Source organism: Mycobacterium sp. SMC-15 (assembly GCF_045310925.1).
In the GTDB taxonomy this organism is placed as follows: Bacteria; Actinomycetota; Actinomycetes; order Mycobacteriales; family Mycobacteriaceae; genus Mycobacterium.
Genome location: NZ_JBJIAJ010000001.1, coordinates 454,323 through 655,890, shown reverse-complemented (window position 1 = coordinate 655,890; position 201,568 = coordinate 454,323). Strand labels below are relative to the sequence as shown.

Annotated in this window: 186 protein-coding genes, 2 pseudogenes and 2 riboswitches (1 of these 190 running past the window's edge); of the genes and pseudogenes, 102 read left to right on the top strand and 86 right to left on the bottom strand. The window is 68.4% G+C overall.

Translation table 11 applies throughout. The annotated features are described in order from the left end of the window. Positions 1-108 precede the first annotated feature (108 nt). Together ACJH71_RS03125 and ACJH71_RS03120 are read left to right on the top strand one after the other, a co-directional pair. A complete protein-coding gene (locus ACJH71_RS03125) occupies positions 109-645 on the top strand; it encodes a hypothetical protein (RefSeq protein WP_406756548.1) in 537 nt (178 codons plus the stop codon). Between the two features lie 44 nt (positions 646-689). After that, positions 690-1,805: an alkaline phosphatase family protein gene (locus ACJH71_RS03120; protein WP_406756547.1), complete on the top strand. Its 1,116-nt coding sequence runs from the start codon at positions 690-692 to the stop codon at positions 1,803-1,805. A gap of 66 nt (positions 1,806-1,871) precedes the next feature. Here the strand turns inward: ACJH71_RS03120 and ACJH71_RS03115 are convergent, their stop codons facing one another. Beyond that, on the bottom strand, positions 1,872-3,368 hold the full coding sequence (locus ACJH71_RS03115; protein WP_406756546.1) for a potassium/proton antiporter: 1,497 nt from the start codon (positions 3,366-3,368) through the stop codon (positions 1,872-1,874). A 156-nt stretch (positions 3,369-3,524) separates the two neighbouring features. On the opposite strand from ACJH71_RS03115, the gene ACJH71_RS03110 reads away from it, so the two are divergent. After that, a complete protein-coding gene (locus ACJH71_RS03110; RefSeq protein WP_406756545.1) occupies positions 3,525-4,205 on the top strand; it encodes a potassium channel family protein in 681 nt (226 codons plus the stop codon). A 25-nt stretch (positions 4,206-4,230) separates the two neighbouring features. Next, complete coding sequence (locus ACJH71_RS03105) at positions 4,231-5,145, top strand: SAM-dependent methyltransferase (protein WP_406756544.1); 915 nt, start codon at positions 4,231-4,233, stop codon at positions 5,143-5,145. Between the two features lie 10 nt (positions 5,146-5,155). Here ACJH71_RS03105 and ACJH71_RS03100 read toward each other — a convergent pair whose 3' ends face one another. Beyond that, positions 5,156-5,551, bottom strand: a complete 396-nt coding sequence (locus ACJH71_RS03100) for a heme-binding protein (protein WP_406756543.1) — start codon at positions 5,549-5,551, stop codon at positions 5,156-5,158. Between the two features lie 219 nt (positions 5,552-5,770). Further along, positions 5,771-6,526 (bottom strand): MBL fold metallo-hydrolase, encoded by a 756-nt coding sequence (locus ACJH71_RS03095; RefSeq protein ID WP_406756542.1) that lies wholly within the window; start codon positions 6,524-6,526, stop codon positions 5,771-5,773. Positions 6,527-6,569: 43 nt separating this feature from the next. On the opposite strand from ACJH71_RS03095, the gene fgd reads away from it, so the two are divergent. Next, on the top strand, positions 6,570-7,604 hold the full coding sequence (gene fgd / locus ACJH71_RS03090) for a glucose-6-phosphate dehydrogenase (coenzyme-F420) (protein WP_406756541.1): 1,035 nt from the start codon (positions 6,570-6,572) through the stop codon (positions 7,602-7,604). On the opposite strand, the gene ACJH71_RS03085 is transcribed toward fgd, so the two are convergent. From ACJH71_RS03085 to glnX, 4 genes are read right to left on the bottom strand one after another with little or no spacing between them, the layout of a single operon-like run. After that, positions 7,595-8,029, bottom strand: coding sequence for a cupin domain-containing protein (locus ACJH71_RS03085; protein WP_406756540.1), 435 nt, complete (start codon positions 8,027-8,029; stop codon positions 7,595-7,597). The two genes, fgd and ACJH71_RS03085, sit on opposite strands and share 10 nt — an antisense overlap. A 5-nt stretch (positions 8,030-8,034) precedes the next feature. Beyond that, positions 8,035-10,332, bottom strand: coding sequence for a serine/threonine-protein kinase PknG (locus ACJH71_RS03080; protein WP_406756588.1), 2,298 nt, complete (start codon positions 10,330-10,332; stop codon positions 8,035-8,037). Next, a complete protein-coding gene (locus ACJH71_RS03075; RefSeq protein ID WP_406756539.1) occupies positions 10,332-11,318 on the bottom strand; it encodes a glutamate ABC transporter substrate-binding protein in 987 nt (328 codons plus the stop codon). Before ACJH71_RS03075 ends, ACJH71_RS03080 begins: the two co-directional genes overlap by 1 nt. Continuing rightward, positions 11,315-12,634: a protein kinase G-activating protein GlnX gene (gene glnX / locus ACJH71_RS03070; RefSeq protein ID WP_406756538.1), complete on the bottom strand. Its 1,320-nt coding sequence runs from the start codon at positions 12,632-12,634 to the stop codon at positions 11,315-11,317. Before glnX ends, ACJH71_RS03075 begins: the two co-directional genes overlap by 4 nt. Positions 12,635-12,801: 167 nt before the next feature. On the opposite strand from glnX, the gene ACJH71_RS03065 reads away from it, so the two are divergent. Beyond that, positions 12,802-13,263, top strand: a complete 462-nt coding sequence (locus tag ACJH71_RS03065; RefSeq protein WP_406756537.1) for an NUDIX hydrolase — start codon at positions 12,802-12,804, stop codon at positions 13,261-13,263. A gap of 67 nt (positions 13,264-13,330) precedes the next feature. Here the strand turns inward: ACJH71_RS03065 and thiE are convergent, their stop codons facing one another. Beyond that, positions 13,331-14,014: a thiamine phosphate synthase gene (gene thiE / locus ACJH71_RS03060; RefSeq protein ID WP_406756536.1), complete on the bottom strand. Its 684-nt coding sequence runs from the start codon at positions 14,012-14,014 to the stop codon at positions 13,331-13,333. A 61-nt stretch (positions 14,015-14,075) separates the two neighbouring features. Here thiE and thiO point away from each other — a divergent pair, with 61 nt between their 5' ends. The 7 genes from thiO to ACJH71_RS03025 all read left to right on the top strand — a co-directional run bounded on the left by thiO (position 14,076) and on the right by ACJH71_RS03025 (position 21,279). Beyond that, positions 14,076-15,092 carry a glycine oxidase ThiO gene (gene thiO / locus ACJH71_RS03055; RefSeq protein WP_406756535.1) on the top strand — a complete coding sequence of 339 codons (1,017 nt, stop codon included), beginning with the start codon at positions 14,076-14,078 and terminating at the stop codon, positions 15,090-15,092. Next, positions 15,089-15,286 (top strand): sulfur carrier protein ThiS, encoded by a 198-nt coding sequence (gene thiS, locus ACJH71_RS03050; protein WP_046286680.1) that lies wholly within the window; start codon positions 15,089-15,091, stop codon positions 15,284-15,286. The genes thiO and thiS overlap by 4 nt, the downstream gene beginning before the upstream one ends. After that, a complete protein-coding gene (locus ACJH71_RS03045; RefSeq protein ID WP_406756534.1) occupies positions 15,279-16,040 on the top strand; it encodes a thiazole synthase in 762 nt (253 codons plus the stop codon). Before thiS ends, ACJH71_RS03045 begins: the two co-directional genes overlap by 8 nt. A gap of 79 nt (positions 16,041-16,119) precedes the next feature. Further along, entirely contained in the window at positions 16,120-16,878 is a 759-nt protein-coding gene (locus tag ACJH71_RS03040; protein ID WP_406756533.1) for an SGNH/GDSL hydrolase family protein, read from the top strand. Positions 16,879-16,914: 36 nt separating this feature from the next. After that, a complete protein-coding gene (locus tag ACJH71_RS03035; protein ID WP_406756532.1) occupies positions 16,915-18,414 on the top strand; it encodes a M28 family metallopeptidase in 1,500 nt (499 codons plus the stop codon). Beyond that, a complete protein-coding gene (locus ACJH71_RS03030; protein ID WP_406756531.1) occupies positions 18,411-19,868 on the top strand; it encodes a M28 family peptidase in 1,458 nt (485 codons plus the stop codon). The genes ACJH71_RS03035 and ACJH71_RS03030 overlap by 4 nt, the downstream gene beginning before the upstream one ends. Before the next feature lie 124 nt (positions 19,869-19,992). Next, on the top strand, positions 19,993-21,279 hold the full coding sequence (locus ACJH71_RS03025) for a TetR/AcrR family transcriptional regulator (protein ID WP_406756530.1): 1,287 nt from the start codon (positions 19,993-19,995) through the stop codon (positions 21,277-21,279). Between the two features lie 94 nt (positions 21,280-21,373). Here the strand turns inward: ACJH71_RS03025 and ACJH71_RS03020 are convergent, their stop codons facing one another. Further along, on the bottom strand, positions 21,374-22,858 hold the full coding sequence (locus ACJH71_RS03020) for a flavin-containing monooxygenase (protein WP_406756529.1): 1,485 nt from the start codon (positions 22,856-22,858) through the stop codon (positions 21,374-21,376). A gap of 109 nt (positions 22,859-22,967) precedes the next feature. On the opposite strand from ACJH71_RS03020, the gene ACJH71_RS03015 reads away from it, so the two are divergent. Next, a complete protein-coding gene (locus tag ACJH71_RS03015) occupies positions 22,968-23,156 on the top strand; it encodes a hypothetical protein (protein ID WP_406756528.1) in 189 nt (62 codons plus the stop codon). A gap of 91 nt (positions 23,157-23,247) precedes the next feature. Continuing rightward, positions 23,248-24,249: a beta-ketoacyl-ACP synthase III gene (locus ACJH71_RS03010; protein ID WP_406756527.1), complete on the top strand. Its 1,002-nt coding sequence runs from the start codon at positions 23,248-23,250 to the stop codon at positions 24,247-24,249. 11 nt (positions 24,250-24,260) lie between these two features. On the opposite strand, the gene ACJH71_RS03005 is transcribed toward ACJH71_RS03010, so the two are convergent. From ACJH71_RS03005 to thiC, 3 genes are all read right to left on the bottom strand, one after another. Beyond that, a complete protein-coding gene (locus tag ACJH71_RS03005) occupies positions 24,261-24,887 on the bottom strand; it encodes an alpha/beta family hydrolase (RefSeq protein ID WP_406756526.1) in 627 nt (208 codons plus the stop codon). Continuing rightward, positions 24,884-25,723, bottom strand: a complete 840-nt coding sequence (gene thiD / locus ACJH71_RS03000) for a bifunctional hydroxymethylpyrimidine kinase/phosphomethylpyrimidine kinase (RefSeq protein ID WP_406756525.1) — start codon at positions 25,721-25,723, stop codon at positions 24,884-24,886. The genes ACJH71_RS03005 and thiD overlap by 4 nt, the downstream gene beginning before the upstream one ends. Before the next feature lie 56 nt (positions 25,724-25,779). Then, complete coding sequence (gene thiC, locus ACJH71_RS02995) at positions 25,780-27,423, bottom strand: phosphomethylpyrimidine synthase ThiC (RefSeq protein WP_406756524.1); 1,644 nt, start codon at positions 27,421-27,423, stop codon at positions 25,780-25,782. Beyond that, positions 27,418-27,522, bottom strand: a riboswitch (TPP riboswitch). (Overlaps the previous gene by 6 nt.) Positions 27,523-27,671: 149 nt before the next feature. Here thiC and ACJH71_RS02990 point away from each other — a divergent pair. The 3 genes from ACJH71_RS02990 to ACJH71_RS02980 all read left to right on the top strand — a co-directional run bounded on the left by ACJH71_RS02990 (position 27,672) and on the right by ACJH71_RS02980 (position 30,902). After that, a complete protein-coding gene (locus tag ACJH71_RS02990; RefSeq protein ID WP_406756523.1) occupies positions 27,672-29,429 on the top strand; it encodes an MFS transporter in 1,758 nt (585 codons plus the stop codon). A 245-nt stretch (positions 29,430-29,674) separates the two neighbouring features. Continuing rightward, positions 29,675-30,100: a DoxX family protein gene (locus tag ACJH71_RS02985; protein WP_406756522.1), complete on the top strand. Its 426-nt coding sequence runs from the start codon at positions 29,675-29,677 to the stop codon at positions 30,098-30,100. Between the two features lie 205 nt (positions 30,101-30,305). Further along, positions 30,306-30,474: riboswitch (M-box (ykoK) riboswitch) on the top strand. A 227-nt stretch (positions 30,475-30,701) separates the two neighbouring features. Then, entirely contained in the window at positions 30,702-30,902 is a 201-nt protein-coding gene (locus ACJH71_RS02980) for an Rv1535 family protein (protein ID WP_406756521.1), read from the top strand. A gap of 24 nt (positions 30,903-30,926) precedes the next feature. Here the strand turns inward: ACJH71_RS02980 and ACJH71_RS02975 are convergent, their stop codons facing one another. The 6 genes from ACJH71_RS02975 to ACJH71_RS02950 all read right to left on the bottom strand — a co-directional run bounded on the left by ACJH71_RS02975 (position 30,927) and on the right by ACJH71_RS02950 (position 38,655). Next, complete coding sequence (locus ACJH71_RS02975) at positions 30,927-31,202, bottom strand: hypothetical protein (protein WP_406756520.1); 276 nt, start codon at positions 31,200-31,202, stop codon at positions 30,927-30,929. Further along, positions 31,199-35,653, bottom strand: a complete 4,455-nt coding sequence (locus ACJH71_RS02970; RefSeq protein ID WP_406756587.1) for a cation-translocating P-type ATPase — start codon at positions 35,651-35,653, stop codon at positions 31,199-31,201. The genes ACJH71_RS02975 and ACJH71_RS02970 overlap by 4 nt, the downstream gene beginning before the upstream one ends. Before the next feature lie 39 nt (positions 35,654-35,692). Next, positions 35,693-36,181, bottom strand: a complete 489-nt coding sequence (locus ACJH71_RS02965; protein ID WP_406756519.1) for a hypothetical protein — start codon at positions 36,179-36,181, stop codon at positions 35,693-35,695. A gap of 106 nt (positions 36,182-36,287) precedes the next feature. Continuing rightward, positions 36,288-37,091: an exodeoxyribonuclease III gene (locus tag ACJH71_RS02960; protein ID WP_406756586.1), complete on the bottom strand. Its 804-nt coding sequence runs from the start codon at positions 37,089-37,091 to the stop codon at positions 36,288-36,290. Between the two features lie 18 nt (positions 37,092-37,109). Further along, positions 37,110-38,051, bottom strand: a complete 942-nt coding sequence (locus ACJH71_RS02955) for a GNAT family N-acetyltransferase (RefSeq protein ID WP_406756518.1) — start codon at positions 38,049-38,051, stop codon at positions 37,110-37,112. Positions 38,052-38,061: 10 nt separating this feature from the next. Then, the gene (locus ACJH71_RS02950) at positions 38,062-38,655 is read right to left on the bottom strand and encodes a peptide deformylase (RefSeq protein ID WP_406756517.1); all 594 of its coding nucleotides are present in this window, start codon (positions 38,653-38,655) and stop codon (positions 38,062-38,064) included. 215 nt (positions 38,656-38,870) lie between these two features. Here ACJH71_RS02950 and ACJH71_RS02945 point away from each other — a divergent pair, with 215 nt between their 5' ends. The 5 genes from ACJH71_RS02945 to ACJH71_RS02925 all read left to right on the top strand — a co-directional run bounded on the left by ACJH71_RS02945 (position 38,871) and on the right by ACJH71_RS02925 (position 42,217). Next, a complete protein-coding gene (locus ACJH71_RS02945) occupies positions 38,871-39,179 on the top strand; it encodes a DUF3263 domain-containing protein (protein WP_024440118.1) in 309 nt (102 codons plus the stop codon). Between the two features lie 65 nt (positions 39,180-39,244). Beyond that, positions 39,245-39,715, top strand: coding sequence for a LytR C-terminal domain-containing protein (locus ACJH71_RS02940; protein WP_406756516.1), 471 nt, complete (start codon positions 39,245-39,247; stop codon positions 39,713-39,715). 9 nt (positions 39,716-39,724) lie between these two features. Further along, positions 39,725-40,432: a superoxide dismutase[Cu-Zn] gene (sodC, locus tag ACJH71_RS02935; RefSeq protein WP_406756515.1), complete on the top strand. Its 708-nt coding sequence runs from the start codon at positions 39,725-39,727 to the stop codon at positions 40,430-40,432. Continuing rightward, positions 40,413-41,579, top strand: coding sequence for a glutamate--cysteine ligase (locus tag ACJH71_RS02930; RefSeq protein ID WP_406756585.1), 1,167 nt, complete (start codon positions 40,413-40,415; stop codon positions 41,577-41,579). The genes sodC and ACJH71_RS02930 overlap by 20 nt, the downstream gene beginning before the upstream one ends. After that, positions 41,579-42,217 carry an LON peptidase substrate-binding domain-containing protein gene (locus tag ACJH71_RS02925; protein WP_406756514.1) on the top strand — a complete coding sequence of 213 codons (639 nt, stop codon included), beginning with the start codon at positions 41,579-41,581 and terminating at the stop codon, positions 42,215-42,217. Before ACJH71_RS02930 ends, ACJH71_RS02925 begins: the two co-directional genes overlap by 1 nt. Positions 42,218-42,268: 51 nt before the next feature. Here the strand turns inward: ACJH71_RS02925 and ACJH71_RS02920 are convergent, their stop codons facing one another. Next, positions 42,269-43,495, bottom strand: coding sequence for an MFS transporter (locus tag ACJH71_RS02920; RefSeq protein WP_406756513.1), 1,227 nt, complete (start codon positions 43,493-43,495; stop codon positions 42,269-42,271). Positions 43,496-43,681: 186 nt separating this feature from the next. Next, entirely contained in the window at positions 43,682-44,275 is a 594-nt protein-coding gene (locus tag ACJH71_RS02915; protein WP_406756512.1) for a TetR/AcrR family transcriptional regulator, read from the bottom strand. A gap of 130 nt (positions 44,276-44,405) precedes the next feature. On the opposite strand from ACJH71_RS02915, the gene ACJH71_RS02910 reads away from it, so the two are divergent. Next, the gene (locus tag ACJH71_RS02910) at positions 44,406-45,686 is read left to right on the top strand and encodes a cytochrome P450 (RefSeq protein WP_406756511.1); all 1,281 of its coding nucleotides are present in this window, start codon (positions 44,406-44,408) and stop codon (positions 45,684-45,686) included. Here the strand turns inward: ACJH71_RS02910 and ACJH71_RS02905 are convergent. Genes ACJH71_RS02905 through ACJH71_RS02895 form a run of 3 tightly spaced genes read right to left on the bottom strand, consistent with a single transcriptional unit; the run spans position 45,683 to position 48,091 of the window. Further along, complete coding sequence (locus ACJH71_RS02905) at positions 45,683-46,483, bottom strand: carboxymuconolactone decarboxylase family protein (RefSeq protein ID WP_406756510.1); 801 nt, start codon at positions 46,481-46,483, stop codon at positions 45,683-45,685. The genes ACJH71_RS02910 and ACJH71_RS02905 overlap by 4 nt on opposite strands. Next, on the bottom strand, positions 46,461-47,264 hold the full coding sequence (locus ACJH71_RS02900) for a mycofactocin-coupled SDR family oxidoreductase (RefSeq protein ID WP_406756509.1): 804 nt from the start codon (positions 47,262-47,264) through the stop codon (positions 46,461-46,463). The genes ACJH71_RS02905 and ACJH71_RS02900 overlap by 23 nt, the downstream gene beginning before the upstream one ends. Then, positions 47,261-48,091, bottom strand: a complete 831-nt coding sequence (locus tag ACJH71_RS02895; RefSeq protein ID WP_406756508.1) for a mycofactocin-coupled SDR family oxidoreductase — start codon at positions 48,089-48,091, stop codon at positions 47,261-47,263. Before ACJH71_RS02895 ends, ACJH71_RS02900 begins: the two co-directional genes overlap by 4 nt. 45 nt (positions 48,092-48,136) lie before the next feature. Here ACJH71_RS02895 and ACJH71_RS02890 point away from each other — a divergent pair, with 45 nt between their 5' ends. The 3 genes and pseudogenes from ACJH71_RS02890 to ACJH71_RS02880 all read left to right on the top strand — a co-directional run bounded on the left by ACJH71_RS02890 (position 48,137) and on the right by ACJH71_RS02880 (position 49,533). After that, on the top strand, positions 48,137-48,703 hold the full coding sequence (locus tag ACJH71_RS02890) for a TetR family transcriptional regulator (protein ID WP_406756507.1): 567 nt from the start codon (positions 48,137-48,139) through the stop codon (positions 48,701-48,703). A 38-nt stretch (positions 48,704-48,741) separates the two neighbouring features. After that, positions 48,742-49,089 (top strand): annotated as a pseudogene (locus ACJH71_RS02885) (bleomycin resistance protein); the annotation flags it as partial. After that, a complete protein-coding gene (locus tag ACJH71_RS02880) occupies positions 49,090-49,533 on the top strand; it encodes an SRPBCC family protein (RefSeq protein WP_406756584.1) in 444 nt (147 codons plus the stop codon). It begins immediately after the preceding pseudogene. Between the two features lie 17 nt (positions 49,534-49,550). On the opposite strand, the gene ACJH71_RS02875 is transcribed toward ACJH71_RS02880, so the two are convergent. Further along, positions 49,551-51,743 (bottom strand): AAA family ATPase, encoded by a 2,193-nt coding sequence (locus ACJH71_RS02875; RefSeq protein ID WP_406756506.1) that lies wholly within the window; start codon positions 51,741-51,743, stop codon positions 49,551-49,553. A gap of 74 nt (positions 51,744-51,817) precedes the next feature. Between ACJH71_RS02875 and ACJH71_RS02870 the strand changes: the two genes are divergently transcribed. After that, positions 51,818-52,375, top strand: a complete 558-nt coding sequence (locus ACJH71_RS02870) for a chorismate mutase (protein WP_406756505.1) — start codon at positions 51,818-51,820, stop codon at positions 52,373-52,375. 8 nt (positions 52,376-52,383) lie between these two features. Here the strand turns inward: ACJH71_RS02870 and pssA are convergent, their stop codons facing one another. From pssA to ACJH71_RS02850, 4 genes are read right to left on the bottom strand one after another with little or no spacing between them, the layout of a single operon-like run. Beyond that, entirely contained in the window at positions 52,384-53,286 is a 903-nt protein-coding gene (gene pssA / locus ACJH71_RS02865) for a CDP-diacylglycerol--serine O-phosphatidyltransferase (protein ID WP_406756504.1), read from the bottom strand. Then, on the bottom strand, positions 53,283-53,990 hold the full coding sequence (locus ACJH71_RS02860; protein WP_406756503.1) for a phosphatidylserine decarboxylase: 708 nt from the start codon (positions 53,988-53,990) through the stop codon (positions 53,283-53,285). Before ACJH71_RS02860 ends, pssA begins: the two co-directional genes overlap by 4 nt. Before the next feature lie 25 nt (positions 53,991-54,015). Then, complete coding sequence (gene glp / locus ACJH71_RS02855) at positions 54,016-55,233, bottom strand: gephyrin-like molybdotransferase Glp (RefSeq protein WP_406756502.1); 1,218 nt, start codon at positions 55,231-55,233, stop codon at positions 54,016-54,018. Between the two features lie 14 nt (positions 55,234-55,247). After that, positions 55,248-56,171 (bottom strand): SDR family NAD(P)-dependent oxidoreductase, encoded by a 924-nt coding sequence (locus ACJH71_RS02850; RefSeq protein ID WP_406756501.1) that lies wholly within the window; start codon positions 56,169-56,171, stop codon positions 55,248-55,250. A 102-nt stretch (positions 56,172-56,273) separates the two neighbouring features. Here ACJH71_RS02850 and ACJH71_RS02845 point away from each other — a divergent pair, with 102 nt between their 5' ends. Beyond that, on the top strand, positions 56,274-56,786 hold the full coding sequence (locus ACJH71_RS02845; protein ID WP_406756500.1) for a PH domain-containing protein: 513 nt from the start codon (positions 56,274-56,276) through the stop codon (positions 56,784-56,786). 50 nt (positions 56,787-56,836) lie between these two features. On the opposite strand, the gene ACJH71_RS02840 is transcribed toward ACJH71_RS02845, so the two are convergent. Both ACJH71_RS02840 and ACJH71_RS02835 read right to left on the bottom strand, forming a co-directional pair. Next, entirely contained in the window at positions 56,837-57,736 is a 900-nt protein-coding gene (locus ACJH71_RS02840) for a TIGR03619 family F420-dependent LLM class oxidoreductase (RefSeq protein ID WP_406756499.1), read from the bottom strand. 86 nt (positions 57,737-57,822) lie between these two features. Continuing rightward, positions 57,823-58,446, bottom strand: coding sequence for an NADPH-dependent F420 reductase (locus ACJH71_RS02835; RefSeq protein WP_406756498.1), 624 nt, complete (start codon positions 58,444-58,446; stop codon positions 57,823-57,825). Between the two features lie 97 nt (positions 58,447-58,543). Here ACJH71_RS02835 and ACJH71_RS02830 point away from each other — a divergent pair, with 97 nt between their 5' ends. The 3 genes from ACJH71_RS02830 (at position 58,544) to ACJH71_RS02820 (ending at position 63,968) form a co-directional block, all read left to right on the top strand. Further along, positions 58,544-59,008, top strand: coding sequence for a MarR family winged helix-turn-helix transcriptional regulator (locus tag ACJH71_RS02830; protein WP_406756583.1), 465 nt, complete (start codon positions 58,544-58,546; stop codon positions 59,006-59,008). 137 nt (positions 59,009-59,145) lie between these two features. Further along, a complete protein-coding gene (locus tag ACJH71_RS02825; protein WP_406756497.1) occupies positions 59,146-60,645 on the top strand; it encodes a PH domain-containing protein in 1,500 nt (499 codons plus the stop codon). Positions 60,646-61,031: 386 nt separating this feature from the next. Next, positions 61,032-63,968: a PGRS repeat-containing protein gene (locus tag ACJH71_RS02820; RefSeq protein ID WP_406756496.1), complete on the top strand. Its 2,937-nt coding sequence runs from the start codon at positions 61,032-61,034 to the stop codon at positions 63,966-63,968. 200 nt (positions 63,969-64,168) lie between these two features. On the opposite strand, the gene ACJH71_RS02815 is transcribed toward ACJH71_RS02820, so the two are convergent. After that, positions 64,169-65,872, bottom strand: a complete 1,704-nt coding sequence (locus ACJH71_RS02815) for a DEAD/DEAH box helicase (RefSeq protein ID WP_406756495.1) — start codon at positions 65,870-65,872, stop codon at positions 64,169-64,171. A gap of 55 nt (positions 65,873-65,927) precedes the next feature. Between ACJH71_RS02815 and ACJH71_RS02810 the strand changes: the two genes are divergently transcribed. After that, positions 65,928-66,629 (top strand): M24 family metallopeptidase, encoded by a 702-nt coding sequence (locus ACJH71_RS02810; RefSeq protein ID WP_406756494.1) that lies wholly within the window; start codon positions 65,928-65,930, stop codon positions 66,627-66,629. Positions 66,630-66,636: 7 nt separating this feature from the next. Here ACJH71_RS02810 and ACJH71_RS02805 read toward each other — a convergent pair whose 3' ends face one another. After that, positions 66,637-67,548, bottom strand: coding sequence for an SDR family NAD(P)-dependent oxidoreductase (locus ACJH71_RS02805; protein WP_406756493.1), 912 nt, complete (start codon positions 67,546-67,548; stop codon positions 66,637-66,639). A gap of 99 nt (positions 67,549-67,647) precedes the next feature. On the opposite strand from ACJH71_RS02805, the gene ACJH71_RS02800 reads away from it, so the two are divergent. The 3 genes from ACJH71_RS02800 to ACJH71_RS02790 all read left to right on the top strand — a co-directional run bounded on the left by ACJH71_RS02800 (position 67,648) and on the right by ACJH71_RS02790 (position 71,485). Next, positions 67,648-68,202, top strand: a complete 555-nt coding sequence (locus ACJH71_RS02800; protein WP_406756492.1) for a TetR/AcrR family transcriptional regulator — start codon at positions 67,648-67,650, stop codon at positions 68,200-68,202. Between the two features lie 188 nt (positions 68,203-68,390). Next, positions 68,391-70,016, top strand: coding sequence for a chaperonin GroEL (gene groL, locus ACJH71_RS02795; RefSeq protein ID WP_406756491.1), 1,626 nt, complete (start codon positions 68,391-68,393; stop codon positions 70,014-70,016). Positions 70,017-70,147: 131 nt separating this feature from the next. After that, positions 70,148-71,485: a bifunctional adenosylcobinamide kinase/adenosylcobinamide-phosphate guanylyltransferase gene (locus tag ACJH71_RS02790; protein WP_406756490.1), complete on the top strand. Its 1,338-nt coding sequence runs from the start codon at positions 70,148-70,150 to the stop codon at positions 71,483-71,485. Here the strand turns inward: ACJH71_RS02790 and ACJH71_RS02785 are convergent. Both ACJH71_RS02785 and ACJH71_RS02780 read right to left on the bottom strand, forming a co-directional pair. After that, a complete protein-coding gene (locus ACJH71_RS02785) occupies positions 71,466-71,867 on the bottom strand; it encodes a pyridoxamine 5'-phosphate oxidase family protein (protein WP_406756489.1) in 402 nt (133 codons plus the stop codon). The two genes, ACJH71_RS02790 and ACJH71_RS02785, sit on opposite strands and share 20 nt — an antisense overlap. Before the next feature lie 26 nt (positions 71,868-71,893). Beyond that, positions 71,894-72,280, bottom strand: a complete 387-nt coding sequence (locus tag ACJH71_RS02780) for a hypothetical protein (RefSeq protein WP_406756488.1) — start codon at positions 72,278-72,280, stop codon at positions 71,894-71,896. Between the two features lie 61 nt (positions 72,281-72,341). On the opposite strand from ACJH71_RS02780, the gene ACJH71_RS02775 reads away from it, so the two are divergent. Beyond that, positions 72,342-73,358 (top strand): aldo/keto reductase family protein, encoded by a 1,017-nt coding sequence (locus ACJH71_RS02775; protein WP_406756487.1) that lies wholly within the window; start codon positions 72,342-72,344, stop codon positions 73,356-73,358. Between the two features lie 4 nt (positions 73,359-73,362). On the opposite strand, the gene ACJH71_RS02770 is transcribed toward ACJH71_RS02775, so the two are convergent. Next, positions 73,363-74,175 (bottom strand): class I SAM-dependent methyltransferase, encoded by an 813-nt coding sequence (locus tag ACJH71_RS02770; protein ID WP_406756486.1) that lies wholly within the window; start codon positions 74,173-74,175, stop codon positions 73,363-73,365. A gap of 36 nt (positions 74,176-74,211) precedes the next feature. Next, entirely contained in the window at positions 74,212-75,945 is a 1,734-nt protein-coding gene (locus ACJH71_RS02765) for an amidohydrolase family protein (RefSeq protein WP_406756485.1), read from the bottom strand. Between the two features lie 46 nt (positions 75,946-75,991). Between ACJH71_RS02765 and ACJH71_RS02760 the strand changes: the two genes are divergently transcribed. The 4 genes from ACJH71_RS02760 (at position 75,992) to ACJH71_RS02745 (ending at position 79,322) form a co-directional block, all read left to right on the top strand. After that, entirely contained in the window at positions 75,992-76,369 is a 378-nt protein-coding gene (locus tag ACJH71_RS02760; RefSeq protein WP_406756484.1) for a VOC family protein, read from the top strand. Between the two features lie 11 nt (positions 76,370-76,380). Then, positions 76,381-76,902, top strand: coding sequence for a mycothiol transferase (locus ACJH71_RS02755; RefSeq protein ID WP_406756483.1), 522 nt, complete (start codon positions 76,381-76,383; stop codon positions 76,900-76,902). A 69-nt stretch (positions 76,903-76,971) separates the two neighbouring features. Beyond that, positions 76,972-78,492 (top strand): aldehyde dehydrogenase family protein, encoded by a 1,521-nt coding sequence (locus ACJH71_RS02750; protein ID WP_406756482.1) that lies wholly within the window; start codon positions 76,972-76,974, stop codon positions 78,490-78,492. Then, positions 78,492-79,322 (top strand): hypothetical protein, encoded by an 831-nt coding sequence (locus ACJH71_RS02745; RefSeq protein ID WP_406756481.1) that lies wholly within the window; start codon positions 78,492-78,494, stop codon positions 79,320-79,322. The genes ACJH71_RS02750 and ACJH71_RS02745 overlap by 1 nt, the downstream gene beginning before the upstream one ends. A gap of 33 nt (positions 79,323-79,355) precedes the next feature. Here the strand turns inward: ACJH71_RS02745 and ACJH71_RS02740 are convergent, their stop codons facing one another. Continuing rightward, entirely contained in the window at positions 79,356-81,386 is a 2,031-nt protein-coding gene (locus ACJH71_RS02740) for a prolyl oligopeptidase family protein (RefSeq protein ID WP_406756480.1), read from the bottom strand. Between the two features lie 65 nt (positions 81,387-81,451). Between ACJH71_RS02740 and ACJH71_RS02735 the strand changes: the two genes are divergently transcribed. The 5 genes and pseudogenes from ACJH71_RS02735 (at position 81,452) to lpdA (ending at position 85,693) form a co-directional block, all read left to right on the top strand. After that, positions 81,452-82,975 (top strand): aldehyde dehydrogenase family protein, encoded by a 1,524-nt coding sequence (locus tag ACJH71_RS02735; protein ID WP_406756479.1) that lies wholly within the window; start codon positions 81,452-81,454, stop codon positions 82,973-82,975. A gap of 30 nt (positions 82,976-83,005) precedes the next feature. After that, positions 83,006-83,398: pseudogene (locus ACJH71_RS02730) on the top strand (DUF779 domain-containing protein); the annotation flags it as partial. 41 nt (positions 83,399-83,439) lie between these two features. Next, on the top strand, positions 83,440-83,718 hold the full coding sequence (locus ACJH71_RS02725; protein ID WP_406756478.1) for a putative holin: 279 nt from the start codon (positions 83,440-83,442) through the stop codon (positions 83,716-83,718). Next, entirely contained in the window at positions 83,711-84,259 is a 549-nt protein-coding gene (locus tag ACJH71_RS02720; RefSeq protein ID WP_406756477.1) for a hypothetical protein, read from the top strand. The genes ACJH71_RS02725 and ACJH71_RS02720 overlap by 8 nt, the downstream gene beginning before the upstream one ends. Positions 84,260-84,292: 33 nt before the next feature. Further along, positions 84,293-85,693: a dihydrolipoyl dehydrogenase gene (gene lpdA, locus ACJH71_RS02715; RefSeq protein WP_406756476.1), complete on the top strand. Its 1,401-nt coding sequence runs from the start codon at positions 84,293-84,295 to the stop codon at positions 85,691-85,693. A 7-nt stretch (positions 85,694-85,700) separates the two neighbouring features. On the opposite strand, the gene ACJH71_RS02710 is transcribed toward lpdA, so the two are convergent. The 5 genes from ACJH71_RS02710 to ramB form a co-directional block, all read right to left on the bottom strand. After that, the gene (locus ACJH71_RS02710; protein WP_406756475.1) at positions 85,701-86,585 is read right to left on the bottom strand and encodes a cyclopropane mycolic acid synthase family methyltransferase; all 885 of its coding nucleotides are present in this window, start codon (positions 86,583-86,585) and stop codon (positions 85,701-85,703) included. A gap of 12 nt (positions 86,586-86,597) precedes the next feature. Beyond that, positions 86,598-87,530 carry a cyclopropane mycolic acid synthase family methyltransferase gene (locus ACJH71_RS02705; protein WP_406756474.1) on the bottom strand — a complete coding sequence of 311 codons (933 nt, stop codon included), beginning with the start codon at positions 87,528-87,530 and terminating at the stop codon, positions 86,598-86,600. Between the two features lie 200 nt (positions 87,531-87,730). Continuing rightward, positions 87,731-89,188, bottom strand: coding sequence for a DUF92 domain-containing protein (locus ACJH71_RS02700; RefSeq protein WP_406756473.1), 1,458 nt, complete (start codon positions 89,186-89,188; stop codon positions 87,731-87,733). A gap of 6 nt (positions 89,189-89,194) precedes the next feature. Continuing rightward, positions 89,195-89,734 carry a carboxymuconolactone decarboxylase family protein gene (locus ACJH71_RS02695; protein WP_406756472.1) on the bottom strand — a complete coding sequence of 180 codons (540 nt, stop codon included), beginning with the start codon at positions 89,732-89,734 and terminating at the stop codon, positions 89,195-89,197. After that, positions 89,731-91,158 carry an acetate metabolism transcriptional regulator RamB gene (gene ramB / locus ACJH71_RS02690; protein WP_406756471.1) on the bottom strand — a complete coding sequence of 476 codons (1,428 nt, stop codon included), beginning with the start codon at positions 91,156-91,158 and terminating at the stop codon, positions 89,731-89,733. Before ramB ends, ACJH71_RS02695 begins: the two co-directional genes overlap by 4 nt. A gap of 83 nt (positions 91,159-91,241) precedes the next feature. Here ramB and ACJH71_RS02685 point away from each other — a divergent pair, with 83 nt between their 5' ends. The 3 genes from ACJH71_RS02685 to ACJH71_RS02675 all read left to right on the top strand — a co-directional run bounded on the left by ACJH71_RS02685 (position 91,242) and on the right by ACJH71_RS02675 (position 94,794). Continuing rightward, positions 91,242-92,060: an acyl-ACP thioesterase domain-containing protein gene (locus ACJH71_RS02685; RefSeq protein WP_406756470.1), complete on the top strand. Its 819-nt coding sequence runs from the start codon at positions 91,242-91,244 to the stop codon at positions 92,058-92,060. A 282-nt stretch (positions 92,061-92,342) separates the two neighbouring features. Further along, positions 92,343-93,629, top strand: a complete 1,287-nt coding sequence (aceA, locus tag ACJH71_RS02680) for an isocitrate lyase (protein WP_406756469.1) — start codon at positions 92,343-92,345, stop codon at positions 93,627-93,629. Between the two features lie 310 nt (positions 93,630-93,939). Continuing rightward, entirely contained in the window at positions 93,940-94,794 is an 855-nt protein-coding gene (locus ACJH71_RS02675) for a 3-hydroxybutyryl-CoA dehydrogenase (protein ID WP_406756468.1), read from the top strand. 4 nt (positions 94,795-94,798) lie between these two features. On the opposite strand, the gene ACJH71_RS02670 is transcribed toward ACJH71_RS02675, so the two are convergent. Together ACJH71_RS02670 and ACJH71_RS02665 are read right to left on the bottom strand one after the other, a co-directional pair. Further along, positions 94,799-95,245 carry a hypothetical protein gene (locus tag ACJH71_RS02670; protein ID WP_406756467.1) on the bottom strand — a complete coding sequence of 149 codons (447 nt, stop codon included), beginning with the start codon at positions 95,243-95,245 and terminating at the stop codon, positions 94,799-94,801. 142 nt (positions 95,246-95,387) lie between these two features. Continuing rightward, on the bottom strand, positions 95,388-96,137 hold the full coding sequence (locus ACJH71_RS02665; RefSeq protein WP_406756466.1) for a TetR/AcrR family transcriptional regulator: 750 nt from the start codon (positions 96,135-96,137) through the stop codon (positions 95,388-95,390). Between the two features lie 150 nt (positions 96,138-96,287). Between ACJH71_RS02665 and ACJH71_RS02660 the strand changes: the two genes are divergently transcribed. The 8 genes from ACJH71_RS02660 (at position 96,288) to ACJH71_RS02625 (ending at position 101,941) form a co-directional block, all read left to right on the top strand. After that, positions 96,288-97,649 carry a DUF445 domain-containing protein gene (locus ACJH71_RS02660; protein WP_406756465.1) on the top strand — a complete coding sequence of 454 codons (1,362 nt, stop codon included), beginning with the start codon at positions 96,288-96,290 and terminating at the stop codon, positions 97,647-97,649. Positions 97,650-97,736: 87 nt separating this feature from the next. Next, entirely contained in the window at positions 97,737-98,129 is a 393-nt protein-coding gene (locus ACJH71_RS02655) for a helix-turn-helix domain-containing protein (protein WP_406756464.1), read from the top strand. 61 nt (positions 98,130-98,190) lie between these two features. Beyond that, positions 98,191-98,802: a heparin-binding hemagglutinin gene (locus tag ACJH71_RS02650; protein WP_406756463.1), complete on the top strand. Its 612-nt coding sequence runs from the start codon at positions 98,191-98,193 to the stop codon at positions 98,800-98,802. Positions 98,803-98,845: 43 nt separating this feature from the next. Then, entirely contained in the window at positions 98,846-99,127 is a 282-nt protein-coding gene (locus tag ACJH71_RS02645; RefSeq protein WP_067966687.1) for a DUF2516 family protein, read from the top strand. A 4-nt stretch (positions 99,128-99,131) separates the two neighbouring features. Then, a complete protein-coding gene (locus ACJH71_RS02640; protein ID WP_406756462.1) occupies positions 99,132-99,539 on the top strand; it encodes a DUF2599 domain-containing protein in 408 nt (135 codons plus the stop codon). Beyond that, positions 99,539-100,222, top strand: coding sequence for a deoxyribose-phosphate aldolase (deoC, locus tag ACJH71_RS02635; protein WP_406756461.1), 684 nt, complete (start codon positions 99,539-99,541; stop codon positions 100,220-100,222). The genes ACJH71_RS02640 and deoC overlap by 1 nt, the downstream gene beginning before the upstream one ends. Before the next feature lie 52 nt (positions 100,223-100,274). Then, complete coding sequence (locus ACJH71_RS02630; protein WP_406756460.1) at positions 100,275-101,435, top strand: DUF4226 domain-containing protein; 1,161 nt, start codon at positions 100,275-100,277, stop codon at positions 101,433-101,435. Continuing rightward, on the top strand, positions 101,432-101,941 hold the full coding sequence (locus ACJH71_RS02625; RefSeq protein ID WP_406756459.1) for a hypothetical protein: 510 nt from the start codon (positions 101,432-101,434) through the stop codon (positions 101,939-101,941). Before ACJH71_RS02630 ends, ACJH71_RS02625 begins: the two co-directional genes overlap by 4 nt. 4 nt (positions 101,942-101,945) lie before the next feature. On the opposite strand, the gene ACJH71_RS02620 is transcribed toward ACJH71_RS02625, so the two are convergent. From ACJH71_RS02620 to ACJH71_RS02605, 4 genes are all read right to left on the bottom strand, one after another. Further along, positions 101,946-102,722, bottom strand: coding sequence for a DUF2993 domain-containing protein (locus tag ACJH71_RS02620; protein WP_406756458.1), 777 nt, complete (start codon positions 102,720-102,722; stop codon positions 101,946-101,948). A gap of 9 nt (positions 102,723-102,731) precedes the next feature. Next, positions 102,732-103,670 carry a DUF2993 domain-containing protein gene (locus ACJH71_RS02615; RefSeq protein WP_406756582.1) on the bottom strand — a complete coding sequence of 313 codons (939 nt, stop codon included), beginning with the start codon at positions 103,668-103,670 and terminating at the stop codon, positions 102,732-102,734. A gap of 122 nt (positions 103,671-103,792) precedes the next feature. Next, entirely contained in the window at positions 103,793-104,611 is an 819-nt protein-coding gene (locus tag ACJH71_RS02610) for a carbon-nitrogen hydrolase family protein (RefSeq protein WP_406756457.1), read from the bottom strand. Between the two features lie 9 nt (positions 104,612-104,620). Then, on the bottom strand, positions 104,621-105,142 hold the full coding sequence (locus tag ACJH71_RS02605) for a DUF2505 domain-containing protein (protein WP_406756456.1): 522 nt from the start codon (positions 105,140-105,142) through the stop codon (positions 104,621-104,623). A 26-nt stretch (positions 105,143-105,168) separates the two neighbouring features. On the opposite strand from ACJH71_RS02605, the gene ACJH71_RS02600 reads away from it, so the two are divergent. Continuing rightward, entirely contained in the window at positions 105,169-106,227 is a 1,059-nt protein-coding gene (locus ACJH71_RS02600; RefSeq protein ID WP_406756455.1) for a UDP-N-acetylmuramate dehydrogenase, read from the top strand. 16 nt (positions 106,228-106,243) lie between these two features. After that, on the top strand, positions 106,244-107,596 hold the full coding sequence (locus ACJH71_RS02595) for an Ig-like domain-containing protein (RefSeq protein WP_406756581.1): 1,353 nt from the start codon (positions 106,244-106,246) through the stop codon (positions 107,594-107,596). Here the strand turns inward: ACJH71_RS02595 and ACJH71_RS02590 are convergent. Further along, complete coding sequence (locus tag ACJH71_RS02590) at positions 107,550-108,341, bottom strand: SDR family NAD(P)-dependent oxidoreductase (protein WP_406756454.1); 792 nt, start codon at positions 108,339-108,341, stop codon at positions 107,550-107,552. The genes ACJH71_RS02595 and ACJH71_RS02590 overlap by 47 nt on opposite strands. 207 nt (positions 108,342-108,548) lie before the next feature. Between ACJH71_RS02590 and ACJH71_RS02585 the strand changes: the two genes are divergently transcribed. From ACJH71_RS02585 to ACJH71_RS02575, 3 genes are read left to right on the top strand one after another with little or no spacing between them, the layout of a single operon-like run. Beyond that, complete coding sequence (locus ACJH71_RS02585; RefSeq protein ID WP_406756453.1) at positions 108,549-109,832, top strand: ROK family protein; 1,284 nt, start codon at positions 108,549-108,551, stop codon at positions 109,830-109,832. A 22-nt stretch (positions 109,833-109,854) separates the two neighbouring features. After that, entirely contained in the window at positions 109,855-111,201 is a 1,347-nt protein-coding gene (gene mshA, locus ACJH71_RS02580; protein WP_406756452.1) for a D-inositol-3-phosphate glycosyltransferase, read from the top strand. Next, positions 111,198-111,725 carry a YbjN domain-containing protein gene (locus ACJH71_RS02575; protein WP_406756451.1) on the top strand — a complete coding sequence of 176 codons (528 nt, stop codon included), beginning with the start codon at positions 111,198-111,200 and terminating at the stop codon, positions 111,723-111,725. Before mshA ends, ACJH71_RS02575 begins: the two co-directional genes overlap by 4 nt. A 45-nt stretch (positions 111,726-111,770) precedes the next feature. Here the strand turns inward: ACJH71_RS02575 and ACJH71_RS02570 are convergent, their stop codons facing one another. Further along, positions 111,771-112,541: a cutinase family protein gene (locus ACJH71_RS02570; protein WP_406756450.1), complete on the bottom strand. Its 771-nt coding sequence runs from the start codon at positions 112,539-112,541 to the stop codon at positions 111,771-111,773. 53 nt (positions 112,542-112,594) lie between these two features. Between ACJH71_RS02570 and ACJH71_RS02565 the strand changes: the two genes are divergently transcribed. From ACJH71_RS02565 to ACJH71_RS02535, 7 genes are all read left to right on the top strand, one after another. Continuing rightward, on the top strand, positions 112,595-113,344 hold the full coding sequence (locus ACJH71_RS02565) for a phosphoglyceromutase (protein ID WP_406756449.1): 750 nt from the start codon (positions 112,595-112,597) through the stop codon (positions 113,342-113,344). Positions 113,345-113,474: 130 nt separating this feature from the next. Beyond that, positions 113,475-114,656: a sensor histidine kinase gene (locus ACJH71_RS02560; protein WP_406756448.1), complete on the top strand. Its 1,182-nt coding sequence runs from the start codon at positions 113,475-113,477 to the stop codon at positions 114,654-114,656. 52 nt (positions 114,657-114,708) lie between these two features. After that, positions 114,709-115,392 carry a winged helix-turn-helix domain-containing protein gene (locus tag ACJH71_RS02555; protein WP_406756447.1) on the top strand — a complete coding sequence of 228 codons (684 nt, stop codon included), beginning with the start codon at positions 114,709-114,711 and terminating at the stop codon, positions 115,390-115,392. Positions 115,393-115,571: 179 nt separating this feature from the next. Next, positions 115,572-122,699 (top strand): SDR family NAD(P)-dependent oxidoreductase, encoded by a 7,128-nt coding sequence (locus ACJH71_RS02550; RefSeq protein ID WP_406756446.1) that lies wholly within the window; start codon positions 115,572-115,574, stop codon positions 122,697-122,699. Next, entirely contained in the window at positions 122,696-128,107 is a 5,412-nt protein-coding gene (locus ACJH71_RS02545) for an amino acid adenylation domain-containing protein (RefSeq protein ID WP_406756445.1), read from the top strand. The genes ACJH71_RS02550 and ACJH71_RS02545 overlap by 4 nt, the downstream gene beginning before the upstream one ends. Positions 128,108-128,112: 5 nt before the next feature. Further along, entirely contained in the window at positions 128,113-129,102 is a 990-nt protein-coding gene (locus tag ACJH71_RS02540; RefSeq protein WP_406756444.1) for an NAD-dependent epimerase/dehydratase family protein, read from the top strand. Positions 129,103-129,325: 223 nt separating this feature from the next. Beyond that, positions 129,326-131,545: a PE family protein gene (locus ACJH71_RS02535; RefSeq protein ID WP_406756443.1), complete on the top strand. Its 2,220-nt coding sequence runs from the start codon at positions 129,326-129,328 to the stop codon at positions 131,543-131,545. An 82-nt stretch (positions 131,546-131,627) separates the two neighbouring features. On the opposite strand, the gene ACJH71_RS02530 is transcribed toward ACJH71_RS02535, so the two are convergent. From ACJH71_RS02530 to ACJH71_RS02510, 5 genes are all read right to left on the bottom strand, one after another. Further along, positions 131,628-133,073 (bottom strand): amidase family protein, encoded by a 1,446-nt coding sequence (locus ACJH71_RS02530; protein ID WP_406756442.1) that lies wholly within the window; start codon positions 133,071-133,073, stop codon positions 131,628-131,630. Between the two features lie 93 nt (positions 133,074-133,166). Then, positions 133,167-134,534: an FAD-binding oxidoreductase gene (locus ACJH71_RS02525; protein WP_406756441.1), complete on the bottom strand. Its 1,368-nt coding sequence runs from the start codon at positions 134,532-134,534 to the stop codon at positions 133,167-133,169. Positions 134,535-134,563: 29 nt separating this feature from the next. Beyond that, on the bottom strand, positions 134,564-136,960 hold the full coding sequence (locus ACJH71_RS02520) for an FtsX-like permease family protein (protein ID WP_406756440.1): 2,397 nt from the start codon (positions 136,958-136,960) through the stop codon (positions 134,564-134,566). 116 nt (positions 136,961-137,076) lie between these two features. Beyond that, positions 137,077-137,874, bottom strand: a complete 798-nt coding sequence (locus ACJH71_RS02515) for an ABC transporter ATP-binding protein (RefSeq protein WP_406756439.1) — start codon at positions 137,872-137,874, stop codon at positions 137,077-137,079. Between the two features lie 299 nt (positions 137,875-138,173). Continuing rightward, positions 138,174-138,968, bottom strand: a complete 795-nt coding sequence (locus ACJH71_RS02510) for a hypothetical protein (protein WP_406756438.1) — start codon at positions 138,966-138,968, stop codon at positions 138,174-138,176. A 71-nt stretch (positions 138,969-139,039) separates the two neighbouring features. On the opposite strand from ACJH71_RS02510, the gene ACJH71_RS02505 reads away from it, so the two are divergent. The 9 genes from ACJH71_RS02505 (at position 139,040) to ACJH71_RS02465 (ending at position 146,696) form a co-directional block, all read left to right on the top strand. Further along, positions 139,040-140,035, top strand: a complete 996-nt coding sequence (locus ACJH71_RS02505; RefSeq protein ID WP_406756437.1) for a hypothetical protein — start codon at positions 139,040-139,042, stop codon at positions 140,033-140,035. Beyond that, the gene (locus ACJH71_RS02500; protein WP_406756436.1) at positions 140,032-141,039 is read left to right on the top strand and encodes a hypothetical protein; all 1,008 of its coding nucleotides are present in this window, start codon (positions 140,032-140,034) and stop codon (positions 141,037-141,039) included. The genes ACJH71_RS02505 and ACJH71_RS02500 overlap by 4 nt, the downstream gene beginning before the upstream one ends. A gap of 17 nt (positions 141,040-141,056) precedes the next feature. Beyond that, positions 141,057-141,899 carry a sugar phosphate isomerase/epimerase family protein gene (locus ACJH71_RS02495; RefSeq protein ID WP_406756435.1) on the top strand — a complete coding sequence of 281 codons (843 nt, stop codon included), beginning with the start codon at positions 141,057-141,059 and terminating at the stop codon, positions 141,897-141,899. A gap of 42 nt (positions 141,900-141,941) precedes the next feature. Further along, on the top strand, positions 141,942-142,784 hold the full coding sequence (locus ACJH71_RS02490; RefSeq protein ID WP_406756434.1) for a thioesterase family protein: 843 nt from the start codon (positions 141,942-141,944) through the stop codon (positions 142,782-142,784). A 118-nt stretch (positions 142,785-142,902) separates the two neighbouring features. Next, positions 142,903-143,763, top strand: coding sequence for a pyrroline-5-carboxylate reductase (gene proC, locus ACJH71_RS02485; protein WP_406756433.1), 861 nt, complete (start codon positions 142,903-142,905; stop codon positions 143,761-143,763). 139 nt (positions 143,764-143,902) lie between these two features. Further along, positions 143,903-144,112 carry a helix-turn-helix domain-containing protein gene (locus ACJH71_RS02480; protein WP_024442553.1) on the top strand — a complete coding sequence of 70 codons (210 nt, stop codon included), beginning with the start codon at positions 143,903-143,905 and terminating at the stop codon, positions 144,110-144,112. Between the two features lie 195 nt (positions 144,113-144,307). Next, the gene (locus ACJH71_RS02475; RefSeq protein WP_003402602.1) at positions 144,308-144,409 is read left to right on the top strand and encodes a 30S ribosomal protein bS22; all 102 of its coding nucleotides are present in this window, start codon (positions 144,308-144,310) and stop codon (positions 144,407-144,409) included. Positions 144,410-144,547: 138 nt separating this feature from the next. Then, positions 144,548-145,663, top strand: a complete 1,116-nt coding sequence (locus ACJH71_RS02470) for an SDR family oxidoreductase (protein ID WP_406756432.1) — start codon at positions 144,548-144,550, stop codon at positions 145,661-145,663. Between the two features lie 4 nt (positions 145,664-145,667). Further along, positions 145,668-146,696, top strand: coding sequence for a lysophospholipid acyltransferase family protein (locus ACJH71_RS02465; protein WP_406756431.1), 1,029 nt, complete (start codon positions 145,668-145,670; stop codon positions 146,694-146,696). Positions 146,697-146,798: 102 nt separating this feature from the next. Here ACJH71_RS02465 and ACJH71_RS02460 read toward each other — a convergent pair whose 3' ends face one another. The 3 genes from ACJH71_RS02460 to ACJH71_RS02450 form a co-directional block, all read right to left on the bottom strand. Then, a complete protein-coding gene (locus ACJH71_RS02460) occupies positions 146,799-147,326 on the bottom strand; it encodes a MaoC family dehydratase N-terminal domain-containing protein (RefSeq protein WP_406756430.1) in 528 nt (175 codons plus the stop codon). 128 nt (positions 147,327-147,454) lie between these two features. Continuing rightward, positions 147,455-148,345, bottom strand: coding sequence for an HAD family hydrolase (locus ACJH71_RS02455; RefSeq protein WP_406756429.1), 891 nt, complete (start codon positions 148,343-148,345; stop codon positions 147,455-147,457). 56 nt (positions 148,346-148,401) lie between these two features. Then, positions 148,402-148,857: a nuclear transport factor 2 family protein gene (locus ACJH71_RS02450; protein ID WP_406756428.1), complete on the bottom strand. Its 456-nt coding sequence runs from the start codon at positions 148,855-148,857 to the stop codon at positions 148,402-148,404. Positions 148,858-149,001: 144 nt separating this feature from the next. Between ACJH71_RS02450 and ACJH71_RS02445 the strand changes: the two genes are divergently transcribed. The 6 genes from ACJH71_RS02445 to ACJH71_RS02420 all read left to right on the top strand — a co-directional run bounded on the left by ACJH71_RS02445 (position 149,002) and on the right by ACJH71_RS02420 (position 155,037). After that, a complete protein-coding gene (locus ACJH71_RS02445; protein ID WP_406756427.1) occupies positions 149,002-149,262 on the top strand; it encodes a glutaredoxin family protein in 261 nt (86 codons plus the stop codon). Positions 149,263-149,452: 190 nt separating this feature from the next. Further along, a complete protein-coding gene (locus tag ACJH71_RS02440) occupies positions 149,453-150,844 on the top strand; it encodes a glutamyl-tRNA reductase (protein ID WP_406756426.1) in 1,392 nt (463 codons plus the stop codon). A 5-nt stretch (positions 150,845-150,849) separates the two neighbouring features. Then, positions 150,850-151,785: a hydroxymethylbilane synthase gene (gene hemC, locus ACJH71_RS02435; RefSeq protein WP_406756425.1), complete on the top strand. Its 936-nt coding sequence runs from the start codon at positions 150,850-150,852 to the stop codon at positions 151,783-151,785. A gap of 33 nt (positions 151,786-151,818) precedes the next feature. Beyond that, positions 151,819-153,555 carry a uroporphyrinogen-III synthase gene (locus ACJH71_RS02430; RefSeq protein ID WP_406756424.1) on the top strand — a complete coding sequence of 579 codons (1,737 nt, stop codon included), beginning with the start codon at positions 151,819-151,821 and terminating at the stop codon, positions 153,553-153,555. 73 nt (positions 153,556-153,628) lie between these two features. Continuing rightward, complete coding sequence (gene hemB, locus ACJH71_RS02425; RefSeq protein ID WP_406756423.1) at positions 153,629-154,600, top strand: porphobilinogen synthase; 972 nt, start codon at positions 153,629-153,631, stop codon at positions 154,598-154,600. Continuing rightward, positions 154,597-155,037 (top strand): hypothetical protein, encoded by a 441-nt coding sequence (locus tag ACJH71_RS02420; protein WP_406756422.1) that lies wholly within the window; start codon positions 154,597-154,599, stop codon positions 155,035-155,037. Before hemB ends, ACJH71_RS02420 begins: the two co-directional genes overlap by 4 nt. Before the next feature lie 4 nt (positions 155,038-155,041). Here ACJH71_RS02420 and ACJH71_RS02415 read toward each other — a convergent pair whose 3' ends face one another. From ACJH71_RS02415 to ACJH71_RS02400, 4 genes are all read right to left on the bottom strand, one after another. Beyond that, the gene (locus tag ACJH71_RS02415) at positions 155,042-157,402 is read right to left on the bottom strand and encodes a cellulase family glycosylhydrolase (RefSeq protein WP_406756421.1); all 2,361 of its coding nucleotides are present in this window, start codon (positions 157,400-157,402) and stop codon (positions 155,042-155,044) included. Positions 157,403-157,417: 15 nt separating this feature from the next. Next, positions 157,418-159,625 carry a cellulase family glycosylhydrolase gene (locus ACJH71_RS02410; protein ID WP_406756420.1) on the bottom strand — a complete coding sequence of 736 codons (2,208 nt, stop codon included), beginning with the start codon at positions 159,623-159,625 and terminating at the stop codon, positions 157,418-157,420. Positions 159,626-159,843: 218 nt separating this feature from the next. Next, complete coding sequence (locus ACJH71_RS02405; RefSeq protein WP_406756419.1) at positions 159,844-160,788, bottom strand: LysR family transcriptional regulator; 945 nt, start codon at positions 160,786-160,788, stop codon at positions 159,844-159,846. Positions 160,789-160,812: 24 nt separating this feature from the next. Continuing rightward, positions 160,813-162,996 (bottom strand): cellulase family glycosylhydrolase, encoded by a 2,184-nt coding sequence (locus tag ACJH71_RS02400; RefSeq protein ID WP_406756418.1) that lies wholly within the window; start codon positions 162,994-162,996, stop codon positions 160,813-160,815. 194 nt (positions 162,997-163,190) lie between these two features. Here ACJH71_RS02400 and ACJH71_RS02395 point away from each other — a divergent pair, with 194 nt between their 5' ends. From ACJH71_RS02395 to ACJH71_RS02380, 4 genes are all read left to right on the top strand, one after another. After that, positions 163,191-163,730 carry a hypothetical protein gene (locus ACJH71_RS02395; RefSeq protein WP_406756417.1) on the top strand — a complete coding sequence of 180 codons (540 nt, stop codon included), beginning with the start codon at positions 163,191-163,193 and terminating at the stop codon, positions 163,728-163,730. A gap of 68 nt (positions 163,731-163,798) precedes the next feature. Continuing rightward, positions 163,799-163,987 carry a hypothetical protein gene (locus ACJH71_RS02390; protein WP_406756580.1) on the top strand — a complete coding sequence of 63 codons (189 nt, stop codon included), beginning with the start codon at positions 163,799-163,801 and terminating at the stop codon, positions 163,985-163,987. Positions 163,988-164,044: 57 nt separating this feature from the next. After that, the gene (locus tag ACJH71_RS02385; protein WP_406756579.1) at positions 164,045-166,138 is read left to right on the top strand and encodes a heavy metal translocating P-type ATPase; all 2,094 of its coding nucleotides are present in this window, start codon (positions 164,045-164,047) and stop codon (positions 166,136-166,138) included. Between the two features lie 32 nt (positions 166,139-166,170). Next, the gene (locus ACJH71_RS02380) at positions 166,171-166,515 is read left to right on the top strand and encodes a hypothetical protein (RefSeq protein WP_406756416.1); all 345 of its coding nucleotides are present in this window, start codon (positions 166,171-166,173) and stop codon (positions 166,513-166,515) included. Positions 166,516-166,546: 31 nt separating this feature from the next. Here the strand turns inward: ACJH71_RS02380 and ACJH71_RS02375 are convergent, their stop codons facing one another. Genes ACJH71_RS02375 through ACJH71_RS02365 form a run of 3 tightly spaced genes read right to left on the bottom strand, consistent with a single transcriptional unit; the run spans position 166,547 to position 169,461 of the window. Further along, positions 166,547-167,380: an alpha/beta hydrolase gene (locus ACJH71_RS02375; protein WP_406756415.1), complete on the bottom strand. Its 834-nt coding sequence runs from the start codon at positions 167,378-167,380 to the stop codon at positions 166,547-166,549. Positions 167,381-167,424: 44 nt separating this feature from the next. Further along, on the bottom strand, positions 167,425-168,414 hold the full coding sequence (locus ACJH71_RS02370) for an ATP-binding cassette domain-containing protein (RefSeq protein ID WP_406756414.1): 990 nt from the start codon (positions 168,412-168,414) through the stop codon (positions 167,425-167,427). 3 nt (positions 168,415-168,417) lie between these two features. Further along, positions 168,418-169,461 (bottom strand): ABC transporter permease, encoded by a 1,044-nt coding sequence (locus ACJH71_RS02365; protein WP_406756578.1) that lies wholly within the window; start codon positions 169,459-169,461, stop codon positions 168,418-168,420. 168 nt (positions 169,462-169,629) lie between these two features. Here ACJH71_RS02365 and ACJH71_RS02360 point away from each other — a divergent pair, with 168 nt between their 5' ends. Next, positions 169,630-171,003, top strand: coding sequence for a PPE family protein, SVP subgroup (locus ACJH71_RS02360; RefSeq protein WP_406756413.1), 1,374 nt, complete (start codon positions 169,630-169,632; stop codon positions 171,001-171,003). Positions 171,004-171,122: 119 nt separating this feature from the next. Continuing rightward, entirely contained in the window at positions 171,123-172,691 is a 1,569-nt protein-coding gene (locus ACJH71_RS02355) for a PGRS repeat-containing protein (RefSeq protein ID WP_406756412.1), read from the top strand. A gap of 29 nt (positions 172,692-172,720) precedes the next feature. Here the strand turns inward: ACJH71_RS02355 and ACJH71_RS02350 are convergent, their stop codons facing one another. The 4 genes from ACJH71_RS02350 to ACJH71_RS02335 form a co-directional block, all read right to left on the bottom strand. Further along, positions 172,721-174,172: a PPE domain-containing protein gene (locus ACJH71_RS02350; RefSeq protein ID WP_406756411.1), complete on the bottom strand. Its 1,452-nt coding sequence runs from the start codon at positions 174,170-174,172 to the stop codon at positions 172,721-172,723. Between the two features lie 132 nt (positions 174,173-174,304). After that, positions 174,305-175,507 carry a JmjC domain-containing protein gene (locus ACJH71_RS02345; RefSeq protein WP_406756410.1) on the bottom strand — a complete coding sequence of 401 codons (1,203 nt, stop codon included), beginning with the start codon at positions 175,505-175,507 and terminating at the stop codon, positions 174,305-174,307. 5 nt (positions 175,508-175,512) lie between these two features. Further along, a complete protein-coding gene (locus ACJH71_RS02340) occupies positions 175,513-175,893 on the bottom strand; it encodes a nitroreductase family deazaflavin-dependent oxidoreductase (protein ID WP_406756409.1) in 381 nt (126 codons plus the stop codon). A gap of 3 nt (positions 175,894-175,896) precedes the next feature. Next, positions 175,897-176,280 (bottom strand): nitroreductase family deazaflavin-dependent oxidoreductase, encoded by a 384-nt coding sequence (locus tag ACJH71_RS02335; RefSeq protein ID WP_308486911.1) that lies wholly within the window; start codon positions 176,278-176,280, stop codon positions 175,897-175,899. A gap of 92 nt (positions 176,281-176,372) precedes the next feature. Here ACJH71_RS02335 and hemL point away from each other — a divergent pair, with 92 nt between their 5' ends. The 7 genes from hemL (at position 176,373) to ACJH71_RS02300 (ending at position 183,755) form a co-directional block, all read left to right on the top strand. Further along, complete coding sequence (gene hemL / locus ACJH71_RS02330) at positions 176,373-177,692, top strand: glutamate-1-semialdehyde 2,1-aminomutase (RefSeq protein WP_406756408.1); 1,320 nt, start codon at positions 176,373-176,375, stop codon at positions 177,690-177,692. Further along, on the top strand, positions 177,692-178,300 hold the full coding sequence (locus ACJH71_RS02325; RefSeq protein ID WP_406756407.1) for a histidine phosphatase family protein: 609 nt from the start codon (positions 177,692-177,694) through the stop codon (positions 178,298-178,300). The genes hemL and ACJH71_RS02325 overlap by 1 nt, the downstream gene beginning before the upstream one ends. A 2-nt stretch (positions 178,301-178,302) precedes the next feature. Further along, positions 178,303-178,893 (top strand): TlpA disulfide reductase family protein, encoded by a 591-nt coding sequence (locus tag ACJH71_RS02320; RefSeq protein WP_406756406.1) that lies wholly within the window; start codon positions 178,303-178,305, stop codon positions 178,891-178,893. Continuing rightward, positions 178,890-179,669, top strand: coding sequence for a cytochrome c biogenesis CcdA family protein (locus tag ACJH71_RS02315; RefSeq protein WP_406756405.1), 780 nt, complete (start codon positions 178,890-178,892; stop codon positions 179,667-179,669). The genes ACJH71_RS02320 and ACJH71_RS02315 overlap by 4 nt, the downstream gene beginning before the upstream one ends. Further along, entirely contained in the window at positions 179,669-181,354 is a 1,686-nt protein-coding gene (locus ACJH71_RS02310; protein ID WP_406756404.1) for a cytochrome c biogenesis protein ResB, read from the top strand. The genes ACJH71_RS02315 and ACJH71_RS02310 overlap by 1 nt, the downstream gene beginning before the upstream one ends. Beyond that, positions 181,355-182,332: a c-type cytochrome biogenesis protein CcsB gene (gene ccsB / locus ACJH71_RS02305; protein ID WP_406756403.1), complete on the top strand. Its 978-nt coding sequence runs from the start codon at positions 181,355-181,357 to the stop codon at positions 182,330-182,332. It begins immediately after the preceding gene. Between the two features lie 85 nt (positions 182,333-182,417). Continuing rightward, positions 182,418-183,755 carry a MinD/ParA family protein gene (locus ACJH71_RS02300; RefSeq protein WP_406756577.1) on the top strand — a complete coding sequence of 446 codons (1,338 nt, stop codon included), beginning with the start codon at positions 182,418-182,420 and terminating at the stop codon, positions 183,753-183,755. A gap of 17 nt (positions 183,756-183,772) precedes the next feature. Here the strand turns inward: ACJH71_RS02300 and ACJH71_RS02295 are convergent, their stop codons facing one another. Next, on the bottom strand, positions 183,773-183,922 hold the full coding sequence (locus tag ACJH71_RS02295) for a hypothetical protein (RefSeq protein WP_406756402.1): 150 nt from the start codon (positions 183,920-183,922) through the stop codon (positions 183,773-183,775). Positions 183,923-183,992: 70 nt separating this feature from the next. Between ACJH71_RS02295 and ACJH71_RS02290 the strand changes: the two genes are divergently transcribed. Beyond that, positions 183,993-184,295 carry a DUF4229 domain-containing protein gene (locus tag ACJH71_RS02290; RefSeq protein WP_406756401.1) on the top strand — a complete coding sequence of 101 codons (303 nt, stop codon included), beginning with the start codon at positions 183,993-183,995 and terminating at the stop codon, positions 184,293-184,295. A 63-nt stretch (positions 184,296-184,358) separates the two neighbouring features. Here ACJH71_RS02290 and ACJH71_RS02285 read toward each other — a convergent pair whose 3' ends face one another. Then, on the bottom strand, positions 184,359-185,228 hold the full coding sequence (locus tag ACJH71_RS02285; RefSeq protein WP_406756400.1) for a 1,4-dihydroxy-2-naphthoate polyprenyltransferase: 870 nt from the start codon (positions 185,226-185,228) through the stop codon (positions 184,359-184,361). Between the two features lie 14 nt (positions 185,229-185,242). On the opposite strand from ACJH71_RS02285, the gene ACJH71_RS02280 reads away from it, so the two are divergent. Continuing rightward, entirely contained in the window at positions 185,243-186,037 is a 795-nt protein-coding gene (locus ACJH71_RS02280; RefSeq protein WP_406756399.1) for an S-methyl-5'-thioadenosine phosphorylase, read from the top strand. A 15-nt stretch (positions 186,038-186,052) separates the two neighbouring features. Here the strand turns inward: ACJH71_RS02280 and ACJH71_RS02275 are convergent, their stop codons facing one another. Beyond that, positions 186,053-186,787 carry a cutinase family protein gene (locus ACJH71_RS02275; RefSeq protein ID WP_406756398.1) on the bottom strand — a complete coding sequence of 245 codons (735 nt, stop codon included), beginning with the start codon at positions 186,785-186,787 and terminating at the stop codon, positions 186,053-186,055. 60 nt (positions 186,788-186,847) lie between these two features. Next, positions 186,848-188,320, bottom strand: coding sequence for a hypothetical protein (locus ACJH71_RS02270; protein WP_406756397.1), 1,473 nt, complete (start codon positions 188,318-188,320; stop codon positions 186,848-186,850). Between the two features lie 117 nt (positions 188,321-188,437). On the opposite strand from ACJH71_RS02270, the gene ACJH71_RS02265 reads away from it, so the two are divergent. Further along, a complete protein-coding gene (locus ACJH71_RS02265) occupies positions 188,438-190,336 on the top strand; it encodes a hypothetical protein (RefSeq protein ID WP_406756396.1) in 1,899 nt (632 codons plus the stop codon). Between the two features lie 19 nt (positions 190,337-190,355). Here the strand turns inward: ACJH71_RS02265 and ACJH71_RS02260 are convergent, their stop codons facing one another. The 12 genes from ACJH71_RS02260 to ACJH71_RS02205 form a co-directional block, all read right to left on the bottom strand. After that, positions 190,356-191,054 carry a TetR/AcrR family transcriptional regulator gene (locus tag ACJH71_RS02260; protein WP_406756395.1) on the bottom strand — a complete coding sequence of 233 codons (699 nt, stop codon included), beginning with the start codon at positions 191,052-191,054 and terminating at the stop codon, positions 190,356-190,358. 12 nt (positions 191,055-191,066) lie between these two features. Continuing rightward, positions 191,067-191,498, bottom strand: a complete 432-nt coding sequence (locus ACJH71_RS02255; protein WP_406756394.1) for a hypothetical protein — start codon at positions 191,496-191,498, stop codon at positions 191,067-191,069. A gap of 79 nt (positions 191,499-191,577) precedes the next feature. Continuing rightward, the gene (gene menE, locus ACJH71_RS02250) at positions 191,578-192,684 is read right to left on the bottom strand and encodes an o-succinylbenzoate--CoA ligase (protein WP_406756576.1); all 1,107 of its coding nucleotides are present in this window, start codon (positions 192,682-192,684) and stop codon (positions 191,578-191,580) included. A 50-nt stretch (positions 192,685-192,734) separates the two neighbouring features. Then, positions 192,735-193,052 carry a DUF3349 domain-containing protein gene (locus ACJH71_RS02245; RefSeq protein WP_406756393.1) on the bottom strand — a complete coding sequence of 106 codons (318 nt, stop codon included), beginning with the start codon at positions 193,050-193,052 and terminating at the stop codon, positions 192,735-192,737. Between the two features lie 58 nt (positions 193,053-193,110). Next, entirely contained in the window at positions 193,111-193,401 is a 291-nt protein-coding gene (locus ACJH71_RS02240; RefSeq protein WP_406756575.1) for a hypothetical protein, read from the bottom strand. 5 nt (positions 193,402-193,406) lie between these two features. Beyond that, on the bottom strand, positions 193,407-194,612 hold the full coding sequence (locus ACJH71_RS02235) for an anion permease (protein ID WP_406756392.1): 1,206 nt from the start codon (positions 194,610-194,612) through the stop codon (positions 193,407-193,409). Between the two features lie 43 nt (positions 194,613-194,655). Next, positions 194,656-194,961 carry a hypothetical protein gene (locus tag ACJH71_RS02230; protein ID WP_406756391.1) on the bottom strand — a complete coding sequence of 102 codons (306 nt, stop codon included), beginning with the start codon at positions 194,959-194,961 and terminating at the stop codon, positions 194,656-194,658. Then, the gene (locus tag ACJH71_RS02225; RefSeq protein ID WP_406756390.1) at positions 194,958-196,235 is read right to left on the bottom strand and encodes an anion permease; all 1,278 of its coding nucleotides are present in this window, start codon (positions 196,233-196,235) and stop codon (positions 194,958-194,960) included. Before ACJH71_RS02225 ends, ACJH71_RS02230 begins: the two co-directional genes overlap by 4 nt. A gap of 113 nt (positions 196,236-196,348) precedes the next feature. Then, positions 196,349-196,753 carry a VOC family protein gene (locus tag ACJH71_RS02220; RefSeq protein ID WP_406756389.1) on the bottom strand — a complete coding sequence of 135 codons (405 nt, stop codon included), beginning with the start codon at positions 196,751-196,753 and terminating at the stop codon, positions 196,349-196,351. Then, positions 196,753-197,637 (bottom strand): SDR family oxidoreductase, encoded by an 885-nt coding sequence (locus ACJH71_RS02215; protein ID WP_406756388.1) that lies wholly within the window; start codon positions 197,635-197,637, stop codon positions 196,753-196,755. The genes ACJH71_RS02220 and ACJH71_RS02215 overlap by 1 nt, the downstream gene beginning before the upstream one ends. 98 nt (positions 197,638-197,735) lie before the next feature. Beyond that, positions 197,736-198,638: a 1,4-dihydroxy-2-naphthoyl-CoA synthase gene (locus ACJH71_RS02210; protein ID WP_406756387.1), complete on the bottom strand. Its 903-nt coding sequence runs from the start codon at positions 198,636-198,638 to the stop codon at positions 197,736-197,738. A gap of 27 nt (positions 198,639-198,665) precedes the next feature. Then, positions 198,666-199,613: an aldo/keto reductase gene (locus ACJH71_RS02205; protein ID WP_406756386.1), complete on the bottom strand. Its 948-nt coding sequence runs from the start codon at positions 199,611-199,613 to the stop codon at positions 198,666-198,668. A gap of 80 nt (positions 199,614-199,693) precedes the next feature. On the opposite strand from ACJH71_RS02205, the gene ACJH71_RS02200 reads away from it, so the two are divergent. Together ACJH71_RS02200 and ACJH71_RS02195 are read left to right on the top strand one after the other, a co-directional pair. Next, positions 199,694-200,242 (top strand): TetR/AcrR family transcriptional regulator, encoded by a 549-nt coding sequence (locus ACJH71_RS02200; RefSeq protein ID WP_406756385.1) that lies wholly within the window; start codon positions 199,694-199,696, stop codon positions 200,240-200,242. A gap of 23 nt (positions 200,243-200,265) precedes the next feature. After that, positions 200,266-201,099: an amidohydrolase family protein gene (locus tag ACJH71_RS02195; protein WP_406756384.1), complete on the top strand. Its 834-nt coding sequence runs from the start codon at positions 200,266-200,268 to the stop codon at positions 201,097-201,099. 53 nt (positions 201,100-201,152) lie between these two features. On the opposite strand, the gene ACJH71_RS02190 is transcribed toward ACJH71_RS02195, so the two are convergent. After that, on the bottom strand, positions 201,153-201,568 hold the 3' portion of the coding sequence (locus ACJH71_RS02190) for a metal-dependent phosphohydrolase (RefSeq protein WP_406756383.1). The gene runs 286 nt beyond the window's last position; 416 of the gene's 702 nt are visible here — the last part of the coding sequence; the start codon falls outside the window, past its right edge; its stop codon occupies positions 201,153-201,155.

The following is a 201,568-nucleotide window of genomic DNA, read 5'->3' as shown; positions in this document are numbered from 1 at the left end:
GGCAGGAGACCTTCACCCATCAACGACTCTTACAGCGTGTCGTCACACTTTCTCAACCAACCTGCCTGGGCAGTACACCTAGGCCGAGGGCGGCGGGCGGTTGCCCGCGTGACGGCGACGATTGTGTCCGCGGGATTCTGCTTGCTGGTCGCACCGGCGGCGCACGCCGACCTCGACGACTTGCTCGACACGCTGATCGGTGCGGCCAGCGCCGGTCCCGACCCGGTCGATGTTGCCGACATTCCCGCGGGCTCGCTGGATCTGGACGCCTCCGGCGTCCTTCAGGACCCGCTGGCACAGCTCGATCAGGTGTTGCACGACGCGCCAGGGCAGTTCAGTCCAGAACCGGCGACCGCGGGTTCGCCCGCCGAGGTCAATCCGGGCGCGCCCTCCGACACCGATTCGGGAGCCCCGGGCGAGACCACCCCGACCCCCGCGGACGGCGAGCACCACTCCGAGAACTCCAACAATTCCAATGGCTTCCCGAAGTTCAGCATGCCCAGCGGCGGCAACGGTGGCGGTGGCTCCGGCGGTAGCGGTAACGGCTCCGGTGCCCCAGGCGGCAATAACAACAAGGTCAAGTCGAACACCAGCGCCGCCAAACCCGGCGCCGATCTGCCGAGAGAGGGCGAAGGCGCTAACTAGCGCCTCGGCGGCAACGCTGCGCCGATGGATGGCAGGCTGAACCGGTGCCCGGTTCGATCTGCGAAATCCTGCCGTCTTCGGCCGCGCTGCTAGGAGTTCCGGGCGCGATCGACACGCTCGGTCTGCGCGAGCGCGTCGGTGACGTGCAGCGGGTGGCGGTGGTGTTGGTCGACGGGCTGGGCTATCACCTGTTGCCGCAACTGACCCAGGACGCACCCCTGCTGGCGTCGGTGCTGGCCGGTACCACCGGTCACCTGAGCGAACTGTCCTGCACGTTCCCCTCCACCACGCCGACCAGCCTGGTCTCGCTGGGCACCGGCGTAGCGCCGGGCGAGCATGGCGTGCTGGGTTTCACCGTCAATGTGCCCGGAACCAATCGGGTGCTCACGCACATCTTCTGGGGTGACGAGCCGCCGCCGGCGCGCTGGCAGCCGGTGCCCACCTGGTTCGAGCGGCTGCACGACGCGGGCGTGGCTGCCCGTGCCGTGCTGCCGGAGATGTTCATCGGCAGCGGGCTGACCGAGTCCGCCTACCGAGGCGCGGAATTCTGCCCAGTGGCAAAGGGGGAGCCCTACGCCCAGCGGGTCGTCGCGGCGCTGGCCTCGCCGGGCCTGGTCTACGGCTACACCGCGGCACTCGACCACGCCGCGCATGTGTCGGGGATCGGCTCACCGCACTGGCACGCCGCGGCCGCCAAGGTCGATGCGCTGCTGCGTCATCTCCTCGAGGAACTGCCCCGCGACGCGGCGCTGCTGGTCACGGCGGACCACGGTGGGCTCAACGTGCCCGAGGAGTCCCGGATCGACCTCGACGCGGATCCGGTGCTGCGCGCCGGAATTCGGGTGGTCGCCGGCGAGCCGCGGGTGCGCTACCTGCACACCGAGCCCGGTGCCACGTCCGACGTGCTGGCGGCCTGGACGGAACGCCTGGCCAAGCGGGCCCTGGTGCAGACCCGCGAGCAGGCCGTTGCCTCCGGGGTGTTCGGACCCGTGCGGGACGGGCATCTGGCACGCATCGGCGACGTCGTGGTGACCTGTACCGGCGACACCGCGATCTTGGCGACCGACCACGAGCCGCCGCAGACGGCGCAACTGGTCGGCTTCCACGGCGGGCTCACCCCGGCCGAGATGGCGATCCCGCTGCTCGCCTTTTCCCGTTGACTCTGCGTCCAGGGCGCAAAAGTGCGAGTAGCCCCCGCCCTCAGCGCAGAGTCAACGCAGGCGGGGTTACTCGTTGTCGCCGTACTCGTCGAACCAGTGGGCCAGTTTGCCGCGCCGGCTGACCGCCCGTAGTCGACGTTCGGCCGACAGGCGGGTCTTGCTGGTGGTGACGATCAGTAGCTCGTCGCCGACGGTGATCCGGGTGTCGGGCTGGGGGACGAAGGTGTCGCCCTTGCGGATGATCAGGGTGATCACGCTCGGGTCGGGCAGCCGCAGTTCCAGCACCGAGACGTTGTGCAGCTTCGACCCCGGCTGCACCGTCATCGTCAGCAGCTCGGCCTCCAAGACGTCCAGCGGCGCCGCCTCGACCTGGATCTCGCGGGTGGCGTCGCGCGGGATCAGCCGCAGCCAGTGCGCGAACAGGCCCAGGCTGGGGCCCTGCACCACGGTGTAGACCACCACCAGGATGAACACGATGTTGAGCAGGCGGTAGCTGTCCGGGACGCCCTCGACGATCGGGAATGTTGCGAGCACGATCGGAACCGCGCCACGCAGTCCCGCCCAGGACAGGAAGATCTGTTCTCGCCAGGGCACTTTGAACCAGATCAGCGACGCCACCACCGACAACGGCCGGCTCAACAGCAGCAACACCGCCCCGATGATCAGCGCGGGGATCAGTTCTCCGGACAACTGACTCGGACTCACCAGCAGGCCCAGCAACACGAACAGTCCGATCTGCGCCAGCCAGCCGAGCCCTTCAGCGAAGGAGCGGATGGCCGCGCGGTGCGGCAGGCCGGAGTTGGCCAGCACCACACCAGACAGGTAGGCGGCGATGAATCCGCTGGAGTGCAACGACGCCGCCGCCGCGAACGCCACCATGGCGAGCCCGAACGTCGCCAGCGGATACAGGCCGGACGCCGGCAAGGCCGCCCGACGCAGCATCATCGCGCCGAGTAGCCCGACGACCAGGCCGATCGCCGAGCCCGCTATCAGCTCATAGAACACCCCGCCGATGGCGTGGACCGGGTCGATCACCAACGGCGTGGTGCTCAGCATCAGCACCACGATCGCCGCCGGCGCGTCGTTGAAACCGGACTCCGCCTCCAGCAGGCCGGCCACCCGTCTGGGCAGCGGCAGCACCCGCAGGATGGAGAACACCGCCGCGGCGTCGGTCGGTGAGACGATCGCACCCAGCAGGAACGCCAATTGCCAACTGATGCCCAGCAGCAGGTGCGCGGCCACCGCGATCACCGCCATGCTGACCACGACGCCGACAGTGGCCAGCACGGCCGCCGGCGCCAGCAACCGGCGGATGTTGGCGAACCGGGTCGTCAAACCACCTTCCACCAGGATCACCGCCAACGCGGTGGTGCCCAGGTCACTGGCCAGTTGCACATCGGAGAAATCCAGGCCCAGCCCGTCGTTGCCGATCACCACTCCGACCAGCAGGAACAGCAACAGGCTGGGCAACCCGACTCGATCCGCCGCGCGGGTGGCGATGATGCTGGCCAGCAGGACCAGGCCCCCGATCAACAGAGCCAGGTAGAGCTGTTCCAGGCTCATCTGATCCCCGTTCGGGCTGTTGGTGGCGGTCGGACCCGCCCATGTGATTCGCTCAAAGTCAGCGGGTTCGTGTTATCTGTCAGTAAATCAGTAGCGCTGTCACGACCGTGTTACGCCCGGAGCGGCCGCGGCAGCCCGGGGATGAGGGGAGCCATCATGCGCATCGGGATCGCCGGCGCCGGCGCGGTGGGGCGATCCGTCGCACGAGAACTGATCGGCGACGGCCACCGGGTGCTGCTGATTGAGCGCAACCCGGCGCACTACCAGCCGCAGACCGTCCCGGAAGCCGAGTGGCTGCTGGCCGACGCCTGCGAGCTGAGTGCGCTGCGGGAATGCGGAATCGAGATCTGTGATGTGGTGATCGCTGCCACCGGTGACGACAAGGCCAACCTGGCTACCGCGTTGCTGGCGAAAGCGGAGTTCGGAGTGGCCCGGGTAGTGGCCCGGGTGAACAACGCCCGCAACGAGCCGCTGTTCACCGAAGAGTGGGGTATCGACGTGGCCGTCTCCACCCCGCGGGCGATGGTCGCCGCAGTGGAGGGCGCCATCGATGTCGGCCATCTGGTGCCGTTGATGGGCTTGCGGCGCGGTCAGGCCAGCCTGACGAAACTGACCCTGCCCGACGACAACCCGCTGATCGGGAGGCGGGTCTGCGACATCGTGCTGCCCGAGGGCGCCGCGTTGGTCGCGGTGCAGCGTGGTGACCGGGTGATCCTGCCCCGAGCGACCGAGGAGTTGCAGGCCGGCGACGAAATGCTGTTCGCCGCGGCCAGCGGGATCGATGACGAGGTCCGGGCGGTGGTGCACGGCGCACCGGCCGGCAGAAGGATGCATTGACGCCGTGCCGCCGCGGTGGGGACCCATGAATACGGCGCCGAACGAGCAGGACGACGCCGGGAGCTTGGCCAGCGGTGCCGGTGTCATTGCCACGGTGCTGGCGGCCGCACGGGCCGCGGCCGCGTCGCGTGATCTGATCAGCGACCCGTTCGCGGCGCCGTTGGTGCACAAGGTCGGCCTGGAGTTCTGCATTCGGGTAGCCGACGGGGACCTGGACATCAGCCGGCTCGGCAAAGACGGGGGATTTCCCCGGTTTGCGGAGTTCTCCGCGGCACGAACCCACTTCTTCGACGCGTTCTTCACCGACGCTGCCCGCGGTGGCATCCGCCAGGCGGTGATCCTGGGCTCCGGGCTGGACACCCGCGCCTACCGGCTGTGGTGGCCCGCCGAGACCATCGTCTACGAGGTCGACCACCCCCACGTCGTCGACTTCAAGACCACCACGATGCGAGCCTGGGATGCCACGCCGAGCGTCAACCGGCGCGCGGTCGGTGTCGACCTACGCGGCGATTGGCCGGCGGCCTTGCGGCGGGTGGGTTTTGACGCCGCCGCGCCCACCGTGTGGGTCATCGAGGGGCTGCTGGTCTGGTACGTCCCCTCGGACGCACAGAATCGTCTGCTCGACGGGGTTACCCAGCTCAGCGCCCCGGGCAGCCGGCTCGCCGCCGATCACGCGGTGCCGCCGAGCCGGCCGCAGGCTGTGCACCACGAATCGCTCGTCGAGCGGTGGCGCCGACGCGGTCTGAGCCTGACCGGGCCCGGACCGTTCTATTCCGGAGAGCACACCGATGTCGTTCGGCATCTCACCGAAAGCGGCTGGACCACAACCCAATCCGGTATTGCCGACCTGTTCGCGGCGGCCCGGCTGCCCCGGCTTTCCGATCCTGAACTCGACGGGGCGCCGGCGGCTATCCGCTACGTTGCGGCCACCCGGATCTGACCGGCCGGCCTCAGCCCGCCATGAATTCGGCGTAGGCAGAAGCCAACTCGGGCGGAAGTCCGGTGGTTTGGCATTGCCGTTGGGTCTCACCGATAGGCGCCAGGATTCCGCGCAGTTCGTAGTACTCCTGGGGGTGGGCAGTGAAGTAGCTGCGCACGTCGGCTGCGGCCTGCGGCCGCGGGGAGCTGATGGCCTGATTCACCACCGCGTTGGCGCCGGGGTGAGCGGCCAAGTATTGCTGGGCTGAACCGGTAACGGAGTTCACCGTGCCGGACACCCCGGCCGGACTGCAGTCCGGTGCCGCCGACGCCGACGGCGCGATGACCAGGGTGGCGGCAGTAGCGCCCAGGAGTCCGGCGCCGAGGCCGAGTCGGCGAATCATGGTGAAGCCATGGGCTTTCGACATGGTGGTTTTCCTTCCGGGTTGTGAATGCAATTCCCGTCCGGAGCCCAAGGTACGCGCGGCCGGAGTGCACGCCATGTGTCCTGGGGCACAGCCATCGACCCTCGCGGCCACCGCTTCTGTACTTGCCGAACCTTTTGGCGGCAATCACTCCACAAGTGCGGAGCGATTTATTAAGACCCGCTCTTAATCGCCAGGATCAGCGCTTATCCGATCGTGACCTTAATGTTTGCTGGCACGGTCGATTGCGGCCTCGGCGGCTTCCTTGATCGGCCCATGCCAGACATCGCCGTGGCCGGGTGCCAAGACCTCGGTCTCCAGCAGAGCCAGGGCGCTGAGGCTGCGTAGGCAGTCTTGCTGGCTGTGGCTGAACAGCGCCGGCAGCAGTTGCGGTCCGTTGTGGGCCAACACCGGGTGGCCGGTGATCAGCGCGTCTCCGCTGGCCAGAACGCCATCGACCAGATAAGAGCAGTGCCCGCGGGTGTGGCCCGGGGTGGGGATGGCGACGGGCTGCCCGGGCAGTCCGGCGGCGATCTCGCCGGTCAGCGGCTGCGCGGACGGGATGCCCTCACGGTTCAGGCCGCCGCTACGCACCACGTGCGCGCTCCACAGCGCCCAGCTCGGCCGCCACAGGCGCGGAGCCAGCGCCAGCGGTGAAACCTGCTCCAGGTACTCGCGTTTGGCGTGGCCGACCTCGTCGGCGTGGCAGTACACCGGGGTGCCGTGCGTCTTGGCGAGCCAGATCGCCGCACCGAAATGGTCGACGTGGGCATGGGTGAGCAACACCGCTCGCACGTCGGCCGGGTGGTAGCCGAGGGCGCCCAGCGACGCCAACACGTCGGTGCGATCACCGGGGTAGCCGGCGTCGATCAACATGACGCCGGTGTCATCGGTGACTAGCAGCCAGTTGACGGCTTCGCCGCGGGCCAAGTACACCCGCTCGGTCACCGGAACGAGTTCGACGAGCTTCTCACCCATGCCCGTGAGTTTAGAAAGGCAGCGGGAGAGTAGAAAAGGTGGAATGGCGGAACTAAAACTCGGGTACAAGGCATCGGCAGAGCAGTTCGGGCCGCGGGAACTGGTGGAACTCGGCGTAGCCGCCGAAGCGCATGGCATGGACAGCGCCACCGTCAGCGACCACTTCCAACCGTGGCGCCACGAAGGCGGGCACGCCCCGTTCTCGCTGGCCTGGATGACCGCGGTCGGCGAGCGTACGAGCAAGATCCAGCTCGGCACCTCCGTGCTGACCCCGACGTTCCGGTACAACCCGGCCGTCATCGCGCAGGCTTTCGCGACGATGAGCTGCCTGTACCCGCAGCGGATCTTCCTGGGCGTCGGCACCGGAGAGGCCCTGAACGAGATCGCCACCGGCTTCACCGGCGAGTGGCCCGAGTTCAAGGAGCGGTTCGGGCGCCTGCGCGAGTCGGTGCGCCTGATGCGCGAACTCTGGCGTGGTGACCGGGTGGACTTTGACGGCGACTACTACAAGCTCAAGGGGGCCTCGATCTACGACGTCCCGGAGTCGGGCGTACCGGTCTACATCGCGGCCGGCGGGCCGGCGGTGGCGAAGTATGCGGGGCGCGTGGGTGACGGCTTCATCTGCACCTCCGGCAAGGGCGAGGAGCTCTACACCGAAAAGCTGATGCCGGCCGTGTTGGAAGGCGCGGCCATCGCGGAGCGCGACGCCGACACGATCGACAAGATGATCGAGATCAAGATCTCCTACGACCCCGATCCTGACTTGGCGTTGAACAACACCCGTTTCTGGGCGCCGCTGTCACTGAGTGCCGAGCAGAAGCACTCCATCGACGACCCGATCGAGATGGAGAAAGCGGCCGACGCGCTACCGATCGAGCAGATCGCCAAGCGCTGGATCGTCGCCTCAGACCCGGATGAGGCTGTTGAGAAGGTCGGCGATTACGTGAAGTGGGGCCTGAACCACCTGGTGTTTCACGCTCCCGGTCACGACCAGCGGCGCTTCCTGGAGCTGTTCAAGACCGACTTGGAGCCGCGGCTGCGCCGGCTGGGCGCAGGCTCAGGGGCCGGTCAGGCGTAACCGCAGCCGGGGTCGGGCGCATCCTCGACAAGGGTGGCGCCGAGCGGTAGCAGGTACACCGCTTGCAGCACTACCGGAGTCGATCCCAGGTTGCGACCGATGTGGACATGCTCGGGGCCGCCGGGTTCGATCATCTGAGCACCCGGTCCGTAGCTGCCGTCGAGGCTGCAGTCCGCGAGATTGTGGGTCAAGGTGCCTTGGCGGACGACGCCGAACACCGTGCCCGGGTGCCAATGCCAACCGGTGCTGCCGCCGGGCTCGATGGTGATCTCGCGCAGGACGTAGTCGCGGCCATCGACCGTGGTCTGCGACAGGGTCACCCCGTTGATCCGGTCGCTCGGCGTCGCGGTGGCCGACGGCGCCGCGGCGACCGCCAAGGCCACCGAGAGCGCGCAAGCTCCCCGACGCCAGCTGTGCACGGCCATCGGATCTAGAACGTGCTCATCGGGCGCACCGCATTGGCCGTGTCGACCAGCCGGTAGCGATGCTCCTGGGTGGGCGCCAGCCGGGCCAGGGCGCGCAGCGCCATCTCCACACCGAGTCGCAGCCCGTGCTCGGTGAACGGGAAGCCCAGGATGTGGTTCGTGCTGGCCTCGTGCTCGGTCAGCCAGTCCATCGCGGCGCCCAGGACCAGCGCCCTGATCTGCAGTACCCGCGGCTCGGTGTCCGGCAGCGCCTCCACCCGGCGTGCGGCATCACGGATCTGGGCCTCGCTGATCTCGCTGGATGAACGCCCCGACAGCAACGTCACCGCACTGGTCAACCGCGCGGTGGTGAAATGCCTTGAGGTGGCGGGCACTTCGTCAAGGGTGCGAACCGCTGCCGTCCGGTCAGCTTCTACCGAGAGGGCGCGGGCCAGACCAAAGGCGGCCGAGATGACGCTGTCGTCGGTGCGCCACACCGATTCGTAGAAGCCGCGCTCGTCTTCGGTTCCGGCCAGTTCGGCGGTGGCGGCCAGGGCCATCTTCGGTGCCAGCTCGCCGGGGAACATGTCGAGGACCTCGGTGAAATCCTTACGGGCAGCCTCGTAGTCGCCGGTGAGCAGCTCGGCTACCCCCCGGAACCAGACCAGCCGCCATCGCCAACCCACCTGCTCGGCCAGTTCGTCGAGCTTGCTGGTGGCCTTGGTGACGTTGCCGAGGTCGAGCAGTGCACGCACCTCCATCAACGGCAGCCCGATGGACTCCGACAAATCGATGCCGTCGGATTCCAGCGAGCTGTTCCGCACCGCCCGCAGCGAATCCAGCGTCTGCACCGGCTCGCTGAGCTCCATCGACGACAACAGCGGGGCGGCAACGTCACCCGGGTCGATCAGCGGTACCTGCAAGGCGGTCACGATCTCACGGGCCGTCAGGTTCTGGGAGTGCACATGCCCGTCGAGGTAGACGTCGGTGTGCGCGACCAGCAGGTGCTCACCGAAGGTGGACCGCGAACGGGTGAACACCGTCGACAACCCGGGCCGTGGTGTACCGGTGTCGCGCGCGACCACTTCGCGCAGCACGCCCATCAGCTGCGCGGACATCTCCTCGGCGGAGGTGAAGCGCCGGCGCGGGTCGGGATCGATGGCCCGGCGCAGCAGCCGGCGGTAGGAGTCGTACTTCTTGAGCACCGGGTCGTCGTCGGGCAGTCCCTCGACGTAGCGCCCGTCACGAGTGCGGAGCTTCAGCGTGAGCGCGGCCAGGGTCCGGCCCACGGTGTAGATGTCGGTGGCGACGGTGGGTCCGGTGCGAACGATGTCGGGCGCCTGAAAGCCCGGGGTGCCGTAGAGGTAGCCGAATGAGTTGATGCGGGCCACCGCGCCGAGGTCGATCAGCTTCAGCTGCTCTTCGGTGAGCACGATGTTCTCCGGCTTGAGGTCGTTGTAGACCAGCCCCAGAGAGTGCAGATAGCCCAGTGCGGGAAGGATTTCCAGCATGTAGGCGATGGCTTGAGCCACTGGCAGCCGGGTGCCGCGGCGTTGTTTGAGCGACTGGCCGCCGACGTACTCCATGACGATGTAGCCGACCGGGTCGCCGTGGGAGTCCGGGTGCTGGACGAAGTTGAAGATCTTGACGATCGACGGGTGGGTCACCTCGGCGAGGAACTGCCGCTCGGCCATCGCGATGGCCTGCGCCTCGGCGTCGCCGGAATGCACCAGGCCTTTGAGCACGACCGGGCGCTCATTGACGTTGTGGTCGACCGCCAGGTACACCCATCCCAGGCCGCCGTGCGCCACGCAGCCCTTGATCTCGTACTGCCCAGCGACCATGTCGCCCGGCTTCAGCTGCGGCAGAAAAGAATACGGACTTCCGCAGTGCGGGCACCAGCCTTCGGACGCGCCCTTCGCCTCTCCGGTGGACCGGCCCACCGGCCGTCCGCAGTTCCAACAGAACCGCTTGGACTCGGCGACCTCCGGATTTTCCATGAGCGCGGCGAGGGGGTCGATCGGGGGGACCCGAGGGATCTCCACCAGGCCACCGCCCAAACGCCGTCGCGGAGCGACGGTGCGCACCACCGTCGTGTCGTGGGATTCGGCCGAGCCCGTGGAGTGCGAACCCTCCCGGGGACGGAAGATCGCTTGGGTCGACATCGGCCGGCGTACCGACGACGATTCGGCCAGCACGTCGGCCCGCTGGGTGGCCGGGCCGTCGTCTTCCAGCTCGGCTGCGGCCTGGTCCGGTGCGTCGTCGTCGTGCTCGCTGCGCCGCTCCTCAGCGTCGCTGCGCTCCTCATCGTCGCGGCGCGCCATCAGTCCGAGTACCTCGGTGTCGGAGGCACCGGCGCCGGCCCCAGCACCGTCAACCACTTGCGGTACAAGGTGTTCCACGTGCCGTCGCGGCGGATGCGCTCCAGGGTTCCGTTGACGAAACGCACCAGCCCGGTGTTGTTCAGGTTGATTCCGATGCCGTAGGGCTCTTCGTCCATGCTCGGTCCGACGATGTGCAGATACGGGTCTTGGGCCATCAGGCCGGCCAAGATCGAGTCGTCGGTGCTGACGGCGTCGACCTGACGCTGTTGCAGCGCCACCAGGCAGTCGGCCCAGTTCACCACCGAAACGATGATCGGGGCCGGTGTGATGTTGCGGATCCGCCGCAGCGAGGTGGTGCCCTGCGCGACACAGACCCGTTTGCCGGAGAGGTCCGCGGCCTGGCGGATCGCGGAGTCGCGCGGCACCAGCAGACGCTGGTTGGCCACCAGATACACCGTCGAGAAGTTCACCAGCTCACGTCGGCCGCAGGTGATGCTCATGGTCTTGACCACGATATCGACTTCGGACTTCTGCAGGGCCGCGATCCGTTCGGCCGACGCCAGGATTCGGTATTCGACCTGCGAAGGGGTGCCGAAGATGTCGCGGGCCACCTCCCCGGCGATGTCGACGTCGAAACCGGTGATCTCACCGGTGATCGGGTCGCGGAAGCTGAACAGGTTGCTGCCGATGTCCAGGCCCACGATCAGCCGGCCGCGGTGGCGGATCTTGGCCACCGCGGCGTCCGCTTCGGCCTTGTTGTGGAACGGGCGCAGGCTGGCGGTGGCGTCGCAGTCCTCGGTACGCGGGTCGGGAGGGCGCGGCGCCTCGGGCGCCAGCTCCTCCATGCCGGCCGGAGTGGGCGGCGGCAGCGTCGGCATCGCGGTCGCCGACACGAACTCGGTGCGACCGCATCCGGTCAGGCCGGACAGCACCAATGCCGCACTCAGTGCGCACAGCAGCAGCCGGGGCCGACGGCGTTTCATCATCTGTACTCGTTCAGTCGAGGCCACAACCCGAGCGCGACCGCGATCGCGGCACCCATGCTGAGTACCGCGCCCCCCACCGGGGCCACCGACAGTACCCGGCGGGCGTTGAGGACATCGCCGCGCAGCTGATTGCGACTGTGCTGCAGCGCCTTATCCAGGGCCGCGTCGAGCTGGTCGAACGCCGGCGTCGAGTCATCACCGCTGCCGCCCAGCGCTACCTGGGTGGCGGCCCGGTAGTTGCCGACGCTGATGTAGGCGTTCATCCGGTCATTGGCCTGCCGCCACCGAGCCAGCAGCTGCCCGGCGTTGGCCAGGTCGGCCTTGTCCACGGCGTCGCCGCGGTCCAGATAACCCTCCAGCTGCTCCTGCATCATGTCGAGGCGCTGGTAGAAGGTCTGTTTGCGGGTCTCTTCGTCGCCGCGCCGGATCAGTGACAGGGTCTCGTCGGCACGCGCCTGCTGCGCGGTGATCGCCAGGTTGGTGATCGCCTTGAGCGACTCGGCGCCGGTGTCCTTGGCGTTGCGACTGCCCGCGGTGGAGATCACCAGCACCGTTCCGACCCAGATGATCATCAGCAGGATCGCCAGGCCGCCGGCGACCAGGCCGGGATTGATGCGCCGCCGGGTGTGCCGGGCCAGCCAGCGGTGTGCGAACGCGCCGAACAGCACGGTGGTCGCCACCACCAGGATCACCGGGGCCGGCACCCGCGTCGACGCTGTGGTCTGAAGGTCCACGGTCGCCGAAGTGGCCTGGTAGAGGCGCTGAGCGTCGGGAAGGATGGTGTGTTGCATCAGCTCGGAGGCTTCCGACAGGTACGACGAGCCGACCGGATCGCCCGAGCGGTTGTTGGTGCGGGCGGTCTCGATCAGCCCGGTGTAGACGGCCAGCTGCGCATTGATGCGCCCCAGCAGCTGCAACAGGGGCTCGTCGTCCAGACCGCCGGAGGCCCTGGTCACCGCCACCGCGGCGGCGGTGATGGCCTGTTCGTAGCGTTCCCGCACCGCACGCGGTTCGCCCTGAGCGATGAACGCGGTGGCAGCTGCGGCGTCGGCGACCGACAGCGTGGTGTACAGCTGCCCGGCGGCATACGCCAACGGCTCGGTGTGGTCGAGAACCGTGGTCAGGGTGTTCTGTCGGTTGTTGATCGCGCTGGCGGTGGCGAAGGCGCTGATGCCGCCGAGGGCGGCGAGGATGAGTCCGATGGCGAGAATGCGTCCGGGGGTGGTGGTGAAGAACCACCAGCGGGGTCGGGCCGGTTCGGTCGGCGACCGTAACCCCGCCGGCTCGGTTGACGGGTGCGCCAACTCAACGGTCACGTCTGTTCAGACTCCATCCCTGTGCGGCTGCTCGCGGCACCAACGATAATAAAGGGATTCTAAGAGCGAGGGCGGTGTCTGCGCGTCCTGTCGACGCGGTTGTTGTCGAAAACGTCGCGCGATCTCACCAGAACCGAGACCTTGCCCGCCCCGATACGCTTCCAAGCGTGCGTGGTGACGGCGATGGGTGGGCGTTTTCCGATACTGGCGTCCGCTTCTGGGGTCGGCACGGTGCGGCAGGCCTGCTGCTGCGGGCGCCCCGCCCCGATGGCTCCCGCACCGTACTGCTGCAGCATCGCGCCTGGTGGAGTCACCAGGGTGGCACTTGGGCACTGCCCGGCGGCGCCCGCGACAGTCATGAGACCGTGGAAGAGGCCGCCATCCGCGAGGCGCAGGAGGAGGCCGGCCTGCCCGCCGATCGGATCGTGGTGCGCGCGGCCGTGGTGACCGCGTCGGCCAGCGGCACCACCTGGACCTACACCACCGTGGTCGCCGACGCCGACGAACTGCTGCCGGTGGTGCCCAACGGGGAGAGCACCGAACTGCGGTGGGTCGACGAACACGAGGTCGCCGGGCTGCCGCTGCACCCGGGGTTCGCCGCCAGCTGGGAGCTGCTGCGCGGCGTGTGACGTCGGCAATGACGCTCCGACTCGGCGAACGTGTACTCAGCGCGAAAAATACTGGGAAATCTCGTGCTCAGTGCACGCTCGGCGCGAGCCCGGTCCGCAGCGCCGCCGCAGCAGCCCGCGGATCCTCGGCGGCGGTGATCGCCCGCACCACCACCAGCCGGTCTGCGCCGGCGGCCAGCACCTGCGGCAACCGCTCGAGGTCGATGCCGCCGATGGCGAACCGCGGCTTGGCGGGTTGCTGGTCGGCGGCGAACCGCACCAGCTCCAGGCCCGGTGCAGACCGGCCCGGTTTGGTCGGGGTGGGCCAGCACGGCCCGGTGCAGAAGTAGTCGACCGGTTCGGCCAGGGCCGCGGCGACCTGATCGCGGTCGTGGGTCGAGCGGCCGATCAGCACCTCGGGCCCGATGACCTCTCGCGCCGCCGGCAGCGGCAGGTCGTCCTGGCCCAGGTGCAGCACGTCGGCGCCTGCGGCGCGGGCAATGTCGGCGCGGTCGTTGACCGCCAGCAGTGCCCCGTGCCGGCGCGCGGCCTCGGCCAGGATCTCCAGCGCCGCCAATTCGCCGAGCGCCTCCAACGGCCCGAACCGCTGCTCGCCCGGCGAACCCTTGTCGCGCAGCTGGATGATGTCGACGCCACCGGCCAGGGCGGCGTCGGCGAACTCGGCCAGGTCACCGCGTTCCCGGCGGGCATCGGTGCACAGGTAGAGCCGGGCATCAGCGAGTCGGGCGAGACGGTCGGAGCGTTTGTGCACACCGCGACGCTAGCGGCTAGCTTGGTGTGTTGACACGCGAGCAGGTGGAAGGGAGCAGCACATGCCCGGACCCTCGCTCGGTTCGCTGGCCGTCATCGGCGGCGGCGTCATCGGACTGTCGGTGGCTCGGCAGGCCGCCCGGGCCGGGTGGACGGTGCGCGTGCACCGCACCACCGAGCACGGTGCCTCCTGGGTGGCCGGCGGCATGTTGGCCCCGCACAGTGAGGGCTGGCCGGGCGAGGATCAGCACTTGCGGCTGGGGTTGCGCTCGCTGGAGTTGTGGCACGACTTCCTCGACGGGCTGCCGGCCCACCTTGTCACCGCACGCGAATCGCTGGTGGTGGCCGCCGACCGGGCCGACGTCGCCGACCTGCGCACCGTCGCCGACTGGCTCTCCGCCCAAGGCCATCCGGTGATCTGGGAGTCCGCCGCCCGCGATGTCGAACCTCTGCTGGCCGGCGGTATTCGGCATGGTTTCCGGGCACCCACCGAACTGGCCGTCGACAACCGCGCGGTGGTCAGCGCGCTGGTCGACGCGTGCGAGGAACTCGGCGTGAGTTGGGCTCCGCCGGTGCGCGATCTCGCCGAGGTGGCCGCCGACGACGCCGTCGTGATCGCCAACGGTATCGACGCCCCCGCGCTGTGGCCCGGCTTGGCGATCCGGCCGGTCAAGGGGGAGGTGCTGCGGCTGCGCTGGCGTAAAGGCTGCCTGCCCCCGCCGCAGCGGGTGATCCGGGCCCGGGTGCACGGCCGGGCGGTCTACCTGGTGCCGCGCCCCGATGGCGTGGTGGTCGGGGCCACCCAGTACGAGCACGGCCGCGACACCGCACCGGCGGTCTCCGGGGTGCGTGACCTGCTCGACGACGCCTGCGCGCTGGTTCCGGCGTTGGGGGAGTACGAGCTCGCCGAATGTGCCGCGGGCCTGCGGCCCATGACGCCGGACAATCTACCGCTGGTGCAGCGTCTCGACGAACGGACCTACGTCGCTGCCGGGCATGGCCGCAACGGGTTCCTGTTGGCGCCGTGGACCGCCGAACAGGTTGTGTCCGAACTACTTCCGGTTGGAGTGCAACGATGATCATCAATGTCAACCAGAAGCAGGTAGAAGTGGCCGAGGCGACCACGGTCGCGACACTGCTTGCTTCGATGGGTTATCCCGACCGCGGTATCGCGGTGGCGGTGGACCAAGCGGTGCTACCGAAATCGCGTTGGGCCACTGCGCTGTCCGACGGTGCCTGTCTCGACGTGGTGACGGCGGTGCAAGGTGGTTGATGACGCGAAGCTGACCATCGCCGGGCGAGAGTTCAGCTCCCGGCTCATCATGGGAACCGGTGGGGCGCAAAGCTTGACATCGCTGGAAGAGGCGTTGGTGGCGTCCGGCACCGAGCTGACCACGGTCGCGATGCGCCGCGTCGACGCCGAAGGCGGTACCGGCATGCTGGATCTGCTGAGTCGGCTTGGCATCACGCCGCTGCCCAACACCGCCGGCTGCCGTAGTGCCGCTGAAGCGGTGCTGACGGCCCAGTTGGCGCGTGAGGCGCTCGGTACCGAATGGGTCAAGCTGGAGGTGATCGGCGACGAGCGCACCCTGCTGCCCGACGGCATCGAATTGGTGCGTGCTGCCGAACAATTGGTCGACGACGGGTTTGTGGTGTTGCCCTACACCAATGACGACCCGGTGCTGGCCCGCCGGCTCGAGGACGCCGGATGCGCGGCCGTGATGCCGCTGGGTTCGCCGATCGGCACCGGGCTGGGCATCGCCAACCCGCACAGCATCGAGATGATCGTTGCCGCCGCCGGGGTGCCGGTGGTGCTTGACGCGGGGATCGGCACCGCAAGCGATGCCGCGCTGGCAATGGAACTGGGATGCGATGCGGTGCTGCTGGCCACCGCGGTGACCCGAGCGACCGACCCGCCCGCCATGGCCGCGGCGATGGCCGCCGCCGTCACCGCGGGGTATCTGGCGCGCCGCGCCGGACGTATTCCGAAGCGGTTCTGGGCGCAGGCGTCGAGTCCCGCCCTGTGACGCCCACCGAGTGTGAAAATCGCGACGCTTGGGCGGCGTGTCGCGTCGCCAGATTCACACTCGGCGGAAGCGGCCCAGCGTGAATCGCTATGTCGCCCTCGGAAGTTCGATGGCGGCCGGCCCCGGGATCCGGCCTCGCGCTGCGGGGGCGCCCCCGGCGTCGGGCCGCTCGGCGCGCAACTACCCGCACTTGGTCGCGCAGGCGCTGAACCTCGACCTGGTGGACGTCACGTTCTCCGGCGCCACGACCGCCCATCTGTGCAGCGAACGCCAACATGGTGCGCCGCCGCAGATCGAGGCTCTCGACGGTTCGGAATCCCTGGTGACCATCACCATCGGCGGCAACGACGTCGGCTACGTGCCGCTGTTGATGGCCGCGACCCTGCCGGGGGTCTTTCGGCTGCTGCCTGCCATCGCCGGTCTGCTGGATCCCGGGCAGCGCGAGCAGGCACTGGATGAGGTCGAAGCAGCCCTGCGAGCGGTCGGCGCGGCGGTGCGGGACCGCGCACCGCGCGCTCGGGTGTTCTTCGTCGACTACCTGACCCTGCTGCCGCCGGCCGGGGTCCGGGCCGGGCGGCTGCCGCAGGACGTCGTAACCCTGGCCCGCCACGTCGCCGATCGACTGGAGCGCCACACCGCCGCAGCGGCGGCGGCCACCGGCTGTGAGGTCGTCCGCGCCGGACAGGCCAGCCGAAAGCACCACCCATGGTCGGCGCGGCCCTGGACGGTGGGGGCGGGCGTGCCGCTGCCCTGGCGGCCGTGGCCCTTTCACCCCAACGCCGCGGGGATGGCCGCGGTCGCCGAGTTGCTCGCCGTGCAGGCTGGCGGCCGGGCCTGACTTCACCCGTGCTGCGCACCCACTAACGTGGACGCGGTGGAGTACAAGTCGAAGTTAATCCCTGCCCTCGGCGTTGTGTTGGTCGGTGCGCTGTTCAGCGCCGGCTGCAGCCGCACCCCGGAAAACACCGAGCAGGGAGCGGATCCCGCAGCGGCAGCTGAGTTCGCCAGTAGCCTGCGCGACAAGGTCACCGTCGACGCCATGATGGCCCACCTGCAGAAGCTGCAGGACATCGCCGACGCCAACAACGACACTCGGGCCATCGGCACCCCGGGCTATGACGCCAGCGTCGAGTACGTGGCCAGCACCCTGCGCGATCACGGTTTCGACGTCCAGACCCCCGAGTTCACCGCCCGGGTGTTCAAGTCCGAACCGGGCTCGGTGCACCTCGGCGACAAGACCGTCGAGGCCCGCGCGCTGATGTACAGCCTCGGCACCGCGCCCGAGGGTGTCACCGGTCCGCTGGTCGCGGCGCCGGCCGACGACAGCCCGGGCTGCAGCGCCGAAGACTATGAGGGGCTCACGGTCAAGGACGCCGTCGTGCTGGTCGACCGCGGAACTTGTCCGTTCAAGGAGAAGATGGCCGTCGCCGTGGAGTTGGGTGCGGTGGCGATGGTGGTGGCCGACAGCGTCGACGAACCGAAGATGGGCGGCACCCTGGGCGAGCAGACCGAGGTCAAGGTTCCGGTGGTGAGCGTGACCAAGGCAGACGGCGCGATGCTGCGCGACGGACACGGGGCGATGACGGTCAAGCTGGACGCGCACACCGACGACATCCCGTCGCGCAATGTGATCGCGCAGACCAAGACCGGGTCGACCGAGAACGTGGTGATGCTCGGGGCTCACCTGGACAGCGTTCCGGAGGGTCCGGGCATCAACGACAACGGCTCCGGCGTTGCCGCGGTGCTGGAAACCGCTTTGCAGTTGGGTGATTCGCCGCAGGTGCACAACGCGGTGCGGTTCGGTTTCTGGGGCGCCGAGGAGCTCGGCCTGATCGGCTCGCGGAAGTACGTCGAGTCGCTCGACGTCGAGCAGCTCAAAAACATTGCGCTGTACCTGAACTTCGACATGCTGGGCTCGCCGAATCCGGGCTACTTCACCTACGACGGCGACCAATCGCTGCCGGTGGACAAGCGGGGCCAGCCGGTGGTGCCGGAAGGTTCGGCGGGCATCGAGCGGACGATGGTCGCCTATCTCAAGTCGGCCGGCAAGGAGCCCCAGGACACCTCATTCGACGGACGGTCCGACTACGACGGATTCACCCAGGCCGGTATCCCGTCGGGCGGGCTGTTCTCCGGCGCGGAGGTCAAGAAGTCGCCCGAGGAGGCCAAACTGTGGGGCGGCGCCGCAGATGAGCCGTTCGACCCGAACTATCACCAGAAGGGCGACACCGTCGAGAACATCGACCGCGACGAACTGGCCATCAACGGCGGCGGCGTGCCCTACTCCGTCGGCTTGTATGCCCAGGATCTCAGCGGTCGCAACGGGGTCCCGGTGCGAGACGATCGCACCCGCCACGCCGTCACCCAGCCATGATCCGTCCGGCGGCAGCCCTGCTGGTCGCCGTCGGCGTGCTGGCGGGCTGCGCGCCGGAGCCGGTCTCGCCACCGCTGTCGAATCGGCTGGCCGGTCAGGTCACCGTTGGCGCGATGCTTGCGCACCTGCAGCGCCTGCAGGAGATCGCTGACGCGCACCAGCGGAATCGGGCCGACGGCACACCGGGGTTCGACGCCAGTGCCGACTACGTGGCCAATGCCCTGCGGGACAAAGGCTTCGAGGTGGCGACACCGGAGCTCATCAGGCTGGACACCGTCTCGGCCGGCAAGCCCACGCTGACCGTCGGCGGGATCGGCTACTCGGTCGATCAGGCCTCGCTGCTGGTGCGCACTCCGGCCGGCGGGGTCAGCGGTCCGGTGGTCCGCCCGACGCGCTCGTCGGGCTGCGCGGCGGCCGACTACCCCCCGAAAGTGCCCCGCGGGGGAATCGCCGTGGTCAGCGACGCCGGCTGTTCGGTGGTGGTCAAGCAGAACGTGGCGGCCGAGCATGGCGCCGCCGCACTGGTCGTGGTGAGCCTGCCGAGCCGCAACGGGGCTCCTGCCGGATTGTTCCCGCCCGAGTACTACGACCACCTCACCATGCCGGTGGCGGTGGCCGGGCGCGACGGCGACAGCGCGCTGCGGCGCACCACCGGGAAGGTGCGGCTGGTGCTCGATGCCAACACCGTGAAGATCACTTCCCGCAATGTCGTGGCGCAGACGAAAACAGGCTCTGAGCATGAGGTCGTGATGGTCGGGGCGCACCTGGACGGTGCACCGGGCGGGCCGGGAATCAACGACAACGGCTCTGGGGTGGCCGCGGTGTTGGAGACCGCGCTGCAGCTGGGCCCGGAACCGGCTGTGACCAATGCGGTCCGGTTTGCGTTCTGGGGCGCCGAGGAACAACAGCTCGGCGGTTCCAGCGACTACGTCTTCGGGCTCGACCGCGATCAGCTCAACGACATCGCGCTGTACCTCAATTTCGACATGCTCGCCTCGCCCAATCCTGGCTTCTTCACCTATGACGGAGATCAGTCCGCGCTGCCGAGCCGCGACATCACCCCCGCTGACGTGCCGGTGGGATCGGCCGGAATCGAACGCACCCTTTCCGGCTACCTCAACCTGGTGGGCGTGCGGCCCGCCGATATGCCGCTGAGCAGTGACACCGACTACAGCCCGTTTGTGGTGGCCGGGGTGCCGATCGGGGGCATCACCACCGGTGCCTCTCAACTCAAGACCACCGCACAGGCCCGACTGTGGGGTGGAAAGCCCGGAGCGGCGTTCGACCCGAACTACCACGGCCCCGGCGACACGGTCGAACAGATCAATCAGCACGCATTGGCGCTAACCGGTGCCGCGGTGGCGTTCACAGTGGCAAACTATGCGCAGTCCATCGGCGGTCCCAATGGTGTCCCGGCGCGCGATAAGCGTCATCGGGCTCCGCTGGGGCCGTAGTCCCGCATTGGGCGGGCATCGGTACACGTACGGGCGGGCTCTATATTGAGTCCGCTGTAGCCCGTTTACCCGGCTGTGTTAATAATGCTGTGCACGTGACAGAGCTGGCCTGAGTTGATCGGGGGTGGTGACCTCGCTTGGTGCCACGAACGACCCTGTCGGACGTACTGGTGCCCGCATAAAGCGGCGCCCCAAGGACCGCAAGGCGCAGATCACGCGTGCTGCCGCGGAAACTTTCAGTGCGCAGGGCTACCACGCGACAAGCATGGAGGCGATAGCTTCCAAGGTCGGGATCTCCGCGCCGGCGCTGTACCGGCACTATCCCAGCAAGTACGAGATGTTCGCGGTCGTCGTCGGCTCGCTTGGCCAGCAGTTGATCGACTCGACTGCTTTCGTCGACGAGTTGTCCGATGCCGACGTGCACAGCGCCGCACCGGCGGTGTTGGACCAGGTGGTCGACGGGCTCATCACCTCATCGATCCTCAACCGTGAGGCCAGCGGGCTGTTCCGGTGGCAGGCTCGCTACCTGCAGTCAGAAGACCAAGCCAAGCTCATGACGCAGATGCACACCGTCGGTGCGCGTCTGAAACGGCCCATCAGCGTCATGCGTCCCGAACTGAACTCCTTGGAGCAGTGGACGCTGACGGTAGCGCTGGTCAGTGTCGCCGGCAGCATCATCGGGCACCGGCTGCAGCTCCCGGACGACGAGATCAAGCCGTTGCTCATCGATGCGTCGCGATCAGTGGTCGCCGCGCAGCTTCCCGGAACCGACGACGTAGGGGTCAATCGGCCGTCGGTGTGGCGTATCTTCACGCCGGACGCCGGCCCCTATGAGGCGCTGCTGAACTCGGCGGTGCTGTTGTTCGGCAAGCAGGGATATGCCGAGACCGGCGTCACCGAGATCGCCGACGCCGTGGGTGTCCCCGCATCCGGCGTCTACCGCTATTTCTCGAGCAAGAGCGACATCTTGACGACGGGGCTGCAGCGCGCCGTGGACCGGATTGCCGGGGAGATGGCGGCCATCGCCGGTGTTTTCGCCGAGCCCGAAGAGGCGCTGCGCCGGTTGATCGAGGCGTATGTGGCTACGGTGTTCGCCAACCCCGAGTTGGCGTCGGTCTATGACACTGAGCGGGTGAACCTGGCGCCGGCGGAACGCGAACTGCTGCGCGCTTCCGAGCGCGCGTTCATCGAAACCTGGGCCCGACCGCTGATGGCGATCAGGCCGGACCTGGATTCGATGCACGCCAAGTTCTTGGTGCACGCTTTGGCGGCGCTCGTGGACGACCTGGGGCGGGTCGCCCGAGGCGGCGAGATACCGGGTACCGGTTTTCTGGCCGGGGGACCCGGTTATGCGCAGGCCTGCTTGCGCAGGCTGATGGAGTCCATCGTGTTCCGCGGCCTTGACACCTGAGAAGGTTGGCGTCGAGCCTCGCTGAACCGCTGGTTTATGAGGCGGTCCCAGCTTCGCCTCTCCTGCGTCGAGCCTCGCTGAACCGCCTGACGGATCAGGCGATTTCGTAGTCCTCTAGCGGGAACTGCGAGCCGTCGCGCACCGCGTTGCGCACCGTGGTGGGCCGCAACAGGGTCGCTTCGCCGCTGGGGTTGTAGTAGTAGGACCGCGATGTCGTGCAGTCCCCGGCGTAGAACACCGTGTGGTCCAGCCGTTTGGTCATGGCGTCCAGGAACCGGGTGTTGGCGGCTTCGGTGACCTCGAACGTGGTCGCGTTGCGGCGCTGCAGCTCGCCGAACAGTCGGCCCATGTGCCGCATCTGGTATTCCATGGTGTTGAAGAACGACAGGCCGGAGAACCCGTATGGGCTGGCCAGGCTCAGGAAGTTCGGGAAATGCGGTATCGACAGGCCCTGGTAGGCCTGGAACCGGGTCTCCCGCCACCACTTACCCAGGTTGCGCCCCTCCCGCCCCACGATCTCGATCGCCGGGAAGTTGGCCTCCCACAGGTCATACCCGGTGGCCAGCACCAAGGTGTCGATGACGGTCTTGCGGCCGTCGACGGTGACGATGCCGTCCGGTTCGATCCGCTCGATGCCGGTGGTCTCCAGGTGCACATGCGGCTTGGTGAAGCTGCGGTAGTAGTCGTTGGACCAGCTGGGCCGCTTGCAGCCGATGTCGTAGTTCGGGGTCAGCTTGGCCCGCAGTTCCTTGTCGCGGATCTGGACGAACCGGTGGATCTTGCACGCGTCCATCCCCGCGATCGACAGCCGCCGGAAGGCGGGGTAGTTCAACACCGCGGTCACCGTCATGAACTCCAGCAGGTAGTCGCTGATGAAGCGCATCACCCGCTGGGCGAACGGGACCCGGGCGAACAGTTTCTGCAGCCGCGCCGGGATCCGGAAGTCGAGCTTGGGCGCCACCCAGATCGCGGTGCGCTGAAACACGGTCAGGTCTGCGACGGTCTTGGCCAGCTGCGGAATCAGCTGCACCGCGGTAGCGCCGGTGCCGATCTGCCCGACCCGACGGCCGGTGAAGTCGTAGTCGTGGTCCCAGGCGGCGGTGTGTACCACCTTCCCGGCGAAGCTGTCGATCCCGGCGATGTCCGGGTTGCGCGGCTGGGACAGGAAACCGGTGGCGGTGATCAGGAATCGGGCGCTCAGCGTCTCGCCGCCGGCCAGGGCCACCTGCCAGCGCTGGGCGTCCTCGTCCCACTGGGCACTGTCCACGGTGGTGTTGAAGCGCATGTGGCGGCGCACGTCGTACTTGTCGGCGACGTGCTCGGCGTACCGCTTGATCTCTTCGCCGGGGGCGAACATCCGCGACCAATAGGGATTCGGCTCGAACCAGTACGCGTAGGTGGTCGACGGGATGTCGACGGCCAGGCCGGGATAGTGGTTGACGTGCCAGGTTCCGCCGAGATCGTCTTCACGCTCGAGCAGGACGATGTCGTGGTAGCCGAGCTTCTTCAGCTCGATGGCCGCACCCATTCCGCCGAAGCCCGCACCCACGATAACGACGTCGAACTGCTCGATACCCATGAAAATTAAGGTACCTGACTCACCGGTAACCAGCGAAGCTCCCGGGCCGCCCGGCGGATGGGAGACAATGGGGCTTGCACGCTGTTCGGAGATTTCGGGGAGGGCAGTCATGACCAGCCGCAATGTCGAAGCCAGCGACGCAGATTTGGCCGAACAGGCGGTTCCGGCCGCCGTGGGCGACGAGGCCGACGACGAGACGCCGGGCCCCGAGATCTCCGCCGGTGACAACGCCGACATCGCCGACGTGGTCGAGCAGCATCGGGGTGTGCCCGCCGATGAGGATGCCTACGACCGCTGAGGGGTTGCCGGTACGGGGCCGTCGCCGGCGCAGGGGGCGTTATGGTTAGACGCTTTAGTTAGCTGTTGGCCTAAGGCCGAGAGACGTTTTCTTGAGCGAGATTCGCCATCCTGCCGCCACCCGACCGATCGGCCTGCTCGGCGTCGGCGCTTCTCGCCCGGCGCGGGTGGTCACCAACGACGAGATCTGCGCGCGCATCGACTCCTCTGACGAATGGATTCAGTCCCGTACCGGAATCAAGACGCGCCGGTTCGCCGATGAGACCGACACCGTGGCGGGTCTGGCCATCGAGGCCGGCCGCAACGCGCTGTCTCAGGCCGGGCTCGACGGGTCTGGGGTGGACGCGGTGATCGTCGCGACCAGTACCAACTTCCGCCAGACCCCTTCGTGCGCGCCCACCGTCGCGGTCGCCCTCGGAGCGCAGGGCGTGCCTGCCTTCGATGTGGCCACCGGATGCGCAGGGTTCGGTTATGCCCTGGGGGTGGCGGCGGATCTGCTCCGCGGCCGGACCATCAACACCGCTTTGGTCATCGGTTCTGAGGTGCTCTCGCCAACGATCGACATGCAGGACCGTTCGAACTGCTTCATCTTCGGCGACGGGGCCGGTGCGGTCGTCGTCGGCGAGACTCCGGTGCACGGTATCGGCTCGATCGTGTGGGGCAGTGACGGCGAGAACCGTGACGCGATCCGCCAGGACATCGACTGGATCAGCTACACCGAGCAGCCGGACGGACCACGGCCCTTCCTGCGCATGGACGGCAGCACGGTATTCCGCTGGGCAGCATACGAAATGAGCGACGTCGGGAGACGAGCCATCGCGGCGGCCGGTCTGCAAGCCCACGATATCGATGTCTTCATTCCGCACCAGGCCAACAGTCGGATCAACGCGTTGATCGCCAAGAGTCTCGAGCTGCGCGCCGACGTCGTCGTTGCCAATGACATCGAGAACAGCGGCAACACCTCTGCGGCATCCATCCCGCTGGCGATGGAGCAGCTGCTCTCGGCCGGCATCGCCAAATCCGGTGAGCTGGCACTGCTACTCGGCTACGGGTCGGGTTTGAGCTACGCGGCCAGCGTCGTCGTCCTGCCCTGATCGCCGCGGGCTCAGCCCAGCAGGCGTAGCGCCGCGTCGACCGCCAGCACCGGCACGTTCAGTGTCTTGGACGCCAGATCGTGGCGGGCGCCGGTGATCTCGACGACTTCATGCGGCGCGGGTATCAGTGCGGCGGCAGCGCGGATCTCTGCGCCGGTTCCGAAGCTGTCCGAGCTGCCGTGGGTGAACACCGTCGGGACGACGATCTCAGGCAGGTGTTCGGTGCGAGTGCGCTCGGGTTTGCCCGGCGGGTGCAGCGGATAGGAGAACAGTGTCAGCAGGTCGACCGCGACATCGCCGGCAGCCACCACCATCGAGGTCTGCCGGCCGCCGTAGGAATGCCCGCCGACGATCAGCGGACCGTCGGCCAGGCCGCGGCCGTATTCGATCGCCTCGGTGATGCCCTCCCGGTCGCCGGCGCCCGATCCCGAGGGCGGGCCCTTGGGGCGGCGCCGCCGGAACGGCAGGTTGTAGCGGATCGCCAGGAAACCGCGACGCGACCATTCGTCGCAAAGCCGTTGCAGCATAGGGGAATCACGGTTGCCGCCGGCGCCGTGTGCCAGCAACACCACTCCGGCGGGGGATTTGGCGGGGCGGTGCGCCAGCCCGTCCAAACCGGCGATTTCCTCCAGGCTCACGAGGCGCCCAGCCCCAACCGGAACAACGGCGAGACCGGGCCGTGCCCCCGGCCCAGCGGGTAGGCGGCCCGCAGGCACTCGGTCACCCAGCGTTTGGCGAACGCCACGGCGTCCGGCACGCTGAACCCGTGCGCCAGCGCCGCCGCCGAGGCCGCCGCGAGCGTGTCGCCGGCGCCGTGGTCGTCGCCGGTGGCCACCCGCGGCCCGGGGAACTCCAGAAAATCGGTGCCGTCATAGAGCAGGTCCGGACTGTGTTCCGTCGAGGGCAGGTGCCCGCCCTTGACCAGTGCCCACCGCGGTCCCAGGGCATGCAGCGCACGAGCCGCCGCACGCTGGGACGCGGCATCGACCACGTCGATACCGACCAACAGTCGCACCTCGTGCAAATTCGGGGTCACCAGGGTCGCGAGCGGAAACAGGTTGTCGCGGAGCGCATCCAGCGCCGACGACGCCAGCAGTGCATCGCCGTGCATGGACGCGGACACCGGATCGACCACCAAGGGGACCGTTAGCCCGAGTTCCCGCCAGGTTGCCGCCACCGCGGTGATGATCTGCGCCGACGCCAGCATCCCGGTCTTGGCGGCCTGAATCCCGATATCGGGCACCACCGTGTTGATCTGGGCGGCCACGGTGTCGGCGGGAATCTCGTGAAAGCTCTTGACTCCCACGGTGTTCTGCACCGTCACAGCGGTCACCGCGACGCAAGCGTGCACCCCGAGCAACGCACACGTACGCATATCGGCCTGAATCCCCGCGCCGCCGCCGGAGTCCGAGCCGGCAACGGTGAGTATCCGTACCGGTGTCGCCCCCGGCGGGGCCAGTGGGAGGAAGTCCACTGTGCTGGATGAGTGGCGACCCGCTTCGCCCGGCTCCGCCGCGCTTGCGATCACCACTAGGTGGAGATGGGCAGGTACACCCGGTTGCCGTGGTCGGCGAACTCGGCGGACTTCTCGTCCATGCCCTTCTTGATGGCGGCGTCGATGTCGTCCTGGGTCTGCAGGCCGTGCTCGTTGGCGTAGTCGCGCACATCGTGACTGATCCGCATCGAGCAGAACTTCGGGCCGCACATCGAGCAGAAGTGTGCGGACTTCGCCGGCTCGGCAGGCAGTGTCTCGTCGTGGTACTCGCGTGCGGTGTCCGGGTCCAGGGACAACGCGAACTGGTCATACCAGCGGAACTCGAAGCGTGCCTTGGACAGTGCGTTGTCGCGATCCTGGGCTCCGGGGTGTCCCTTGGCCAGGTCGGCGGCGTGTGCGGCGATCTTGTAGGCGATCACCCCGTCCTTGACGTCCTTGCGGTCGGGCAGCCCCAGGTGCTCCTTGGGAGTCACGTAGCACAGCATCGCGGTGCCGGCCTGGGCGATGATGGCCGCGCCGATCGCCGAGGTGATGTGGTCGTAGGCCGGCGCGATGTCGGTGGCCAGCGGCCCCAGGGTGTAGAAGGGCGCCTCGTCGCACCATTCCTCTTCCAACCGCACATTCTCGACGATCTTGTGCATCGGGACGTGGCCCGGACCCTCGATCATCACCTGCGCGCCACGGGATTTGGCGATCTTGGTCAGCTCACCGAGGGTGCGCAATTCGGCGAACTGGGCTTCGTCGTTGGCGTCGGCAATCGAGCCCGGCCGCAGCCCGTCGCCGAGGGAGAACGTGACGTCGTAGCTGGCCAGGATGTCGGCCAGTTCTTCGAAGTTGGTGTACAGGAAGGACTCCTGATGCCGCGACAGGCACCACGCCGCCATGATCGAACCGCCGCGCGACACGATGCCGGTGACCCGCTTGGCGGTCAACGGCACATACCGCAACAGCACCCCGGCGTGCACGGTCATGTAGTCCACGCCCTGCTCGCACTGCTCGATCACGGTGTCGCGGTACAGCTCCCAGGTCAGTTTGGTCGGGTCGCCGTTGACCTTCTCCAGTGCCTGGTAGATCGGCACCGTCCCGATCGGCACCGGCGAGTTGCGCAGAATCCACTCGCGGGTCTCGTGGATGTCCTTGCCGGTGGACAGGTCCATGACGTTGTCGGCGCCCCAGCGGGTGGCCCACACCAGCTTGTCCACCTCTTCGGCGATCGAGCTTGTCACCGCGGAGTTACCGATGTTGGCGTTGATCTTCACCTTGAACGCCTTGCCGATGATCATCGGCTCCAGCTCGGGGTGGTTGTGGTTGGCCGGGATCACCGCTCGCCCGCGGGCGACCTCGTCGCGCACCAGTTCGGCGGGAACTCCCTCGCGGGCGGCGATGAAGGCCATCTCGGCGGTGATCTCACCGGCCTGGGCGCGCTGCAGCTGGGTTCCTCGATCGGTCACCACCCCCGGTCGAGGCGCCAAGCCGCGGTGCAGGTCGATGTCGGCATTGGTGTCGGTGTAGGGACCGGAGGTGTCGTAGACGTCGAAATGCTCACCGGTGGTGAGGTTGATGCGCCGGAACGGCACCTTCATTTTCACGCCGCCGGGAGCTTCGATCTCGCGGTAGGCCTTCTCGCTGTAGGGGATGGGCCCGGTGGTGACCTGCGGCTCCACTGCAACGTCAGTCATAGTTCTTCCTCTCCCTTGCCGGCATGACCCGGTCAGGTTCGTACGGTCGACGGCCCCGGCCGTCCTCTCAGCGCACTGGTTGCGCTCCCGCGGTTCTTTGGCGATTTCTGCACTGGCGATTCGTGCACTGCCACGCTATCGCAGCGCAGCAGTCGGCGTAAGGCGCCGAGGGCGCCGGACGAGAATTAGGTAACTGATCATTTGCTTAGCTAACATATGTGGTCGGGGTAGAGGTAGCTGGGAGAGACATGACGGCGCAGATAGAGCAGGTGAACACCGGTGTCCAGGACCCGGGCGCCGTCGCCACCGCTCGCCGCCGACTGCGCTACGACCGTGACCACCCGCGCTACAAGTGGGTCGCGCTGTCCAACACCACGCTGGGTGTTCTGTTGGCGACCATCAACGGCTCGATCGTGCTGATCTCGATGCCGGCGATCTTCCGCGGTATCGGCCTGAATCCGCTCGAGCCGGCCAACGTCAGCTACCTGCTGTGGATGTTGATGGGCTATCTGCTGGTGTCGGCTGTGCTGGTGGTGTTCTTCGGCCGGCTCGGGGACATGTTCGGCAGGGTGCGCATCTACAACCTGGGCTTCGTGGTGTTCACCGTCGCGGCGATCGCGCTGTCGATCGACCCGTTCGACATGGGCCGCGGTGCCCAATGGCTGATCGCGTGGCGGGTGGTGCAGGGCGTCGGCGGGGCGATGCTGATGGCGTCGTCGTCGGCGATCCTCACCGACGCGTTCCCGGCCAATCAGCGCGGCATGGCGCTGGGTGTCAACCAGGTGGCCGCGGTCGCCGGGTCGTTCGTCGGCCTGCTGATCGGCGGCGTGCTGTCGGAGTGGGACTGGCGCGCGGTGTTCTGGGTCGGGGTGCCGATCGGAGTGTTGGGCACCGTCTGGTCGCTGCGCTCACTGCACGAACTCGGTGAGAAGGCGCCGGCGAAGCTGGACTGGGCGGGCACCGCGACGCTCGGTCTGGGGCTGACCGTGGTGTTGACCGCCATCACCTACAGCATTCAGCCGCATGGATCTTCGCCGACCAGCTGGGGCAGTCCCGCCGTGCTGGGTTCGCTGGGGCTCGGCGTGGCCCTGCTGGTGCTGTTCTGTTTCATCGAACTACGGGTTGCCTCGCCGCTGCTCGACGTGCGCCTGTTCGCGATTCCAGCGTTCGGGATGGCCAACATGGCCGGGTTGCTGTCGGCGATTGGGCGCGGTGGCATGCAGTTCATGCTGATCATCTGGCTGCAGGGCATCTGGCTGCCGCTGCACGGCTACAGCTACGAATCGACGCCGTTGTGGTCGGGTATCTATCTGCTGCCCATGACGGCGGGGTTCTTGTTGGCCGGTCCGGTGGCCGGTTCGTTGTCGGACCGCCGCGGCGCCCGTCCGTTCACCGTCGGCGGCATGGTGCTGATGGCGGCGACGTTCGTGGGGCTGGTGCTGCTTCCGGTGGACTTCGACTACCGGGTGTTCGCGGCGCTGGTGTTCCTCAACGGCCTGGGTGGCGGGATCTTCACCGCACCCAACAGTGCCGTGGTCATGTCCAGTGTCCCGGCCGACCAGCGTGGGGCGGCGTCGGGCGTGCGAGCCACGTTCTTCAATGCCGGCACGTCGCTATCGATCGGCATCTTCTTCTCGCTGATGGTGATCGGACTGGCCAACACGTTGCCGGCGGCCCTGGGCGCCGGATTACAGCAGCAGGGGGTGTCTGCCGGTGTCGCCGATCAGGTGGCCAGCACCCCGCCGGTGGGAAGCCTGTTCGCGGCGTTTCTGGGCTACAACCCGATCGCCGAGCTGCTCGCGCCGTCGGGTGCGCTGGCCGCGCCCGGTGTGGACGCCGAGGCGCTGACCGGGCACAGCTTCTTCCCGCAGCTGATCTCCGGGCCCTTCCACGCCGGCCTGGCGGTGGTCTTTGCCGCCGCGGCGGTGATGATGCTGCTCGGGGCGCTCGCGTCATGGCGGACGCCGGGGCGCTACGCCGTCGAGCCGCTGAATCTGCGGGACTGACGCACGCCAACCGCCGCGGAGGCCCACAACTGGTTTCGACGGCAATCATCGGGTGGTCATCGCTCTTGCCGGTCGACCGGCGCTGAAATCCATGCGGGCCGCGGAACAAAGGTCACGTCATCTGGAGCGGCCGCGCCCTCGCGATGACGCGGCGACGCGTGGAATTTAGTTGACAATGCAACGAGAACGCCCTTAGGCTCTGATGTAGTTGAATACGCAACTACAAAGTGTGAGAGGGGTCCGTTGTGGACATCGTGATATTGATCGGCCGAATCCTGTTCGGCGCCGTGTTCGTCGGCGGAGCGCTGGGGCACTTCACTCAGACCGCCGCGATAGCGGCCTTTACCGAGAGCAAGGGCATCAAGCCCGGCAGGCTGGCGGTGCTGGGCTCGGGCGTCTGGATGCTTACCGGCGCGGTCTTGGTGATCGTGGGCGCTTGGGCGGATCTCGGCGCGCTGATGCTGGCGGTCTTCCTGCTGCCGACAGCGTTCCTCATGCATCCGTTCTGGAACGAGCGGGACCCCGAGGCCAAGGCCGGCGAGCAGACCCACTTCAACAAGGACGTGTCGCTGGCCGGCGCCGCGCTGGCGCTGTTCGGCTTCTTCGTCACCGCCGGTGCCGGCACCGGACTGCAGCTGACCGGACCGTTGTTCGCGTCGCTGGCCGGCTGACTCGAGCCGCTGCGAAGCCTGACGGCCCGGTTCTGCGCGTTGGTCGCAGAACCGGGCCGTCACGGTCTCGTTCTGGTACCAAAGTGACTGGTGTGACACCTCGTGCGCAGGGGGTCTGGGGGTATCGCTGCACGTCAGAGACCCTCGACACACCCGAATCGGGTGGAGTTGACCCCGCCCCCTCGGTGGTGCACTATGGACCGTGCAAGCACCTCGTTAGGTGAGGCGTCTGCACGGACATAGGCCACTGACCCCGAACGTCGAAAGACGCCCCGGGTCAGGACAGCTCCTCCCGGCTTAAGGGTTGAGCCCAAGTGGCTTCCTGAATAGGGACACGCCGTGCAGTGTCGAAGCTCTGACGAGAGGGGTGCGGTCTTCCGACAGTCGTCGGAGCTGCCCTCCTAAGCATGCGGTGAATCCGGCGCGCTTGCGCGCCCGCGACCGAGAGGGGGTGAGGGACGAATGAGTTCCGGTGATAGTCCGAGCCGATATCTGACATCTGTTCCGTCCCCATCCGAACGGTCGCATACCGCCTCCAGCTGAGCCACGATCCCGGCCTCCAGCTGAGCGCGTAGCACCGTTACGCGACTAGGAGGCCATCATGGTTGCAATCGCCTACACCGACATCACGGCTCCGGCTCCCGCCCCGCGTGCGCTCAGCACGGCGAAGAAGCTGGACCACCGTCCTGCCGCTCCTACCTCGGACCCGCTGGTCGACATGACCACGCGGCTGCTCAGTGGTCCGCTGCACCAGATGTACGCACTCCTGTGGCGCGTCGGAGTGCTGACCGTCAACAACTGAGGGTCAACCGAGGCCGGACCTCGGCTAGACCTCTTCTAGGGCCTCGCCGAGTTGTTCGAGCACTTCACTGCGGTGGTTGCTGGCCAGAATGTGGCCGGCAGCCACCGCCACGGCCACCGGCCAGTCAATGATCTCGAACGCGGCCAGCAGTGCCAGTCCGCCGTAGTAGGCCAATTGCTCGGGCCGCGGCACCGTCACCTTGCCGAACAGCGGCAATTCAACGGCGAACCCCTCCGCCTCGCGGATGTGGGCTACTGCCTCGCGCTGGGATGCGCTGCGCCGCGGTTTGTCCGCCATCATGAACCTCCTGGTGGCGATGGATCGCCGGATGATCGAGCCGCGACCGTTCCGCGACGAGAGTCAGTGTCCCCATTGTGCACAAGCCGCAGCCGCGGCGCTCCTTGACCGTTGGATGATGCCTGCGGGCGGTCCGGTTGCCGCGGCCCGGGAACGATGAACTCCTTCGGCTTCACCGTGTCGTCCTGCGACCCCGAAAGCAGCCGAGGCACCACGGCCGCGCCGAGGGTGGCCACCGTCGCCGTACCCAGTGCCTGAGCCCAGCCCAGCGGTCCGATCGGGGTGCAACCCAGCAGCTGGCTGATACCCGGGATGGTGATCAACGTCCCCATCACGCCGAGCGAGCCGACAGCGGTCGCCACGACCAGCGGGTCGTGCGAGTCCAGCAGCGTCTGACCCAGCTGCGTGGCGACCAGCGACACCAGCGCCACGGTCGAGGCCCGTTGCTGGCGACCGGTGACCGACGCCAGCCCCCACGCTCCCACCGCGGCCGACGCCGTCGTCACGCCACGCACGGCCACCGTGCGCCACAGCGCACGCTCGTCGGGACCGTGCCCGCCGGCGGCGGCCGACTCGTTGAGCGAACTGACCGCCAGTGCGGTGGCCGGCAGTGCGTCGGTCAGCATGTTGACCAGCAGTAGCTGGCGGGCGTTCAGCGGCGAGCGGCCGGTCAGTGCGCTACCGATGATCGCGAACGCCACCTCGCCGGCATTGCCGCCCAACAGCACCGCCACCGCGGCCTGCACCCGCTGCCACAGCTCACGGCCCTCATCCAACGCGTCCAGCAGGGTGTCGATTCGCTCGTCGAGCAGCACTACATCGGCAGCGGTGCTGGCCGCTTCACTGCCGTGCGCCACCACCGCAATACCGACGGTGGCGGCCCGGATCGCCGCGGCGTCGTTGGCGCCGTCGCCCACCATCGCCGACACCTTGCCGGTGCGTTCCAGGGTTTGCACGATCTGGACCTTGTTCTCCGGAGACATCCGGGCGAACACCACTCGCTCGGCTACCGCAAGCTCCTGTTCCTTGCGGGACAACGCATCCCACTGTGCGCCGCTGATCACCTGATCGCCGTCGACCTCCAACCCCAGCTCCCGGGCGATCGCCGTGGCGGTCAGCGGGTGGTCGCCGGTGATGAGCCGCACCGGGATTCGGCGGCGCTTGAGATCGGCGAGCAGTTCAGCGGCCTCGTCGCGCGGGGTGTCGGACAAGCCGAGCAGGCCGACGAACGTCAGCCCCTCGGCGCAGAACTCGGCGATCTCCTCGGGCTCGGGATCCTCGCCCAGCGCAGAGCATTGTTCGGGGGTCAGTTCCCGGCGGGCCACCGCGATCACCCGCAGACCGCCGCCGGCCAGTGCAGCCACCGACTTCCTGACGGTCGGGCCAGAGCCGGTGCATGCCAGCACCACTTCCGGTGCGCCCTTGAGGGTTAGCTCTGTTCCGCGGATGGAGGCCGAGAACGGGCGTCCGGAACGGAACGGCAGGTGCGCGGCGGGCCCCTGCGGTGCCGGGGCGCCGGCGCTTTCGGCGCCTTCCACGATGGCGGCGTCGGTCGCGTGCACCTGGCGGGTGCCGTTGGGAACCGGCGCCGCGCTTGCCGCGAAGCGCAGCACGTCGTCGTCGGTGAAGCCCGCCGCCGGGTGCACCTGCGAGACCCGCAGCCGGTTGCGGCTCAGGGTTCCGGTCTTGTCGAAGCAGACCACGTCGACGCGCCCCAGCGCCTCGACGGAACGCGGCACCCGCACCAGCACACCGGCCTTGGTCAACCGGCGGGCCGAGGCCTGCTGCGCCAGGGTGGCCACCAATGGCAACCCTTCGGGGATGGCCGCGACGCTCACCGCGATACCGCTGGCCACCGCCTGGCGCAATCCGATCCGGCGGGCCATGCCCAGCCCGGTCACCAGCGCACCGCCGGCCAGGCTGATCCGCCATGCCTTACTGGTGAGCAGGCTCAGCTGATGCTGCAACCCGATGGCGGACTGATCACCGGCCACCAGTTCGGCCGCCCGGCGCCCGTGGGTATCGCCGCCGGTCGCGGTCACCAGCGCCAGCGCCGTGCCGGTCACCACGGTGGTTCCCGCGTAGACCATGCATTCCCGGTCCGCCAGATCCGCACCCGGGGTGGCCTCTACCTGTTTGACCACCGTCAGCGACTCGCCGGTCAGCGACGACTCGTCGACCTCCAGATCGATCGCGTCGATCAACCGTCCGTCGGCGGGTATCACCTCGTGCGGGTGTACCTCGATCACATCGCCCGGGAGCAGGTCCTCGGCGGGAATCTCGCAGTGGCTGCCGTCGGGCAAGACCTTGCGTGCCGGCGGAACCTGCTCGTTCAGCAGGACGCTGAGCCGGCGCTCGGCGATGAGTCGTTGTGCGGCGGCCAGCATCGCGTTGCCGCCCAACACCGAACCGACCAGCATCGCGTCGACGGGTGAGCCCAGCACCGCGCTGGCCGCGGCGCCCAGCGCCAGCACCGGGGTGATCGGATCGGACAGCTCGCTGCGTACGGCCTGGGCGAATTGCCAGACCAGTCGCGGCGGCGCGGTGCGTTGGGCGCCCCGGCGGGCCAGATCCACGGCCGCCAGCGCCGCCGCCGCAGCGGGCGCATGATGGGGCTTGGTCGGCTCCACCAGTTCCGGCGGCGGAAGCACCGCCCGCACCTGGTCGACCGACATCGCGTGCCACTCGTGCACCGCGGCCGGCCGGGGGACCGCGGCGTCCACGGCACGGCGGGCCAGCCAGTAGCCCGACAGTGCGCCGGCCGCCGCGCCGGTGGTCACCGGCCCAGGTCCGCTGCCGCGCACCCCGGGCAGCATCAGCAGCGACCCCAATGCCGTAGCGCCGATGGAGATCTCGACACCACGGTGGCTGGCGGAGCGAGCCGCGGGAAGTGCATGCAGTACCCGCCACACCGCGGTCAGGTCGGTCAGCAGCACGTCGGCGCACCAGGGCGGGACGCCCTGTCCGGGCAGCACGCCCAGCGCCACGTCGGCTGCCGCCAGGGCCTCGACGGCCACCGAGGACAGCACCGCGACATCATGGCCATCGGCCTGATAGGCGACCACTGCGGCAGTCAGCGCCTCATCCACCGATGCCCCGTCCAGCGGCCGGATCTCATCGAAAATCGGCCGCAGCTCCCCGAGGGCGTCGGCTTCTACCGAGACCACCTCGACGTCGGCGCGGCGGGCCTCGGTCACCACGGCGGCCGCCAGCGGCAACAGCGCGGGTTGGAACGAGGCCTGCACACCGGAGCGCGGTCCGATTCGATGCCATCCGGGGGTGAGGCCGGTGTCGGTCAGCCGAGCCTGGGCCTGCGCCCACACCGCACGCAGTTCGTCGTCGTCGGCGCCGCGCACCTGCATCACCCGCAGGGTGTCACCGCACAGCACTCGGGGATCGATGACCACGGTGTCGACGCGGTCGAGTTCACGCAGGCTGCCGGGCCGCAACACGACGGTGCCGTGCTGATCGGCCAGGCCGCGGCCCAGGGTGGCGGCGAACGACTCGCGGGCGGTGCGGGTGGCCTTCGGAGCGGTCACCGCGGCGGCCGTGCCGGCCAGATCCGGATTGCGGGTCGCGGCGCCGATCAGCCCGGCGCCGGCGACTTGCGCCCAGGCGCTGCGGGTCAGGTGCCGCTCCACCGGACCGGGCGGTCGCGGCGCCGGTCGTTGCGGGACGGCGACCGAGGGCTGCTCGGCGTGGTCGGCGAGTTCTGGCTCGAGGCGGCGCCAGGCCCGCGCCTCGGCGCGTTCCTCCCCGGCGCGCATCGCCTCTACCGACAGGTCCACCGCCAGCGAGGTCGGCGCCTGGTTGAGGGCGTGCACGCCGGCGCTGGCCAGCGCCAACAGCGCATCGGTCGTCTGCTTGCCGATGCTGTCCTCCAGCAGCCGGCGCAGGCGAGGCTGATAGTCGACGACGACCACGCCGGCCTCCAGGCCCAGCGGCAGGCCCGGCAGCCGCAGCAGCCGGCTCACCGTCGCCGCACCCAAGCCGGCGATGTTGGCGCCGACAGTCAAAACCCGCAGCGCTTGGGTCATCTCATCACCGGGCAGGCTCACCGGCGCATGCCCGCTGCGGGCTGTCGGGCGGTACTGGCGCTCGATGTCCGACACCGCCTGGCACAGTTCGCGTATCGAGACGACGTCACCGCCGGCGGCGGGGTCGAGCCCGACCACCAGGCGCGACAGCGGGTGGTTCAACCGGACCGAGACCACTCCGGGCAGCGCGCGGGCCGCCCCCAGTACAGCGGTCGCCAGTTCGTCGCCGGCCGGGCCGTCGAGCCCACGGATCTCGACCCAGGCTCGCCCCTCGCCGCGGAAGCATCGCCGGGACAGCACCGGGCCCCCGTCGCCGTTCGGCAGGACAGCGCCGGCTACCCCAGCAGCGGTCTGAACCGAGGCGTCTATCAGTGCGGAGGTCAGTTGGACACCGAAATTCGCTGCGCGCAGCGGCAGAGAGTGCCTTACGGCACGACCTAAATTCACTCGCGCCGACTAGTGGCGCGTGCGCGTGCGGGTGCTGCTGCTGGCGCCGCTGCGTGATTGCCGTGCCGCTGTCTTCTTCGGCTGCGGGCTGCGCCGCGCCGAGGTCGATGAGCTGGCCGACTTCACCGGCTTCGTCGCCTTCGCCGGCGGCGCCGCCTTGAGGGGCCGCACCGGGGCAGCTGGCGTCTGGGCCGCCTTGCCGTCATCGGATCGGTTGGTCAGTTGCTTGATTGCCAGCGCGGTGCCGCCCACTGCCACCAGCACCGGCCACTCGACCAGTCCGGTCACGCCGAGAGCGCCCAGGGTCAGTGCAGCCGCGGGCGTCGAGTGGCTGCCGGTGCGCAACCCGCGCTGTACGCCGCTGGCCGCCCCCTTCACGCCGCCGATTACCCCGTTGACTGCGGCCCCGCCGATCGCTCCGGCTGCCTCAGTGGTCATGGTGACCGCGCGGTTCGCCGCCCCGGCCACCTTTCTTACCGTCCCTGCGACGGCGTTCATGGGAATTCCCTGCCCTTCAAATGAGCAAATTGGATAATCCGCCTATCTTATGCGCGATTTCGCGATCGGTCCGAAATCCACACCGAATTCATAGAACTGCCGGTAATCAGTCCCGCCGGATCTCGACCAGCACCGGGGCGTGGTCACTGGGCGACTTGCCCTTGCGCTCTTCGCGGACGATCTCGGCGTGCGCGACCCGTGTCGCCAGCGCGGGGGAGCCCAGGATGAAGTCGATGCGCATGCCCTGCTTCTTCGGGAACCGCAGCTGGGTGTAGTCCCAGTAGGTGTAGACGCCCGGCCCTGGCGTGAAGGGGCGCACCACGTCGAGGAATTGGGCGTCGGCCATCGCCTGGAACGCCGTGCGCTCCGGTTGCGAGACGTGTGTGGCACCCTCGAAGAACTCCATGCTCCATACGTCGTCGTCCTGCGGCGCGATGTTCCAGTCGCCGACCAGAGCGATCGGGGCCGACGGATCGTCGCGCAACCAGCCTTCGGCGGTATCGCGCAGGGCCGCAAGCCAATCGAGCTTGTAGGTGTAGTGCGGGTCGGTCAGGGCGCGTCCGTTGGGCACGTACAGGCTCCACACTCGCACCCCGCCGCACGTGGCACCGAGCGCGCGCGCCTCCACGGCGGGATCGGCTTCGGCCTTGGCCCAGGCCGGCTGGCCGGGGAACCCGACCTCGACGTCGTCGAGGCCGACCCGCGACGCGATCGCCACGCCGTTCCACTGGTTCAGCCCGACATGGGCGACCTCATAGCCCAACTCGTGAAACGGCAGCGTCGGGAACTGGGCGTCGGTGCACTTGGTCTCCTGCATGGCCAGCACGTCGACCTCGGCTCGGGCCAGCCAGTCGGTCACCCGGTCCACCCGGGTGCGGATGGAGTTGACGTTCCAGGTGGCCAGTCGCAGCGCAGTCACGGAGCCACCCTAAAGCTCGTTCGACGGCGACGAGCCGCGGCCCAGCAGCCGGGCGTCGATGTAGCGGGTGCGGTGCTGGCCGGCGAATCCGACCGCTTCGAAGAACTCGAACGCGCCGGTGTCGCTGGTCGCCACCTGCGCGTAGCCGCGGGTGGCACCGCGATCGGCCCCCCAGGACTGCAACGCAGCGCAGATCCGGCGACCGTGGCCCTGCCGCCGGTGGTCCGCGGCCACCCGCACCGCCGTCAACCCCAGCCAGCGAGTGCCGTCCGGCCCCTCGGTGACGGTGCCCCGACCGACCGCCACCCCGGGGATCGAGGCGAAGATCGCCTCGCCGTCGACCACCGCGGTCAACACCTCCACCGAAGCCGCCCCACCGCCCTGTACCGCCAGCCAGTCGGCGTCGGGCCCGGCGGCCGTCACCAGGTCACCCGGGGCCGTGCCGGCAGCGACGACGTCGCACACCAGGGTGCGGGTCTGGTGCCGGGTCGCGATGTCCTCCGGCAACCGCAGCAGGCGCTCCGGGACCGCCAGGTAGGGGGGCAGACCGCGCCGCGCATACCAGTCGATGATCGCCGGAATGGCATTCGTGTGGGCAAACATGTCCAGGGGCACAGCGGAATTGGCCGCGAGGTCGGCACCGGGACCGGCGCGCAGGATCCAGCCGTGGAGCCATTGGTGTTCGCTGCCCGGCCAGGCCAGCGCGGCGGCATGCTCAACGGAGCGGATCGTCGAGTTCTTCACCGGGCGATCGGTCAGCCGGCGCACGTACAACACGTCGGCGTGGCGACATTCGTGGATCACCCCGTCGGCAGAGCGGACCCGCACCACCGGCCCGGTCGCCACCAGCTGCCCAATCACATCGCCCATCGACGGCTCGGAGCCGGGGGGACGCAGGTAGCGCAGACTCACCCGGACGCCGATCTCAGGGAGTTCGGGTGGTTGGGGCATGGAGGGCTCGTCAGTGACCGAACGGATCGGGCACGTCGCCCGGCATCCAGGACAGGCCGGGCACACCCCAGCCGTTGGACTTCACCGTCCGTTTCGCGGCGCGGGCGTTGCGGCCCACCAACATGTCCAGGTAGAGCAGCCCGTCGAGGTGCCCGGTCTCGTGCTGCAGCATCCGGGCGAACAATCCGGTGCCCTCCAACGTCACCGGGTTCCCGTCGGCATCCAATCCGGTGACCCGCGCCCACTGCGCCCGACCGGTCGGAAACGATTCGCCGGGCACCGACAGACAGCCTTCGTCGTCGTCATCCGGGTCGGGCATGGTTTCGGGCCGCTCGGAGGTCTCCAGCACCGGGTTGACCACGACGCCGCGGCGCCGGGTGGTGGAGCGGCGGTCGTCGGCGCAGTCGTAGACGAAGACCCGCAGCCCCACGCCAATCTGGTTGGCGGCCAAGCCGACGCCGTTGGCGGCGTCCATGGTTTCGTACATCGAGGTGATCAGCTCACCGAGGTCAGCCGGCAAGGAGCCGTCATCGGCGACGGGCACCGGGCTGGTCGGTGTGTGCAGGACGGGATCGCCCACAATGCGGATGGGTAGGACGGCCATGACCGCAAATCTTAGGTGGGCGGTTTAGCGAGGCTCGACGGAGGAGAGGCGAAGCTGGGGCCGCTACCGGTCAAGTGCAGCGGCCATGGCGACGCGCGGGCCAGGCTCCCGGTTCAACACAGCCTGGCGTGATTCAATATTCGCTCAGAACACGCCGCCGAAAACTAGCGAACGTTTGCAGCGAGAGAACTTTCCGGAAGGGTCCAGGAAACGATATGGACGGCGCCATGGCGCAGGCGAATCGCTCAGGGGACGATTCGGAACCCACCGACGGTCTGAGCCGTCGCGAACACGACATCCTGTCCTTCGAACGGGACTGGTGGAAGTACGCCGGTGCCAAGGAAGAGGCCATCAAGGAGCGCTTTGCGCTGTCGGCGACCCGCTACTACCAGGTCCTCAACGCGCTCGTCGACCGGCCCGAGGCCCTGGCCGCCGACCCGATGCTGGTCAAACGCCTGCGCAGGCTGCGGTCCAGTCGTCAGAAGGCGCGTGCCGCGCGCCGGCTCGGTTTCGACATCACCTGATTGCCTGACCCCTTGATTGCTGGGCGTTTATCGGTCCTGGCCCGCTGCTCGATACAGTGGGCGCAATGAACGACCACGTTCCTGACTCCTCCCGACTCCCGCTCCGGGCAATGGTGATGGTGCTGCTGTTTTTGGGCATCGTCTTCCTGCTGGTCGGCTTTCAAGCCCTCGGATCGTCGGGTAGCAGCGACGACGCCGACCACTCGCCGACCGCCCAACCCGTCACCACCGCCTCGGCGCCGGCCAAACCCGAGCGCCCGGCCCGCAAGTCCGACGTGCGAGTCTTCAACATCTCCGAACAGGCGGGGCTGGCCGGCCACACCGCCGACCGGCTGCGCGAGGCCGGCTGGAATGTGACCGAGATCGGGAACCTCGAGCTGCCCGAAGTCACCCAGACCACCGTCTACTTCAGTGACGCCGAGGGCGAGCAGGACGCGGCTCATTCGGTGGCCCAGGTGCTCGGCGCCGCCGTCGAGCCGCGGATCCCCGACGTCGCTGAGCAACCACCGGGCGTCATCGTGGTGGTCGCGGGTTAAGCTCCTCGCATGGTCACAGGTCACCGCAGAGCTCTTACCGCCGTCGTCTTCGCCACCCCGGCCATGCTGCTGGCGGCGTGCAGTCCCAACCAGCTGCCTTCCGACGCGCCCGGCACCACTCCGGCCATCTGGACCGGGTCGGCAGCGCCGTCCGCCCCGGAGTCTGAGTCCGGTGGCTCGAGCGGTTCGGACAGTCTCGTCGCGCACCTGACGACCCCCGATGGCGGCCAGGTCGCCACCGCGACGTTCGAGTTCAGCAAGGCCGGCGGCAAGGAGTTCGCCACCGTGACCGTGCGGACCACCAGCACCGGGGTGCTGTCGCCCGGTTTCCACGGCCTGCACGTCCACGCCATCGGTAAGTGCGAAGCCGACTCCGTGGCCCCCACCGGCGGGGCTCCCGGCGGCTTCCTGTCGGCCGGCGGACACTTCCAGGCGCCCGGCCACAGCGAGCACCCGCAGAGTGGGGACCTGACGTCACTGCAGGTGCGCTCCGACGGCAGCGGGCTGCTGGTGACCACCACCGACGCCTTCACCAAGGCCGAACTGCTCGGTGGCGAGGGGACCTCGATCATCATTCACGCCGATGACGACAACTTCGCCAACATTCCGGCGGATCGCTACACCCAGGTCAACGGCACGCCCGGCCCGGACCAGACGACGCTGACCACCGGAGACGCCGGAAAGCGGATTGCGTGTGGTGTTATCGGCGCCGGGTAGCCCGACCAACAACTGGGCTTCCTCGAGGTCCGAAGCCCGAATCGAGTTCGCCCGCAGCGCCCGTCCCACCATCGGCGTGGAATGGGAGCTGGCTCTTGTCGATGCCCAGACGCGCGATCTGAGCAACGAAGCCAGCGCGGTCCTGTCCGAGCTCGGCGAGAACCCGCGTGTGCACAAGGAATTGCTGCGCAACACCGTCGAGCTCGTCACGGGCATCTGCGACAACACCGGCGAGGCCATCGAGGACCTGCGTCAGACACTGGCCACCACCCGGCCGATCGTGCACAGCCGGGGCATGGAGTTGTTCGGCGCCGGCACCCACCCGTTCGCACAGTGGTCAGCGCAGAAGCTGACCGACGCGCCGCGCTACGCCGAGCTGATCAAACGCACCCAGTGGTGGGGGCGGCAGATGTTGATCTGGGGAGTGCACGTCCATGTCGGTATCTCCTCGTCCTACAAGGTGATGCCGATCATCTCCTCACTGCTGCAGCACTATCCGCACCTGCTGGCGTTGTCGGGATCCTCGCCCTGGTGGGACGGTCACGACACCGGTTACGCCAGTAACCGCGCGATGATGTTCCAGCAGTTGCCCACTGCGGGCCTGCCGTTTCAGTTCCAGACCTGGGAAGAGTTCGAGGGCTTCGTCTACGACCAGAAGAAGACCGGGATCATCGATCACACCAACGAGATTCGTTGGGATATCCGGCCATCGCCGCATCTGGGCACCATCGAGGTGCGGGTCTGCGACGGGGTGTCCAATCTGCGTGAGCTGGGTGCGCTGGTGGCGTTGACGCACTGCCTGATCGTCGACCTGGACCGGCGGCTGGAGAATGATGAATCCCTGCCCACCATGCCGCCCTGGCACGTGCAGGAGAACAAGTGGCGCGCCGCCCGCTATGGGCTGGACGCCGAGATCATCCTGGATGCCGACAGCAACGAGCGGCTGGTCACCGAGGACCTCGACGAGCTGCTCAACCGGCTCGAACCGGTCGCCGCGCGACTGCACTGTGCCGACGAGCTGGCGGCCGTCGCCGACATTTACCGGACGGGCGCGTCCTACCAGCGCCAGCGCCGGGTCGCCGAGGAACATGACGGCGATCTGCGTGCCGTGGTCGATGCACTGGTGGGCGAGCTCGATATCTCGTGATGGAACTGCCGATGTTCCCGCTGGAATGGGTGTTGCTGCCCGGCGAGGAACTGTCGCTGCGGATCTTCGAGTTGCGTTACACCGTGTTGGTAGGCGACCTGATGCGCAGCGGCGATCCCCGCTTCGGGGTGGTGCTGATCGCCCGCGGCCGTGAGGTGGGCGGCGGCGAGCAGCGCAACGACGTCGGCGCGATGACCAGCATCACCGGGTGCACCGAACTCGGGGCAGGCCGGTACGGCTTGCGCTGCCTGACCGGGGAGCGGATCCGGGTGCGTGAATGGCTCACCGACGATCCCTACCCGCGGGCGATCACCGAGGTGTGGCCCGACGAGCCATCAGAACCGGTGAGTGACGAGCAGTTCATTGCGCTCGAAGACCGCATTGTCGCGCTGCACAAGCGGATGGCCCAAGCGCAGCGACGCTGGGTGATGCCGGGGCGCAACAGCCTGCTGGGTGGCCGGCGGCTGCGCTCGCTGGACCCGGTGCAGCGGCTGTACTCGCTGGCCTGCCGGGTCCCGATGGGGGAGGCCGACCGGTACGCGGTGCTGGCCGCGCCGTCGCTATCCGACCGTTTGGCGGCGGTGTACGAGGCGATTGAGACCGTCTCGGCCCGAGTCGAATTCGATATCCCTCGTTGACTCTGCGTCCAGGGCGGCAAAGTGCGAGTAGCTACCGCCCTGGACGCAGAGTCAACGGGTTCTGACGTACACCGCGCCGAATACCGCCGCCGCCGCGGCCAGCAGGGCCGAACTGGCCAGCCAGGGCAGGATGCGCCCCGCGGAGAACAGGGCGGCATACATGCCGGGCGCAACGGCGGTCGCGGCGGCCCACGCCGTCTGCAGCAGCGAGGCGTGTCGTCCAGACGACTCGTCGGGCGCGAACGTCAGCATGATGTTTGCGCTGAGCGCGTTGCCGGCGGCGTCGGACACACTGAACAGTGTCAGACCGAAAGCCAAGACGGCGAAAAGAATTGCCGGTACGGCGTTTTGGATGCCGGCGAGGAGGTCGATCACCAGGAAACTGATCGAGCACAGTGCGGCCGACCACGCCAGGATCCGAAGGTGCGGGACCCGCGAGCCGATTCGGGCGACCCAGCGCGCCGCTATCGCGACCATGACGCAGATGAATAGGTAGGCCACCGTCGTCGACCAAGCGGGCAGGCCCACCGACAGCATGAACAGCGGCAGTGCCGTGTCCATCCCGATGGTGGTCAGCGCGATGACGAACACGCCGGCGATGAAGGCCATAAAGGCGCCCTGGCGCAACACATCGCGGTAGCGCGGCGGCTCGCAGTCCGGCGACTCGTCGTCGGCGACGGCGCGGTCGATCCAGCGCAGCCGCCAGAACAGCAGGCCGGTGGTGAGTTCACCCGCGGCGATGGTCGCCACCAATGTGGTCCAGAACCATTCGCCGTTCCGGTCGATGGCCAGGCCCACGGTCGCGGCCAATGCGCCGAGACCGAACCCGAGTACCCGAACCGAGGTGAGCAGCGCGAACATCTGGGTGCGGTCGTCGTGATCGCGGGTCAGCCGCCGGACGGCTTCGGGATCGGCGGTGAAGAACAGGTTCGCACTCAGTGCCGCGGCGAAGGAGAAGATCGCGACCTCGGCCAGGGTGTGGGTGTACAGGAAGCCCAGGAAGGCGCCGGAGGCCCCGACGCCGGCCAGCGCCATGGTCCGACACGGACCGAACCGGTCAACCGTGCGCCCGGACACCAGCACCCCCAAGATGAGTGCGCCGGTGTTGCCGAGGGTGGCGGCCACGCCGGTCCCGGTCAGCGGCAGCCCGCGCCCGAGGGTGAAGAACAAGAAGATCAGCGGCACCCACAGTCCGGCGCTGGCCATGGCGACGGTGGTCGCGAGAATGAACGACCGGCGGGCGCCCAGCAGCTCTTCGGGCATCGTTTCGGTGAGCATGGTCTCTTTCGTCCTCCGGGCAGACGAAGGTACCGCGGCGACCGCGGGCGGTGCATCCAATTTTCGGTGTTACCGGCCGAACTGGCCGCGCGTACGCGCTGGCCGGCTAGCGCCAATGGGCTGGTCGATCGATCAGCATTCGTGCCGTCGGGGTCGTGTTGGCCACCGTTTCTGGGGCGGCGCGGGCTAGGAAGTGCCAGGCGGCGGTGCCAGCCGGCCCAGCTCGCGATCGATCAGTGCGCGCAGTTCGTCGTGCCCTTCGGTGACACCGACGGCGCTCTCATTGCACAGGTTGCGGGCGGTTTGGGCGATCAGGATCGAGATCGCGATCGGGGGGTATTCCGCCAGATCCACGCCATTGGCGCGCAGTGCCACCGTGACCGCCGCGGTCTCGATATCCCGTACTCGCTCGGCATAGGCCTTGAGTTCGGTCCGGATCGCCTTGCGATGGTTGGCCAACGCCATGAACTCAGTGTTCAAGCTGGTCAGACGTGTATCGCTGTTGATCGCCCACAATGCGCGTAGCGGATCGTCATCGGTCAGGGCGGTGCGCATCCGGTCCAACGCGTCGTCGGCGCCGACCCGCAGCACCTCGACGAACAGGTCGTCCATGGTGGGGAAGTAGTAGTAGACCAGGGCTTGGCGCACACCGGCCTCGGCGGCGACCCGCCGCGACGTGGCCGCGGCATAACCCTCGTCGCGCATCAGTCGCGCCGTCGCCTCGATCAGGCGGCGCCGGGTCGCATTGTCGGTCGATTTGGCCTTGCGCGGAGCCGCCATTCAGGCCGGCCCGGGCTTGCGATTGCTTGACCGTCCGGCGCCGCGCGTGGTAGGCATGACGCATTCTAGCAATTTGATCGATCGATCAGCGCTACGAGGTCGCGGCGCGAGCGAAAGGGCGTATCGGGCGATGGTGGATCTCGCGGCGGTGGACTACTTCTCCGACGAAACCGTCACCCAGGATCCCTACGCCTACTACGAATACCTGCGCGGATGCGGGCCGGTGTTCGCCGAGCCGCATCACGGCGTCGTGGCCGTCACCGGCTACGACGAGGTGCTCGCCGCCTTCAAAGACCACGACTCGTTCTCGGCGGTGAATGCCATCGGCGGACCTTTTCCCCCGCTGCCGTTCGAGCCCGAGGGCGACGACATCACCGAGCAGATCGAGGCACACCGGCACGAGTTCCCGATCTTCGAACACGTCGTGGTGATGGATCCGCCTGCGCATACCCGAGCGCGCTCGCTGCTGAGCGGGCTGCTGACCCCCAAGCGGCTGAAGGAGAACGAGGAGTTCATCTGGCAGCTGACCGATACGCAGCTCGACGAATTCATCGGCACGGGACGCTGCGAGTTCCTGTTCGACTACGCCAAACCGTATGCAACCCTGGCCATCACCGATCTGCTCGGGGTTCCCGAGGAGGATCGCGCCGAATTCCGCAGTGCGCTGGGTGCCGGGCATCGCGAGGGGCAACATGTCGGATCCCTTGACGGTACGCCGGTGGGACTCAATCCCCTGCGGTACCTCGACGAGAAGTTCAGCGGGTACCTCACCGAGCGGCGGCGGGAGCCTCGTGGCGACGTTCTCAGCACCCTGGCCGCCGCGACCTACCCCGACGGTTCCACGCCGGAACTGCTGGAGGTGGTTCACCCGGCCACCTTTCTGTTCGGCGCCGGTCAAGAGACCGTCACCAAGCTGCTGGGGGCGGCGGTGCAAACCCTGGGGGAGCGACCTGAGTTCCAGCAGACGCTGCGCGAGAACCCCGCACTGATCCCCGCATTCATCGAAGAGTCGCTGCGAATTCAGAGCCCCACCAAGATCGACTTTCGCCTTGCCCGCAAGACCACCACGCTGGGCGGGGTGCCGATCAAAGCCGGCACCGTGCTGATGCTCTGCCTGGGTGCGGCGAACCGTGATCCGCGCAAGTTCTCCAACCCCGACGAGTTCCGGCTCGGCCGCAAGAACGTGCGGGAGCACATCGCCTTCGGCCGCGGCATCCACACCTGCGCTGGGGCTCCGCTGGCCCGGGTCGAGGGACGCATCACGGTTCACCGCATGCTGGACCGGATGCGCGACATCAGGATCAGCGAGTCTCACCACGGGCCCGCCGGACAGCGACGCTACTCCTACGAGCCCACCTTCCTGCTGCGCGGGCTCACAGAGCTGCACATTGAATTCGACCCGGTGGGCTAGCTCTCTGCGGCCCACTCCTGCGTAACGCGCTGCTTCTGCTCCTCGATCACCTGCATCAGTCGCGAAGCTTTCGCCCATCCGTAGTAGGCGCCGAAATGCAAAGCAACTTCGTCCATTTCGTCGAACGAGACGTCCCTGCTCTTCAGTGCGGCGTAGACGTGACTGAAGATCGGGTACGGCGCATCCTGGAACGCCACGCACGCCACGGTCACCAGGCGCCGCTGTTTCATGCCCAGCCCGGGCCGCAGCCACATCTCACCGAAGACGAAATTCAGAATGCCCGCACCCGAATACGGGTCGTCTCGGACCGGAGCGAAGGGCAGACAGTTGACGTCACGGAAGGCCTGCTCTCCGGCCCGTAGTCGCGCCTCGGGGTCACTGGGTGTGGCCAGCGGCAACAGCGGCGCCGCGGACGGCACCGGCTCGCCTTGTTCGGCATGGATGCGTGCCCACTGCTCGTCGACGACCATGTTGAACAGTGATGCCTTGGGCCAGCCCGAATACACCGCGAAATGCAGTACGGCTTCGCGCATCTCCTCGATCGTCACGTCGCCGTGGATCAGGGCGGCGTAGATATGGTCACGCAGCGGCTGCTCGGTGTCGGCGGCGGCAACGCATGGCAGCGCGACGAACCATCGATCCCGGCGGCTCAGGCCTGGCCGTTGCCAGATCTGCGCGAAGACGAAATCCAGCAGGGTTGCCGCCGCTGGCGTGGCGTCGGCGGGAACCGGCAGGTTCATCAGCTCGGCGAAGGCGTGGGCACCGGGCCCCGCCTCACCGCAGGGTGGCGCCGGCATCGACTTTGAATTCCAGTCCGGTCACGTGCCGGGACTCGTCGGAGACCAGGAACAGCACCGCGTTGCTGACGTCGCGCGCCTCGGTCATCACGATCGGCAAGGCGTTGCTGAAGATCGGTGCCAGATCCGAGCGGGTTTCGGCCAGCAGTCCGTGTAGCGCGTCCGGGCGCATCCCGGTCTCCACCCCGGTGGGGTGCACGGTGTTGACCCGAACATTCACCGCGGCAAGCTCATTGGCCAGCGCGCGGCTCATGCCGACGACGCCATGCTTGGACGCCGTATAGGGCGTGTGCAGTGGACTGCCCTTCAGCCCGGCCACCGAGCTGATGTTGACCAGGCTGCCGCCGCGGGAAACCAGGTGCGGCAGCGCCGCCGCGCAGGTGTTCCAGGTGCCGATCAGGTTCACATCGACAACGGTGCGCCACTGTGCCGAGGTGGTGGTGTCCCACGTCCCGGCGGTGATCACGCCGGCGTTGGCGATCGAGGCGTCCAGGCCGCCCAACTGGGCCACGCCCTCGGCGACCGCGGCGGTCAGGGCGGCTGCGTCGCGCACGTCCAGGACGTGGGTGATGGCCCGGCGGCCGTGCTGTCGCACCAATTCAGCGGTCTCGTCGAGATCTTCGGTGGTGGCCAGCGGATAGTCGACCTCGGGCAGCGATGCGCAGATGTCGACCAGGATCAGGTCGGCGCCCTCTTCGGCCAGGCGCACCGCGTGACTGCGCCCCATGCCGCGCGCGGCTCCGGTGACCAACACCCGTTTGCCGGTTACCCGCCCGGTCATAGCTTGTTGCAGAAGCCGGCGTCGACAGGGAACGTGACCCCGGTGACGTACTGGGCTGCGTCGGAGACCAGGTAGGCGATCGCGGCGCTGATGTCCTCGGGTTCGAGCATGCCGACCGGCATTGGATTCTGTAGATGCGGCCCTCCGTCGGGATAGTTCTCCAGAAAGGCCGTCATCGCCGGGTTCACCGCCATCATGGTGTTCACCGCGGTAGGGTGCACGGTATTGACCCGGATGCTGTGGGGGGCAAGAGCATTGGACAGGGTGCGCATCAGGCCGACAATGCCGTGCTTGGAGGCGGCGTAGCCAAGGCCGCCGCCTTGCATGCCGCCGAAGCCCTTCAGGCCGGCCGTGGAGCTGGTGAAGACGATCGAGCCGCCGCGGCCACCGGCTATCAGGTGCGGGATGGCGGCTTTGGCGGTGTGAAACGAACCGACCAGGTTGACGTCGAGGACGTCGGTCCACATCTGCAGGTCTTCGTCATCGGTCAGTTCGCGGAATGCCATCGCGGCGATACCGGCGTTGGCGCAGGCGATGTCCAAGCGGCCGAAGTGCTCCACGCCGGCATTCAGCGCCGCCTTCAGCGCCGGAAAGTCGCGGACGTCGGCAACTGAGGCGATCATTTTGCCGCCCTGGGCTTCCACCAGCGCAACGGTCTCGTCGAGTTCGTCGCGGGATCCCATGGGGTAGCCGTTGGAGGGGATGTCGGCACAGATGTCGACGCCGATGATGTCCGCGCCTTCGGCGGCCAGTCGCACCGCGTGACTGCGGCCCTGCCCGCGCGCCGCGCCGGTGATGAAAGCGACCTGTCCATTCAGGGAACCCATGCGGCTACGGTAACCTGGTTACTCATCGGCGGCAAGGGGTGATCGATGGACAGTGCGCAAGACCGGATCTTGGCCATCGTGGTCGAGATTCTCGAGACCGAAGGCTATGACGCGGTCCAGCTCAGGGAGGTCGCCCGACGCGCCCGGATGTCGCTGGCGACCATCTACAAGCGCTACGCCACCCGCGACGAACTGATCCTGGCGGCGCTGGACGCCTGGATGCAGCAGAACCGTTACTCGGGTATCGCCCCGCACGCCCGCGAGCCCGGCGAATCCCGGTATGCGGCGTTGATGAGCTTGTACCGCACCATCTTCGAGCCCTGGGAGCAGCACCCGGCGATGCTGACCGCCTACGTCCGGGCGAGGTCGGCTCCCGGTGGTGACGCCTTGGTTCGGCGGGGCCTGGATGCGGTGGGGCCCGCGATGCTGGCGGCAATGTCCGACGTCGACGACGACTTCATCGCCGACCTGGACGTCATCATCTCCAACCTGGTGCACGGGTTGTCCGCGCGGTTCGCCGCAGGCGAGATCGCCATCACCGAGATGCTTCCCAGCCTTGATCGGGCGGTGTACTGGCTCACCAGCGGGTATGAGCAGCAGCGCGGCCGCTAGCCGTTGGTGCCGCGACGTACGCTGACGCTATGGCCGACATCGAGTTCACCTCGGTCGCACCGATCATTCCCGTGCGAGACCTCGACGCTGCGCTGGACCGCTACCGCCGGCTCGGGTTCACCGTCAACCATTACGGCGGGCCGGCCCGGTACGGATTCGCCGACCGCGGCTCGGTTTCGCTGCACCTTTCCGAGTGGGCCGAACACGATCCGCTGCGCACGGCCGCAAGTGTGTATTTCTATGTCGACGACGCCGACGCGCTCTATGCGCAATGGTCGGCATCGGGCGTACCGGGCCGCTTTGTCGAACCGGTCGACACCGACTACCAGCTCAGGGAATTCGCCTACGTCGACCCCGAAGGCACCTTGCACCGCGTCGGCTCGCCACTGCCGGCGAAGGTCGTCAGCGCCAGCAGGGTGATCGCGGCGCCGGCGAAGCTGATCTTCGACTTCATCGCCGACCCGGCACGCCAGCCGCGCTGGGACGGCAACGCGAATCTGGCCGAAGCCGCATCCGGTCAACGGGTTCATGCCGTCGGGGACGTTTTCACCATGACGCTGACCATGGGAACGGTGCGGGAGAACCACGTGGTGGAGTTCGAGGAGGGACGCCGTATCGCCTGGCGCCCAGCGGCCCCCGGGTGTACGCCGCCGGGTCACCTGTGGCGGTGGGAGCTCGAGCCGCTCGGGCCGGCGCGCACTCGAGTCACCCACACCTACGACTGGTCGGAGCTAACCGACCCCAATCGTCTCGCCCGCGCCCGCGCCACCACCCCGGATAAGCTCGCGGCCTCGTTGTCCCGGCTTGCCGCGCTGGTCGAAGTCTCCTGAACTCGGGTACTCGGAGTTCAGCGGTTGTCGGCGAACGAGCGCAGCGCGTCGACCTGAGCGGGATCCAGTGAGGGACGGACGTTTTCGCGGGCCGCGGCGATATCTGCCACGGTGACGTCGGCGGCGTCGATACTGCGCCGCATCGCCGTCAGGGCGGCTTCGCGCAGCAGTGCCACGCAGTCCGCGGCGCTGTAGCCGTCCAGGTCCGCGGCCAGCGCGTCGAGGTCGACGTCGACGTGCAGCGGAACGGATTTCCCGGACACCCGCAGGATCTGGCGGCGGGCATCGGCATCCGGCGGTTCGACGAACACCAGCTTCTCCAACCGGCCCGGCCGGGTCAGGGCCGGGTCGATGAGCTCGGGACGGTTGGTGGCGCCGACCACCACCACGTCGCGCAGCGGGTTGACGCCGTCGAGCTCGGTGAGCAGCGCGGCCACCACTCGATCGGTCACCCCGGAGTCGAAGCTTTGACCGCGCCGCGGTGCCAGGGCGTCGATCTCGTCGAGGAACACCAGTGACGGCGCCGAATCGCGGGCGCGCTGGAACAGATCCCGCACCGCCCGCTCACTGCTGCCCACCCACTTGTCCATCAGCTCCGCGCCCTTGACGGAATGCACGCTGACTCGACCGGATCCCGCCAGGGCGCGCACCACGAAGGTCTTGCCGCAACCGGGCGGGCCGTAGAGCAGCACGCCGTGCGGCGGATCGACGCCCAGGCGGGTGAACGTGTCCGGGTGCTGCAGCGGCCACAGCACCGCTTCGGTCAGTGCCTGTTTGGTGGCCACCATGTCACCGACGTCGTCGAGGGTGACCGAGCCGACGGACACCTCTGCGGCCGCCGAGCGCGACAACGGCCGGATCACGCTGAGCGCACCGACCAGGTCATCCTGGGTGAGCGTGGGTCTCTCATCGTTGTCGCTGGCCCGCGACGCTGCCCGCAGTGCTGCCTCCCGAACCAGCGCGGCAAGGTCCGCGGCGACGAAACCCGGTGTGCGTTCGGCGATCTCGCCCAATGTCAGCTCCGCGGTGGGAACCGAGATGAGCAGGGTGGCCAGTAGTGCTGCCCGGGTCGCGCCGTCGGGCAGGCTCAGCCGGATCTCGCGATCGCACAGTTCCGGAGCCCGCAGCCGGGGATCGACATGGTCCGGCAGTGCCGAGGTCGCGATGAACGCCACCCCTTCGGTGGCCACGACGTTGCGCAGCTCGGCCAGGATCAGCGTCGCCACCGGTTCCGACGGTTCGGGCAACAACGTGTCGACATCGGCGATCAGCAGCACCCCGCCGTCGTCGCAGACCTGGGCCGCCGCGGAACGTACCGCGGCCAGCCGCTCGTCGGCGGCCAGCGCCCCGATCTCGGGTCCATCCAGCTCGATCAACCGCCGGCCCTCACACACCGCCCGGACCAGGGTCGTCTTGCCCACCCCGGCCGGACCCGACACCAGCACACCGAGATTCGTGCCCGCGCGCAGGGTTTTCAGCAGCTGCGGTTCGTCGAGCGCGAGCTTGAGCCATTCGGCGAGCTTGGCGGCCTGCGCCTCGCACCCCTTGAGCTCGTCGATGGCGATCCGGGCCGGGGCAGCCGGCTTGGCAACGGTCGCCACCGGGGCGGTGGGGGCGTTGCCAAAGGTGACCAGCGAGTTGGGCTGCACGCTGACCGGCCCGGCCGGGTCGACACCGGTGACCGTCAACAACTCCGAGGTCCAGCTGATGCCCACCGCCGACGCCAACGCGGAGGTGGCCGCCGACGTGGACGTGCCGGGGCCCAGGTCACGCGGCAGCAGGGAGACCGCATCGCCGACGGTCATCACCTTGCCCAGCAAAGCCTGGCGCAGCGTGGTGGGCGACAACGTCTGGGAGGCCAGGGTTGATCCGCTCAGCGTCACCGACCGGGCCCCGTAAACGGTCACCGCGGCCACGACGACCTGCGTGCCATCGCGCAGGCCGGCGTTGGACAGCGTCACATCGTCAAGCAGCGCCACACCGGCCGGGGCGTCCGGCCCCGTCAGCCCCGCCACTGCCGACGTCGTGCGAGAACCGGTCAGCGACACCGCATCCCACTCCCGGATGCCCAGGGCGGCAACGGCTTCGGGGTGCAGCCGGACTACGCCACGGCGGGCGTCGACGGCGGAGGTGTTGAGCCGGGCGATCAACGTCAGGTGCCGGGAGGTATCGACCCGGCGTTCTTCTTCGCGCTCTTGCGTGGAACCCACCCGGCCATTATCGGCATAGCACCGGGCGGCCTCCCCGGTAACAGGCGGATCGACCGGGCGGGTTTGATAGAGCCATGCGACCCGGCGTGCTGATTTCGGCGATCTGTGCGGTCGCCGTGCTGACCGTCCCGGCCCCGGCCGGGGCCGACGAGGCATCCCCGTTGTCCGACCTGGTGGACGCCGCCGCCCAGCGGCTCCAGGTCGCCGACGACGTGGCGGCGATCAAATGGCAGACCGGCGGCGCCATCGAGGACCCGGCCCGGGTCGGGCAGCAACTGGCGAAGCTGGCCGCCGACGCTGCCGGGAAAGACCTCGACCCCGACTACGTGCGGCGGATCTTCGCCGATCAGATCGCCGCGACCGAAGCCGCCGAGCACTACCGGTTCGCCCAATGGAAGCTGGACCCGGCGGCCGTCCCGTCAGCCCCCGAACTGGCGGCCTCGCGGGCGCGTATCGACGGCTTCAACCAGGTCATGCTGGCCCAGATCGGCCAGCGATGGGAGCTGCTGCACTCACCGGATTGCGCCGGACAACTCGGCGCGGCAACCCGAACCGTCAGCGACGCACGCCAGCTCGACGAGTTCTACCGGCGGGCGCTGTCGTCCGCGACGCAGGACTACTGCGCCCGGTAACCGCGCCGCTACCGACCCGGCTTGCGCAGCCGCAGCCGGGCCATCGACTGCCCACTGGGCCGACGGATGCCCCGCCGCACACCGGGACGGCGGCTCGGCTGCGCCCGGCGGATCGCCCGCCGCGCGGCGCGGCGCTCCCGGGGGGCGTCTTCCCACGCCTCCGGGTGTGCGGCAACCCAGCGCTGACTGCGGACCGAGAACGGAATGGTGCACAGGTACGCCCCGATCAGCACCAGCACCAGCACGTAGGGGAACAGGAACGCCGCCGCGGCCACCAGCGCCAGCACCGCCAGCAGTACCGCCGCCAGGTGCGGCGGCACCGACACGGCGTGCATCTTGCGCATCGGGATCCGGCTGACCAGCAGCATGGACGTGCCCACCACCCAGATGCAGGTGAACCATTGCGATGTCCACCATCCGTCGCCGAACTCCAGCTTGGCGGCCAGCAGGCCCATCAGGGTGATCGCACCGGCCGGGGCGGGCATGCCGACGAAGAACTCCCGGGTGTAGGCCGGCAGCGTGGCGTCGTCGAGCAGCGTGTTGAACCGGGCCAGCCGCAGTACCACGCACACCGCGTACAGCAGCACCACGATCCAGCCCGCCGGCTGCGTCGACAGCAGCGTCACATAGATCACCACCGCGGGAGCCACCCCGAAATCGACGGCGTCGGCCAGGGAATCGATCTCGGCGCCCATCCTCGACTCGGCGTCCAGGATGCGTGCCACCCGGCCGTCGAGGCCGTCGAGAATGGCGGCCGCGGCGATCAGTGCCATCGCGAGGTGCGGCTGCCCGTCCAGCGCGTACTTGATCGAGGTCAGGCCGGCGCAGATCGCCAGCACCGTCATGGAGCTGGGCAGTATGTGCAGACCCACCGGGCCCCGGCTCCGGGCCTGCTGGGCGGGACTCGTCATGACAGGTCGGCCAGGACGGTCTCGCCGGCGACCATGCGCTGGCCGACGCCGACCAGCGGCTGCGTTCCGACCGGCAGGTAGACGTCGAGGCGTGAACCGAATCGGATCAGCCCGTAGGTGTCACCGATCGCCAGATGATCACCGGGCCGGGTTTCACAGAGGATGCGGCGCGCCACCAGCCCGGCAACCTGCACGGCGATCACCTCGGCGCCGTCGGCGGTGCGGATCCGCACGCTGTTGCGCTCGTTGTCTTCGGCGGCTTCGGCGCGGTCCGCGGACCCGAACCGGCCGGCCCGGTGCAGCACCTCGATCACCTCACCGCCGATCGGAGCCCGTTGCACGTGGGCGTCGAAGACCGACATGAAGATGCTCACCCGCGGCAACGGAGTATCGGGCAGGTCCAGCTCCGGCGGCGGAGGTGCCGAATCGACCAGGCAGACCACACCATCGGCGGGGGCCACCACCACACCGGGACGGGTGGGGGGCACCCGGTGCGGATGCCGGAAGAACCCGGCGCAGGCGCCCGCGGCCAGCAGCCCGGCACCGCGCAGCCAAGGCTGTTTGCGGCCCAGCAGAGCCACGCCCAGCGCACTGCCGACGAACGGCAGCCCGGCACTGTGCATCGGCGGCACCGTCGAGCGCACCAGCTCGATCACGTGCCGAAGACCGCCGGGATCATCTGCTGCGCGGGGGCGTCTGGCCATTGGGCCATCTTAGAAGCTGGGCGGTTCAGCCGGTGAGGTCCCAGACTTCCACCTCGGTGCCCACCGGCAGCTCGGTCACCTCGTCGGCGATGTCCAGGAGGCAGTTCGCCGACGCCAGGTAGCGCAGATGGTGCGAGGCCGGGGGCCCGTAGTTGGTGACGGTCCCGGTTTCGTAGTCGAGCAGCCCGCGCCGGAACTGCCGCTTGCCGGCCGGCGACACCAGCTTTTCGCTCAAGATGGCGGTACGGCGCGGCCGATTCGGCTTGGGCAGGTCCATGGCGCGACGCAGCGCGGGGCGAACGAAGACCTCGAAGGAGACCTGGGCGCTGACCGGGTTGCCGGGCAGGGTGATGATGGCCGCGTCGCCGACCCGCCCGATGCCCTGCGGCATCCCGGGCTGCATCGCCACCTTGACGAAGTGCACGCCCTGGTCGCCGTCGCGGCCGAACACATCCTTGACCACCTCGTAGGCCCCCGCGCTGACCCCACCGCTGGTGATCACCAGATCTACCGCCCCGGCGCGCACGCCATAGCGGTCGAGGACTTCGGTGAAAGCCGCGGTGTCGTCGGCGACCGTCACGGCGGCCACCACCTCAGCGCCGGCGTCACGCACCGCGGCCGACAGCATCACCCCGTTGGACTCATAGATCTGACCGGGCGCCAGCGGTGTACCGGGTTTGACCAGTTCGGAACCGGTGGAGATCACCAGCACTCGCTGTCGGGGCCGCACCGTGAGCTGCGCCAGACCCAGCGCCGAGGCCAGGCCGGCCGCCGGCGCGCTGACGAGTTGCCCGGCCCAGAGCACGGTGGCGCCCTCGGCGACGTCGCCGCCGGCCCGGCGGATGTGGCGGCCCCGGTCGGTGGCCGCGCTGATCTGGACCACGTCGGTGCCGCCGTCGGTGGCCTCGACGGGAATCACCCCGTCAGCGCCGTAAGGGATCGGTGCGCCGGTCATGATGCGGTGCGCGGTTCCTGGCGTCAGCGTGGGGATATCGGTGCGTCCGGCCGGAATGTCTTCGGTGACAGGCAACTTCACCGGCGTTTCGGGTGTTGCCATGGCGATGTCGTCGGCGAGCACGGCGTAGCCGTCCATCCCGGAATTGTCGAAGACCGGCAGTGAGATCGGTGCGATCACGTCTGCGGCCAGTACCAGTCCCTCGGCATCGGCCAACGCGACCGTGACCGGCGGTCGGGCCCGGATCAGATCGGCGACGGCCCGCTGGTGCTCTTCGACGGATCGCATCACGACAGTCTGACTCAGACCGGGAAGGTGATTCCTGTCAGCTCCTGCGAGACCGCCCACAACCGCTGCTGCAACTCGACTTCGTGCGCCTGCTTGCTGGCGTCCACCAGCTTGGGATATCCGCGCTGCTCGCCGATGCCGCTGGGACCGTAATACTGCCCGCCGGTCACCCCTGGGTCGGTGGCGGCACGCAGAGTGGGCAATGCGCCCATCGCCGCACTTTGCACGACCAGGGGCGTCAGCAGGCGGTCTGCGGGACGCAGTAAGGGCGGCAGGTGCCGGGTCAGTTCGGTGTTGGCGGTGCCGGGATGCGCGGCGACGGCGACGGTCGAGCGGCGTTTGGCGGCCAGCCGGCGCTGCAGCTCGTAGGTGAACATCAAATTGGCCAGTTTGGACTGCCCGTAGGCGGCGATCCGGTTGTAGCCGTGTTCCCACTGCAGGTCGTCGAAGTGGATCGCGGCCATGATCCGGTGCGCCATGCTGGTGACGGTCACCACGCGAGACCGCTTCACCCGCAGCATTCGCGGCAGCAGCAGGCCGGTCAAAGCGAAATGCCCCAGATGGTTGACGCCGAACTGCATCTCGAAGCCGTCGACGGTGTGCTGTTTGGGGGTGTACATGACGCCGGCGTTGTTGATCAGCAGATCGATGCGGGAGTGGGCGGCGCCCAGGGCCTCGGCGGCTTCGCGGACCGACGCCAACGAACTGAGATCGAGTTCCTGTACCTCGACGCGTGCCTGCGGGCTGGCGCTGGTGATTCGCTTCGCCGCCGCGTTGCCCTTCTCGAGGTCGCGCACCGCCAGCACCACCAGTGCGCCGTGCCCGGCGAGTATCTCCGCGGTGTGATAACCGATTCCGGTGTTGGAGCCGGTGATTACCGCGACGCGGCCGGTTTGATCCGGCACGTCTTCCGCAGCCCATCTGTCCCGGCTACTCATGTGACAAACGATACTCAGGTGACGCATCGTGCGCCGGATGGTTTTTCGCCGGTCCCGCGGTCGACGGTGCGGCGCGGCCTGAGCCCTGACATCCTCTCCTACATGGCGCAGCATGCAGACCGGCCCACGGCGACCAGCTTGGTCGACCCCACCAATCCGCCCAGCTCCCGCGCGCCCTTGGTCTGGGCGCTGGTCGGTGCGGTGCCCTGGCTGTTTCTGGCCCTGCTGCAGCTGGGTTGGGCGATCGCCGATGAGCGGTTTGCCTGGCTGCACGTCACGGCTCTGGCGTTCACCGCGCTGGGGCTGGTGGTGTCGGCGGTGATCGCCCCGTTGTGGCGCTACCGGGTGCACCGGTGGGACGTCAGTGACCAGGCCGTGTTCACCCGCACCGGCTGGTTGGTGCAGGAGCGACGGATCGCGCCGATCTCGCGGGTGCAGACCGTCGACACCTACCGGGGTCCGCTGGATCGGCTGCTGGGGTTGGCCAATGTGCGGGTCACCACCGCGTCGTCGGCGGGCGCGGTGCACATCGTGGCGCTGGATGCCGCCGTCGCCGACCGGATCGTGGCGCAACTGACCGACATTGCCGCGCTGGGTGCCGAGGACGCCACCTGAGCACTGCCGCCGATGCAGTCAGGGACGAATCCGGCGGGTAGCCACAACGATCAAGCGTTGGAACGAGCATTCCATCGAGCGATCACTTGGCCGGCGAACTCAAGCATCTGGTCAAGGGTGGGGAACATGGCGAAGGCATCCACGATCGCCTCATCGGCACCGGACCCGGCTAGGCGCTCGAGCTTGTCGGCCACAGTCTCAATGGACGTGCCCGGTTCGAGGTTGATCCGCATGGCCGACTTCAGCGCATCCGGATCGCGGCCGGCATCCTTCGCCGCACGGCGCGCAATCGACCACAGGTGGTCGGTGAGCTCGTCCTGTAGTCCCTCGACCCCGAGCCAGCCGGTGCCGATGCGGCCCACCCGGCGCATCGCGGCCTCGCTGGCACCGCCGATCCAGATGGGCGGACCGCCGACCTGCACCGGGCGCAGGTCGGCGTGCACCGGCGGCAGCGAGAAGAACTCGCTGTTCCAGGACACCGGGGTGGTCGTCCACCACTCGTGCAGGAACGCCAGCAGGTCATCGAGCATTTGCCCGCGGCGGCGCCAATTAGCGCTGCGGGCGATGTCGTGTTCGTCCTTCATCCACCCGATTCCCACGCCCACGTCAAGGCGGCCGTCGCTGAGCACGTCGAGCGTGGTCAGCATCCGGGCCAGGTGCGGCGGCTCGTAGTAGAACGTGCTGAGCGTGCTGGCATTCAGCCGAATCCGACTGGTCGCCGTGGCGGCGACCGTCCACAGCAGCACCGGATCCAGGTAGCGGGTCATCTGCGGCGGGTACGGCTGCTCTGTGCCCGGATAGGTGCTCTGCATATCGACCGGGGTGACCAGGCGGTCGCCGACCCACAGCGTGTCGTAGCCAAGGTCCTCGAGTCCGCGGCAGAACGCACTCAGACCGGCTGCGCTGCCGACAGCGGGGCCGACTATGGGGAGCGCGAAACCAAGCTTCATCGCAAATCCTTTCGGTGATTCATCAACCATTGTCTGGGTGCGTGCCGCCCCGGCTCATTTCATGGCTTGGACCGCGGTGCTGGGGCTCAGGCGGCAGGCGCGGCGCCGAGGGCGAAGTCGTAGTTCCCCACCCCGTGGCGTGCGAGGCCCATCATGACCAGGCCCGTTCCTTCCAGCCAGTGCGCCATGTTCAAGCCGCCGACGTCCAGCGGGCGCAACGTGAGGCTTTCGACGAACGCCGCCACGTCCGCCTTGGCGCGTGCGTCGTCGCCCGCGATGAAGACGTCGAGTGGCCGGCCCTGCGCCAGGACAACACCGAAGATGGTGTTGAAGGCCTTCACCACGCTGGCGCTTGCCGGCGCGGCCTTGGCAACTTCTTGGGCGATCGAGGTGTCCGCGGGGATGGCGAGCCCGTCGGCCGCGGGGTTGAAGGGGTTGCTGATCTCGACGATGACCTTGCCTGCGAGGGCGTCTCCGTACTGGGTGACGACCGGAACGACGTGGGCGTACAACAGGGACACGATGACGATGTCCCCGGCCGGAACGGCGCCGAACTCTCCGGTCGTGGTTCCGCCGCCGAGTGCCTGGGCCAGGTTGGCGGCTTTGGCCGGGTCGCGGCCGATGATCTCGACGGTGTTGCCGCCCGCTATAGCCAGCGCGCCGATGGTGCGGGCCATGTTCCCGGTGCCGATGATGCTGATGCTGCTCATGAGGTGTCCCGTCTATACTGAGGCTCGAATAGGTTGACTCTTCAACCTTAGGATCAGTTTGGTGACGTGTCAACAAATCGAGGAGGTGTGGAGGCTGATGGAACCGAACTGGCTGAACCCGCGTGAAGACCGTGCCTGGCGGGCCTTCGTGTACGCGCATCAACAGATCGAGGCTCACCTCAACCGGCGCCTGCAGAAATCAGGCCTGTCCGGGGCCGACTACGAGGTCCTGGCGGTGCTTTCGGCTCTCGACGAAGACCGCATGCCCGCCCATGCACTGTGCAAAGCATTGAGCTGGGAGAAGAGCCGTCTGTCCCATCAGGTGCGGCGCATGCAGAAAGACGGGCTGATCAGCCGGGAGCCCAACCCCGAGGACGCCCGCAGCACCATGGTCTGCCTGCTGCCGGCCGGCCGGGATGCGATCGAGAAGGCGGCGCCGGGGCACGTGGAGGATGTGCGCCGGAACTTCATCGACCTGTTTACCGAGGCTGAGCTCGACATGCTCGCCGCCCTCAACCAACGAGTCCTGCACCACCTGGCCGCCGACGACGATTCCTCGTAGCCCGCATCAGCCGTGAGCGATTCGCCCCCGCATCCCCGCTTGGCGGTCACTAGGCAACTCGTGCGGATACGGTTCCAAGCAGGACGCGGCGAGATGCCGACCCACAGGCGCATTGTGCCGAGGCACGGAGAAGGCAGATGAACAGCACACCGCGCGCTGACCAATGGCAGCGCTTGAGTCCGCGGATGCTGCTGGTGCATCCGCTGCACGAAGTGCTGCGTGAACTGCCGCTGCTGATCGCGGTGGTGGTGTTCGGCTCGGCGACCGACAACCGGCCCTGGGTGCTGGCGGTGGTGTCGGTGATCGCTGTGGTGGGTGTGACGCGCTGGTTCACCACCACCTACCGCATCGAGCCCGACCCCGAGGCCGGCCGGGTCCAGCTGCGCTCAGGTCTGTTGCGCCGCAAGATGCTTTCGGTGCCCCGCAACCGGATTCGCTCGGTGGAGACAGACGCCCGGCTGTTGCACCGACTGCTGGGCCTGACGGTGTTACGGGTCAGCACGGGTCAGCACGCCGCCACGGACGGCGCCTTCGAGCTGAACGCGGTCGAGAGCGGCGAGGTCCCCCGGCTGCGCGCGACGCTGCTGGCCCACACCGGGCAGACCGCGCACGCTGCGACCGGATCGGCGCCCGCCCCTGCGACGGTACTGGCACGGTGGCGGCCATCGTGGTTGCGCTACAGCCCGCTGAGCCTGTCCGGGCTGGTGATGGTCGGGGCCGCGGTGGGCGCGCTGTACCAAAGCGGAGTCTGGGCGGCGCTGGAGGATTCGCCGGTGAGCCGGTCTTGGCTTCAGGCCGCCGAACAGTTCGGAGTCCAGCAGAGCCTGACGCTCATCGCTGCCCTGCTGGTGGTGGTCTCCATGCTGCTGGCGGTGCTGCGGTCTTTGGTGACCTACGGAAACCTGGTGCTGTCCCGCAGTTCCGGGGCGGGCGGCGACGTCTTGGCGTTGAGCTACGGCCTGCTGCGGGTGCGCGAGCACAACTACGACATGCGCCGGCTGCGCGGCGGAACGCTGCGCCGGCCGTTGTTGGTGCGGTTGTTCGGTGGCGCGCGGCTGGACGCGGCGATGACCGGGGTCAACGGGGAAGGTGAGTCGTCGATCCTGCTGCCGCCCTGCCCGCGGGCCACCGCCGAGGGAGTCTTGACCGGGTTGGTCGCCGACCCCGTGGTGGTCACCGGCCCGCTGCGCAGGCACGGCCCGGCGGCGACTCGCCGGCGCTGGACTCGGGCGCTGCTGCTGCCGGTGACTGTAGGGGCCGCGCTGGCGATCGCGACGGCGTTCGTTGAGCTACCGCAGTGGTGTTGGCCGGCCTGGGCGTCGATAACGCTGGGTGCCGCGCTGCTGGCCGTCGACCGGGTGCGCGCCCTGGGGCATCGCGTCGACGCGCACTGGCTGTCGGCCCGCACCGGCAGCTGGGAACGGCGCCGCTACTGCATCGCCACCGCGGGCATCGTCGGATGGACGGTGCGCCAGAGCTGGTTTCAGCGCCGCGCCGGGGTGGCCACCCTGATCGCCGCCACCGCCGCCGGGGTCAAGGCCTACCGGGTGATCGATGTGCCGCAGGAGTGGGCGTGGTCGGTGGCCGCGCAGGCGTCCCCGTGGGTGGCCAACAGTCGCTGGACGCGACAGCGCTGAGTCTCGTGGCGGCCGGTGCCGCAACTACTCGGACCCGGATGCTGCAATAGTGGAATCTTAGAACCGACTAGTAAATAGTCGTCCATGGCAATTTCCCTGGATTGGGCCACGAATGGGTTGTATTCACGATTCGTTGCCGCCGGCGAGCGGCGGTGCGCAGCCTGTGAGGGGTCAAATACCGCCTTTACGTGGGGATTTGGTGCGATAAGCGCCCCTGTTTGACACTGACTGGCTGATCGCCATCAGGATTTTCTATCGATTTTTCAGAAATGACATTCATCACGCCTAACTTCGCTTATGCTCCGAAACTAAGGGAAAGCTGAGTTGTACTTAGCGAAAGGGGTGGAGAAATGGGTGTTCGGCAACGTGGTGTGAGGAATGGTCGGGTGGGGACACGCCGACGCGAGCGTGCGGTGGGTGCCGCCGCCTCGGTCGGGGCGTTCTTGGCATTGGGGTTGGGGCCGTTGGCGTCGGCTCCAGCGGCCAACGCGGACTTTGAGGATCTGTTCACCGATCTGTTTGATCCCAGCGCGTGGGGCAATCTGTCGGGCGATTTCGACAGTCTGTTCACCGGTTCGGACTGGGGCCTTGGTGCGGCTGACGCGTCCGGGGCTGAGCTGGCCCAGATGTGGGACACCTACTTCTATGCGCCGCTGCACGACAGTTTGCAGGCCTGGATCGACTCTGACTTCGGGTCGCAGGTAAACGGTGTGATCAACCAGATGTTCGCGCCCTTCACCGAGGGCTTCTGCGGGATGATCTGCAACGGCGTCGACGGCACCGAGGCCGACCCCGACGGCGGCAACGGTGGCCTCTGGTTCGGCGACGGCGGCGACGGCTGGTCGTCGACCCTCGACGAGGTGGCCGGCGGCAACGGTGGGCACGCCGGTGGGATCGGCGACGGCGGCGACGGCGGTGCCGGCGGCCTGGGTGCCGACGGCGGCCAGGGCGGCCATGGCGGTGAGATGTGGGGTAACGGCGGCGACGGCGGGGCTGGAGGTAACGCAACGGCGACGCTGACCGCAGGTAACGGCGGCAACGGTGGGTCGTCGGGTCAGGCCCAGGACTTCTTCGGCATGGGCGCGCTGGGTAACGGCGGCAACGGCGGTGTCGGCGGCGCGGGTTACACCGGTGCGGCCGGGTCGTTCGCCAACGGTGGTGCCGGCAACGGCGGCAATGGCACCAACGGCGGCAACGGCGGTAACGGTGGGGCCGGTTCGTCGATCCTGGGCATCGGCGGCAATGGCGGTACCGGCGGTGCGGCCGGTAACGGTGGCGCGGGGGCCACCGGCACCGCCGCCAACATCAACGGTGGCGCGGGCGGCAACGGTGCGGCCCCGGGCACCGGCGGCAAGGGCGGCACGGGAGCCAGCTTCTTGGGTGGCAGCGGCACTGACGGCGCCCGCGGCGGTGGCGGTAACGGTGGCGACGGCGGTAACGGCTATGACGCGGCCGCCGATGCCAATGCGTTGGCCGGTGCGGTCGGAGGCAACGGTGGCGCCGCTGGCGACGGCGGGGCGTACGGCAACGGTGGCAACGGCGGCGCCGGTGGCAACGGCGCGAACGGTGCCGTGGGTACGGCGGGCACCGCCACCGACATCAACGGCGGCAACGGTTCCGGTGGTGGTATCGGTGGCAACGGCGGTAGTGGTGGCGCCGGCGGAACCAACGCCGGTAACGCCGGTGCCGGTGGCGCTGGCGGCGCCGGTGGTAACGGTGGTAACGGCGGTGCCGGTGTTGAGGGCACCGATGGCGCCGACGCCGAGGCCGGTACTGGCGGCGACGGCGGTAACGGCACCGACGGTGGCAGCGGCGGCAACGGTGGGTCCGGCGCCAACGGCGGTGCGGGCGGTGCCGGTGGGGTGGCGCAGGCCGACGGCTACAGCGACGGTGCCGCCGGTGCGGGCGGCGTCGGCGGTAACGGCGGAGCGGCGGGCAACGCCGGTGACGGCGGTGACGGCGGAGCCGGCGCGGCCGGCGGAACCGGGACCACTGCCGGCAGCGGCGGCAACGGCGGCAACGCCGGAGACGCCGGTACCGCGGGCGGCGCCGGCACGGGCGGGAGCAGCGGTGACGGCAGCGCCACTGCGGCCAACGGCACCGCCGGTGCGGCGGCCACCGGAGTCGGCAACGGCGGCAACGGTGGTGCGGGCGCGAACGGCCAAGTGGTCACCACCGGTGGCGGCGACATCGCCCAGGACGGCGGCAACGGCGGCGCCGGCGGGGCTGCGGGCGCGGTCGGCAACGGCGGTAGGGGTGGCGCCGGCGGCGCCGGCGTGGACGGCACCGGCGGCAATCCGCCGGCCCAGAACATTCCGCCGGCGGCCGGTGACGGCACCGACGTGCCGGACAGCACCGGTGGTGGCGGGCAAGCCGCCAACGGTGGCGACGCCAGCGATGGAACCACGGCCGGACAGGCCGGCGGTACCGGTGGGCGCGGCGGCACGGTCTTCGATCCCGAAAGCAACACCACCGGCGGCAACGGCGGGTCCGGCGGGTCCGGTGGCCTCGGCGCAGTCGGCGGTGACGGCGGAGGCGGCGGCACGGTATTCGGTGGCGGAGCCGGCGCCGACGGTAACGGCGGGACTGGCGGTGACGGCGGTGACGGCGGGGCCGGCGGTGCGGGCGGCAACGGTGGGGTCGGCGGTAACGGCGACGTCGGCGGCAACGGCACCGGTGGCAACGGTGGCAACGGCGGCAACGGCGGCACCGGGGCCGCGGGTGGTAACGGTGGCAACGGTGGCTACGGCGACACCGATGGTGCCGGCGGCGGCACCGACGCCACCGGTGGTGGCGGCGGCAACGGCGGTGACGGTGGCAACGGCGCCAGCGGCACCAGCGGAAGCAACGGCGGGGCCGGTGGCGCCGGCGGGGCCGGCGGCACTGTGAGTGGTGTCGGCGGTGACGGTGGCGTCGGTGGTGCCGGCGGTAGCGGCGCCGACGGCGACGTCGGTGGTGGCGGCGGGAACGGCGGCACCGGTGGCGTGGCCAGCAATGGAGAGGTGTCCACCGGCGGTAACGGCGGCGACGGCGGTAACGGCGGCGACGGCGGTAACGGCGGTAACGGCGGCAATGGCGGTACCGGCGGGACCGCGGGTACCGGCGCCGACGGCGCGGGAACCGCGGGCGCTGGTGGGGCTGCGGGTACGGCCGGCACCGGCGCGGCCGGCGGCGACGCGGGTACGGGTGGGGCCGGCGGCACCGCGGCCAGCCCGGGCGGCACCACCATCGTCGACGGCACGGCCGGAAATGACGGCACCGCCGGCGGTCACGGCACCGACGGAACCGCCGGAACCGCAGGCCAGGCCGGCGGTCAGCCCTGACCCGAGGGTCGACGGGCTTCTGCTGGCCGAGGCAAAGGTCCCCCAGATCACCCGATCTGGGGGCTTTTGCGTCTATCTGGGGGCTTTTGCGTCTACTGGGCGCACGCCGGCCGCATCGACTGTGCGGATTGGTCGGCGAAATCAGCGGATCAGCAACGAAACCGCACACTCGGCGGGGCGGGGGAGGCGTCAGTCGAGAGCTACGACTCGCGATTGAGCTGCCGGATGGCCACGATCCGCGCCCGCAGCTGATCCGACGTCGCCGCCGCCACCGGGGGGCCGCCACAACGCCGCCGCAGCTCGTTGTGGATCCAGCCGTGCGGCTTGCCCAGGCGATGATGGGCCGCCGACACCAGCGCGTTGAGCTCGTGGCGCAGCTCGCGCAGCTGCCCGTGCGTGGTCACCGGCACCGGAACCCCGCCGTCGTTGACTGCCTTGGACCGCCGATCCAGCTGCTCTTCCTGGCGCTGACGCAGCAGGTCACGCATCTGGTTGGCGTCCAGCAACCCGGGGATACCCAGGTAGTCGGCCTCTTCGTCGCTGCCGGCCGGGGTGGCGGTGCCGAACGAGGCGCCGTCGAAGATCACCTGGTCCAGCTCGGCGTCGGCCCCCAACGACTCGAACTTGTTCTCCATCTCCGACGGCTCGTCGCGCCGGCGCTCGGCCTCGGCGAACTCGTCGCGTTCGGATTCCCGGTGTGGCTTACCCAGCACGTGGTTGCGCTGCTGTTCCAGCTCGCTGGCCAGGCCCAGCAGCGACGGCACCGACGGCAAGAAGATGCTGGCGGTTTCGCCGGGCCGCCGTGACCGCACGAACCGGCCGATCGCCTGCGCGAAGAACAGTGGGGTGGAGGCACTGGTGGCATAAACCCCGACCGCCAGCCGGGGCACGTCGACACCCTCGGAGACCATCCGCACCGCCACCAGCCAGGGGCTGGTGGCCGCGGAGAACTGTGCGATCTTGTCCGACGCGCTGGGATCGTCGGAGAGCACCACGGTGGGTTCCTCGCCGGTCTGCCGTTTCAGCAGCACCGCGTAGGCGCGGGCCGCCTTCTGGTCGGTGGCGATGATCATGCCGCCGGCATCGGCCATGCCGCCGTCGCGCAGCTGGCGCAGCCGGGTGTCCGCGGCGGTGATCACCGCCGGCATCCATTCCCCGGCCGGGTCCAGCGCGGTGCGCCACGCTCGGGCAGTGTGCTCGGCGGTCAGCGGCTCACCGAGGCGGGCCGCGTGCTCCTCGCCGGCGCTGTCACGCCAGCGGGCCTCGCCCGAGTAGGCCATGAACACCACCGGGCGCACCACGCCGTCGGCCAGCGCATCGGTGTAGCCGTAGCTGTCGTCGGCCACCGAGCGCAGATGGCCGGCGCCGTCGGGCTCGTAATTGACGAATGGGATGGGGCTGTCGTCGCTGCGGAACGGGGTCCCGGTCAGCGCCAGCCGGCGGGTGGCATCGTCGAACGCCTCGCGGATGCCGTCGCCCCAGCTTTTGGCGTCGCCGCCGTGGTGGATCTCGTCGAAGATCACCAGGGTTTTCGCGGCCTCGGTACGCACCCGGTGCCGGGTGGGGTGGCTGGCCACCTGCGCGTAGGTGACGACCACGCCGTGGTACTCCGAGCTGGTCTGCGAGTCGGAGTTGGAGAACCGCGGATCGAGCGCGATGCCGTGGGAGGCAGCCGCTGAGGCCCACTGCACCTTGAGGTGTTCGGTGGGCACCACGATGGTGATCCGCTCGACGGTGCGGTCGGCGAGCAGCTCGGCGACGATGCGCAGCGCGAACGTCGTCTTACCGGCGCCGGGGGTGGCCACCATCAGGAAATCTCGCGGCTTGGCGGTCAGATAGCGCACCAGAGCCCGGCGTTGCCAGCCCCGCAAAGCCCGGGTGCTGGGCGCTGCTTCAGCCCGCACCCGGTCTCCTATCTGATCGAGATGCAGTCTAGGGCAAGCCGATAGGATCGTTGGCGTGTCCACCCCGCGTGAGCCGGAATCCATTCGTGTCGAGCGGCTCCGCGACGCGCAGGCCAAGGCCGTCGCGCTGTTCGACGAGATCGAGCGTCGCGGCATGGTCCGCCCCGGAGTCGGCGAGCGGCAGCTCTCCGATGAGATCCGGGACCTGGCCGCCGACATGTTCGGGGTCACGAGGCACTGGCATCGGCGGGTGGTGCGGGCCGGGGAGAACAGCCTGTTGCCGTTTCACGCCGACCCGCCCGACCGTGTCATGGCCGACGACGACATCGCCTACCTCGATCTGGGGCCGATCTTCGAAGAGTGGGAGGCCGACTTCGGCCGCACCTTCGTGCTCGGCGACGACCCGGACAAACTGGCGTTGCGTGACGCGCTGCCTGGGGTGTGGCGTGCGGGTCGCGCCTTCTTCGAGGCGCACGCCGACATCACCGGCACCCAGCTGTTCGAACACGTCGTAGCCCTGGCCGAGGATGCGGGCTTCGAGTTCGGCGCTCCCATCGCCGGGCACCTGCTCGGGGAGTTTCCGCACAAGAAGATCTCCGGTGACGACGCCCGGTTCTACGTCGCGCCCGGATCCGACGAGCCGATGCGCCGGACCGATCCCACCGGCCGGGTCTGTCACTGGATCCTGGAGGTACACCTGGTGAACCGGGCCCGCGGGTTCGGCGGTTTCTACGAGCAGTTGCTCGACGTGGCGTGAGCCCGGATCAGCCGATGGGGTAGACCACCCCGGTCAGTTCTTCGGAGACGGTCCAGAGGCGTTGTTGAACGTCGACGTCGTGTGACTTGCTGCTCGATTCGACCAGCTTGGGGTAGCCGCGCTGCTGACCCCAGCCATCGGGGCCGTAGTACTGCCCGCCACGCACACCGGGATCGGTTGCGGCACGCAGCGTCGGCAGGGCGCCCATGTCGGCTCCTTGGAAGAGGGGCTCGATCAGCGGCGTGATCCGCGCGAGCAGTGGGGGCAGATTGCGGGTCAGCTCGGTGCGGGAGCCTCCGGGGTGCGCGGCCGTCGCGATAGTCGTGGCGTGCGGGGCCAGGCGCCGCTGCAGTTCGTAGGTGAACAGCAGATTGGCGAGCTTGGCCTGCCCGTACGCTGCTACCCGGCTGTAGCTCCGCTCCCACTGCAGGTCGTCGAAGTGGATGTCGGCGCGGATGCGATGACCGATGCTGCTGACCGTCACGACCCGCGAGCCGGGGACCGGCAGCAGCCGATCCAGCAGCAGCCCGGTGAAGGCGAAGTGGCCCAGGTGGTTGGTTCCGAACTGGAGCTCGAAGCCGTCCTCGGTGGTCGACTTCGGCGTCCACATCACCCCGGCGTTGTTGATCAGCAGGTCGATGCGGTCGTGGTCGGCGCGCAACTGTGCGGCGGCGGTGCGGACGGAGTCCAGTGACGTCAGGTCGAGTTCCTGCAGCGCCACGCTGGCTCCGGGGCTGCGCTTGCTGATGAGGGTCGCGGCGTCCTTGCCCTTGTCGAGATTGCGCACGGCCAGCACCACGTGGGCGCCCCGAGCGGCGAGCGCCAAGGCGGTTTCATAGCCGAGGCCGGTGTTGGCTCCGGTGATCACGGCGACCCGACCGGTCTGGTCGGGGATATCGGTGGTTGTCCATTTGGCCATGGGAGGCTCCTGAGCGGTAGGGTAAACGGGGCGGGCGCTCCGGTTGATTCGACTATACGGAACGCGCGCCCCGTTTTGTCAACCGATTGGGGCTGTCACGTGGCTGAGCAGGCACGTCCGTTGCGCGCCGACGCTGCGCGCAACCGTGCGCGTGTGCTGGAAGTCGCCTACGAGACCTTCGCGGCCGAAGGGCTGTCGGTGCCGATCGATGAGATCGCCCGGCGCGCCGGAGTCGGGGCCGGGACCATCTACCGCCACTTTCCGACCAAGGAGGAGTTGTTTCGGGCGGTGGTCCGGGACCACATCCGGCGCCTCATCGAGGGGGGCTACGCCCTGCTGGAGTCCGATGGTCCCGCCGAAGCGCTCTTTGGCTTTCTGCGCTCGATGGTGAGGTGGGGGGCGAAAGACCGCGGTGTGGTCGAGGCGCTTGCCGGGCTCGGCATCGACGTCGGGCAGGAGGCCGAGGAGGCGTTTCTCGCCCTGCTCGGGGAACTGCTGCGATCTGCCCAGAATGCCGGCACCGCGCGCCGTGATATCGGCACGCGTGACGTGAAGTCGCTCCTGGTCGGATGTCAGGCGATGGAGTCGTACAACCCGGAGTCTGCTGAACGGGTGACCGACGTCGTCATCGACGGTCTGCGCGCTCCGAGGTAGGGCCCTCCGACCTTGCACTCTCCATAGGCGAGTGCTAAAAATGACGTTGGCACTCGCGACCAGTGAGTGCTAGGTCGGGACGGTGAGGCACGGGGCCGCACCTGCGGAGCACACCCACAGCCGTCCGTCGCGGGCACTGCACCCGACCGACAAGACGTGCACCCCCTAACCGGAGGAATCACTTCGCAATGGCTAAGCAAATTGCGTATGACGAAGAGGCCCGTCGCGGCCTCGAGCGGGGCCTGAACGCCCTCGCCGACGCGGTCAAGGTGACGCTGGGCCCCAAGGGCCGCAACGTCGTCCTGGAGAAGAAGTGGGGCGCCCCCACGATCACCAACGATGGTGTGTCCATCGCCAAGGAGATCGAGCTGGAGGACCCCTACGAGAAGATCGGCGCCGAGCTGGTCAAAGAGGTCGCCAAGAAGACCGACGACGTCGCGGGTGACGGCACCACCACCGCCACCGTGCTGGCCCAGGCCCTGGTCAAGGAAGGCCTGCGCAACGTGGCCGCCGGAGCCAACCCGCTGGGTCTGAAGCGCGGCATCGAGAAGGCCGTGGAGAAGGTCACCTCGACCCTGCTGGCTTCGGCTAAAGAGGTCGAGACCAAGGAGCAGATCGCGGCGACCGCCGGTATCTCCGCGGGCGACCAGACCATCGGTGACCTGATCGCCGAGGCCATGGACAAGGTCGGCAACGAGGGTGTCATCACCGTCGAGGAGTCGAACACCTTCGGCCTGCAGCTGGAGCTCACCGAGGGCATGCGCTTCGACAAGGGCTACATCTCGGGCTACTTCGTCACCGACGCCGAGCGTCAGGAAGCCGTCCTGGAGGACCCCTACATCCTGCTGGTCAGCTCGAAGATCTCGACCGTCAAGGACCTGCTGCCCTTGCTGGAGAAGGTCATCCAGTCCGGCAAGCCGTTGCTGATCATCGCCGAGGACGTCGAGGGTGAGGCCCTGTCGACCCTGGTCGTGAACAAGATCCGCGGCACCTTCAAGTCCGTTGCCGTCAAGGCCCCGGGCTTCGGTGACCGTCGCAAGGCGATGCTGCAGGACATGGCGATCCTCACCGGTGGCCAGGTCATCAGCGAAGAGGTCGGCCTGTCGCTGGAGAGCGCCGACGTCGCCCTGCTGGGCACCGCCCGCAAGGTCGTCATCACCAAGGATGAGACCACCATCGTCGAGGGCTCGGGCGACTCCGACGCCATCGCCGGTCGGGTGGCCCAGATCCGCGCCGAGATCGAGAACAGCGACTCCGACTACGACCGCGAGAAGCTGCAGGAGCGCCTGGCCAAGCTGGCCGGCGGTGTTGCGGTGATCAAGGCCGGGGCTGCCACCGAGGTGGAGCTCAAGGAGCGCAAGCACCGCATCGAGGACGCAGTGCGCAACGCCAAGGCCGCCGTGGAGGAGGGCATCGTCGCCGGTGGTGGCGTGGCTCTGCTGCAGGCCGCTCCGTCGCTCGACGAGCTCAAGCTCGACGGTGACGAGGCGACCGGTGCCAACATCGTGCGTGTTGCGCTGTCGGCCCCGCTGAAGCAGATCGCCTTCAACGCGGGCCTGGAGCCCGGCGTTGTCGCCGAGAAGGTCACCAACTCCGCCTCGGGCACCGGCCTCAACGCCGCCTCCGGCGAGTACGAGGACCTGCTCAAGGCCGGCGTTGCCGACCCGGTGAAGGTGACCCGCTCGGCGCTGCAGAACGCGGCGTCCATCGCGGCACTGTTCCTGACCACCGAGGCCGTTGTCGCCGACAAGCCGGAGAAGGCGGCCGCACCCGCGGGCGACCCGACCGGTGGCATGGGCGGCATGGACTTCTAAGTCTGGTTGCACGACAAGGCCCGGCCTGCCTGCGGCAGGCCGGGCCTTCGTCGTTTACGTTGACTCTGCGCGGAGGGCGGGAAAGTGCGAGTGGGGCCCGCCCTGGACGCAGAGTCAACGAGGATGGGTGCATGGAGATCCTGCTGCTGGGCACCGGCAGCGCCGACGGCTGGCCGAATCCGTTCTGCCGGTGCGACTCCTGCCGGTCGGCTGCAACGCAGGTTCGCGCCCAGACCGCCGCGCTGGTCGACGATGTGCTGCTGCTGGACTGCGGGCCGGAGGCACCGCGCGCCGCGATGCGCCACGGGCGAACGCTGGCCGATGTCCGGCACATCCTGTTCACCCACGGCCACCCCGATCACGTCGGCCCGGCCGCGCTGCTGATGCGGCACTGGACCGGGACGGTCGAACCGCTCGATGTGGTCGGCCCGGCCAGTGCGCTCGACCAGTGCCGGCAGTGGGTGGGGCCCGACGATCCGGTCCGATTCGTGACGGTGCAGGCCGGTAACCGTATCCGGCTCGGTGACTACGACGTGCGGGTGCTGGCCGCCGCACACGGTGCCGACATCGGCGGTGACGCGGTGCTCTACGACCTGGCATCCGTTGGCGGCCGCATCTTCTGGGCGACCGACACCGGCCCGCTATCCGAGGCGACCCACGCCGAGCTGGCCGGCGCCGGCTACGACGCGGTGTTTTTGGAGGAGACGTTCGGGACCTATACCGAACACGACACCGAGCACCACGACCTGCCGGCATTCGCGACAACGGTGGCGCGGCTGCGTGCCAGTGGCGCCGTCACCGACACCACCGATGTCGTCGCAGTACACCTGAGCCACCACAATCCTTCCGAGTCGGAATTGACTGCCGTACTGTCGGATTCAGGCGCCCGGCCGGGGCGTGACGGTGAGGTGGTGCGAGTGGGTGCAGCCGACGGTCACGCCACCCGCACCCTGGTGTTGGGCGGCGCGCGCTCGGGTAAGTCCGCGCACGCCGAGGCGCTGTTGGCCGCCGAACCGGCAGTGACCTACCTGGCCACCGGCGGAGTACGCGAGGGCGATCCGGAATGGGCCGAGCGGGTGCGGCTGCACCGGGCACGCCGCCCCGGCTCCTGGCGCACCGTCGAGACCGTCGATGTTGCCGAGGAACTGCGTTCGGCCCCCAACGCACTGCTGCTGGACTGCCTCGGCACCTGGCTCACCGCGCGGATGGACCTGCACCACGTGTGGGACGGCGGTGACGGACTGAACGCCGTCTCGGCCGACATCGATGAGCTGGTGGCGGCCTGGCGGGCCTGCCCGGCACCGGTGGTGGCGGTGAGCAACGAGGTGGGCAGCGGGGTAGTCCCGCCCACCGCTTCGGGACGGCTGTTCCGTGATCTGCTGGGAGTGCTCAACGCGCGGATCGCCGCGGCCTCCGACGAGGTCGTGCTGATGGTGGCCGGGCGGCCGCTCAGGCTCCCTGCGGACTGACTTTGAGGTCGACGCAATCGCTGTAACAGGGTGTCTCGCCCGGTGATTCGGGCGTGGCGACCCGGATCAAAACGGCACGGGTCGGGGAGATCGCCACGCTGGCCAACTCACCGGCATCGGACACCTGGGCCGTGCCGTCGACGATGACGGTGTAGCCGCCCGGAACCGGTGGTGGCCACATCACCGTCACATCCGCTGTGCGCGCCAGATTCGCCCGGCTGCGCCGACCGCCCAGCGCACCGATGTGCACGGTGTCGCCCCGCAGCACCGGCATCACCGGCACCGGATGCGGACGACTCTCGGTATCGACGGTGATCAGGTAGGCGTAGTCGTGGCCTGCCAGCTTCTCTGCGAGTCGATCGAAATCCACGCTAGAACTCATGAATTCGAGCCTAAACCTGCAGGCTGTCAATCTGCCTTGAGCTGCACGCAGTCATGGACGGTGCCGACCGCCCGCTGAGTCCCGGGCTCGAACACCGGCCGGTGCAGCAGGGCCTTGGTCGGCGTGACCAGTACCGGGCCGGCCGGATCCTCGGGCAGCTCGGCCAGGCCATCGACGAACAGCGAGTATTCGCCGACGTCGCGGCCGGGCCAGACCAGGGTGACGGCGTTGCGGGTCGACAGGTTCTCCCGGCCGTGCGATCCCACCGGTCCGATGTCCAGCCGGGTGCCGTCGAAGCTCGGGGTGATCGCAGTGGTGCGGACGCGGTAGTCGTCGCCGACGGTGACCAAGAAGGCGTACCGGTAATCGCGCAGCAGCTCGGCCAGGCGTGCGAGGTCGACGGAGCGGGCCATGGTGTCCAGGATAGTAATCCGGCACGAGACACGTCCCAGAGTCGTGCGCCATGATGGGCCTATGGAATTTCGCTACCTGGGCAACTCCGGCCTGCAGATCTCCGAGATCACCTACGGCAACTGGCTCACCCACGGCTCGCAGGTCGAGAACGACGTCGCCACCGCCTGCGTGCACGCCGCGCTCGACGCTGGAATCACGACCTTCGACACCGCCGACGTCTACGCGAACGGGCGGGCCGAGGAGGTGCTGGGCGCCGCATTGGCGGGCCGGCGGCGTGAGTCGCTGGAGATCTTCACCAAGGTGTACTGGCCGATCGGGCCGGCCCCGTTGGGCCGCAACGACACCGGCCTGTCCCGCAAACACATGATGGAGGCCATCGACGGATCGCTGCGCCGGCTGGGCACCGACTACGTCGACCTGTACCAAGCGCACCGCTATGACTCCTTCACCCCGCTCGAGGAGACCATGCAGGCCTTCGCCGACATCGTCCGGGCGGGCAAGGCGCTCTACATCGGCGTCAGCGAGTGGACCCCCGAACAGATCCGCCAAGCCCACGGCCTGGCCCGCCAGCTCGGCGTATCGCTGATCTCCAGCCAGCCGCAGTATTCGATGCTGTGGCGGGTGATCGAGCCGGAGGTGGTCCCGGTCTGCCAAGAGCTGGGTTTGAGTCAGATCGTCTGGTCACCGATGGCCCAGGGCGTGCTGTCCGGTAAGTACCTGCCCGGTCAGCCGCCGCCGGCCGGCTCGCGTGCCACCGACGAGAAGGGCGGCGCGAACTTCATCAAACGGTTCATGACCGACGATGTGCTGACCCGAGTCCAGCAATTGGCGCCGATCGCGGCGGAACTGCAGCTGACCACGGCACAGTTGGCGATCGCCTGGGTGCTGCAGAACGACAACGTCGCCGCCGCTCTGGTCGGGGCGTCTCGCCCGGAGCAGGTCGCCGAGAACGTTAAGGCTGCCGGCGTGCGGATTCCTGATGAGCTGCTGGCACGCATCGATCAGGTTCTGGGCGACGCGGTGACCAGCGACGCCGAACTGGTAGCGCGTTCCACCCCACCGAAGCGCCTGATCTAAGACGTCATGCCCGGCACAGGAGCTGGCTGTGCGGGATCATCAGATAGCCGTCTGGATCGTCGGCCCAGTTTCGCCAGGCCCGCGAAATCGCCTGCAGCTTGGCCTGATCGGCGACACCACTGTCGAGCAGTTGCTGGGCGATGGCCGATTGCAGGATCCGGTCGGCCCACATGCCGCCCCAGTGCTCTCGGTCGGCGGGGGTGGCATAACAGGTCGCGCTCGTCGTAGGGGTGATGTCGGTGAACCCGGCCGCGTGCGCCCAGGCCAGCAGATGCCGGCCCGCGTCGGGCTCGCCGCTGTTGGCCCGCGCCGCGTCACGGTAGAGCCGCAGCCAGTCGTCCAACTCTGCCGACGCCGGATACCAGGTGAACGCCGCATAGTCGCTGTCGCGCACGGCCACCACCCCGCCGGGCTTGCATACTCGGCGCATCTCGGTCAGTGCGGTCACCGGGTCGGCGACGTGCTGTAGCACCTGATGGGCATGCACCACGTCAAAACTGTTGTCACCGAACTGCAATGCGTGCACATCGGCAACCACAAAGTCGATGTTGTGCTGCCCCCGCTCACCTGCGCAGGCGCGGGCCAGATCCAGTGCCTCGGGGACCGGCTCGATGGCGGTCACTCGGCCCGGCGCGACGAGGACGGCCAGATCCACCGTGATGGTTCCCGGCCCGCAGCCGACATCGAGCAACTGCAGGCCCGGCCTCAGCGATCCCAACAGATAGGGCGCGGAGTTCTCCGCGGTGCGGGAGCGGTGGGCGCGTAACACCGATTCATGATGGCCGTGGGTGTATTTGGGCTCTGATGGCTCAGTCACACTCCGAAACGGTACGCCGGTGAACTCGGCGGGCGGTCAGGCCGGCGCGGGTTGACGGCCGCGCACCAGCCTGCCGGGCCGGGCCGCGGTGGGCTTGCCGTTCTCGGCGATGATCTCGCCGGAGACGATCGTCGCGACGTAGCCATCGGCGGTCTGATCCAACCGGCGCCCACCGGCCGGCAGGTCATAGGTGACCACCGGCTTGTGCAGCCGCAGGTTCCGGTGGTCGATGACGTTGAGATCGGCCTTGTAGCCGACCGCGATGCGACCGCGGTCGTGGAGTCCGGCAACCCGGGCCGGTGTGGACGTCAGTTCGCGGATCGCCGCTTCGACGCTGAGTCGTCCCGACGCGCGGTCACGGGCCCAATGGGTCAGCACATAGGTGGGAAAGCTGGAGTCGCAGATCATTCCGTAGTGCGCACCACCGTCTCCCAAGCCCAGCACGACGTCGTCGCGACGCATCAGTGCGCTGACGGTGTCCAGTGAGTTGTTCTCGAAATTGGCCAGCGCATCCAGCAGGATCGCATGCCCGCCGTCGTCGAGCAGCCGGTCGTATGCCTCCTCGACCGGGGAGACCCCACGTGCTCTGGCCCGCGCCGCAATGCTCTTCGACGCGTCGGGCTCATAGTCGGGATCATCGCCGAGCGGGAAGGTCCACTCCCAGGACTGGGCCAGGTAGGCGAGCGGGTTGGTCGGGACGATCGTCGGGCGGTCGGACAGAATCTGTTGCCGCACCTCCGGTTTACGCATCTGGGCGACTCGCTCTGCCAGCGGCAGGCGAGCGATCCTCTGGTAGCTCGGGTACAGCACGAACGGATGAATGCTCAGGTCCAGTCCGACCATCAGTCCGATCGGGCGGGGAAATATCTGCGCGGTGATCGCGGCTCCGGATCCGTTGGCCTTCTCCACCATGTCGATGGCGTCGCGCCAAAGCCGCGCACCGGCATTGCCGATCAGCAAACTGAACGTGACGGGCAGCCCCGCTTCGGTAGCCGCGTCGAAAACCTGTTGCAGCACAGGCTGGTAGGTACCTTCGGGAAGATCCGGGACGAACTGGATCAGCCCGCCCCCGCCGTCGGCCAGACCGCGACTGATCGCGAGGATCTCGGCGTAGGAGGCGTCGTAGCTGGGGATCTGGGTGCCGGTCTTGGTGCGGTGCGTCATCAGCCGTGAGGACGAGAACCCCAGTGCGCCAGCCTCGGCGGCCTCTTGGGCCAGTCGGCGCATCTGTGCCAGATCCTCGGGCGTAGCCGGTTCGCGGTCCACACCGCGCTGGCCCATCACGTAGACGCGCAGCGGTGAATGCGGCAGGAACGCCGCGACATCGATATCGCGCTGACGCTTGTCGACGGCGTCCATGAACTGCGGGAAGGTCTCCCAGGTCCATGGCAGACCGTCCGTCATCACCACACCGGGAATGTCCTCAACGCCGGCCATTAGATCCACCAGCACGTCGTGATCGTCGATCCGGCACGGCGCGAACCCCACCCCGCAGTTGCCCATCAGCGCGGTCGTCACGCCGTGGGCCGAGGAAGGATTGAGCCGATCCGACCAGATCGACTGTCCGTCGTAGTGCGTGTGTAGGTCCACGAAACCCGGTGTGACCAGCAGCCCGGTCGCATCGATGACGCGGTGCGCCCCGCCATCCCTGCCGGATACCTCGCCGATCTCGGTGATGACGCCGCCGCGGACCGCGAGATCGCCGACGTAGGGTTGCCCGCCCAGTCCGTCGACAATCGTGCCGTTGCGGACCACGACGTCGAGGCTCATCTAGTTAATCTACGACCCTGCGGTTCCGCATGCCAGGATGTATTCCGTGATTGACCACGTGGGCATCAACTGCAGCGACTACGCGAAATCGCAGCAATTTTACGACGCGGTGCTCGACGTCCTGGGCTACACGCGGCAGCTGGATGTCGGCGTGGCGCTCGGTTACGGGCGAGACGGCAAGCCGACGTTCTGGATCGCCGACGCCGGCGCGGGTGACGCCTCCGGGCCGAACCGCGAGATCCACGTCGCGTTCAATGCCGCTGACCCCGAGCAGGTGCAGGCGTTCTACGACACCGCGGTGCGACTGGGTGCCGAGTCCCTGCACGCGCCGAGGCTGTGGCCTGAGTACCACCCCGGCTACTTCGGCGCCTTCGTCCGCGATCCGGACGGCAACAACGTCGAGGCGGTCTGCCACCAGGCGTAGCGTCGGGCGGTATGACGGAGAACGACACAACCGCCGCTCTGCGGGCCCTGCTCCGCGACGCGTTCACTCGGTTGATCGAGCACGCCGACGAAATCACTGACGGGCTCACCGACGAGGTGGCCGACTATCGCCCGACGGCGCAGGCCAACAGCATCGCGTGGCTGCTCTGGCACAGCGCCCGGGTGCAGGACATTCAGGTGGCCCAGGTCGCCGGCGTCGAGCAGGCGTGGACCCGCGACGGCTGGGTGGATCGATTCGGTCTGGACCTGCCGCGTGATGACAGTGGCTACGGCCATGGCCCGGAAGATGTCGCCAAGGTTCGGGCCCCGGCAGCACTGCTTGCGGGCTACTACCGCGGAGTGCACGAGTTGACCCTGGGCTATCTCGACGGTGTCACCGCCGACGAGCTGTCCCGGGTCGTCGACACCCATTGGGATCCACCGGTGACGGCCGGGGTCCGGCTGGTCAGCGTCATCGACGACTGCGCCCAGCATCTGGGACAGGCCGCGTACCTGCGGGGCTTGAAAAGCTAGGTTCCCCCGGACTTGACACCTGTCGAGGCCCGGTGCGATCCGGGTCACAGCCCGGACTAGCATGGCGCCATGACCGCCACCAACTCAGTCGCCGCTTTCACCGGCACCGGAACCGTGTTCAGCCCCGCTACCGGGGAAGCTGCCGGCGAGGTGCGGTGGACCGACCCTTCCGACGTCGAAAAAATCGCTGCCGGGCTGCGCACCGCCCAGCGGGAGTGGGAGCACCGCGGCGCCAAGGGCCGGGCCAAGGCCCTGGCCCGTTTCGCCTTGTGGCTCGGCGACAACCGGGACGAGATCGAGAAGCTGCTGATCGCCGAGACCGGCAAGTCCGGCACCGACGCCGCGCAAGAGGTGCCGCTGCTGATCATGATCCTGTCCTACGTGATCAAGGTGATGGACAAGGCGGTGGCCCCCGAGACTCGGCCCGCATCGCTGCCGGTGATGAGCATCAAGAAGATCGCCATCCATTATCGGCCCCGGCCGGTGGTCGGCGTGATCGCGCCGTGGAACTACCCGGTGGCCAACGCGCTGATGGATGCCATCGGTGCTTTGGCGGCCGGCTGTGCGGTGCTGCTCAAGCCGTCCGAGCAGACCCCGCTCACCGCGGAACTACTTCGCGAAGGCTGGCTGGCCTCCGGCGCACCGGACGTGTTCGCGGTGGTGCAGGGTGCCCGCGAGGTCGCCGAAGCGGTGATCGACAACTCCGACTACGTGCAGTTCACCGGCTCCACCGCCACCGGGCGCAAGGTCGCGGAGCGGGCCGCGAGCCGGCTGGTGCCGGTCAGCCTCGAACTCGGGGGCAAAGACCCGATGATCGTGTGCGAGGACGCCGACATCGACCTGGCCGCGCACGCCGCGGTCTGGGGCGCGATGTTCAACGCCGGGCAGACCTGCGTATCGGTCGAGCGGGTGTACGTGCTGGAACCCGTCTACGACAAGTTCGTCGCGGCCGTGGTCCGCGATGTCGAGGCGCTGCAGATGGGCACCGGCGAGGGCAAGCACTTCGGGGCCCTGATCAGCGACCAGCAACTGGCCATCACCGAGCGGCACGTGGAGGAAGCCGTGGCCGCCGGCGCGCGCGCACTGACCGGCGGTGAACGCGCCGGCGGTCCGGGCAGCTTCTACCCGCCCACCGTGCTGGTCGACGTCGACCACTCGATGGCCTGTATGACCGAGGAGACCTTCGGCCCGACCCTGCCGATCATGAAGGTCGCCAGCGTCGACGAGGCGATCCGACTGGCCAACGACAGCGCCTACGGATTGAGCGCCTCGGTGTTCTCCCGTGACGTTGCGCGGGCCAAAGACATTGCGCTGCAGTTGGATTGTGGAGCGGTGAACGTCAACGACGTGATCTCCAACCTGATGTGCACGACGGCGCCGATGGGTGGCTGGAAGACCTCGGGCATTGGTGCGCGCTTCGGTGGTGCGGACGGCATCCGCAAGTTCTGTCGGCAGGAGACCGTCGTCGCGCCGCGCACCAATGTCGGTGCGGGCGGGAACTTCTACCACAATTCGCTGAAGACGCTGGCCCGAAGCAACCGGCTGATCACCAAGCTGGCGCTGGCGCGACCGCGCCGCACCGCGAAATAGTGCGCGTCTTCACCGCGACACTGTTCTGGCTGCTGGCTACCGCAACGCTTGCGGTGGCATTGCCGACGGCGTGGGCGCAGTACAACCTGATCGACGCGGACGGCTACGCGCGGTTGGCGGCCCGTGCCGCGGCTCAGCCGGCCCTGCAGGACGCGGTGGCGGCTGAACTCAGCGCCCAGACGGTCCAGCTGATCCGGGGGAGCGGCTTCGGCATCGACCCGTCGGAGGTGCGGCAGGCCGCCCGCCAGTACACCGCCGGGCCGTCGTTTCCGGCGCAGTTCGTTCGGGTCAACCGGGACGGGCACGCCTGGCTGCTCAACGTCGGCGATCCCGGTCCCTGGGAGATCGACGTGATACCGATGCTGCGTGACGACGCGTTCGCGCAACTGTTGTCCGACTACCCGATTACGCTGCCCGCCTCGTTGACGGTGCCGCTGACCTCGACGTCCACCGAGGTGATGCGTCCCGGTGGGTTGCATCGGCTAGCGGTGTGGGGGCCGTTGCTCACGGTCGTACTGGGCGCAATGGGCGGACTGTGCGCGATCCTGACGCTGGTCGCGGCGCGGCGCCGTGGCAGGGCGTTGGCGAGCCTGGGTGTTTCGGCGCTGCTGGTGGGCGCCGTCGGCTGGTCGGGAGTCGAAGTGGCGCGGCGCCTCCTCGACCAGGTGCTCAGCCAGGCGACCGGCGATATCCGCCGGATCACCGATGCCCTCGCCGACGTGGCCGAGGGGAGCCTGCACCTCTGGCTCAATCTGACCCTGGCGGCCGGTGCGGTCTTGGTGCTGGTCGGGGTGGGAATCGCGCTGGCGGGCGGCCTGCGCAAGTCCTGACTGTCCAACACCACGGCCGGGCGAACGGCGTTGTCAGCCCTGATTGCCCAGCATCCGCCACAGAAACGAAAAGCTCAGCGCGGACTTGAACGCCGCCTGGGCGTTGTCGGCCGCGCCGCCGTGCCCGCCCTCGATGTTCTCGTAGTACCAGACCCGGTGCCCGCTGTCCTGCAGTGCCGCGGTCATCTTGCGGGCATGCCCCGGATGCACCCGGTCGTCTCGGGTGGAGGTGGTGATCAGCACCGGCGGGTACGCAGCATCGGCGGAAATGTTCTGGTACGGCGAGTACTGGCGGATGAATTCCCACTCATCGGGGTCATCGGGGTCGCCGTATTCGGCCACCCAGGACGCACCGGCGAGCAGCAGATGGTAGCGGCGCATGTCCAGCAGCGGCACCTGGCACACCAGGGCGCCGAACAGGTCCGGGTAGGCGGTGAGCATGATGCCCATCAGCAACCCACCGTTGCTGCCGCCCACCGCCCCGAGCTGCTCGACCCTGGTGATGCCGCGGTCCACCAGATCGGTTGCCACTGCGGCGAAATCCTCGGCCACCAGGTGCCGGCCGGCACGCATCGCCTGGGTGTGCCAGCCCGGCCCGTACTCGCCGCCGCCACGAATATTGGCCAGCACGTAGGTGCCGCCGCGTTCCAGCCACAGCCGGCCCAGCACGCCGTCGTAGCCCGGTGTGCGCGCCACCTCGAATCCGCCGTAGCCGCCCAGCAGCGTCGCGCCGGTGGCGCCCGCCGGGCGCACCACGAAGTACGGGATCGCGGTGCCGTCTTTGGAGGTGGCGAAGTACTGGCTGACGTCGAGTCCGTCGGCGTCGAAAAACGCCGGAGCGGATTTGATCTCGGTCAGCGTCCCGTCCACGGCGCCGTGCAGCAGTCGCGACGGACGGTCGAATCCGCTTGAATCCAAGAAGATCTCGTCACCGGTATCGTCGGCGGCCGCGATCACGGTGTTGGTGTTGGCCGGTACCTCGGCAACGGGGCGCCGCTGCCAGTCGCCGGGCGTGACCACTTCCACCCGGCTGGCCACGTCGTGCAGCGTGACCAGGACCAGGCGGTCGCGGGTCCACGCGTAGTGATGCAGTGCGGTGTGGGCGTCGGGTTCGAAGACGACGCTGCACTGCGCTGCGCCGGTGAGGAATTCGTCGTAGTCCGCAGCCAACAGCGAGCCGGCCCGATATGACGCGGTGCCGGTGTCCCAGTCGGTGCGCAGATCGATCAGGATCCATTGCCGGTGTACCGACACCGAGGCGTCGGTAGGCGCGTCGATGCGGATCAGCTCGCCCTCGCGCAATTCGTAGACTTCGTCGTTGAAGAAGTCGATCGCCCGCGACACCATGGTTCGTTCGAATCCCGGGGTGCGGTCGCGGCCCGCAGCGACCACCACATCGGTGGCCGACCCGGTGAACACCGTCTCCGCCTGCGCCAGATCCTGGCCGCGGCGCCACCGCTTCACCATCCGCGGGTAGCCGGACTCGGTCAGCGAGTCGGCACCGAAGTCGGTGCCCACCAGGACGGTGTCGTCGTCCTCCCAGCCGATCCGCGTCTTGGCCTCGGGAAGCTCGAAGCCCTGGCCGTCGGGTCCGACGAATTCCCGTGTTGCCATGTCGAATTCACGCACCACCACGGCGTCCGATCCGCCGCGCGACAGCGATATCAGAGCCCGCGTGTGGTGGGGTTCGATCACGTTGGCCCCGCCCCAGACCCAGTTCTCGTCGTCGGCGCGGGCCAGCTCATCGAGGTCGATGACGACATCCCACTCCGGACTGTCGGTGCGGTAGCTGTCCAAGGTGGTGCGTCGCCACAACCCGCGCGGGTTGGTGGCGTCACGCCAGAAGTTGTAGAGGTACTCGCCACGGCGTCGCACGTAGGGGATACGGGCATCGGTGTCGAGCACCTCGCGCGCAGTGGCACGCATCGCCTCGAAGTCGTCGCCGGCGAACTCCTCAACGGTTCCGTCGTTGTGGGCGCGCACCCAGTCGAGTGGCTGCTCGCCGGTAACGTCCTCCAGCCACAGGTACGGGTCGTCAAAGTCCTTAGCAGGCTGGGTAGACATAGCAGTCATTGTGACCGCGACGGTAATGTGAGTTGAGTAACACCCATGGCTAAGGAGCAGCATCGATGACCGTTTTCGCACGTCCGGGTTCCGCCGGCGCGCTGATGAGCTACGAGTCCCGCTACGCGAACTTCATCGGGGGGCAGTGGGTGGCACCCGTCGGCGGTGAGTACTTCGAGAACACCACGCCGGTCACCGGCCAGCCGTTCTGCGAGATTCCCCGCTCCACAGCGGCCGACATCGACCTGGCGCTCGACGCCGCGCACGCCGCCGCCCCGGCCTGGGGCAAGGCGTCCCCGGCCGAGCGGGCGGATGTCCTGGCCAAGATCGCCGACCGGATCGACCAACACCGCGAGGAGCTGGCGGTCGCCGAGGTGTGGGACAACGGCAAGCCGGTCCGGGAGACGCTGGCCGCAGACATCCCGCTGGCCGCCGACCACTTCCGCTACTTCGCCGCGGCGATCCGCACCCAGGAGGGTGCGCTGAGCCAGCTCGACAACGACACCGTCGCCTACCACTTCCATGAGCCGCTGGGCGTGGTCGGTCAGATCATTCCGTGGAACTTCCCGCTGTTGATGGCCGCCTGGAAGCTGGCGCCCGCGCTGGCTGCCGGCAACGCGGTGGTGCTCAAGCCGGCCGAGCAGACCCCCGCCTCGATCCTGTTCCTGATGAGCCTGATCGGCGACCTATTGCCGGCGGGAGTCGTCAACGTGGTCAACGGATTCGGTGTCGAGGCGGGCAAGCCGCTGGCGTCGAGCAACCGGATCGCCAAGATCGGCTTCACCGGCGAGACCACCACCGGGCGGCTGATCATGCAGTACGCCAGCCAGAACATCATCCCGGTCACCCTGGAGCTGGGCGGCAAGAGCCCCAACATCTTCTTCTCCGACGTACTGGCGGCCAACGACGACTTCCAGGACAAGGCCTTGGAGGGATTCGCGGGCTTCGCCCTCAACCAGGGCGAAGTGTGCACCTGCCCGTCCCGGTCGTTGGTCCAGGCCCCCATCTACGACGAGTTCTTGGAGCTGGCCGCTATCCGCACCAAGGCGATCCGCCAAGGCGATCCACTCGACATCACCACGATGATCGGGGCGCAGGCCTCCAACGACCAGCTGGAGAAGATCCTGTCCTACATCGCGATCGGCAAGGAGGAGGGCGCCACCACCGTCACCGGCGGCGAACGCGCCGAGCTCGGCGGTGAGCTGTCCGGCGGCTATTACGTGCAGCCGACGATCTTCGCCGGCCACAACAAGATGCGCGTCTTCCAGGAGGAGATCTTCGGCCCGGTGGTCTCGGTGACGTCGTTCACCGACTACGACGACGCGATCTCGATCGCCAACGACACCATCTACGGGCTGGCCGCCGGAGTGTGGAGCCGCGACGGGAACACCGCCTATCGGGCCGGCCGTGACATCCAGGCCGGGCGAGTCTGGGTCAACTGCTACCACGCCTACCCCGCGCACGCGGCGTTCGGCGGCTACAAGCAGTCCGGCATCGGCCGGGAGAACCACAAGATGGTGCTCGACCACTACCAGCAGACCAAGAACCTGCTGGTGTCCTACTCCCAGTCGGCACAGGGTCTTTTTTGATGGGCCCGTACTGATGGAGGCACCGGCCTGATGGACGCACCGGACCGGGTGCTGATCACCGACGCGGCCGCCGACCTGGTGGCGCGGCTGGTGGCGCGCCACGGTCCGGTGATGTTCCACCAGTCCGGCGGCTGCTGCGACGGGTCGGCACCGATGTGCTATCCCGACGGCGACTTCCTCATCGGCGACCACGACGTGCGGCTCGGTGTGCTGGATGCGGCCGGTGTCGACGTGCCGGTCTGGATCTCCGGTCCGCAGTTCGCGGCATGGAAGCACACCCAGCTGATCATCGACGTGGTGCCGGGCCGCGGGGCCGGGTTCAGCCTGGAAGCACCCGAGGGCCTGCGGTTCCTGACCCGCGGCCGGGCTTTCACCGACGCCGAGAACCGCCTGTTGGAATCAGTCCCGGTGATCACCGGGTCGCTACCGCGCTGACCGGTGCGATCGCCGTAAAATCTGGTGGTGTGATTCCGCTGCCACGCCCTTGGTTGTTGAGCAGCGCCATGCTGGTCGGGGCGGCGGTCGGCATCTTGACCGGGATCGGATTGAGCCTGGTCATCACCGCGCCGCTGCGCCCGGACGTCGCGATCACGCTGGTGCTCGGAGCGCCCAGCGTCGCGGGGCTGGTGCTGGTGTTCGTCTCCTCGCGTCGGTGGGTAACCGCTCTGGGTGCGTTTCTGCTCGCGATGGCGGTCGGGTGGTTCGGCGCACTGGCCGCGATTCAGGTGGTGTCGGGTGTCTGAGACCACCGATACCGGGTCACTGCCCATGACCGAGCCGCACATGGCTCCGATCTTCGACACCGGGCCGCACCCGGTACCGCTGCCCGGACCGGCGGAGGCGCTGGACGAGCCAGTCACCGGTGACGAGCCGATTGCCTGGCCTGAACCGGAAGGGGCCGCGGCGGCGCCCGCATCCACGCCGGTCAAACCGCCTAAACCGGTGGTCCTCACCGGCCAATACCAATTCCTGAAGTGGTGGCAGCTGGCCCTGGTGCTGTTGGCGGTGTGGATTCCGGCGGCGGGGATCGGCCTGGGACTGTTCTCCTGGTGGTATTCGCTGGCCGACAAGACGCCGGCCGTCTTCGTCGTACTGGTCTATGCGGTGGTGTGTATGGTCGCCGGGCTGATCGTGGCGATGGTGGGGGAGAAACCGCTGGTGTCGGCGGTGGCAATCGCGCTGATGTCGGCGGTGTTCGCCGCCGCGGTCGCCGCGGCGCCGCTATACGGGCACTACTACTGCCAGCATGTGAGTCGCTGCGTCGCCGGAATCATCCCGTACTGAGTCGCCGGCGCGCTGTCCCGTTAGGGTGGGTCTGTGACCCACTTTGACGTCGTCGTCCTCGGAGCCGGCCCCGGCGGATATGTAGCGGCCATTCGCGCCGCCCAGCTGGGCTTGAACACCGCCATCATCGAACCCAAGTATTGGGGCGGGGTCTGCCTCAACGTCGGCTGCATTCCCTCGAAAGCGCTGCTGCGCAACGCCGAGCTGGCGCACATCTTCTCGCGTGAGGCAGCCACGTTCGGGATCAGCGGCACCGCCACCTTCGACTACGGTGCTGCGTTCGACCGCAGCCGCAAGGTCGCCGAGGGCCGGGTGGCCGGCGTGCACTTCCTGATGAAGAAGAACAAGATCACCGAGATCCACGGCTACGGCACCTTCACCGACCCGAACACGCTGTCGGTGGCGCTCAATGACGGTGGTACCGAGACGGTTACGTTCACCAACGCGATCATCGCCACCGGGTCGAGCACCCGGCTGGTGCCGGGCACCTCGCTGTCGGACAACGTCGTCACCTACGAGCAGCTGATCCTGAGCCGGGAACTGCCGAGCTCGATCATCATCGCCGGCGCCGGGGCCATCGGCATGGAGTTCTCCTACGTGCTGGCCAACTACGGAGTGGACGTCACCGTGGTGGAGTTCCTGCCGCGGGCGCTGCCCAACGAGGACGCCGATGTGTCCAAGGAGATCGAGAAGCAGTTCAAGAAGCTGGGCGTCAAGATCCGCACCGGAACCAAGGTCGAGTCGATCGTGGACAGCGGGGGCAATGGCCCGGTGACCGTCACGGTCAGCAAAGACGGTCAGACCGAGGAACTCAAGGCCGACAAGGTGTTGCAGGCCATCGGATTTGCCCCCAACGTCGACGGCTACGGGCTGGAGGCGGCGGGTGTCGCGCTGACCGAGCGGCGCGCCATCGGTGTCGGCGAGTACCTGCAGACCTCCGTCCCGCACATCTATGCCATCGGCGACGTCACCGGGCTGCTGCAGCTGGCGCACGTCGCCGAGGCCCAGGGCGTGGTGGCCGCCGAGACCATCGGCGGGGCCGAAACCATGTCGCTGGGTGATTACCGGATGATGCCGCGGGCCACCTTCTGCCAGCCGCAGGTGGCCAGCTTCGGGCTCACCGAGGAACAGGCCAAGGCCGAGGGTTACGACGTCAAGGTGGTCAAGTTCCCGTTCACCGCCAACGGCAAGGCGCACGGCGTGGGTGACCCGAGCGGGTTCGTGAAGTTGATCGCCGACGCGCGCTACGGCGAGCTGATCGGCGGGCATCTGGTCGGCCACGACGTGTCCGAGTTGCTGCCGGAGCTCACCTTGGCGCAGAAGTGGGATCTGACCGCGGGTGAGCTGGCCCGCAACGTGCACACCCACCCGACCATGTCCGAGGCGCTGCAGGAGTGCTTCCACGGCCTGACCGGCCACATGATCAACTTCTGATTCCCTGTCAGCCCTTGACGAGCGTGAACTGGGCGACATAGCTGACGTTGCGTTGAAAGAAGTCTGCGCAGCCCAGCAGGTACTTCACGTACCGCTCGTAGATCTCTTGAGAGGTCACTGCGATCGCCCGCTCACGGGCCGCTTGCAGCCTGGTCGCCCAGGTGTCCAGAGTGCGTACGTAGTGCGGCGTCAGATCCTGGCGATCGGCGATGGAAAACCCTGCGGCGCCGGCGAATTCGACGACATCCTCGTCGCACGGTACCGAGCCGCCGGGGAAGATCTCCTTGCCGATGAAGCGCATGAACCGCAGGTCCGTCATCGTGATCGGGATGCCCAATTCCGGCCAGCGCTTGAGCGGGTGGCCCATGATGGTCTGTAGGACCATCCGCCCGTCGTCGGGCATCAGTCGGTGGCACAACTCGAAGAACGCGGCATACCGCTCTTTGGGAAAGGCTTCGAACGCCTCGATGCTGACGATGCGGTCGACCGGTTGGTCGAATTCTTCCCAGCCGCGCAGCAGAATCTGGCGGGAGCGCTCGCTGTCGACGTCGTCCAGGAGTCGCTGGCCGAGGCTGCACTGGTTTCTGCTCAACGTCAGACCCACCACGTTGACGGCATGGGTTTCGATTGCCCGCTGCATCGCAGATCCCCATCCGCAGCCGACGTCGAGCAGCGTCATCCCCGGTGCGAGATCCAGCTTGGACAGGGCGAGATCGATTTTGGCGATCTGCGCCTCTTGTAGGGACATGTCCTCGCGCTCGAAGTAGGCGCAGCTATAGGTCCGGCTCGGGTCCTGGAACAAGCCGAAAAAGTCGTTCGAGATGTCGTAGTGGGCTTGCACATCCTCGTACGCCACCGCCATCTTCGGTGCACCGTGCGTGGTGTCGGCCATCTGCCGGACCTCCTATCCGGGCGCCTTTTCGCAGGTGAACTGGACGACGTCGGTATAGCCGGTGTCGAACAGTTCGGCACAGCCGGTGAGGTACTTGTGGAACCGCTCGTAGATCTCTTCCGACGTGATGGCGACGGCCTCGTCCTTCTTGGCCTCGAGGTTGGCCGCCCAGGTGCTCAAGGTGCGAACGTAGTGCGGCTGCAGGTGCTGCTCGCGGGTCACGGTGTAGCCGGCGTCGGCCGCGTGGTCGGTTATCTGCGCGGCCAAGGGAAGGCGTCCGCCGGGGTAGATCTCGTCCATGATGAACTTGATGAACCGCAGCCGCGACATCGTCAGCGGCAGCTTCTTGGCCTTGATCTCCTCGTCGCTGGGGATGACGATGCTATGCAGCAGCATCACCCCGTCGTCGGGCATCCAGCTGAATGTCTTCTTGAAGTAGTCGTCGTATTTGTTGAAGCCGAAGTGCTCGAACGCACCGATCGACACGATCCTGTCGACCTGCCCGTCGAACTCCTCCCAGGGCTGCAGCCGCACTTCCATGTGGCGCGTGCTGGTCGAGTTCGCGAACACGTTGTCCTCGATGTGCTGCTTCTGGTTCTCCGAGAGGGTCAGACCGATGACGTTGACGTCGTAGCGCTCGGCGGCCCGCCGAATCGTGGAACCCCACCCGCAGCCGATGTCGAGCAACGTCATCCCGGGTTCCAGGCCCAGCTTGCCCAGCGACAGGTCGACCTTGGCCAGCTGCGCTTCTTGCAGCGTCATGTCGTCGCGCTCGAAATATGCGCAGCTGTAAGTCTGCGACGGGTCCTGCCACAGCTTGAAGAAGTCGTTGGAGATGTCGTAGTGGAACTGGACCTCGTCTTTGTCTGATCCGCGGGTCTGCGCCGCGGAGTTCGACAGCCATTGGGATTTGGCTTTGGGTCCGGCGCTTGGGGAATGTGCCACCGTGGGTCCTCCCGGGAGAGACCTATGTCGGAGAAACGACGTGCTGGTGGCTCAACACTTGGGCCGACACTACGCCCCCCAAGGTAGGAGTGCCCTGTGAGTTTTTGGCCCGAGCGCGCCCGGTAAACGGTGCTGAGGCGGGATATGCCGGGCGATGCTCGGACGAGCGAAACACCGTCGGCGGCCGGCGAGCCGCCGGATCAGCCTCCGAAAAGCCCGAAGACCCCGAAACCCACCACCATGCCGGCTGTGTTCGCGCAGGCGTTGACCACGTCGTTGCCCACCCACCGCCAGCCGGTGGACGGTGTTGTCGGTGCGCCGCAGTGCAGGGCGTCCTCGACCGTGGCGCCGCACGTCGCGCAGGTGAAGCGGGCCTGAACGCTGGCGCCGATCAGGGTGTCGACCAGCGAGCCGACGACTCCTGCCGCCAGGCCCACCGCCACCATCGCGAGCCCGCCGAACAGGGCGCCGAAGGCGCCGACGGCCAGCGCCCCCAGCACCGTTGCGCCCGAACCCAGCGGGGAGACCGCCCCGGAGGTGCCCTTGGGCACCCGTCCCCAGGTGCGCAGCGACAACGGCTCCCGAGAGGAGAAGCGGCCGATCTCCGAGGCCCAGGAGTCGGCGATGCCGGCTGCGATCCCGCCGATCGACACGGCGTACCAGAGCGGGTCACGGGTGAATGCGTAGCCGATCACCGGGACCAGCACCGGGAGGCCCGCGTTCACCGCGACCTGGCTCAGGGTGCGCATGCCCCCACTTCGGGTGGGCCGTCGATACGCGGTGAGCAGGCTGGTCAGTGAGAAGAACAACGCGGCCGGGATGATCCACGCCCAGCCGCCGAGGCCGACGGCCACCCCGGCGATCAGGCCGCCGGCCAGTGCGCCCGGCAGGTCCAGCCATCGCATCCGCAGCATGAACGGCACGATGGCGCAGCCGAATACCACCGCGGCCAGCCACCGCAGCCCGTCGTCGGTCGACAGTTCCCGTGCCACGTGCAGCAGTAGCGCAACCCACGGTGTGATCAGCAGGTTGTCCGCCGCCGGTAGCACCAGAAGTTCCACGGCTGCTGTGGTTATCGCGACGAACAGCGAAACCGACACCGCCATAAACGTATTCAGTTCAAGTCCGACCCGGCAGAACACCCACGAGACGGCGAAGGCGATGGCCACGAAGGCGACCGACCCCTCCAGGGAGCGCACCCCGCCACCGGCTTCGACTCGGTGTCTGCCGTAGCGGTCACCGATCAGCGCCGCGCCGGCGTCGGCCAGTCCCAGCACCACCACGCCTGCCGCGATGGCGACCCGGTCCGGCCAGAACGCCAGCACCGCGACCAGCGCCCCGGCGGCGAAGCCCACCAGTCCGTAGTCGCGGGACCGGGTGCCGTCGAAGACGCCGGGCACCGGGACCAGACCGCGCTCCACGATGACCGCCAAAGCCACCGTCGCGGCGGCCAGCACGCCCGCCACCACCACGCCGTGCGAGAGCTGGAAGGCCGCCAGCGCGGCGAACAGCCCGCACAGCGCGTGCGGGATCTTGCGGGTGACCAAGGGGCCGGCCCCCCGTCGTGCCAGTGCGCGCCCGACCACGATCAGGACCGCTGCGATCAGCAGAACCCCGCCCCCGGCGACGGCCAGGTCGTGGCTCACGGTAGCTGTCACGCAGGACTACTCATCGAAATCCAGCGGCACCCGCAGTGCGCTCAGGGTGGCGGCCAGCGCGTCGTATTGGCTGGTCAGCATGACGAATTCGATCAGCCGGGGACGATCCAGATGGGCAGCCAGCTGCGCCCAGGTGGCGTCCGAGAGCGTGCGGGTTCCCACCAGTTCGTCGACCCCGGTGAGCAATACGCGCTGCCGGTCGGTGAGCCCGTCCGCGCCGGGCCCTTCGAAGATCCGCGCCTGGGTAGCGTCGTCGAGGCCGACCGCCCGGCCCATCCGGCGATGGTGCTGCAGCTCGTATTGGCTGTCGCGCAGGTGTCCGACCCGCAGGATCACCAACTCGGTGTCGCGGTTCGGCAGCTTGCCGCCCCGCATCAGCACCCCGCCGAACGGCAGCCAGGACCACATCAATCGCTTGTGCTGGCCGAGTGTGGTGAACAGGTGTGCCCGGGGTACATGCTGGCGCAGGGCGATGACCTTGCAGACCAGCCAGTTGGCGACGCCGAGGTCGCGTAGGCCGGGGGAATCGGGGATACGAACAGTCACCGCTGTTGCTTTACCAGATACGGCGAGACAGTGCTGCGATGTTCGTTGAGATCCAGGTCACGGCCGAGCGCGGGGAAGGCCCGCTGCGGGCAGTTGTCGTGGTCGCAGACGCGACATCCCACCCCGATCGGGGTGGCCGGGACGTCGTGACCGGTGGCCAGATCCAGGCCTTCGGAGTAGACCAGCCGGTGGGCGTGGCGTAGTTCGCAACCGAGACCGATCGCGAAGGTCTTGTCTGGCTGGCCCCAGCGGGAAGCGCGGCGTTCGACGGTGCGCGCCACCCACATGTACTTGCGGCCGTCGGGCATCTCGGCGATCTGCACCAGGATCTTTCCCGGGTTGCCGAACGACTCGTAGACGTTCCACAGCGGGCAGGTGCCGCCGCTGGAGGAGAAATGAAAACCGGTGGCGGATTGTCGCTTTGACATGTTGCCGGCCCGATCGACCCGGACGAAGGAGAACGGCACACCCCGCATCGACGGCCGCTGCAGGGTGGACAGCCGGTGGGCGATGGTCTCGTAGCTGACGCGGTAGAAGGCCGACAGTCGTTCGATGTCGTAACGGAACGTCTCGGCGCTGTCGTGGAACTGCCCGTAGGGCAACACAATCGCCGCCGCGAAGTAGTTGGCCAGCCCAAGCCGGGCCAGCGTGCGGGAGTCCTTCGAGGTGAACTTGCCCTCTTCGACCATGGTCGAGATCTGGTCGTCGAACTCCAGGTAGGCCAGTTCGGCGGCCATCTTGAACACCCGCTGCCCCCAGGACAGGTGGTTGGAGATGTCCAGTGTCCGGGTTTCCGCGTCGTAGCGGTGCAGCACCGTCTCGCCTAGGTCGATCCGGCGGTTGATGTGCACGCCGTGTACCTCGGTGAGTCGATTGGCCAGCTCGACGGCCAGCTCGCCCTGGTGTCTGCGCATCCGGGTGGCCAGTTCCTCCGCGGCGGTGTCGAGTTCGTGCAGGTAGTTCTGGCGTTGATAGAAGTAGTCCCGGACCTCTTCGTGCGGCATGGTGATCGCGCCTGTGCCGCTGCCGTCGGAGAAGCGTTCCTCGGTGGCTGCGGCGAGTTGGGCCGTGGTGATGCGGTAGCGGCGGTGCAGGTTGACCATGGCGTGGGCCAATTTGGGGTGGGCACTGACCAATTCGGCCACCTCGGCCAGGTCAACGTCCATGTCGAGATCGCGGTCCATGGCGACCTCGCGCAACTCGGCGACCAGCCGGGTGTCGTCCTGGGAGGCGAAGAAGCTGGCGTCCACACCGAAGACTTCGGCGATGCGCAGCAGGACCGCCACGGTCAGCGGACGAACGTCATGTTCGATCTGGTTGAGGTAGCTCGGCGAGATCTCCAGCATCTGGGCCAGTGCAGCCTGGCTGAACCCGCGTTCGCTGCGCAGCTGGCGCACCCGGGCGCCGACATACGTCTTGGCCACCCAACCGACCCTACCTGCTGCGAAGGCGGCATTCGCATTGTTGGCATGGCATGATCCGCTCAGGGAAGACCACGGGAGCATCGATGCAGCAGATTCAGCAGCCGACCGGCCTGGCCAAGGTTTTGATGCCGGTGCTGGACCCACATCCCGACGTGTTCGACCGGCAGTGGCCGCTGCGGGTCGCCGACATCGACCGGCTGGGCCGCCTGCGGATGGACGCGGCCGCCCGGCATATCCAGGACATCGGCCAGGACCAGTTGCGCCAGATGGGATATGAGGCCACCCACCCCCTGTGGATCGTCCGGCGCACCATGATGGACCTGATCCGCCCGATCGAGTTCCAGGACATCTTGCGGGTGCGCCGCTGGTGCTCGGGCGCCTCCAACCGCTGGTGTGAGATGCGCGTGCGGATCGACGGGAAACGCAAGGGTGGTTTGGTCGAGGCCGAATCGTTCTGGATCAATATCAACCGGGAGACCCAGGGGCCGGCGCGGATGTCGGACGATTTCCTGGCCGCGCTGATGCGCACCACCACCGTCGACCGGCTGCGCTGGAAGGCCTACTTGAAGGCCGGTGGCCGTGAGGACGCCGACGAGATCCACGAGTACCCGATCCGGTTTACCGACATCGACCTGTTCGACCACATGAACAACTCGGTGTACTGGAGCGTGGTCGAGGACTACCTGTCGAGTTATCCCGAGCTGCTCGCGGCGCCGCTGCGGGTCACGCTGGAACACGACGCGGCCATCGCGCTGGGCGACAAACTAGAGATCGTCTCCCACGTTCACCCGGCTGGATCGACCGACAGGTTCGGGCCCGACTTGGTCGATCGCACTGTTAGAACGCTCACATACCTGGTGGGTGAAGAGGTCAAAGCCCTCGTCGCAATCTTCCCGCTGTAACACGTTCTAGTCAGTACGGGCGTACTGCTGAAACATGCGCTGACCTGTGTCGATATGTTACTGGCCGGTAGCTTTTGCGGCCGGTGTCGCGACAGGGCCTCCGCGCTATTCTTCGCAAACTTCGCATAACGTTCGTACTGTTTGGCCAAACTTGGCAATGAAAACCGGTGGACCTGGGCTGATGTGGTGTGTCAATGTCTTGTTAACACACCAGTGAATCCGTCGGGGTGTTGGCAAGTCCGATAAGCGGCCCGGCGATCGCGCGAACACGAAGGAGCCGCCATGTCGACCGTTGGCACGCCGAAGAGCCCCGAGCAGATCCAGCACGACTGGGACCACAACCCGCGTTGGAAGGGTGTCAGCCGCACCTACACCGCCGAGGATGTCGTCGCGCTCCAGGGCCACGTCGTCGAGGAGCACACCCTGGCCCGTCGTGGCGCCGAGGTGCTGTGGGAGCAGCTGCACGACCTGGACTACATCAACGCCCTGGGCGCGCTGACCGGCAACATGGCCGTCCAGCAGGTTCGGGCCGGCCTGAAGGCCATCTACCTGTCCGGGTGGCAGGTCGCCGGTGACGCCAACCTGTCCGGCCACACCTACCCCGACCAGAGCCTCTACCCGGCCAACTCGGTGCCGCAGGTGGTGCGCCGGATCAACAACGCGCTGCTGCGCGCCGACGAGATCGCCAAGGTCGAGGGTGACACCTCGGTGGACAACTGGCTGGCCCCGATCGTGGCCGACGGCGAGGCCGGCTTCGGTGGCGCGCTCAACGTCTACGAGCTGCAGAAGGCGATGATCGCCGCGGGTGTCGCGGGTTCGCACTGGGAGGACCAGCTGGCCTCGGAGAAGAAGTGTGGCCACCTGGGCGGCAAGGTGCTGATCCCCACCCAGCAGCACATCCGGACCCTGACCTCGGCCCGTCTGGCCGCTGACGTCGCCGACGTGCCGACCGTGGTGATCGCCCGGACCGACGCCGAGGCCGCCACCCTGATCACCTCCGACGTGGACGAGCGGGACCAGCCGTTCATCACCGGCGAGCGCACGAAGGAAGGCTTCTTCTACACCAAGAACGGCCTGGAGCCCTGCATCGCCCGCGCCAAGGCCTACGCCCCGTACGCCGACCTGATCTGGATGGAGACCGGTACTCCGGACCTGGAGCTGGCCCGCAAGTTCGCCGAGGGCGTCAAGGCTGAGTTCCCGGACCAGATGCTGGCCTACAACTGCTCGCCGTCGTTCAACTGGAAGCAGCACCTGGACGACGCGACCATCGCCAAGTTCCAGAACGAGCTGGGCGCCATGGGCTTCAAGTTCCAGTTCATCACGCTGGCCGGCTTCCACGCGCTGAACTACTCGATGTTCGATCTGGCCCACGGCTACGCCCGCAAGCAGATGAGCGCCTACGTGGAGCTGCAGGAGCGCGAGTTCGCTGCCGAGGAGCGCGGCTACACCGCCACCAAGCACCAGCGCGAGGTCGGTGCCGGTTACTTCGACCGGATCGCCACCACGGTGGACCCGACCTCGTCGACCACGGCGCTGGCCGGCTCGACCGAAGAGGGCCAGTTCCACTGAGTCGAGTGGCGCCAGCCACGAGGCGAGGTGGAACCGAAGGCGTGAGCCACTGAGTCGAGTGGCACCAGCCACGAGGCGAGGTGGAACCGAAGGCGTGAGCCACTAGGCCACTGACCTTGCCGCGAGCGTGCGCAGTTGTACGCCCTGACACGGCGTGTCGACGTACAGACACGCACGCTCGCGCCAGGGAAGCCAGGGAAGAGGTTTCCCGCGGTGGAAGTCGGATTGCACCGCGGGGGAGTTGACAGCACAGGCCCCGCCCAGCCAGCCTGGGCGGGGCCTGTTGCTGCCGTTGACTGAAAGGGAGACCGTGTCGATCCAACGAGTAGGTGTCATCGGAGCCGGGCAGATGGGCGCCGGAATCGCCGAGGTGTCTGCGCGTGCCGGCGTTGAGGTGAAGGTCTTCGAGACCACCGACACACTGGTCACCGCGGGCCGCAACCGGATCGTCAAGTCGCTCGAGCGCGGCGTGAGCGCGGGCAAGATCACCGAACGCGAGCGCGACGACGCCGTCGGCAATCTGACCTTCACCACCGACCTGGGCGACCTGGCGGATCGGCAGCTGGTCATCGAGGCCGTCATCGAAGACGACACCGTCAAGTCGAAGATCTTCGCCGAGCTGGACCGGGTGATCACCGACCCGGACGCCGTGCTCGCGTCGAACACCTCGTCCATCCCGATCATGAAGATCGCCGCCGCGACGGCGAACCCGCAGCGGGTGCTGGGGCTGCACTTCTTCAACCCGGTTCCGGTGCTGCCGCTGGTCGAGCTGGTCAGCACCCTGGTCACCGACCCCGCCGCCGCCGACCGCACCGAGGAGTTCGCCAGCGCGGTGCTGGGCAAGCAGGTGGTGCGCTGCTCGGACCGGTCCGGCTTCGTGGTGAACGCCCTGCTGGTGCCCTACCTGCTGTCGGCGGTCCGCATGCTCGAGTCCGGGTTCGCCACCGTCGAGGACATCGACAAGGCCATCGTCGCCGGCCTGTCGCACCCGATGGGACCGCTGCGGCTGTCCGACCTGGTCGGTCTGGACACGCTGAAGCTGATCGCGGACAAGATGTACGAGGAGTTCAAGGAGCCGCTCTACGCCGCGCCGCCGCTGCTGCTGCGCATGGTCGAGGCCGGCCAGCTGGGCAAGAAGTCCGGCCGGGGCTTCTACACCTACTGATCCGTTAGTGCGTGGGGCTCACGCCGAACGCGAACCAGCACGGCTTGCCCTCCATGGGCGAGTCGAACGGTGACGCGGTGCGGGTCAAGCCGCTCGGCGGTATGAGCGTGGGAACCCCGTTGAAGATCACGCAGGCCGAGTTGGTGATCAGGTCCTGTGGTGGGCGGTCACCGGGCGGGTTGTTCTGACCGTTCTGGCCGGCGGCGCGGGCTGCCTGGTCGGCGGCGTTCTGGGCCTCGCTGATGGCCCGATTGGCGATACCGGCTCCGCACGCCTGCGGGTCCTGCGGTTGTTGGCCCTGGTCGCCACTGGCGCAGGCATCCTGCCCTTGCCCGGGCGGCTGTTCCGGGTCGTCCGCGCTGGCCAGCGGCGGACAGCTGACGAATGCTCCGGCAGCGATCAGTGCCGACAAGACCGCTCTGGCGGCCAGCCGGTAGTCCGTTGTGGCCATGGTAAGGCACCTGCCTTCCCTCATAGGACATCGCATCACAACTGGTCGGTTCAGACGACCCGCTTGCGACGGTAGGAGCTTCAGTCCCGCAGAGATACAGGGATTTCCCTGGTAATTGGCGGTGCCCCGGGGCGAGGCAAGGTCAGCGGGCAGACCGGGTCGATACGTCGGTGTTGCGCGCTTGCGCATTGGTCGCTCGCCGCCACGGCAGTATCGGCGACGGGTGCGGGCCGGCGTTGAATTTCTCCAGCGATCCGCCCACCTCGACGATGCCGCACAGCGCATTCCAGGTCATCATCGTCAGGTAGTCGATCAGGTCGTCGGCGCTCATCCGCGGGTCCAGCAGCCAGGAGTGCGTGGCCAACTGCACGCCGCCGACGGTCATGTAGGCCCACGGCTCGACCCCGCGGGTGTCCATCCCGACCGCGTTCATGCGGCGCCGCAGCATCACCGCGAGCATCCGGGCGATGATGCGCTCGGAGTCGGCGATCACCTTGCTCTTGCTGGCCGAGCTGTTGGCCATCACGAACCGGTACGGCTCGGGTTCGTTGGCCACTGTCTGCACGTACACCCGGATGATCTCGCGGACCAGGTCGAACCCGTCCAGATTCGCCGACAGCGCCTTGGCCATATTCGGGATCAGCGTGGTCTGCGCGAAGCGCATCATCACCGCGGTGGTCAGGTCGTTCTTGTCGACGAAATACCGGTACAGGACCGTCTTGGACACGCCGATCTCCGCGGCGATCTCGTCCATGCTCACATAGCGGCCGCGGCGCCGGATCGCCTCGATCGTTCCATCGATCAGGTCGTTGCGGCGGTCGACCTTGTGCTGGTGCCAACGCCGTTTACGACCGTCGGTCTTGGCGGTGCCGGCCTGGAGCTGCTCTGCCACTATCGCGGATTCCCATTCCCTAGACGCAATAGATAATACGGGCTGGTGCAGCAAACTTTGTGGGCCGGTAACAGTTACCGGTGGTTTGGCGAGGCTCGCCAAAGACGAGACGAAGCTGGAACCGCCGCATATGCCCGACCGCCCGCGCAGATGGCGGATGATGGTGGGGTGGTGCATCCAGAGAACCAGTCGAGTTGGCCGGGTGCCGCGCAAACGGTGCAGTCGTTGGCGGAGTCGTTCGCCGGCGCCGATCCGGGCGCGGACGCGGTTCGGTTGCGTGATCTGCGCCGGATGAAAGTGGTGGCGCTGAGCTTCCTGCTCGGCGCCACTGTGGTCTTCCTACTGTGCCGATGGGCAGCCGCCCGCGGCCTGGAGGGCGGGGCCCCCGTCTGGGTGGGCTACGTCGGCGCGGCGGCCGAGGCCGGCATGGTGGGTGCGCTGGCGGACTGGTTCGCGGTCACCGCACTGTTCAAGCATCCGCTGGGCATCCCCATTCCGCACACCGCGATCATCAAGCGCAAGAAGGACCAGCTCGGGGAGGGGTTGGGCACCTTCGTGCGGGAGAACTTCCTGTCACCGCCGGTGATCGAGACCAAGCTGCGTGACGCGCAGATCGCCGGCCGGGTGGGTAAGTGGCTCTCGGAGCCGGCGCATGCCGAGCGGGTGGCCGCTGAGACCGCGACCGTGCTGCGGGTCCTGATCGAGATGCTGCGCGACGACGACGTGCAGGAGGTGATCGACCGGATGATCGTGCAGCGCATCGCCGAGCCGCACTGGGGTCCGCCGGTTGGCCGGGTTCTGGGCTCCCTGCTGGCGGAGAACCGGCAGGAGGCGCTGATCCAGCTGCTGGCCGACCGGGCCTTCCAGTGGTCGCTGAATGCCGGTGAAGTCATCCAGCGGGTGGTGGAGCGCGATTCGCCGACCTGGTCGCCGCGGTTCGTCGACCACCTGGTCGGTGACCGCATCCACCGTGAATTGATGGATTTCACCGACAAGGTGCGGCGTAATCCTGATCACGAATTGCGGCGCAGCGCGACCCGATTCCTGTTCGAGTTCGCCGACGATCTGCAGCACGACCAGGCGACCATCGCGAAGGCCGATGCGGTCAAGGAGCAGTTGATGGCCCGCGAGGAGGTCGCCAATGCCGCGGCCACGGCCTGGCGGACGCTCAAGCGGCTGGTGCTCGAGGGTGTCGACGACCCGTCCAGCGCGCTGCGGACCCGGGTGGCCTCGACGGTGGTTCAGGTCGGAGAGTCGTTGCGCGACAAGGCCGAATTGCGCGACAAGGTCGACAACTGGATCGTGCGGGCGGCGCAACACCTGGTGGGCCACTACGGGGTGGAGATCACCGCGATCATCACCGAGACCATCGAGCGCTGGGATGCCGCCGAGGCGAGCCGGCGCATCGAACTGCACGTGGGGCGGGACTTGCAGTTCATCCGGATCAACGGGACCGTGGTCGGCGCGCTGGCCGGCCTGGCGATCTACGCCATAGCTCAACTTATGTTCTGACCTGCGCTAGCAAGTGCTTGCAAAAGTTAGCACTGGGCCGTATCGTGGCACGTGTCAGCACTCGCCAGTCCACGAAAGGGGTCACCGGTGTCGCAGGATGACAAGCTCACCGCAGTGGTCTCCACGGCTGCGGCGGATATCGGTAGCTTTATTCGGTCCCAGCGCGAAGCCGCGCAGGTGTCCATGCGTCAGCTGGCCGACAAGGCCGGCGTCAGCAACCCGTATCTGAGCCAGATCGAACGTGGACTGCGCAAGCCTTCCGCTGACGTCCTCAACCAGATCGCCAAGGCCCTAAGGGTTTCCGCCGAGGTGCTCTACGTCCGGGCGGGAATTTTGGAGCCGAGCGAGAAGAGCGAGGTCCGTGACGCCGTCATTGCCGATGCAGCGATCACGGAACGGCAAAAGCAGGTTCTGCTCGACATCTACACCTCCTTCGTCCAGCAGAACGAAGCCGACGGTGAGGAGACGCCACCTGACTGATCCTCTGTCGTTCTCCTGACCGAATTACCTACGCACGATTTCAACCCGAAAGGAACCCGACATGGCCGAGAACCCGACCATCGAAGAACTGAAGGCCCCCCTGCTCGCCGCGCTCGGCGCCGCCGACCTGGCGCTGGCCACCGTGAACGACCTCGTCGCCAACTTGCGCGATCGTGCCGGCGAAGCCCGCGAAGACGCCAGCACCCGGGTTGAGGAGAGCCGCGCTCGCCTGAACAAGCTGCAGGAGGAGCTGCCCGAGCAGCTCGCCGAACTGCGGGAGCGCTTCACCGCCGACGAGCTGCGCAAGGCCGCCGAGGGCTACGTGGAGGCTGCCAGCGACCGGTACAACGATCTGGTGGCGCGCGGTGAGGCCGCGCTGGTGCGGCTGCGCAGCCAGTCCGGTCTGGACGACGCCTCGGCGCAGGTGGAGGGCTACGTCGACCAGGCCGTCGAGCTGACCCAGGAGGTGCTGGGCAACGTCGCGTCGCAGACCCGCGAGGTCGGCGAGCGCGCCGCCAAGCTGGTCGGCATCGAGCTGCCCAAGAAGGACGAGCCCGCGCCGGCTCCGGCCAAGAAGGCTCCGGCCGCCAAGAAGGCCCCGGCCAAGAAGGCTCCGGCCAAGAAGGCTCCGGCTGCTAAGAAGGCTCCGGCCAAGAAGGTCACCCAGAAGTAGTCGCAGTTCGACGCCCGGGACGGTGCCCGCCTAGGCTTGCAGCGTGATCGCTGCGAACCTGGTGGGTACCGTCCTTGGCGTTTTGCAGATCGCCGTCTTCGCGACGTCGGTGTACGCCTTCGTCCACGCGGCGATGCAACGCTCCGACGCTTACACCGCCGCCGACAAGCTCACCAAGCCGGTCTGGCTGGTGATCCTCGGGGTGTGCGGGCTGCTGGCATTGGTGTTGCAGGTGATGGGGATGGCGATCGCGGCCTGCGCGGCCGGGGTCTACCTGGTGGACGTGCGGCCCCGACTCCTTGAGGTCCAAGGCAAGTCCCACTAGTCCCATGCCGCGTGCGTTCGTCATTGCCGCCTTGGGTGCCGCGGCCGCGGTGCTGGGTGCGGCGCCGGCCACCGCCGAGACCGGGTTGTTCGGCTATGTCGACCACACCGAGTGGGTCAGCTACGACGGCCAGTCCAGCCTGCGGGTGTATCCGACTCCCGCTGCGCGGGCGGCGGCGCTGCGGCTCGACACCGATGCCGCGGGTGAACAGGCTTGGAGCGAGGTGCTCGCCAGCGCTCCCGATGCCGATACCCCCGGCATGCGCGACCAGTTCCTCTGCCACTTCAGCTATGCCGAGTTCGCCCGACCCGGCAAGACCAGCTGGAATCTCGAGCCGTGGCGCCCCGTCGTCGACAACGTGACGATGCTCGAATCCGGATGCAATCCTGGTGCCGCCGAGGAGGCTTTCTGATGCTCACCACCCGATGGGACCGCGACCGGGTGGCCAAACTGGTCGACCACACCCTGCTCAAACCCGAAGCCACCGCGGCCCAGGTGGTCGCCGTCGTCGCCGAAGCCGCCGAGCTCGGTGTCGCCGCGGTCTGCGTATCGCCGTCCATGGTGGCCATAGCCGCTGGAGCCAACCCCTCCGGCGTCCCGATCGCCGCGGTTGCCGGCTTCCCGTCCGGCAAGCATCTGTCGGTGGTCAAAGCTCAGGAGGCGGCACTGGCCGCCGCGGACGGAGCGGCCGAGATCGACATGGTCATCGATGTCGGCGCGGCACTGGCGGGTGATTTTGCCGCGGTGGGCGGCGATATCGCGACCGTGCGCGCCGCGGTGCCCCAGGCGGTGCTCAAGGTGATCATCGAATCCGCCGCGCTGCTGGAGTTCGCCGGCGACGCGGCTGTGGTCGCTGCCTGCCGGGCCGCCGAAGACGCCGGCGCGGATTTCGTGAAGACCTCCACCGGATTCCATCCTTCCGGCGGGGCAAGCATGCACGCGGTGTCGCTGATGGCCGACACCGTCGGTGGCCGGTTGGGGGTCAAGGCCAGCGGCGGTATCCGCACAACGGCGGACGCGCTGGCCATGATCGAGGCCGGGGCGACTCGGCTGGGGTTGTCCGGCACGCGGGCGGTGCTCGACGGCCTGGGGTAGCGCGGCTTGGGTGACTACCCAAGCCGGCAGAGCGCCGATAACCTTTGCGGCTATGCCCGATGTGCGTGGTGCGTTCGCCGACGCCGCGCGTGCGCGCGAGCAGAATCTAATGCAGCGTCTCGCCACCGCGGTCGAGGTGGATCGGACTTTCGCCGAGGCGCTGGGTGGGGCCTGCCGAAAGGCGGCGTGGGGGCGCCGGCGCCTGGACGCCATTGAGGTCGAGATCAGCGACGTCGTGGCCCGACGAGGCGTACTGGGCTTGGACACCCCCGCGGGCGCTCGGCAATTCCAGGCCTTCCTGGCCACCAAGGCCAGGGAGATCCATCGGGTGGTGGACGAGGTTTCCGCTGACAGTGCGAGCAGGACGGGGACGCTGCGGTCGCTGCGGTATCCGCTGGGTGACGGCGCGCCGCTGTCTCCCCCGATCGATACGCGCGGTGGCCAACACCGGTGGACCGCCAACGATCTCTACCCTCATGACCCGACCGCCGCCGACGTGAAGCAGGACAGCGTCGGGGACTGCTATCTAGACGCCACCATGGGTGCCATCGCCAACGCCAACCCACAGTGGATTAAAGATCGCATTCAATTCGACGACCAGACGGGGACTTTCGACGTCACCCTCTGGGACGGGCGGGAGTGGAAGCATATCGGCGTCACGCAGGCCGACATCGACACCGACATCAAACACAACGGCGCGAGCTGGCTCGACAATGGCCGGCCCGATGCGGCGTTGTGGCCGACGGTGCTGGAGTCGGCGTACGCGAAACTCAAGTACCCGGGCCGGGATCTCGCCGACGCCCTCGGCAACGACGCGGGGATCGGGCAGGGTGGCTACGCCAAGGATGCGATGGAGGCGCTGACCGGCAACCGCGGCACCGTGATCAACCCGCAGAACGTCTGGTTCACCAATCAGCATATCGACCAAGCGATTTCCGGGGCGTTGGCCAATCATCAGCCGGTGACGATCTCGACTTCTCCTGAGGGAGCACCGTTGACGCAAAGTCATGTCTATGTGGTCGAAGGCATCAGCGGTACCGGCAGCGACGCCATGGTGACGCTGCGGAATCCCTGGGAAACCAATACCGGCACGCCGATCGACACCCCCGATGCGCTGGTCACCGTGCGGCTCGGCGACCTGATCGGGTCCGGGCTGCCCGGTCCCCTCGGCACGCACCCGATGGCGGGCGTCAACATCGGTTCACTCGGATGAAGGCAAGCAAGGCGATGGTGATAAGCGCAGCGGTGGTCATGGGAGCCGTCACGGTCCTTGCCGGATATGCCTTCTGGCACTACCGAAGCGCTGCACCGCCCGCGCTGGGTGACATTCGGGTGTACGCCCAGAGCGCCGACATTCCCGTCACATCGGTGCCCGATCACGCCGGCGCCGAGAAGCAGTTGCGCGAATTCGCCGACGGCATAGCGCCCGGCTACCGGGTGGCCGACGAACGGTTTCTCGCATCCGGTGTCCCACTGGTGTGGGATGCGTTGCGGCACTTCGTCGGGCCGGAGCTCGCGCCGTCCGGCTACGCGCTGACGGCGGATGGTTTCGCTACCGACTTCGCCATCGAATACAGCGTGTACGGGCACAACGGCGGGCTTCGGCGTTGGTTCAACGACGACCTGATCCTGGTCGCGGGCTTCAATCGCACCCCGGGATCCGACGCGGCCGACACCGACGCTTACCTCTACGGATACTTCCGGCTCGCCCGGAACTGACGCGTTACAACGAGTCGAAGCACTGGCTCGACGACGACCCCTGCTCGATGGCGGCATTCTGGGTCGAGAATTTCACCACCACACCGGAATCGGTGACTTGCACGCTGTCGAGGTGTATGCCCAGCGGAAGATCATTCGTCACTTTGGCGGTGAGTTCGTCGAGGCGGCGCTGCACGGTGTCGGTGTCCAGATCATGCCCCAGCGCCTCCAGGTCGACCACCTGCAGCGACAGCCCGTTGTTCACCAGCTGCGGCTTGACGGTCGCCTTGTTGAGCAGGCCCTTGAGTTGGACGGTGCCGGCGCCCGGATCGGCGGTGACACTGCCGGTGACGATGCTGCCGATCATCGGAACAACGTCTTGAATCGACTGCTTGATGCCGTCGGCCGGCCAGGTGATGGTGCCGTCCAGTGATCCGATGGTGCCCTTCGAGGCTGAAGCGTCTGAGTCCTTCTTGTCCTTGTTCAGCTTGACGTTGCGGATGTCCAGGTCGAGCTGCATGCCCTTGGCCTGCCGGATCTGGTTGCCTGCGGTCTTGACCGAGATGTGGGAGTACTCGCCGTTGAAGTACTGGGCCAGCACCGGGGGAGTGGTCCCGAAGGACACGGTGGCGCTGTCCTGCGCCTCGCATTGGACGGCGTCGGCCACCAAGGTGTTCGCGCGGTGGCGGGCGTAAAGCTCACCGCCGAGCATTCCTACCAGTGCTATTGCGAGCACCGCGGTCAAGGCCAGCATGATCGCCGGCAGGCCGGAAAACCGATGTGTGGGTCCGGGTGCGCTCATTGTGCAAGGTTACAGATGCTCGAAGCAGGGGTCATCCGTCCGCGGAATCGAGGCGTTGTGGGTGGAGAACCGCGCCACCACGCCGGTGTCGGTGACCTCAATGCCGTCGGCGCGTAGACCGAGTGGATAGCGCTTCGTAAGCTCCGTGGCGAACCTGTCCAACTCGGGCTGCAGCGATTCACGGGGCAGGGTCAGGGCGCCCAGGCCGGTCAGCTTCTGCACCTGCAGGGACAGGCCTCCGTTGACGACTTCGGGTTTGACCACAACGGTGGCCAGACCGAATGCACCCCGCAGCTCCACGGTGCCGTCGGCCGCGTTGGTCTTGAGGTCGGAGACCAGGTTGCCCAGGATCGGCACCATGTTCTGGACGGTCTCTTTGATGCCGGCCGACGGCCAGGTCAACGTCGCTTGCAGGGAACCGATGGTGCCCCGCGAGTCGCCGCTGCCGTGCAGATCGACATCGGAGATGCTCAAGTCGGCCGTCATCTGCTTGGCGTCTTTGACCTGATTTCCCGCGGTGTGGATGGAGATATTGGTGTAGTTGCCGGTGATGTGCTGCCACAGGAACGGCGGCGTCACCCCGAACGAGGCACTCGCCTTGTCGTTCACCACGCACTCGGTTGCCTTGGCCACCTTGCTGTCGCCGATACGGCGAGCGATCAGCTCGGCGCCGATCAACCCGGCCAGCGCCAGCGCGATCACTGTCACCAAGATCAGCACCAGAGCCAGCGGGTCACGCAGTACCGAAGCCGACCGCGACGGGGCAGCCGGGGCTTCGATCACGGTGGTGGGCGCCTCGCCGGCAGGTGCCGGAGGCGGCTGCGGCACCGGGTCGGTGGGCGGCGGCACGGCGCCTTGCGCGGGCGCCGGGGCCTGCGGCGGCACCGGAGGTTGTGCAGGTGCCGCGGGAATCCGGGTGGTGGCCTCTTCACGCCGACCCGCCGGCATCTGCTGGGTGGGCGAGGCGGACGGTTCCGGCGGACGGGGCGGCGTAGCGCCGCCTTGGGGCTCGGGCTGGCCGGTGGGGCGAGCCCAGGGTGACTCGTCTTGGGGAGGTCCGGGCGGATTGCTCACCCGCGCGATTCTGCCTTACCGACCTGAAGGAAGGCCGCACGATTGCCCAACACGGCCAGCGTCCGGCGGGCGGCGGAGACCGCGTCGAGGTCGACATCGCTGACCAATAGCTGCGGCGCGGCACCGGCTTCGGCGATCACCTCACCCCACGGTGAGGTGATCATGCTGTGGCCCACTCCGGTCGGCGCGCCGGAGGAATCCGCCGGACCGCCCGGGTCGGCCTGCCCGACCGCGACGACGTAGCTGGTCGAATCCAGCGCCCGAGCCCGGGCCAACAGCTCCCACTGGGACCGTTTCCCCGGGCCGGCGCCCCACGAGGCGCCGACCGCGATCAGCTGCGCGCCGCGGTCGGCCAGCTCGGTGTACAGCGCCGGGAATCGGATGTCGTAGCAGGTCGACAGTCCGACACCGACGCCGTCGACGTCGATCACCACCGGCTCGAATCCCGGTGCCACCGTGCGTGATTCGGTGAAACCGAAGGCGTCGTACAGGTGGATCTTGTGATAGTGCGTGTCGGTTCCCGGGCCGACGGCCAGCAGTGTGTTGGCGACGCGTCCATCAACGGCCGGGGTGAACATCCCCGCGACAACGGTGATCTGAGCTCGCGCGGCGACTGCGCGAACCTGCGTGGCCCACGGCCCGTCGAGCGGCTCGGCAACCGGGCCCAGCGGTACCCCGAACCGGCACATCGCCGCCTCCGGGAACACCACCAGCGACGCCCCCTGCTCGGCGGCCCGCTCGGTGTAATCGGTCACCAGTTGCAGATTCGCGGCCGGGTCGGTGCCGCTGAGTATCTGCGCACACGCAATCCGCATGGATCCAGCCTATTCCGTCGGTGTTGCGCCGCCGCGCCTCAACCACGTCGCGGTGAACCGTTGCTCGGTGGTCATCAGCTCGGCCAACTGCCCGCCGATGAAGCTTTCGATCTTGCCGCCCACCAGCGGGATATCGACCTGCACCGTCGCGGTCAGTCGCAACTCACAACCGCCGGCCGCCGGCGCCAGCACCGCGTCGCCGGACAGCTTGGCCGGTGCACCGACGACCTTGCCGGTCACCTGGGCGTGGGCCTTCCCGTCGTGCACCGGACGCCATGTCTCATGCCGTGCCACGTCCAGGTTGCCGGGATGGAACTGGGCCGCCAGCGCGGGCAACTTCTCCCGGTGAATGCCCTGGGTGGTGGCGACGTCGACGCCGCCATCGGGGCCGACGGTCATCGAGTCCAACGCCACGACATCGGCTCCGGAGTCGGCCAGCCGGGCCCGCCAGTAGTGCTCGTCGGCGAAGACTGCGTACACCTGCTCGACGGTTGCCGGGTAGTGCTCGGAGAGCGTGAATGTACGCGGCATAGCTGGTCACGCTACCGTTACCGGCCGTGGCGGGTTCCGAGTTCGCGGGCGCGCGTGTCGCTGAGGCGGTACCGCTGGCGCCGTTGACCACCCTGCGGGTGGGACCGGTCGCCCGACGCGTCATCACCTGCACCGACACCGAGCAGATCGTGGCAACGCTGGGCGAACTCGACACGGCCGGTGACCGCCCGCTGCTGCTGGCGGGGGGCTCGAACGTGCTGATCGCCGACGACCTCGAGGACCTGACCGTGGTGGTGCTGGCCAATGCCGGCATCACCATCGACGGCAATCTGCTGCGGGCCGAAGCGGGCGCGGTCTGGGACGACGTCGTCGCGTACGCGGTCGCTGCGAACCTGGGCGGGCTGGAGTGTTTGTCGGGCATTCCCGGCTCGGCCGGCGCCACCCCGGTACAGAACGTCGGGGCCTACGGTGTGGAGGTTGCCGACCGCCTGACCCGGGTTCTGCTGCTGGATCGACGCACCGGCGAGGTGCGCTGGACACCGGCGGCCGAGTTGGGGCTGGGCTACCGCACCAGTGTGCTCAAGCACTCGGATGCGGCGGTGGTGCTGGAGGTGGAATTCGAACTGGACGCGGGCGGGCGCAGCGCGCCGTTGCGGTACGGCGAGTTGACCGCCGCGCTGCAGGCCGCCGACGGCGAGCGGGCCGACCCGGCTGCGGTCCGCGCTGCGGTGCTCGCGCTACGGGCGGCAAAGGGCATGGTGCTCGACGCGAGCGATCACGACACCTGGAGTGTTGGCTCGTTCTTTACCAATCCGGTAGTGCCCCAAGATGTCTACCGCACCCTGGCGGATCGGGAGAGCGGCTCGGTGCCGCACTGGGAAGCCCCCGGCGGCGTGAAGTTGGCGGCCGGTTGGCTGGTGGAGCGGGCCGGTTTCGGCAAGGGCTATCCGGGTGCGGGGGCGAGTGCCCGACTGTCCACGAAACATGCGTTGGCGTTGACCAATCGGGGCGGCGCCACCTCCGCCGACATTGTGGGCCTGGCTCGCGTCGTGCGGGACGGGGTGCACGAGGCGTTCGGCATCACCTTGCATCCCGAGCCGGTGCTCGTCGGGTGCGCGCTGTAAACCAGGTGTAAGCAGCATCGCAGGTGGTCAGGCGGCTGGGCCGGTATCTTGGAATGCCGTGACCCTGAACCGGCGACGTGCATTGGCTGCGCTGGCTGCCGGGGTTGTGGCGCCGACCACTCTGGCGGGATGTTTCGGCCGGCCCGGGACGAGCGCCGAGAAGGCGCCGCAGTCTGCGCCCGCCCTCACGTTCGAGCCCGCCCTGGAACACGGAACGGTGGCCGACGTGCTGCCCACCGCTGCCGTCGCCGTCACGGTCCGCGACGGCTGGTTTCAACGGGTTGCGCTGACCAGCCCGGCCGGCAAGGTGCTCGCCGGGACCTTCAATCGGGAGCGCACGCGCTACACCGTCACCGAACCGCTGGGCTATGACTCGGTCTACACCTGGAGCGGGTCGGTGGTGGGCCACGACGGCAACGCCGTGCCGGTCACCGGCAGCATCACCACGGTCGCGCCCACCGCCGTCATCGATGGCGGCTTTCAGCTGGCCGATGGCCAGACGGTAGGGGTCGCCGCGCCGGTGATCCTGCAGTTCGACGGACCGATCGCCGACAAGGCTGCTGTCGAGCGGGCCCTGACCGTCGTCACCGAGCCGCCGGTGCAAGGCGGCTGGGCCTGGTTGCCCGACGAGGTGCAGGGCGCCCGGGTGCACTGGCGCAGCCGCGACTATTTCCCGGCTGGAACCACCGTCCGAGTCAGCGCCAAGCTGTACGGCCTGGCGTTCGGCGACGGCGCCTACGGGGCACAGGACATGTCGCTGGACTTCTCTATCGGACGGCGTCAGCTGGTGCGCGCCGAAGTCTCCTCGCACCGCATACAGGTGATCCGCGACGAGGGCGTGATCATGGACTTCCCCTGCAGCTACGGGGAAGCCGACAAGCCGCGCAACGTCACCCGCAACGGCATCCACGTGGTGAGCGAGAAGTACGCGGACTTCTACATGTCCAACCCGGCCGCCGGCTACAGCAACATCCATGAGCGCTGGGCGGTCCGCATCTCCAACAACGGCGAGTTCATCCACGCCAACCCGGCCAGTGCGGGCGCTCAGGGCAACACCAATGTCACCAACGGCTGCATCAACTTGTCCACAGACGACGCCGAGCAGTACTTCCACAGCGCGATCTACGGCGACCCCGTCGAAGTGACCGGCAGCTCGATCGAGCTGTCCTACGCCGACGGGGATATCTGGGACTGGGCGGTGGACTGGGACACCTGGGTCTCGATGTCGGCGTTGTCGAATTCCGAACCACCCCGGACCTCGCTGCCCAGCACCGCGCCGGCCACCCCGACCGACGCGCCGACACTGTCGGGCACGCCCACGACTACGACGAGCCCGAGTCCGAATCCGAGTCCGCCACCCGGCGGTTAGCCCGGGTCGCCGATGCCTGGTCGCGGGGACGGATGACGATCTGGTCGAGGTCGACGTGTGGCGGCCGGGAGGCCACGAACCCGATCACCTCGGCGATGTCGGCCGCCGTCAGCGGGGTCAGACCGGAATAGACGGCGTCGGCCCGCTCCCGGTCCCCGCCGAAACGCACCAGGGAGAACTCGGTGTCCACCATCCCGGGGGCGATCTCGGTGAGCCGCACCGGCTTTCCCAGCAGTTCGCCCCGCAGCGTGCGGTGCAGTGCGCTCTGGGCGTGTTTAGCTGAGGTGTAGCCGGCGCCACCGTCATAGATCTCGAACGCCGCGATCGAGGTCACCGTGATCACCAGGCCGTCACCGGAGGCGACCAGTTTCGGCAGCAACGCGCGTGTCACATGCAGGGTGCCCAGCACGTTGGTCTCCCACATCCAGCGCCAGTGATCGAGGTCGGCCGCCTCCACCGATGCCAGTCCTTTGGCTCCGCCGGCATTGTTGACCAGCACATTGATCGAACCGGCGACCTGGTCGCACGCCTCGGCCAGTGCGTCGACGGCGACCGGGTCAGTGACATCCGTCACTACCGCGGTACCGCCGATCTCCTCGGCCAGCGCGGCGAGCCGATCGGCGCGACGAGCCACGACGATGACGTGAAAACCTTGTCCGGCAAGAGTTCTCGCGGTCGCCTCGCCGATGCCCGAGCTGGCTCCGGTGACCACGGCAATGCGCTGATCGCGCGCAGATGTCGTCATCGCCACAACCTTAGTGATCGTGATAGATTCTCAGCTATGTCTCGCAGTGCCCGCTTTCTGACAGCGGTCTGTCTGGTCGCCCACGGCGCGTGTTGTCGCGCATGTTGCTGCGCCTGACCTGCTGCGAGTAGCGCTCCTTAGGAGAATCCGCCGGGTCGTAGGCGTAAACGGCCCGTATTGGGATTTTTCTCCAGACAAGGACATCGCGTGCGTACTACCTCTCTCACCGCTCACCTGGCCAGCCACCGGAACGGCCGGCTCCGCTCCCACCCGCGCGTGGTAGCCCCGGCCCTGCAACTGGCCGACAGTGCCGGTGCCGAAGTCTTCGCCGCGGTACGCCAGCACGGCCCGGTCGCCCGTGAGGCCATCGCCGGCGCCACCTCGCTGAGCGTCGCCACCGTCAACCGCCAGGTCAGTGCCCTGCTGGAAGCCGGATTGCTGCTGGAGCGTGCCGACTTGGCCACGTCCGGGGCGATCGGGCGGCCGCGTCGGCCGGTGGTGGTCAACCACGAACCGTTCCTCACCCTGGGCCTGCACATCGGGGCCAAGACCACCAGCATCGTGGCCACCGACCTGCTCGGCCGCACCCTGGACGTCGTCGAGACCCCGACCCCGAACAATGGTGCGACGGCGGCGCTGGCGTCGCTGGCGGCCAGCGCCAGCCGGTATCTGACCCGCTGGCAGAAGCGCCGGCCGCTGTGGGTCGGGGTGGCGACCGGTGGCGCGGTGGACGGGGCCACAGGCCATGTCGATCACCCGCGGCTGGGCTGGACCGCGGCGCCGGTCGGGCCGGTGCTGGCCGAGGAGCTGGGCCTGCCGGTGTCGGTGGCCTCCCACGTGGACGCGATGGCCGGGGCGGAACTGCTGTTCGGGGTGCGGCGGCCGACGGCGAACAGCACCACCAGCCTTTACGTCTATGCCCGGGAAACGGTCGGCTACGCCCTGGTGATCGGCGGGCGGGTGCACAGCCCGGCCAGCGGTCCCGGCACGATCGCCGGCCTGCCGGTGTATTCGGAGCTGCTCGGGGGCTCCGGGCATCTGGAATCAACCGTCAGCGATGAGGCGGTGCTGGCCGCGGCTCGCCGGCTACGGCTCCTTCCGGAGGGCAGCGGGGCGGTGTCGGCGGCGGTGACCACTCTGGTGCGCGAGGCGCGCGGCGGCGACCAGCGGGCGGTGGCACTGCTGACCGAGCGGGCCCGTGCGCTGGGCGAAGCGGTGGCGCTGTTGCGTGACGTACTCAACCCCGATGACCTGGTGGTCGGCGGCCAGGGGTTCACCGAATACCCGGAGGGCATGGCCGAGGTGGAGCGGGCGTTCACGCAGCGTTCGGTGCTGTCGGGACGGAGCCTGCGGGTGACCGCGTTCGGCAACCGGGTCCAGGAAGCCGGTGCCGGCACGGTGTCACTGGGCGGGCTCTACGCCGATCCGGTCGGCGCGATGCGCCGCTCCCGCGGTCCGGTCGCCCGCGTGGTCCCGGACGTGTCCGCCTGATCGGACCTGTAAAGATGGCGGGGTGGGCTATGGCATCGGAGGGGGCGGAGGCATCCGATCCGACGTGCACCGGGTAGCGCTGCTGTCGGTACACACCTCGCCGCTGGCTCAACCCGGCACCGGCGATGCCGGCGGAATGAACGTCTACGTCCTGCAGAGCGCGCTGCATCTGGCGCGCCGCGGGGTGGCCGTGGAAGTGTTCACCCGCGCCACGTCGTCGGCCGATCCGCCGGTGGCCCACGTCGCGCCCGGCGTCCTGGTGCGCAACGTGGTGGCCGGGCCGTTCGAGGGTCTGGACAAGAACGACCTGCCCACTCAGCTGTGCGCGTTCGCCGCCGGGGTGCTGCGCGCCGAGGCAGCCCACGAGCCCGGTTACTACGACGTCGTGCATTCGCACTACTGGCTGTCGGGTCAGGTCGGCTGGTTGGCTGCGGATCGGTGGGCGGTGCCGCTGGTGCACACCGCACACACCCTGGCCGGGGTGAAGAACGCCGCCCTGGCCGCCGGGGACACCCCGGAGCCGCCGCTGCGCACGGTCGGTGAGCAGCAGGTCGTCGATGCCGCGGACCGGTTGATCGTCAACACCGACGACGAAGCGCAGCAACTCATCGCACTGCACGAGGCGGACCCGCGCCGGATCGACGTGGCGCACCCGGGCGTCGACCTGCAGGTGTTCCGGCCCGGCGACAAGCTGGTGGCCCGGGAGGCGTTGGGGTTGTCGCCGACCGAACCGATCGTGGCGTTCGTCGGCCGGATCCAGCCGCTCAAGGCGCCCGACGTCCTGCTGCGGGCGGCCGCGAAACTGCCCGGGGTTCGTGTGGTGGTGGCCGGCGGACCATCGGGCAGCAGCGGATTGGCGGCGCCGGGCGGTCTGGTTCGGCTGGCGGCCGAACTGGGTATCAGTGACCGGGTGACGTTCCTGCCGCCGCAGTCCCGCGAGGATCTGGCGACGCTGTTCCAGGCCGCCGACCTGGTGGCGGTGCCCAGTTACTCCGAATCGTTCGGTCTGGTCGCGTTGGAGGCACAGGCGTGCGGGACGCCGGTGGTCGCCGCGGCCGTCGGTGGATTGCCGGTGGCGGTGCGCGACGGGGTCACCGGGCGACTGGTCGACGGGCACGGGATCGAGGCGTGGGCGAGCGCCCTCGACGAGCTGCTGCGGCTGAGTTCCGGGCCCCGCGGTTGGGCGATGCGCCGGGCCGCGGTCAGCCACGCGACGCAGTTCTCCTGGGAGCGCACCGTGGACGCCCAGTTGGCCAGCTACACCCATGCGATCGAAGACTTCGGCTCGGCCCGGGGTGGGCGGATGCGGGTGCTCGGAGCGACGCGCCGGCCCCGCCGCTGGCCGACTCGGCGCGGGGCACGCGCGTGAACCGCGGCGACGTCCAGGAGCTCATCGAGAGCACGCTGCAGGCGGCCGAGCTGACCTACTCGCCGACGCCGGGCTCCCACGGCGGGCTGCCGGGGCTGATCGTGGAATTGCCCGGCGAGCGCAAACTCAAGACCAACACCATCCTCAGCATCGGCGAGCACTCGGTGCGCGTGGAGGCGTTCGTCTGTCGTCAGCCCGACGAGAACCACGCCGGGGTCTACCGCTACCTGCTCAAGCGCAACCGCCGGCTGTACGGGGTGGCCTACACCTTGGACAACGTCGGCGACATCTACCTGGTCGGCCGGATGGCGCTGACGTCGGTGACCGCCGAGGAGATCGACCGGGTGCTCGGGCAGGTGCTCGAAGCCGTCGACTTCGACTTCAATACGTTGCTGGAGTTGGGATTTGCCACCTCGATCCAGAAGGAATGGGAGTGGCGGGTGTCCACCGGGCAGTCGCTGAAGAACCTGCGGGCGTTCGAGCATTTGATCGACAGCGACGGTGACGCCGACAACGCAGGTTGAAGCACTGCGGGTATTGCGACGGGTTCTGGTCTCGTCAGCGACCGATCAGTGCAGGGTGACGCCTCGATCTGAGTTGGTTTCGATGCGGCGGGCGGCGAACGCCGCGGCATCGGCCGGCATGCCGTTCGTCGGGTAATCCATATGCCCGAGCGGGAGGCCGTCGGTGCCGTCGCAGACGGCGTCATTGTGAGCGCAATACTCGCGGGTATTGGCCGCGTAGAGCGGGCCGACCCTGACCTGCGGCGCGTCGTAGCGCCGGATGAACGTGGCCGACGGCTTCCCGAACAGGATCACCGCCGCGACGTGGTCGGCCACCACCTCAGGCATCGGTCGCGGTAGATCCGGCACCAGCTCGTCCGGCAACCCGGCCGGCACCGACTGCGCTGTCGCATAGCCGGTGACGGCCGCGCCCTGGGAGTAGCCGCCCAGCACGATCTGGGTATCCGGACAGTCCAGCGCCGTCCACTCGATGTGGCTGACCTCGTCGCGGATCCCGGCGATCACGCTTCGGTCGAAATCGAGACCGCTGGAAAAACCGCTGGCGGCGGCGTAGTTGACCGGATACACCACCATCGACCGATCGGTGAGCGCGGAGCGCAGGGCGTCGACGAATGCCTGCCCGACCTTGCCGACGCCGGGCGGCTCGTCGCTACCGCGGGCGAAGATCACCTCGACGTCGGCGCACGGCTTGGCGGCCGCTTCCGGAGATGCCACGGTCAGCCCCACCGCCGCGATCGTCAGCAGTGCGGCGGCGAGGAGGTGGCGGACCGGCCGCAAGCAAGGAAGCTGCACCAGCACACCCCCGATCCCGGTCACCGGACCTTCCTTCGAAGGTAACCCGCATTGGTGCCCGTGAGACACTGACGCCCATGTCTGACACTGCCACCCTGGTGCTGCTGCGCCACGGCGAAAGCGAATGGAACGCCAGCAACCAGTTCACCGGTTGGATGGACGTCAACCTGACCGACAAGGGCCGTACCGAGGCAGTCCGTGCCGGTGAGTTGCTGGTTGAGCACAACCTGCTGCCGGACGTGCTCTACACCTCGCTACTGCGCCGGGCGATCACCACCGCGAACCTGGCGCTGGACGCCGCTGACCGGCACTGGATCCCGGTGCACCGCACCTGGCGGCTCAACGAGCGCCACTACGGCGCGTTGCAGGGCCTGGACAAGGCCGCCACCAAAGCGCGCTACGGCGACGACCAGTTCATGACGTGGCGGCGCAGCTACGACACTCCGCCGCCGCCGATCGAGGCCGGCAGCCGCTACAGCCAGGACACCGATGCCCGTTACGCCGACATCGGCGGCGGCCCGCTGACCGAATGCCTGGCCGACGTGGTGGCGCGCTTCCTGCCGTACTTCACCGATGTCGTCATCCCGGACCTGCGGTGCGGCAAGACGGTGATGATCGCGGCGCACGGCAACTCGTTGCGGGCGCTGGTGAAATACCTCGACGGAATGTCCGACGAGGACGTGGTCGGGCTGAACATCCCGACCGGCATCCCGTTGCGCTACGACTTGGATGCCGACCTGCGCCCGAAGGTTGCCGGCGGCGTCTATCTGGACCCGGAGGCGGCCGCCGCCGGGGCGGCAGCGGTGGCCAGCCAGGGCGCCAAGTAGCGGTTTTAGGCTCGCCCAGTGTGAATACAGGGTGGAGCCCGGGTGAAATCTTCGCGTTGAATTCACATTCGGCGCACGTCACGGTCGAACGCTGGTCAGCTCACGGTGCCGGACTGCGTACGATTTTGCCGTGGCTGCGACCTCGGCGCTGACGCTTGCTGCAGCGTCGGCGATTCCTGCCCTGGCGGCGGGCGTGGCGGCCGGCGTTTGGCTGTCGCCGCGGCTGGCTGAGCGGCGCCGCAAGGCGGCGACCGAACGGTCCGGGATCACCGTCGCGGAGATGCTGCAGCAGATCGTTTCGCACGCCTCGCTGGGGATCGCGGTCGTCGACTCCCACCGCGACGTCGTCTACCTCAACGAGCGCGCCACCGAGCTGGGACTGGTGCACGGCCGGTTGCTCGACGACGAGGCCTGGGTGGCCGCACAACGCGCGCTGGCCGGCGACGAGGAAGTCGTCTTCGACCTGACGGTGGCCAAGCGGGCGCCCGGGGCCACCCGGTCGGATCTGTCCGCGGTGCGCGGCTATGCCCGCATGCTGTCGGAGGAGGACCGCCGGTTCGCGGTGGTGATCGTCGACGATCAGTCCGAGCAGGCCCGCATGGAGGCCAGCCGGCGCGACTTCGTGGCCAACGTCAGCCATGAACTCAAGACCCCGGTGGGGGCGATGGGGCTGCTCGCCGAAGCACTGCTGGCGTCGGCCGACGACCCCGAAGCGGTGCGGCCGTTCGCCGAGCGAGTGCTGGTGGAGGCCAACCGGCTCGCCAGCATGATCGGTGAGTTGATCGAACTGTCCCGGTTGCAGGGCGCCGACCCACTGCCGGACCTGGGCGTCGTCGACGTCGACGCGGTGGTCAACGAGGCGATCTCCCGGCACAAGGTGGCCGCCGACAACGCCGAGATCACCATCACCACCGATGCCCCTAGCGGGCTGCGTGTGCTCGGCGACGAACCACTGCTGGTCACCGCGCTGGCCAACCTGGTGTCCAATGCGATCGCCTACTCACCGCACGGTTCACCGGTTTCGATCAGCCGGCGTCGCCGGGAAGGGGTCATCGAGATCGCCGTGACCGACCGTGGCATCGGCATTGCGCCCAAGGATCAGCAGCGCGTGTTCGAACGGTTCTTCCGCAGCGACAAGGCCCGCTCGCGGGCCACCGGGGGCACCGGGCTGGGGTTGGCGATCGTCAAGCACGTGGCGGCCAACCACAACGGCACCATCACGTTGTGGAGCCAGCCGGGCACCGGTTCGACGTTTACCTTGGCGATTCCCGCATACCAAGGCAGTGTGGACCCAGAGAAGGAGGAGCAGTGATGAGACCCACTGTCGATGACGCAGAGGGTAGCTACGGGGAGGGACGGCGTCGATGACACATGTCTTGATCGTTGAGGACGAGGAATCACTGGCCGACCCGTTGGCATTTTTGCTGCGTAAAGAGGGTTTCGAGGCCACCGTGGTGGGCGACGGAACCGCCGCCCTGGCTGAATTCGACCGGGCCGGCGCCGACATCGTGCTGCTGGATCTGATGTTGCCGGGGATGTCGGGCACCGACGTCTGCAAGCAGCTGCGCGCGCGTTCGAGTGTGCCGGTGATTATGGTCACTGCCCGCGACAGCGAGATCGACAAGGTCGTCGGCCTGGAATTGGGCGCCGACGACTACGTGACGAAGCCGTATTCGGCCCGCGAGCTGATCGCCCGGATCCGGGCGGTGCTGCGCCGCGGCGGTGACGACGAGGGCGGCGTGGGCGAGGGTGTGCTGGAGTCCGGCCCGGTGCGCATGGACGTCGAACGGCACGTCGTCATGGTGAACGGCGAGCAGATTACCTTGCCGCTCAAGGAGTTCGACCTGCTCGAATACCTGATGCGCAACACCGGCCGCGTGCTGACCCGCGGCCAGTTGATCGACCGGGTCTGGGGTGCGGATTACGTCGGCGACACCAAGACATTGGATGTCCACGTCAAACGACTTCGGTCCAAGATCGAGTCCGATCCTGCCAATCCGGTGCACCTGGTTACCGTGCGCGGACTCGGGTACAAGCTGGAGGGCTGAATCCGCGGCACTCCCCGGTAGCCCCTTGGTGGGGTCTCCTAACTTGCTCGGCGGGGTCGTCGTCGCCGAAAATTACGCGAATTGGACGTCCGACTTCTTAAGGTAACCTTAATCAAGGTTGCCTGTGGGAATCCTTGGGCCCAATCCACACTTCGTCAGTTACACGGGAGACGCGATCGATGAGCGGGCCGGACGACACGGCGCACACCTTGCGCACGCTGGTTGATCTGCTGACGCAGCGTGCGGCGCAGTACGGCGAGAACTTGGCTTTCACCTTCTCGCGTGACGGCGATGAGCACGAAATCAGCCAGGCGACCTACGGCGAGTTGGACCGGCGCGCCCGCCAGATCGCCGCTGACCTGCAGGGGCAGGGCGCGTCCGGGCAACGCGTGCTGGTGTTGTGTCCCCCGGGGCTGGACTTCATCGCCAGCTTCTTCGGCTGTCTGTACGCCGGAGCCATCGCGATCCCGGTGCATCCGCCGATGCGCGAACACCTGCTGCCGCGTGTCGAGTCGATCATCGCTGATGTCCAGCCCGGCTACGCGCTGACCACCAGCGAGATCGAACCCAAGATCAAGCCCGCGATCGACGGCCTACCCGGCGGGCAGGCACTGCGCTGGACCATCACCGACATCGACGCCACGAGCAGCGAGGCGGCCTGGGTGGCGCCGCAGATCGACGGCGACAGCATCGCAATGCTGCAGTACACCTCCGGGTCGACCAGCGCACCCAAGGGAGTCGTGCTAACCCACGGCAACCTGGTGCACAACATGGCGACCATCGCCGAGGCCTGGGGCGCGAATCCCAACATGCCGTACGTGACCGGCGTGTTCTGGCTGCCGCCGTACCACGACATGGGTCTGATCGGCGGATTGCTGGGCACGATGTACGTCGGCGGGCATTCGATCCTGATGCCGCCCACGGCGTTCATCAAACGCCCGATGCGGTGGCTGGAGGCCATCTCGCGGCATCGCGCCATGATCACCGCCGCGCCGAACTTCGCGTTCGACCTGTGCGTCGAGCTGAGCACTCCGCAGGAGCGCGCGGCGCTGGACCTGTCCAACTGGTCGGTAGCGTTGTGTGGTGCCGAACCGGTGCGCACCGCCACCCTGGACGGGTTCGCCGAGTTGTTCGCACCGGCCGGCTTCCGGCCCCAGTCGTTCTACCCCGTCTACGGACTGGCCGAGGGCACCCTGCTGGTGTCCGGCGGGTCGGACCTGCCGGTGCCGATGGTGCAGCACGTGGACCGGGTCGCGCTCGGCGACAACCGGGTGATCGATGTCGCCGCCGACGATCCGAACGTGGCGACCATGGTCGGCTGCGGCAAGCCACGCGGCGGCCAGCGGGTGATCATCGTCGACCCCGAGACCCGGTTGGAGTGCGCCGGCGACCAGGTCGGCGAGATCTGGGTGTCCGGCGGCAGCGTCGCGCACGGCTACTGGGGCGCCCCGGAACTGTCCGCGGAGACGTTCGCCGCGACGCTGGCCGACACCGGTGAGGGCCCGTTCCTGCGCACCGGCGACCTGGGATTCCTGCATTCCGGGGAATTGTTCGTCACCGGTCGTCGTAAAGACCTGATCATCATCCGGGGCACCAACCACTACCCCAACGACATCGAGCTGACCGTTCAGAACACCGACCCGGCGCTGCTGCGCGGCCGCGGTGCGGTGTTCTCGATCGCCCCGGAACCGGGTGCGGCCGAGCAACTGGTCGTGGTTCAGGAAGTGGACCCGAGCCGGCTGAGTGGCGAACAGGCCGACGAGGCCATGCAGGTCATCCGCACCGCGGTCACGCAGAACCATTCGGTCCGCACCCACGCCGTCGTGCTGGTCCAGCCGTTGCAGCTGCCCACCACCTCCAGCGGCAAGATCCAGCGCAGTGCGTGCAAACAGCAGTACCTCGACGGCGAACTGCCGGTGGTGGCCCAGTGGCCGTCGGCGGCCGCCACCGCGCAGCCGCAAGCCCAGGCCGAGCCGGCCCCGGTGGCGGAGCGAACCGAGTCGGGCGCCCACAGCGCGTCCGAGATCAGCGCCTGGCTCATCGAGCGACTGTCGCAAGACCTCGAGCTGCCGCTGGCCGAGATCGATCCGGCCAAGCCGTTCGCGTTCTACGGACTGGACTCCATCCACGCGGTCCGGCTCTCCAGCGCCCTCGAGACGTGGCTGGGCTTCGAACTGGCCCCCACCGTCGCCTACGAATACCCGTCGATCGACATCCTGTCGGCGCATCTGGCCCGGGTCGCTGCAAAGACGCCGGCGGCCCCGAGCGCCGGGGCTGCTGCCGAGCGCACCGAGCGGCCCGCCGCCGACGAGCCGATCGCGATCGTCGGTATCGGCTGCCGCTTCCCGGGCGCTGATGGGCCCGAGGGTTTCTGGCGGCTGCTCTCGGGCGGTGCGGACGCCACCAGTGACGTCCCGGCCGACCGGTGGGACGTCGACGCCTTCTACAACCCCGACCCGTCGGTTCCGGGTACCGCGGTCACCCGCCGCGGCGGCTTCCTGGGCCAGGTCGACCAGTTCGATTTCCAGTTCTTCGGGATCTCGCCGCGCGAGTCGGCCCAGATGGACCCGCAGCAGCGATTGCTGCTCGAGGTGGCGTGGGAGGCGCTGGAAGACGCCGGCCAGGTGCCAGACGAGCTGGCCGGCAGCCGCACCGGCGTCTTCGTCGGCATCTCCACCAATGACTACGGCTTCCTGCGGCTGGGTCAGCCGCAGCTCGTCGACGCCTACACCGGCACCGGCAACGCGCTGAGCATCGCCGCCAACCGGCTGTCGTACACGTTCGACTTCCACGGGCCGAGCATGTCGATCGACACCGCCTGCTCGTCGTCGCTGGTCGCCGTCGACTTGGCGTGCCGCAGCCTGCGTGACGGTGAATGCAACATGGCGCTGGCGGCCGGGGTGAACGTGATCCTGTCGCCGGCACTGGCGATCAACTTTTCCAAGGCTCGGGTGATGGCGCCCGACGGCCGTTGCAAGACGTTCGACGCCGACGCCGACGGCTATGTCCGCGGCGAGGGCGCCGGCGTGGTCGTGCTCAAGCCGCTCAGCAAGGCGCTGGAGGACAACGACCCGGTCTACGCGGTGATCCGCGGCAGTGCCACCAACTCCGACGGCCGGACCAACGGCCTGATCGCTCCCAGCGGGCGGGCGCAGGAGGGCGTGGTCGCCGAGTCGTTCCGCCGGGCGGGCCTGCCGGTTGGCGCGGTCCAGTACGTCGAGGCGCACGGCACCGGGACATCGATCGGCGATGCCATCGAGGCCAACGCCTTGGGCGCCGCACTGGCCGAAGGCCGACCGGAGGGCAGTCGCTGCCTGGTCGGCTCGGTCAAGACCAACATCGGCCACCTGGAGGCGGCGGCCGGTATCGCCGGCCTGATCAAGGTGGCGCTGTCGTTGCAGCACCGGGAGATCCCGGCCAGCCTGAACTACACCGAGCCCAACCCGCACATCGGATTCGACCGCCTGCCGCTGGAGGTGGTCCAGAAGCTGACCCCGTGGCCGTCAGGCAGCCGGGCGATCGCCGGGGTCAGCTCGTTCGGCTTCGGCGGCACCAACGCCCACGTCGTGCTCACCGAGGCCCCGCAGGCCCGCAGCAGCTACTACGACGACACCGCGGCACCGCGCGCCGAACTGCTGGCGCTGTCCGCACGATCGCCGGAGGCGCTGACCGCGTTGGTCGGCGAGTACGAGATGGCTTTGTTCTCGGGCGGTTTGATGGGCGGCGCCGCGCTGACCGACTTGTGCTACACCGCCGGTGCCCGCCGCGGCCACCACGACTACCGGCTCTCGGTGGTCGGTGACACCCCGGCGGCGATGTTCGAGTCGCTCTCGGCGTACCGGCAGGGCGAGTCACGGCCCGGATTGTCGGTGGGCCACTGTGTGCCGAGCCGGCCCGGCCCGGGTGTCACGTTCGTGTTCTCCGGCCAGGGCTCGCAGTGGCACGGAATGGCGCGACAACTGCAGGCCGACGAGCCGGTGTTCGCCGACGCCCTGGCCGCCTGCGACAACGCGCTGTTCCCGCATTTGGGGCACTCGATCCTCAAGGAACTGGCCGCGCAGGACGGTCCTGAGGAGCGTTCCAAGCTCAAAGACATCGGCATCCTGCAGCCGACGATCTTCGCCATTCAGGTGGCGCTGGCGGCGCTGTGGCGGTCTTGGGGTGTCGAGCCCGCCGCTGTCGTCGGGCACAGCCTCGGCGAGGCCGCGGCCGCCCACGTCGCGGGCGCGCTGAGTCTCGATGACGCCGCCCGGGTGATCTGCGCCCGCGCCCGGATGCTGCGTGGCGTACGTGGCCGCGGGGCGATGATGGTCACCGAGACCACGATGGCCGAAGCGCAGGAGCTCATCGCCGGCCACGAGCAGCAGGTGGCCGTCGCCGCGAGCAACAGCTACCGCTCGACGGTGCTCGCCGGCGAGCGCAAGGTGCTCGAAGCGCTGATGACCAAACTGCAGCAGCGGGACCGGTTCTGCCGCTGGATCGACGTCGACGTCGCCTCGCACAGCCCGCAGATGGAGGCCCTCGGCGCCGGCCTGCGCGGCAGCCTGGTGAAGCTGAAGCCGACCGTGCCGACGGTGCCGATGTATTCGACGGTCACCGGGGAACTGGTGGGCTCCAAGCTGCTGGACGCCGACTATTGGGTGGCGAACCTGTGCTCGCCGGTGCGGTTCTCGCCGGCGCTGCGGCGGCTGCTCGAGACCGGACACAACACCTTCGTCGAACTCAGCCCGCATCCCATCTTGCTGACCGGAGCCCGCGAGGACGCCGAGCATGTGCACCGCAGCGCCACCCTGCTGCCCTCGATGCGCCGCGATGACGGCGGCCGCTCCACCATGCTGGGCTCGCTGGGCACCCTCTACACCCTGGGGCACCGGGTGGCCTGGGAGCAGATCTACCCCCAAGGCAGCCGCTGCGTTCCGGCTCCGACCTATCCCTGGCAGCGGGTGCACTCCTGGCTCAACGCCGGATCGATCGCGGCGCCGCGGCGAGGCGGCGCCGGCGGCCACGGCGGTGGCTGGCGCGGACCGATCCGGTCGGCCGCGCAGCCTGCAACGGTGCTGGCCGAGATCGACGTGACCACTGCGGCGCTGTCGGCCGAGCAGTTGGCCGAGCTGGCTCTGGCCGCGGCCGAGGTCGCGTTCGGCCCCGGCACGCGGTCGGTCGCCGAGCTGAGCCTGCGTGACGGTCTGGACCAGGCACGCACCGTGCAGTTCGCCCTGACCGGCGACGCTTTCGACTGCTATGGCAGCGCCGGTGCCGACTGGTCGCTGCTGGCCACCGGAACCCTGTCTGCCGAGCAGTCGCACGCGCCGACCGTCATCACCGCGGCCGTGGACCCCCGGGACCGGAGCTACCGGATGCGCTGGCAGCCGGCCTCTTTGGCGACCGACAGCGAGGGCCGGCCCGCCGAGCCCGGCAGCTGGCTGATCCTGTCCGATGGCGCGGTCGCCGACACCTTGCGGGACCACCTCGAGGCGCAGTCGCAGTCCTGCGTGTTGGTGGAACCGGTCGTCGGGCTTGCCGAGATCGAGCGGGTGAGCGCCGACAGCTACCGGGTCGATCCAGCCCGTCCGGAACACTTCGCCGAGCTGCTGCGCGCAGCGTTCGGCGGCGACCGGCCGCACTGCCGCGGAGTGGTGCACCTGTGGAACCTGCTGGCCGCCGCGCCGGCTGACACCACCGAAGAGTCGCTGGCGACGGCCACCGACGTCGGATCGCTGAGCGTGGTCCACCTGATCCAGGCGCTGACCCTGGCCGGTTGGCCGGAATCGCCGAGGCTGTGGCTGGTGACGCGCGGGGCGCAGCCGGCCGGGGACGAAGCCGGCCTTGGGGCCCTGTCGGTCGGCCAGGCTCCGGTCTGGGGGCTCGGCCGTTCCCTCGATCACGAATACCCCGAGCTGCACGCCACCGGCGTCGACCTGGCGGCCGACGGCGGACCCGAAGAACTGCGCGGCCTGTTCAGCGAGATCTGGTCGGACAACCCCGAGACGGACGTGGCCCTGCGCGGCCATCGCCGCTATGTCGCCCGGCTGGAGCCCTACACGGCTCCGTCGGAGGCGGCGGGTGAGCTGCGCGGCAGTGACATCCACGACCAAGCCACTTACCTGGTCACCGGCGGCCTCGGGGCGGTCGGCGGCAAGGTGGCCGGCTGGCTGGTCGAGCGCGGTGCCCGCCACCTGGTCCTGATGGGTCGCAGCGCGCCCTCGGCCGCGGCGCAGGCGACGCTGGATCAGCTGCGAGCCGCCGGCGCGCAGGTGACCGTCGCACAAGGCGATGTCACCAAGTCCGCCGACGTTGCCGCGGCACTGGCCACCATCGCTGCGTCCATGCCGCCGCTGCGCGGCGTGGTGCACGCGGCCGGCACCGTTGACGACGCGATTCTGGCGCGCCTGGACGCGGCGAAGCTGCGTGCGGTGATGGCGCCCAAGGTGCAAGGTGCCTGGAACCTGCACACCCTGACCGCCGACGCGGAGCTGGACTTCTTCGTGCTGTTCTCCTCGGCGGCGTCGGTGCTGGGTTCGCCCGGCGCGGCCAACTACGGCGCCGCGAACGCTTTCCTGGACGCGCTGGCCTGGCATCGCCGGGCGGCGGGCCGGCCGGCGTTGAGCGTCAACTTCGGGCCCTGGGCCGGGTTGGGTATGTTCACCAACTCCGAGCTGCACCGGCACTTCTCGCACTACGGCGTTGAAGGGCTGCCGGCCGAGGACTACTTCGCGGCGCTGGCGGTGCTGATGGCCGATGGCGCGACCGAAGCGATGGTGCTCGACATCGACTGGGCGCGCTGGCGCCCGAGCGCACAGTCCCCGCTGTTGCGCGACCTGCAGGTCACGGCCACTGACGGCCAGGGCGGCGGGGCGTCGGGCAGCGGGCTGTTCGAGGCGGTGCAGGCTGCCGACGCCCAGGAGCGCCAGCGGCTGCTGGAGACCTATCTGCGTGACTTGGTTGCCGGCAAGCTGGGCCTGGCTCCGGCCAGCCTGGACGTGCACGCACCGCTGAGCAGCCTCGGTGTGGATTCGCTGATCACCCTGGAACTTCGCATCCAGGTCGAGCGCGAACTCGGTATCGTGGTTCCCGTTGCCCGGCTGCTGGACGGGCCGAGCGTGGTCAGTCTTTGCAGCTGGCTTGGTGAGCAGCTGGCCGCCGGGACGGACCGGGTTGTGGCTGACGACGGGGCGGCGGTGCCGGATGTCGCCAACGCGGCCCCCTCGCAGGAGATGGAGCTGTTGGCACAGGTCACCGAGCTGTCCGACGAAGCGGTGGATGCGCTGCTGGCGAAGATGATGGCCGAAGATGGGGGCAGCGCGTGACGGATCGTCCGGACGTGCCCACTGACATCTCCAGCCTGTCGCCGGAGAAAAAGCGTGAGCTTCTTGCCCAGCTACTGAGGGCCAAGGCGCAGGACGCGGCATCCGAACACGAGCTGTCCTACGGGCAGCGCTCGATGTGGTTCATGCACCGGCTCGCGCCCGACAGTGCGGCCTACACCGTCGCCTACGCCGGACGCATCGACGGGGGCCTGGATGTGCCGGCCCTGGAGCGGGCCGCGCAGGCGTTGGTGAACCGGCACCCGATGCTGCGAACCACCTACACCGAACGGGACGGCCAGCCCGTCGCGCTGGTCCACGCGCACTGGCCGCTGCGTATCGCCACGCAGCGCATCAGTGCGGACGCAGCGGAGCTCGATCAGTGGGTCCAGGCCGAGATCGACCGGCCCTTCGACCTGCGCACCGGCCCGGTGCTGCGGCTGACCCTGCTGGCGCGGCCCGACGACCACGTGCTGCTGCTGACGGTGCACCACATCGCCGTCGACTTCTGGTCCATCGACATCATCCTCGACGAGCTGCGTGCGCTCTACGCCGCCGAACACGGCGTTACCCCACCAGAAGAGACCGCCGACCGCTACGTCGACTACGCCGCGCAGCAGTCCCGGATGCTGGCCGGGCCCGAGGGTGAGCGGCTTTGGGAGTATTGGCAGCAGACGCTGGGCGGCGAACTGCCGACCCTGGCCCTGCCCACCGATCGGCCGCGGCCGGCGATCCAGACCTACGACGGTGCGCTGCACCGGTTCAGCGTCGACGCCCAGGTCACGGCCGGGATCAAGCAGGTGGCGCGGACCGTCGGGGCGACGCCCTACATGACCCTGCTGGCGGCCTATGCGGTGCTGCTGCAGCGCTACAGCGGGCAGGACGATCTGGTCATCGGTTCGCCGTTCGCCTGCCGCGATCGGGCCGGGCTGATGGGCATGGTCGGCTACGTCACCAACCCGCTGCCGCTGCGCGTCGATGTGGGTGACGATCCGAGCTTTGCCGCGCTGCTCGGTCAGGTCAAAGACACCGTGCTGGGCGCGATCGGCCACCAGGAATACCCGCTGCCCCTGCTCGTCGAGCGGCTGCGGCCGGTGCGTGACGCCGGGCGCACCCCGCTGTTCCAGGTGTCGTTCGCCTGGCAGCAGGTTCGTTTGTTCGACGAAAACACAGTCAATGCGGCCGAATCCGACGGCATCCTGCACCTGCAAACCCTCTACATCGGCCAGGGCGGCTCACCGTTCGACATCACCATGCAGGTCGGCGAGCAGGATGACGAGCTTCAGCTCGCCCTGCAGTACAACACCGACCTGTTCGATGCCACGACCATCGAGGCTCTTGCGCAGCACTTCACGTTGTTGCTGACCGGGCTGGCTCAGCCCGGGGCGGCTGAGGTTCCGGTCTCGCAACTGACCCTGCTCACCGACGCCGAGCGCGCCACGCTGGCGGCCTGGAACGACACCGCGGTCGACTACGCGGTTTCTTCGGCGGCCCCTGGGACCTTGCACGAGATGGTCGCCGCCAGCGCCGCGCGCACACCCGACGCCGTCGCGGTCAGCTACGACGGTCGCGACATCAGCTACGGCGAACTGGACCGGCGGGCCAACGGCCTGGCACACCGGTTGCGCCAGTTCGGTGTCGGTGCCGGCCCGGGACCCGCCGTGGTTCCGGTGCTGCTCGAGCGCTCCGAGGATCTGGTGATCGCGCTGCTCGGCGTCCTCAAGGCCGGCGGCGTGTTCCTGCCGCTGGATCCCGCGCAGCCCACCGGCCGGATGGAGGCGATGCTCGCCGACGTCCCCGAGGCCCCGGTCTGTGTCACCCATCGTGCGCATTTGAGCTGCGTTCCAACGGGTTTCACCGGTGCCCGACTGTGCCTGGACCAGCCCTCCACGGCTCCCGCCGAGGAAGCCACAGCCCCCGAGGCGGGCGCTACGTCAGCGGACCTGGCCTACCTGATGTACACCTCGGGTTCCACCGGGGCGCCGAAGGGCGCGCTGAACAGTCACGCCGGCATTCGCAACCGGCTGTTGTGGATGCAGGACGCCTACCAGCTGACCGCCGAAGACCGGGTGCTGCATAAGACCCCGATCAACTTCGACCCGTTCGTCTGGGAGATCTTCTGGCCGTTGACGGTCGGTGCCCGGGTGGTGATCGCCAAGCCCGAGGGGCACAAAGACGCCGCGTACCTGGCGCGCACCATTGTCGAACAGCGCGTCACCACAATGCATTTCGTTCCTTCGATGCTGCGCCGCTTCCTGGCAGAACCTCAGTCGGGCTCCTGTACCGGCCTGCGCAAGGTGTTCTGCAGTGGCGAAGCGCTCACCGCAGACCTGCGCGACAGCTTCTTCGCCGCGCTGCCTGCCGAGCTGTACAACCTGTACGGCCCGACCGAAGCCGCCATCGACGTCACCCATTTCCATTGTGAGCGTGGGACAACCGATCCGATCATCCCGATCGGACGGCCGATCGCCAACATCGCGATCCACTTGCTGGACGCGGCGGGCAACCCGGTTCCGGTCGGGGTGCCCGGGGAGCTGCACATCGGCGGCGTGGGTGTGGGCCGCGGCTACCTGAACCGGCCCGAGGCCACCGCGGCGGCGTTCCTCGACGACCCGTTCAGTTCCGTTCCAGGTGCCCTGCTGTACCGCACCGGCGACCTGGCCCGTTACCGACCCGACGGCAACATCGAATACCTGGGCCGCCGCGACGACCAGGTGAAGATCAACGGCTTCCGCATTGAGCTCGGTGAGGTGGAGGCCGCGCTGGCCCAGCACCCCGGTATCGCCGAGAACGCCGTCGTGGCACGCAAAGACGCGTCCGGCAACACCCAGTTGATCGCACATGTAGTGCCAGTTGCGGCAATGCCCGGCACGGCCGAGCTGCGTCGCTTCCTGCTGGACCTGGTGCCGGCGGCGATGATTCCCGCGGTGTTCCACGCAGGCGACCTGCTGCCGTTGTCGGCCAGCGGCAAGGTGGATCGGCGGGCGCTGCTCGCCCTGGACAAAGATCTGGACGCCGCGCCGGTGGAGTTCGTCGCGCCCCGCGACGAGACCGAACGGGCGCTCGCCGAGATCTGGCGTGAGGTGCTCGACGTGGACCGGGTCGGCGTCACTGACGACTTCTTCGCCCTCGGTGGTGCCTCCACCCAGGCGCTGGAAGTAGCGGTGCGCGTGGGGGAGCTCGGCCTGGAACTGCGGCCGGAGTCGTTGTTCGTCTACGGCACCGTCGCGGAATTGGCCGCCGAGTTCGGCCCGATCGGCGGGGCGGCCAAGACCGAGCCGGCAGCAGCCAAGGCTGCGGCGCAGCCCGAACCGGCGGTGGTCGCGCCTCAAGCAGCTCCAGTGCCCAAGGCTGCCCCGGCCCCGGTGATCAAACCCGTGCAGAACGGTCCGGCGCGCAACATCGTGATCGAGAGCCTTGGCGTGTACCTGCCGCCGCGGGCGGTGTCGACCGAGCAGGTGCTGGCCGACTGCGTCAACGAGGTGAAGATCCCGCTGGAGCGGCTCACCGGCATCAAGAACCGACGGATGGCCGGCCAAGACGAGTTCTCGATCGACTTGGGCCGCAAGGCGATCACCGACTGCCTGTCGCGGTCGAGCTACGCCCCCGAAGAGATCGACCTGGTGATCGCGTGCAACATCTCGCGCTGCGACGGCCCGGAACACATGTTCACCTTCGAGCCGAGCACCGCCTCGCAGTTCCGTGATCAGCTGGGGCTGACGGGCGCCGTCTGCTTCGACATCAACAACGCCTGCGCGGGCATGTTCACCGGCGTCAGCGTGGCCCAGGACTTCCTCAAGACCGGCCTGGTGCGCAACGCGCTGGTGGTCAGTGGCGAATACATCAGCCACATCACCGAAACCGCGCAGCAGGAGATCGAAAGTGCGATGGACCCGCGGCTGGCCTGCCTGACCGTCGGTGACGCCGGCGCGGCGGTAGTGCTCGAGCTCGGACCCAACGACCGGGTCGGCTTCCACGACCTGGATCTGGCCACGTTCAGCGAATTCGCCAAGCTGTGCATCGCCAAGGCCACCGAAGGTCCGCACGGCGGCGCCATCATGGTCACCGACTCGGTCACCCAGACCGCGATCGCGGTGAAGCACTCGGTTCCCTATGTGGCAGCGGTCATGCAGCGGCACGGATGGCGGCCCGAGACGGCCGATCAGCTGCTGATGCACCAGACCTCCGAGGCGTCGATCAACGACGCCATCTTGACCATCAACCGGGTCTTCGGTGCCGGTGCCGCAAGCCGGGCCAACACCATCTGCAACCTCGCCGAGCGCGGGAACACCGCCACCACAACGCATTTCGTCGCGCTGTATGACTACATCAACGCGGGCCGGATCAATTCCGGCGACAACGTGGTGTTGTCCATCACCGGCTCCGGGCAGACCATCGGGACCGGTCTCTACACGTTCGACGATCTGCCTGATCGGATGCGCCGGGCCGCGGGCGGCCAGGCCGGCCACGGCACGCGCGGCGGCCGCTCCGGCGGGGCCCGCCGGGAACTGCCGGCGACGCCGCGGGTGCGCATCGAGGGCATCGGCATTGCCTCCGAGGGGCAGGCACCGCCCAGCTCCATCCAGTTCGCCGTCGACGCCGCCACCGCCTGCCTGGCCGACAGTGGAGTCGAGCGGACCGACGTCGGGCTGGTGATTCACGCCGGCATCTACCGCGACGATTTCCTGAGCGAGCCGGCGGTCGCCACCCTGGTGGCCGGCGAGGTCGGGATCAACGCCGAGCCGGAGTCCGCGGACGCCCCCAAGACCTTCGCGTTCGACGTTCTCAACGGGGCGGTCGGTTTCCTCAACGGCTGCCATGTCGCGGCCGGCATGATCGGTGCCGGACGGACCGGACATGCCATGGTGCTGGCCTCCGAAGTGGAGAACAACACCCCGGAGAGCGGCTACCCGCGCAACGGCATCTCCGAGACCGGATCGGCGATCATGCTGAGCCCCAGCCATGGGCCAGAAGGCTTCGGCCGGTTCGTCTTCGGTCACCACCCGGAGTACCGGGGCGCGCTGGCCACCTACACCCAGGAGCGCGACGGCCGGATGTGGCTGCGGATCGACCGCGACCCGAACCTGGCCGCGATCTACGTGAGCTGCTTGCCGTCATCGGTCAAGGAATTGCTGACGCTGGAGCAGCTGGCGCCCGAGGACATCGCGCTGGTGTTCCCGCCGTACCTGCCCGGTGCGGCCCTCGATGAGCTGGCCGCGCACATCGGTGTGGACCGCTCGCGGTTCGTCGACCTCGAGGCACAGGGCCAGACCAGTGACCCGTTCACCTCGACGCTGCCCTACCAGATCGCCGACGCCCGCCGGCACGGCCTGGTCAAACCGGGCGACGTCGCGCTGATCATGGCGGTCGGCTCGGGTGTCGAGGTCGGTTGCACGACCTACCGGTTCTGATCGGCATGCGCGCATTCGTCACCGGGGGAACCGGATTCGTCGGCTCGAATCTGGTCGCCGCACTGCTCGAGCGAGGAATGCAGGTGCGGGTCCTGCGCCGCTCGACCTCGCCGATGGCCGCACTGGAGGGTTTGGACTGCGAGACCCGGATCGGCGATGTCAACGACGGCGTCGACGCACTGGCCGAAGCAATGGCCGACTGCGACTGGGTGTTTCACACCGCGGCGATCTCGGACTACTGGCGCTACCGGACTCAGACCCGGCTCTACCGCACCAACGTCGACGGTACCCGTGATATGGCCGCCGCCGCTGCGCGTGCTGGGGTCAAGCGGTTCGTCTACACCAGCTCGCTTGCTGCCCTGGGTGTTCCAGAGCGTGGACATGAGTTGGTCGAGACCGATGAGTTCAACATCCGGCCTCGTCAGTTCCCCTACGCACACAGCAAGCACCTCGCCGAGGCTGAACTGCGCAAGGCCGCCGCGGACGGTCTGCCGGTTGTGATCGTCAACCCGTCGGCGGTCATCGGGCCTCGCGACGTCAACCGCATTGCCAGCGCGATGCTGGTCGAAGCCAAGCAGGGCCGGCTGTGGTTCGCCGCCCCCGGCGGCACCAACTTCGTCTCGGTCGATGACGTGGTGGCGGGACATATTGCTGCCGCCGAACGCGGCCGGATCGGGGAGCGCTACATCCTCGGTGGTGAAAACCTGCTGTTCCGTGAAGCGTTCACGGCTGCGTGTGCGCTCTTCGGGCGTCCCGGCCCCTCTGTCATGTTGCCGCGCTGGTTCATTCCGGTGGCCGCAGCGGGGGTGAGCGTGGCACGCGCCGTGGTGGGACCGCGGCTGCCGATCGATGCCCGCCAGATGCGGCTCTCGACCGCCGAGATCTTCGCCGATGCCAGCAAGTCCCGTGAGGAGCTGGGCGTGCCGTTCACCCCGTTCCGTACCGCGCTGCGTGCCGGCTACGAGTGGTATCGCGACAACGGCTACCTGGATTAGTCGACTGTCCTCGCCGAAGTTTGCTGAACCGGCGTTCACTTAATTTCCTCAAATCGGGTGGGCGCGTTGGCAACTCGGCCTCGTCAGAAATCGGGCGAAAAATCGCCGAATGCGGATATCGGTGCATGACCGCAGTGCTAGCCTCCGTCTTGCTCAATTCTAAGTTGTGGCTCAGACGGGCGTTTGGATGTTCGGTGTGCCGTATCTCAGCTAAGGAGGCCGTGTGTCGGAGCGTCACCGCAACGGGGGAGTGCGTCCAGGTCGTGGCCATCGGGTGGTGGGCGCCGCGGCGTCGGTGGGGGCGTTTCTGGCGTTCGGGATGACGCCGGTGGTGGTGACTCCCGCGCAGGCGGACTTCGATCTGTGGGATCCGTTGTCCTGGTTCGGTGTGGATACCGGTGACGCGGGATTGTCTTTTGGCCAGGAAACCGACGGCATGTCCGAGCTGCTGGCGGTGGGCAGCGCCGAGGCGGGCAACTGGTTGACGTCGGCCTGGACGACGTTCGATGAGCAGCTTTACAGCGCCATCTACGACCCGGTCCAGGCAATCATCGACAACCAGTCCAACTCCTGGTGGCTGGATCCGTTGAACGGTCTGTTCGCCCTTGGTGACTCGTGCGGCATCGCGTGCAATGGTGCCGACGCCTATATCGACACCGACAGCGGCGATTTGGTCGGGGCGCAGGACGGCGGCTGGCTGTTCGGCAACGGCGGCAACGGCATTGACGGATCCGACGGTGGCGCGGCCGGGATCTTCGGCGACGGCGGCGCCGGCGGGGCCGGCAGCACCGCAATCATCGGCGGCGAGGCGGGTAGCGGCAACGGTGGTGATGGGGGCATCGGCGGATTGCTGATGGGCCACGGCGGTGCCGGCGGCGCCGGTGCGGCCGCCCGGGTCGATACCGAAGGCACCGTGTTCGCCGCGGGTGCCGGTGGCAACGGCGGCGATGCACGGACCTGGTTCGGGATCGGCAACGGTGGCAACGGCGGTGCCGGTGGTCAGGGTCTTGATGCCACCGGCGATCAGCTGGCCACCCTCGGCGGCAACGGCGGGAACGGCGGCAATGCCGGCGTTCACACCGGCAACGGTGGCAACGGCGGTGCCGGTGGCAACGGTGGCGTGGGCTTGACTGGATCCGAGGGCACCGGTGAAACCGGATCTGCCGGTGCCGGCGGCGGCAACGGCGGTGCCGGTGGCCGTGGGGCATTCCTGATCGGCAACGGCGGCAGCGGTGGAGCCGGTGGGGTCGGCGGCGACGGGGGGTCGGGCGGGGCTGGCGCTGCGGGTGCGGCAGGCAGCTACGCCGATGACGGCAACGGCACCGGCGGCGCCGGCGGTCATGGCGGCTCCGGCGGGAACGGCGGGGCCGGCGGACGGGGCGGCGACGCTGGTCTGGCGCAGAACTTCTGGAGCGGTGTCAACGGAGTCGGTGGAGTCGGCGGCAACGGCGGCGCGGCGGGTTCAGCCGCCGACGGCGGCCGCGGTGGCGACGGCGCGTGGGGCAGCACTGGGCCCGCCGACCTTGGTGAGCGGGTCGGCGGAGACGGGGGCAACGGGGGCAACGGCGGCGAGAACGGCACGGCGGGCGCTGGTGGTCTTGGCGGCAGCAACCGCGACGGGACGAATGCGGCCGGCGGCGACGCCGGGCAGTCCGCCGGCCCGGCCGGAAACGGCGGCTACGGCGGTACCGGCGGTTACGGCGCGGCCGGGCCTGCCGACGGGTATGCCGGCGGCAACGGTGGTCGGGGCGGCGACGCCGGAAGTTCCGGGTTGTATGGCGGCGGCGGCGGTCACGGCGGCGGCGGTGGCTCGGGCTACAAGGGCATCGGCGGCGACGGCGGAAATGCCGGGGACGGTGGCGACGCCGTGAATGGGACCGGCGGCATCGGCGGATCCGGTGGCGGTGGCGGGCCGTCGGCCTGGGGCGTGCCTGGCGGCGCAGGCGGCAACGGTGGCAACGGCGGCGACGGTTTGTACGGCGGCGGCGGCGGCCCCGGCAACGGTGCCAATGGCAATGGCGGCGCCGGAGGGACCGGCGGGTCCGGCGGTAGCGGCTCCAGCGGCAACGGTGGCGGCGCGGGCGGTAACGGCGGTAACGGCGGTGCCTTCTCCAACGAGGCGGGAGGCGCTCCCGGCGGAATTGGTGGCATCGGCGGCTCAGGTTCGTCCAATGGTGCCGGCGGTGCCGGGGGTGACGGTGGAGACGGCGGTGCCGGCACCACCGAGTCGGGTGGCATCGGTGGTCGAGGCGGCAACGGCGGCACCGTCGGACCGAACGGTGACGGCCGCGGCGGCGACGGTGGCACCGGCGGTAATCAAGGGCCGGATGGTTACGGCGAGGGCGGCAACGGCGGCGCCGGCGGCAGCGATGGCACGCGCGGTGGCAACGGCGGTCCGGGCGGTGCGGATGGCGCTCACGGAACGGCAGGCAAGCCCGGGTAACGGGCTTACAACTAGCCGTGCTGCGGAACAGGTTGCAGCGCACATCTTTCCGCCTAACGAGGCGGCGCCGGACCTCTGGCGGCTAGCCGACCTGTGATAGCAGTGCTTCGGTCGGCGGGCGGCGCTGAATCCACGGCTGCACCGACTCGATCTGCGCCGCCAGCGAGACCAGGGTGGCTTCGTCGTTGGCCCGCGCCACCAGGTGTACCGCCTCGGGCACGCCGTCGGCGGCGATCCCGGTCGGGACTGAGATGGCCGGCTGACCGCTGTAGCACTGGGGGAAGGTGAACGGGATGAACTTGAGCATCTTCAGCATCGCCCGGGTCGGCCCGAGTCCCTCGAAGTAGCCCACCCGTACCGGCGGAATGGCCAGCACCGGGGTCATCAGGATGTCGAAGTCGGCGATCCTGCGCTGCGAACGTGCGGTGATCCGCGGCTCGGCGGCGACGGCCCGGCTCGCCAGCCAATCCGGGACCAGCCGGCTGGTTCGGGCCTCGGCCTGCATACGCCGTTCCAGCAGTTCGGTTTTCGGGAGCCGCTCAATCTCGTGGGCGAATCCGTTCATGAACAGCGCGAGCACCGCGGCGATGCCCATCACCGGATAGACCGGGTTTCGCTCGACCACCTCGTGACCCATCGAGCGCAGCAACTCGGCGGTCTCCAGCACCGGGCGGCGCACCTCATCGCTGACGTGCACCGGCACAACGGGCTTGAACGACATGGCGATCCGCAGCCGCCTCGGATGCGCCAGCAGTGCCTCCATCAGTGGAGGTGCCGGCGGGGGCGAGGGAATCTCGTCGTCGGGTTCGGGCCCGGTCATCGCGTCGTGCAAAAGCGCCGCATCGATGACGCTGCGAGCCAACGGCCCGATGTGGTTGAGCCCGTGGAACCGATAGGCCCGTTCCGGCGACTCCTTGGTGCTGATCCGCCCGCGCTGACCCTTCAGCCCGACCAGCCCGCAGCAGGCGGCCGGAATGCGGACCGAGCCGCCGCTGTCGCTGCCGGTGGCACCGGGCACCATTGCGGCGGCGACGGCAGCGGCCGAGCCGCCGCTGGAGCCGCCCGGGGTTCGGTAGAGATCCCACGGGTTGCGGGTCACGCCCCAGGTCGCCGATTCGCTCACCGGGTAGGCGCCGAACTCCGAGAGATGGGTCTTGCCGATGATCACCGCACCGGCAGCCCGTAGCCGCCGCACGGCGGCGCTGTCGGCGCTGGCGGGGCCGGCGTCAATTCCGGTGCCACACATCGAGGAAACACCGGCCACGTCGGTGTCGTCCTTGACCGCGATCGGTACACCGGCCAACGGCAGTGCTTCTCCGGCGGCCAGTCGCCGTTCGACATGTGCCGCCTCGGCCATCGCCCGGTCGCCCATCACGGTGCGAAAGACGTTCAAAACCGGGTCAAGGCGGGCGATCCGATCCAGATACAGGGTCACCAGTTCGCGCGGCGACACCTCACGCGCGCGCACCAACTGCGCCAAACGCGCGACGCCGGCGAAGGCCAACTCATCATCGTGCGCGGCAGACATCATTGCGTCCTTTCCCCCGCGGACAACAATACCCACCGTGCGTTGGCGTAAAAGTGTGTCGGCGTTGGCGACACACTGAGAACTGCAGAGCGCTTAGCTCCCCGTCGCAGGCTCGATGTTGTGGTTGAGGGTGAATCGGTTGCCCGGATCCAGGCGTGCCTTGAGGTCGGCGAGACGTTGGTATCCGGCGTCACCGAATGTCGCGCGGATGCGGTCTTGTCCTTCGTCGCCGACGAAGTTCAGGTAGGCGCTGTCCGGGCCCAGTGGCCGCAGTATCTCGAAGGCCTGCCGGGCCCACGCCGTGCAGCGTGCGCTCTCGGCGGGGTCGGTCCACGTCGCCATCAAATGGATGATGTACGGGTGTTCGCGGGCGACGATGGCCGTCGACTCCGCGGGAACCCGGCTGGCGTACCCGCCGAGCCGGATCAGGTGCAGCCGGGTCTGCGCCGAGGGCCGTGACCGCCCCAGCAGGGCGATGCGCCGGATCGCCTCGTCGGTGAGTTCGGTGACGAACAGCGATTTCCAGTAGTTCAGCCAGCCGTACGGCGCCGTGTAGTCCAGGGCCTGCTGCCAGGTCGAGTAGTCCAGGTTGTGCTGCACCGCCACCACCGGCTTGGCCGCCACGCCGCGAACGTTGAGCAGCGCGCTGACGTCGTCGCTGCCGATCGCATCGGTGCGCGTCGAACAGGCCAGCACGTTGACCAGCGACTGGCCCGTGGTGAAGTCGGAAGAGAAGTCCAGGATGGACGCCAGGTGATCCGGTGCGTTGTCCATCTGGGCGCGGAAGTGCCGCAGGGCTGCCTCGGCGTCGACGTCGGGGTAGGACTGCACGCCGGCCACCACCCCGGAGATCGGGTGCAGGCGCAGCACGAACTGGGCCACCACGCCGAAGTTGCCGCCCCCGCCGCGCAGGCCCCACAGCACGTCGGCGTTCTCGGTCTCGCTGACCGTCAGCACCTCACCGGACGCGGTCACCAGCGTTGCGCCGATCAGGTTGTCGCAGGTCATGCCGTGGGCGCGGGAGAGCCACCCGATGCCGCCGCCGAGCGAGAACCCGCCGACGCCGGTCGTTGAGACCACCCCGCCCGGGCAGGCCAGGCCGTGCTTGCTGGTGACCGGGTCAACATCGCCCCAGGTGGCGCCGGCGTCGACGTAGGCGATCCGCGCCTGCGCGTCGACCCGCACCCCGCGCATCTGCGTCAGGTCGATGACGATGCCGCCCTCGGTGGCCGAGTGGCCGGCGACGCTGTGGCCGCCGCTGCGCACCGCGATCTGGGCGCCGGAGTCCACGGCATAGCGCACAGCGGCGACGATGTCGTCCTGCGAGCGGCACTGCAGGACCACCCGCGGCCGCTTGTCGATCAGGCCGTTGAAGACCTGGCGCACCTCGTCGTAGCGGGCATCGCCCGGGGAGACGGCGTCGCCGGTAAAGCCCGGAACGGTGGGGGTGGTGGCTGTCATCGCATCCTTAACGGGTCAGCGCGGCGAGCTCACTCGTCACGCAGTTCGGTCGCCGGAGTGGACCGAGTGCTCTTCCAGGCGGGAATGATGGCCGCGAAAACCGCGGCGACGGTGGCCAGTACGGCGTAGACCACCGCGTCGGTCCAGGGGAACACCAGCGGGGTGATCAGGCCGACGTTGACGACGGCTGCCCGCCGCACGGCCTCGGAGATGGCGATCGAGAGCACCGCGCCGAACAGTCCGCCGGCGGCGCCGGCGACGACCGCCTCGATGGTGGTGATGCTGAACACCCGGACCCGGGTGGCCCCCAGCGCCTGGATCAGGGCCACCTCGCGCCTGCGGCGGATACCGACCAGCAGCAGCGTCGACAGCACCGAGATGAAGGCGATCGCGAGCAGGCCGTACTTCAGGGTGTTCAGCGGCGTGAGATAACGGCCGATGGAGGTCGCGATGTCAGCGGCATAACCGTCGGTGTCCACCGCGGTCACCGGCTGGTCGAACTGCGCTGCCTTGATGTTCTCGATGACCTGACCGGCGGTGAAGCCGGACTCGGGGGTGGCGAAGATCAGGCCGGCGGGCTGGGGGCCGTAGATCTGCTCGGCGACCGCGTAGGGCATGTAGATCCGACGGCCGCCGTATTCGGGCGTGGCGACAATGGTGCCGATGCTCATCGCCTGCGCGTCGAGTCCACTTCCAAATACAAGAGTGTCACCGATGTGGAGATTCTTCTCGCGCGCCAGGACGCTGCCGATGACGACCTGATTGGCTTTCTGGCTTGCCTCCGGGGATTGCCCCGCGAGTAATCCGAACGGAAATGTCGGCCGGTCCTGCGCCTGAATATGCGCTAACGACCCGTCTTTGAGGCTGATCTCGATTTCAGCCATCCGCTCGGTCTTTTCCACCCCGGCCACCGAGTTCAGTTTGTTGACCGTCTGCGGGGCGAATCGGGCATCAATGGGTCCGTAATCGGCGAACTGCGTCGTGGTGATGGCAATGCGGCCGTCCGCCTGGGATTCGGCGACCTTGGTGGCGCCGATGTGGATCGCCACCAGGAATCCGGACAGCAGGATGGCGACCACGACGGGCACCGCGATGGCGCCCGAGATGGCGGCGGTGCGTGACCGGTCCGAGCGCAGCGCGTTGAGCGCGATGGTCAGCGTCGCCCCGCTCGACTTGTCCGGCCGCGGGCGCAGGCTGGTGATCGCCTGCGCGCTGAGGTATGCCGTGGCCAGCAGGAGGCCGATGAGGGCGACGACCGCCCCGGCGTCGGCGATGATGGCCTGCCAGGCGACCAGCGCGCCGGACAGCGTGGCCAGCCGTGCCGCGACCACCCCGGTCAGTCCGATCGCCAGCAGCAGCAGGGCCCTGAACCAGATCTTGCGCTGGGTGGTCTGTTCCTGCGCCGCTCGACCCGACAGCTCGGCCGCGATGGGCGTGTTGGATGCCGAGAGGGCGGGGCCGATCGCGGCCCCCACCGCCAGCACGATGCCGGCGAGGATGCCGACCACCAGGATCGCCGGCTTGAGGATCACCGGGACGGTGACACCGACGAAGCGTTCGGTCAGCTCGCTGGCGCTGGCCACGATGGGTTCGGAGATCACGATGCCGGTCAGCACACCCATCGCCGAGCCCACCGCACCCAACAGCGCGGCCTCGCTGAGGAATCCGGTCATGATCGACGCGGGCGAGGCTCCCAATGCGGAGGCGATCGCGATCTCGCGTCGACGCTCCTCCACCGAAAGTCGGGTGATCTGGGTGATCAGGATGACCCCGACACCGATCGAGATCAGGGCGAAGATGCCCAGCAGGGGCAGCAGCACGTCGTTGACGTTGTAGCCCTTCGCCGGCTCGCTGCGGGGCTGCACGCTGTAGGTGGGACCGAGCGTGGTCTTCAGCCGCTGCTGGACCTCATTGGCGTCGGCGCCCGGGTCCAGCGTCACGTACAGCATGTCCACCCGGTCGCCGCGGGCGAACTGCACTTTCGCCATGCTCAGCGGCAGCACAGCGACCAGGCCGTTGTTGACGTCGTCGAGGTCAGCCACCCGCTGGAACTTCTCCACCGACAGCTGCCCGACATCGGTGACCAGGGTCGCCGAGGAGTCCAGGGAGTCACCCAGCGACTTCGAGGTCGCCGGTGGGGGTTCGGCCTGCCCGGCCTGGCAGACCTTCGGGTCGACGATCCACTGTGCGGAACAGTCCACGCCCAGACCCAGCGCGAAGCTCTCCTTGCCGTCGTTGTGGATCATGGTCACCCCGCGGATGACCGGCACCACGGCTGCCACCCCGGGCACCGCCCGGGAGTCGTCGACGACGGCGGGACTGATGCCGCCGCGAGTGGCCGCCCCGACCACGCGTAGTGGTGCGGGACCGGCGATCTGGTAGCCGACGTCTTCGACGGCTTTGGAGACGCTGGTGACCTCGATCATGACGGCTACGACGACTGCGACACCGCCGCCGAGCGAGAATGCTGCCAGTGCGGCCCGGAATGCGTGTTTACGGACGGCTCGGAAGTTGATTATCCGTAGCAGGCCGAATGTCGCGGCTAATGTTCCGCGAGCCATGTCACATTATTTGCCGCGTGAGCCATTCCGCTGTCCGTCTCAACTTCACCGTCGAGCAATGAAATCAGACGAGGAGCGTCGTCAGCTATTTTCCGGTCGTGGGTCACCAAAACAATTGTCTGGCCCGCGGCATTCAAGTTATACAGCGCATCGATAACTCGCTGGCCATTAACGGTGTCCAGGTTTCCGGTCGGCTCATCGGCGAGAATCACGTCGGGCTTCATGAAAAGCGCCCGGGCCACGGCCACGCGCTGCTGTTCGCCGCCGGACAATTCCGAGGGGACACGCTTGGACTTGGCAGCCAGCCCGACCTGGTCGAGCAGGCTCATCGCGTGGGCGTGCTGGCCGCGGCCGGATCTGCCGGCCAGCAGGCCTGGGAGCATCACATTCTCGACCACCGAGAGGCCCGCCAGAAGGTTGAAGGCTTGGAAGACGTAACCGAGCGTCTGGCATCGCACGGTAGCCAACTGCTTGCGTGAGAGCTGCGAGACGCTCTGGCCGTTGATGAGGACATCGCCACTGGTCGGCATGTCCAACAGGCCGAGAATGCTCAGCAGGGTGGACTTGCCCGAACCGGAGGGGCCGACCATCGCGACGAATTCGCCGCGGGTTATCTGGATATCGATGTTGCGCAAAATCGGCGTGGCAGTATCGCCCTCACCGAACTGTTTGTTGAGTTTGCGCGCTTCAAGGACCACAGGAGGTCTCAGAACGACCGGCGGCGTGTGTCCGTTCCGGTTGAGCTCCATATCCACGGTATGCATCTCGGTCCTGATCATGAATCTCCGGCGGGCGTCGTAATATAGGCGATCATGCCCGCGTTGGGCGCGTTTCTCAATTCAGTACGCACTCCGCGAAGTTGGTGCGCTACGCGGCGCTATGGGCCGATCATACCGGCGCCGGTCGCCTGCCGAAAATCGTTCGGTCGTGACCCCGACCACCGGAAGCCGTCGCGTTACCCGGACGATCCCGCCGTCAGCCGGCGGTGGCCGTAGCGCCGCGCTGGCGATAAAGTGCCGGTTGACCTGCAGCTATCCGAGTCATGAATTTGCGGCCACCCAAGTGCACGATGCTCCGGTCAGGTGCTCTGGGTCGCCCGGGTCGCGGGGTGAATGGCCACCAGGCCGAGTTCGTTGCGCCGCTCGCAGATTGCCGCCAATTCCGCATAGGCCTTGGCGCCCAGCAACTCGGTCAGTTCGGGCGCCAGACTCTGCCAGACCTGCCGGGCGCCGACGTGGGCTGCCGGGTCGCCGGTGCAGTACCAGTTCAGGTCCTCACCGCCCGGCCCCCAGCCGCGGCGGTCGAATTCGGTGATCGTGGTCTTGAGGATTTCGGTGTCGTCGGGGCGGGTGACCCAGTCCTGGCTGCGCCGGATCGGCAGCTGCCAGCACACCTCTGGCTTCATCGTCAGGGGTTCCACGCCCAGCCGGACGGCCTTGATGTGCAGGGCGCAGCCCGCGCCGCCGGCGAACCCCGGCCGGTTCAGGAAGATGCAGGCGCCCTTGACGGTGCGGGTGCGCAGTTGTTGCTCGCCGTCGTTCTCGTCGTATTCCAGGTAACCCTTGCGGCCCAGGCCTTTGTCGCGCAGTTGCCAGTCGGCGTCGGTGAGTTGGGCGACGGCGTCATCGAGGTTGGCCCGATCGTCGTCGTCACACAGAAAGGCGCCGTGGGAACAGCACCCGTCGTCGGGGCGGCCGGCCATGATGCCTTGGCAGGCCGGGGTGCCGAAAACGCAGGTCCAGCGGGACAGCAGCCACGTCAGGTCGGCGGCGATCAGGTGCTCGGGATTGTCGGGGTCGTAGAACTCCACCCATTCGCGAGGGAAGTCCAAATCGACCTCGCCGGGGTGGGGGCGGTGCTGCGCGGGGGTCACGAATCTCCAGGCTAGACCAGAAATTCACGTTGCCTCACCATGTCCGGGCCTCGCCCCACTAAGTTGGGTGCGTGCGATTAGGGGTGCTCGACGTCGGCAGCAACACCGTTCACCTGTTGGTGGTCGATGCTCACCGGGGCGGTCACCCGACTCCCATGAGCTCGACCAAGGCCACGCTGCGGCTGGCCGAGGCGACCGACAGCTCCGGCAAGATCACCCGGCGCGGAGCTGACAAGTTGGTGTCCACGGTCGGTGAATTCGCCACGATCGCAGCGAGTTCGGGCTGTGCGGAGCTGGTGGCCTTCGCCACTTCGGCGGTGCGCGATGCGTCCAACTCCGAGGAGGTGCTGGCCCGGGTGCGTTCGGAGGCCGGCGTCGAATTGCAGGTGCTCGCCGGTGAGGACGAATCCCGGCTGACGTTCCTGGCGGTGCGGCGCTGGTTCGGCTGGAGCGCCGGGCGGATCAACAACCTCGACATCGGTGGCGGTTCGCTGGAGATGTCCAGCGGTGTCGACGAGGAGCCGGACGTCGCGCTGTCGCTGCCGTTGGGTGCCGGACGGCTCACCCGGGAGTGGCTGACCGAAGACCCGCCGGGCCGGCGCCGGGTGGCGATGCTGCGGGACTGGTTGGACACCGAACTGGCGGGTGCCGCCGCGGCCGTGCTGGACGTCGGCCCGCCCGATCTGGCAGTCGCGAGCTCCAAGACGTTTCGTTCGCTGGCGCGGCTCACCGGGGCGGCTCCGTCGGCCGCCGGGCCGCGCGTACGGCGCACATTGACCGCCACTGGCCTTAGGCAGCTCATATCATTCATCTCTAGGATGACCACGGCTGATCGGGCCGAATTGGAAGGGGTGAGCGCCGAGCGAGCGCCACAGATCGTGGCGGGTGCTCTGGTGGCGGAGGCGAGCATGCGAGCGCTGTCGATCGAAACGGTGGAGATTTGCCCGTGGGCGCTGCGGGAGGGCTTGATCCTGCGCAGACTCGACAGTGAAGCCGACGGTGTCACCCTGTTCGGATCCCCGTCGATGGGCCTGGCCGCGGCGCGGTCAAAAGGAGGGGACCGATGAGTGGACCCAAGCCCGACCCCCGCGATGTCGAGACGCGACCCATCTCGGTTGCCGAACTGCTCGCCAAGAACGGCAACATCGGTGCCCCTCCGGTCACCGGGCGCCGCCGGCGCAGGCGCGGCAATGCCGACGCCGTCACGGTCGCCGAACTGACCGGGGAGATCCCGATCATTCGCGACGAAGCTCCGCCCGAGCCCGACGTCCCGGCCACGCCGTCGGCGAGTACCGACGGCGAACCCAGCGGTGCTCTGCCCATCGGTCCGGCACCCGGCTTCGTCGAGGAGGAGGACCGGCCTGCGACCGGGCCGCGTCCGGCGCAGCGGGTGGAGCCCGCCGAGCGGTCGGCAGCCGAGCCACGCTGGCCCAAATCCCCGCCGCAGCCCCCGCGTGGGATCGGCCCGGAGCAGAGCGCCTACCCACGGCCCATGCGCCGCTCCGAACCGCCCGTCGCCGAGAACGGCCAGCCGGCCGAGAACCGGCCGACCGGATCCGGTGCTGAACGGATGCGTCCGGATCCGGTTGACACCTACACCGATATCGCCGTCGACGTGATGGACGCCGAAGTTCGTGACGCCGCCCTGCCTACCGGGGACTCCGCATTCGTGCGGTCGTTCCTGACCAAGTCCGGCTCCACCGAACGGGCGGGCGGGTCAGCTCTGGTTGCCGACGCGGACGCCGAGGCCGCCGCCACCGACGGCGCTGCGGTGGCCGCCGACGCGGAGACGGGTGAGCCGTACGTCGGGCGCCCGGGTGTGGTGGGTGGCTTGCTGGTGGTGCTGCAGTCGATCCTGGCGGTGGTGTTCGGCGGCGGCCTGTTCATCGTCTTCGACCAGTTGTGGCGGTGGAACAGCATCGTGGCCCTGGTGCTCACGGTCCTGGTCACACTCGGTCTGGTGGCCGCGGTGCAGGCGGTCCGAAAGACCGTCGACATCGTCAGCACATTGATCGCGGTGGCGGTCGGTTTGCTGGTTACGTTGGGGCCGCTGGCGCTGCACGCTAATTAGCCGTTCACTATTACTTCGTGCGCCCTGCCATCAAGGTCGGATTGTCGACGGCTTCGGTCTACCCACTGCGGGCCGAGGCTGCCTTCGAATACGCGGCCCGGCTCGGCTACGACGGCGTCGAACTGATGGTGTGGGGGGAGTCGGTCAGCCAGGACGTCGGGGCCGTCCGGCGGCTGTCGCGCAAATACCGGGTGCCGGTGCTCTCGGTGCACGCTCCGTGTCTGTTGATCTCACAACGAGTGTGGGGCTCCAACCCGATATCCAAACTGGAACGCAGCGTTCGAACGGCGGAGCAGCTCGATGCCCAAACCGTTGTCGTGCATCCGCCGTTTCGCTGGCAGCGGCGCTATGCCGAGGGCTTCAGCGATCAAGTCGCCCACTTGGAGGCCACCAGCGATGTGGCGGTGGCGGTGGAGAACATGTTCCCCTTCCGTGCCGACCGATTCTTCGGCGCCGATCAGTCCCGCGAGCGGATGCGTCGCCGCGGAGGCGGTCCGGGAGCGGGGATTTCGGCGTTCGCGCCGTCCCACGATCCCCTCGACGGCAACCACGCGCACTACACGCTGGACCTGTCGCACACCGCGACCGCCGGCGCCGACGGCTTGGAGATGGCCCGCCGGATGGGCTCGGGGCTGACGCACCTGCACCTGTGTGACGGAACCGGGCTGCCGGCCGATGAGCATCTGGTGCCCGGCCGCGGCGACCAGCCCACCGCTGAGGTGTGTCAGCTGCTGGCCGCCAGTGACTTCACCGGTCACGTGGTGCTGGAAGTGACCACCTCGCAGGCGCGTTCGCCGCACGAGCGTGAGGCGCTGCTGACCGAGTCGCTGCAGTTCGCCCGGACGCATCTGCTGCGCTGATCGCCCGTCCATGTCGATCGCTGAGACACAAGGAGTCCTCGCGTGACCTCATCCACGTTGTTCACCGATGCCATGGCCCTGGTGCGCATCGACGGCCCCGACGACAGTGACGATGTCGCGTCGTTCACCGGTGAGCTCAATGAGCACTGGACCATCGGTCCGAAGGTGCACGGCGGCGCAATGCTGGCGTTGTGCGCCAACGCCGCCCGTACCGCCGTCGCCGGCGACGCGGCGGCGGAGATCCAGCCGGTCGCGGTGTCGGCCAGCTACCTGTGGGCACCCGACCCCGGCCCGATGCAGCTGGTGACCACGATCCGCAAGCGTGGCCGCCGGGTCAGCCTCGTCGACGTCGAACTCAACCAGGGCGAACGCACCGCGGTGCGCGCGGTCATCACCCTCAGTGAGCCGGAGCACCAGGCACCGCCACTGCTGTCGTTCAACCCGGTGGTGCCGTTGATGACGCCGGAGCCTCCGCCCGGCCTGGAACCGATCGGTCCGGGGCATCCGATGGAACACATCGTGCACCTGGCACATGGCTGCGATATTCGGCCGGCGCTGACCACACTCGGCCCGCGCTCGGATGGCGGCCCGCCGGTGATCGAGATGTGGGTGCGGCCCAAAGACGCCGCCCCCGACGTGTTGTTCGCGCTGCTGTGCGGCGATGTGTCGGCGCCGGTGACCTTCGCCGTCAATCGCAACGGCTGGGCGCCCACCGTGCAGCTCACCGCCTACCTGCGGGCCGTCCCGGCCGACGGCTGGCTGCGGGTGATCTGCAGCTGCGTGCAGATCGGTCAGGACTGGTTCGACGAGGACCACACCGTCGTCGACTGCGAGGGCCGAATCGTGGTGCAGACCCGCCAGCTGGCGATGGTGCCGGTGCGCTAGCGGGCGACCCGCTGCGCCCGGCTCCGCCGCGCTTGCGATCGCCCGGTGCGCTAGCGGGCGACCCGCCTGTGGACTGGGCTTCACCGCAGTCGTGCGCCGGGTCTGAAATGCTGTCGCCATGACCAGAATCGCGATCATCGGTGGCGGCAACATGGGCGAAGCGTTGCTTGCGGGGCTGCTGGCTGCCGGTCGCCCGGTCAAGGACCTGGTGGTCGCCGAGCGGTATGGCGAGCGGGCCCGGCAGCTGTCGGAGAAGTACTCGGTCCTGGTGACCTCGGTCGCCGACGCGATGGAAAACGCCTCCGTGGTGATCGTCGCGGTGAAGCCACAGGATGTGGATGCGGTGGTCGAGGAGTTCGCCAGGAGCGTTACCGCTGCCTCCGGGGACAGTGCCGAGCAGGTGCTGGTCACGATCGTGGCCGGTCTCACCACCGGGTACGTGGAGTCCAAGCTCCCGGCCGGCGCTGCCGTGGTGCGCGTCATGCCCAACACCCCGGTCAAGGTCGGCGCCGGCGCCAGCGCGCTGGCGAAGGGCCGGTTCCCCAGCAATGCACAGGTCAGCGAGGTCGCCGCGTTGTTCGAGTGCGTCGGGACGGTGGCGATCGTTCCCGAAGAGCAAATGGACGCGGTGACCGCGGTATCGGGCTCTGGGCCGGCCTACTTCTTCTTGGTGGTCGAGGCGCTGGTGGATGCCGGGGTTGCGGCCGGACTGAGCCGGCAGGCGGCCACCGACTTGGCGGTGCAGACGATGGCCGGTTCGGCGCAGATGCTGCTGGAGGAGCGCGGCGAGGGCGAGGGGGCGGCGAACGCGGGCATCGACACCGCCCCGACCCACCTGAGAGCGATGGTGACTTCGCCCGGGGGGACCACCGCGGCCGCACTGCGGGAATTGGAGGCCGGTGGCCTGCGGACCTCGATCGATCGGGCGGTCCAGGCCGCAAAAACACGCTCTGAGCAGCTAAGAATGACACCAGAGTAATTCACTTATTTTTCACATATTGGCTCTCAGTAGTCGCAGGAACCCCATCCGTCCCGCTATTCTCCTCTATGTCTGTGCGTGTGGGCGCAGCGGAGGGGAAGCCGCTGAGACTGCACGTGCCTGATTGAAATGGGTAACGATGACGTCTGCGAACGGGCCTTCGGCGCGTGACACGACACAATTTCTCACCGTGGCCGAGGTGGCCGCGTTGATGCGGGTCAGCAAGATGACGGTGTACCGCCTGGTGCACAACGGCGAGCTGCCCGCGGTACGGGTGGGACGGTCTTTCCGGGTGCACGCCAAGGCGGTGCACGACCTGTTGGAGACCTCCTTCTTCGACGCGGGCTAACAAGAGCCGGTCGACAGGTAAGCGCCCCCCGGGCGTCGCCGCACGGCGACGCCCGGGGTCGGCTGTCTTGGCGGCCTTGGTGGTCGGGCCAGGTGCGGTTTTCCGGTCCGTGCCTGCCTACGGGTAAAGTAACCGGGTCGATCAAATTCAGCAGCGCCCATTCGTCGGCGCGGGCAGAAGCAGATAGCGGAGTTCATGGGTTCAGTCATCAAGAAGCGGCGCAAGCGCATGTCGAAGAAGAAGCACCGCAAGCTGCTTCGCCGTACCCGCGTGCAGCGCAGAAAACTCGGTAAGTAACTCCGCCCAGGCCCCTCCGAGCCGTGCCGAGCGTGAAGTTGGCTTCACGCTCGCGCACCGGGTGTGACGTTAGCTTCACACTCGACAACGAGCCGATCGCCGGTATTGCTTTTCCGGCCTGGCCGTTAGGCTGACGGGGTGGACGAGGCCGGACCCCCAAGCGACGGCACGCGAAGTGACGCCCGGCATTACCCCAAGGTTGTGTTGGTCACCGGTGCGTGCCGGTTTCTGGGTGGATTCCTCACCGCAAGGCTCACGCAGAACCCGTTGATCAACCGGGTGATCGCGGTGGATGCGGTCATGCCGAGCAAGGACATGCTGCGCCGAATGGGGCGCGCTGAGTTTGTCCGCGCCGACATCCGTAATCCCTTTATCGCCAAGGTGATTCGAAACAGCGATGTCGACACCGTCGTGCACGCAGCGGCGGCGTCGTACGTCCCTCGGTCCGGCGGTGGGGCGGCGCTCAAAGAGTTCAACGTGATGGGCGCGATGCAGTTGTTCGCCGCCTGCCAGAAGGCGCCTTCGGTGCGGCGGGTGGTGCTCAAGTCGACCTCGGAGGTCTACGGGTCGTGTTCGCGTGACCCGGTGTTGTTCTCCGAGGACAGCACCAGTCGCCGTCCGCCGACTCAGGGGTTCCCCCGCGACAGCATCGACATCGAGGGCTATGCCCGCGGGCTGGGCCGGCGACGGCCCGACATCGCGGTCACGATCCTGCGGATGGCCAACATGATCGGCCCGGCCATGGACACCGCGCTGTCGCGCTACCTCGCCGGCCCGCTGGTTCCGATGGTGCTGGGCCGAGACGCGCGCCTGCAGCTGCTGCACGAGCAGGACGCGCTGGGCGCCTTGGAGCGGGCCACCATGGCCAGCAAGGCCGGCACCTTCAACATCGGCGCCGACGGGATCATCATGATGTCGCAGGCGATCCGCAGGTCAGGCCGTGTTCCGATGCCGCTGCCGGGTCTTGGGCTGTGGGTCATGGATTCGTTGCGCCGGGCCAACAACTACACCGAGATCAACCGGGAGCAGCTGGATTATCTGAGCTTTGGCCGGGTGATGGACACGACTAGAATGCGAACCGAACTCGGGTACAGCGCCAAGTGGACCACCGCCGAGGCATTCGACGATTACGTGCGGGGTCGGGGGCTGAACCCGATCGTCGATCCCAAGTGGGTCCGTTCGGTGGAGCGGCGAACAGTGAGCGCAGCGCAGCGCATGGGGGATATCAGCTTCACCAGGGTGCGGGGAGGGTAACGCCATGGCTGAGGATTCGAAAGCGAAAGTAATTCCGCTGCACAAGCATTCGAGTTCCTTGCGTCGACACCCGTCGGCGCTGGCCGGCCCGGCCGAACAGGCTTCGGCCAAGCAGGTCGCCGCCGTCGTCCGCGAACTCGGCGAGCGCCGCGGCACCGGCGGGACCACCGGGGCCTCCGCCCCCACGCCGAGTGAATTCGCCACCCGGGTGGGTGCGGTCGCCGCGTTCCTGCGGGAGCGGATCACCGGCGACTACCAGGTCGACGAGTTCGGCTTCGACCCGCACTTCAACGAGGCCGTCGTGCTGCCGTTGCTCCGGGTGTTCTTCAACGACTGGTTCCGGGTCGAGGTCAGCGGTATCGAGAACCTGCCGGTCGATGGGCCCGCGCTGGTGGTGGCCAACCACGCCGGAGTGCTGCCGATGGATGCGCTGATGCTCTCGGTGGCGGTGCGCGACCATCACCCCGACCATCGGAACCTGCGGATGCTCGCCGCCGACCTGGTGTTCGATCTGCCGCTGATCGGTCCGACCGCCCGCAAGGCCGGCCACACCATGGCTTGCACCGCCGACGCCAACCGGCTGCTGGAGGCCGGCGAGCTGACCGCGGTGTTCCCGGAGGGCTACAAGGGCCTGGGCAAGCGCTTCAAGGACCGCTACAAGCTGCAGCGGTTCGGCCGCGGGGGCTTCGTCTCAGCGGCGCTGCGCACCAAGGCGCCGATCGTGCCCTGCTCGATCGTCGGCTCCGAGGAGATCTACCCGATGATCGCCGACGTCAAGCTGTTGGCTCGGCTGCTCGGCGTGCCCTATTTCCCGATCACGCCGCTGTTTCCGTTGGCCGGTCCCGTGGGTTTGGTGCCGATGCCGTCGAAGTGGCACATCGCCTTCGGAGAGCCGATTGCGACCACCGACTACGAAGCCGGTGCCGCCGACGACCCGATGGTCACCTTCGAGCTGACCGACCAGGTACGCGAAACCATTCAGCAGACGCTGTACCGGCTGCTGGCCGGTCGTCGCAACATGTTCTTCGGCTGACTTTTCGCGCGAGCTGGGGTCCCCTCTTTTGCGAGCGTGCGTGTCTGTACCCGACACACCGCGTCCGAGCGGTCAACTGTGCACCCTCGCGGGCAAAGCGGGCTACTTCTTGCCCAGGGCCCGATCGCGCATGGCCTCGAGGGCGGCGATTGTCTTGGCCTCGGTGTCGGCGTCCTGGTTGACCGACTCTCCGAGCATGGTGACCACGCTGGTCACCACCGGCTCGCCGTTCTCGTCGGTGACCTCGCTGCGGACCTCACTGACAACCGTGCCGTGCGATTCGATGACCGAGTCCAGGTAGGTGTCGAAGAACAACTTGTCACCGGCCACGATCGGCCGGTGGAAGGTGAACTTCTGGTCGCGGTGCAACACCCGGGAGATGTTGATCGGGAGGTCGAACTTGTCGAAGATCTCCAGCTGCACCTGTCGGCCGGCGACCGCCAGGAACGTCAGCGAAGCCACCAGTCCCGGATGCCCGGCTTTGGTGGCCGCGGCCTCGTCGAAGTGGGCCGGATGGTCATCTTTGACGGAGCGGGCGAACTCCCGGATCTTCTCCCGGCCGACCTCGAAGTAGTCCGGGAACCGGTAGTGCGCTCCGACCATCCGTTGCGACTCGGTGTGTACTGACATGCCGGTTTACCCCTCCGCTCGCCGTGGTGTTCGGCGGCGGAAGTTTATCAGCGAGCAGCTCAGCCGCGCTCGTTCCGGTGCGCCACGGTGCTTGATGCGGTCGACCGGTCCTCGCGCGCTTCGCAAGCTCAGCCGCGCTCGTTCCGGTGCGCCACGGCCGCAGCCAGGGCCCCGCCGACGGCCCCCAGTGCCAGCGCCGACGGCACCCCGATCCGCGCCGCCCGCCGTGCGGTACGGAAGTCACGGATCTCCCAGCCACGCTTGCGCGCCATCTCCCGCAACGCGGCGTCGGGGTTGATCGCCACCGCGGTGCCGACCAGCGAGAGCATCGGCACGTCGTTGAAGCTGTCGGAGTAGGCCGTGCAACGCCGCAGGTTCAGCCCCTCCCGGATCGCCAGGGACCGCACCGCGTGGGCCTTGCCTGGCCCGTGCAGGATCTCGCCGACCAGCCGGCCGGTGAACACCCCGTCTACGGACTCGGCGACGGTGCCCAGCGCACCGGTCAGCCCGAGCCGGCGGGCGATGGTCTCGGCCAGCTCGTAAGGGGTGGCGGTGACCAGCCACACCTGCTGGCCGGCGTCGAGGTGCATCTGGGCCAATTCGCGGGTGCCGGGCCAGATCTTGTCGGCGATGATCTCGTCGTAGATCTCCTCGCCCAGATCGACCAGCTCCGAGACCGGCCGACCTTCGATGAAGGCCAGGGCTTTGCGCCGGCCGGCCGCGACGTCGTCGCTGTTCTCCTTGCCGGTGAGCTGAAATTTGGCCTGGGCGTAGACGAACCCGATGACATCGCGATAGGTGAAGTAATTGCGGGCGGCCAGCCCCCGGCCGAAGTGCACCATCGAGGAGCCCTGGACCAGGGTGTTGTCGACGTCGAAGAACGCGGCGGCGGTCAGGTCGACGGGCGCGGGCGTGTCGGTGTCGGCCACATCGACCAGCGCTCGCTCTGCGCTGGCATCGGTGGCCGGCGATGTCACGTCGGCTGCGGTTACCCGTTCGGCCGGGCCCGGTGATGCCATCACCCGACTCCTTCCGCGGCTGGGCTGTGGGGCCGGTGCTCCGGCCGTCCACAACCCTATCCGGCTACCGGCCCGATGACCCCCAGGTGATCGCGTAGATCACCCTTGAGGTCGAACATCGAGTAGTCCCGGAAACTGAACCGCCAGATGCCGTCGACCCGCTCGAATCTGTCGTGATAGCGGCCCGCGGCGATCACCTGGAGCGCGACGGCGTCGGTCTGCTGCAGCACCGTGTAGTAGGAGCGGCATGTCGCGGTCCCCGCGTCCTCGTCGATGTCGAGGATCGGGTTGGTGATCACATGCTTGGTGCGCGGCGTGCCGTCGGCATGGATGGTGACCAGCCCGCGCCACAACTGCAGGATCCCGGCGCTGTCGAGGACGACCGTGCCCTCGGGGTCGGCTTTGATCTGGGCGTGGGTGAACAGCGCCGCGGCGCCGTCCAGGTCGCCGGCATCCATCAGCTCCGCGTAGCGGTACAGCAGGTTCGTGATCGACACAGCGCTGGAATTCATGGCTTGCTCTTGTCCGCCGCGGGTGAGGGTGCTGCCGGCCTGTGGCCGGTCACACCGTAAGTCAATTCAGGCCCGACCGGCGCGACAATCCAGAGAACCTCGGTGGCCTCGGCAGGCCGCCGATACCCCTGCAACACTGGAACCATGACCCGCCACCAGGTACAGCTGCTCACCCGGGAGGGCTGCCCGGTCTGCGTGCAGGTACACGAGCAGTTGGCCCGGCTGGCGGCCGAACTCGCGTTCGACCTGCACACAGTCGACGTCGACGCCGCCGCGGCGGCCGGTGACACCGCGCCGCGCGCGGAATTCGGCGACCGGTTGCCGGTGGTGTTGCTCGACGGACGAGAGCACAGTTACTGGGAGGTCGACGAGGCCCGCCTACGTGCTGATTTGGCGGTTTCCTGAGGCGGTTCCAGCTTCGCCTCTCCTGCGTCGAGCCTCGCTGAACCGCTCGCTCATACGGCGGTTCCAGCTTCGCCTCTCCTGCGTCGAGCCTCGCTGAACCGCCGAATTTGGTAGGCCAGCGCTTTAGCCTCTACCGTGGAGTGAAGTTTCTTCACGGGTGACAGCAAGGAGCGGACCAGGTGATATTGCCGTGAGCGTCCTGCTCTTCGGGGTCTCGCACCGCAGCGCCCCCGTCTCAGTACTCGAGCAGCTCAGCACCGCAGAATCCGATCAGGTCAAGATCGTCGAGCAGGTGCTGGAGTCGCCGCTCGTCACCGAGGCGATGATCCTGTCGACCTGCAACCGGGTTGAGGTCTACGCCGTCGTCGACGCTTTCCACGCCGGGTTGTCGGCGATCGGCCAGGTGCTCTCCGAGCACTCCGGCATGTCGATGGCCGACCTGACCAAGTACGCCTACGTTCGCTACAGCGAGGCGGCCGTCGAGCACCTGTTCTCGGTGGCCAGCGGCCTGGACTCCGCGGTCGTCGGCGAACAGCAGGTGCTGGGCCAGGTGCGTCGCGCGTATGCCTCCGCCGAGGCCAACAGCAGTGTCGGCCGGGTGCTGCACGAATTGGCCCAGCGCGCGCTGTCGGTCGGCAAGCGGGTGCATTCGGAAACCGGAATCGACGCCGCCGGCGCGTCGGTGGTCTCGGTCGCCCTGGGTATCGCGGCCAAGCAGTTTGGCTGTCAGTTTGGCGATGACGCACTGCAGGGACGGACCGCGGTGGTGATCGGCGCGGGATCGATGGGCGCGTTGTCTGCGGCCCACCTGGTGCGTGCCGGCGTCGAACACATCCACGTGGTGAACCGCTCGCTGCCGCGCGCTCAACGACTGGCCCGCAAGATCCGCGAGAGCGGTGTCACGGCTGACGCCGTCGCCCTGGACCGGATGGCCGCAACCCTGATCAGTGCCGACATCGTGGTGTCCTCCACCGGAGCGGTGAGCCCAGTCGTGTCGCTGGCCGACGTGCACCACGCGCTGGCCGGGGGCGACCGTGACGAGGCGACCCAACCGCTGGTGATCTGCGACCTGGGCATGCCACGCGACGTCGACGGCGCGGTCAGCGGGCTGCCCGGGGTGCGGGTCATCGACATGGACCGGATCCAGCGGGAGCCCTCGGCACAGGTCGCCACCTCCGACACCGAGGCCGCGCGCAGCATCGTGGCCCGCGAGGTCGCCACCTATCTGGCCGGCCAACGGATGGCCGAGGTGACCCCGACCGTGACCGCGCTGCGTCAGCGCGCCGCCGACGTGGTCACCGCGGAATTGCTGCGGCTGGATCACCGGCTGCCGGACCTGGAGACCGCCCAGCGCGAGGAGGTGGCGCGCACGGTGCGCCGCGTCGTCGACAAGCTGCTGCACGCCCCTACGGTGCGGGTCAAGCAGCTGGCCAGCTCGCCCGGCGGGGACAGCTACGCCGAGGCGTTGCGTGAACTGTTTGAACTCGATCCGACCGCCGTGGACGCGGTCGCGACCGCCGGTGAACTGCCAGTAGTGCCAGGAGGGCTTGATGTCGGCGCCGAAACCGGGTCGGCCGGGTAGACGCATTGGGTGAAGTAATCCGCATCGGTACCCGGGGTAGCTTGTTGGCCACCACCCAGGCCGGGACCATTCGTGATGCCTTGGTGGCTGCTGGACACCCCGCTGAACTGGTCGTGATCAGCACCGCCGGGGATGTCACATCCGGGCCTATCGCCGACATTGGGGTGGGTGTGTTCACCGCTGCGCTGCGCGAGGCCATTCTCGACGGCCGAGTCGATGCCGCCGTGCACTCTCACAAGGATCTGCCGACCGCTGCCGACTCCCGGTTCCGACTCGCGGCGAATCCGCCTCGTGAGGATCCACGGGACGCGCTGGTGGCGCGTGACGGATTGGTGCTCGGGGAGTTGCCGGCGGGTGCGGTGGTGGGCACTTCGTCGCCGCGGCGGGCCGCACAGCTTAGAGCACTGGGTCTCGGTTTGGAAATTCGCCCCCTACGAGGCAACCTAGATAGCAGGTTGAACAGGGTAAGCAGCGGCGAACTCGACGCCATCGTGGTAGCCCGGGCGGGTCTGGCCCGGCTGGGACGCCTCGACGCCGTCACCGAGACGTTGGAACCGGTACAGATGTTGCCGGCTCCGGCTCAAGGGGCACTGGCGGTGGAGTGTCGCGCTGGTGATACCGCACTGGCGGCGCTGCTGGCGGAGTTGGACGACGCCGACACCCGCCTGGCGGTTACCGCCGAGCGGACCCTGCTCGCCGAACTGGAGGCGGGTTGTTCCGCACCGGTGGGCGCGATCGCCGAAGTGGTCGAGTCCATCGATGAGGACGGCCGGGTCTTCGAAGAGCTGTCGCTGCGCAGTTGCGTGGCGGCGCTGGACGGATCCGACGTGATCCGCGCGTCCGGCATCGGCAGTCCGGACCGAGCCCGGGAGCTGGGCGTGTCGGTCGCGGCGGAACTGTTCGAGTTGGGTGCGCGCGAGCTGATGTCGGACGCACGGTGAAACGGTGCGTGGTGAAGTGACTGGGAGTAACGAATGGCTCGCCAAGTGAGCGTGCGAGGGCAGAAGCCCAAGCCGGGCCGCATTGTCTTCGTCGGATCGGGTCCCGGCGACCCGGGCCTGCTGACGACGCGGGCGCGGACGGCGCTGACGAACGCCGCGCTGGTGTTCATCGACCCCGACGTGCCTGAGGCGGTGCTGGCGCTGGTCGGCACGGACCTGCCTCCGATCGCCGGTCCGGTGCCCCCGGCCCCCACGGCCCCCAAGGCCAGTGACGACTCGGCCGACGCGGCCAACAACGCCGACGGCACCGCCGCGGACGATGACGCTCGCGCCGACGAGGCCGCCGCGACCGTTCCGGGCGGACCCGACATTCGTCCGGCGCTGGGCGAGCCGGCCGAGGTGGCCAAGATTCTGGCGGCCGAGGCGCGCTCGGGCTCCGACGTGGTGCGGCTGGTGGCCGGTGACCCGCTGTCGATCGACGCGGTCATCACCGAGGTAAGCGCGGTGGCTCGCACCAACGTTGCGTTCGAGATCGTGCCGGGACTGCCCGCCACGAGTGCGGTGCCCACCTACGCCGGTCTGCCGCTCGGCTCGTCGCACACGGTCGCCGATGTCCGTGACCCGAACGTGGACTGGGGCGCTCTGGCTGCCGCTCCGGGGCCGCTGATCTTGCAGGCCACCACCTCGCACCTGCCGGAGGCGGCCCGCACCCTGATCGAGTACGGCCTGTCGGACAGCACGCCGTGCGTGGTCACCACCTCGGGCACCACGTGCGCGCAGCGGTCGATCGAGTCCAACCTCGGTGGCCTGACCGAGGCTTCGGCACTGGCGAGCATCGACCCGGTCATCCTGCCCAACGGCCAGGAGACCTCGGCCGGTCCGCTGGTGGTGACCATCGGCAAGACGGTGAGCAACCGGGCCAAGCTGAACTGGTGGGAGAGCCGCGCGCTGTATGGCTGGACGGTTCTGGTGCCGCGCACCAAGGATCAGGCCGGCGAGATGAGCGACCGCCTGGTCGGGCACGGTGCTTCGCCGATCGAGGTTCCGACCATCGCCGTGGAGCCGCCGCGGAGCCCGGCCCAGATGGAAAGGGCCGTCAAGGGTTTGGTGGACGGCCGCTACCAGTGGGTGGTGTTCACCTCGACCAATGCGGTGCGTGCCGTGTGGGAGAAGTTCGCCGAGTTCGGTCTGGACGCTCGCGCGTTCTCCGGGGTGAAGATCGCCTGCGTCGGCGAGGCCACCGCGGAGCGCGTCCGGGCGTTCGGGATCAGCCCCGAGCTGGTGCCGTCCGGCGAGCAGTCCTCGCTGGGCCTGCTTGACGAATTCCCGCCCTACGACGACGTTTTCGACCCGGTGAACCGAGTGCTGTTGCCGCGCGCGGACATTGCCACCGAGACGCTGGCCGAAGGGCTGCGCGAGCGGGGCTGGGAGATCGAGGATGTCACCGCCTACCGCACCGTGCGGGCCGCTCCACCGCCGGCGACCATCCGGGAGATGATCAAGACCGGCGGGTTCGACGCGGTGTGCTTCACCTCGAGCTCGACGGTGCGCAACCTGGTCGGCATCGCCGGCAAGCCGCACGCCCGGACCCTGGTGGCCTGTATCGGCCCCAAGACCGCGGAGACGGCAGCAGAATTCGGGCTGCGGGTGGACGTGCAGCCGGAGACCGCGGCGGTGGGTCCGCTGGTCGACGCCCTGGCCGAGCACGCCGCGCGGCTGCGGGCCGAGGGTGCGTTGCCTCCGCCGCGAAAGAAGAGCCGCAGGCGATGACTCCGCTCGCGTTGACTCTGCGTCCACGGCGGAAAAGTGCGAGTAGCGTCCACCCTCACCGCAGAGTCAACGCGTGAGAGAGCGTCCCCGTCGGCTGCGTTCCACTCCGGCGATGCGCCGGCTGGTGGCTCAAACATCGCTGGAACCCAGGCATCTGGTGTTGCCGATGTTCGTCGCCGACGGCATCGACGAGCCGAGGCCGATCGCTTCTATGCCCGGGGTGTATCAGCACACCCGTGATTCGCTGCGCGCCGCGGCCGCCGAGGCGGTGGCGGCCGGAGTGGGCGGGCTGATGCTGTTCGGGGTTCCGTTGGAGGCGGACAAGGACAGCACGGGATCGGCCGGCGCTGCTCCCGACGGCGTGCTCAACACCGCGCTGCGTGACCTGGCTGCCGATCTCGGTGATGCCACGGTGCTGATGGCCGACACCTGCCTGGACGAGTTCACCGATCACGGCCATTGCGGGGTCCTCGACGCGCGGGGCCGGGTCGACAACGACGCCACCCTGAAGTGCTACGTGGAACTGGCCGTTGCGCAAGCGGATTCGGGAGCTCATGTGGTGAGTCCGAGCGGCATGATGGACGGGCAGGTGGCCGCGATCCGCGACGGTCTGGATGCCGCCGGGCACAGCGATGTGGTGATCCTGGCCTACGCGGCGAAATTCGCCTCGGCGTTCTACGGCCCGTTCCGTGACGCGGTCGCCTCGACCCTGGCCGGGGATCGTCGCACCTATCAGCAGGAACCCGGCAACGCCCGCGAGGCGCTGCGCGAGGTCGCCCTCGATCTCGCTGAGGGTGCCGACATCGTGATGGTCAAACCCGCGATGGGTTACCTGGACGTGATCGCGGCGACCGCCGCGGTGTCCTCGGTTCCGGTTGCCGCCTACCAGGTCTCGGGCGAGTACGCGATGATCGCGGCGGCCGCTGCCAACGGTTGGATCGACGGACGGTCCGCGGCGCTGGAGTCCCTCATCGGTATCCGACGTGCCGGCGCAGACATCGTGCTGAGTTACTGGGCGGCCGAAGCAGCCGGTTGGCTGGCGTGAGGGCTTCGCCGGACGGGCCGCGGCCCCCGGCCGCGGCTGCGCCTGACCGTCCCGCGGACGTCGACACCGCGTTCTGGCTGTGGCTGGCCGCCCTGCCGTTGATGACGTGCGGATACGTGGCGAACCTGCTGACCGCTCCAGAGATTCCCGCGGCGGCGGTCACCTACCCGATCGTCGCGCTGACGGCGATCGTGGTGATCGTGGTGGTGGCGACGTTTCTGATGTTGATGCGCTCCGGATATCGCTGGGCCCGCACCGTGTTGACCGGCGGCGGGATCGCCTCGGTGGTCAATGCGGTCAGCGCGCTGTGGCACGCCGATGCGAGGCCGACGGTCGCGCTGGTGGTGGCTGTCACCGGCATTATCGGATCGGTGCTGATCGCCGCGGGGACGGTCCTGTTGCACCGATCCGAGGCGCAGGCCTACTTCATCCGGTAGCGGCTTACCCGCTGCCTCCCGCCGCCGTGACGGTGACGGTGACGCTGGTGGCGCCGCTGTCCGAGGCGATGATCAGCACCGGTGCGCCGGGGGCCGAGACCACGTGTCCGCCAATGACGCTGACCTGATAGCCGTCGGGGTAGACGATGTTCGGCACCGAGATCTCGGTCTGGGTCCCGGCAGCGAAGTGCCCTGCACCGCTGGCCATCTCGGTGGAGTAGCTGAATTCGAAGGTGCCGTTCGCGAACGACCAGGAGTCCGGGGTGCCGCCCACCGCAAGCGGATACGGCTCGGACAGTTGCGTCAGCAGGTCCATGTTGATGTTGTCTTCGGTCATCGGCTGGTTCAGATCCCAGTACCGGAGCATGGTGTAGTCCCAGAACATCCAGTTGTAGCCGTAGCTGTTTGCCGCATTGAGGGTGTCGGCGATCGAGCCGGCGTTGGTGGTTCCGCCGTACTCGGTGATCGCCACCGGTAGGTCGTATCTTGATGCGTAGTCGTCGGCGTTGCCGTGCACGATCGTCTCCCACAGTGAGCAGCCGAAGTTGCTGTCCATGAAAGCCGTTGTGGTGCAGTAGTCGTGGAACGCGAAGACGACGCGCGGATCGTCCACCTCGCCCAGGTAGGTCGGGATGGGCAGGTTGCCGGACAGCACGCTGGGTTCGATGTACAGCGGCGTGGCCGGATCGACCGAGCGGACCGCTGCGGCCAGCTGGTTGTAGAACGGGGTCAGCTGCTGGCCTTCGAAGAACGAGCCGCCGAAGATCGTCGACAACCATGTTGAGCCCGGCCACGGCTCGTTCATCAGCTCGTAGCCGATCACGTTGGGGTCGTCTTTGAAATAATTCGCAACGACTTGCCACATCAGCGCGTAGTGGTTCTGCAGTCCGACACCGTCGGGCCCGTCGGCGTTGGTCCAGAACGCATCCCAGGCGTAGTTCTCCGCGGGACTCATGACGTAGCGGAACGGGAACGGGGTGTGGGGGTTGGGCAGGCCGCCGTCCTGTGCCGCCCAGGCCGGTGCGCCGTCGCCCCAGAAAGTGGTGCCGTAGTTGTCCTGGTGCATGTCCAGGACGACGCGGATGCCGTGGTTGGACAGCGTCTGCGCGGTCTGGTTGATCAGGTCCAGATACTCGTAGTCGTAGACGCCGGGTTCGGGCTCGACGCCGGCCCAGATGATGCCGAGCCGCACCACGTTGAAGCCGTTGGCGGCCAGCAGGGCCGCGTCGGCATCGCCGAACCCCTCGGAGGCGGGGTAGAACGGTGGGTCTTTCACCACCTCGCCGAATCCGTGCAGGACGACGACTCGTCCGTCGTTGTCGACCAGCCAGCTGCCGGCGGTAGTGATGTCGGACAGACCTCCGGCCGGGGCGCCGTCGAGGGTGCCGAAATGGCCGTGGTCGCCGTGGGCGCCGAGCAGTCCACCACCGCCGCCGGCTCCGCCGAGCGCGGGTAGATCGCGTGGGCCGCTGTAGACGCCGTCGCCGGCATCGCCGCCGTGGCCGCCGCTGCTGAACAGCCCGATGGCGCTGCCGCCGTCACCACCGTGACCACCCGCGACGCCGGACCCGCCGGCAGCGCCGTCGCCGCCGTTTCCGCCGTGGCCGCCGCTGCCGAACAACCAGCCGGCGGCGTCGCCGCCCGCGCCGCCCGCCCCGCCGGACCCACCATTGAAGCCGAGGTCGCCGTCACCACCGTCGCCGCCGACTCCGCCGATGCCCATCACCACCCCACCCGCGCCGCCGGCACCACCGGAGGCACCGGCGCCCCCGTCGCCACCGGCACCACCGATGCCGAACAGTCCGCCGTGTCCGCCGTTGCCACCGGGCGTGTGGTCCACGGTGCTGTCCCAGCCGGCGCCGCCGTCGCCGAACAGCCATCCGCCGTCAGTGCCATTGACGTGCAAAGGATCACCGTCGACGCCATCGCCGATCAGGCCGCGCCCGGTCAGGGCGAGGAACGGCTCGTTGATGAAGTTGTTGACCTGCTGGCCGATATCACTGTGTATCCAGGCTTCGATGCCGGTGTGGATCGGCGTGTAGATGTATTGCTGGATCCATGCGGTCAGGTCAGCCGGGTCGTAGGCGGCCGGACCCGCAGCCGTGCCCGGGAGGCTGAGTTCACCGAACACGGTGTTCCAGTGGGTGGGAGCGAGGAAGGTGTCCCAGGCCGACGGCGAGAGCACCGCGTCCCAGTCGAGGGTGTTGGTGGTGGTGTCCAGGAACGGTGCGATGGCTGCTTCGATCGCGTCGTCGAAGTCGGCCCGGGCTGCCGGCGCCGCGGCCAGTGGCGCCACCCCGAAGGTCAGGAACGCGCCTGTGGCAGTGGCAAATCCGACGGCCCGGCCGCTCATGCGGTCTGTCATGGTGGCGCGTATCTCCTAGCTTGCAGGGGTGACTGTGACGGTGATGGTGCTCGCACCGCTGTCTGAGGCGATCACGAGGACAGCGGCGCCCGGCGCGGAGACGACGTGTCCGCCGGTGACGCTGACCTGGTAGCCGTCGGGGTATTGCAGTGTCGGTACCGAGATCTCGGTTTGGGTGCCGGCGGCGAAGTTGCCTGTACCGCTGGCCATCTCGGTGGAGTAGCTGAAGTTGAACGTGCCGTCCGCGAACGACCAGGCTCCCGGGGTGCCGGCCACCGCCAGCGGGTAGGGCTGGGCCAGCGTGGTCAAGGTGGCGTAGTCGACGGTGTCGTCGGTTATCGGGGTGTGCAGGTCGTGGTAGCGGATCAAGGTGTAATCCCAGAACATCCAGCTGTAGCCATAGCGGTTGGCCTCGGTCATGGTGTCGGTGATCGAGCCGGTGTTCGTGGATGCGCCGAATTCGGTGATCGCTACCGGCAGATCGTATTTCGACGCGTAGGCGTCGGCGTAGCCGTGCACGATCGTCTCCCACAGCGAGCAGCCGAAGTCGGTGCCGAACAGGGCCGTCATGGTGCAGTAGTCGTGGAATGCGTAGACGACGTTCGAGTCGTCCACCTCGCCCAGGTAGGTCGGGATCGGCAGGTTGCCCGACAGCGTGCTCGGTTCGACGTACAGCGTGGTGGTCGAGTCGACGGATCGGATCGCCGAGGCCACCTGGTCGTAGAACGAGGTCAGCTGCTGGCCTTCGAAGAAGGAATTGCCGAAGAAGGTCGACAGCCACGTCGAGCCCGCCCACGGTTCGTTCATGAGCTCGTAGCCGACCACGTTCGCGTCGTCCTTGAAGTAGTGCGCAACGGCTTGCCACATCTGCGCGTAGTGGTTCTGCAGGCCGATGCCGTCGGGTGCGTCGGAGTTCTTCCAGAACGCATCCCAGACGTGGTTCTCGGCGGGGTTGAGCGCATATGTCCATGGCCAGCCGGTGTCGGGATCGGGCATTCCGCCGGTCTGTACGGCCCAATCCGGTGCACCGTCGCCATAGCCCATGGGACCGCCGAGTCCGGCGGCGTAGAGGTCCTGGTGCATGTCGAGCACGGTGTAGATGCCGTGGTTGGACAGTGTCTGGATGGTCTGGTTGATGGCGGCGAGGTAGTCGTAGTCGATGACGCCGGGCTGGGGCTCCACGCCTTCCCAGAGGATGCCCACCCGCACCACGTTGAAGCCGTTGGCGGCCAACAGCGCCGCGTCGGCATCGCTGAACCCCTCGTTGTCGGCGGCGGGATAGAACGGCGCCCGCTTGTTGACCTCGCCGAATCCGTGCAGGACGACCACCCGTCCGTCGCCGTCGGTGATCCAGGAGCCGGTGGTGCCGAGGTCAGCGACGCCGCCGGGTGGCGCGCCCTCAAGGGTGCCGAAGTGACCGTGATCGCCGTGTGCTCCGAGCAGCATGCTGCCGGCGCCGCCGGCGCCGCCGAGGGCGGGCAGTTCGCGGCCACCGGTGTAGACGCCGTCGCCGCCGTCGCCACCGGCGCCGCCGGTGCCGAACCATCCGGTCGCGCTACCGCCGTCACCGCCATAGCCACCGGCCCCGGCTCCGCTGTCTCCGCCGTCGCCACCGTCACCGCCGATGCCGATCAACCATCCGCCGTCACCGCCGTGGCCGCCGATGGCGCCTGTGCCGCCGTCGCCGCCGGTCCCTCCGGTGCCGAAGAGTCCGGCCGCGCCGCCATCACCGCCGGCCACGCCGGCTTCGGTGCTGTCCCAGCCTGCGCCGCCGTCGCCGAACAGCCATCCACCCGCGGTGCCGTCGGGGATCGCTGCCGTTCCGTCGACGCCGTTGCCGATCACCAGCGAGCCGAACACCGTGTTGATCACATCGTTGACCGATTTGCCGAAGTCGCTGGTGATCCAGGCCTGCATACCGGCGTGCATCGGGGTGTAGAGGTACTGCTGGACCCAGTCGGCCAGGTCTGCTTGATCGAAGCTGGCCGTTCCGGGCACCGCGAGGGCACCCAATTCGGCCAGCACGCCGTCCCAGTGCGCGGGGGCCAGGAAGGTGTCCCAGGCGGTGGGGGAGAGCACGGCGTCCCAGTCGAGGCTATTGGTGGTGTCGTCCAAGAAGGGGGAGATGGCCGCTTCGATCACGCCATCGAAGTCGGCCTGGGCCGCGGGGGCGACAAGCGGTGCCAGCCCGAACGCCAGGAACGCGCCCCCACTGACACCCAAACCGACTAGGCGACGGCCTGCTTGGCCTGGGCTCCACCGATGAGTTCGCGTAGCGGAACGCTGACGAGTCATTAACTAAACCCCTGGCGACGTAATTTCTCAGGTAGCCGTGACCCTGAGCAGGAATTCTAATAATTCCCTGCGTCAATCCTGGCAATCGTCAGCCGTGAACTGAAACACCAAACCGCTGCCCCATTGACAACTTCGGCGTGCTGAATTCAGGCGGTTGTCGGCCTGCTCTCCATGGTGTGGACGAGCTCGGGCTCCCGGTCCCGCACGGCGAGCGCGACCTCGAGAAACTGGGCGACCAGCGGGGAGCGTTCGTCGCGGTGCCAGCCAAGTGCGATCGCCGAGCCGGGCCAGTCGTTGATCGCCAGGAATTGCACGCCCGGGAGTGGCATGAAGTTCATGACCACTGCGCTGGTGACCGCGATAGCCGCTCCGGCCGCCACCAGTTGTGCTTCCTCGGTGATCGAGTTGATGGGAACGTGGCGGGCCTTGGTTGACTCGTCGCGTGCCGCCTCCAGGCACCAGAATGCGCGGTACGCCTCGTCAACGGTGTCTCCGTTGGTGATCGGGTCACTGACGAGATCCCGTGCGTACACCGAACCCCGTCCGGCCAGGTGGTGCGAGCTCGCCACCATCGCCACGACCGGGTCGACGAACAACACCTCGGTCTCGATATTGGGTATGCCCTTCGGCAGGCGCACGAACGCCACGTCAGTGGCGCCTGATGCCAGCCCGGCCGATGAGTCGTGGACCGGAAACTCTTGCATCTCAACGACGACGGCGGGGTGGCGTTCCCCGAACTCGGCCAGGATCAACGGTGTCAGTTCGAGGGCGGCGCCGGGGACATAGCCCAGCCGCAGCGTGCCGGCCAGCCCCCGCGCGGCCCGTCGGGCGGCTGATGCCGCCTCGTCGAGAGCGGTGAGTGCGGTGCGCGCTCCCTCGAGGAAGGCTTCGCCCGCGGGCGTCAACGTCACCTTGCGGGTGGTTCGCTCCAACAGCTTTGCGCCGACCAGGTTCTCGAGTTCTTTGATTTGGCGGCTGAGGGCCTGCTGGGCCAGGTGAACGCGTTCCGCTGCCTTGCTGAAGTGCAGCTCTTCGGCTACCGCCACGAAGTAGCCCAACTTGCGGGTGTTGATCTCAATGGGGCTAAGCATAGCCCGGGCAATTTGTGTCGTGGGTCACACGGCGCCGGGCGGGCCGCCTGCGGCGCCGGTCACGGTCACGGTCACGGTGGTGGCGCCGCTGTCCGAGGCGATGATCAGCACCGGCGCGCCAGGGGCCGAGACCACGTGCCCGCCGGTGACGGAGACCTGATACCCATCCGGGTATTGGATGGGCGGTACCGAGATCTCGGTCTGGGATCCCGCAGCGAAGTGGCCTGTGCCCCCAGCCATCTCGGTGGAGTAGCTGAGCTCGAAGGTGCCGGCGTTGAACGACCAGGAGGTTGGGGTGCCGGCAACGGCCTGCGCGTAGGGCGCCGACGAAACTTCCAGCCTGGACCAATCCACATTGTCGCCGACGGGCGGCTTGCTCGGGTCGAAGACCAGGGCGTTGCCCGGGGCGGTGCCGGTAATGGCCGGCACCCCGTTGTAGGCCCACTGCGACCAGCCCCACATGCGCTGATCGGCGGCATTCATCACGTTGGAGATCTCCTCGGCGCCGTTCGCGGAGCCGAATTCCGATATCAACCCCGGGACGCCGTACTTGCTCGTGTACGCCTCGCCGTTGTTGGCAATCAGTTCGATGTAATCCGGACACAGCGGCATGAAGACTGAGCCGAAGACGTTCAACATGCAGTAGTCGTGGAATGCGAAGACACCGTGCGGGTCGTCCACCTCACCCAGCTGCGTCGGCACCGACTGGTTGAAAAGGGTGTTCGGCTCGAAGATCAATGGCGTGGTCGGGTCGACCGACCGGATCGCCGCGCTGACCTGGTTGTAGAACGGGGTCAGCTGTTGAGCTTCGTAGAAGGAATTGCCGAATATCGTTGACAGCCAAGTGGAACCGGCCCACGGCTCGTTGATGATCTCGTAGCCGGCGATGTTGGGGTCGTCCTTGAAATAGTCCGCGACGGCTTGCGACATCCGTGCGTAATGGTTCAACAGACCCACGCCGTCGGGCCCTTTGGCGTTGGACCAGAACATATCCCAGGCGTGATTCTGTGCCGGGTTGAGTGGGTAGTTGAGTCCGAAGCCGATGTCGGGGTTGGGCAACCCGCCGGTTTGGGTGGCCCATTCCGGAGCGCCTTCGCCGCCGAACACGGGGCTGAAGTCGTCCTGATGGAAGTCGATGATGCTGACGATGCCGTGGTTGGCCAGGATCTGCACGGTCTGGTCGATCGAGGCCAGATAGTTGTAGTCGATAACACCGGGCTCTGGTTCGACTCCCGCCCAGATGACGCCCAGCCGTACCGAGTTGAAGCCGTTGGCGGCTAGAAATGCCGCGTCGTCGTCGCTGAACCCGCCGGCCGACGGCTCGTAGGGCGCAATCTTGTAGACCTCGTTGAACCCGTGCATAACAAGGACTCGACCGTCGGCGTCGGTGATCCATGTGCCGGCGGTGCTGATCCCGGCCACGGCTGCCGGGGCGCCGTCGAGGGTGCCGTAATGGCCGTGGTCGCCGTGGGTGCCGAGCAGCATGCTGGCGTTGCCGCCGGCGCCGCCGAGGGCGGGGAGGTCTCCGGGGCCGGTGTAGGTGCCGTCGCCGGCGTTGCCACCGGTGCCGCCGTTGCCCATCAGCCAGCCGCCGTTGCCGCCGTCTCCGCCGTTGCCGCCGAGGCCGCCGTCGGCGCCGTTGCCTCCGGTACCGCCGTCGCCGAACATGCCGGCATTGCCGCCGGCGCCGCCCATGCCGCCGGATTCGGTGTTGGCCCAGCCGTTTCCGCCGTCCCCGAAGAGCCAGCCGCCGTTGCCGCCATCGGGATGTTCGGCCGTGCCGTCGGCGCCGTCGCCGATCAGGGGGCGTCCGGTGAGCAAAAGGGTGGGGTTGTTGATCAGGTCGGTGACTTGTCGGCCGAGGTCGCTGTTGATCCAGCCTTCGATGCCGTCGTGGATGGGGGTGTAGAAGTACTGCAGCAGCAGGGTGTTGGGGTCGGCGAGAGCGGGGCCGGCTAGGGCGGAGCCGGCCAGTTCTCCCAGGATGGTGTCCCAGTGGGCGGGCGCGAGGAAGGTGTCCCAGGCCGACGGTGAGAGCACCGCGTCCCAGTCGAAGGTGTTGGTGGTGTCATCCAGGAACGGTGCGAAGGCTGCCTCGATCGCATCATCGAAGTCGGCCTGGGCGGCGGGTGCTGCGGCCATTGGCGTCAGTCCGAGGGTCAGGAACGCCCCCGCGGCCGCGGCAATGCCGGCTACCTGGCCGCTCATGTGGCGGTTTGCTGCGGAGCTGTTACGGCGCATCATCCCGGTGCCCATCTCCAAGTTGCGGAAACCTGTGTAAAACATGTACGCAAGCAGAAATTTAGCCCTGCCTACTTGCGCGTAACTTAAGAATCGCCAAAATTGACCAGAGGCCGCAGTCAGGTGATGTGCGCTTCGGGGCCGCGTTAGGCTGACCCGACATGTCTGAACCCCAATCGCAACCCGCACCGCTGTTCTTCGAGCGCGGTGCCAGCTGGTATTGGGTGTTGTTCGGCCCGATCTCGGCGGGACTGCTGGTGCTGATCCAGAACTCCGGCGGCTACGGCTTTCAGCCCCTGGTTCCCACCGTGCTGTTGGTACTGGTCTCTACGATGCTCGCCATCCAGGTGAAGGCGGCGCGTATCCACACCTCCGTCGAGCTGACGGCAGACACCTTGCGGCAGGGCACCGAAACCCTCCGGATCGCCGACATTCTGGCGATCTACCCCGAAGCGCCGCGGCCTGTCGGCTGGGGGAAGCAGGAACCCCAGAAGTGGCAGGAATCCCGAGCGCTGGGCGAGCTGAGCGGCGTGCCCCGCCGCCGGGTGGGCGTCGGGTTGAGGCTGGCCGGGCGGCGCACGGTGCAGGCCTGGGCGCGTGATCACCGCAGGCTTCGGGCCGAGCTCAGCGAGCTGATTCCCGAGACGGTCCCGCCCAGTGGGCCTGCTGAAACCGACGTCGAGGACGGATCGGCCTGGTGAGGACCGTCCCGCTTTTCCGGGCCCTGGTCGAGCTGGTCTTGGCCGCCGCCGCGGCGGTGGGCTGCGCGATGAGCTGGCTGCAGGTGCGCTATGTGGTGTTGGTCGCGCCGGTCATCGACGGCGAACCGGCTACCGCCTCGGTGGCCTACCACCCCCGGATGCTGCTGCTGGCGTGGATGTTGGCGACGGCCGCCGGGGTACTGGTGGTGGTCGGCGCGGCGCGTCTGCGCCGGGCCCGCCGAGCCCCGGCTTCCTAGATACCCCGTGGGGGTATAGTCGGCGGGGTGATCACCACCGACCTCGAACTGCGGGGAATGACTTGTGCGTCGTGCGCGGCGCGGGTGGAGCGCGGCTTGAACGCGCTTGACGGGGTGCATGCCACGGTGAACTTCGCGGTCGAACGGGCCCGTGTCGAACACGATCCGAAGGTCTCGGCCACGGACCTGGTACGCGCCGTAGAGAGCACCGGCTATCAGGCCATCGTGGCCGGCTCGGCCCAGGAGCATGAGGCTGAGCACGGCTCCGAACATGCCGACATGCTCGCCGGGCAATTGCGCTCCCGGTTGGTCGTCTCGGCACTGCTGGCGGTGCCCGTGGTGGCGTTGTCGATGGTGATGGCCTGGCAGTTCAACGGCTGGCAATGGGTGGCGTTCGCGTTGACCACCCCGATCGTGGCGTGGGGTGGTTATCCGTTCCACCGCGCCGCGCTGCGTACCGCCGCGCACCGCGCCGCCACGATGGACACGTTGGTCTCGCTGGGCACTCTCGCGGCCTACCTGTGGTCGGCGGTTGCGGTCTTCACCGGCGCGGGCCACCTGTATTTCGAGGTGGCGGCCGTGGTCACGGTCTTCCTGCTGGCCGGCCGCTACGCCGAATCGCATGCCAAACGTTCGGCGGGCGCGGCGTTGCGGGAGCTGCTGGAACTCGGCGCCAAGGACGCCGCGGTCATGCGGCGAGAAGGGGGCGTCCTGACCGAGGTCCGGGTGCCGATCGCTGACCTGCGGGTGGGCGACGTCATCGTGGTCCGGCCGGGGGAGCGAGTCGCCGCCGACGGCGTCGTCATCGACGGCGCCACGGCGCTGGACACCTCGGCGATGACCGGAGAATCGTTGCCGGTGGACGTCGCCGACGGCGACGCGGTGCTGGGCGGTTCGCTCAACACCACCGGACTGGTGCTGGTCCGCGCCACCAAGGTCGGTGCCGACACCCAGCTGGCCCGGATGGCGAAAATGGTCGCCGACGCCCAGGCCGGCAAGGCATCGGTGCAGCGGCTCGCCGATCGGGTCTCGGCCGTGTTCGTGCCTGCGGTGCTGGGGATCGCAGCGCTCACCCTGGCCGGCTGGCTGCTGACCGGTGCATCGGTCGCGGCGGCGTTTACCGCGGCGGTCGCCGTGCTGATCATTGCCTGCCCCTGTGCGCTGGGACTGGCCACGCCGACCGCCATCCTGGTCGGCACCGGCCGCGGCGCGCAGCTCGGAATTCTGATCAAGAACCCGCAGGTTCTCGAGGCCGTCAAGGACATCGACACCGTCGTACTGGACAAGACGGGCACGGTCACCACCGGCGTCATGGCGGTCGGCGGTCTGGCAGTTGCCCGCGGTGAGGACCCGAACACCGTGCTGTCCCGGGCCGCCGCCGTCGAATCGGCGTCCGAGCACCCGATCGCCGCGGCGATCGTCGCCGGAGCCGCGGCCGGCGGCCTTGAGATCGGCCGGGTGACCGAGTTCGCCAGCCGTCCCGGCCACGGTGTGACCGGGGTGGTCGACGGCGTGCGAGTCGAGGTCACTCGGGCGGCCGCCGCGCACGAAACCGGGACGGCCGTCGAGGTCTCCTGGGACGGTCGGGCGCGCGGGACGATCACCCTGACCGATACCGTGCGGCCCACCAGCGCAGCCGCGGTGGCCGAGCTCAAGGCCATGGGCATCACCCCGATGCTGCTCACCGGCGACGGTGCGGCCGTGGCGCGCATGGTGGCCGGCGAGGTGGGGATCGATCCGGCCAACGTCATCGCCAATGTGTTGCCCGCGGACAAGGCCGAGGCGGTCACGCGGCTGCAGGCGCAGGGCCGGCGGGTGGCCATGATCGGCGACGGTGTCAACGACTCGGTGGCGCTGGCCACCGCCGATATCGGGATGGCGATGGGAACCGGCACCGACGCCGCCATCGAGGCAGGGGATGTGACGCTGGTGCGTGGTGATCTCGGCACGGTTCCGACCGCGCTGCGGCTGTCCGCACGCACGCTGCGGATCATCCGGCAGAACCTGGTCTGGGCGTTCGGCTACAACATCGCGGCGATCCCGCTGGCGGCGGCCGGGTTGCTCAACCCGATGATCGCGGGCGCGGCGATGGCGGCCTCGTCAGTTCTGGTGGTGGCCAATAGCCTGCGGCTTCGACGTTTCGCGCGATAGGGTCCGGAAAAGTCGAACAGGGAGTTTGCCCTATGTATGCACGCAACGTTTCTCGTGGTGCGATCGCTAAGGCTGGGGCGGCGTGCGCCGGTCTGGCCGCGTTTGCTCTGGCGGTGTCCGGGCCGGCCGGTGCGGATCCGGCCAATCCCGACCCGTTCAGCCCCAGCGACTGCCTCGCCAACGCGAGCGCGGTCTGCAACGTCGGTCCCTACGGCCCCGACAGCCTGACCAATCCGGCCAACATCAACAGCCCGCTGAACCCGGCGAACCCGGACAACCCGGCAAATCCGATGAACCCGGCGAACCCGGCCAGCCCGATGAACCCGATGAATCCGGCCAATCCGGCCAGCCCGATGAACCCGATGAATCAGTCCTGACCCGGCCGGACGACAGCGGCACGCGTCGCAATCACGAATCCAGCCAGGCCAATTGCGCGGGAAGCTGCTCCCGCCAATAGGACACGTCGTGACCGCCGGGGGAGAAGCCACCTGCCGGCGGCGGATTCAGTTGACCGATGAAACTCTTGGTCGCATAGGCGAAGCTGTCCGAAGTTCCGCAGTCGACTCGCAGCGGGAACGGGGCCAGCCGCGGCACCAGGTTGAAAACTGAGTTCGTTCGCCAGTCGTCGACACTGTCGAATGCGCCGGCGGGCGCGCCGAAATAGGTCATGTAGATCGCCGGGCTGATGGCACAGATCCCCGCGGTGCGCGACGGACCCAGGCGGGTGCCCAGCTCCAGCGCGCCGTAGCCGCCCATCGACCAGCCCATGAACCCGACTCGTGTGGTGTCGATGCCCTTCTCCGCCAGCATCGGGATCAGCTCGCCCAGCACCATCGCACCGGCGTCCTCACCGGAGCTGTGCCGGCGCCAGTAGGTGTTGCCGCCGTCAACGGCCACCACCGCAAACGGCGGCCGTCCTGCCGCGGTCAGCTTCGCCAGCTCCTCTTCCACGCCCAGATCCATCACCCAGGCCGCGTCGCCGTCCTTGCAGTGCAGGGCGATCACCGGCCGCAGCGGAGCGGTCTGGCCGGGCGGGCGGGCGATGATCCAATTGGTCTCCACGCCGCCGCGGGCCGCCGAGACGAACGACCCGGATTCCCGGGTCGGATAGGTATTGCCGGTCGCGCGCGACTCGGACGGGCGTCGCCCCACACCCATTCCGAACAGGCCAGCAGCCCCCGCGGCACCGACCCCGAGGCGCAAAGCAGCCCGGCGGGTCACATCTGCCATGTACAGCATCATCGCGTGCCGTGTGCTCGGGTTGGACCGGCACGCCGCGGGATTGATCAGGTTGATGCCGGTTCGTTAGGAACGTCGGGAACCGGTGGGCGGCCGAACTGCCGGCGGAACGCCTCCACGGTGTAGCTGACGACCGTCGCCTCGTGCGGGGCGCGGACCGTGGCCGAGCGGGGGATCCGCACCATGGGGCCGAGTTGGCCGGCGTAGTTGTCCGGTTTGCCGATCTTGAGCAGCCCGTCGCCGGTGCTGACCGAGTCCGGGGCGATCTCGACCTCACCTTCGGTGACGACGTAGATCAGGTCCTCGACGGTGCCCTGCTCCAGCAGCACCGAGCCGGGCCCGAGTAGAACCGGCGCTTGCTGGGGGCGCGCCGGCGCGGCCGTCGGCGACAGCTGGATGACGATGTCGGCCAGCGGGACGATCCGGGTGTCGTGGGTCGCGACCACCACAACGCGATCGCCGGCCGCCAGCACCCGCAGCAGTTGTACGACTTCGCCGGCCCGGACGTAGTCCAGTTGTGCGGTGGGTTCGTCGGCCAGGATCAGCGGCGGATCCAGGGCCAGTGCGCGCGCCACCGCCACCCGCTGCTGTTGGCCGCCACTGAGCTGCCCGGGGTGGTGCGAAACCCGGTCTGCCAGGCCAACCCGTGACAGCAGATCCCGGGCACGTTCTTGGGCGGACCACTGGGTCCAGCCCGCCGCCCACATCGGCACCATCACGTTCTCCAGCGCGGTCAGACTCGGCACCAGATTGAACGCCTGGAACACGATGCCGACGGTGCGCCGCCGGTAGGAAGTGATGTCGCGCCGGCCCAGTCCGGTCACGTCGGTGGCGCCGAAGTGGATCTGACCGCTGGTCGGGCTCAAGATGCCGCCCAGGCACGACAGCAGCGTGGTCTTGCCGCAGCCGCTGGGGCCCAGCACCACCACCAGCGAGCCGGCCGGGACGTCCAGGCTCAGGCCGTGGATCGGACGGATCGGCTCCCCGCCGCCGGTGGCGTATTCGATGACCAGATCACGGATCTGCAAGTCCCCCATGAGCTACGGTCCCCCGAACGCCAGCACCGGGTCGACGGCCACCGCGTGCCGCAGACCCGCCAGGCTGGCCAGCAGGCCGATCCCCACCGCGGTCAGGACCAGCAGTGCGAACGATGAGCCGGTCACCGCCACCAGCATCGGAAACAGCGGCCCGATCGACACCGCCAGAACGCCACCGAGCACCGCCGCGGCCACCGCGACGACCACCGCCTGCAGCGCCAGCCCGGCCAGCACCATCCAGGTCGTGACGCCCAACGCCTTGAACACCGCAAAGTCGCGGGTGCGTTCCAATGCCGACAGGTAGATCAGGGAACCCACGATCAGCCCGGCGACCCCCCACAACAGCACCGACATATAGGACAGGGCCATCTGCGCGCCCGCCAGCGGGCGAACCATGTCGTCGACGGCGGCGGCCCGGTCGACCACCCGGTAGCCCTTCGGCACGTGCTCGGGCGTGCCCCGCACGCCGATCGCGGAGGCCACTGGCTGCCCCGAAAACATCAGTCGTTGAGCGCCCGCCACAGTCAGGAAGCCATTGGGTTGGCCGGCCAGCGTGGTCGACTTCTCCACCAGACCGACGATTCGCAACTTCTCCGCACCCAGTTCGACCTCGTCGCCGACGGCACGCTTGAGCGTGGTCGACATGACGATTTCGTTGGGCTCGGTCGGAGCTCGACCCGCGGTGAGCGGCGGCATTGCGGCCTTGGGCACACCGTAGATATTCACGTTCAGCGGCGCCTTGCCGTCCTGCAGGATGGTGTTGCCGTAGACCACCGGCAGCGCCGCCTCCACGCCGGGGATTCGGGCGACGTCGCCGGCTTCGGCCTGCGGGAAGCGCGACGAGCCCATGAACGGTCCTACCGCAGCCGTCTGGATCAGGTAGCCGTCGATGTTGAGTGAGTCGACCACGTGCTCCGCCTCGACCCGGAACCCGTGGGTCAACCCGGCCAGCACCAGGGTCAGGGCGAACACCATTGCGGTGCCCACCGCGGCAACGATGAACCGGCGCAGTCGCCACTGCAGGTCGCGAAACGCGGTGATTAACATCCGCACGCGCGCATGTTATCGCAGCGTGCGCATGTGACCGGCATCTCGACGCCAGGCCGGACGGGCCTCCGCAAATCCGGAATGCTCGGTCAACTGCTCGCTTTTCAGCTACAAATACACACACGCGCTTTCATGCGCCCGGTGTACGCCCCAGGGAGGGGGTCGGTGATGAATTACGCTGCCCTGCCACCGGAGATCAACTCGTTGCGCCTCTACACCGGACCGGGCTCCGCCCCGATGCGCGCCGCCGCCGCTGCCTGGGGCGGACTCTCCGCCGAACTGCACTCGGCGGTCGCGTCGTACGAGTCGGTGACGGCTGAGCTGACGGCCCAGGCCTGGCTGGGGCCGGCCTCGGAGGCGCTGACTCGGGCCGCGGCGCTGTATGCGGCCTGGATGACCGCCACCGCGGCACAGATCGACCAGACGACGGCGCAGGCGAACGCGGCGGCCGCAGCCTATGAGGCGGCGCACAGCGCGACGGTGCCGCCCTCGGTGGTGGCGGCCAACCGAGCCCGATTGCTGCTGCTGATCGCCACTAATGTCTTGGGCACCAACACCGCCGCGATCGCCGCCAACGAGGCCGAATACGGCGAGATGTGGGCCCAGGATGCTGCCGCGATGTACGCCTACGCCGCGGCGTCGGCCGCTGCCACCGGGCTCACGCCGTTCCAGAAGCCACCGCAGACCAGCAATCCCGCCGGACCGGCCAGCCAGGCTGCCTCGGTCGGGGCCGCCGAGGCCACCTCGTCGTCGTCCGACGTCCAGTCCCTGCTCAGCCAGCTGGCCTCGGGGATCTTCGGCTCACCGAACAACGCTCTGCTCCAGACAGCGGCGGCCACGCTGCCCGGGATCGCGCAGGGCCCCGAGGACCTGCTCGTGTGGCCGAGCCTGTCCGATCTGTTGGGCGTCAGCGCGGTGTCGATGCTCTCGGTGGTGATGTCTGCAGGCGCCTGGGCTGCGGGGGATGCCAGCACCCGGGAGATCTTGTCCGAACAGGACCAGTTGCGGATGGTGGAGTACGAGATCCTGCGCAACATCGACCTGTTCTCCCCGTTGACCCCGTCGCGGCCGATGGTGCCCGGGGCGCTGTCGATGTCGGCGGCGATGGGCGAGGCGATCACGGCCGGGAACCTGTCGGTGCCGATCAACTGGGCCGCCAACGCCCCGGAGATCCGGACCCTGTCCTACACCAAACCGCTGGCCGGACCGGGCTTCGGCGGTGCGCCGCCGGCATCGCTGGGCGCCGCCGGCACCGCGTTCAGCCAGATGGCGCTGGCGGGCATGGGGGGCAGCGCCCTGGCGGGCTCGGTCAGCCGCGGCCGTGGGGGTGCCGATGCGGAATCGTCGGCCAGGGTAGCGACGCCGCAACGCGCGGTGGGCGAATCGGCGGCAGATTCGCCGACCGGTGACACCGAGGGCGGCCCCGGCCCGTCGATGATGGGTATCGCCGCGGAGATCCGCGAATTCGCCGAGCTACGCGACCGTGGCTTGATCACCAACGACGAGTACAACGAACAGAAGATGCGCCTGTTGGGGCGTTAAACATATTCCGCGTTTGCGGTGATATTTCCGACTAAGTTCCGCCCTTGTGGCTCCAAGCCTCGGTGGTTAAGCTCCCGCTCACTCAGTTGTTGTCCGGGGGTCAGGCGAAGGGGCGGGGAATGTTCATTGGCGGTCGCAAGGGGCGTCTCAGCAGGAACCGTCACGCCGTCGCCTCGGCGACCACGGTGGGGGCGTGCTTGGCGTTGGGGGTGGTGCCCGCGGCACCGGCGAGCGCCGACTTCGACGACCTGTTCGGGTTCGATCAGCTTTTCGACCCCGCGAGCCTGGGAGCCTCGGCGTTGCCCGAGCCGGTCGATGCCACCGATGCGCTGGATCTTTCGCAGGTGGTGGGCAACGACATCTACACCTGGGCATCGGTGGTCGAGGTCGTGTTCGCCGGTCTGTTCCAGAACCAGCTTTACGCGACCGTTCACGACCTCGGTGAGATGTGGATCCAGGGCCCGGGGGCGCTGCTGGATCCGATCATCAACCCGCTGTTCGCCATCGACGGTGCCTGCGGCCTGATCTGCAACGGCGTGAACGGCACGGTGGATCACCCCGACGGTGGCGACGGCGGCTGGCTGTTCGGTGACGGAGGCAGCGGCTACAACCCGGGCGCCTCCGAAGACACCGAGCTCGGTGTCAACGGGGGGGACGGTGGCGACGCCAAGATGATCGGCAACGGCGGCTGGGGCGGCGATGGCGGGGCCAGTGCCGACGGCGGCGTCGGCGGTGTCGGCGGCTGGCTGATGGGCAACGGCGGTGACGGCGGCTGGGGTGGTGACGGGCTGGACAGCATCTCGGGCACCGCCGGCAACGGCGGTGCCGGCGGGCTCGGTGGCGACGCCATCTCGCTGTTCGGGGCGGGTGGACGTGGCGGTGACGGTGGGGACGGCGGCTGGGGCAACGCAGGCGGTGACGGCGGCAACGGGGGCGCCGCCGGCGACGGCGGCAATGCGGTGGCCGGCTTCGGCGGCCCGGGGGGCTCCGGAGGCTACGGCGGAAACGGCGGCGCGGGCACCGCCGAGCACCCGAGCGGCGGTAACGGCGGCGACGGCGGCGCCTCCGGAAACGCCGGCAACCTGATGATCATGGGCAATGCCGGACCCGGCGGCTTCAGCGCTCCCGGCGGCAACGGCGGCGACGGCCTGGCCGGATCAGCCCAGGGCAACGGCGGCAACGGCGGCCGCGGCGGCGACAGCGGCTCCGGCGGCTACGGCGGCAACCCGAGCCACGCTCGCGGCGGCGGTGCCGGCGGCAACGGCGGGGCAGCGGGATCGCCCACTGCCACCGCGGGCAATGGCGGTGACGGCGGCAATGGCGGCGACGGCATGCTCGGCCATCCCAACGGAGGTGAAGCCGGCGGAGGCGGCGCGGGCGGAACCGGTGGTGCCGGTGGCGCGGGAACGGCCGCTCACCCCGACGGCGGAGCCGGCGGGAAGGGCGGAAACGGGGGCAATGCCGGAGACGGTAACGCCGCGGCGGCGGGTGGCGCCGGGGGTACCGGAGGCGCCGGTGGTGCGAAGGCCGGGAGCGGATCGGTCGGGCCCGGCGGCCCGGGAGGCAACGGCGGTGACGGCGGGCAGGGGGTCCCGGGTGGAGCGGCCGGCAAGGCTGGCAGCGGTGGCGCCGGTGATCCGATCGGTGCTGCCGGCCAGCCGGGCAGTCCCGGCGAGTCCTACGGCTAGCCGATTGGCCGCTTGGCGCGCAGCCGAACTCAGGTGAGCTGATCCGGGTCTTCGGGAGTCTCCCAGGTGTGCGGCAGCATCGGTACGGTCGGGCCCGCGGCGCTCTCGGGCAGGGTGGTCAATCCGGTTACCGCAGAACCTTTTTCATGGCGAACGGTGCCCGGGAAACCCATCTGTCCCGCGCTACTCGCCGACGCTGCGATCGTGTCGGCCGGGTCGAGGTACTCGTAGCGGTTGCCGGGATCCGTCAAGGCCGTGCGCTGGCGACGTCGACGCGCCCGCTTGGCGGGAGCGGTGCCGGCCGCCACCGCCTCGGCCGCATCGCGGCGCTGATCCTGTGCAGGAGTGCTGGAACGAACTTTCATCCGCGCCCCGCTGGCCGGGCCGCCGCCCACCAGGTACGGGACGAACGCTGCCTCGGTGCCGGTGAACGGCGGCGGAAGAGGCGGAGCACCGGCGACGGTGGCGGCCGGGGCCAGCGTCGGCGGGGCCATGGCGGGAGGAGCGGCCGGTGCGGGGGCCGGCGGAGCCGACAAAGCCGGTAGCGCAGCGGCAGCGGGCACGGGCTGTGGTGGATTCAGGGCGGGCAGCGCCGGTGCGGCGGGCGCGGTGATGCCCGCCAAGCCGGCCAACCCGGTGACACCGGCGAATGCGCTCAGCGGTGACATGGGTGCCACCAAGCCGAGCATGGTCTCGGTCAGCGCCGTGACGGCCGGCGCCATCCCGAGCACGATCTCGCCCGCGTAGTGCGGAGCGATCGTCATCAGCACGGGATCGCTGATCAGGCTGGTGAGCGGGTTGTTGCTGGACAGGTCGGCTTGGATGGCCTCGTTGATCTCGGCGATCCGAGTGGTCCACCAGCTCTCCTGATAGATGTTGCCGAAGTCCTGGGTGGGCGCCTGGCCGGTCCGGTGGTGGTGGTCGCGATGTGTTGGGGTGTTGGGATTGAGCACCGTCGGCGCGGTCGACGCCGCCGGGGACGACGCCACCGCGGCTCCGGCCACCTCCTGATACGTCGACATCGTGGTGGCAGCCTGGACCCACATCCGGGTGTAGTCGGCCTCATTGAGAGCGATCGGAATCGCGTTGATCCCAAAGAAGTTCGTCGCTACCAGCACGGCGTGAATGGTGTGGTTGGCAGCCAGCTCGGCCAGCGTCGGCATGGCGGCCAGCGCGGAGGTGTAGGCGGTGGCGGCGGTCTGGTGCTGAGCGGCCAACGTCATGCTGTCCGCGCCGGCCTTCGTCAGCCAGGTCAGATACGGAACGTTTGCCGCCACATAGGATTCCGCGCTGGGGCCCTGCCATGATCCCGCCTGTACCGCCGAGAGCATGGTGGAAAGTTCCTGTGCCACGTCGGTGTATTCGGTGCTCAACGCATCCCACATCGCGGCGGCCGCCAGCAATGGTCCCGCGCCCGGACCGCTACTCAGCAGGGCTGAGTACACCTCCGGTGGTGACGCCATCCAGATCGGCTCCGTCATTGCCGCCTCTCGCGCGGGGAATAACCGAAGCTTAAACCTCAAATCTTGGCTATTTCCTGGAAGTTTCCTCGGAATGCGGGAATCAGATGCGGAATCGTCCGCATTTATGGAAGGCCATGTACCTCGGGCGGTTTATCGGGCGGGTGGACGCACCAGAAAGCCGCTCATGATCAGACTGCGGGCCAGCTCAATCTGTTGCGTCGCGGCCAGTCCGGGAAGCTCGCCGACCCGGAACGCCTCGGTGCGCTCCGAGGCAAATCGCATCGCGGCCTCGTGATCCGGGCGGGCGGTGACGATCAGCTGGGCGAACTGCAGGCCGACCCCGTCGGCCGTCGTGGTCACTCGCGAGTACAGCGGCTGTTGCTTGCGCACCCAGGTGTCGACGTCGAGCCCGACGGTGTCGCTGACCTGCCCGACGATCGGACAGCGGCCGCGCCGCACCAGGAAATCCTGCATGGCGCCAAGGCCCTCATCGAGGGAGTCGGGCGACTCGATCGCGGCCAGGCCGGCATGGATCAATGGGCCCAGGCTTGCCCGCACCTGCGCGTCATCTAAGTGCTTTGCCGGTAACCGGGTGTGCACGACGTCGTCGCGCAGACTCAACAGGTGCAGGGCGTGGGTCAGCAGCGTGAGCACCGTCGGGACGTGGATGCCGACGGTCAGGTGCACCGACGGTTCGCCGCCCGTCTCGGCGGAGTGCACTCGGCCTCGCGGCAGGTAAAGGGTGTCCCCGGCCTCCAGGTGCAGAGTCGTCGGCTCCGGAAGGCCGGCCGGGTCGACCTCGTACATCTGTTGCATCAGGTGTGGGGGTACCGGATCGTCGCCGTAGAAATACCAGGTCTTGCTGCCCTGGACCTGCAACACCAGTACGTCGTGGTGGTCGTAGTGCGGCAGAAAGCCGGTAGCGTCCGGCGGGGTGACGTAGGCGTTGACGTGGGTCGGAAAGTTCAGCTCGACCTCGACCCCGTGGGTCAGTGTCGACATGGGGCGCAGGTACTTCTCGATGTTGTTGCAGATGATCGTGTAGCCGCTGGCGGCCGCGGCGCGGACCCGTGCCACGTCGAGCGTTCCATCGGGCAGCGTGTACTGCTCGGGCGCCAGGTGATCGGCGCCGCGCACCAGGCGCACCGCGTCCGGCTCGGTGGCCAATGCCGCCAGTAGGTGCTCGACCGCCGACGGCCCGGCCAGCAGCCGCTCGAAGTAGGCGGGGCGGCCCCGGCCGATGTGGTGCGGGGCGGCACCCCACAGCTCGTCCAGGAAGACCCGCACCGTCACCGGCGCCAGCAGCCAGGCGAGCGCGGATTCCGGGGTCTCCGGAACGTCGAAGTCCGACACCGGCCTCAAGCGCGGGTGAGCAGCAAAGTGTGCGGCACCCCGGCGCGCCCGAGCAGCTGGCGCCACGGCGGTTTCAGCAGCTCGATTGCCTCCTCGGTCGGCACCACCTGCGGGTTCGTGACGGCGAACGTCTTCCCGCCGACCTTGACCCGCCCGCCATCGGCGGCCTGCAGATTCTTCACCCAGTCGCGGCCGGTTCCGTACGGAAGCAGCACCGCGACGCCGTCTGCGGTGTGGAACATCGAGACCGGGGTGCGGTAGGTCGCGCCGGAGCGCCGGCCGGTGTGCTCCACGATCGACCACATCGGCACCCAGCCGCAGATCGGGCGGAACAGCGGATTCGTCACAACCCGATTGAACCGGGCGCGCCGGTCCGAGAACTGCACCGCTCAGCCCTGCCGGGTGAGCAGCACCGCCTGCTCGAACGGCAGCCGAGCGAAGACCCGCCGCGCCCGCGGACTCACGTGCTCGGCCGCTTCTGCCTTGCTGACCACCCGCGGTTCGGTGACGCCGAAGGTCTTGCCGTGCCGACGCATGGTGCCCCCGCCGGCGGCCGTGATGTTCTTCAGCCAGTCGCGGTCCGGGCCATAGGTGAGCAGGATGGCCACCCCGCTATCGGTGCTGAACACGGTCAGGGGAGTGCGGAAGGGCTTGCCGGAGCGCCGGCCGACATGCTCGAGGATTCCGAACGTCGGCGCCCAGCCTGCCCACATTCGCTGGATCGGATTGGTGACATGCCGGTTGAACCGGGCCAGCCGCTGCGGTAGTTGCATGACTGCCATCCAACTCCGGCCTCCGACCCACTTCAACCCTCAACTACACCCTGTAGTCGAGTGACGTCGCGCGAGCTGGGACACTGGTCGCCGTGGGTAATGCGGATCGAGCCACGGCGGTATCGGAGCGGTTGTTCTCCGAGGCCTGCGCGGTGATCCCCGGCGGCGTCAACTCACCGGTCCGGGCTTTCGCGGCGGTGGGGGGCACACCCCGCTTCATCACCGAGGCGCAAGGCTGCTGGCTGACCGACGCAGACGGCAACCGCTATGTGGACCTGGTCTGCTCCTGGGGCCCGATGATCCTGGGTCACGCCCATCCCGCGGTGGTCGAGGCGGTCCGCGACGCCGTCGGGACCGGCCTGTCCTTCGGGGCGCCGACCCGCGGTGAGACCGAGCTGGCGACCGAGATCATCGCCCGGGTGCCGGCGGTGGACAAGCTCCGGCTGGTCAACTCCGGCACCGAAGCCACCATGAGCGCGTTGCGGCTGGCCCGCGGCTTCACCGGCCGGGCCAAGGTCATCAAGTTCTCCGGCTGCTACCACGGCCACGTCGACGCCCTGCTCGCCGACGCCGGCTCCGGGGTCGCCACTCTGGCGCTGCCGTCCTCGCCCGGGGTCACCGGCGCCACCGCCGCCGACACGATCGTGTTGCCCTACAACGACATCGACGCCGTCCGTAAGGCTTTCACCGAATTCGGCGACGAGATCGCCGCGGTCATCACCGAGGCCAGCCCCGGCAACATGGGCGTGGTGCCGCCGGCTCCCGGCTTCAACGCCGAACTGCGGACGGTCGCCAGCGAACACGGGGCGCTGCTGATCATCGACGAGGTGATGACCGGCTTCCGGGTGAGCAGAAGTGGTTGGTACGGCGTCGATCCGGTGGAGGCCGACCTGTTCACCTTCGGCAAGGTGATCAGCGGCGGGCTGCCGGCCGCGGCGTTCGGCGGCCGGGCCGAGGTGATGGACCGACTGGCCCCGCTGGGGCCGGTCTACCAGGCCGGCACGCTGTCGGGGAACCCGGTGGCCACCGCCGCCGGGCTGGCCACGCTGCGCGCCGCCGACGACGATGTCTACGCCGCGCTCGACAAGAATGCCGACCGGCTGACCGCGATGCTGGCCGAAGCGCTGACGGACGCGGGTGTGCCGCATCAGATTCCGCGAGCCGGAAACATGTTCAGCGTGTTTTTCGGCGAGCAGCCCGTTACCGACTTCGCCGCCGCCCGCACCAGCGAGACCTGGCGTTTCCCGGCGTTCTTCCACTCCCTGCTGGAAGCCGGCGTCTACCTGCCCTGCAGTGCGTTCGAGGCCTGGTTCGTCTCGGCCGCCCTGACCGACGAAGCATTCGAACGGATCGCCGCTGCGCTACCCGCCGCGGCGCGTGCCGCCGCCACCACCGGAGAGCCGAAACCCTGATGGCAGAAGAAACCCGCGTCCACCTGATCCGCCACGGCGAGGTCCACAATCCTGACGGGATTCTGTATGGCCGGCTGCCGGGTTTCCGGCTTTCCGACACCGGCCGCGCCCAGGCCGTCGCCGCCGCCGACCTGCTGGCAGGCCGCGACATCGTCGCGGTGATCGCCTCGCCGCTGCAGCGCGCCCAGGAGACCGCCGCCCCCATCGCAGCCCGGCACAGCCTGGCCATCGACACCGACGCTGACCTGATCGAGTCGGCCAACTTCTTTGAAGGCAAGCGTGTTTCACCCGGCGACGGCGCCTGGCGCAACCCGCGGTTCTGGTGGCATCTACGCAACCCTTTCACTCCGTCGTGGGGCGAGCCCTACGACCAGATCGCGGCTCGGATGGCCACCGCGGTGAGCAAGGCTCGCGCCCGCGCCGCCGGCCACGAGGTGGTGTGCGTCAGTCATCAGCTGCCGGTCTGGACCGCGCGCCAGCACCTCACCGGTAACCGGCTCTGGCACGACCCGCGCCGGCGCGAGTGCGGCGTGGGTTCGGTGACCACCTTGATCTACGACGGTGATCGTCTCGTCGACGTCGATTACCAGGTTCCGGCCGGCGGCTGACGATGCGGGCAGTGCTGATCGTTGGGGCAGTGCTGGCCGCGCTGGTCTCGGGCTGCTCGGTCGGCGACGACGCCGTCACCCACGGCGGCACCTTCGAGTTCGTCTCGCCCGGCGGCAAGACCGACATCTTCTACGACCCCCCCGAGACCCGCGGCCGGCCCGGCCCGATCTCCGGGCCCGACCTGATGGACCCAGCACGCACCATCGGCGTCGACGACTTCGTCGGCAAGGTCGTCGTCGTCAACGTGTGGGGGCAGTGGTGTGGACCCTGCCGTACCGAAATCAGCCAACTGCAAAAGGTTTACGACGACACCCGTGCCCAGGGGGTGGCGTTCCTGGGCATCGACGTCCGCGACCCCGAGCCGCAGGCGTCCCGTGACTTCATCACCGACCGACGCATCACCTATCCCTCGATCTACGACCCGGCGATGCGCACCATGATTGCGTTCGGCGGTCGCTATCCCTCGTCGGTGATCCCGGCGACCATGGTCCTCGACCGGCAGCACCGGGTGGCGGCGGTGTTCCTGCGTGAGGTGCTGGCCGAAGACCTGCAGCCCGTGGTGCAGCGGCTGGCTGCCGAGGCGGCGTCGTGAGCGGCTTCACCGCCACCGCCACCACCGGTCCGCTGCTGTTGGCCGTCGCCGTGTCGGCCTTGGCCGGGCTGGTGTCGTTCGCCTCGCCGTGCGTGGTGCCGTTGGTTCCGGGCTATCTGTCCTACCTGGCGGCCGTGGTGGGTGTGGACGAAAGCCCAAGGGCCGGGGCGCTCGAGCCCCCGCCGGGCGCGAGGTGGCGCGTCGCCGGGTCGGCGGCGCTGTTCGTCGCCGGGTTCACCGCGGTGTTCCTGCTGGGCTCGGTGGCCGTGTTGGGCATGACCACCACGTTGATCACCAATCAGGTTCTGCTGCAACGGGTCGGCGGCGCGGTGACGATTCTGATGGGCCTGGTGTTCATCGGCTTCGTTCCCGCGCTGCAGCGCCAACTCCGCTTCACGCCCCAGCAGCTGTCCACCGTGTTCGGGGCGCCGCTGCTGGGCGCGGTCTTCGCACTCGGCTGGACGCCGTGCCTGGGTCCGACGCTGACCGGGGTGATCGCGGTCGCCTCGACCACCGACGGCGCCGGGGTGGCGCGCGGCGTGGTGCTGGTGATCGCCTACTGCCTGGGCTTGGGCATCCCGTTCGTGGTGCTGGCCTTCGGGTCGGCCAGCGCGGTGGCCGGGCTGAGTTGGCTACGTCGGCACACCCGGGCGATCCAGGTCGTTGGCGGGGTGTTGCTGATCGGGGTCGGGCTCGCCCTGGTCACCGGGGTGTGGGACCACTTCGTGGCCGTGGTCCGAGATGGCCTGGTCTCCGACGTCAGGCTGCCGATCTGATGACCGCCACCACTTCGCTGCTCGCGTGGATCCGCAACACCTGGCGAGCACTGACCTCGATGGGCACCGCGCTGGTGCTGCTGGTGCTGCTCGCACTGGCCGCCATCCCGGGAGCACTGCTGCCGCAACGCAGCCTGAACGCCGCCAAGGTCGACGAGTACCTGGCGCTGCACCCGGTGCTGGGCCCCTGGCTGAACCGGCTGGAGGCATTCGACGTCTTCTCCAGCTTCTGGTTCACCGCCATCTACGTACTGCTGTGCGTGTCACTGATCGGCTGCCTGACGCCGCGGACCCTCGAGCATCTGCGCAACCTGCGCGCCACCCCGGTGGCCGCACCGCGCAACCTGTCTCGCCTGCCCAAGCACGCCACGACGCAGCTGGCCGGTGACGCCGACGAACTCGGCGCCCGGATGGCCGCGGAGTTGCGCGGCTGGCGTCGGATCACTCGCTCCGCGGACGGCCGTGGCGATCGCGAGCGCGGCGAAGCCGGGCGCAGCGGGTCGCCACCGGAAGGCACCGCCGGCGGCATTGAGATCTCGGCGGAGAAGGGCTATCTGCGCGAATTCGGCAATCTGATCTTCCATTTCGCGCTACTGGGGCTGCTGGCCGCCGTCGCCCTCGGCCGGATGTTCGGCTACGAGGGCAACGTGATGGTGATCGCCGACGGCGGACCCGGGTTCTGCTCGGCGTCGCCGGCCGCGTTCGATTCGTTCCGGGCCGGCGCCACCGTCGACGGGACCAAGCTGCACCCGCTGTGCGTGCGGGTCAACGACTTCACCGCCGATTACCTGGTCTCCGGGCTGGCCACCTCCTTCACCGCGCATATCGACTACCAGGCCGGGGAGGACCTGAGCGCCGACCAGTGGCGGCCCTACCAGCTGGAGGTCAACCATCCGCTGCGGGTCGGCGGCGTGCGGGCCTACCTGCAGGGGCACGGCTATGCGCCCACCTTCACCGTGACCTTCCCGGACGGTCAGACCCGCACCCAGACGGTGCAGTTCCGCCCGGACAACCCATTGACCCTGCTGTCGTCGGGCGCGATGCGCTTCGATCCCCCCGCCGGGGTCTACCCCGACGCCGCGGAGCGCCGCAAGCACCAGATCGGCATCCAGGGCCTGTTCGCTCCGACCGAACAGCTCGACGACCGGCTGCTGTCGTCGGCATTCCCCGCCATGAACGACCCCGCGGTTGCGATCGACGTCTACCGCGGTGACACCGGGCTCGACACCGGCCGGCCGCAGAGCCTGTTCACGCTGGATTCCCGGCTGATCGACCAGGGCCGGTTGAGCAAGGTGGCCCGGTCCAACCTCAAGGCCGGTGAACAGATCCGCCTCGACGACGGCACCAAGGTGCGCTTCGACGGTGCGGTGCCGTTCGTCAATATCCAGGTGTCGCACGATCCGGCCGAACTGTGGGTGCTGGTGTTCGCGATGACGATGATGGCGGGGCTGGTGGTGTCCCTGGTGGTGCGCCGCCGCCGGATCTGGATCCGGATCACGCCAGCGGAGTCGATGGGGCCGGGTCTCTCTTCGCGCGCTGGCGCGCCCTCATCGCCCCCGACCGAGCCCACGGGCCAGGCCGGTACGGTGAACGTCGAGCTGGGCGGGCTGGCTCGCACCGACAACTCCGGCTGGGGTGACGAGTTCGAGCGCTTGAGCACGAAGCTCTTCGGCAAGGAGACATAGGTGAATACGAGTCATATCGACATCGGGCTGGCGCGCTACTCCGACTGGGCGTTCACCTCGGCGATGATCGTGCTGGTCATTGCGCTGCTGTTGCTGGCCGTCGAACTGGCCTACAGCCGTGCCCGCACACCCGCCGAGGCCGAGCTGGTTTCCGCCGGTGGTGTGCGCCCCGACAGTGCCACCCCGGGCGTGGTGCTCCCCGCACGGCGCCGGCCCCTGGGCGAGCGGGTGGGCCGCGCCGGACTGGCCCTGGTCTACCTGGGCATCGCCCTGCTGCTGGCCTGCATCGTGTTCCGCGGCGCCGCCACGCTGCGCCCGCCGTGGGGCAACATGTACGAGTTCATCAACCTGACCTGCTTTTCCGGGCTGGTGGCGTCCGCCGTCGCCCTGCGCCGGCCGCAACACCGCAGCCTGTGGGTGTTCGTGCTGCTACCGGTGCTGATCCTGCTGACGGTCTCCGGCCGCTGGCTCTACGCCACCGCCGCCCCGGTCATGCCGGCGCTGCAGTCCTACTGGCTGCCGATCCACGTGTCGGTGGTCAGCATCGGCTCCGGGGTGTTCCTGGTGGCCGGGGTGGCCAGCATCCTGTTTCTGATCCGCTCGACGCGTCTCAGTGACCCCGACACCCCGGGAGCCCTGGCTCGGATGGTGCGCCGGCTGCCCGATGCGCAGACCCTCGACCGCATCGCCTACCGGACCACCATCTTCGCCTTCCCGGTGTTCGGCTTCGGTGTGATCTTCGGCGCGATCTGGGCCGAGGGGGCCTGGGGCCGCTACTGGGGCTGGGACCCCAAGGAGACGGTTTCGTTCATCGCCTGGGTCGTCTACGCCGCCTATCTCCATGCCAGGTCGACGGCGGGGTGGCGCGATTACAAGGCAGCGTGGATCAACGTCGTGGGCTTCGCGGCGATGATCTTCAACCTGTTTTTCGTCAATCTGGTGACCGTGGGCCTGCACTCGTATGCCGGAGTCGGCTAATCCAGCTGACAGTTTCCTTTATGACAGCTGCGCTACCCTGCGGTTACCGACGTCCATTGACGTCCTAACCAGTGTGACAGGGGAGATACAAGTGTCCGACCATGCACCCGGTGATGTCACTGCGAGCCATGACGTGACGGATCATCCGACCACCCAGTTCCGGCCCCTTCAGCACGTCAGTGAGGCGGCTGACGGCTCCGCGGACGCTTCTGAGCCCGGGGCCAGCGGGTCGTTCAACCAGCGGCCGGAGGGAGACGAGACCCGCTCTTTCGGCGGTTTCCGCACCGAGCGCCGGTTCTCCGAACCGGTCGACCCGTGGCCGTCGGCGCCCGCGGAGACCTCGTCGCAGCAACAGCCCTGGAACGGGGGCGCGTCGACCACCTGGGTTCCGCAGCCGATGGAGAACCCCGCTCCGGTCTACTTCGGCGGCAGCGCCGGCGGTGCCGGGCAGGCCCCGTACCGTGCCTCCGAGCCCATCGCCCCGTTCTCAGATCTGTCCACCACCTCGTTGTTGCGGCAGGTCAAGCCGCCGCCGACGTCGGGCTGGCGCCGGCTGCTCTATGTGCTGTCCGGCCAGCTGATCAATGTCGGCGAGAGCCCGCGCACCATCCGTTTCAACGACTTGGTGGTGCAGGTGAACCGGCCCCTGCAGGGCTGCCACCGCATCGCGGTGCTGTCCCTGAAGGGCGGTGTCGGCAAGACCACCACCACCGCGACGCTGGGGGCCACATTCGCCTCCATCCGCGGTGACCGCGTGGTGGCCGTGGACGCCAACCCCGACCGCGGCACGCTGAACCAGAAGGTGCCGATGGAGACGCCGGCGACCGTGCGTCACCTGCTGCGCGACGCCGACGGCATCCAGCGCTACAGCGATGTCCGCAGCTATACCAACCAGGGCCCCAGCCGCCTGGAGGTCCTCGCCTCCGACAGCGACCCGGCGGTCTCGGAAGCCTTCAGCGCCGAGGACTACGCCAGCACGCTGCAGGTGTTGGAGCGGTTCTACAGCTTGGTCCTCACCGACTGCGGCACCGGTCTGATGCATTCGGCCATGTCGGCGGTGCTCGCCAAGGCCGACACCATGATCGTGGTGAGTTCGGGCTCAGTTGATGGCGCCCGCAGCGCCTCGGCGACGCTGGACTGGCTCGACGCGCACGGTCACGAGGACCTGGTGCGCAATTCGATCGCGGTGATCAACGCGGTGCGGCCCCGCTCAGGCAAGGTCGACATGCAGAAGGTGGTCGACCACTTCTCGCGGCGCTGCCGCGCGGTGCGGTTGGTGCCGTTCGACCCGCACCTGGAAGAAGGCGCGGAGATCGATCTGATGCGGCTGAAGCGAGAGACCCGCGAGGCGCTCGTCGAGCTGGCTGCGGTGGTTGCCGAGGCATTCCCCGGCGACGACCGGTTCAACCAGCACTTCGTGTAGATCGGGGTTCGGCAGCCCTAGGGCTGGTTGTCGCCGTGACTGATCCGCCAGAGGAACTCTGGGTCGTCGTCCGGTCCGATCACGCGGGTCTTCGGCCGAGCACGAATGGTACGCAGGCTGAGGTACAGCAGCGTTCCCAGAGTCAGGACGAGGAGCAGGTAGAGCACTCGCGACACCTCCTGGCGCCGAATATACCGTTAGCGTCGTTCTCGCCGGTCCGGCCCGCCAGTAGGCTTGATGACCGTGGCGACAGGTCGGGCCCCGATGGGCCGAGCGGTACTCGATGTGGCGATGTACACGGCGGCGCGGCTGGCGCTGGTGGCTGTGCTGACGGCGGTGATCTACGGGCTGGGCCGGCTGCTCGGGCTCAGCGATTTCCCGCCGATCATCGCTGCGATGCTGGCGCTGATCGTCGCGCTGCCGTTGGGGATGTGGCTCTTCACGCCGCTGCGTAAGCGCGCGACCGACAGCCTGACCGTGGCCGGCGAGCGTCGGCGCCTTGAACGCGAGAAACTTCAGGCCCGACTCCGCGGGGAGTAACCACCCCGTTGACTCTGCGCTGATGGCGAGAAAGTGCGAGTAACCCGCGCCCTGAGCGCAGAGTCAGTGCAGCGATAGCGCCGTCGCCTCCGCGATCGCCCACACCAGCATGGTCAGTCCGGTGTCGCGCAGCACCGGAATCAATGCGGCGCCGCCGAGCCCGGAGCGCACCGGGGCCGCGGCCCGCAACGCCAGTGGCGTGGCGATAAACCCCACCGCACACCACGGGGTGGCCCGCATCAGGGCCAGCGTCAGCACCCCGGCCAGCGCCACCAGCAGCTGAAACAGCACCCGGGTGCGGGCGTCGCCGAGGCGTACCGCCAGGGTGATCTTGCCGGCCGGTTTGTCGGTGGCGATGTCGCGCAGATTGTTGGCCACCAGCACCGCCGACGACAGGGCGCCGACGCCCACCGCCAGTGCGCCGCCGACCCAGTCCACCCGCAGGGCCTGGGTGTACTGGGTGCCCAGCACCGCGACCAGGCCGAAGAACACGAACACCGCGATCTCGCCGAAGCCTGCGTAGCCGTACGGGCGTGACCCGCCGGTGTAGAGCCAGGCCCCGGCGATGCAGGCCGCCCCCACGATCAGCAGCCACGGTGCGCTGACCAGGGCCAGAGCCAAACCGGCCAGGGCTCCGACCGACAGCGCGGCGATCGCTGCCGTCAGCACCGCGCGCGGGCTCGCCAACCGGGCGCCCACCAGGCGCACCGGGCCGGTCCGGTCGTCGTCGGTGCCGCGGATGCCGTCGGAGTAGTCGTTGGCGTAATTCACCCCGATGATCAGCGCCACCGCGACGGTCAGCGCCAGCAGCGCCTTCCACCAGACCGCGGCGTCCAGCCATGCGGCCGCGCCGGTTCCGGCGATCACCGGAGCGATCGCGTTGGGCAGGGTGCGGGGACGAGCCCCCTCTATCCACTGTGCGAAGCTGGCCACCGCACGATCCTTGCATGCGGGAGGAGCAGAGGTTGCTGGGCGTGATCGGCGGTAGCGGTTTCTATTCGTTCTTCGGTGACGATGCGCGCCGCGTCCGTTGCGAAACGCCCTACGGGGCGCCCAGCGCGGAGATCACCATCGGGGCTGTCGGCGGCCACGAAGTGGCGTTTTTGCCGCGGCACGGGGCCGCGCACGAGTACTCGGCCCACACGGTGCCCTATCGGGCCAACATGTGGGCGCTGCGGACGCTGGGCGTGCGACGGATCCTCGCGCCGTGTGCGGTCGGCAGCCTGACTCCGGAGCTGCCCCCCGGCTCGGTGGTGGTGCCCGATCAACTCGTCGACCGCACTCGGGGTCGCGCCGACACCTACTTCGATGACGGCGGTGTGCACGTCGAGTTCGCCGACCCGTACTGCCCGACGCTGCGGACCGCGGTGAGCGGCCGGCCCGACGTCGTCGACGGCGGAACCATGGTGGTGATCCAGGGGCCGCGATTCTCCACCCGCGCCGAAAGCCAATGGTTCGCCACGGCGGGGTTCCGGCTGATCAACATGACCGGATATCCCGAATCGGTGCTGGCTCGTGAGCTGGAAATGTGTTATGCCGCAGTAGCTCTGGTCACCGATTTAGATGCCGGTATCTACGTGGGCGGTGGCGTGAAGGCCGTCGACGTGTTCGCGGAGTTCCAGAAGAACATCGAGCCGTTCAAAAAGCTGGTGCACGAAGCGATCGAGCAGATCGACGAAGAGCGGACCTGTACGCACTGCTTGCCACACGAAGGCATTCAGTTGCCGTTCGAGCTGCCCTGAATCAACGCTGCGCACTCAGAGGTGGGCGGCCGCGTATTCGGCGCCCTGTTCGGTCATGCCGTTGACGCCGTACGACGCGTGTGCAAAAGGCGGCCCGCCGGCGGGTGCGCCGTTGCAGATGGTGTCGCCGTCGGCGCACAGCTCCAGGGCCTTGGAGGCGTACTGCGGACCGATCCGCACCGGTGGCGCGCCGTTCGGCTGGAGGAACTCCGCCGAGGGCGTGCCGAACAAGACGACCGCGGCAACGTGGTCGGCCACCGAAGGCGGCATCGGGTGGGGGATGTAGGCGAGATAGTCGGCGGGGACTTCCTTGGGGATCTCGGCCGAGGTGGTGTAGCCGGCCAACGCCGCGCCTTGTGAGAAGCCGCCCAGCACGATTCGAGTTCTGGGGCAGTTCGCGGCGGTGTTCTCGATGTGGCTGCCGGCGTCGCGGATACCGTCGACGACGGTGCGGGCGAAGTCGATCCCGCCGCCGAAATCGTTGCTGGCGGCGTAGTTGACCGGATACACCTCGAAGGAGCGTTCACCCACCTTGGCGTGTAGGGCATCGACGAAGGATTGACCGATGCCACCGACGCCGGGAGGCTCGCCGGTGCCGCGGGCGAACACCACCTCGACGTCGGGGCAAGGTTGTGCCGCGACGGACGGGACGACGGGGGCCGCCAGTGCGGCACCGCCCACCACCATCGCCGCACCCAGGTACCGGGTGATGCGCCGTGCCTGCGTTGCGACCGCTGCAGTGATGTACATAGTGACCTTCATTCGTATCGTCCACCCTGCCCGGGCTTAAGAGCTGAAACGCAGTTTCGGCTACCCGCCGTCAGCTCCCGATAAACGCGCTTCGCCGCCTTCGGCTGAGTCGTCGCTTCCGCGATAGATCTTCGGTCCACCCGCGGGTGCGGTGCTCGGCGAGTCCGCGGACCGGAAGATCCGGGGTGTACCGGGCTCGCCGGGCTTGGGGCGGTCGTCTGCGGGCACCGTCAAGCGTCCGACGACGATGGCCACCACCAGGCCGCACAGCGCCAGGCCGCACAGCACCACGTCGAACGTACTGGTGATCTGCTGCGCGAGTCCGTTGCCGTACACCGGGTTCGCCCATGCGCTGGCGCGTTGGGCTTCCGCGACCCGCGGAGCCAGACCGACACCCACCACGACGCGAGCGATCGTGAAACCGAACAGGACGGCGCTCACCGACCAGACGGCCGCTGCCGGCACCGACCGATTGCCCAGGTTGAGCCGCAGCCAGATCGCGATGACCACGGTCACCACGTCGAAGGAAGCCATCGCGGCGCTGTCGTACGGCGAATACGGCAGTTCCAGCCCGACCGCGACGCTGAGATCGACGATGCGCATGAGCGCGGACCCAAGACTCCAGATCGCGATGAGCAACAACGTGTTCCGGGTTGCCCCCAGCCACGTCGCCGCCGCCGCGCCGCGCGCTGCTGCCACCGCGAACAGCGCCCCGGCGGCCACCCATACGAGGTAGCCCTCGAAGCCGACACCGGCCGTGGAGGTGTTCTGCGCGATCCCGTGAAAGCCATCGATGTCGCGGCCCACCGGCAGCACCCACACCAGGGTCCCGGCGATCAGAGTGGCCCCGCCGAGCAGCACAACGCCGAGCTGGGACGCCTTGTCGCGCTGCAGGACCCACTTCGACGCGACGAGTACCGTGACCCACGCCACCGCCCCGTACACCACGGCGGTCGCAATGATCGCGACTTGCTGTCGACCGAAGCCGCTCGTGGAATGGGCGTCCGGCAGGGCGTAGCGCACCCGCCAATACAGGTTGAACAGCACGCTCAACGTGGCGCCGGCGATCGATGCGTAGCCGAGGACCCGGACCGTGCGCCGCCACAGGCGCACCGGCCCGGCGAGCACCGGCTGCGCGGCGAGCAATGCCCCTGCAGCGCCCAGCAGGGCACCCGGCCCGACCCCGCCGGGTGGCCGCGGGCTTCCGCCGTAGCGGACGGTCTGCACCACGTCGGCGGCCACCACACCGAGTAGCAACACCAGATACGGCGCGCTGAACAGCAGCCGCAGCCTTCCCGCGACGGCGGGATTGTTGGGTACGCGCAGGATTCCCCAGGGCCCGATGTAGGTCGCGGCGATCGCTGCCAGCGCGAGCACGGTGGCCACCGCCAGCGCGGCGAACAGTCCGGGCTTGCCGGCCGGAATGCCGGCACCGAAGTACAGGCTCCACGGCAACGCCGGCGCCGCGAGCAGCAGTGCCGCAGCGGTCGCATCGCGGCCGATATTCCAGCTCCTGGTCGACTCGGCGATCACCTGCTCACCATAACCGCGGCAGGGGCATACGCCATTGAACTGCGAAGATCGATCCGCTCGATGGTCGATCCGCGCGGCTAGACTGGCTAAGCGAGTGGCCGCGGAAGGAGACGCGCAATGGATGTCGCGCTCGGAGTGTCGGTTACCGGCGCGCTCGCCCGCTTGGCGCTCGTCGAATCGGACGCCTACGGCGATGCTGTGCTCGACGAGTCGATGCTCGATCTGACGAGCAATCCGGCCGAAACGCTGATCGAGACCGTGACCGGAACCCACCGCATGTTGGCCGAAGAGGGCCACCGGCTGGCTGCTACCCGCCTGTGCTGGTCGGACTCGGACTTGATGGCGGAGGTTCGCCGCGCCCTGGAGGACGCGGGAGTCGAGAACGTCTCCGAGCAGCCCCAGGCGCGCTCGGCAGTGGCTTTGGCGCGCAACGCCTCGGGCGAGGACGGCGAGACGACGTGGCTGCCGGCTCCGGCGGCCGACGCGACGATGGCTGCGCCCGTGCTGACGGAGTCCGGTGTCCCGGACGGAACGTCCACGGTGCTGGCCCCGGCGGTTGACGACGGAGAGTCGGAACAGCAGCTCGCGTACTCGATGACTGACGATGACTCCGAGCTGCTGCCGGTGGAGTACGCCGAGGGCGACTACGAAAGCTACGAGGGCTACGACGCTTACGGCGCCGAATACGGCGAAGACGACGCCGGAGACGAGGAGCCGGCGTCCCCACCCCCGCCGGTGGGGCGTGCACTTCTGGTGGGCAGCTCGGTCGGTGGGATTCTGGTGGCTGGGTGCGCGGCGTTGGCCGTGGCCGTGACCATCGGCATTCGCCCGACGGCCGCATCCACGCCGGCGCAGCCTCCGGTGGTGGCGCAGCCGCCGCAGGCCCAGCCGGTGCCCGGCAATTTCATGCCGGTACTGCCTGCCCCGAAGCCGGCGCGGATACCCGCTCTGCCGGCACCGGCGCCTAATCCTGTTGTAGCCCCGGCGAACCCGGCACCGGCTATCGTTGCTCCGGCGCCGGTTCTTCCGGCGCCTCCGGCAGCGCCCGCACCCGCGCCGCCCGCGGTGATTCCGTTCCCGATTCCGATCCCGATCATCACCGGGCCCGTTGGCGGCGGCGGCGGTTGGCTGCCCGGGTCGGGTGGCAGTGGCAGCGGCGGCAGCGGGTCCGGCCGTGATCACGGCGGGGGTGGCCATACTGGCGGCGATGCCGGTTCGGGCGGCACTGGCACCGGCGGCGCAGGCGGCAATGGTTCCGGCGGCACTGGAGCTGGCGGCGCAGGCGGCAATGGTTCTGGCGGCACGGGTTCGGGCGGTACTGATTCGGGTGGCACCGGTTCCGGCGATAACGATTCCAGCGGCGGCCATTCCGGCGGCAGCGACTCGGGTGGTGGGCATTCCGGTGGCAGCGACTCGGGTGGTGGCCATTCCGGCGGTACCGGTGCGGGTGACGGCAGCGCTGGCGGATCCGGCAGTAACCCGGGCGGATCGGGTAGTGGTTCGGGTGATTCCGGCGAGAGCGGCTCGGGTGGCCATCCGGGTGGGTCCGGTGGAACCCCTGGCGGCTCTGGTGAGAGCGGTTCGGGCGGTACCGGAGCGGGCGGTGACTCGGGCGGACCCAGTTCGGGGGGCTCCGGCAGCGAGGCGGGTGGATCTGGCGGTGTCGGCTCGGGCGGTTCGGGGTCGAGCAACGGCAGCTCGGGCGGAGCTGGCAGCAGTGCCGGTGGTGATTCCGGAGGTTCGGGGAGCGGCGGCTCCGGCGGCGCTTCCTCCGGTTCCGGTAGCAGCGCCGGCGGTTCCGGTGGCGGGTCCAGCTCCTCGGGTTCCAGTGGTGACTCCGGGGGTGGTTCCGGAAGCGGCTCGAGTGGCGGGTCGAGTGGTGGTTCAAGCGGTGGCGGCTCGAGTGGCGGCTCGAGCGGTGGGTCGAGTGGCGGTTCGAGCGGCGGCGGTTCTGGCGGCGGTTCCGGTGGTGGTTCCGGCGGTGGATCGGGTGGCGGGTCCGGTGGAGGCGACTGATCCCGCGGCACTCGCTACGTCACAGCGTGATGCGCTTGACCATCGCCTCTACCTGTTTGCGGTCCAGCACAATCGTTGACCCGTCAGGTAATCCGAGGATCCGGTCCGTTGCGATGCCGTGCAGTTTGATCCGCTTCATGCAGTCATCGATGGCCTGACGGCGCGCCTTCGCGTCAGGCGCATCGAGCACCTGCATGACGTTCCTGCGCAAGCTGGCCGCGAAACCTTGAATCATGTCGCCAACACCTTCGGGATCGAAGGTGTTGAACACCCCTTCGTGGACCCCGTCACTGATGAGCTCGGTCAGTACCGGTCGAAACAGGTCCTCCCAGGTGTCCACGATCTTGGCGAACAGGCCGCGGTTGTGCGGCGCAAACAGTGCCGTCATCGCCGCGATCTGTTCGGCAGACCCCATCGCCATCTTGACGTCGTAACTGGCCACCAGCCCGCGATTGAGGCGCTCCAGGGCGCTCGTGCCCGGCCGGTCGAAGACCGGACGCAACGTTTCCAACACCGCGTCGGCGCTGCGCTGCGCCAGCGCGATGACCAGCGCATCTTTGGACGGAAAGTAGTGGTAGAACGCGCCTTTGGGAATGCCTGTCACGGCCAGGAGTTCGTTGAGGCTGACGTTGTCATAGCCACGTTCGAGAAAGAGCACCAGCGCCTGATCGAGCAGCTCGGCCCGCCGGATATCCCTGGGTTTCACGACACGGCGCATGACGGTATTGAATCAGTCGGATTTCTTCAGCCATCCCACGTAGGTCAGGTATGCGCCGCACAGGGCAAGCAGTCCGAACCCGGCCCGCACCACATCGATTGCTCCGCTCGATGTCTCGGTAGCGGATTCGGCTCCGTGGATGATCAACTGCGGTGCGGCAAGCAGGACGAATCCGCGCAGCAGCAGGAACCAACCGAACAGCGAAATGATCACCGCGGCCACGCTGCGCCAATATTGGTGAAACGCAACGATGAACAGCCCGCCGCCGAACAGCAGTGCGCCCAGCACCCACGGCCACATCGGGTCGGTCGAGAAACTCGACAGCAGGTCTCCGATACTGCCGGCCCTGATCGCGACGATGGCGGGAACCACGGTGATGAACGGCCCCAGGACGCGCGCGAAGGAGCGCGTGCGCTGCGCGGACTTAGTCGGTGTGTGCGTCATTGCGACCCCTTTCGCCGGCAGCGCCAGCAAGGCGGCTGCCAGTCCATTAGACCGCTGGTCTATAAATTAGACCAGCGGTCTAATTCGACGCAATTCCGTCGGCAGAAAACCTTTGTGCCAGTGCCTTTCGGTCCAACTTGCCGATTCCGTGTCGGGGGAGCGCGGCCACGATATGCAATTCGCGGGGGGCTGCCGTGGTGTCCAGAGATTCCGCGACGTGGGCGCGCAACGCTTCGAGCGTCGGTGGCGTCGCGCCGGCCACCACGATCGCTGCAACGACGCGTTGCCCCAGCCGGTCGTCGGCGATCCCGAAGACCGCGCAGTCGGTCACCGCGGGATGGGTCGATAACACCGCCTCGACTGGTCCCGGAAGCACCGTCAAGCCGCCGGTACTGATCGCGTCGTCGGCGCGGCCGAGCACCGTCAAACGTCCCGAGGAGTCAAGGGCGCCAATGTCATTGGTGGTAAACCAGCCCGGCTCGGCGAACGGGTCCGGTTCGACGGGATTGCGATAGCCCTGCGCCAGGGTCGGGCCACCGATGGCGATCCGTCCGTCGTCGCCGATACGTAGCCGGACGCCCGACAACGGCACCCCGTCATAGACGCAACCGCCGGCGGTCTCACTCATGCCGTAGGTGCGCACCACCCGCACCCCGGCGGCGACCGCCGTGTCCAGGATCGGTTGCGGCGCCGGACCTCCGCCCAACAGCACCGCGTCCAGCTCGGCCAGGGCGGCCGCGGCCGCGGGAGCCGCCAGTGCCTTGGCCAACTGGGTGGCGACCAGCGAGGTGTAACGCCGCCCGGAGCCGAGCGCCGCCACCGCGGCGGGAAGCTGCGCGACATCGAATCCCTCGGTGACATCGAGCTGTACCGGGGCGGTGCCGGCGGCCAAACTTCGCACCAGCACTTGGATTCCGGCGATGTGGTGTGCGGGCAACGCCAGTAGCCAGCGGCCCGGGCCACCCAACCGGTGGTGGGTGGCGGCAGCGCTGGCTGCCAGCGCCGCGCCGGTCAACAGCGCCCCTTTGGGCGCCCCGGTGGTTCCCGATGTCGCCACCACCAGTGCGACGTCATCGCCGATGGGATCGTCTACTCGCAGTGCGGTCAGGGCCGACGGATCGGTGTCCGGGCCTACCGGAGTGAACGCGGGGTCGTGACCGTCCAAAACACCCCGCAACGCGGGCAGGAGCGTCGCGACGGCATCACCGGGTGGGATGGCCAGTGCACGAAGGCGTGCTATGGGTTTCCTCCGTTGGTGGGGGCGTCGTTGGGCGCAGCGTCATCCAGCAGCCAGCCCTTTGCTGCCAACCGCTGTCGCACCCGTTCGATGTCGTCTGGAGCGGGCAGTTCGTTGGTCAAACGGGCGATCAACACCCCGATGTCGATGCGGTCGAACTCGCCGCGGCCGATCAATTCACGGGCGACATCTTTGACCTCGTCGTTGGTCAGGCGTCGTGACAACAGAGCCAACAGCGGAACGTAGTCGTTCTGCGGCACACCATCGGGGTACCCGGCGCGCAGCCAGGCGACGATCGAGGTGAGAAATTTGTTCATGCTGCGTCAACTTCCCCGCGCCGACACCGGAAGGAACATGTCAGCTGCAATGTTACGTCTAATCAAGGCCAAACACCTCGTCCCAGTTGCCCCAGTCATCCCACTGCCAGCCGATGCGGTGCTCGATGAAGTCACGGGCTATGAACAGCACGCCGGCCAATACCGCGGCGAGCAACAGCGCGAAGACGATCCACCGCAGCAGGGTCAATTCCCGGCGGTGCTCAGTCGGTCCGTCGGCCGATTCGCCCAGGCGCACCCCGATGGCGAACAATGCCGGCAGCGCGGTGCCGACCAGCAGGCCGAAGATCAGGATCTTGGCGGTGGCCACGTAGTCGAACCAGGTGCTCAAGGTGTTCACCCACCGACCCCCTCCGTGCGGTTCTCGCCAGTTGAACCAGGGGTATCAGGTTGCGGTGCAATCACTTCGAGGCCATCGGTCATATGTGCACCCCAATCGGCGGTGACATTGGTGTGATCGACCGGGACTTTGCGCGACTGCAGCCAGATGAGCGCCGAGACACCCACCAGCAGCACCAGTCCGGTGATGGTGCCGGGGTAGCCGCCGATACGGTGGATCAGGTGGTAGGTGCATGCACCGATGGCACCGGCCAGCGGCAGGGTGATCACCCAGGCGGTCGCCATCCGGCGGGCGACGCCCCAGCGCACGTTGGCCCCGGGCTTGCCCAGGCCCGAACCCAACACCGATCCGGTCACCACCTGGGTGGTGGACAGTGAGTAGCCGAAGTGACTGGACAGCAAAATGATGGCCGCCGAGGATGATTCGGCGGCCATGCCCTGGGGGGATTCGATCTCGACGAGACCCTTGCCCAGGGTGCGGATGACTCGCCATCCGCCGAAATAGGTGCCGGCGGCCATGGCGACCGCGCACGACACGATGACCCACAGCGGCGGTGTGACATCGGTCTTGTACGCAGCGCCGTAGGAGATCAGCGCGAGGAAGATCACACCCATGGTCTTCTGGGCATCGTTGGTGCCGTGCGCCAGTGACATCAGGGCGGCCGAGAACACCTGACCGCGCCGGAAGTCGCGCAGACTGCGTTCCCGGGAGACTCCCCGGGTCAGCCGGTAGACCAGCCAGGTTCCGACGGTGGCGACCAGCGTCGCGGCGAGCACGGCGATCACCGTCGGCACCAGCACCTTCGAGACCACCCCGGGCCAACGCACCCCGGCCGTGCCGGCCGCGGCCAGCATGGCCCCCACCACGCCACCGATCAGGGCGTGCGAAGAACTCGACGGGATACCGAACAGCCAGGTCGACAGGTTCCAGACGATGCCACCGACCAAACCGGCGAACATCACTTCCAGCGTCACCAAGTTGGTGACCACCAGATCCTTGGCCACCGTGGCCGCCACCTGGGTCGACATGAACGCGCCGACAAGGTTGAGCGTGGCGCACAGCGTCACCGCGGTCTTGGGCCTGAGCGCACCGCTGGCGATCCCGGTGGCGACAGCGTTGCCGGTGTCATGGAAGCCGTTGGTGAAGTCGAAAGCCAGGGCGGTGATCACGACCGTGATCAACAGGAACAGCTCCAAGGTCACCGTGCGGATTTTTGCAGCCGCACGCCTGCCTTGTCGAACCGGGTTAGGCGGGCTTGGCCCCGAGCAGGTACCAGCCCAGGTGGTGCCCCAAGAAGTCGCGGGCGATGAAGAGCACACCGATGACCGCCACGGCCAGCACTAGCAGGAAGATCGCCCAGCTGAGTGCGAGCAGCAGCGGCCGGCGTCCGCCGGTCGCACCCGCAGTGCCGCCGGCGACGGCGGGGACGCCGCTGTTACCGGCCACGTTGACCCGCACCCCAACCGCGAACAGTGCCGGCAATAACCCGCCGACCAGCAGTCCGAAAACCAGGATTTTCAGGGTGGCTGCAAGGTTGAACCACTGACTCATGACCGGATGACCTCACGTGAATTGGGATCGTCGGTGGAGACGACAGTCAACTTGGCTCCGTCATGGCCGGTCTCGAAGGCCGATCGGAGGGCGTTCTCGACTTCGCGGCCCGCTTCTTCGGGTTGCACGCCGGGGGCGTCGAGACCCCCGGTGAGGGTGCCATCCCATTCGGCGTTGACGTTGTTGTGGTCGATGCGCGCCCGGCGCGACCGCAGCCAGATCGCCAGGACCGTGATGATCAGCAGCGCCACACCGATGGTGATGCCGGGGTAGCCGCCGATACCGTGGACCAGGCCGTATGCGCCCGAGCCGACTCCGCCGGCCATCGGCAGCGTCACCAGCCAGGCGGCCACCATCCGTCCGGCAACACTCCAGCGCACCTGCGCGCCCGGCTTGCCGACGCCGCTGCCCAGCACCGACCCGGTGGCGACCTGGGTGGTCGACAGCGAGTAACCGAAGTGGCTGGAGAGCAGGATGACCGCGGCCGCGGAGGACTCGGCGGCCATGCCCTGCGGCGGCTTGATCTCGACGAGGCCCTTGCCCAGGGTGCGGATGATGCGCCATCCGCCGGTGTAGGTGCCCGCCGACATGGCCAGCGCGCAGCTCACGATCACCCACAGCGGCGGCAGCGTGGCCGACGTGCTCACCGCGCCGTAGGACATCAGCGCGAGGAAGATCACGCCCATGGTCTTCTGCGCGTCGTTGGTCCCGTGTGCCAGCGAGACCAGCGCGGCCGACCCGATCTGGCCGTGCCGGAACACCCTCTCGGACTTCTGCTCGTCGACGCCGCGGGTGATGCGGTAGACCAGCCAGGTGCCCACGGAGGCGATCACCGTGGCGATCACCGTGGCGACCACGGCCGGGACCAGGACCTTGGAGACCACCCCGTGCCAGATCACCCCGTGCCCGCCGACTGCGGCGATCATCGCTCCCACGATGCCGCCGATCAGGGCGTGCGAGGAGCTCGACGGGATGCCGAGCAGCCAGGTGAGCAGGTTCCACACGATGCCGCCGACCAGGCCGGCGAAGACGATCTCGAGGGTCACCAGATGGGCGTCCACCAGGCCTTTGGCGATCGTTGCGGCGACCGCGGTCGACAGGAAGGCGCCGAGTAGGTTCAGGCAGGCCGACATGGTGACCGCTGCCTTGGGCTTGAGCGCACCGCTGGCGATCGAGGTCGCCATCGCGTTGCCGGTGTCGTGGAATCCGTTGGTGAAGTCGAAGGCCAAAGCCGTGATCACCACGATGATTAGGAGGAACAGATCAAGGCTCACGAGAGCATCACGGCACTGATTCTGAGGCCTCGATGGGGCGGTTGTCTAACGATCGACCTCGCGAAACGCCGGTGTATGTCGAGACGTATCGAACTGTTTCCCCGTCGTTAACCTCAGGGCTTGCGGGGGCTGTCCTGGCGGGTATCGCGGCGCAGCGGATGGTCTTCAGGGACCTCTACGAAGATCAAGGTCAGGCCGTCGGGATCGGTGACATGCATCTCACGTAACCCCCACGGCTCGCGGCGCGCGGGCCGGGCGATGGGGACCCCGCGGCTCTCCAGTTCGGCCTGGGTGGCGGCGACGTCGCGGACCTGAAGCCACAGCGCCCCCGGGAAGCTCGCGCCGGCGTGTTCGGGTTTGCCGTGCCCGGCGAGTTCGATCAGCGACTGGCCGGCGAAGAACACCATCCCGGCGCCGTAGTCGCGGGCGATCGCCAGCCCGAGCTCGTCGCGGTAGAACCGCAATGAGCGTTGATAGTCGGCCGGACGGAGCAAGACCCGACTGGACAGGATCTCCATCAGTCCTCGACCGGCTCGATCCGGTTCCGCTTGACGATGGCGGTGGCCCAACCGGCGTTGAGGTTGTCCAGCGCGCGAAACGCCAGCGCGAGGCGCGGCGCGATGCGGATCGGGCGGTAGCGGGCCGCGTCGATCATCCACGCGCCGGCCTCCTGCGCGGTGAGCCCCGGCTTGCCCTGGAACGCCGCGGTGGGCGCGATCATCGGGGTCTTCACCAGCGGGTAGTACAACGTGGTGGACTGCACGCCGTAGCGGGCCCACTCGCTGTCGATGACCCGGCTGACGGCGCTCAGTGCGGACTTGGAGCCGTTGTAGACGCCGAACAGCGGCGAGGAGTCGGTGAACACGCCCCAGGTGGCGACGTTGATGATGTGGCCGTCGCCGCGCTCGCGCATCGCCGGGGCGAACCCGCGGATCAGCCGCAGCGGCGAGTAGTAGTTCAGCTGCATGGTCCGCTCGACGTCGTGCCAGCGATCCAGGGATTCGGCCAGCGGACGGCGGATGGAGCGGCCGGCATTGTTAACCAGGATGTCCACCCCGCCGAACCGCTCATCGACGTCCTTGACCAGGGCGTCGATCGCCGCCAGGTCAGACAGGTCGCACGCGATGGCGTGAGCGGTACCGCCGGCGGCGGTGATCCGCTGGACCAGTGCGTCGAGGTTTTCCTGGCGGCGGGCCACCGCGATCACCGTGGCGCCCGCTGCCCCGAACTGTTCGGCGCCGGCTTCCCCGATGCCCGAGGACGCCCCGGTCACCAGCACTCGCTTGCCGGTCAGGTCGATGGTCTTGGCGCCGGGCCGGTGCATCAGCTGCGCAGCGACCGGGGGACGCATGGTTGCCAGCGTGATCTGGTCGGACAGTCGGCGTAGTGGGCTTCGGCTCATGGTTAGCCAGTCTATGCGGGCGTTCTTTGCGTGCCGAGGCTGTAGTTACCGTGTGCTTCACTCGCACTTCTTCGCGCCAACTACAGTCTCGCGGGAGCTCAGAAGTACCGGGGGAACCTGCTCCAGTCCGGATCGCGCTTCTCCAGGAAGGAATCCCGGCCCTCGACGGCTTCGTCGGTCATGTAGGCCAGCCGGGTGGCTTCGCCGGCGAACAGCTGCTGGCCGACCAGTCCGTCGTCCAGAAGATTGAAGGCGAACTTCAACATGCGTTGCGCCTGAGGCGATTTGCCGTTGATCTCCTTGGCCCACTGCACGCCGGTGGCCTCCAGCTCGGCGTGGTCGACGACCTCGTTGACCGCGCCCATCTGGTGCATCTGTTCGGCGGTGTAGGTCCGGCCCAAGAAGAAGATCTCACGGGCGAACTTCTGGCCCACCTGCCGGGCTAAGTAGGCGCTGCCGTAGCCGCCGTCGAAGCTGCCCACGTCGGCGTCGGTCTGCTTGAACCTGGCGTGTTCGCGGCTGGCCAGGGTCAGGTCGCACACCACGTGCAGGCTGTGCCCGCCGCCGGCGGCCCAGCCGTTGACCAGGCAGATCACCGGTTTGGGCATGAATCGGATCAGCCGCTGCACCTCCAGGATGTGCAGCCGTCCGGCGCGGGCGACGTCGACGGTGTCGGCGGTTTCGCCGGACGCGTACTGGTAGCCGCTGCGGCCGCGGATGCGCTGATCCCCGCCGGAGCAGAACGCCCAGCCGCCGTCCTTGGGTGCCGGTCCGTTCCCGGTCAGCAGCACCACGCCGACGTTGGGAGACATCCGGGCATGATCCAGCGCCTGGTACAGCTCGTCGACGGTGTGCGGCCGAAATGCGTTGCGCACCTCGGGACGGTTGAACGCCACCCGTACCGTCGCGTCGCTGACGTGGCGGTGATAGGTGATGTCGGTCAGGTCGGCGAAGCCGTCGACGGTGCGCCAGATGCTCTCGTCAAAAGGGTTGCTGCTCACGCCTGCGACCGTACCGGGGCGGCGGCGTCAGGACTCCGGAGCTTGCCGGAACGCTTCGCGCAGGCTCGCCGCATAGTCCGGGCCCTGCCCGGGGGCGGTGATCGCGTCCAGCCGGGCGATGGCGTCGTCGCTCAGCGCGATGTCGGCCACCTTCATGTTCTCTTCCAGGTGGGCGCGCGATCCGGTGCCCGGGATCAGCAACGTGTTGGCCGAGGTGGTCAGCAGCCAGGCCAGTCCGATCTGGGCCGGGGTGGCGCCGGTTTCGTCGGCGATCTCGCGGACGACGGCGTGGTCGGTGACCTTGGGGAAGCCGGGGAACGCCGAGCCGAGCGGGAAGTACGGCACCCACGCGATGCCTTCGTCGGCGCAGAAGTCGAGCGCGTCCTCTTGGGTGCGGTCGACCAGGCTGTAGGCGTTCTGCACGCAGACGATCCCGGCCGGCAGGGCGCGCTGCAGCACCTCCAGTCCCACGCTGCTGATACCGATCGCGGCGATCTTGCCCTCGTCGCGCAACGCGACCATCTCGGCCAGCTGGTCGTCGAGGTCGACGTTCTGATCACCCTCGGGAGTCGGGGCGGGGCCGAGGTCGTAACGCCGCAGGTTGACCACCGGCACGGTGTCCAGGCCCAGTTGGCGTAGGTCGTTCTCGACGGCGGCCCGCAGTTCGCCGGGCTTCTGGGCGGCGGTCAGCGGTACCGGGCCGACGCCGGTGTAGGCGGCACCGACCTTGCTGACGATCACCAGCTCGTCGCGGTAGGGCGCCAGCGCCTTGCGGATGCGGTGGTTGACCTCGCCGCCGGCGTAGAAGGACGCGGTGTCGATGTGGTTGACGCCCAACTCGACCGCGCGGCGCAGGACCGCTATGGCGTCGTCGGTGGAGACTTTCTCGTCGAGCTGCATGGCGCCGTAGCCGACACGCGCCACGGCCGGTGCGCCGATGCGGCCGAGGCCGCCGGGCTGGGGTTGGTCTGTCATGGTGCTCCTAGTGAGACACTGGTAGAGATGCGGAGGATCCTCCGCTTAGGCAGCGTAACAGAAACGGAGGTACCTCCGCTTTGGCTGGGAGATCCGATGCCCGCCGCAACCGAGAACGGCTGTTGGCGGCCGCCGCCGCCGCGTTCGGCGGCTCCGACGGGAGTCCGGTTCCGCTCGAATCGATCGCCCGCGACGCCGGTGTCGGCATCGGCACGCTCTACCGGCACTTTCCCAATCGTGAGGCGCTGGTCGAGGCCGTCTACCGCGCCGAACTGGGCGATGTGGCGGCCGTCGCCGAACAGCTGGTCACCCGCCACCCGCCGAAGGTGGCGCTGCGCCGCTGGATGGACCGCTACGCCGGCTTCGTGGCGGCCAAGCGGGGGATGGCCGAGTCGTTGCGTGCCATCGTCGAGTCCGGCGCGATGGAGCCCAACGAGACGCGCGAGCGCATTGTCGGCGCGGTCGATCTGCTGCTGCGGGCCGGCGCGCAGGACGGCAGCCTGCGCGCTGATGTGCGCGCCGACGACGTCGTGTCCAGCCTCATCGGCATCTTCTTGACCAGTGGCTCGCCCGAGCAGACCGGGCGCCTGTTGGATCTTTTGGTCGCCGGAGTGGCCGCCACCGGCTGATCAAGCTGTCTACGGTGGGGACGATGACCATCGACGTGTGGATGCAGCACCCGACCCGGCGGTTCCTCGACCACGACATGTTGGCGTCCCTGCGACGCTGGACCGGCGGGGCGATGCCCGACGCGGAGATCCCGATCGAGGCCACCGTGTCGGCGATGGATGCCGCGGGCGTGGATTTCGGACTGCTCAGTGCGTGGCGCGGCCCCAACGGCATGGACCTGGTCTCCAATGACGAAGTCGCCGGATGGGTTCGAGCGCACCCGAATCGGTTCGCAGGACTGGCCACCGTCGACCTGGACCGTCCGATGGAGGCAGTCCGCGAACTGCGGCGTCGGGTCCGCGACGACGGTTTCGTCGGACTGCGCGTGGTGCCCTGGTTGTGGAATGCGCCGCCTACCGATCGGCGCTACTACGCGCTGTTCGCCGAGTGCGTGGAACTCGGCGTGCCGTTCTGCACCCAGGTCGGGCATACCGGCCCGCTGCGACCGTCGGAGACCGGTCGTCCGATTCCCTACATCGACCAAGTGGCACTGGACTTTCCCGAACTGTCCATCGTGTGCGGACACGTCGGCTACCCGTGGACCGAGGAGATGGTCGCGGTGGCCCGTAAGCACGAGAACGTCTACATCGACACCTCGGCCTACACCACCAAGCGGCTGCCGGACGAGCTGATCCGGTTCATGCGAACCCGCACCGGGCAGCGAAAAGTGTTGTTCGGCACCAACTATCCGATGATCATGCACGCCCATGCGCTCGACGGTCTCGACGATCTCGGTCCTAGTGATCAGGCGCGGGCGGATTATCTGCGCGGGAACGCCGAGCGGGTGTTCGGGTTGGGTGGGGGCCATCGGCGCTGATGAGGTAGTTGTCGGTCGCGGCAACCTGCGCTACCGCACTGGATTCTGGCTTCTCAGCAGCAACGCTGATTTCGGCGCGAGTCCGCCTGCACGGATTGCGCGGTGCTATCGAGACGCTCGAGTTCGGTTTTGAGATTCACCCGGGCGGCCGCCTCCCACCGGGCGTGTGCCGGCCCCGTGCGGTAAAGGGCAGGACCGTCGAGGAGGGAACGCAGGACCTGCGACCGTCCAAGCCTGAATTCCTTTTCGGAAACACGGGCGTATTCGGCGCGGATCGCTTCCGCGTAGGCAGCGTAGCTTTGGGCCGCCGATGCGAGGACCGCCAGATCTGCGTCGCAGAGCACTTCACCGTTGCGATCGCCGGAATCCGGCTTGTGGCTGGCGGTTAGTCGCACGAGTCGCGCGACTTCGATGACCAGTGCGGGCGCTACGTTCAAGTCCGCGAGATCTTTTTCCGCCAGGGCAGCGC

Excerpts from the sequence above, each read along its gene's own strand:
- ACJH71_RS03115 (WP_406756546.1), bottom strand. The coding sequence starts at position 3,368 with ATGAGCCTGGAACAGCTCTACCTGGCTCTGTTGATCGGGGGCCTGGTC.
- ACJH71_RS03110 (WP_406756545.1), top strand. The coding sequence starts at position 3,525 with ATGCGCATCGGGATCGCCGGCGCCGGCGCGGTGGGGCGATCCGTCGCA.
- ACJH71_RS03105 (WP_406756544.1), top strand. The coding sequence starts at position 4,231 with ATGAATACGGCGCCGAACGAGCAGGACGACGCCGGGAGCTTGGCCAGC.
- ACJH71_RS03100 (WP_406756543.1), bottom strand. The coding sequence starts at position 5,551 with ATGTCGAAAGCCCATGGCTTCACCATGATTCGCCGACTCGGCCTCGGC.
- ACJH71_RS03095 (WP_406756542.1), bottom strand. The coding sequence starts at position 6,526 with ATGGGTGAGAAGCTCGTCGAACTCGTTCCGGTGACCGAGCGGGTGTAC.
- fgd (WP_406756541.1), top strand. The coding sequence starts at position 6,570 with ATGGCGGAACTAAAACTCGGGTACAAGGCATCGGCAGAGCAGTTCGGG.
- ACJH71_RS03085 (WP_406756540.1), bottom strand. The coding sequence starts at position 8,029 with ATGGCCGTGCACAGCTGGCGTCGGGGAGCTTGCGCGCTCTCGGTGGCC.
- ACJH71_RS03080 (WP_406756588.1), bottom strand. The coding sequence starts at position 10,332 with ATGGCGCGCCGCGACGATGAGGAGCGCAGCGACGCTGAGGAGCGGCGC.
- ACJH71_RS03075 (WP_406756539.1), bottom strand. The coding sequence starts at position 11,318 with ATGATGAAACGCCGTCGGCCCCGGCTGCTGCTGTGCGCACTGAGTGCG.
- thiO (WP_406756535.1), top strand. The coding sequence starts at position 14,076 with ATGCCCGGACCCTCGCTCGGTTCGCTGGCCGTCATCGGCGGCGGCGTC.
- thiS (WP_046286680.1), top strand. The coding sequence starts at position 15,089 with ATGATCATCAATGTCAACCAGAAGCAGGTAGAAGTGGCCGAGGCGACC.
- ACJH71_RS03030 (WP_406756531.1), top strand. The coding sequence starts at position 18,411 with ATGATCCGTCCGGCGGCAGCCCTGCTGGTCGCCGTCGGCGTGCTGGCG.
- ACJH71_RS03020 (WP_406756529.1), bottom strand. The coding sequence starts at position 22,858 with ATGGGTATCGAGCAGTTCGACGTCGTTATCGTGGGTGCGGGCTTCGGC.
- ACJH71_RS03015 (WP_406756528.1), top strand. The coding sequence starts at position 22,968 with ATGACCAGCCGCAATGTCGAAGCCAGCGACGCAGATTTGGCCGAACAG.
- thiC (WP_406756524.1), bottom strand. The coding sequence starts at position 27,423 with ATGACTGACGTTGCAGTGGAGCCGCAGGTCACCACCGGGCCCATCCCC.
- ACJH71_RS02990 (WP_406756523.1), top strand. The coding sequence starts at position 27,672 with ATGACGGCGCAGATAGAGCAGGTGAACACCGGTGTCCAGGACCCGGGC.
- ACJH71_RS02980 (WP_406756521.1), top strand. The coding sequence starts at position 30,702 with ATGGTTGCAATCGCCTACACCGACATCACGGCTCCGGCTCCCGCCCCG.
- ACJH71_RS02975 (WP_406756520.1), bottom strand. The coding sequence starts at position 31,202 with ATGATGGCGGACAAACCGCGGCGCAGCGCATCCCAGCGCGAGGCAGTA.
- ACJH71_RS02965 (WP_406756519.1), bottom strand. The coding sequence starts at position 36,181 with ATGAACGCCGTCGCAGGGACGGTAAGAAAGGTGGCCGGGGCGGCGAAC.
- ACJH71_RS02955 (WP_406756518.1), bottom strand. The coding sequence starts at position 38,051 with ATGCCCCAACCACCCGAACTCCCTGAGATCGGCGTCCGGGTGAGTCTG.
- ACJH71_RS02950 (WP_406756517.1), bottom strand. The coding sequence starts at position 38,655 with ATGGCCGTCCTACCCATCCGCATTGTGGGCGATCCCGTCCTGCACACA.
- ACJH71_RS02945 (WP_024440118.1), top strand. The coding sequence starts at position 38,871 with ATGGACGGCGCCATGGCGCAGGCGAATCGCTCAGGGGACGATTCGGAA.
- ACJH71_RS02940 (WP_406756516.1), top strand. The coding sequence starts at position 39,245 with ATGAACGACCACGTTCCTGACTCCTCCCGACTCCCGCTCCGGGCAATG.
- sodC (WP_406756515.1), top strand. The coding sequence starts at position 39,725 with ATGGTCACAGGTCACCGCAGAGCTCTTACCGCCGTCGTCTTCGCCACC.
- ACJH71_RS02925 (WP_406756514.1), top strand. The coding sequence starts at position 41,579 with ATGGAACTGCCGATGTTCCCGCTGGAATGGGTGTTGCTGCCCGGCGAG.
- ACJH71_RS02920 (WP_406756513.1), bottom strand. The coding sequence starts at position 43,495 with ATGCTCACCGAAACGATGCCCGAAGAGCTGCTGGGCGCCCGCCGGTCG.
- ACJH71_RS02915 (WP_406756512.1), bottom strand. The coding sequence starts at position 44,275 with ATGGCGGCTCCGCGCAAGGCCAAATCGACCGACAATGCGACCCGGCGC.
- ACJH71_RS02910 (WP_406756511.1), top strand. The coding sequence starts at position 44,406 with ATGGTGGATCTCGCGGCGGTGGACTACTTCTCCGACGAAACCGTCACC.
- ACJH71_RS02905 (WP_406756510.1), bottom strand. The coding sequence starts at position 46,483 with ATGCCGGCGCCACCCTGCGGTGAGGCGGGGCCCGGTGCCCACGCCTTC.
- ACJH71_RS02900 (WP_406756509.1), bottom strand. The coding sequence starts at position 47,264 with ATGACCGGGCGGGTAACCGGCAAACGGGTGTTGGTCACCGGAGCCGCG.
- ACJH71_RS02895 (WP_406756508.1), bottom strand. The coding sequence starts at position 48,091 with ATGGGTTCCCTGAATGGACAGGTCGCTTTCATCACCGGCGCGGCGCGC.
- ACJH71_RS02890 (WP_406756507.1), top strand. The coding sequence starts at position 48,137 with ATGGACAGTGCGCAAGACCGGATCTTGGCCATCGTGGTCGAGATTCTC.
- ACJH71_RS02870 (WP_406756505.1), top strand. The coding sequence starts at position 51,818 with ATGCGACCCGGCGTGCTGATTTCGGCGATCTGTGCGGTCGCCGTGCTG.
- pssA (WP_406756504.1), bottom strand. The coding sequence starts at position 53,286 with ATGACGAGTCCCGCCCAGCAGGCCCGGAGCCGGGGCCCGGTGGGTCTG.
- ACJH71_RS02860 (WP_406756503.1), bottom strand. The coding sequence starts at position 53,990 with ATGGCCAGACGCCCCCGCGCAGCAGATGATCCCGGCGGTCTTCGGCAC.
- glp (WP_406756502.1), bottom strand. The coding sequence starts at position 55,233 with ATGCGATCCGTCGAAGAGCACCAGCGGGCCGTCGCCGATCTGATCCGG.
- ACJH71_RS02850 (WP_406756501.1), bottom strand. The coding sequence starts at position 56,171 with ATGAGTAGCCGGGACAGATGGGCTGCGGAAGACGTGCCGGATCAAACC.
- ACJH71_RS02845 (WP_406756500.1), top strand. The coding sequence starts at position 56,274 with ATGGCGCAGCATGCAGACCGGCCCACGGCGACCAGCTTGGTCGACCCC.
- ACJH71_RS02840 (WP_406756499.1), bottom strand. The coding sequence starts at position 57,736 with ATGAAGCTTGGTTTCGCGCTCCCCATAGTCGGCCCCGCTGTCGGCAGC.
- ACJH71_RS02835 (WP_406756498.1), bottom strand. The coding sequence starts at position 58,446 with ATGAGCAGCATCAGCATCATCGGCACCGGGAACATGGCCCGCACCATC.
- ACJH71_RS02830 (WP_406756583.1), top strand. The coding sequence starts at position 58,544 with ATGGAACCGAACTGGCTGAACCCGCGTGAAGACCGTGCCTGGCGGGCC.
- ACJH71_RS02825 (WP_406756497.1), top strand. The coding sequence starts at position 59,146 with ATGAACAGCACACCGCGCGCTGACCAATGGCAGCGCTTGAGTCCGCGG.
- ACJH71_RS02805 (WP_406756493.1), bottom strand. The coding sequence starts at position 67,548 with ATGGCCAAATGGACAACCACCGATATCCCCGACCAGACCGGTCGGGTC.
- groL (WP_406756491.1), top strand. The coding sequence starts at position 68,391 with ATGGCTAAGCAAATTGCGTATGACGAAGAGGCCCGTCGCGGCCTCGAG.
- ACJH71_RS02790 (WP_406756490.1), top strand. The coding sequence starts at position 70,148 with ATGGAGATCCTGCTGCTGGGCACCGGCAGCGCCGACGGCTGGCCGAAT.
- ACJH71_RS02785 (WP_406756489.1), bottom strand. The coding sequence starts at position 71,867 with ATGAGTTCTAGCGTGGATTTCGATCGACTCGCAGAGAAGCTGGCAGGC.
- ACJH71_RS02780 (WP_406756488.1), bottom strand. The coding sequence starts at position 72,280 with ATGGCCCGCTCCGTCGACCTCGCACGCCTGGCCGAGCTGCTGCGCGAT.
- ACJH71_RS02775 (WP_406756487.1), top strand. The coding sequence starts at position 72,342 with ATGGAATTTCGCTACCTGGGCAACTCCGGCCTGCAGATCTCCGAGATC.
- ACJH71_RS02765 (WP_406756485.1), bottom strand. The coding sequence starts at position 75,945 with ATGAGCCTCGACGTCGTGGTCCGCAACGGCACGATTGTCGACGGACTG.
- ACJH71_RS02755 (WP_406756483.1), top strand. The coding sequence starts at position 76,381 with ATGACGGAGAACGACACAACCGCCGCTCTGCGGGCCCTGCTCCGCGAC.
- ACJH71_RS02750 (WP_406756482.1), top strand. The coding sequence starts at position 76,972 with ATGACCGCCACCAACTCAGTCGCCGCTTTCACCGGCACCGGAACCGTG.
- ACJH71_RS02740 (WP_406756480.1), bottom strand. The coding sequence starts at position 81,386 with ATGTCTACCCAGCCTGCTAAGGACTTTGACGACCCGTACCTGTGGCTG.
- ACJH71_RS02735 (WP_406756479.1), top strand. The coding sequence starts at position 81,452 with ATGACCGTTTTCGCACGTCCGGGTTCCGCCGGCGCGCTGATGAGCTAC.
- ACJH71_RS02710 (WP_406756475.1), bottom strand. The coding sequence starts at position 86,585 with ATGGCCGACACCACGCACGGTGCACCGAAGATGGCGGTGGCGTACGAG.
- ACJH71_RS02685 (WP_406756470.1), top strand. The coding sequence starts at position 91,242 with ATGCAGCAGATTCAGCAGCCGACCGGCCTGGCCAAGGTTTTGATGCCG.
- aceA (WP_406756469.1), top strand. The coding sequence starts at position 92,343 with ATGTCGACCGTTGGCACGCCGAAGAGCCCCGAGCAGATCCAGCACGAC.
- ACJH71_RS02670 (WP_406756467.1), bottom strand. The coding sequence starts at position 95,245 with ATGGCCACAACGGACTACCGGCTGGCCGCCAGAGCGGTCTTGTCGGCA.
- ACJH71_RS02660 (WP_406756465.1), top strand. The coding sequence starts at position 96,288 with ATGGCGGATGATGGTGGGGTGGTGCATCCAGAGAACCAGTCGAGTTGG.
- ACJH71_RS02650 (WP_406756463.1), top strand. The coding sequence starts at position 98,191 with ATGGCCGAGAACCCGACCATCGAAGAACTGAAGGCCCCCCTGCTCGCC.
- ACJH71_RS02640 (WP_406756462.1), top strand. The coding sequence starts at position 99,132 with ATGCCGCGTGCGTTCGTCATTGCCGCCTTGGGTGCCGCGGCCGCGGTG.
- deoC (WP_406756461.1), top strand. The coding sequence starts at position 99,539 with ATGCTCACCACCCGATGGGACCGCGACCGGGTGGCCAAACTGGTCGAC.
- ACJH71_RS02630 (WP_406756460.1), top strand. The coding sequence starts at position 100,275 with ATGCCCGATGTGCGTGGTGCGTTCGCCGACGCCGCGCGTGCGCGCGAG.
- ACJH71_RS02625 (WP_406756459.1), top strand. The coding sequence starts at position 101,432 with ATGAAGGCAAGCAAGGCGATGGTGATAAGCGCAGCGGTGGTCATGGGA.
- ACJH71_RS02620 (WP_406756458.1), bottom strand. The coding sequence starts at position 102,722 with ATGAGCGCACCCGGACCCACACATCGGTTTTCCGGCCTGCCGGCGATC.
- ACJH71_RS02615 (WP_406756582.1), bottom strand. The coding sequence starts at position 103,670 with ATGCCGGCGGGTCGGCGTGAAGAGGCCACCACCCGGATTCCCGCGGCA.
- ACJH71_RS02610 (WP_406756457.1), bottom strand. The coding sequence starts at position 104,611 with ATGCGGATTGCGTGTGCGCAGATACTCAGCGGCACCGACCCGGCCGCG.
- ACJH71_RS02605 (WP_406756456.1), bottom strand. The coding sequence starts at position 105,142 with ATGCCGCGTACATTCACGCTCTCCGAGCACTACCCGGCAACCGTCGAG.
- ACJH71_RS02590 (WP_406756454.1), bottom strand. The coding sequence starts at position 108,341 with ATGACGACATCTGCGCGCGATCAGCGCATTGCCGTGGTCACCGGAGCC.
- ACJH71_RS02565 (WP_406756449.1), top strand. The coding sequence starts at position 112,595 with ATGTCTGACACTGCCACCCTGGTGCTGCTGCGCCACGGCGAAAGCGAA.
- ACJH71_RS02555 (WP_406756447.1), top strand. The coding sequence starts at position 114,709 with ATGACACATGTCTTGATCGTTGAGGACGAGGAATCACTGGCCGACCCG.
- ACJH71_RS02550 (WP_406756446.1), top strand. The coding sequence starts at position 115,572 with ATGAGCGGGCCGGACGACACGGCGCACACCTTGCGCACGCTGGTTGAT.
- ACJH71_RS02540 (WP_406756444.1), top strand. The coding sequence starts at position 128,113 with ATGCGCGCATTCGTCACCGGGGGAACCGGATTCGTCGGCTCGAATCTG.
- ACJH71_RS02530 (WP_406756442.1), bottom strand. The coding sequence starts at position 133,073 with ATGTCTGCCGCGCACGATGATGAGTTGGCCTTCGCCGGCGTCGCGCGT.
- ACJH71_RS02525 (WP_406756441.1), bottom strand. The coding sequence starts at position 134,534 with ATGACAGCCACCACCCCCACCGTTCCGGGCTTTACCGGCGACGCCGTC.
- ACJH71_RS02520 (WP_406756440.1), bottom strand. The coding sequence starts at position 136,960 with ATGATCGAGGTCACCAGCGTCTCCAAAGCCGTCGAAGACGTCGGCTAC.
- ACJH71_RS02515 (WP_406756439.1), bottom strand. The coding sequence starts at position 137,874 with ATGATCAGGACCGAGATGCATACCGTGGATATGGAGCTCAACCGGAAC.
- ACJH71_RS02500 (WP_406756436.1), top strand. The coding sequence starts at position 140,032 with ATGAGTGGACCCAAGCCCGACCCCCGCGATGTCGAGACGCGACCCATC.
- proC (WP_406756433.1), top strand. The coding sequence starts at position 142,903 with ATGACCAGAATCGCGATCATCGGTGGCGGCAACATGGGCGAAGCGTTG.
- ACJH71_RS02480 (WP_024442553.1), top strand. The coding sequence starts at position 143,903 with ATGACGTCTGCGAACGGGCCTTCGGCGCGTGACACGACACAATTTCTC.
- ACJH71_RS02475 (WP_003402602.1), top strand. The coding sequence starts at position 144,308 with ATGGGTTCAGTCATCAAGAAGCGGCGCAAGCGCATGTCGAAGAAGAAG.
- ACJH71_RS02465 (WP_406756431.1), top strand. The coding sequence starts at position 145,668 with ATGGCTGAGGATTCGAAAGCGAAAGTAATTCCGCTGCACAAGCATTCG.
- ACJH71_RS02460 (WP_406756430.1), bottom strand. The coding sequence starts at position 147,326 with ATGTCAGTACACACCGAGTCGCAACGGATGGTCGGAGCGCACTACCGG.
- ACJH71_RS02455 (WP_406756429.1), bottom strand. The coding sequence starts at position 148,345 with ATGGCATCACCGGGCCCGGCCGAACGGGTAACCGCAGCCGACGTGACA.
- ACJH71_RS02450 (WP_406756428.1), bottom strand. The coding sequence starts at position 148,857 with ATGAATTCCAGCGCTGTGTCGATCACGAACCTGCTGTACCGCTACGCG.
- ACJH71_RS02445 (WP_406756427.1), top strand. The coding sequence starts at position 149,002 with ATGACCCGCCACCAGGTACAGCTGCTCACCCGGGAGGGCTGCCCGGTC.
- ACJH71_RS02430 (WP_406756424.1), top strand. The coding sequence starts at position 151,819 with ATGGCTCGCCAAGTGAGCGTGCGAGGGCAGAAGCCCAAGCCGGGCCGC.
- ACJH71_RS02415 (WP_406756421.1), bottom strand. The coding sequence starts at position 157,402 with ATGACAGACCGCATGAGCGGCCGGGCCGTCGGATTTGCCACTGCCACA.
- ACJH71_RS02405 (WP_406756419.1), bottom strand. The coding sequence starts at position 160,788 with ATGCTTAGCCCCATTGAGATCAACACCCGCAAGTTGGGCTACTTCGTG.
- ACJH71_RS02400 (WP_406756418.1), bottom strand. The coding sequence starts at position 162,996 with ATGAGCGGCCAGGTAGCCGGCATTGCCGCGGCCGCGGGGGCGTTCCTG.
- ACJH71_RS02395 (WP_406756417.1), top strand. The coding sequence starts at position 163,191 with ATGTCTGAACCCCAATCGCAACCCGCACCGCTGTTCTTCGAGCGCGGT.
- ACJH71_RS02390 (WP_406756580.1), top strand. The coding sequence starts at position 163,799 with ATGAGCTGGCTGCAGGTGCGCTATGTGGTGTTGGTCGCGCCGGTCATC.
- ACJH71_RS02385 (WP_406756579.1), top strand. The coding sequence starts at position 164,045 with ATGACTTGTGCGTCGTGCGCGGCGCGGGTGGAGCGCGGCTTGAACGCG.
- ACJH71_RS02380 (WP_406756416.1), top strand. The coding sequence starts at position 166,171 with ATGTATGCACGCAACGTTTCTCGTGGTGCGATCGCTAAGGCTGGGGCG.
- ACJH71_RS02375 (WP_406756415.1), bottom strand. The coding sequence starts at position 167,380 with ATGATGCTGTACATGGCAGATGTGACCCGCCGGGCTGCTTTGCGCCTC.
- ACJH71_RS02370 (WP_406756414.1), bottom strand. The coding sequence starts at position 168,414 with ATGGGGGACTTGCAGATCCGTGATCTGGTCATCGAATACGCCACCGGC.
- ACJH71_RS02365 (WP_406756578.1), bottom strand. The coding sequence starts at position 169,461 with ATGTTAATCACCGCGTTTCGCGACCTGCAGTGGCGACTGCGCCGGTTC.
- ACJH71_RS02360 (WP_406756413.1), top strand. The coding sequence starts at position 169,630 with ATGAATTACGCTGCCCTGCCACCGGAGATCAACTCGTTGCGCCTCTAC.
- ACJH71_RS02355 (WP_406756412.1), top strand. The coding sequence starts at position 171,123 with ATGTTCATTGGCGGTCGCAAGGGGCGTCTCAGCAGGAACCGTCACGCC.
- ACJH71_RS02350 (WP_406756411.1), bottom strand. The coding sequence starts at position 174,172 with ATGACGGAGCCGATCTGGATGGCGTCACCACCGGAGGTGTACTCAGCC.
- ACJH71_RS02335 (WP_308486911.1), bottom strand. The coding sequence starts at position 176,280 with ATGCAACTACCGCAGCGGCTGGCCCGGTTCAACCGGCATGTCACCAAT.
- ACJH71_RS02325 (WP_406756407.1), top strand. The coding sequence starts at position 177,692 with ATGGCAGAAGAAACCCGCGTCCACCTGATCCGCCACGGCGAGGTCCAC.
- ACJH71_RS02320 (WP_406756406.1), top strand. The coding sequence starts at position 178,303 with ATGCGGGCAGTGCTGATCGTTGGGGCAGTGCTGGCCGCGCTGGTCTCG.
- ACJH71_RS02310 (WP_406756404.1), top strand. The coding sequence starts at position 179,669 with ATGACCGCCACCACTTCGCTGCTCGCGTGGATCCGCAACACCTGGCGA.
- ACJH71_RS02290 (WP_406756401.1), top strand. The coding sequence starts at position 183,993 with ATGACCGTGGCGACAGGTCGGGCCCCGATGGGCCGAGCGGTACTCGAT.
- ACJH71_RS02280 (WP_406756399.1), top strand. The coding sequence starts at position 185,243 with ATGCGGGAGGAGCAGAGGTTGCTGGGCGTGATCGGCGGTAGCGGTTTC.
- ACJH71_RS02275 (WP_406756398.1), bottom strand. The coding sequence starts at position 186,787 with ATGTACATCACTGCAGCGGTCGCAACGCAGGCACGGCGCATCACCCGG.
- ACJH71_RS02265 (WP_406756396.1), top strand. The coding sequence starts at position 188,438 with ATGGATGTCGCGCTCGGAGTGTCGGTTACCGGCGCGCTCGCCCGCTTG.
- ACJH71_RS02260 (WP_406756395.1), bottom strand. The coding sequence starts at position 191,054 with ATGCGCCGTGTCGTGAAACCCAGGGATATCCGGCGGGCCGAGCTGCTC.
- ACJH71_RS02255 (WP_406756394.1), bottom strand. The coding sequence starts at position 191,498 with ATGACGCACACACCGACTAAGTCCGCGCAGCGCACGCGCTCCTTCGCG.
- ACJH71_RS02245 (WP_406756393.1), bottom strand. The coding sequence starts at position 193,052 with ATGAACAAATTTCTCACCTCGATCGTCGCCTGGCTGCGCGCCGGGTAC.
- ACJH71_RS02230 (WP_406756391.1), bottom strand. The coding sequence starts at position 194,961 with ATGAGTCAGTGGTTCAACCTTGCAGCCACCCTGAAAATCCTGGTTTTC.
- ACJH71_RS02220 (WP_406756389.1), bottom strand. The coding sequence starts at position 196,753 with ATGGAGATCCTGTCCAGTCGGGTCTTGCTCCGTCCGGCCGACTATCAA.
- ACJH71_RS02215 (WP_406756388.1), bottom strand. The coding sequence starts at position 197,637 with ATGAGCCGAAGCCCACTACGCCGACTGTCCGACCAGATCACGCTGGCA.
- ACJH71_RS02205 (WP_406756386.1), bottom strand. The coding sequence starts at position 199,613 with ATGACAGACCAACCCCAGCCCGGCGGCCTCGGCCGCATCGGCGCACCG.
- ACJH71_RS02195 (WP_406756384.1), top strand. The coding sequence starts at position 200,266 with ATGACCATCGACGTGTGGATGCAGCACCCGACCCGGCGGTTCCTCGAC.